At 45.0% G+C, this 230,686-nt stretch carries 216 protein-coding genes, 2 tRNA genes, 8 pseudogenes and 1 riboswitch (2 of these 227 running past the window's edge); of the genes and pseudogenes, 45 read left to right on the top strand and 181 right to left on the bottom strand.

Annotated elements, in window-relative coordinates:
- From BK126_RS04980 to BK126_RS05090, 25 genes and pseudogenes are all read right to left on the bottom strand, one after another.
- A protein-coding gene (locus BK126_RS04980; protein WP_076311560.1) for a family 43 glycosylhydrolase crosses the window boundary here: on the bottom strand, positions 1 to 64 show its start. It extends 1,013 nt beyond the left edge of the window; the window shows 64 of its 1,077 coding nt (coding positions 1-64); it begins with the start codon at positions 62 to 64; the stop codon falls past the left edge of the window.
- Between the two features lie 50 nt (positions 65 to 114).
- Positions 115 to 999: a carbohydrate ABC transporter permease gene (locus BK126_RS04985; protein WP_076311561.1), complete on the bottom strand. Its 885-nt coding sequence runs from the start codon at positions 997 to 999 to the stop codon at positions 115 to 117.
- 20 nt (positions 1,000 to 1,019) lie between these two features.
- Positions 1,020 to 1,976, bottom strand: a complete 957-nt coding sequence (locus BK126_RS04990; RefSeq protein ID WP_083655723.1) for an ABC transporter permease — start codon at positions 1,974 to 1,976, stop codon at positions 1,020 to 1,022.
- Between the two features lie 73 nt (positions 1,977 to 2,049).
- Positions 2,050 to 3,783: an extracellular solute-binding protein gene (locus BK126_RS04995; RefSeq protein ID WP_256702703.1), complete on the bottom strand. Its 1,734-nt coding sequence runs from the start codon at positions 3,781 to 3,783 to the stop codon at positions 2,050 to 2,052.
- Between the two features lie 253 nt (positions 3,784 to 4,036).
- Positions 4,037 to 5,212: a helix-turn-helix domain-containing protein gene (locus BK126_RS05000; protein WP_256702787.1), complete on the bottom strand. Its 1,176-nt coding sequence runs from the start codon at positions 5,210 to 5,212 to the stop codon at positions 4,037 to 4,039.
- Positions 5,213 to 5,311: 99 nt separating this feature from the next.
- Positions 5,312 to 5,647 (bottom strand): annotated as a pseudogene (locus tag BK126_RS29725) (response regulator); the annotation flags it as partial.
- A 4-nt stretch (positions 5,648 to 5,651) separates the two neighbouring features.
- Positions 5,652 to 7,373 carry a sensor histidine kinase gene (locus BK126_RS05005; protein ID WP_076311563.1) on the bottom strand — a complete coding sequence of 574 codons (1,722 nt, stop codon included), beginning with the start codon at positions 7,371 to 7,373 and terminating at the stop codon, positions 5,652 to 5,654.
- Positions 7,374 to 7,546: 173 nt separating this feature from the next.
- Positions 7,547 to 9,580: a PKD domain-containing protein gene (locus BK126_RS05010; RefSeq protein WP_076311564.1), complete on the bottom strand. Its 2,034-nt coding sequence runs from the start codon at positions 9,578 to 9,580 to the stop codon at positions 7,547 to 7,549.
- 260 nt (positions 9,581 to 9,840) lie between these two features.
- Positions 9,841 to 10,125 (bottom strand): hypothetical protein, encoded by a 285-nt coding sequence (locus tag BK126_RS05015; protein WP_076311565.1) that lies wholly within the window; start codon positions 10,123 to 10,125, stop codon positions 9,841 to 9,843.
- Positions 10,107 to 10,805: pseudogene (locus BK126_RS30090) on the bottom strand (SDR family NAD(P)-dependent oxidoreductase). Before BK126_RS30090 ends, BK126_RS05015 begins: the two are co-directional and overlap by 19 nt.
- Before the next feature lie 111 nt (positions 10,806 to 10,916).
- Positions 10,917 to 11,156 (bottom strand): annotated as a pseudogene (locus tag BK126_RS30195) (helix-turn-helix domain-containing protein); the annotation flags it as partial.
- 90 nt (positions 11,157 to 11,246) lie between these two features.
- The gene (locus BK126_RS05030) at positions 11,247 to 12,794 is read right to left on the bottom strand and encodes a DUF5060 domain-containing protein (RefSeq protein WP_076311567.1); all 1,548 of its coding nucleotides are present in this window, start codon (positions 12,792 to 12,794) and stop codon (positions 11,247 to 11,249) included.
- A gap of 61 nt (positions 12,795 to 12,855) precedes the next feature.
- Positions 12,856 to 13,809 (bottom strand): nucleoside hydrolase, encoded by a 954-nt coding sequence (locus BK126_RS05035; RefSeq protein ID WP_076311568.1) that lies wholly within the window; start codon positions 13,807 to 13,809, stop codon positions 12,856 to 12,858.
- A 38-nt stretch (positions 13,810 to 13,847) separates the two neighbouring features.
- Positions 13,848 to 14,729, bottom strand: a complete 882-nt coding sequence (locus tag BK126_RS05040; RefSeq protein WP_076311569.1) for a sugar phosphate isomerase/epimerase family protein — start codon at positions 14,727 to 14,729, stop codon at positions 13,848 to 13,850.
- 23 nt (positions 14,730 to 14,752) lie between these two features.
- On the bottom strand, positions 14,753 to 17,041 hold the full coding sequence (locus BK126_RS05045) for a polysaccharide lyase 8 family protein (RefSeq protein ID WP_076311570.1): 2,289 nt from the start codon (positions 17,039 to 17,041) through the stop codon (positions 14,753 to 14,755).
- 61 nt (positions 17,042 to 17,102) lie between these two features.
- Positions 17,103 to 18,356 (bottom strand): glycoside hydrolase family 88 protein, encoded by a 1,254-nt coding sequence (locus tag BK126_RS05050; protein WP_256702704.1) that lies wholly within the window; start codon positions 18,354 to 18,356, stop codon positions 17,103 to 17,105.
- 34 nt (positions 18,357 to 18,390) lie between these two features.
- The gene (locus BK126_RS05055) at positions 18,391 to 19,275 is read right to left on the bottom strand and encodes a carbohydrate ABC transporter permease (protein WP_256702705.1); all 885 of its coding nucleotides are present in this window, start codon (positions 19,273 to 19,275) and stop codon (positions 18,391 to 18,393) included.
- Positions 19,276 to 19,286: 11 nt separating this feature from the next.
- Positions 19,287 to 20,249, bottom strand: coding sequence for an ABC transporter permease (locus BK126_RS05060; RefSeq protein WP_076311571.1), 963 nt, complete (start codon positions 20,247 to 20,249; stop codon positions 19,287 to 19,289).
- Positions 20,250 to 20,458: 209 nt separating this feature from the next.
- On the bottom strand, positions 20,459 to 22,261 hold the full coding sequence (gene uidA, locus BK126_RS05065) for a beta-glucuronidase (protein WP_076311572.1): 1,803 nt from the start codon (positions 22,259 to 22,261) through the stop codon (positions 20,459 to 20,461).
- Positions 22,262 to 22,349: 88 nt separating this feature from the next.
- A complete protein-coding gene (locus tag BK126_RS05070) occupies positions 22,350 to 23,903 on the bottom strand; it encodes an ABC transporter substrate-binding protein (RefSeq protein ID WP_076311573.1) in 1,554 nt (517 codons plus the stop codon).
- 148 nt (positions 23,904 to 24,051) lie between these two features.
- Positions 24,052 to 25,665 (bottom strand): response regulator transcription factor, encoded by a 1,614-nt coding sequence (locus tag BK126_RS05075; protein ID WP_076311574.1) that lies wholly within the window; start codon positions 25,663 to 25,665, stop codon positions 24,052 to 24,054.
- Positions 25,662 to 27,416 carry a cache domain-containing sensor histidine kinase gene (locus tag BK126_RS05080; protein WP_179085514.1) on the bottom strand — a complete coding sequence of 585 codons (1,755 nt, stop codon included), beginning with the start codon at positions 27,414 to 27,416 and terminating at the stop codon, positions 25,662 to 25,664. Before BK126_RS05080 ends, BK126_RS05075 begins: the two co-directional genes overlap by 4 nt.
- A 272-nt stretch (positions 27,417 to 27,688) precedes the next feature.
- A complete protein-coding gene (locus BK126_RS05085) occupies positions 27,689 to 27,970 on the bottom strand; it encodes a sensor histidine kinase (protein ID WP_076311576.1) in 282 nt (93 codons plus the stop codon).
- On the bottom strand, positions 27,967 to 28,128 hold the full coding sequence (locus BK126_RS29010) for a histidine kinase (RefSeq protein ID WP_143757677.1): 162 nt from the start codon (positions 28,126 to 28,128) through the stop codon (positions 27,967 to 27,969). Before BK126_RS29010 ends, BK126_RS05085 begins: the two co-directional genes overlap by 4 nt.
- A gap of 94 nt (positions 28,129 to 28,222) precedes the next feature.
- A complete protein-coding gene (locus BK126_RS05090; protein ID WP_076311577.1) occupies positions 28,223 to 28,516 on the bottom strand; it encodes a hypothetical protein in 294 nt (97 codons plus the stop codon).
- Between the two features lie 513 nt (positions 28,517 to 29,029).
- Here BK126_RS05090 and BK126_RS05095 point away from each other — a divergent pair.
- A complete protein-coding gene (locus BK126_RS05095) occupies positions 29,030 to 30,664 on the top strand; it encodes a GMC oxidoreductase (protein WP_256702706.1) in 1,635 nt (544 codons plus the stop codon).
- Between the two features lie 257 nt (positions 30,665 to 30,921).
- On the opposite strand, the pseudogene BK126_RS29730 reads toward BK126_RS05095, so the two are convergent.
- Positions 30,922 to 31,828 (bottom strand): annotated as a pseudogene (locus tag BK126_RS29730) (IS630 family transposase); the annotation flags it as partial.
- Positions 31,829 to 31,960: 132 nt separating this feature from the next.
- Between BK126_RS29730 and BK126_RS05110 the strand changes: the two are divergent.
- The 3 genes from BK126_RS05110 (at position 31,961) to BK126_RS05115 (ending at position 34,294) form a co-directional block, all read left to right on the top strand.
- Complete coding sequence (locus BK126_RS05110; RefSeq protein WP_076311580.1) at positions 31,961 to 32,611, top strand: GntR family transcriptional regulator; 651 nt, start codon at positions 31,961 to 31,963, stop codon at positions 32,609 to 32,611.
- 230 nt (positions 32,612 to 32,841) lie between these two features.
- On the top strand, positions 32,842 to 32,973 hold the full coding sequence (locus tag BK126_RS29735; protein ID WP_256702707.1) for a hypothetical protein: 132 nt from the start codon (positions 32,842 to 32,844) through the stop codon (positions 32,971 to 32,973).
- Between the two features lie 193 nt (positions 32,974 to 33,166).
- Positions 33,167 to 34,294: a tyrosine-protein phosphatase gene (locus BK126_RS05115; RefSeq protein ID WP_083655727.1), complete on the top strand. Its 1,128-nt coding sequence runs from the start codon at positions 33,167 to 33,169 to the stop codon at positions 34,292 to 34,294.
- 750 nt (positions 34,295 to 35,044) lie between these two features.
- On the opposite strand, the gene BK126_RS29300 is transcribed toward BK126_RS05115, so the two are convergent.
- From BK126_RS29300 to BK126_RS29305, 12 genes and pseudogenes are all read right to left on the bottom strand, one after another.
- Positions 35,045 to 35,347: a hypothetical protein gene (locus BK126_RS29300; protein ID WP_076311582.1), complete on the bottom strand. Its 303-nt coding sequence runs from the start codon at positions 35,345 to 35,347 to the stop codon at positions 35,045 to 35,047.
- A 125-nt stretch (positions 35,348 to 35,472) separates the two neighbouring features.
- Positions 35,473 to 35,868: an apurinic/apyrimidinic endonuclease family protein gene (locus BK126_RS05130; protein WP_076311583.1), complete on the bottom strand. Its 396-nt coding sequence runs from the start codon at positions 35,866 to 35,868 to the stop codon at positions 35,473 to 35,475.
- Positions 35,869 to 36,482: 614 nt separating this feature from the next.
- On the bottom strand, positions 36,483 to 37,343 hold the full coding sequence (locus BK126_RS05135; protein WP_076311584.1) for a sugar phosphate isomerase/epimerase family protein: 861 nt from the start codon (positions 37,341 to 37,343) through the stop codon (positions 36,483 to 36,485).
- A complete protein-coding gene (locus BK126_RS05140; RefSeq protein WP_076311585.1) occupies positions 37,336 to 38,523 on the bottom strand; it encodes a Gfo/Idh/MocA family protein in 1,188 nt (395 codons plus the stop codon). The genes BK126_RS05135 and BK126_RS05140 overlap by 8 nt, the downstream gene beginning before the upstream one ends.
- 453 nt (positions 38,524 to 38,976) lie before the next feature.
- A complete protein-coding gene (locus BK126_RS05145; RefSeq protein ID WP_218639239.1) occupies positions 38,977 to 40,548 on the bottom strand; it encodes a hypothetical protein in 1,572 nt (523 codons plus the stop codon).
- A gap of 182 nt (positions 40,549 to 40,730) precedes the next feature.
- Entirely contained in the window at positions 40,731 to 41,126 is a 396-nt protein-coding gene (locus BK126_RS05150; RefSeq protein ID WP_143757678.1) for a hypothetical protein, read from the bottom strand.
- Positions 41,127 to 41,311: 185 nt separating this feature from the next.
- Positions 41,312 to 43,618, bottom strand: a complete 2,307-nt coding sequence (locus tag BK126_RS05155; protein ID WP_076311587.1) for a glycoside hydrolase family 2 protein — start codon at positions 43,616 to 43,618, stop codon at positions 41,312 to 41,314.
- Positions 43,619 to 43,704: 86 nt separating this feature from the next.
- Positions 43,705 to 43,806 (bottom strand): annotated as a pseudogene (locus BK126_RS29740) (Gfo/Idh/MocA family protein); the annotation flags it as partial.
- A gap of 33 nt (positions 43,807 to 43,839) precedes the next feature.
- The gene (locus BK126_RS05160; RefSeq protein ID WP_083655728.1) at positions 43,840 to 46,128 is read right to left on the bottom strand and encodes a glycoside hydrolase family 2 protein; all 2,289 of its coding nucleotides are present in this window, start codon (positions 46,126 to 46,128) and stop codon (positions 43,840 to 43,842) included.
- Positions 46,129 to 46,152: 24 nt separating this feature from the next.
- Positions 46,153 to 47,037: a carbohydrate ABC transporter permease gene (locus BK126_RS05165; RefSeq protein WP_256702709.1), complete on the bottom strand. Its 885-nt coding sequence runs from the start codon at positions 47,035 to 47,037 to the stop codon at positions 46,153 to 46,155.
- A 12-nt stretch (positions 47,038 to 47,049) separates the two neighbouring features.
- Positions 47,050 to 48,015: an ABC transporter permease gene (locus tag BK126_RS05170; protein ID WP_076311588.1), complete on the bottom strand. Its 966-nt coding sequence runs from the start codon at positions 48,013 to 48,015 to the stop codon at positions 47,050 to 47,052.
- A 171-nt stretch (positions 48,016 to 48,186) separates the two neighbouring features.
- A complete protein-coding gene (locus tag BK126_RS29305; RefSeq protein ID WP_179085515.1) occupies positions 48,187 to 48,678 on the bottom strand; it encodes a hypothetical protein in 492 nt (163 codons plus the stop codon).
- On the opposite strand from BK126_RS29305, the gene BK126_RS28720 reads away from it, so the two are divergent.
- Positions 48,581 to 48,967, top strand: coding sequence for a DUF4982 domain-containing protein (locus BK126_RS28720; RefSeq protein ID WP_256702710.1), 387 nt, complete (start codon positions 48,581 to 48,583; stop codon positions 48,965 to 48,967). The two genes, BK126_RS29305 and BK126_RS28720, sit on opposite strands and share 98 nt — an antisense overlap.
- Before the next feature lie 29 nt (positions 48,968 to 48,996).
- Here the strand turns inward: BK126_RS28720 and BK126_RS29745 are convergent.
- Together BK126_RS29745 and BK126_RS05195 are read right to left on the bottom strand one after the other, a co-directional pair.
- Positions 48,997 to 50,267 (bottom strand): annotated as a pseudogene (locus tag BK126_RS29745) (IS1182 family transposase); the annotation flags it as partial.
- A gap of 141 nt (positions 50,268 to 50,408) precedes the next feature.
- The gene (locus BK126_RS05195; protein ID WP_076311590.1) at positions 50,409 to 51,965 is read right to left on the bottom strand and encodes an ABC transporter substrate-binding protein; all 1,557 of its coding nucleotides are present in this window, start codon (positions 51,963 to 51,965) and stop codon (positions 50,409 to 50,411) included.
- Between the two features lie 193 nt (positions 51,966 to 52,158).
- Between BK126_RS05195 and BK126_RS28740 the strand changes: the two are divergent.
- Positions 52,159 to 52,509, top strand: a pseudogene (locus BK126_RS28740) (SDR family NAD(P)-dependent oxidoreductase).
- A gap of 128 nt (positions 52,510 to 52,637) precedes the next feature.
- Here BK126_RS28740 and BK126_RS05210 read toward each other — a convergent pair.
- From BK126_RS05210 to BK126_RS05230, 5 genes and pseudogenes are all read right to left on the bottom strand, one after another.
- Positions 52,638 to 53,081 carry a glycoside hydrolase family 78 protein gene (locus tag BK126_RS05210; RefSeq protein ID WP_445321892.1) on the bottom strand — a complete coding sequence of 148 codons (444 nt, stop codon included), beginning with the start codon at positions 53,079 to 53,081 and terminating at the stop codon, positions 52,638 to 52,640.
- Positions 53,082 to 53,188: 107 nt separating this feature from the next.
- Positions 53,189 to 54,802, bottom strand: coding sequence for a response regulator (locus BK126_RS05215; protein ID WP_076311593.1), 1,614 nt, complete (start codon positions 54,800 to 54,802; stop codon positions 53,189 to 53,191).
- The gene (locus tag BK126_RS05220) at positions 54,799 to 56,550 is read right to left on the bottom strand and encodes a histidine kinase (protein WP_076311594.1); all 1,752 of its coding nucleotides are present in this window, start codon (positions 56,548 to 56,550) and stop codon (positions 54,799 to 54,801) included. Before BK126_RS05220 ends, BK126_RS05215 begins: the two co-directional genes overlap by 4 nt.
- A 926-nt stretch (positions 56,551 to 57,476) precedes the next feature.
- Positions 57,477 to 57,723, bottom strand: a pseudogene (locus BK126_RS05225) (nickel pincer cofactor-dependent isomerase, group 22); the annotation flags it as partial.
- Between the two features lie 250 nt (positions 57,724 to 57,973).
- The gene (locus BK126_RS05230; RefSeq protein WP_076311595.1) at positions 57,974 to 59,308 is read right to left on the bottom strand and encodes an APC family permease; all 1,335 of its coding nucleotides are present in this window, start codon (positions 59,306 to 59,308) and stop codon (positions 57,974 to 57,976) included.
- 154 nt (positions 59,309 to 59,462) lie between these two features.
- Here BK126_RS05230 and BK126_RS05235 point away from each other — a divergent pair, with 154 nt between their 5' ends.
- The 3 genes from BK126_RS05235 to BK126_RS05245 all read left to right on the top strand — a co-directional run bounded on the left by BK126_RS05235 (position 59,463) and on the right by BK126_RS05245 (position 62,241).
- Entirely contained in the window at positions 59,463 to 60,287 is an 825-nt protein-coding gene (locus BK126_RS05235) for a MerR family transcriptional regulator (RefSeq protein ID WP_076311596.1), read from the top strand.
- Between the two features lie 117 nt (positions 60,288 to 60,404).
- Positions 60,405 to 60,989, top strand: a complete 585-nt coding sequence (locus tag BK126_RS05240) for a cysteine hydrolase family protein (protein WP_076311597.1) — start codon at positions 60,405 to 60,407, stop codon at positions 60,987 to 60,989.
- Positions 60,990 to 61,947: 958 nt separating this feature from the next.
- Positions 61,948 to 62,241, top strand: coding sequence for a hypothetical protein (locus BK126_RS05245; RefSeq protein WP_076311598.1), 294 nt, complete (start codon positions 61,948 to 61,950; stop codon positions 62,239 to 62,241).
- 796 nt (positions 62,242 to 63,037) lie between these two features.
- Here BK126_RS05245 and BK126_RS05250 read toward each other — a convergent pair.
- From BK126_RS05250 to BK126_RS05260, 3 genes are read right to left on the bottom strand one after another with little or no spacing between them, the layout of a single operon-like run.
- On the bottom strand, positions 63,038 to 63,781 hold the full coding sequence (locus tag BK126_RS05250) for an NPCBM/NEW2 domain-containing protein (RefSeq protein WP_076311599.1): 744 nt from the start codon (positions 63,779 to 63,781) through the stop codon (positions 63,038 to 63,040).
- 29 nt (positions 63,782 to 63,810) lie between these two features.
- Positions 63,811 to 64,161 (bottom strand): hypothetical protein, encoded by a 351-nt coding sequence (locus tag BK126_RS05255; protein WP_076311600.1) that lies wholly within the window; start codon positions 64,159 to 64,161, stop codon positions 63,811 to 63,813.
- A 52-nt stretch (positions 64,162 to 64,213) separates the two neighbouring features.
- The gene (locus BK126_RS05260; protein WP_076311601.1) at positions 64,214 to 64,558 is read right to left on the bottom strand and encodes a hypothetical protein; all 345 of its coding nucleotides are present in this window, start codon (positions 64,556 to 64,558) and stop codon (positions 64,214 to 64,216) included.
- Here BK126_RS05260 and BK126_RS30340 point away from each other — a divergent pair.
- The gene (locus BK126_RS30340; RefSeq protein WP_483310671.1) at positions 64,527 to 64,715 is read left to right on the top strand and encodes a transposase; all 189 of its coding nucleotides are present in this window, start codon (positions 64,527 to 64,529) and stop codon (positions 64,713 to 64,715) included. The genes BK126_RS05260 and BK126_RS30340 overlap by 32 nt on opposite strands.
- Here the strand turns inward: BK126_RS30340 and BK126_RS30200 are convergent.
- The 22 genes from BK126_RS30200 to BK126_RS29315 form a co-directional block, all read right to left on the bottom strand.
- Positions 64,712 to 64,891 carry a hypothetical protein gene (locus BK126_RS30200; protein WP_076311602.1) on the bottom strand — a complete coding sequence of 60 codons (180 nt, stop codon included), beginning with the start codon at positions 64,889 to 64,891 and terminating at the stop codon, positions 64,712 to 64,714. The genes BK126_RS30340 and BK126_RS30200 overlap by 4 nt on opposite strands.
- 217 nt (positions 64,892 to 65,108) lie before the next feature.
- Positions 65,109 to 65,411, bottom strand: a complete 303-nt coding sequence (locus BK126_RS05270; RefSeq protein ID WP_076311603.1) for a hypothetical protein — start codon at positions 65,409 to 65,411, stop codon at positions 65,109 to 65,111.
- 346 nt (positions 65,412 to 65,757) lie between these two features.
- Positions 65,758 to 65,871 (bottom strand): helix-turn-helix domain-containing protein, encoded by a 114-nt coding sequence (locus BK126_RS30205; protein ID WP_341180722.1) that lies wholly within the window; start codon positions 65,869 to 65,871, stop codon positions 65,758 to 65,760.
- Between the two features lie 322 nt (positions 65,872 to 66,193).
- Positions 66,194 to 66,535, bottom strand: a complete 342-nt coding sequence (locus BK126_RS05275) for a helix-turn-helix domain-containing protein (protein ID WP_076311604.1) — start codon at positions 66,533 to 66,535, stop codon at positions 66,194 to 66,196.
- Positions 66,536 to 67,162: 627 nt separating this feature from the next.
- Positions 67,163 to 67,474, bottom strand: a complete 312-nt coding sequence (locus BK126_RS05280; protein ID WP_076311605.1) for a phosphoadenosine phosphosulfate reductase domain-containing protein — start codon at positions 67,472 to 67,474, stop codon at positions 67,163 to 67,165.
- A gap of 42 nt (positions 67,475 to 67,516) precedes the next feature.
- Positions 67,517 to 68,230 (bottom strand): FAD-dependent thymidylate synthase, encoded by a 714-nt coding sequence (thyX, locus tag BK126_RS05285; RefSeq protein WP_076311606.1) that lies wholly within the window; start codon positions 68,228 to 68,230, stop codon positions 67,517 to 67,519.
- Positions 68,231 to 68,245: 15 nt separating this feature from the next.
- Positions 68,246 to 68,665, bottom strand: coding sequence for a dUTP diphosphatase (gene dut, locus BK126_RS05290; protein ID WP_076311607.1), 420 nt, complete (start codon positions 68,663 to 68,665; stop codon positions 68,246 to 68,248).
- Positions 68,662 to 69,051 carry a hypothetical protein gene (locus tag BK126_RS05295; protein ID WP_076311608.1) on the bottom strand — a complete coding sequence of 130 codons (390 nt, stop codon included), beginning with the start codon at positions 69,049 to 69,051 and terminating at the stop codon, positions 68,662 to 68,664. The genes dut and BK126_RS05295 overlap by 4 nt, the downstream gene beginning before the upstream one ends.
- An 11-nt stretch (positions 69,052 to 69,062) precedes the next feature.
- Positions 69,063 to 69,638, bottom strand: coding sequence for a Holliday junction resolvase RecU (locus BK126_RS05300; protein WP_076311609.1), 576 nt, complete (start codon positions 69,636 to 69,638; stop codon positions 69,063 to 69,065).
- Entirely contained in the window at positions 69,625 to 69,909 is a 285-nt protein-coding gene (locus BK126_RS05305; protein ID WP_076311610.1) for a hypothetical protein, read from the bottom strand. The genes BK126_RS05300 and BK126_RS05305 overlap by 14 nt, the downstream gene beginning before the upstream one ends.
- An 89-nt stretch (positions 69,910 to 69,998) precedes the next feature.
- On the bottom strand, positions 69,999 to 70,613 hold the full coding sequence (locus tag BK126_RS05310; RefSeq protein ID WP_076311611.1) for a hypothetical protein: 615 nt from the start codon (positions 70,611 to 70,613) through the stop codon (positions 69,999 to 70,001).
- Positions 70,614 to 70,624: 11 nt separating this feature from the next.
- A complete protein-coding gene (locus BK126_RS05315; RefSeq protein ID WP_076311612.1) occupies positions 70,625 to 71,437 on the bottom strand; it encodes an ATP-binding protein in 813 nt (270 codons plus the stop codon).
- The gene (locus BK126_RS28745; RefSeq protein ID WP_256702711.1) at positions 71,352 to 72,161 is read right to left on the bottom strand and encodes a DnaD domain-containing protein; all 810 of its coding nucleotides are present in this window, start codon (positions 72,159 to 72,161) and stop codon (positions 71,352 to 71,354) included. Before BK126_RS28745 ends, BK126_RS05315 begins: the two co-directional genes overlap by 86 nt.
- Positions 72,162 to 72,171: 10 nt before the next feature.
- On the bottom strand, positions 72,172 to 72,561 hold the full coding sequence (locus BK126_RS05325; RefSeq protein ID WP_076311613.1) for a hypothetical protein: 390 nt from the start codon (positions 72,559 to 72,561) through the stop codon (positions 72,172 to 72,174).
- Positions 72,554 to 72,964 carry a hypothetical protein gene (locus BK126_RS05330; protein WP_076311614.1) on the bottom strand — a complete coding sequence of 137 codons (411 nt, stop codon included), beginning with the start codon at positions 72,962 to 72,964 and terminating at the stop codon, positions 72,554 to 72,556. Before BK126_RS05330 ends, BK126_RS05325 begins: the two co-directional genes overlap by 8 nt.
- A gap of 13 nt (positions 72,965 to 72,977) precedes the next feature.
- On the bottom strand, positions 72,978 to 73,409 hold the full coding sequence (gene ssb / locus BK126_RS05335) for a single-stranded DNA-binding protein (protein WP_076311615.1): 432 nt from the start codon (positions 73,407 to 73,409) through the stop codon (positions 72,978 to 72,980).
- Positions 73,406 to 74,017: an HNH endonuclease gene (locus BK126_RS05340; protein WP_076311616.1), complete on the bottom strand. Its 612-nt coding sequence runs from the start codon at positions 74,015 to 74,017 to the stop codon at positions 73,406 to 73,408. Before BK126_RS05340 ends, ssb begins: the two co-directional genes overlap by 4 nt.
- 138 nt (positions 74,018 to 74,155) lie before the next feature.
- Entirely contained in the window at positions 74,156 to 74,356 is a 201-nt protein-coding gene (locus tag BK126_RS05345) for a hypothetical protein (protein ID WP_076311617.1), read from the bottom strand.
- Positions 74,341 to 74,646 (bottom strand): hypothetical protein, encoded by a 306-nt coding sequence (locus BK126_RS05350; protein WP_076311618.1) that lies wholly within the window; start codon positions 74,644 to 74,646, stop codon positions 74,341 to 74,343. The genes BK126_RS05345 and BK126_RS05350 overlap by 16 nt, the downstream gene beginning before the upstream one ends.
- A gap of 50 nt (positions 74,647 to 74,696) precedes the next feature.
- Entirely contained in the window at positions 74,697 to 74,930 is a 234-nt protein-coding gene (locus BK126_RS05355) for a hypothetical protein (RefSeq protein ID WP_076311619.1), read from the bottom strand.
- Complete coding sequence (locus BK126_RS05360) at positions 74,923 to 75,228, bottom strand: helix-turn-helix domain-containing protein (protein ID WP_076311620.1); 306 nt, start codon at positions 75,226 to 75,228, stop codon at positions 74,923 to 74,925. The genes BK126_RS05355 and BK126_RS05360 overlap by 8 nt, the downstream gene beginning before the upstream one ends.
- Positions 75,219 to 75,395 (bottom strand): hypothetical protein, encoded by a 177-nt coding sequence (locus BK126_RS29315; protein ID WP_179085517.1) that lies wholly within the window; start codon positions 75,393 to 75,395, stop codon positions 75,219 to 75,221. The genes BK126_RS05360 and BK126_RS29315 overlap by 10 nt, the downstream gene beginning before the upstream one ends.
- Positions 75,396 to 75,497: 102 nt before the next feature.
- On the opposite strand from BK126_RS29315, the gene BK126_RS05365 reads away from it, so the two are divergent.
- Positions 75,498 to 75,689 (top strand): GTPase-activating protein, encoded by a 192-nt coding sequence (locus BK126_RS05365; protein ID WP_076311621.1) that lies wholly within the window; start codon positions 75,498 to 75,500, stop codon positions 75,687 to 75,689.
- Here BK126_RS05365 and BK126_RS29320 read toward each other — a convergent pair.
- Genes BK126_RS29320 through BK126_RS05380 form a run of 4 tightly spaced genes read right to left on the bottom strand, consistent with a single transcriptional unit; the run spans position 75,686 to position 77,096 of the window.
- A complete protein-coding gene (locus BK126_RS29320) occupies positions 75,686 to 75,829 on the bottom strand; it encodes a hypothetical protein (protein ID WP_179085518.1) in 144 nt (47 codons plus the stop codon). The genes BK126_RS05365 and BK126_RS29320 overlap by 4 nt on opposite strands.
- A gap of 13 nt (positions 75,830 to 75,842) precedes the next feature.
- Positions 75,843 to 76,574 carry a Rha family transcriptional regulator gene (locus tag BK126_RS05370; RefSeq protein WP_076311622.1) on the bottom strand — a complete coding sequence of 244 codons (732 nt, stop codon included), beginning with the start codon at positions 76,572 to 76,574 and terminating at the stop codon, positions 75,843 to 75,845.
- A 12-nt stretch (positions 76,575 to 76,586) separates the two neighbouring features.
- Positions 76,587 to 76,856, bottom strand: a complete 270-nt coding sequence (locus tag BK126_RS05375; RefSeq protein WP_076311623.1) for a group-specific protein — start codon at positions 76,854 to 76,856, stop codon at positions 76,587 to 76,589.
- Complete coding sequence (locus BK126_RS05380; protein ID WP_076311624.1) at positions 76,857 to 77,096, bottom strand: helix-turn-helix transcriptional regulator; 240 nt, start codon at positions 77,094 to 77,096, stop codon at positions 76,857 to 76,859.
- A gap of 236 nt (positions 77,097 to 77,332) precedes the next feature.
- On the opposite strand from BK126_RS05380, the gene BK126_RS05385 reads away from it, so the two are divergent.
- Positions 77,333 to 77,977, top strand: coding sequence for a LexA family protein (locus BK126_RS05385; RefSeq protein WP_076311625.1), 645 nt, complete (start codon positions 77,333 to 77,335; stop codon positions 77,975 to 77,977).
- Between the two features lie 11 nt (positions 77,978 to 77,988).
- Entirely contained in the window at positions 77,989 to 79,146 is a 1,158-nt protein-coding gene (locus BK126_RS05390; RefSeq protein ID WP_076311626.1) for a site-specific integrase, read from the top strand.
- Between the two features lie 65 nt (positions 79,147 to 79,211).
- Here BK126_RS05390 and sufB read toward each other — a convergent pair whose 3' ends face one another.
- The 7 genes from sufB to BK126_RS05425 all read right to left on the bottom strand — a co-directional run bounded on the left by sufB (position 79,212) and on the right by BK126_RS05425 (position 85,923).
- Positions 79,212 to 80,609 carry a Fe-S cluster assembly protein SufB gene (sufB, locus tag BK126_RS05395; RefSeq protein WP_076311627.1) on the bottom strand — a complete coding sequence of 466 codons (1,398 nt, stop codon included), beginning with the start codon at positions 80,607 to 80,609 and terminating at the stop codon, positions 79,212 to 79,214.
- Positions 80,610 to 80,629: 20 nt separating this feature from the next.
- Positions 80,630 to 81,061: a Fe-S cluster assembly sulfur transfer protein SufU gene (gene sufU, locus BK126_RS05400; RefSeq protein ID WP_076311628.1), complete on the bottom strand. Its 432-nt coding sequence runs from the start codon at positions 81,059 to 81,061 to the stop codon at positions 80,630 to 80,632.
- Positions 81,051 to 82,274, bottom strand: coding sequence for a cysteine desulfurase (locus BK126_RS05405; protein WP_076311629.1), 1,224 nt, complete (start codon positions 82,272 to 82,274; stop codon positions 81,051 to 81,053). Before BK126_RS05405 ends, sufU begins: the two co-directional genes overlap by 11 nt.
- Complete coding sequence (gene sufD / locus BK126_RS05410; RefSeq protein WP_076311630.1) at positions 82,271 to 83,572, bottom strand: Fe-S cluster assembly protein SufD; 1,302 nt, start codon at positions 83,570 to 83,572, stop codon at positions 82,271 to 82,273. The genes BK126_RS05405 and sufD overlap by 4 nt, the downstream gene beginning before the upstream one ends.
- Before the next feature lie 26 nt (positions 83,573 to 83,598).
- Complete coding sequence (gene sufC, locus BK126_RS05415; RefSeq protein ID WP_076311631.1) at positions 83,599 to 84,381, bottom strand: Fe-S cluster assembly ATPase SufC; 783 nt, start codon at positions 84,379 to 84,381, stop codon at positions 83,599 to 83,601.
- 388 nt (positions 84,382 to 84,769) lie between these two features.
- Positions 84,770 to 85,234 carry a Dps family protein gene (locus BK126_RS05420; protein WP_047909953.1) on the bottom strand — a complete coding sequence of 155 codons (465 nt, stop codon included), beginning with the start codon at positions 85,232 to 85,234 and terminating at the stop codon, positions 84,770 to 84,772.
- A 386-nt stretch (positions 85,235 to 85,620) separates the two neighbouring features.
- Complete coding sequence (locus BK126_RS05425; RefSeq protein ID WP_076311632.1) at positions 85,621 to 85,923, bottom strand: YunC family protein; 303 nt, start codon at positions 85,921 to 85,923, stop codon at positions 85,621 to 85,623.
- 263 nt (positions 85,924 to 86,186) lie between these two features.
- Between BK126_RS05425 and BK126_RS05430 the strand changes: the two genes are divergently transcribed.
- Complete coding sequence (locus BK126_RS05430; RefSeq protein WP_076311633.1) at positions 86,187 to 86,678, top strand: hypothetical protein; 492 nt, start codon at positions 86,187 to 86,189, stop codon at positions 86,676 to 86,678.
- Positions 86,679 to 86,731: 53 nt separating this feature from the next.
- Here BK126_RS05430 and BK126_RS05435 read toward each other — a convergent pair whose 3' ends face one another.
- Positions 86,732 to 87,064: a DUF423 domain-containing protein gene (locus BK126_RS05435; protein WP_371264536.1), complete on the bottom strand. Its 333-nt coding sequence runs from the start codon at positions 87,062 to 87,064 to the stop codon at positions 86,732 to 86,734.
- A 212-nt stretch (positions 87,065 to 87,276) separates the two neighbouring features.
- On the opposite strand from BK126_RS05435, the gene BK126_RS05440 reads away from it, so the two are divergent.
- On the top strand, positions 87,277 to 87,690 hold the full coding sequence (locus tag BK126_RS05440) for a hypothetical protein (protein ID WP_083655730.1): 414 nt from the start codon (positions 87,277 to 87,279) through the stop codon (positions 87,688 to 87,690).
- Between the two features lie 120 nt (positions 87,691 to 87,810).
- Positions 87,811 to 88,662, top strand: coding sequence for a DegV family protein (locus tag BK126_RS05445; protein WP_076311635.1), 852 nt, complete (start codon positions 87,811 to 87,813; stop codon positions 88,660 to 88,662).
- A 51-nt stretch (positions 88,663 to 88,713) separates the two neighbouring features.
- Here the strand turns inward: BK126_RS05445 and BK126_RS05450 are convergent, their stop codons facing one another.
- Both BK126_RS05450 and pdaA read right to left on the bottom strand, forming a co-directional pair.
- The gene (locus BK126_RS05450; protein ID WP_076311636.1) at positions 88,714 to 89,850 is read right to left on the bottom strand and encodes a glycoside hydrolase family 88/105 protein; all 1,137 of its coding nucleotides are present in this window, start codon (positions 89,848 to 89,850) and stop codon (positions 88,714 to 88,716) included.
- 244 nt (positions 89,851 to 90,094) lie between these two features.
- Positions 90,095 to 90,871, bottom strand: a complete 777-nt coding sequence (gene pdaA, locus BK126_RS05455) for a delta-lactam-biosynthetic de-N-acetylase (RefSeq protein WP_076311637.1) — start codon at positions 90,869 to 90,871, stop codon at positions 90,095 to 90,097.
- 199 nt (positions 90,872 to 91,070) lie between these two features.
- Between pdaA and cysC the strand changes: the two genes are divergently transcribed.
- On the top strand, positions 91,071 to 91,634 hold the full coding sequence (cysC, locus tag BK126_RS05460) for an adenylyl-sulfate kinase (RefSeq protein ID WP_256209628.1): 564 nt from the start codon (positions 91,071 to 91,073) through the stop codon (positions 91,632 to 91,634).
- A 38-nt stretch (positions 91,635 to 91,672) separates the two neighbouring features.
- Here the strand turns inward: cysC and BK126_RS05465 are convergent, their stop codons facing one another.
- The 9 genes from BK126_RS05465 to thrC form a co-directional block, all read right to left on the bottom strand.
- Positions 91,673 to 93,478 (bottom strand): ABC transporter ATP-binding protein, encoded by a 1,806-nt coding sequence (locus tag BK126_RS05465; protein ID WP_076311638.1) that lies wholly within the window; start codon positions 93,476 to 93,478, stop codon positions 91,673 to 91,675.
- Entirely contained in the window at positions 93,471 to 94,655 is a 1,185-nt protein-coding gene (locus tag BK126_RS05470; protein WP_076311639.1) for a nucleotidyltransferase domain-containing protein, read from the bottom strand. Before BK126_RS05470 ends, BK126_RS05465 begins: the two co-directional genes overlap by 8 nt.
- A 24-nt stretch (positions 94,656 to 94,679) precedes the next feature.
- Positions 94,680 to 95,141 (bottom strand): lasso peptide biosynthesis B2 protein, encoded by a 462-nt coding sequence (locus BK126_RS05475; RefSeq protein WP_076311640.1) that lies wholly within the window; start codon positions 95,139 to 95,141, stop codon positions 94,680 to 94,682.
- 4 nt (positions 95,142 to 95,145) lie between these two features.
- Positions 95,146 to 95,439: a lasso peptide biosynthesis PqqD family chaperone gene (locus BK126_RS05480; RefSeq protein WP_076311641.1), complete on the bottom strand. Its 294-nt coding sequence runs from the start codon at positions 95,437 to 95,439 to the stop codon at positions 95,146 to 95,148.
- A complete protein-coding gene (locus BK126_RS05485) occupies positions 95,436 to 96,377 on the bottom strand; it encodes a phosphoenolpyruvate carboxykinase (ATP) (protein ID WP_076311642.1) in 942 nt (313 codons plus the stop codon). The genes BK126_RS05480 and BK126_RS05485 overlap by 4 nt, the downstream gene beginning before the upstream one ends.
- Positions 96,378 to 96,522: 145 nt before the next feature.
- A complete protein-coding gene (locus BK126_RS29020; protein WP_177178639.1) occupies positions 96,523 to 96,657 on the bottom strand; it encodes a paeninodin family lasso peptide in 135 nt (44 codons plus the stop codon).
- A 47-nt stretch (positions 96,658 to 96,704) separates the two neighbouring features.
- Entirely contained in the window at positions 96,705 to 98,633 is a 1,929-nt protein-coding gene (locus BK126_RS05490; protein ID WP_076311643.1) for an asparagine synthase-related protein, read from the bottom strand.
- On the bottom strand, positions 98,630 to 99,907 hold the full coding sequence (locus BK126_RS05495) for a sulfotransferase family protein (RefSeq protein ID WP_076311644.1): 1,278 nt from the start codon (positions 99,905 to 99,907) through the stop codon (positions 98,630 to 98,632). The genes BK126_RS05490 and BK126_RS05495 overlap by 4 nt, the downstream gene beginning before the upstream one ends.
- A 270-nt stretch (positions 99,908 to 100,177) precedes the next feature.
- The gene (gene thrC / locus BK126_RS05500; protein WP_076311645.1) at positions 100,178 to 101,581 is read right to left on the bottom strand and encodes a threonine synthase; all 1,404 of its coding nucleotides are present in this window, start codon (positions 101,579 to 101,581) and stop codon (positions 100,178 to 100,180) included.
- Between the two features lie 257 nt (positions 101,582 to 101,838).
- Between thrC and yhbH the strand changes: the two genes are divergently transcribed.
- The 3 genes from yhbH (at position 101,839) to BK126_RS05515 (ending at position 105,194) form a co-directional block, all read left to right on the top strand.
- Positions 101,839 to 103,005, top strand: coding sequence for a sporulation protein YhbH (gene yhbH / locus BK126_RS05505; RefSeq protein ID WP_076311646.1), 1,167 nt, complete (start codon positions 101,839 to 101,841; stop codon positions 103,003 to 103,005).
- Positions 103,002 to 104,441: a SpoVR family protein gene (locus BK126_RS05510; RefSeq protein ID WP_076311647.1), complete on the top strand. Its 1,440-nt coding sequence runs from the start codon at positions 103,002 to 103,004 to the stop codon at positions 104,439 to 104,441. The genes yhbH and BK126_RS05510 overlap by 4 nt, the downstream gene beginning before the upstream one ends.
- A 198-nt stretch (positions 104,442 to 104,639) precedes the next feature.
- Positions 104,640 to 105,194, top strand: coding sequence for a YecA family protein (locus BK126_RS05515; RefSeq protein WP_076311648.1), 555 nt, complete (start codon positions 104,640 to 104,642; stop codon positions 105,192 to 105,194).
- A 53-nt stretch (positions 105,195 to 105,247) separates the two neighbouring features.
- Here BK126_RS05515 and BK126_RS05520 read toward each other — a convergent pair whose 3' ends face one another.
- The 4 genes from BK126_RS05520 to BK126_RS05540 all read right to left on the bottom strand — a co-directional run bounded on the left by BK126_RS05520 (position 105,248) and on the right by BK126_RS05540 (position 110,497).
- Complete coding sequence (locus BK126_RS05520) at positions 105,248 to 105,904, bottom strand: hypothetical protein (RefSeq protein ID WP_076311649.1); 657 nt, start codon at positions 105,902 to 105,904, stop codon at positions 105,248 to 105,250.
- A gap of 217 nt (positions 105,905 to 106,121) precedes the next feature.
- The gene (locus tag BK126_RS05530; RefSeq protein WP_076311651.1) at positions 106,122 to 107,129 is read right to left on the bottom strand and encodes a LacI family DNA-binding transcriptional regulator; all 1,008 of its coding nucleotides are present in this window, start codon (positions 107,127 to 107,129) and stop codon (positions 106,122 to 106,124) included.
- Between the two features lie 209 nt (positions 107,130 to 107,338).
- The gene (locus tag BK126_RS05535) at positions 107,339 to 108,349 is read right to left on the bottom strand and encodes a globin-coupled sensor protein (RefSeq protein ID WP_076311652.1); all 1,011 of its coding nucleotides are present in this window, start codon (positions 108,347 to 108,349) and stop codon (positions 107,339 to 107,341) included.
- Between the two features lie 252 nt (positions 108,350 to 108,601).
- Positions 108,602 to 110,497, bottom strand: a complete 1,896-nt coding sequence (locus tag BK126_RS05540; protein ID WP_076311653.1) for a PrkA family serine protein kinase — start codon at positions 110,495 to 110,497, stop codon at positions 108,602 to 108,604.
- A 428-nt stretch (positions 110,498 to 110,925) separates the two neighbouring features.
- On the opposite strand from BK126_RS05540, the gene BK126_RS05545 reads away from it, so the two are divergent.
- A complete protein-coding gene (locus tag BK126_RS05545; RefSeq protein ID WP_076311654.1) occupies positions 110,926 to 111,639 on the top strand; it encodes a DUF2161 family putative PD-(D/E)XK-type phosphodiesterase in 714 nt (237 codons plus the stop codon).
- 51 nt (positions 111,640 to 111,690) lie between these two features.
- On the opposite strand, the gene BK126_RS05550 is transcribed toward BK126_RS05545, so the two are convergent.
- From BK126_RS05550 to BK126_RS05560, 3 genes are all read right to left on the bottom strand, one after another.
- Positions 111,691 to 112,365 (bottom strand): FMN-dependent NADH-azoreductase, encoded by a 675-nt coding sequence (locus tag BK126_RS05550; protein ID WP_076311655.1) that lies wholly within the window; start codon positions 112,363 to 112,365, stop codon positions 111,691 to 111,693.
- Positions 112,366 to 112,545: 180 nt separating this feature from the next.
- Positions 112,546 to 113,772: an aminotransferase-like domain-containing protein gene (locus BK126_RS05555; protein ID WP_076311656.1), complete on the bottom strand. Its 1,227-nt coding sequence runs from the start codon at positions 113,770 to 113,772 to the stop codon at positions 112,546 to 112,548.
- A 97-nt stretch (positions 113,773 to 113,869) separates the two neighbouring features.
- Positions 113,870 to 114,529 carry a response regulator transcription factor gene (locus BK126_RS05560; protein ID WP_076311657.1) on the bottom strand — a complete coding sequence of 220 codons (660 nt, stop codon included), beginning with the start codon at positions 114,527 to 114,529 and terminating at the stop codon, positions 113,870 to 113,872.
- A gap of 307 nt (positions 114,530 to 114,836) precedes the next feature.
- On the opposite strand from BK126_RS05560, the gene BK126_RS05565 reads away from it, so the two are divergent.
- Both BK126_RS05565 and BK126_RS05570 read left to right on the top strand, forming a co-directional pair.
- The gene (locus BK126_RS05565) at positions 114,837 to 115,247 is read left to right on the top strand and encodes a hypothetical protein (protein ID WP_076311658.1); all 411 of its coding nucleotides are present in this window, start codon (positions 114,837 to 114,839) and stop codon (positions 115,245 to 115,247) included.
- Positions 115,244 to 116,314, top strand: coding sequence for a phosphodiester glycosidase family protein (locus BK126_RS05570; protein WP_143757681.1), 1,071 nt, complete (start codon positions 115,244 to 115,246; stop codon positions 116,312 to 116,314). Before BK126_RS05565 ends, BK126_RS05570 begins: the two co-directional genes overlap by 4 nt.
- A 268-nt stretch (positions 116,315 to 116,582) precedes the next feature.
- Here the strand turns inward: BK126_RS05570 and BK126_RS05575 are convergent, their stop codons facing one another.
- The 16 genes from BK126_RS05575 to BK126_RS05650 all read right to left on the bottom strand — a co-directional run bounded on the left by BK126_RS05575 (position 116,583) and on the right by BK126_RS05650 (position 134,460).
- A complete protein-coding gene (locus tag BK126_RS05575) occupies positions 116,583 to 116,837 on the bottom strand; it encodes an AbrB/MazE/SpoVT family DNA-binding domain-containing protein (RefSeq protein WP_076311659.1) in 255 nt (84 codons plus the stop codon).
- A 160-nt stretch (positions 116,838 to 116,997) separates the two neighbouring features.
- A complete protein-coding gene (trmL, locus tag BK126_RS05580) occupies positions 116,998 to 117,462 on the bottom strand; it encodes a tRNA (uridine(34)/cytosine(34)/5-carboxymethylaminomethyluridine(34)-2'-O)-methyltransferase TrmL (RefSeq protein ID WP_076311660.1) in 465 nt (154 codons plus the stop codon).
- A 201-nt stretch (positions 117,463 to 117,663) separates the two neighbouring features.
- On the bottom strand, positions 117,664 to 118,752 hold the full coding sequence (serC, locus tag BK126_RS05585; protein WP_076311661.1) for a 3-phosphoserine/phosphohydroxythreonine transaminase: 1,089 nt from the start codon (positions 118,750 to 118,752) through the stop codon (positions 117,664 to 117,666).
- A 208-nt stretch (positions 118,753 to 118,960) separates the two neighbouring features.
- The gene (gene glnA, locus BK126_RS05590; RefSeq protein WP_047909981.1) at positions 118,961 to 120,385 is read right to left on the bottom strand and encodes a type I glutamate--ammonia ligase; all 1,425 of its coding nucleotides are present in this window, start codon (positions 120,383 to 120,385) and stop codon (positions 118,961 to 118,963) included.
- A gap of 309 nt (positions 120,386 to 120,694) precedes the next feature.
- The gene (gene aroF, locus BK126_RS05595) at positions 120,695 to 121,744 is read right to left on the bottom strand and encodes a 3-deoxy-7-phosphoheptulonate synthase (protein WP_076311662.1); all 1,050 of its coding nucleotides are present in this window, start codon (positions 121,742 to 121,744) and stop codon (positions 120,695 to 120,697) included.
- Between the two features lie 261 nt (positions 121,745 to 122,005).
- A complete protein-coding gene (locus BK126_RS05600) occupies positions 122,006 to 122,956 on the bottom strand; it encodes a 4-hydroxy-3-methylbut-2-enyl diphosphate reductase (protein ID WP_076311663.1) in 951 nt (316 codons plus the stop codon).
- A gap of 80 nt (positions 122,957 to 123,036) precedes the next feature.
- Positions 123,037 to 124,509, bottom strand: coding sequence for a sensor histidine kinase (locus BK126_RS05605; protein ID WP_076311664.1), 1,473 nt, complete (start codon positions 124,507 to 124,509; stop codon positions 123,037 to 123,039).
- 1 nt (position 124,510) lies between these two features.
- On the bottom strand, positions 124,511 to 125,200 hold the full coding sequence (locus tag BK126_RS05610; protein ID WP_076312557.1) for a response regulator transcription factor: 690 nt from the start codon (positions 125,198 to 125,200) through the stop codon (positions 124,511 to 124,513).
- A gap of 170 nt (positions 125,201 to 125,370) precedes the next feature.
- Entirely contained in the window at positions 125,371 to 127,026 is a 1,656-nt protein-coding gene (locus BK126_RS05615; protein WP_076311665.1) for a S1C family serine protease, read from the bottom strand.
- A gap of 163 nt (positions 127,027 to 127,189) precedes the next feature.
- Entirely contained in the window at positions 127,190 to 127,849 is a 660-nt protein-coding gene (locus BK126_RS05620) for a response regulator (RefSeq protein ID WP_076311666.1), read from the bottom strand.
- Positions 127,850 to 127,885: 36 nt separating this feature from the next.
- Positions 127,886 to 128,914: a sensor histidine kinase gene (locus BK126_RS05625; protein WP_083655826.1), complete on the bottom strand. Its 1,029-nt coding sequence runs from the start codon at positions 128,912 to 128,914 to the stop codon at positions 127,886 to 127,888.
- Positions 128,915 to 128,918: 4 nt separating this feature from the next.
- Positions 128,919 to 129,938 (bottom strand): cell wall-active antibiotics response protein LiaF, encoded by a 1,020-nt coding sequence (gene liaF / locus BK126_RS05630; RefSeq protein ID WP_076311668.1) that lies wholly within the window; start codon positions 129,936 to 129,938, stop codon positions 128,919 to 128,921.
- A 193-nt stretch (positions 129,939 to 130,131) separates the two neighbouring features.
- Positions 130,132 to 130,365, bottom strand: coding sequence for a hypothetical protein (locus BK126_RS05635; protein WP_052511688.1), 234 nt, complete (start codon positions 130,363 to 130,365; stop codon positions 130,132 to 130,134).
- 201 nt (positions 130,366 to 130,566) lie between these two features.
- Positions 130,567 to 131,130, bottom strand: a complete 564-nt coding sequence (locus tag BK126_RS05640; RefSeq protein WP_083655733.1) for a 3D domain-containing protein — start codon at positions 131,128 to 131,130, stop codon at positions 130,567 to 130,569.
- A gap of 103 nt (positions 131,131 to 131,233) precedes the next feature.
- The gene (gene thrS / locus BK126_RS05645) at positions 131,234 to 133,171 is read right to left on the bottom strand and encodes a threonine--tRNA ligase (RefSeq protein WP_076311669.1); all 1,938 of its coding nucleotides are present in this window, start codon (positions 133,169 to 133,171) and stop codon (positions 131,234 to 131,236) included.
- 353 nt (positions 133,172 to 133,524) lie between these two features.
- Entirely contained in the window at positions 133,525 to 134,460 is a 936-nt protein-coding gene (locus BK126_RS05650) for a putative sporulation protein YtxC (protein WP_076311670.1), read from the bottom strand.
- 182 nt (positions 134,461 to 134,642) lie between these two features.
- On the opposite strand from BK126_RS05650, the gene BK126_RS05655 reads away from it, so the two are divergent.
- From BK126_RS05655 to BK126_RS05670, 4 genes are all read left to right on the top strand, one after another.
- Positions 134,643 to 135,020 (top strand): hypothetical protein, encoded by a 378-nt coding sequence (locus tag BK126_RS05655; RefSeq protein WP_076311671.1) that lies wholly within the window; start codon positions 134,643 to 134,645, stop codon positions 135,018 to 135,020.
- A 96-nt stretch (positions 135,021 to 135,116) separates the two neighbouring features.
- Positions 135,117 to 135,611, top strand: a complete 495-nt coding sequence (locus BK126_RS05660) for a cation:proton antiporter regulatory subunit (RefSeq protein WP_047909993.1) — start codon at positions 135,117 to 135,119, stop codon at positions 135,609 to 135,611.
- A gap of 4 nt (positions 135,612 to 135,615) precedes the next feature.
- Positions 135,616 to 136,857 carry a cation:proton antiporter gene (locus BK126_RS05665; protein WP_076312559.1) on the top strand — a complete coding sequence of 414 codons (1,242 nt, stop codon included), beginning with the start codon at positions 135,616 to 135,618 and terminating at the stop codon, positions 136,855 to 136,857.
- A 49-nt stretch (positions 136,858 to 136,906) separates the two neighbouring features.
- Positions 136,907 to 137,812 (top strand): YitT family protein, encoded by a 906-nt coding sequence (locus BK126_RS05670; protein WP_076311672.1) that lies wholly within the window; start codon positions 136,907 to 136,909, stop codon positions 137,810 to 137,812.
- 81 nt (positions 137,813 to 137,893) lie between these two features.
- On the opposite strand, the gene BK126_RS05675 is transcribed toward BK126_RS05670, so the two are convergent.
- From BK126_RS05675 to metA, 6 genes are all read right to left on the bottom strand, one after another.
- Positions 137,894 to 138,544 (bottom strand): ABC transporter ATP-binding protein, encoded by a 651-nt coding sequence (locus tag BK126_RS05675; RefSeq protein WP_076311673.1) that lies wholly within the window; start codon positions 138,542 to 138,544, stop codon positions 137,894 to 137,896.
- Positions 138,545 to 138,555: 11 nt separating this feature from the next.
- Complete coding sequence (locus BK126_RS05680; RefSeq protein ID WP_076311674.1) at positions 138,556 to 140,073, bottom strand: hypothetical protein; 1,518 nt, start codon at positions 140,071 to 140,073, stop codon at positions 138,556 to 138,558.
- Between the two features lie 1,163 nt (positions 140,074 to 141,236).
- Entirely contained in the window at positions 141,237 to 142,376 is a 1,140-nt protein-coding gene (gene mqnC / locus BK126_RS05690) for a cyclic dehypoxanthinyl futalosine synthase (RefSeq protein WP_076311676.1), read from the bottom strand.
- Positions 142,377 to 142,529: 153 nt separating this feature from the next.
- On the bottom strand, positions 142,530 to 143,699 hold the full coding sequence (locus BK126_RS05695) for an aminotransferase class I/II-fold pyridoxal phosphate-dependent enzyme (RefSeq protein WP_076311677.1): 1,170 nt from the start codon (positions 143,697 to 143,699) through the stop codon (positions 142,530 to 142,532).
- On the bottom strand, positions 143,692 to 144,879 hold the full coding sequence (locus BK126_RS05700) for an aminotransferase class I/II-fold pyridoxal phosphate-dependent enzyme (RefSeq protein ID WP_076311678.1): 1,188 nt from the start codon (positions 144,877 to 144,879) through the stop codon (positions 143,692 to 143,694). The genes BK126_RS05695 and BK126_RS05700 overlap by 8 nt, the downstream gene beginning before the upstream one ends.
- Before the next feature lie 36 nt (positions 144,880 to 144,915).
- Positions 144,916 to 145,833, bottom strand: a complete 918-nt coding sequence (metA, locus tag BK126_RS05705; RefSeq protein WP_076311679.1) for a homoserine O-acetyltransferase MetA — start codon at positions 145,831 to 145,833, stop codon at positions 144,916 to 144,918.
- Between the two features lie 137 nt (positions 145,834 to 145,970).
- A riboswitch (SAM riboswitch) is annotated at positions 145,971 to 146,097 on the bottom strand.
- A 463-nt stretch (positions 146,098 to 146,560) separates the two neighbouring features.
- Between metA and corA the strand changes: the two genes are divergently transcribed.
- Entirely contained in the window at positions 146,561 to 147,496 is a 936-nt protein-coding gene (gene corA / locus BK126_RS05710; RefSeq protein WP_076311680.1) for a magnesium/cobalt transporter CorA, read from the top strand.
- A gap of 84 nt (positions 147,497 to 147,580) precedes the next feature.
- Here the strand turns inward: corA and BK126_RS05715 are convergent, their stop codons facing one another.
- From BK126_RS05715 to BK126_RS05795, 17 genes are all read right to left on the bottom strand, one after another.
- Entirely contained in the window at positions 147,581 to 148,585 is a 1,005-nt protein-coding gene (locus BK126_RS05715; protein WP_076311681.1) for an HRDC domain-containing protein, read from the bottom strand.
- A gap of 188 nt (positions 148,586 to 148,773) precedes the next feature.
- Entirely contained in the window at positions 148,774 to 149,676 is a 903-nt protein-coding gene (locus tag BK126_RS05720) for an ROK family protein (RefSeq protein WP_076311682.1), read from the bottom strand.
- A 21-nt stretch (positions 149,677 to 149,697) separates the two neighbouring features.
- Positions 149,698 to 150,306, bottom strand: coding sequence for an MOSC domain-containing protein (locus BK126_RS05725; RefSeq protein ID WP_076312560.1), 609 nt, complete (start codon positions 150,304 to 150,306; stop codon positions 149,698 to 149,700).
- A 279-nt stretch (positions 150,307 to 150,585) separates the two neighbouring features.
- Entirely contained in the window at positions 150,586 to 151,476 is an 891-nt protein-coding gene (locus BK126_RS05730) for a 5'-3' exonuclease (RefSeq protein ID WP_076312561.1), read from the bottom strand.
- A gap of 129 nt (positions 151,477 to 151,605) precedes the next feature.
- A complete protein-coding gene (locus BK126_RS05735; RefSeq protein WP_076311683.1) occupies positions 151,606 to 151,965 on the bottom strand; it encodes an arsenate reductase family protein in 360 nt (119 codons plus the stop codon).
- Between the two features lie 4 nt (positions 151,966 to 151,969).
- Complete coding sequence (locus BK126_RS05740) at positions 151,970 to 152,947, bottom strand: RluA family pseudouridine synthase (protein WP_076311684.1); 978 nt, start codon at positions 152,945 to 152,947, stop codon at positions 151,970 to 151,972.
- Positions 152,944 to 153,513: a cob(I)yrinic acid a,c-diamide adenosyltransferase gene (locus BK126_RS05745; RefSeq protein ID WP_076311685.1), complete on the bottom strand. Its 570-nt coding sequence runs from the start codon at positions 153,511 to 153,513 to the stop codon at positions 152,944 to 152,946. The genes BK126_RS05740 and BK126_RS05745 overlap by 4 nt, the downstream gene beginning before the upstream one ends.
- A 13-nt stretch (positions 153,514 to 153,526) precedes the next feature.
- Positions 153,527 to 154,069, bottom strand: coding sequence for a bifunctional adenosylcobinamide kinase/adenosylcobinamide-phosphate guanylyltransferase (locus BK126_RS05750; RefSeq protein ID WP_076311686.1), 543 nt, complete (start codon positions 154,067 to 154,069; stop codon positions 153,527 to 153,529).
- Between the two features lie 60 nt (positions 154,070 to 154,129).
- Positions 154,130 to 154,684, bottom strand: coding sequence for a hypothetical protein (locus BK126_RS05755; RefSeq protein WP_076311687.1), 555 nt, complete (start codon positions 154,682 to 154,684; stop codon positions 154,130 to 154,132).
- A gap of 102 nt (positions 154,685 to 154,786) precedes the next feature.
- Positions 154,787 to 155,050, bottom strand: a complete 264-nt coding sequence (locus BK126_RS05760) for an aspartyl-phosphate phosphatase Spo0E family protein (protein ID WP_047910005.1) — start codon at positions 155,048 to 155,050, stop codon at positions 154,787 to 154,789.
- 111 nt (positions 155,051 to 155,161) lie between these two features.
- Entirely contained in the window at positions 155,162 to 156,376 is a 1,215-nt protein-coding gene (locus tag BK126_RS05765; protein ID WP_076311688.1) for an aminotransferase class I/II-fold pyridoxal phosphate-dependent enzyme, read from the bottom strand.
- Between the two features lie 15 nt (positions 156,377 to 156,391).
- Positions 156,392 to 156,892, bottom strand: coding sequence for an Lrp/AsnC family transcriptional regulator (locus BK126_RS05770; protein ID WP_076311689.1), 501 nt, complete (start codon positions 156,890 to 156,892; stop codon positions 156,392 to 156,394).
- 171 nt (positions 156,893 to 157,063) lie between these two features.
- A complete protein-coding gene (locus BK126_RS05775; RefSeq protein WP_076311690.1) occupies positions 157,064 to 157,444 on the bottom strand; it encodes a spore coat protein in 381 nt (126 codons plus the stop codon).
- Positions 157,445 to 157,460: 16 nt separating this feature from the next.
- Entirely contained in the window at positions 157,461 to 157,697 is a 237-nt protein-coding gene (locus BK126_RS05780; protein WP_076311691.1) for a hypothetical protein, read from the bottom strand.
- A gap of 132 nt (positions 157,698 to 157,829) precedes the next feature.
- Entirely contained in the window at positions 157,830 to 159,050 is a 1,221-nt protein-coding gene (locus BK126_RS05785; protein ID WP_076311692.1) for an MFS transporter, read from the bottom strand.
- A 212-nt stretch (positions 159,051 to 159,262) separates the two neighbouring features.
- Positions 159,263 to 159,880, bottom strand: a complete 618-nt coding sequence (locus tag BK126_RS05790; RefSeq protein WP_076311693.1) for a hypothetical protein — start codon at positions 159,878 to 159,880, stop codon at positions 159,263 to 159,265.
- Between the two features lie 149 nt (positions 159,881 to 160,029).
- Positions 160,030 to 162,393, bottom strand: coding sequence for an endonuclease MutS2 (locus BK126_RS05795; protein WP_076311694.1), 2,364 nt, complete (start codon positions 162,391 to 162,393; stop codon positions 160,030 to 160,032).
- 149 nt (positions 162,394 to 162,542) lie between these two features.
- On the opposite strand from BK126_RS05795, the gene BK126_RS05800 reads away from it, so the two are divergent.
- Positions 162,543 to 162,896: a phage holin family protein gene (locus BK126_RS05800; RefSeq protein WP_076311695.1), complete on the top strand. Its 354-nt coding sequence runs from the start codon at positions 162,543 to 162,545 to the stop codon at positions 162,894 to 162,896.
- Between the two features lie 229 nt (positions 162,897 to 163,125).
- Positions 163,126 to 163,509 carry a cupredoxin domain-containing protein gene (locus BK126_RS05805; RefSeq protein ID WP_076311696.1) on the top strand — a complete coding sequence of 128 codons (384 nt, stop codon included), beginning with the start codon at positions 163,126 to 163,128 and terminating at the stop codon, positions 163,507 to 163,509.
- A gap of 64 nt (positions 163,510 to 163,573) precedes the next feature.
- On the opposite strand, the gene BK126_RS05810 is transcribed toward BK126_RS05805, so the two are convergent.
- The 17 genes from BK126_RS05810 to leuB all read right to left on the bottom strand — a co-directional run bounded on the left by BK126_RS05810 (position 163,574) and on the right by leuB (position 187,602).
- A complete protein-coding gene (locus tag BK126_RS05810; RefSeq protein WP_076311697.1) occupies positions 163,574 to 166,522 on the bottom strand; it encodes a hypothetical protein in 2,949 nt (982 codons plus the stop codon).
- A 145-nt stretch (positions 166,523 to 166,667) separates the two neighbouring features.
- Positions 166,668 to 169,118 (bottom strand): phenylalanine--tRNA ligase subunit beta, encoded by a 2,451-nt coding sequence (pheT, locus tag BK126_RS05815; protein WP_076311698.1) that lies wholly within the window; start codon positions 169,116 to 169,118, stop codon positions 166,668 to 166,670.
- A gap of 57 nt (positions 169,119 to 169,175) precedes the next feature.
- On the bottom strand, positions 169,176 to 170,210 hold the full coding sequence (pheS, locus tag BK126_RS05820; RefSeq protein ID WP_076311699.1) for a phenylalanine--tRNA ligase subunit alpha: 1,035 nt from the start codon (positions 170,208 to 170,210) through the stop codon (positions 169,176 to 169,178).
- Between the two features lie 451 nt (positions 170,211 to 170,661).
- Positions 170,662 to 172,581: a ribosomal protection-like ABC-F family protein gene (gene abc-f / locus BK126_RS05825; RefSeq protein ID WP_076311700.1), complete on the bottom strand. Its 1,920-nt coding sequence runs from the start codon at positions 172,579 to 172,581 to the stop codon at positions 170,662 to 170,664.
- Between the two features lie 395 nt (positions 172,582 to 172,976).
- A complete protein-coding gene (locus tag BK126_RS05830) occupies positions 172,977 to 174,134 on the bottom strand; it encodes an SGNH/GDSL hydrolase family protein (protein ID WP_076311701.1) in 1,158 nt (385 codons plus the stop codon).
- A 134-nt stretch (positions 174,135 to 174,268) separates the two neighbouring features.
- Positions 174,269 to 174,339: transfer RNA gene (locus BK126_RS05835), tRNA-Gly, on the bottom strand.
- 10 nt (positions 174,340 to 174,349) lie between these two features.
- Positions 174,350 to 174,423: transfer RNA gene (locus BK126_RS05840), tRNA-Pro, on the bottom strand.
- Positions 174,424 to 174,684: 261 nt separating this feature from the next.
- On the bottom strand, positions 174,685 to 176,817 hold the full coding sequence (locus BK126_RS05845; protein WP_076311702.1) for a putative bifunctional diguanylate cyclase/phosphodiesterase: 2,133 nt from the start codon (positions 176,815 to 176,817) through the stop codon (positions 174,685 to 174,687).
- A gap of 325 nt (positions 176,818 to 177,142) precedes the next feature.
- Positions 177,143 to 178,105: an aldolase catalytic domain-containing protein gene (locus BK126_RS05850; RefSeq protein ID WP_256209574.1), complete on the bottom strand. Its 963-nt coding sequence runs from the start codon at positions 178,103 to 178,105 to the stop codon at positions 177,143 to 177,145.
- 95 nt (positions 178,106 to 178,200) lie between these two features.
- Positions 178,201 to 179,508, bottom strand: coding sequence for a hypothetical protein (locus BK126_RS05855; RefSeq protein WP_076311703.1), 1,308 nt, complete (start codon positions 179,506 to 179,508; stop codon positions 178,201 to 178,203).
- On the bottom strand, positions 179,505 to 180,614 hold the full coding sequence (locus tag BK126_RS05860; RefSeq protein ID WP_076311704.1) for a DUF58 domain-containing protein: 1,110 nt from the start codon (positions 180,612 to 180,614) through the stop codon (positions 179,505 to 179,507). The genes BK126_RS05855 and BK126_RS05860 overlap by 4 nt, the downstream gene beginning before the upstream one ends.
- 3 nt (positions 180,615 to 180,617) lie before the next feature.
- Complete coding sequence (locus BK126_RS05865; RefSeq protein ID WP_076311705.1) at positions 180,618 to 181,589, bottom strand: AAA family ATPase; 972 nt, start codon at positions 181,587 to 181,589, stop codon at positions 180,618 to 180,620.
- A 127-nt stretch (positions 181,590 to 181,716) separates the two neighbouring features.
- Positions 181,717 to 183,237, bottom strand: a complete 1,521-nt coding sequence (locus tag BK126_RS05870) for a leucyl aminopeptidase (protein ID WP_256209575.1) — start codon at positions 183,235 to 183,237, stop codon at positions 181,717 to 181,719.
- A gap of 160 nt (positions 183,238 to 183,397) precedes the next feature.
- Entirely contained in the window at positions 183,398 to 184,501 is a 1,104-nt protein-coding gene (locus tag BK126_RS05875; protein WP_076311706.1) for an ATP-binding protein, read from the bottom strand.
- Between the two features lie 475 nt (positions 184,502 to 184,976).
- Positions 184,977 to 185,393 (bottom strand): hypothetical protein, encoded by a 417-nt coding sequence (locus tag BK126_RS05880; protein ID WP_047910026.1) that lies wholly within the window; start codon positions 185,391 to 185,393, stop codon positions 184,977 to 184,979.
- Between the two features lie 298 nt (positions 185,394 to 185,691).
- Positions 185,692 to 186,231 (bottom strand): peroxiredoxin, encoded by a 540-nt coding sequence (locus tag BK126_RS05885; protein ID WP_076311707.1) that lies wholly within the window; start codon positions 186,229 to 186,231, stop codon positions 185,692 to 185,694.
- 291 nt (positions 186,232 to 186,522) lie between these two features.
- The gene (gene leuB, locus BK126_RS05890; protein ID WP_076311708.1) at positions 186,523 to 187,602 is read right to left on the bottom strand and encodes a 3-isopropylmalate dehydrogenase; all 1,080 of its coding nucleotides are present in this window, start codon (positions 187,600 to 187,602) and stop codon (positions 186,523 to 186,525) included.
- A gap of 197 nt (positions 187,603 to 187,799) precedes the next feature.
- Here leuB and BK126_RS05895 point away from each other — a divergent pair, with 197 nt between their 5' ends.
- Positions 187,800 to 188,780, top strand: a complete 981-nt coding sequence (locus BK126_RS05895; RefSeq protein ID WP_076311709.1) for an aldo/keto reductase — start codon at positions 187,800 to 187,802, stop codon at positions 188,778 to 188,780.
- A gap of 121 nt (positions 188,781 to 188,901) precedes the next feature.
- Here the strand turns inward: BK126_RS05895 and ilvC are convergent, their stop codons facing one another.
- The 3 genes from ilvC to ilvB form a co-directional block, all read right to left on the bottom strand.
- Positions 188,902 to 189,894 (bottom strand): ketol-acid reductoisomerase, encoded by a 993-nt coding sequence (gene ilvC, locus BK126_RS05900; RefSeq protein WP_076311710.1) that lies wholly within the window; start codon positions 189,892 to 189,894, stop codon positions 188,902 to 188,904.
- A 200-nt stretch (positions 189,895 to 190,094) separates the two neighbouring features.
- Complete coding sequence (gene ilvN, locus BK126_RS05905; protein ID WP_047910030.1) at positions 190,095 to 190,577, bottom strand: acetolactate synthase small subunit; 483 nt, start codon at positions 190,575 to 190,577, stop codon at positions 190,095 to 190,097.
- A gap of 3 nt (positions 190,578 to 190,580) precedes the next feature.
- The gene (gene ilvB, locus BK126_RS05910) at positions 190,581 to 192,326 is read right to left on the bottom strand and encodes a biosynthetic-type acetolactate synthase large subunit (protein WP_076311711.1); all 1,746 of its coding nucleotides are present in this window, start codon (positions 192,324 to 192,326) and stop codon (positions 190,581 to 190,583) included.
- A gap of 643 nt (positions 192,327 to 192,969) precedes the next feature.
- On the opposite strand from ilvB, the gene BK126_RS05915 reads away from it, so the two are divergent.
- Positions 192,970 to 193,422 (top strand): GNAT family N-acetyltransferase, encoded by a 453-nt coding sequence (locus BK126_RS05915; protein ID WP_076311712.1) that lies wholly within the window; start codon positions 192,970 to 192,972, stop codon positions 193,420 to 193,422.
- Positions 193,423 to 193,469: 47 nt separating this feature from the next.
- On the opposite strand, the gene BK126_RS05920 is transcribed toward BK126_RS05915, so the two are convergent.
- From BK126_RS05920 to BK126_RS05960, 9 genes are all read right to left on the bottom strand, one after another.
- On the bottom strand, positions 193,470 to 193,883 hold the full coding sequence (locus BK126_RS05920; RefSeq protein WP_076311713.1) for a hypothetical protein: 414 nt from the start codon (positions 193,881 to 193,883) through the stop codon (positions 193,470 to 193,472).
- 147 nt (positions 193,884 to 194,030) lie between these two features.
- The gene (locus BK126_RS05925; protein ID WP_076311714.1) at positions 194,031 to 195,005 is read right to left on the bottom strand and encodes an ABC transporter permease; all 975 of its coding nucleotides are present in this window, start codon (positions 195,003 to 195,005) and stop codon (positions 194,031 to 194,033) included.
- A 2-nt stretch (positions 195,006 to 195,007) separates the two neighbouring features.
- Positions 195,008 to 196,087 carry an ABC transporter permease gene (locus BK126_RS05930; protein ID WP_076311715.1) on the bottom strand — a complete coding sequence of 360 codons (1,080 nt, stop codon included), beginning with the start codon at positions 196,085 to 196,087 and terminating at the stop codon, positions 195,008 to 195,010.
- Complete coding sequence (locus BK126_RS05935; protein WP_076311716.1) at positions 196,080 to 197,624, bottom strand: ABC transporter ATP-binding protein; 1,545 nt, start codon at positions 197,622 to 197,624, stop codon at positions 196,080 to 196,082. Before BK126_RS05935 ends, BK126_RS05930 begins: the two co-directional genes overlap by 8 nt.
- 140 nt (positions 197,625 to 197,764) lie before the next feature.
- Positions 197,765 to 198,799: a BMP family lipoprotein gene (locus BK126_RS05940; RefSeq protein WP_076311717.1), complete on the bottom strand. Its 1,035-nt coding sequence runs from the start codon at positions 198,797 to 198,799 to the stop codon at positions 197,765 to 197,767.
- 438 nt (positions 198,800 to 199,237) lie between these two features.
- Positions 199,238 to 199,597 (bottom strand): 50S ribosomal protein L20, encoded by a 360-nt coding sequence (gene rplT / locus BK126_RS05945; protein ID WP_076311718.1) that lies wholly within the window; start codon positions 199,595 to 199,597, stop codon positions 199,238 to 199,240.
- Between the two features lie 41 nt (positions 199,598 to 199,638).
- A complete protein-coding gene (gene rpmI / locus BK126_RS05950) occupies positions 199,639 to 199,839 on the bottom strand; it encodes a 50S ribosomal protein L35 (RefSeq protein ID WP_047910039.1) in 201 nt (66 codons plus the stop codon).
- A 30-nt stretch (positions 199,840 to 199,869) separates the two neighbouring features.
- Positions 199,870 to 200,364 carry a translation initiation factor IF-3 gene (gene infC / locus BK126_RS05955; protein WP_090723442.1) on the bottom strand — a complete coding sequence of 165 codons (495 nt, stop codon included), beginning with the start codon at positions 200,362 to 200,364 and terminating at the stop codon, positions 199,870 to 199,872.
- A 270-nt stretch (positions 200,365 to 200,634) separates the two neighbouring features.
- The gene (locus BK126_RS05960) at positions 200,635 to 201,873 is read right to left on the bottom strand and encodes a glycosyltransferase family 2 protein (protein ID WP_076311720.1); all 1,239 of its coding nucleotides are present in this window, start codon (positions 201,871 to 201,873) and stop codon (positions 200,635 to 200,637) included.
- 621 nt (positions 201,874 to 202,494) lie between these two features.
- On the opposite strand from BK126_RS05960, the gene BK126_RS05965 reads away from it, so the two are divergent.
- On the top strand, positions 202,495 to 203,022 hold the full coding sequence (locus BK126_RS05965) for a phosphatase PAP2 family protein (protein WP_076311721.1): 528 nt from the start codon (positions 202,495 to 202,497) through the stop codon (positions 203,020 to 203,022).
- A 53-nt stretch (positions 203,023 to 203,075) separates the two neighbouring features.
- The gene (locus BK126_RS05970; RefSeq protein ID WP_076311722.1) at positions 203,076 to 204,209 is read left to right on the top strand and encodes an MGDG synthase family glycosyltransferase; all 1,134 of its coding nucleotides are present in this window, start codon (positions 203,076 to 203,078) and stop codon (positions 204,207 to 204,209) included.
- Positions 204,210 to 204,343: 134 nt separating this feature from the next.
- Here the strand turns inward: BK126_RS05970 and trmB are convergent, their stop codons facing one another.
- Together trmB and BK126_RS05980 are read right to left on the bottom strand one after the other, a co-directional pair.
- A complete protein-coding gene (gene trmB / locus BK126_RS05975; RefSeq protein WP_076311723.1) occupies positions 204,344 to 205,072 on the bottom strand; it encodes a tRNA (guanosine(46)-N7)-methyltransferase TrmB in 729 nt (242 codons plus the stop codon).
- Positions 205,073 to 205,254: 182 nt separating this feature from the next.
- On the bottom strand, positions 205,255 to 205,452 hold the full coding sequence (locus BK126_RS05980) for a hypothetical protein (RefSeq protein WP_076311724.1): 198 nt from the start codon (positions 205,450 to 205,452) through the stop codon (positions 205,255 to 205,257).
- Between the two features lie 300 nt (positions 205,453 to 205,752).
- Here BK126_RS05980 and mnmL point away from each other — a divergent pair, with 300 nt between their 5' ends.
- Genes mnmL through BK126_RS06000 form a run of 4 tightly spaced genes read left to right on the top strand, consistent with a single transcriptional unit; the run spans position 205,753 to position 209,295 of the window.
- Positions 205,753 to 206,706, top strand: a complete 954-nt coding sequence (gene mnmL / locus BK126_RS05985; RefSeq protein ID WP_076311725.1) for a tRNA modification radical SAM protein MnmL/YtqA — start codon at positions 205,753 to 205,755, stop codon at positions 206,704 to 206,706.
- A 1-nt stretch (position 206,707) separates the two neighbouring features.
- A complete protein-coding gene (mnmM, locus tag BK126_RS05990) occupies positions 206,708 to 207,292 on the top strand; it encodes a tRNA 5-(aminomethyl)-2-thiouridylate-methyltransferase MnmM (RefSeq protein ID WP_076311726.1) in 585 nt (194 codons plus the stop codon).
- A 56-nt stretch (positions 207,293 to 207,348) separates the two neighbouring features.
- Positions 207,349 to 208,320 carry a type I phosphomannose isomerase catalytic subunit gene (locus BK126_RS05995; protein WP_076311727.1) on the top strand — a complete coding sequence of 324 codons (972 nt, stop codon included), beginning with the start codon at positions 207,349 to 207,351 and terminating at the stop codon, positions 208,318 to 208,320.
- A 45-nt stretch (positions 208,321 to 208,365) separates the two neighbouring features.
- The gene (locus tag BK126_RS06000) at positions 208,366 to 209,295 is read left to right on the top strand and encodes an alpha/beta hydrolase (RefSeq protein WP_076311728.1); all 930 of its coding nucleotides are present in this window, start codon (positions 208,366 to 208,368) and stop codon (positions 209,293 to 209,295) included.
- Between the two features lie 172 nt (positions 209,296 to 209,467).
- Here BK126_RS06000 and BK126_RS06005 read toward each other — a convergent pair whose 3' ends face one another.
- From BK126_RS06005 to BK126_RS06020, 4 genes are all read right to left on the bottom strand, one after another.
- Positions 209,468 to 209,995 (bottom strand): YfiT family bacillithiol transferase, encoded by a 528-nt coding sequence (locus BK126_RS06005; protein ID WP_076311729.1) that lies wholly within the window; start codon positions 209,993 to 209,995, stop codon positions 209,468 to 209,470.
- Between the two features lie 109 nt (positions 209,996 to 210,104).
- The gene (odhB, locus tag BK126_RS06010) at positions 210,105 to 211,373 is read right to left on the bottom strand and encodes a 2-oxoglutarate dehydrogenase complex dihydrolipoyllysine-residue succinyltransferase (protein ID WP_076311730.1); all 1,269 of its coding nucleotides are present in this window, start codon (positions 211,371 to 211,373) and stop codon (positions 210,105 to 210,107) included.
- Between the two features lie 6 nt (positions 211,374 to 211,379).
- A complete protein-coding gene (locus tag BK126_RS06015) occupies positions 211,380 to 214,292 on the bottom strand; it encodes a 2-oxoglutarate dehydrogenase E1 component (protein WP_076311731.1) in 2,913 nt (970 codons plus the stop codon).
- A gap of 431 nt (positions 214,293 to 214,723) precedes the next feature.
- Positions 214,724 to 216,445 (bottom strand): ABC transporter ATP-binding protein, encoded by a 1,722-nt coding sequence (locus BK126_RS06020; RefSeq protein WP_076311732.1) that lies wholly within the window; start codon positions 216,443 to 216,445, stop codon positions 214,724 to 214,726.
- A gap of 327 nt (positions 216,446 to 216,772) precedes the next feature.
- On the opposite strand from BK126_RS06020, the gene BK126_RS06025 reads away from it, so the two are divergent.
- Together BK126_RS06025 and BK126_RS06030 are read left to right on the top strand one after the other, a co-directional pair.
- Positions 216,773 to 217,858 (top strand): Gfo/Idh/MocA family protein, encoded by a 1,086-nt coding sequence (locus tag BK126_RS06025; protein WP_076311733.1) that lies wholly within the window; start codon positions 216,773 to 216,775, stop codon positions 217,856 to 217,858.
- A 114-nt stretch (positions 217,859 to 217,972) separates the two neighbouring features.
- The gene (locus BK126_RS06030) at positions 217,973 to 218,518 is read left to right on the top strand and encodes a cysteine hydrolase family protein (protein ID WP_076311734.1); all 546 of its coding nucleotides are present in this window, start codon (positions 217,973 to 217,975) and stop codon (positions 218,516 to 218,518) included.
- 104 nt (positions 218,519 to 218,622) lie between these two features.
- Here BK126_RS06030 and BK126_RS06035 read toward each other — a convergent pair whose 3' ends face one another.
- From BK126_RS06035 to BK126_RS06050, 4 genes are all read right to left on the bottom strand, one after another.
- The gene (locus BK126_RS06035) at positions 218,623 to 219,075 is read right to left on the bottom strand and encodes a GNAT family N-acetyltransferase (protein WP_076312564.1); all 453 of its coding nucleotides are present in this window, start codon (positions 219,073 to 219,075) and stop codon (positions 218,623 to 218,625) included.
- A 55-nt stretch (positions 219,076 to 219,130) separates the two neighbouring features.
- Positions 219,131 to 219,433 (bottom strand): antibiotic biosynthesis monooxygenase family protein, encoded by a 303-nt coding sequence (locus tag BK126_RS06040; protein WP_076311735.1) that lies wholly within the window; start codon positions 219,431 to 219,433, stop codon positions 219,131 to 219,133.
- A 38-nt stretch (positions 219,434 to 219,471) separates the two neighbouring features.
- Entirely contained in the window at positions 219,472 to 219,957 is a 486-nt protein-coding gene (locus tag BK126_RS06045) for a DinB family protein (RefSeq protein ID WP_177178645.1), read from the bottom strand.
- Positions 219,958 to 220,043: 86 nt separating this feature from the next.
- A complete protein-coding gene (locus BK126_RS06050) occupies positions 220,044 to 221,117 on the bottom strand; it encodes an undecaprenyldiphospho-muramoylpentapeptide beta-N-acetylglucosaminyltransferase (protein ID WP_076311737.1) in 1,074 nt (357 codons plus the stop codon).
- 127 nt (positions 221,118 to 221,244) lie between these two features.
- Between BK126_RS06050 and BK126_RS06055 the strand changes: the two genes are divergently transcribed.
- The 4 genes from BK126_RS06055 (at position 221,245) to BK126_RS06070 (ending at position 226,423) form a co-directional block, all read left to right on the top strand.
- A complete protein-coding gene (locus tag BK126_RS06055; protein WP_076311738.1) occupies positions 221,245 to 222,435 on the top strand; it encodes a MalY/PatB family protein in 1,191 nt (396 codons plus the stop codon).
- A 446-nt stretch (positions 222,436 to 222,881) separates the two neighbouring features.
- On the top strand, positions 222,882 to 223,844 hold the full coding sequence (locus BK126_RS06060; protein ID WP_076311739.1) for an ABC transporter permease: 963 nt from the start codon (positions 222,882 to 222,884) through the stop codon (positions 223,842 to 223,844).
- Positions 223,845 to 223,859: 15 nt separating this feature from the next.
- On the top strand, positions 223,860 to 224,729 hold the full coding sequence (locus BK126_RS06065; protein WP_076311740.1) for a carbohydrate ABC transporter permease: 870 nt from the start codon (positions 223,860 to 223,862) through the stop codon (positions 224,727 to 224,729).
- Between the two features lie 65 nt (positions 224,730 to 224,794).
- Positions 224,795 to 226,423, top strand: coding sequence for a type 2 periplasmic-binding domain-containing protein (locus BK126_RS06070; RefSeq protein WP_076311741.1), 1,629 nt, complete (start codon positions 224,795 to 224,797; stop codon positions 226,421 to 226,423).
- A gap of 67 nt (positions 226,424 to 226,490) precedes the next feature.
- Here BK126_RS06070 and BK126_RS06075 read toward each other — a convergent pair whose 3' ends face one another.
- The 3 genes from BK126_RS06075 to BK126_RS06085 all read right to left on the bottom strand — a co-directional run bounded on the left by BK126_RS06075 (position 226,491) and on the right by BK126_RS06085 (position 229,349).
- Positions 226,491 to 227,132 carry a hypothetical protein gene (locus tag BK126_RS06075; protein WP_076311742.1) on the bottom strand — a complete coding sequence of 214 codons (642 nt, stop codon included), beginning with the start codon at positions 227,130 to 227,132 and terminating at the stop codon, positions 226,491 to 226,493.
- 157 nt (positions 227,133 to 227,289) lie between these two features.
- Positions 227,290 to 228,756 carry an N-acetylmuramoyl-L-alanine amidase family protein gene (locus BK126_RS06080; protein WP_076311743.1) on the bottom strand — a complete coding sequence of 489 codons (1,467 nt, stop codon included), beginning with the start codon at positions 228,754 to 228,756 and terminating at the stop codon, positions 227,290 to 227,292.
- A gap of 170 nt (positions 228,757 to 228,926) precedes the next feature.
- A complete protein-coding gene (locus tag BK126_RS06085) occupies positions 228,927 to 229,349 on the bottom strand; it encodes a VanZ family protein (RefSeq protein ID WP_256702717.1) in 423 nt (140 codons plus the stop codon).
- 242 nt (positions 229,350 to 229,591) lie between these two features.
- Between BK126_RS06085 and BK126_RS06090 the strand changes: the two genes are divergently transcribed.
- A protein-coding gene (locus tag BK126_RS06090) for an amino acid permease (RefSeq protein WP_076311744.1) crosses the window boundary here: on the top strand, positions 229,592 to 230,686 show its 5' portion. 348 nt of this gene lie beyond the right edge of the window; 1,095 of the gene's 1,443 nt are visible here — the first part of the coding sequence; it begins with the start codon at positions 229,592 to 229,594; its stop codon lies beyond the right edge, outside the window.

Genomic DNA, 230,686 nt, shown 5'->3' on the forward strand with positions numbered 1-230,686 from the left:
CCTGGATTCGTTTGCCTTCGGTGTCCAGCCATACTTGGCCCGGTCTGATCGAATTGTATGTCATGCGATTAACTCCTTCGTAGTAAGCATCTTACGGATACCTCCGGAATGCGGCTATTCTTTCACGCTGCCGAGCACGATCCCCTTCATGAAGAACCGCTGCAGGAACGGGTATACGAGCAGAATCGGCAGCGAACCAAGGAAGATCTGAGCGGACTTGAAGGTGCGGTCGCTGATTTTCGACAATTCCGCAATCGTTTCAAGACTTGCGTTATTGAAATTTTGCTGGATAACTACTGTCTGCAGGTAACTCTGGAGCGGGTAATTTTCCGGCGTGTTCATGAAGATAAGTCCGTCGAACCAGGAATTCCAGTGGAAAACCATGGTGAACAGCGTAATGGTAGCCAAAGCCGGCGCGGATAATGGCACGTACACTTTCCAGAGCGTGGTCCAGTGGCCGGCACCATCCATAAAGGCTGCCTCTTCCAATTCCTTCGGCAAGCCCCGGAAGAAATTGAGCAATAAGATCATATTAAAGATCGGAACCGCTGACGGCAGGACAAGCGCCCAGACGGAGTCGAGAATTCCGGTGTATTTCACCATCATATACAACGGAATAAGTCCGCCGTTAAATAGCATAGTAAACACAAACACCCATGCGTAAATCGTCCGCCCCCGGAATTTGTTTACCTCTTTCGACAGGGGGTAAGCGACGAGTATCGTCAGCACCATATTGACGGTCAGACCGACGGCGACGCGTTTGATCGTCATCAGGATGGATTCGAAAAACTCTTCTTTTCCAAGGACATACTTATAAGACTCCAGTGTGAATTCGACTGGCCATAGCTTGACGTAACCTGCCGCAGCAGCGGAACTGGAGCTGAACGATACCGCCAGCACATGAACGAGCGGTAATATGCACAGAACCGACAAGAGCGCAAGGAAAATGTAATTAAACCCAATAAATATTTTACGGCTCAGCGTAAAGTGTTCCACCATAATTGTTCGTCCCCTTTTCCTTAGAATATCCTGTAGTTGGCGAAACGGTAGGCAAGGAAGTAAGACGCTGATAGCAAAATCAGAGAAACGACCGACTTGAAGAGACCAACGGCTGTTGCTACTCCATATTGTGCATCAACGATGCCAATCCGGTAAACGAATGTATCGATAATGTCGCCTGTTTCATACACTTGAGGACTATACAAATTGTATACCTGATCGAAGCCGGCATTGAGGACTTGGCCCAAAGCCAGCGTTGCTGTCAAAATAATGATCGGCGTCATACCAGGCAAAGTCACGTACAGTGTCTGCTTCCACCGATTCGCGCCGTCGATTACGGCTGCTTCGTACAACGTTGGATTAATGCCGGTGAGTGCGGCCAAATAGACGATGGTATTAAACCCGAATTCCTTCCACACATCCGAGGTAACCAGAACGGAGCGGAACCAGTCATTGCTGCCCAAGAAATAGATCGGTTCGATTCCGAACCCCTTCAACATTTGGTTGACGATTCCGTACGATGGGGACAGAATATCGATTAAAACCCCTCCGAGAATAATCCAAGACAAAAAGTGTGGCAAGTACACCAAAGTCTGAACCGTTCGCTTGAATAGCTCCTTGCGAACTTCGTTAAGCAGCAAAGCAACCACGACCGGAACGATTAAACCGACTACGATCTTCATCACGGCAATGATAAGCGTATTCCAGATGATCTGAAAGGATCCAGGCAATGTCATAACGTAGCGGATATTCTCAAGGCCACTCCACTCGGAATCAAATATGCCTCGAGCAGGGTTAAAATCCTGGAAGGCGATTACAGCACCAAGCATAGGACCGTAGCTGTAGACGAGAATTAGGAGCAGTCCCGGCAAGATCATGAGATGCAAGGGCAGCTGAAACTTCCATGCGCGTTTTTTTTCCGTTCTGACCGCCGATTCCACGATGGCTATTCGATTTTCTGTCACTTTATTCAACACGGCGGATCTTCCTTTCATCCCCATATGGCCGAATTCTGCCCTCGCGGAGGACAGAATTCGAATTTGGGTTCCATTATTTTTCGTTCATTAATTCATTGACTTCCTTCGTCATCTCATCGCCGCCGAGCTTCTTCCAGTTCTGGACGAAAGTGTCGAAGCTATCAAGCGATTCACCGAGAATTATTTGCGTGAATGTCTGGAGTTCTTGTTTTAGCAGAGTAGAATCACGCTTTGCCATCGTTTCCGTCATGACCTGGTTAAAGGCGCTTGGCAGCAGCAAGCCGCTCTTATCATAATTATCGATTACGTTGAAGGAAGAGTCCTCCGGACCGAAAACGCGGTTCAAGGCCCAGTCAATCGTCTCCAGCTTTTCACCGTCCACAACTTTCTTGACGCTTCGATAAGCACCCATCTGTTCGACGGAAACGTCGGATTCATTCTTCTCACCACTCGTGAATATTTGTTTCATCAAGCGATGCGTATTCAAGTTCTTTTCCGGTTCAGCTGTATAGATGGAATACATCCAACGCTCTATTCCATCAACAGGGCTTGTTGCCAGTTTGTCGACTTGTTCCTGCGTGTACGTTTTACCGTAAGTGACTTCAAAATACAGATTAATCATTTTAAGCAGCGCTTCCGGATTCTTCGCATCCTTAGTCACAGCAAGATATTGCGGCGTTTTAAGATTAATACCCGGCACTTGCGCTTTTGCAGGCTGTCCATCGCTGGACACGAGCGGGTACGGCTTTATTTCCGCATTCGGATCGGTGTTCTTAAGATCTTGCGCTACAAGTGGGGCCGACATGCTGCCGAACCACAAACCAATCTTGCCGGCGACAATTAGCTCTTTCTCTTTGTTCCAATCTTTCACGCCAAACTCAGGGTCGATATACCCCTTTTTGTACAACTCTTGCAACTTGCCAAGCGCCGTCTTCACTTCCGGCTGAATACTGCCGAATACAAGGCTGCCATCGTCGTCTTTAACCCAATTCGCCTTTCCTTGTTGGCGCGGATACGCGTTATAGCTATTGAAGAACCCTTCCAGCCCGTCAAAAAATCCGTACAGATCTTTATCCATGGCCATGCCGAACGTATCCTTTTTCCCGTTACCGTCCGGATCCTGGTTCACAAACGCATCCATGATCTTAAAAACATCGTCCATGGTCTTTGGCGCCTGAAGACCCAACTTCTCCATCCAATCGACGCGGATCCAAATCATCTGTGCTTGGTCAATTTTTGAAGTAGGGGCCGGAATTGCAAGAAGTTGGCCGTCGAAGGTGGCGGATCCAAGCGCTTCAGGTCCTGATGACGTTAAAACTTCCTTCGTCAATGGACTGGCATACTTCTCGTAGATCTCAGTCATATCCGCCAGTTTGCCCGCATCTGCCAGTTGTCGCAGTTGCGAGGAGTTCAGTGGAACGATATCCGGCAGGTCTCCAGATGCGATGGAAACATTCATCTTTTGTTCGCCTTGACCTCCAGGCTCATCACCTGTAACAGACCATTCATTTTTCAACTTAATGCCAAGCTTGTTCGCATATTCCTGATACCATACGTTATCGTCAATCGTTTCTCCATTTGCGAATTTTACTGTCGGACTGAGAATGCGTACCGTTGAGACTTCAATGGGCTCCGCATATTTCCCCAGATATAGATCCTCCGGATTGGTAGATTCCACCGCAGGAGTTGCCCCAGTATTGGCATTTCCCTCTTTGCTTGCGTTATTCACAGAACTGCATGCGCTTGCTACTAAGCTAAGGACCAACAGACTGGATGCAGCAGCCAACATTCCTCTACGTTTCTTCATGCTTTGTTCCCCCGGTTTTGTTTTTTTAAGAGATCTCTTGAATTAAGTATAGTAAAAAGGCCCCCTCACCGTATATTGCACTTTGTTTGTATTCTGTAACTTTGTTTGCGAGTTTTCGTTCACCCGTTTCATGCTCAGGGAAAAGGAAAAAGGAAAGCCTCGGGCTTAGGCTTTCCTTTTATGGTTACGATATTCAAGTGTTAGAATAAGTTTCCTGGGAAAATCGACTACCGTTTCGCTTTCAAGTTTCAGGCTACAGCCTGCTTCGGAATTCCTGTGGCGTAACGCCGACATGCTTCTTGAAAACCCGGGTAAAATACCCTGCCGTATCGAAGCCAACCGCCACCGCGACTTCTTGCACCTTCACCTGCGATTGCGAAAGCAATGCCTTCGCGCGCTCTACTCTCAATTCTGTAATGTAGTCGGAAATGTTGCGTCCGGTATAAGTCTTATACAAATTGGACAGATACGACGTATTTAGATAGACGACGTCTGCCAGGTATGCCAGCGAAAGATCTTTGTCCAGGTGCTCGACGATATAGCGGTTCAGCTTGTTGATAATGCGTTCTGTCCGCTCGTCCTGCTCTTGCTTCCCATGCCGAATGAGGCCGCTGCCCATCTCACTCAGGAACTGTACCGCCTGCTCTTTCGTCTTGTGCGCGTTTACGTCAAGCAGACGTGGGACTGTCGTCTCGGCATCCGTGCAGTCCCCTTTATCGTTCGGGTTCATTTTGTTCCATTGATTGAGCAATATAACGGCAACGGCGTAATACGTCTGCGCATAGACGGTGAATTTATTCGGCAAGCTCCGGAACAACTCGTTTAGCAACTCCAAGAACAAGGGCTTCTGCCCCCTCTCGACGGCGCTCTCGATTCTGGATATGACCATCGCAGGTACCTCTGAGATCTGGGCCGCACTTTCCTCCGCGCGGTATTGGAGAATCATTTCTTGCCCGTTGCCCAGTCCCAGAATCAGGCTTTGCTTCAAAAGATGATAAATCTTCGCGATATCTTCCCAATCCGCTTGGCTTCCGTAACTTATAAACGACACCGGTATTTGCAGTAACGCCTTGCATGTTTGCTGTATACTTTCCAGCGTTCCCTGAATGTAAGTCGGCAATTCGTCCCATTCCGTTTCGTCGGCATTCTTCGGCTGAAGAAGCCATACGAAGTAAGCGCCCCCTAGCATGACGGATAGCATACAAACCCGGTCCATGAACTCTTCGGCAATATTTTGGACCGCGTATAAGAGTAGCGATTGATCGGATAGACTGTAACGTTCGTCCCAATGGTCGACGCGGCCGCAGACCAGCATAACTGCCTCCTCAGGACGGAGCAACGTGTCGAGCTCCCTCAGACGAGCGGGGAGATTGTCTGTTGCCGGTCTGCCCTGCTCCACGAGAGCGGTAAACCATTCGCGGCGCATCATCGGCAGCAACTCCTTCATTTGGCCTTTTGCCCGAATCAGCAGGTCCTCGTTGCGAAGGTCTTCCTCGATCGCGTTCGAAGCGCGCTGAATACTTTGGACGATTGCTTCGTCGCCTTCGGTTTTCAGAATATAGTCTGCGCCGCCTCCGCGCTGTGCTTGCTGCGCATATTGGATATCGTTTACACCCGTCAGGAAGATCACTTTGCAGCGCGGCCAACGGGATTGTATCCATTGCTGTAGTTGCAGACCGTCCATTTCCGGCATACGGATATCACTTAAGACGATATCCATTTTCGTGCGGGACAGCCAACCAATAGCTTCTTCTGCGGAATACGCCCGGTAAATATCCAGGTCCATGTCCGACTCGTCCAGAAGCATCTCGTAAAGCCCATCCACAGTAAACGGTTCGTCGTCAACGATCATTAATCTATACATGGGTTTAACCTCCTTGCAAAGGAATTGTAATGATGATTTTAAGTCCGCCGAGGACACCTTTACTTAAATGCAGACCAGCAGAGCCGCCAAATTTGATCTGCAGCCGTCTGTGCACATTGATCATGCCCGTCGTAACCGTGACGTCCTGCTGTCCGTTCAGCAGAGACTGAAGACGGGCAATTTTTTCTTCCTCAATCCCTCCACTGTCTTCCACGCGGATGAGCAGCTCGGTTTCTGTCACATGGAAGTCGACTTCGAGTATGCCGCCTTTTGCCCGTTTCTCCAATGAATGAACAAACGCGTTCTCAATAATAGGCTGAAGAATGAGCCGCGGTACAAGAAGCTGCTCCACCTCCTTCGGCATATCGGCGAAGTGAACCGCGATCCGGTTGGAGAATCGAATCGACTGAATCTCCGTATACGACTTCGAGTGAGCCGCTTCACTGGCTAAGGTGACTTCCTCCACATCGTCTCTGGTGATGAACTGAAAATATTCGCCGAGGTGCTTGGTCAGCCCCATTATCCTTTCGTTGCCGTCCTGCTTAGCCATGCGGTACAAAATAAAAAACGTGTTGTACAAAAAATGAGGGTTGATTTGAGATTGTAGATGTTTCAGCTCAGCGAGGCGAATCCGATACTGCTGCTCGTACACTTCTTGGATCAATCGCTTGAGCTCCCGGATCATCGCATTCAGCTGCCGGTATAGATAGCCGAACTCATCTTGGAACGGGTAATCTACGGACACATCGAATCGGCCTTGCTCGATTTTGCGGAACGAACGGACAAGCAGCATGAGCGGCCGGTGGATAATGCGGTACATGCTAAACGAGAAGGCGATTATAACCAACACAGCGACGCCGTATAGGACAAATACCCAGTTGCGATACCGGTCGAGCGGTCTCTCGACCTTTTCGGATGGTACAACCATCAGCAGCTTCGTATTTAGAATTTCCGATTTTTTGACGGACAGCAGATAATCTTGGTTATCGATCGAGACTCTTCTGTTGCCTTCCTCCGCCCTGTACAACAAGTTCATCGTTTCATTGTCCAATGGCGGGGCGTTTGTGCCTAATGAAGACCATACCATTTGATCACTCGACAGAATGGCAATGCTGTCTTCTAAGGTAAACTGCTTGAGCTTAGCGGAAATCTCCGCACTGGATATCTCCACGACAATCAGAAACAGCGGCGAATTGTCGACGTACCCGTACGGCATCGTAATAAATACACGATCATGCCAATTTAGAAAAAGCGAATCAAGCGGATTCATTGGCTCAGATAACGCCCGGAACATCTCGTCATTGAAATCAACAATCGAATTTGAGTCGGATGCCACAATCCTGTTCATCATGGGAATAAAGACCATCGCATTCTTAATAAACGCACTCGATCGACTCAATAGATCCATCTGCTGCTTCAGTCGAAGCACTGACCTGTTTCGTTCGATGACCGGCATAATCTCCGACGTTGTACTCAGCTTTAATAAATCCTCGTCATTGACGTACTCCCGCAGGAGCCGCATTGTCCTGTCAAAGTCTCCGTCTAGGATGTCCATATACAACTCTACGCGCGAAGACAACGAACTCGAGATCTCTTGTCGGACGATATCCGAACCGGCTTCGTTCATCTGTAGTCCTAAATAGAAAAGCGGTGTCAGCACCATTAGAAAGGTGAGCGCAATCTTAGGCAATATTGGGAGTGATCCTAGTTTCTTGATCATCTGCATCTTTAACCTTCCCTGCTTAAAAATTGGAGCCGCATCGGGAGCGACTTCCATTATCATATCGATATTATGACGAAAAGGGAAAGCCGATTTGCGGCTTTCCCTTTATTCTTTTCTATAAAAGCTCACTCGATGCTCGTTTTCTGGCTGCCATTCGAACTATTATTGTGTAGCGTTTAATGAACGACTACTCGAGCCCGGCCAAGGTTTTGGATCTGCGCGAAAGCAGTCTCCGTGTCTCCTTCACGCTGGGAAGTGACTCGAATAGCTGGGTAGTAGGTTCCTGGTTTGGTGTACTTGAATTTCATCGAGATGTTAACTGTCTGCCGCGGAGCTCCGAACTTCCATGCTTTGAAATCGCCTGTCCCGGTGAAATCCCATTCGGTTGCTACAATTTTTCCGCTTCCTTGCGGTACCTGAATCCGCGCGATGAAGGTGACGGTCTGACCAGCCTTAACCTCAATCTTCGCGGCGCTATTCACAGTCAAATTGACAACTGGTTGTATACCTTGGCGCTCCGTTGCCTTCTCTGGAACTTTAACCTGACCGTCGACTACTTCATACTTGGTTGAACGTGCAGGAGCCGCGCCTTTTTCTACCCATGCACTTACATCCCGCAGCGCTTGCTGGAGAATGCCATCGTACTGGACGAGCCTTGGAGTACGTGCAGGGCTGATGTGATCTGCATTATCGTTGTACCATACCCGGAAGTTATCATCGAAACGATTGCCGAGCGCCTCTTTTACCCTCGCGCTATACCAGTCAGCATTCCATGGATAAGCATCCATATCGAACAGGTTCACGACCATAATCACTTTAGCGTGGATATTGCCATTGTATGCAGCTCCGCCGGACACGCTTCGAGTGATGAGCCGTCCAATTTCCATGGCACGCTGCGGATAAATCGGCGTACCGTCAGCTGTTCTGAATTGCTCCCAGGCCGTATAACTTTGCGCCTTCGGCACCTGGTGCCGGTGATAGGAGAGAGCAGCTAGGTACCAGCGATTATCTATTTTCAGCTTTGCGCCGGTGTTGATTGCAGACAATACGTTCTCAGGGTTCCCTTTCCCGATGGTGAATACCTTCGTCTTCGCATCGAATGAACCTGACAGCTTCCCGACCACCGCCGTGCCGTCGTCTTTAAGCAAGGTGTAATCGAGCCAATACGTCGGTGTCGTAATGGCAGGTGCCTGATCAAGGGACAGACTAGTCGCGACGTTATGTGCATCGCGGGTGACTTGCGTAACGGTGGAAAAGTAGTCGACCTTCGATGAACGGAATAATTCGCCAAGAGCCGACTGCTCCGTCCCCAGATACCCTGGCTTATTCCAGAAGTCCTCCACATAAGTCGGGTCCATACCGCGAAGGGCAACCAAAAAACCGAGCAATCCTTCAGCATCATGCAACCCGAGTAAGTAGTTATAGTCTTCCCAGGCACGCAGAGGTACACCTAGTTTCGTGACCTCCTGCAGGACCGCCTTCTCCATATCATTTAGCCCGGCATACGGATTTCCGCTGCCTCCAGGTCTCACCGCATCTGCGATTTGCTGTGCTTTCTTCTCTAATACAAAACGCGCGAATGCCCGTATGAAGAAATTATTGGGAATTGAGGTTGGAACGCCTGTAATGTAAGGCACGGCGCCATCCCAAACTCCCTCACTGCCCTCTAACGCACCAATGGTCTGAAAAGAGCCCCCGCTGCCACCGTAGATATATCCGTAGATTCGTCCGGACCAGCCGTAGTACTTCGCCGCCACCGTTCTGGAGAACTGAGCCGCGGCGGCATCGACTCGGTAACCGCCTCCACCGTTTGTTTGCACGGTGTAAGCCCCGCTGTCCGCGCCGAAGCTAACATTCACATTGGTAGCATTCTCATCCTGAAGCGGATACACGAGCTGATAGAATCGTCCGGTAAACTTGCTCTTCGCCGGGAAGTAGAAGGTAAACTTCTTGTCTGTCCCTTCAAAATGACCCATTACCTTACGATGGGGCACCGGTGTAGTCAGATCCGTCTCGCTGTCTATAACAGGATTGTTGTACAACGGATCTACACTGTTCGGTGTAATCAGCGTAGAGGTGCTTACATTTGACGATGCCGTGCTGCCTTCTGCAGCGGAGGTGCCAATGCTTGGCATCAGCATTGAGCTGAGCATCACCATAGCCAGTGCACCCGCAGCCGCCTTGCGAATGATTTTTCTCGAAGAAATCATGTAACTATCCCCCATCTTTTGAATGCGCTTTCTTGAATGAATGGTCCATGCGATTTGACGTAAAGCGTAAGAGATCTCTCGTAATTAAGTATATAAGAGGATGACTGAAAGGCATATTAGACTTTGTTTGGATTCTGAACTTTTATTTGTGAGTTTGGGCTGTTACGTACGGGCTCAATGCTTTTAAAGCACAATTAGGGGCCTCCCTTTTCAGGGGCCCCTTTTCTTTTTGTGGCCGTTGCAAGCATCGACTATGAAAATTATCTTACCCAGTTACTCGACTTGACGATGGAAACATAGTCTTTCATTAACGTTTGAGGAACCGTCTCTATTAACTCCTCTACCGTCCATGGTCCTTCCATCTTCTTGATGGTGCTCGCTTCTTGGGGTTCCGTATAAAGCGTAACACGCGCATCGCCCGTTACGGAGAATACCGATCCGTTAATATATTCGGCTTCTTGTGTGGCCAGATATGCCAAGAATGGAGCCATGTCTTCCGCTGGCCCGTGCGCCGCTTCGACCGCTTTCATTCTTTCGGAGTCCATCCGAATTTTGCTGCCTGTAAGCTCCTCAATTTTTTTCTTGGCAATTTCGAAGTTGAGGACGTGTCCCGGCGAATCCGCTTGGGGACAAATCGTATTAACGGTGATACCGGAGGGGCTAATTCCTTCGCCGCCGCCTTACTGACGCCAACTAGCCCCGCGTTGCCCGCACTGTAAGCGGCGAGTCCGGGAATGCCAACCCAAGCGTCGGACGCGATATTGATGATCCGGCCGAATTTCTGCTAGATCATATGCGGAATCGAGTGCTTCATCGTATTGTAAGAGCCTTTAAGCTTCGGAATCGTCTGGTAGTCCCAATCCGCTTCCGACGTATCGTTCAACGTTCCGGCCCCAAGACCCACGGCATTATTAACCAGGATATCAATTCTGCCCCATTGATCGATCGCCGTTTGAATCAGCTTGCCTGCAGTTTCATAATCGGCGACATTCCCGTAGAACGGAATCGCTTCTCCGCTCGAAGCATTGATCTCGTTTGCCGCATGCTTGGCCCTTGCCGTTTCATCCAATATGCTCAGATCAACCGCTTCCTTCTGCGCGTTTGGCTTCCGGTTATTCGTAATGACCCTCGCGCATTCGCGAGCAAGAACGAGCGCGATGCCCTTACCGATCCCTTGTCCCGATCCCGTTACGATGGCTACTTTCCCCTCAAGACTTTTTCTCATACGTATATTCCCGCCTTCTCGATGATTGTCGCTTTCACGTAATCTAAATATACCGGGGACGGCAGAGAGCGTTTACTAGATAGAGGCTGTATTTATCAGATTTATGCTTTTTTAATTGCGCGCGGTTGCGGCAAGCTTCTGGATTCCTACGGAATGGGCCCGATACTGGCCGGGCGTCTTGCCCGTTTCTTTACGGAAACATTCCGTAAAATGGCTCTGCGAACAATAGCCCAAACGTTCCCCGATCTCGACTAAAGAAAGCGAGCCATGCCGCAGCAGGTTTTTCGCCTCGGCAATCTTTCTCTTCCGGATATATTCGGAGATCGTTGCTCCCGTCTCATCTTTGTAAACATGGGAGAGATCGGCGGTCCCGAATAATCTAGATCTAAAAAGAAGGGTTGAACAGCCTTATAGCCGTTCAACCCTTGTCTGAGACGGAGATCAAATACGCGTCGCAATTACAGCAGTGCCTTCCTTACCCGGCAGCCGCAGTTTTGTCTTGCCGCTTGCCTTTGGGATGATCATCTCCCGGGTCATTTCCCATATATCGATAAGATCGATCGCATAGTCGCCTGCTTCAGGCAAATCCAACGTAAAGAGAGACTGACAGCTCTTGCCGAAGTAATGGATGAAGCAATCATCGCCGTGACGGCCTGCGTAAGTCGCATTATTCATCGACAGAAGCGCCCGATCCACGGGATTCATGCTCAGGATTTGTTTAAGATACGGATTATGTTGGACAGATGGATTGTCTGCCGTCATTTGCAAATCATTCGGGTTAATTCTAAACTTGCCTTGGACAGGTTGGATTTCGCCCTCCAACCCGTATACGATTTCTTGAAGAAACCGAATCCGCTTCACGCTTTCTCCGTGCAGATCGCCGCCCTTCGACCACCACAGAACCTCGTCCTCTCTGTGATAAGTCTCTCCATGCGTACAATATCCGCCCTTGAGGGTAACCGTCCAAAAGCGGTGTGCCATTTCGAACGCCGAAAGGTGACCCCAACTCTCTTCAATATTGCCTTCATATTCACATTCATCGATAACGACCGGTTTCTGAAATTCATTCTTCCAATCTTCAGTCTTATGCACTAAGGCTGACTGGATGGAACAGTGCGTAATCCACGGTCTCTTGAAATCGTACAGCTGAATCCAGTTATGGATAGACAACAGATGTTGATAGGGATCTTCCTGACGAATAAAGTTCCCGAAGCTTTCCCATTCTTCCTCTGTCTTCCTGAACACCATGTCATATTCATTGGCCAAGCTCCACCATATATTCCTGAAGGCGGACAGCCTCCTAACGCAATACTTAAGATAGGCCAGATTATCTTCTCTGCTCAACTCGTCGAAACCCCAGCGGCCTTTATCATAGGGATGGAACAAGATCAGATCCGCCTCGATCCCCATATCCATCAGGTCTTTCAGTTGATTCTCCAGATCGGTCCAGTAGCCGAGATCAGGGTTGTGTACATCCCATTTGCCTTCTGCGTTTTTTGTAAAAGGATAACGCTCCGGGTCATTGTTGTTGTAAACCATGCTTTTAGGAAACAGACACATCCGAATTTTATTGAATGGACTTTCGGACAACGTTTTCTTGGTCCGCTCCCGAAGATCGACCGGCTGGTGCGTCCAAGCATACGCAGTGGTTCCGAACGGGATGTACTTGGTACCGTCCGCATATTGAAAGTGCGTGCCGTTCGTGATCACGGGCCCATGGTTGCGGCCCGTATTCTCGACACATTCAAACTCGCCGTAACTGTCGTCCGGATCCGCGAACGAAGAACCAATCTCATACCGCCAAATCCCTTGTTCTTGGGGCATGAACCGTATCTTGTATTCGCGGTTCCCGTTATAGAAGCCGTTTATCGTAAACCTCTGGTCCCCGTTCTTGAAAACGGCCGAGCAATCCACGACAACCCGCGAATCGGCAGGCTCTTCGCCCTTTAATAGAAGTTCAAAAATGTCAAACCGCTCTACGCGTTTCAAGCGTTTCCCTCCTTAAAGTAATTACAATTGCTTCTTATTAGCCCCCCGGTTGTTGGAGCCTTTAGCCAAAACACAGCTTTAGCTTCGAGAAGAAATCTTCCAACGTCATCCTGGTATCGACGGCGTCGTAAACACGGATTTCTTTCCCATCGGGATTTGGCGCATAAGTCAAATCATCTTGAATATAAGGCGCTTTTTCCGTATGCCAGCAGACGCGGCTTTCACTCTGAAGGAGAACGGAAATCGTTGGATTATCGCCCAGGGTCCAGCTTTCGCCATGAGGGAATGGAATCCGCATCGGCGCTTGGCCGAAATACTCGTTCAGCTCGAGCATCTGCCGGCAGAGATAGGCACCGATTTCTCCGTAGGGCTTTACTTTGTCCACGAGTTCAGCCAACGATATTTCCATCGTCATGTAGGTCGTCCTCGGGATTTGCCACAGCTTAATCGGCGATTCGAATACGATTCGCGACGCGATCAGATCGGACTTGATATTTGCCTCGTCACCTCCACTCGGGTAACCGCCGCCTCCGATCCACACAGCGGTGAGCCTGTCTGCGATGCGGGGTTCCTTTTTATAGGCAATGGCAAGGTCGGTGAGATTCCCTTGCAGCGCAATATACAGCGGCACGTCGCTGTCCCTCATCGCCTCTTCGATAATGAGGTCGGCCCCTTCGCTTTCGGGCAGATCGTCTTCGCCGGCAAGCTCGAACCGGCTGCCTCTTAAGAGCGGAACATCATTAATCCCCATAAGTCCGAGAATCTTCTTGCCCTCTTCGATGCTTTGATCCATACTCGAGCCTCTCAACGCCTTAAGCGAATCTATCGTGCGATATTTCCATTCGAAGTGAGCCGCGATGATCCCCTTTACCTCGAAGCATGGCGTTAGCAAATGGTGCGCAACCGCAAATTGGTCGTCAGCTTCCGCCTTAATATCGCTGTGGATGATCACGCGCTTCTTTTTAATCTGCGGTACGGTATACCCCAGTCTTTCCAAGACATCGCTTCTTTTCATTTTGATAGCCCTCCGTCAGGGTCCTGATCAGCCCCGTATTATGAAATGATGCCAAGTAAGAGCCGCTCCAGCAAGCGCCGCTCTTGAGCCAAGCTTCCGAACTTATCCGCGGAAGCCCCAATATTCTCCGTTAACGCATAACGCACATGCCCCCTCTCGTTAATGAGCTTACAGAGCTCCTGCACGTTAACGGTCCCGCTCCCCAAATCGGCATAATCATTAGGCGCCGTTAGCGAAGGGTAGATCATAAAGCTGTCGAAGGCCTTGCCGCTTTGCTCCAGACCCGCAATAATATTGACCGGAAATTTCGGCGTCCGGCTGATGTCCTTCAGATGAACGATGTCACAGCGGCTGCCAAGCCGGGCAAGAATGTCCGCCGGAACTTGCCCGGAGCGGAGCACCCAGCCCAGATCCAGTTCAAACCGCACGTATTCCGGATCCGTATTGTCGATTAATTCCTCGTATAACGTCCGTCCACCATCGATGAGGAATTCATGGGCGTGATTATGGTGATAGAACGCGAATCCGTTCTCCTTCATCTGCTTCCCTACGCGGTTCATCTGCTCCGCAGCCGCAAGCGCCTCGTCCCGGCTGCTCACCCACATCGATGGAATCGCGATTCGACGGCATTTCAGCTTTTCATAGTAGCTGAACATCGCATTCCAATCCGGATGTTCGAGCGGCAAATCCAAATTCAATGGCTCTTGTGCCGCGAGGACGGTCAGGCCAAGCCGATCAAGCTGATCCTTGACCGTTTCGGCAGACATCTCATCCCGATACCGGGAATAGCCGCGTATGTTGTAACCGACCAATTCGATGCCGCGGTAACCTGCCTCCGCGATCCGCTCCAGCGTCCCGAAGTAATCCTCGCTCAACTCGCGTTGAACGGAGGAGAGATTGACGCCAATTTCGACTGCCATATGCAAAGCCTCCTTCCCTCCTTCTATCTTCCCAATCGAATCTTCGAGGTCCCACCGTACGTCGCCTTCGCATGGTAACGCAGCTTCACCGCAGGGATTAGCTGCATCACTTCAATCTGCGGGTCATGCTCGATGATGCTCGCCGCTTCCAGCTGAAGCTCAAGCTCGATCGTCCCGCTGTTCTCATGAGTCGGGTCGCTGATGGCCACCTCCACCATTTCATCGGTGACATTAGCCATAACGGATGCCTTCCCCGTACAGGTCAAGTAAGCAGCCGAAGCGGTCTGATCGGTCCAGAAGTTCACGCCAAGAATCCCAAGCCCGGTATGCTGTACAGCATGCGCTGCAGACGATTGCTCGATAATTTTCACTGAAGGCTCATCCGCGTAACGCACCATCTCCTCCGCCGTTATGCCAGGGAGAATCACATAGGCATAACTCTCATTTTGCGGAGTCGTCCCATGGTGGAACCATACGGTCGCGTAATTCCGGAACAGCTCGGTATCAGGACCATTTCCGATTTCGCTCCATCGCCCTGTTCTTGTTTCACGCTTAGCCAGCAGGCTTGAGGTCGTCGGAAAGTAATAGCCGATATCATCCCCGGCATTGTCTCCCTGTAAGTGCATCCATTGCGTTAACGGCAGCACCGATGACCAGACCGGCTGATCCGGCATCGGCACACCGTTCACGATCAATTGGTTATTTCCCTGGTGGTTCAGCTTCCGGTTCTCGACGATGGTCTCCACTTGGAACGGCCCGTCGTAGCAGATATTAGAACCAAGTGCGACGATCTCACCTTCGAACATGAACCATGACTTTAATGCCCGCAGCGGTACCTCCACCGTGCCCGACTTATAATCCTCCAACGCCATGCTAGCCGAGCCATACAATTCTTGCAGCTGCACGCCGCCTGCCCAGCACTCGCCGCTGCGGTACATGTTTCCGAAGCTGTCTGCCCTCGGCTCATCCGTCACCGTGATGCCTGCCAGACGATAAGGGTCTACCGTTGGCCAATAGCCGTCCGAATAATGCCCCAGATCGCGGTTGTATAACGAAGTATGGCCGTGGCCGGTGTACCAGCCCTTCTTGTTCTCGCCATTAATCGATTCATATGCCGCAACTCGTTTCGAGAACATACTGATCCCGAAGGCGTATTCGGCCCGCTGCTGGACCGCCCTAGCCATGCTGCCGAACATCTTGAAGCGAGGTGCCGGAGCGGTAGCCGGTAGCCCTTCATCCTGCAGTAAGCTAACGGCAATATCCTGCAGATAGCGCGGGGTGGAGGCAAGGAACGACTTCGACTTGTCTTGCAGAATCCAATACTTCACCATGCCTTGAATTCGGGCAGCATGTTCCGTAGGCGCGAAAATGGATAGCTCAAGCAGCGCCCTAATGACGGCATGCCCCGCTTCGTGATTCTGTAGATCATGCCTTGATGCCTCGCGTCCATTAGCCATATCCATGCAAGAACCGCGGAAAATGAGCGGCGAGTAAGCTTCGTACACCCACTCGTACATCCGCTCCTTCTGCATCTCGCTGACCGCGTACGGCGAGCCATCCAGCAGACGAACCATCGTCACCAGACTGCCGATCAGATTTTTGCCGTATCCTCCGGTATAGGGAATTCCATGCTGCAGGAACGAGCCGTCCGGACAAAATCCGCCCTCGCCCTCGGTCACGTATTCGAAAAGCGGGCTTAGCGCGTCGCGCACCTGTAGCAACTTCGCTTCATCCTCCAGTATGAGCGAACGCAGCGCAATGACACGGCAGATCCATACCCGGTTGGCCCCCTTCGAGACCATCGTTGGATAATGCGGGGTGGAGTTCAGGAAGGTGTTCGGATCCGGCGTGAACCGGTCGACGGGAGCCAGATAGGCTTCCACCTGCTGACGGGACAGACTGTCCGACATCAACAGAATCGTCTCCGTCAACGCGCTCGGTACGCCGATCTCCCAATCCCACCAATTGCCGTTCGTGTCGATATGCACATTGAAGCGATTCGCGATCACCCAGTCCAGAGCGCCGATGACATCCCGGCTCAGCTGTTCGGAGCCTTCAAGCCTGGAGCCTGGCGTATGCAGCGCGATTGCCATTTGGCGCAGCCGGAAGAAATTTTTCGTCAGACCCGCGGTGACCTTAACGTCACGCAAGTCTTCCCACAGATAGTCGCGCGTCTCGTGCTTCACAAGCCGATCCCAATAGCTTTGCGCTTCTGCCGTCACATCTCGGAATTCTTCCTCCACACCGATGCTGAAGTCTCTAAAGTAACGTTCGTTGACAGTCCGTCTCCACTTCTCCCTAATATCCTGCATGTCGATTCTCCTCTCACAATACCACCCCGGTCCCTTCACCGACCGGAGCGACCAACTTCGACTACCAATACAATTGCCAATCCTTCGTCAGACGGGTCAATGCTTCCAGATAGAAATAATCGCCCCACAAATTCGCTTCATCCACGCCATGGTTATACTTCTTGAAATATACGCCGTGCAGGAGCAGTGCGTTTGACGCTGCATCTTTCTTCGACGAGTAATGGTCGTACATCGATTTCGTTATCTTCTTTGCCGCATTGGTGTAATATCGCTGTTCTTCCTCGTCGGACAGATGTTTGACCAGCTCCAGCAAACCGCACACGGCAATCGAGGAGGAGGAGCTGTCCCGCGGCTCCCCGCTGCCATCCGTGAAGTCGAGATCCCAATAGGCCACAAGATCGTCAGGACAGCGGTTTAAGAAGTAATTGGCGAGCAGCTTGCCCATCTCCAAGAAACGGGCATCTTGCGTATACAGGTAGGTGAGCACGAAGCCGTAAATTCCCCATGCTTGCCCCCGCGCCCAGCACGATTCGTCGGAATGCCCTTGGAGGGTGTTCCCTCTAAGCGCTTCGCCGGTGTCGATATCGAAGAAGAAAGTGTGGTACGTCGTACCGTCCGGCCGGACGATGTGCTTTAAGGCATTCTGCGCATGTGCATAAGCTGCGTCCTTGAAAGACGACTCTCCTGTCACTTCGCTGGCCCAGTACAGCAACGGGAGATTCATCAGGCAGTCGATAATCATCCGGCCGCGTTGATTCGGATCGTTCATATCTCCCCATGCCTGGATAATTCCCGCCGCTTCGACATAACGGCTCATCAAGTGGTTAGCTGCGCTTAATGCCGCCGATTTGGCCGCTTCATTCCCCGTCAATTTGTAGGCTGCGATGCAGGATAAGCTGTACAAGAATCCGATATCATGCGTATTGCAATCGATCTTGCGCTCTATTCGATCAATGAAGCTGTCTATGTGGGCTTCAATCGTCTTCAGATACTGCTCATCCCTTGTCTGCTCATAGGTGAGACAAAGAATGCCCGTCCAGAAGCCGGTCGTCCAGCCGACATTGGCGCCTTGAATTTTCTGCGGATTCGCATCCCGGGTATCTCCATGTACATTTAATGCATACACATTGCCAATCGTGGAGCTCGTCGGGAACCCACCCTTGAACCCGTTCAGATTTCCCTCCACTTTGCTTATGGCCGCCGCAAAAGCCTCACGGTAAACCTCCGGATGGAAATCAGGCTCGCTGCGGAATACCTCGTTCCGCATTCCTTCGTTGATGATGGCTTCGAATAGAATGTCCTTCATCCCCTTCATGGTTGAACATCTCCTTCACACGGTGTGTTTGTTTTTACCCTTTCACAGCTCCCACCATGATTCCTTTGATGAAGTACTTCTGGAAGAACGGATACGCAATCAGGATCGGCAGTACGCCGATGACGGCAATGGCCATCTTCACGGAATCGGTTGGCATGTTCTGCGAAACGTCAGCTGCCTGCGAGCTCATATTCGTATTAATGAACTGAATGTCTTGCATGATTCGGTTCAACAGGTTCTGGATGCTGAACAGCTTCGGATCTGTAATATAGATCATCCCGAGCTGCCAGTCGTTCCAATACATGATGCAGGAGAACAAGCCGATTGTCGCCATAACAGGTGTCGACAGCGGGAGGACGACATTCCACAGTGTGCGGAATTCTCCAGCCCCATCGATTTGAGCCGCTTCGACCAGCGCAGGCGGAATCGTCGACTGGAAGAAGGTGCGCATCATCATGACGTAGAAGCCATTCATCAGTAGTCCCGGTATGATCAAAGCAAAGATCGTATTCTTAACGTGGAACAGCTGCGTATAGACGAGATAGCTTGGCACCAATCCGCCATGGAACAGCATCGTGAAGAAGACCAAGAACATGATCAGCGTGCGGTGCGGCGTAACGCTTCTGGATAACGGGTAGGCCAGAAGCGCGGATATCGCCACGCTCGCTGCCGTGCCTACGACGGTGACGAATATGGTAATCCCGTAGGCCCGGGCGATATCTGATCCTCGGTCCAGCAGATACGTATAAGCGTCAATGCTGAAATCACGCGGAATGAACGAGTAACCGTGGGCGATAATCTCCTCTTGATCGGTGAAGGACGCCGAGATCAGGAGTACGAAAGGAATGAGACAAAACAAGGAAAAAGCAATCATGGTAATATAACTGAACCAGGTCAATCCTCTGCTTTCGTTTTTCAATTGGCTTCCTCCTAAAATAGCGCGTTTTCTTTGTTGTAACGCCGTACTGAGTAATTCGCGAGAATGACAAGCACGAAGCCGACGAGCGATTGATACACCCCTGCCGCCGTGGACATTCCGATATCCCCGTTGCCCATAAGACCCCGGAACACATACGTATCGATGGTCGCCGTCGTGGAGAACAACGCTCCCGACGCCATCGGCACCTGATAGAACAAGCCGAAATCTGAGTAGAAAATACGTCCGACGCTCAGCAATGTCATCATAATGATCGTTGGCATCATGATCGGCAGCGTGATGTGGAAGATCTGCTGGAGCCGGCTGGCGCCATCCAACCGTGCCGCTTCATAATACTCGTCATCGATGCCCAAAAGAGCCGCGAAGAAGACGATGCTCGAATAGCCGATGGATTTCCAGAAGTGAACAACGCTCAGAATGTAAGGCCAATACTTCGGTTCACTGTACCAGGAAACCCAATCCTCAATACCGAGCCACGGGAGAATCGTCTTGTTCAGAAAGCCGGTGTCCGGGCTAAGCAGAGCGAACACCAGGTAGCTGACGATAACCATGGAGATCAGATGGGGCAGCGTAATAATGCTTTGAATCGCTTTCAGCATGCGCTGCTGTTTGATCTCATTGAGAAGAATCGCCGTTGCGATGGCCAGTATTGTTCCCAGGACGATGAAGAACAGATTATACATAATCGTATTCCTTGTAATGATGTAGGCGTCAGAAGTTTTGAACAGGTACACGAAGTTATCGAACCCGATCCAATCACTGTCCAGTATGCCCTTGGCAAAATTAATTTTCTTGAACGCGATGACGATCCCTAGCATGGGCAAGTAGTTATTAACCAAGAGATAGATTAGTCCCGGCACCATCATAACGATAAGCGCCCAATACCTTCTATACTGATTTTGTTTTTTCGTGCTCGTCCCGGCCGCTGCGGATGCGGCCGTTGCGACTTGTGCCATATTTATTCCTCCTCGAGTAATGATCCTTCCTTAGTTCCATCATATCCAATTGCCCGCCGGCCCTCTAACGCTATGACGTACAATCGGATAACGGTATTCAGACTTTTTCTGGCCCGTCGTCTACACGGCATGGAGCGGAGCTTTACGATACAAAATAGCCCCTTCGAATCCCGTTGACGGAAATCGAAAGGGCTGGATGAAACTCGGATCTATTCGTTCCCCTTGTAACCAAAGTCTGGAATGGCCTGCCATCTTCTGCGCAGCTCATGCGCGGCAGCTTTGGGCTGCCGCTCACGGGTGAAGATTCCTTTCTTGTTTCCTTGCACCCGGATGATCCCCTGACTGGTCTGGAAATCGGCGAAGTTCCATACCTGCTCGCCGACGAAATGCTCAAATTCATCGAACACGTCATGGTTGTGGCGATAGTATTCCACCTGGTACTCTTCCGTGAACATGACCGGTTCGACATCATGCAATCCGGCAACGGTATCCGCCCCGTATTCGGTCATCATCATCGGCTTGCCCGGGCACCGCTTCATCCAGCCTTGCAGCTCGGATCGAAGGGCATTTTTGGCCGCCACGAAGTCGCCGCCGAATGCATACCAGCCATAATACCGGTTCATGCATAACACATCGACCAGCTCCGCGACTTTATCGTTATGCGGCAGCGACATAAAATGAGTCACGATCGTAACCGGTCTTTGCTGCGGGTCCAGCTGTTTGGTCCAATCGACAAGCGGCTTGAAATAAGCATCCGCCCCCTCTTCCTCAGAAGCCGGCTCATTGGCAATACACCACATAACAACGCTTGGGTGATTCTTGTCCCGTTCGATCAGCTCTCGGATAACGGTCTTGTGATCCTCGTGCGTCTGGAGCACGTCCCACGTATTCCGCTTCGGTCCCCGCTGCGGGGTGACGTTGAAATTCAGATGCATGCCGACAGCAGGAACTTCGTCGATCACGACAATGCCTTCAAGGTCCGCCAGTCGCATTAACTCCTCCGAATAAGGATAATGAGCCGTCCGGAACGAGTTCGCCCCCATCCACTTCATGAGCCGGAAATCCATGACGTTCGACGCTTCATTCAAACCTCTGCCGTTTATCGGCATGTCCTCGTGTTTGCCGAAGCCCTTGAAGTAGAACGGTTTGCCATTAATAAGAAACTTGCCGTCCGCCACCTGGACGGTTCGGATCCCGAAAGGCTGCTCATAGATATCAATTACATTTCCGTCTTGGAACAATTCAACTTTGAGCGAATAAAGGTAGGATTGAAGAGGTTCCCACAGCTTGGCAGCGTCGATTCGGATCGTTCCGGTCTGTCCTTCATGCCGCCCGACAACTGCCCCCGATTCGTCTACTGCCGATACGCGAACCTCTGATTCCCCCTCCACTGAGGTATCATATCGGACAACGCCTGCAGCACCATCCAATTCCGTAATGATCGCAACATCTTTCACATAGGTTTTGGGTGTGGTATAGAGTTTAACCGGTCTGTGAAGTCCAGAGTAGTTGAAGAAGTCAAAGTACGGGCTGTTTTTGATGACCTTCCCGACGCCCGGAACTTCGCTCTCGGAGTAGCTGCCCATCGGAAGCGTAGTCTCATCGACGATATTATTGACGGCTACCGTAAGCCGATTTCGGCCGCTCTGCAGGAATGAATTGATTTCCGCCTCGAAAGGCGTGAATCCGCCTTTATGTTCCATGACGAATCGGCCGTTCACATAGACCTGGGCATAGTGCGTAGCGGAACCAAGCCGAAGCACGATTCGCTCGGATGCGAGCACCATCGGCACCGAGAATTCCCGCTCGTACCATACCCAACCCACATGATTACGTATATCTGAAGCAACGCCGACGTCGTTGTAGGAAGCCGGGACCGACATGCTGATCGTGCCCATCAACGGCTCGTTAAACCATTCTCCTTCCATTCCGTGACCTTGATCCAGCTTGAAGCTCCAAATTCCGCTTAGATCAATAAGACTCCGTGTTTCCGTCACAATCGGATACAACATATGCCTCTTCTCCTTTGTTCGTTGACTTGTCATTATGCTTGAATAATAGAAATAGCCGGGCTTGCACCGGCTATTCGGAGGGTTTACTTTACTTTTGAGTTGCTGCCCACGCATCCAATTGTTTTTGTTTCTCGGCGATGACTTTGTCGATCCCCGCAGACTTCAGCTTTGCCCGAAACTCCGGCAAAACCGATGCCGGATCCAGCGCACCGGACTCCAGGCCTTTCGCGAATTCGTCCGTCACGTTCTTAAGGGCCGTCATTTCATTCTTGACCGGTTCCGAATTGAAGGAGAAGCCGAGCGCTTTTGATTTGATTGCTGTCGCGTTCGCTTCCTTCGTCAAGATCCACTTGTCTGCGCCTTCTGTCTTGAACGGATAAGTGAGGAGCGGATTACCGATCAACCAAGCTTGATTCGAGTAAGCAACCGTCTTGGAATCCACGCCGGCAGGGAACTCGACCGTGTTCTCCGCATTCAACACATAATGCTTGTCTTTGATTCCCCATTGGAGCAGATTCGCGATAGCCGGATCCGAGTACATCAGATTCATGAACATCATCGCCCGCTCCGGCTTGGCGGAATTAGCCGAAATCGTCCACACGCCGGTTAACACTTCGCTGGTCGTCGAGTACGTTTCCTTCATCAAAGGAGCAACCACCAACTCACGTCCTGACGCTCTCATCTCGCTATCTAATGCCGCTGTTTTATTGTTGACAAAGTATGAGAATGCCTTCCCAGCCTTTACCATATCCGCGTCATTGACCTGGCTTGTTGCGGCATCTTTATTAATATATCCCGCCTTGAACCAGCTGCGCATTTTGTTAACGGTAGATTCATATTCTTGGGTCTCATATAGATTATCGAGCTTGAGCCCATTGTCATATCCTGGAAGAACCCCGTATTTATCGCCCATCTTGTCATACCATTGATAGACATCCATTGGTCCGGAGAGACCTCTGCCAAGCGGCGACATGGACGGCTCGTTGTCTTTGATTGTCTGAAATACGGCATCCAAATCGTCTAACGATTGAATCGCATTCACATCGATCTTATATTTTTCAACCAAGTCCTTCCTCATCACGATTCCCGGGTGTCCGGTTGTAAAATCCTTAAGAACCGGTACGCCATACAGCTTGCCGTTCACCTTGGCGCTGTCAAGATAAGCAGGGTCGAATTGTTTGGTCAGGTCTTGGCCGTATTGCTCAAGAAGCGGATCTAGCTCGATGATTTTGCCGGCCGCTACGTCACTTCCATAAGCGGCACCGAAGGAGAAGAACATGTCCAGCTTCTCGCCGCCGGAAGTCATCAAGTTCAGCTGCTGCCCCCAGGTACCGATGCTGATTGGCAGAAGCTCAACCGTCGTATTAATCTTCGCCCGCGTAATTTTATTGATCTCCTCTTGCACAATCTTCATATCCTGCGGTATTGCTCCAAACACCGGTAAAGCAATGGCGACCTCGTACGGATCCTTCGTCGCTTCGTTCGCGCTCGAGCCGTTGCCCGCTCCTGCATTCGCATCTGCAGCTGGCGTCTCGCTGGAAGCATTGTTCTTCCCATTGTTTGAAGACGAACATGCAGTAATCGTGCCCGTTAACAACACGGAGACAAGCGCCAGTGCGGCAAGCTTCCCTTTTCTACTCATCGTATTCCCCCTTGAAAGCTGTGTTGGTTTGCATCCTTATCATATCGCTCTTTAAGAATGCCTTCTAACACTTTGTCGAACATCATTATAACGCTTTCATGACTTTATTGACCCGCTATTCAGAGACATTGTTGTCAAGCGGCCCGATTTATTTCATTTCTCTCCGATCCATATGTTGATTGCGATATTCCATAGGGCCCATGCCCACATACTTCTTAAATATTTTAGCAAAGTGCGAGAAATTGCCATAGCCGATTGATTCTGCCACGGCACTGATCGGTTTCTTGGTCTGGGCTAATAGTTTCTTGGAATGGTTGATTCGTTCCAATATCACGTAATCGGAAAGAGAGCCTCCTGTTTCTTTCTTGAAAAGCCGGGACATGTAATCGGGATTCATGTAAACATGTTCCGCTATGTTCTCCCGCGACAAGTCCTGGTCAATGTTCAATGAAACAAATCGTTTAATCGCCTCTACGACTGAATCTGTCTTCGATAACGCTTCGACTTGGTCCATTGCTCTGATGACTGCATGTTGAACCCATTTCATCATATTCGTTACGGACCGCCCCGACATTTCCAAGATATCTCTGGATTGTTCATCACCAAACAATTGATTCGCAACGATTGCATTCGAATTCAGGAAGGCGTACAGCACCTGCATGAAATCCTGATTGAATCGATGCAGAATCTGCGCATCGATCTCCAAATTACGAATGAGGCCGGACAGATACTCTTCCACCTCACGGATGACAGATTCCTTGGAGCCATTTTTCAGTAATGCCGAAACGTCGCGCAACGCCGGCAATTGGGGCTGCTCTGTACTAGGACCTCCCGCAAGATATGGGAACACTTGATTGACATGAACCACGTTATTCCGATCGTAAGCCCTTAACTCCGCAACCATACAGGCCATCTCATGCGTTTCTACTGTCGAACCGAAATAACAGGATAAATCACAATAGAAATGGTGGTGACAGAAATCAATATATTGACTGCATGCTGCTTGCAGCTCCATGTTGTTCCATAGTATTCCACGATTGTTCACCAAAATAATTAGCAGCATTCCGCGATCGAGCTGAAAGCAGATGCCGTTCGCACCTTTGTTCAAGATCACTTCTTCCGCCAAATTCTTGAGTGCGTACTCCAATACCTTCTCATCTCGGCGTTTCAGCACCTTTGTCCAACCTTCCACGGATATCAAAATCGGCAGGAAGATCGAATCCTCTGTGATCGGAATCTGATTGCGCTTCACCTGCTCTTGGATAGCGGCAGGCTTGCTCGGAATGGTATCATTGATCAAATCCAGCCAGAAGCGTTCGATAATCAAGGAGTGATGCTGGAGCCACATTTGGTGGGAATAGCTGTTACGATTGTTTTCACTGTTTGTATCAATCACAAATTGCGCCTTCCGGATCGTATACTCTAGCTCCTCTCTCGGTACCGGCTTCAGCAAATATTCTAGACTTCCCAGCTTCAGCGCTTCTTTGGCATATTTGAAATCGGCATGGCTGGTTAAGAAAATCGTAGCCGTATGGGGATGATGATCCTTGACCCAGGCTAACAACTCCAAACCGTTGCCTTGCGGCATTTCGATATCGCATAGCAGAATATCGATCTGATTCTCTTCAAACACTTCTTTGGCTTGCCGAATGTTAAAGGCCGTATGCAATTCGCCGATCTGCAGTTTTTCAAGGTCCAGATCGGATTTGAGTCCTTTGATGACAAGCACCTCATCATCTACCAAAAGCATGTTGTAGGTCATGCTGAGCCCTCCATTACCGGATCTATTGGGATAGTCATCTCGACCACCGCGCCTCCGCTTTCCTTCTGATTATAAAATTGGATCGTGACCTGATCCCCATACAATAGCTTCAGTCTGCGCTGAGCGTTCCAAATCCCCGTGTTCTCGCCAAGCTCATTCTCCACGCTTCTGCCCGACTGAAGTATTTGGAGCATCTCTTTCGGGAAACCTGGTCCTGTATCCTGAATTCTGATCAGCATGCGGGGGCCCTGCTCATCCTCCAGCTCATCAATCCAAACCAAGACCTGAACAGATTCATCCATTGTGACAGCATGTTTGATTGCATTTTCAACAAAGGACTGGATAATAAGTGGTGGAATCGGAATTTCCTTCAAATAATTTGCCACTTCGACGGACCAGGTTAATTGCTCCGGGAATCGCAGCATCTGGATCCGCATGTAATTCTGAATATGCTCCAGCTCGTCTTTCAGTTTCACAAACGAAGTATTGCTGCGGAACATAAAACGGAAATACCGGATGAGAGACATCGTCATCTCTTGAATCAACGCATAGTCTTGTACCTTCGCCAGGGTATAGACGATGTTAAGCGAGTTCAGGAAGAAATGAGGGTTAACCTGCAGCTGCAGGCGTTGCAATTCTTCTCTCTGCTTATTCAATTGTTCTTCGAACACATTCGTACGGAGGGCTTGAATCTCCGTCATCATCTCGTTGAAGGAGTCGCCGAGGGTTTGAAATTCTTCTGAATTGTCGTTCATGGCAACCCGGCTGCTCCAATCCCCTTGCCGAACCTTTTTCATCGTCATCAGGATCCGGTATATAGGGACTAATAAGGCCCTTCTCATGAAGTATAGGCCGATAGGAATGAGTAAGAACGATGAGGCTGTAATGAACCAGATCAGCCCTTGAAGATAAGGAAGTTTCGCCAATATATCGCGATCCGGAATCAGTGCTACCAGATTAAAGTTACCCTTCGAAGAAGGAGCACCGACAACGAGAAATTTCTTCTCCGCGCCCGATAATTCATAATTATTCAACGTCAAATGCAGTTGAACGCCGGCATTCTGGAATAGAGTCGCTGTAATTGGCCTACCTTGATCATCGGCTAGAAGGATGTTCCCTTCCTCACCGATTTGCAAGGCATGAAGCGGATTTAACAACACATCCGTTTTGAGCCAGCCCCCAATTACCACATCTCCCGTTCGTACGATATCCGCGATATAATACTCCTTGCCAATTTGAAAGTAGAACCATCTTTTCGTGGACATCCCTTTGGGGACGTGATCAGATTCAATCAGCTTGATCAGATAGCTTTGAACCTCCATTCTCTCCTCATAATGAGAATCCTGCGTCCCGGGAACATCCATGTAGTCAGATTTACTTCCAATATAGACGAAGAAGGAGCTTAACGAACGATACAAGGGCACATCGTTGGATAGTTTTTTATACAAATAAATTTTTGCTTTATAGTACTCCGTATCCGTCACAGCCTGGCTGAGTGATATCAAGTCGTATCCCGAGCCCGCTGCATTATTCAAATACGCATCAATATCGTTCAGACTACTATCAATCTGACTCATATATAAATTGAGCATATTTTTGTAAGAATCGGCGACTTGGCCGCGAACCGTATGAATCGCATAGAAGTTATTATAGATAAGCATGGCTACAAGGGGCACGGTCATAAACAGAACACTGGCGACCAGCTTGTATCGCAAGGGAATTTGCCACCATAAATTTTTACGGTCATCCACAGCTTTCATCTCCTTTAGGCATTCTTGTCCAGGGATACTTATAATCATTCTTGAAATCGACTATTCACCACGCAAGATCTTTATCTCCAATAATACAGAACTCAAATGCATCCTGCTAACACTTTCACGAATCACAATATAACGTAAATCCGACGATAAGAACCAAGTAACTGTAGTTTCAATAACTGGGTCATCTGACGATTCGTACGGTCATATCTTCATTGCAATAATTAGGTTTAACAGTCTGACTACTTCTCTAAGACGTTTTGCTATCACATAATTAGTGTCCAAAAGCTCCCTAAGTGCTTCTTCGAACATTTCGATACCATCGTCTCTAACTTCGATCCAGAGCATGCCATCTTCTTGTAACCTGAGATGTCCAGATGGCCAAAGGCTCGTTTCGGCTTTAGCCCATGATAAATCGCATTTTCCACCAAAGGCTGACTTGTCAGCTTCAAGATTCGATAATCTAAGTACTCCGCCGGTATGTGAATCGTATAATCGATTTCATTTTTGTAGCGCAGATGTTGGATATACAAGTAATTGCGAATCATTTCGCTCTCTTCTCGTACCGTGATGATCTCGTTCCCCCGCTCATGGAACGCATGTAGAAGGATGCCAACGCCATAGTCGCTTTTTTCGCTTCTCTAGTCCAGCCTAATTCAGCCAGCGTATAGACAATAGAAAAATGAGGACGAATCTGCTGTTGCATCAGAACCAGCTCATATTTTCACTTCGTGGTTGCTCCTCCCTGATGTCGTCGATCAACTGCCGAATATGCTCAGTCATGCGATGATAAGTGAATGTTAATTGCCAACCTCACTACGACTGAAAATAGTCGGGACAACCTTATACAGATCCCGATCCGTCTCGCGCATGGTTTGGATCAGATGTTGGAAGGGCTTCACGATGTTGAAAGATAGTTTTACCGCAACGAGCACGATAACAAGTGCGCACAGCAGGATGACAATGAGCGAAATCTTTTGGAAAATTTGATAATCCTTCATCAACTCGTCCAGAGATACTTGATAAAGGATCAGCCATTTGTTGTGGGTAAGCGGGTATTTGGTGTACACGATCTTCTGATTGTCGATGTTCATCACGTCACCTTCTGCCTTATTGCTTTGAAGCAGCGGATTCAGAATCGGACCGCATGTAAGACTTCGCCGCGGTCCGTCGAGGAGATGATTCAGTGATTTTCATCAATCAAATAGAAGTTGCTTGTTATTAAATCGTTCATCTGCTCAAACAATGAGGAAATCTGATCCTCGCCAACGTATATATTCTGTTACGAATGGAGACCAAAGAAAAAAGAAAAAAGAAAAAACCACCTGTAATCAGCGACTTTCAGCCTTTAGTGTCATAGCAGCGAATAGCCTGCTTATGGGGTAAAGAGCGACATTAGAATAAAGAACAAAGAGGCGATGATGCTTTTGATCGTGTCTCTACTTTAATTTCATTATGGCTTCCATGCCACACAGCTTAGCTCTTTGGCGATTATAAAAGTGGCACTAATCTGAGAAATAGTGTCCTTGAGCAATTGTTCCCCGCAACATAGGACACTCTTTTTCAATCATATATTGTTAGCAGCAATAAAAAGGGGGCGAGGCAAATTGAGAATATACATAGCTCATGAAAAGGATACGCTGTGGACGATCGCTCAAAAAACATCATGTGCTTTAGAAGCCCTTGCCGCTCTAAATCCGGCAATAACCGATTCAAATGCTGATTTGGCCGGAAGGCAAGTACGTCTCCCATCCTCCGCCTCTTCAGTCAAACGGAATATCAGCCTGCCAATTTGTCCGCCGCTTCCCCTCCCTCCATCGCCAGATGCGGAATGGCTACCTTTGGCCTCGCTTGAGGATATGCAGAGAACGGAGTACGATGTGCTCATCGTCGGCACAGGTGCAGGCGGAGGAGCGGCGCTTTGGAGACTGATCCAGCAGCTAGGCGCCAGCGGTAAACGGATTGGAGTCCTGGAACGAGGGAGCATTGCCATTCCGACGCATGCGCAAAATATTGCAACCATGGATACTCCAACTTTGCTGCAATACAAGAAAAGGTTCTCCCATACCGTTGCCGACTATTTTACTTCGCAGGTATATGCATTGGGCGGCAGAACCTTGTTTTGGGGGGCGACAAGCCCTCGTATGCCTGTTTCCGAGCTTGCAAAATGGCCGATCCCTATAGAGGAAATGAACAATTATTACACATTGGCGGAGAAGGTCATGAACGTTACCGGTAATTACACGAAAAGCGCGTTTTTAACCCAGATTCTTTTGGCGCGTCTGCAGCGTAGCGGCTTTGCTGATGCAATCGACGAACCGATAGCCATCAATCTGGAGCCCGTCAGCCAAAACGGCGTTCTTAATTCCAACCCGTTTTTCAGCTCTATTTTATTTTTTGCACATGCATTGAATGCCTCTTATGATTTGGCGGTTAACGCTCGGGTCGTCAAGGTGCTGACGGATCGGAACCGGGCTGTAGGCGTTGAGGCGACTTCCCCTGACAAACGGACCTATGTGCTGAAGGCCAAGCATATCGTATTGGCGGCAAGCACATTCGGCACGACGCAAATTTTATTAAATTCGGGGATTCATGGACCAGCCATCGGCCATTATTTCACAAACCATACTCGGGTGCTAGGGAAAGGAAGCCTAAACCGCCAGGAATTTCCCGAGGTGCTGGGACCGCTTCGTATTTTGATTCCGGGCAAGGAAGATAGACCTTATCAAATACAAATCGGCGGGCCGGGAGACTTCACTTGGGACCAATATCGGATGCAGCCGCTTCGGCAAGAGTGGGACTGCTACTTTGCTGCTTTCGGAGAAGTGGAATCCCGCTATGAGAATCATGTTTATCTGGATCCTGCCGAACGCGACCAAGACGGCGTCCCCAGACTCAAATTGCAGTTCTCCTACAGCGAAAGGGATCTGTTCGTGATCGAGCAAATGGCCGAGGGCATAAAGTATGCTGCCTCTGCTATGAATATCCCGCTCACGCTGGGCAATGGCCCTTCCATTTGCCTAGCGGTACCCGGAGTGGTCTCGCATGAAATGGGAACCTGCCGGATAGGGGAAGACACTTCAACGTCAGGCACCAACCTGGATGGTCAAATCCACGGAATACAGGGACTTTATGCGGCGGACGGAAGCGTCATTCCAACTAGCGGAACGGCCAATATTACACTGACGATTGTGGCTCTGGCGATCCGTATGGCAGATACAATCGTTCGGCAGTTGAAGTAACGTGCACCTCAAATTGCTCTGAAAAACGGAAAAAAGAAGGGATATGCCAGCAAAGCTTGGCAACCACCTTACCCAATCTTAGAATCTTATTGGATTAGTACGCCGTCCAGCCGAAAAACAACTCTTGTTTCCGTTAATAGAATCAATTGTTGTTTTAGACTCCGCGTTTTTTACACTCATCTGAAAAGGGGTGTCCTTAAGCAATTGCCCAACAGCATAGGACACTCTTTATATATAAGTTGAACTAATGAGAGCAATCATAGCCTGATGCACAGACGATCAATGATTTTTATGGGATCTGTCATGATGTTTTCTATGAAGGCACGAACGTTTTTGCGAATCTCCGTCGTGGTATGGTAGAAAACATTGTTAATGACATCGGACTTCAGCCATTTCCAAAGTCCTTCAACGATATTCAGTTGAGGGCTGTATGGAGGTAGAAACACAAGCTTAAGCCTCCCGTTCATCTCTTTGAGGAAGGGTTCTAACAATTTCGCGTGATGGATACGTGCGTTGTCCAATATCAGCACGATTTTCCCAGTTGGATACGCAAGAACCACTTTCCGGAGAAAGGACAGGAACGTTTCCGCAGTGTACTCCTCATCTTCCTGCCATACAATCTCCCCTGTGACATAATCAAGCGTAGCTAGCAGTTTTACGCCTCTATGTTTACCAGTGGTTTTAATGATGCGCTGCTTTCCTTTTGCAAACCACGTATGCTGTAGCGCTTGATAATCGCGAATCATACTCTCATCTTCAAACAAGATGTGATCAATTTCGCCGTTTTCGTAATTTTTTTAACTTCGGAAAGGTAGTTTCGACAAATGCTTTTTGCTTTTCTTCGTCAGCTGCTGCCAGCGTATAGGTTGGCTTGGTATAGCTGAGTCCCAATCGATGCATCATTTTAGATACGCCTCGAATGGAGTAATTTTTTCCGAACTCACGTTTGATATATTCTCCAATTAACTGCAATGTCCAATTGAATTTGGCTGTAAAACCGACTTCATGAGGTAGTGATTCCATTATGGTTTGCTTTAATTGTGATTGCTGTTCCTTCGTTAAACGTTCGGGTGCTCCGGTAGAAAATCTCATGATCAGACCGTCAAGCCCATGTTTTCGATAGGTACGAATATATTCTTTGATCGTATATTCTGATTTTCCAATCGATGAAAATGAGCGAAGGTTTTTAAATTAACATTTCACATCCAATACAAACCACTAGTTGACATTTAACTTGCATGCATGTTTTATTATTGTAGTATACGCTATGATCAAACTTAAAGGAGTCATACATGAATGTCCAATCTTCCTCTTGCGGATATAGCCTACCAGACAATTCGACAGAAATTACTGAATGCTGAATATGTACCTGGCGACCTCCTCTCCGAGAACGTGTTAGCCGGAGAACTTAATATGAGCAGGACACCGATTCGAACCGCTATCGACCGCTTAGAGAAAGAGGGATTTTTGGAAACTCTTAAAAAGCGCGGGGTCTTGGTGAAGGAGATAAATGTAAAAGAGTTGTTCGATATTATTGATTTGTTTTCCGCGTTATATATGTATGCGTTAGACATCCTTGAGCAGGAACTGTACGAGATCGATTTGGAAGCTATGAAGGAGTGTTTGGACAGTCTTATACGAGCGAGCGAAGAGAAACGGTCCCGTGATTATTACGAGAACGGCTTACTTCTAATGCGAACCCTTCTGGCCTCTGTTCAAAATCAATGCATTTTGAATACGTTCGATTCTTATAAAGATAAATTATTATTTTACATCGTAGTGAGTCGGGCGACGAAACACCAGAACCAGCCTTATACTGCAAAAAAGCTTTATGTTGAAATTTATGAGCATTTGTCCACTCGTGACTTTGCTAAAGTTAAAAAGGCACTTCAAGATTCAGAATACCAACGAGCCAGAGACCAACTTGTCAGAATCGTATTGGGATAAACGTATAAGGGATAAAGTCTTTCACTTCGGTGAAGGACTTTTTTTATTGAACGATGTTTTTTACAAAATATTCAAACTCAGAGTGCTTGACTAATCTTACATACAAGTTATAATGTTTTTGTATACAAGAAAAAAATCGGAGGGATGCGAGATGATCTACTTGTATTTAGTTGGTTAACAATTGCTAGTTAGAATCAAAAATTTGCATCAAATTTAAGGGGAATCGATTCATGAAATTCATATCGATTTTTTGCTGTAATCCTGTTTGTACTTATGTTGTCGGTCGTGCTGACCGCTTGCGGGAAGGACTTAAGCAAGCAGTCTATTTCCAGCGCGAAAGTGGAACGTTCGCAGGAAGGTAATTTGATTGTTTCCTGGGAAACGACAAATACTGAGATCTATTGGGGAACGACGCCGGATCAGACGACGAAAGGCAAACAGTCCATCATCATAAATTCTTAACATCACTCTGTGTTCCGCAAACAAAGCTGATCTATAATCCGACTTGCATACAACTTAGGTATAACTAGTATACTAATTTGGAGGGATTCATCAATGAAAAAAATCGTATTATTCGGTTCGGTGCTTTCGCTCGCGTACGCATCCAGCTTTATGGCCCCGGTACACAGCGCTGCCGGTTCGAAGGCGCCGATCGTTTCGTCCGTGAAGCAGGGCATCATCACGGGGGCAAGCGTAGAACGCACGCAAGAAGGAAAGCTGATCATCCGGTGGAACAGCGACCGGGATCTCGGCGCGGCCAAAGTATACTGGAGCACGAGTCCGGACGGCGGGTGGAAGGAGCTTGCCAGAACTTACATTCACTACCATGGCTACGTAACGACGGATCCGAACCCGGGCAGCCGCGTTTATTTCAAAATCAAAGGCGGCTCCGGCTCGACGATAACGGTCGCGGAGCGCAAGTTGCCGCTGAAAGGTACGATCAACTTCCGCGATCTGGGTGGCTACCGGACGGCTGACGGTCACACCGTGAAATGGGGCAAGCTCTACCGTTCGGACGAACTGGCTGCGCTGACGGAGTCGGATATCGCATATTTGATCAAGACCGGGCTCAAAACAGACCTCGATTACCGTACTAGCAACGAAGTAAAGCAGAAGCCGGACCCAGTAATCGAAGGTGTCACGTATGTGCTTAACTCGGTTTTCGAAGATTCCGGTGATTCCGACAATTCCGGCCAGCCCGTCGATTTTAAAGCGCTGCTTGCCGGCGAACCCGGCGAGCTCGCGATCAAGGTGAACCGGGACATGGTGGCCGCCCCGGATGCGTTCAAGCAGCTGTTCGAGCTCATTCTTGACCCCGCCAATGCCGCGGTTCTCCAGCACTGTACGGCGGGCAAGGATCGTACAGGTTTGGGGTCGGCGCTTGTCCTGCTCGCTCTCGGCGTGCCGGAAGAGACGGTTATTGAGGATTACCTGCTCAGCAACAAGTACCGCGAGCAGCTCACCAAAGCGACTCTCGAGGCGATGCTCAAGAGAAACGTCATCAACGTCAACGATAAGTCGTTCGAAGGCATGAAGGCGCTCTTGGAGGTACGCCGGGAATATATCGAGGCTGCTATTGAGGAAATGAAAAACAGTTACGGTTCCGTAGATTCGTACCTTGAGAAGGGCCTCGGATTGACGGCCGAGAAGCGCGCCAAGCTGAAGAAGCTGTACTTGAAGTAGCGCCTTTGGGCTCTGAAAGGCTTGCCCCCTGAGTAAGCCAGCAGCATGTTCATCTGCTAAATGCGGGTTACTCCGCTTACGGCACCCCATGAAGAAAGGGGCTGTCCCAAAAGTCATCATAGATGACTGCAGGCTGTAGAGAAACCCACGCTTTTTCCGAAGTGATGGGTTTCTCTTGTGCGCCCAGCATAGGCGCTATCTCTAGGGTTCAAGTCCCGAACGGTGAAGGCAGTAGTAGCCATAGCTTATGGTAAGGGTGTCCACTGCGAGGTGGAATCTGAAGGAAACCGGCGGCAAATCTCCGGTCTGAGGAACACGAACATCATAGAAGGCTAACGTACGTTGGATGAGACTGCAAGACAAGTCAAAGTCCTTACTGCCAAAGGCGTACGAGAGTAAATGAAGCAGATAGATGGAGAGGAAGATAGCGTCCTTACCTGGGGAGATCTGTACGAACGCGAAGTAAGCTTCGTAACCTTGCTCGAGAGGGCAGGCTGAACGTACAGAAGTCAGCAGAGGCCATAGTACGCAGGCTGTTGCAACAGCCTGCGTAAGGGCCGAACATGGAATAGGAATGGAACGTACTTGGCGTTCGAGGATGAGCGTCGAAAGCAGACAATGAAGTTAGACTGAATAGTAGACACAGATTATACTATATAAGTTGAAATAAAGACTCCCGTTGCATTTGGAAAGGATTTCTACCCCCCACACGTCGAATAAAAAGAAATCACTAATTGGCGGGTGAGGGTATTATGGAAACGAATATGCCGAATATGCAGGCGTTACAAGAAGTAGAGCAATGTTTGAAACGTGAGAAGGGTCGTCTTTCGCTTTCATAGCCTCAGGATTCAGTTCAACTCCATAAATAGGCGTTATGTTGGAACAGCCCCAAGTGAAATAAATTCTGCTATCATCATCAACGAACAGATTCGGATCCCAAAAAGGGAACTCCCCAAGTATCTCTTCGAATTCCCCCCTGGACGGGATCTTTTGTCCTGAATAAGGAGCAGTTTTTACTTTTTGATGATGCGGAAAAATAAATGTATTCCCCAATTACCCGTATATCCGGAGCATAGTCATAAATCGGTACGTCTTTCAGGGGGTGGAAGTCCCAATCTACGAGATTATCGCTTGTAAGGAATCCGGCCGTCATTGATGGAAAAAGGTAATACTTCCCTTTAAACAGAATCAACGATGGATCCGCTGCTTCCTCTCGGGACATAGAACGAAAAAATACGGATATAGGGGGTATCGAAATAATGGGCCAAATGAATAGCGCGCATGAAATCCTTCACATGAGGCGTAAAATCTTTGGTAATCGGCGTATTTCCGATCGGCGAAGCGATGGAGGCAATTTGGAAGCCCCGGGCATTCACCCGCTTTTTGATCTCTTCGATTTCCTGGTCTGACAGCTGCAATACATTTATTCCGCGCACCGTCCGCAAATCGATATGATAAATCTCTTCAGCGGCAAGTAGATCCATCTGCGTTTCCATATCCGGAGCAAACTCGTCGCCAAAAGCCGACAATGTGACTAAAGTTTTTTTTGGTCGTTTGGCCATGTTCAATGCCATTACACCCCCTAACTAATCGTTATATACTTATGCGGACATGCGGCTCATATGACTAAGGGAATGTCGGATCATAGTAGTTAAGATATCAATTAGAAAAATTCAATCATATGTCGTAATCAAAGTCGGCTCAGGAAGCTATGACTTCGTATCCGACCCAACTAACTATTGAGATTATTCCATTACTCATTTCTAGAATGGGCATTAGACGACGAAACAAGGTTTGCACAATGATCCGATATGCTGAGGAATTCGAAATTATAGAAACACCGACTCGGATTTGAGAGTCGGTGTTATACTATCAGTAAAGACGTGATTATGACGACTAAACGCATGAATCATCCCAGCGTTCACTCGGACGGCTTTTCTAACGAGTCACAAGAAGCGATGCATAAATATAAACAGATGGTCAAATCCAGATTAATTCTGGTCAACTATCTCTAAAGGCTCCTGCTCTAAAGGCCTTTCCTTTTCCCTCCGTTGCGCAAAGTAACTTAACACATTAATAATTAATGTGCTGTATACGTTAGATCGGAGGATGATATCAGGGTGGTTACTGACAAAAATTCCGCTTAGACCGGATTTGTCCTCCCGCGCGCGCATTAACGCTTTTTGCATTAGAACCAGTCCGAGTAACCAAGCGCTTTCAGATGGTCGCCGGACACTTTCAAGCAATCGAACGGATCGCGGCCGTATAGTTCGTCTTGCTCTACAAAGAAATACTTGGCACCGCTATTAAGCCCGGCATCGATAATGCTCTTGAGATCCAAGCTGCCCTCGCCGAGTTCCGCAAACTGGATGATGTTGCTGAAATTTTCGTTAAACTTGCTCATATCGCCGATTTGCAGAAAGTCCATGTTCACGGGTCCCATGCGGTAATCTTTCAGATGAATCAAAGATACTCGACCGGCGTATCTTTTAATTAACGCCGCAGGGTTTTCTCCACCTCTATGAATCCAGTGAACATCCATTTCGAATCCAAGGCGGGTGGTATTGTTTTTAATGATATCCAACAAATATTCCCCATCGTACTTTTGGAATTCCACATGGTGATTATGGTAGTACAAAGCGATGCCGTGCTCGGCCAGCCTCGCAGCAAACTCATCCGCCTTTTTCACGAAGTCCAGGATTCTTTCTTTGTCCCCAATCGAGGTGAGCGGCAGTATGCCGATCCTCAAGAAGCTACAGTTTAATGTTTTACAATCCTGCACGATTTTTTCAAAATCGGTGGACAGCGTCTGTCTCCGCATGCCAGACTTAATGGGTTCAACCGATGCGGACAACGCCGCGATTTCAATCCCTAAATCCTCGGATGCTCGCTTTAACTCCAATATATTTTCGCTGTTCATCGGGATCTGCGATACTTCTACGCTTCGGTATCCAAGCTTGTGGACCTCTCGCAAGGTCTCATAAACGCCAATCTCATCAACTTTCCCTTTCAGCATCATCATCTGAACACCAATTTTCCCTTTACCCATTCGCCGAAACACCTCCAATCGGAACTTTTATCGGATTCGCCTTCTCTTCTTCGATCCGCTTGTTCAGTTCAGCCAAGAACAAGTCTTCATTGAACGGTATTTCGATCTCTTTCCCTAGCCAGCTTGAAAGATGAATCGCATTCGCGAGCATCACGCCGTGAATACCATCGCTACCGGGTGCGATGAGCGGCGTGCCCTCCAAGATATTCTCTGCGAAGTTTTCCATGACGGCAATATGCTGGGTCCCCCATTGACTTCCGAATTCCAGTACCTCTTCGGTATAGATATCCGAGGGATTGGGGCCCATCGTAACTCGCATGACTTCATGTTGACTCATTGTGGAGCTCATTTCGTTTTCCGTTTTATTCAAACGCTTGATCGTTGCCTTCTTGCTGCCCTCTACGATGATCTTACCCTTGTCTCCTAAAATTTCGAACCGGTCCGTACCCAATACGTCGTGCGTACATGTGACGAATACGCCTGTCGCGCCGTTGTCGTAATCCAGGATGGCGGTCACATCGTCTTCGACTGCGATACTCCGCTGATAGCCGTATTTTAAATTTGAGTATACTTTTTTCGGCATGCCGCAAATCCACTGAAGCAAGTCGAGTTGGTGAGGCGCTTGGTTCACGAGCACGCCGCCGCCTTCGCCGCCCCAAGTCGCTCTCCACGCGCCTTGGTCGTAGTATCCTTGCGGCCGCCACCAAGTAGTAATAATCCAGTTCGTACGGCGAATGGCGCCGATTTCGCCGTTTTCAACAATCTCCTTAAGCTTCTGGTACAACGGGTTCATGCGCTGGTTAAAGAAGATACCGAAGGTCACTTCCGGCTTCGCTGCCGCGAGCTCGTTCAGTTCGCGAACTTGCTTCGTATACACACCGGCCGGTTTTTCCACCAGTGCATGAATGTCTCGCTTTAATGCTTCCATGCCCACCTCTGGGTGCAGGAAATGCGGTATGCATGTCACGACCGCATCGACGTCTCCACTTTCCAACAAATCAATGTAATTGTCGTAAAAAGGAACATCGGGGTATATCTGCCTGGCTGCTGCCTTTTTGGTCGGATCGGAGTCGCTGATGGCTCCGAGAACCATATTTTCCACTTTTCCCTCGCTTAAGAACTTAGCGTAAACCCCGCCTTCCGCTCCAAACCCGATGATCCCCATACGTACTTGTTTCATCTTCGTGCACCCCTTCATGATTTATTGGCTTCATCACGAGAAATGTGTGAAGCCAGGATATTATTGCTTTGCCCACTGGTCCAGCTGTTTGTTTCGATCGCTTTCAGTTTTTTTTGAAAATTTTCAGTTAGTGTAGCCCACTGAAGAAGCAATCGAGCTGATCGAGTTGGTCGTTTGGAATAGTAATTCCTTTGCCAGCCTGGTTCTCTCCCGGAGAACATAATCGGTGAACGAATTAATAAATTGTTTAACGGTTTGCACGACAAGGGGGGCGTTCTGCCATTCTTCCTTAAATCTTGTTCCCTTGTCCAATTTAAAATTTCAAATGCCGCAAAGATCGATCATGTTGCAGGTCTGCGTCACAATAGGATATTACATGGTTCTTTCCAACTTTCTCAAGCTGTGCCTATTACGTTCATTCAGACGCAGTTGCAAGATGGTGTAATTTTACAATTATTCTAACAGATCTGCGATATTTAGTGTGATACCGTTATAGGTAGCATATCCGTAACTTTTGGGTTTTCCGTCTGCATCTGTGTCAAACAACAGCCTCGCCGGCTTAGGTCCTCCAAGCGCCGAGAATGTTGCCCTGAAATTCATTTCCCCCTGCTTGGACCCGGTCAATTGAAGGTTGGTTTCGTAGCGCCCTCCATCGGCGCTATAATGGACCTTCTCATATCCATTATAGAAATCCTCCCCGTCATCACTAAAGTTAACATACAGCGCCTCCGTATTACCCGAATAACCGGAGTCATTCCGGACATAGTTGATGTATCCAGAGTGTTTCCCCGCAATTTTCCCTTCTATATTCGGATTAACGGAATCCAATACAGTCAAGTCTTTTATACCATACGGGATATTATCAGTAGTTGTTGTAATCGGTACAGGAGGTTCCGACTTATAATCCGGCAACTTCGCTGTCTGGAGCCGCATTTTTGTGGGGTCGCCGCCTTTAAGCATCTCCGGCCACATGACCCGTTTTCCGTCCGGATGCCAAGACATGGGTGAGGAAAAAAACCAATTCTTCTCGTCCGTTGTCAGCTGTATCCCTTGATATCCTGCTTCGTGCATGGAACGTTGAATGTCGATCAATACAGGACCAATATTCCCTGGCCTGTATTTACGTACTCCATCTACTGCATACATATATAGAAACCTGATCAACCCCATCGAGGTATAGATCCCGTAGGGCTTGGGCATAAGTCCGAATATGGCCGGATCCGTCTGCTTAGAGAACCTGGTACTCATGACGATTCCCAATCGCTCATCGGGAGAAAAGATAGTGGTTTCATCGTATCCAGGGGTGTAGGTGATTTGCGTACGATTGTCGGAAGTCAAATCCTGCACGATGGAATCAGGCGTGCTGTTTTGTTTTCCCCCAGCGACGGATATGGCGTTTCCTCCCCGTACAAACTGTTTCACTTCCCCTCCCCGTAAAGGGATCGGAATGATAAAGCCAGGATTGGTCGGGTCATGCTCAAAGGGATGTATGTGATTAATAAGCTGCACGTTTTCGATCGCATAGTGATCCGTTTTGCGTTCCAGTACGCCTATCGCAACAGCGGCACCAACATCTGAGCGGAGTATTGTCCAACTCATATGCTTATTGTCAGGCGCAATGATAATTTCCGACCAGTGTTTGGTTGAGCGCGCATCTTCCTCGAGGATCGACGGATATGCGATGGGAACCAATGATGAGCTTGTGCAGGTATCAATATCGGGCGTGCATTCGAGCACGTAATCTCCTAGCAGCACCCGCGTATTATCCTGATAGGGCATATACCGAATCCCGTTGGCCTTAGGTTTTCTCGGAATGACGCCAGAGAAGATCACCCTAAAATCCGTTCCATCATCATTGAGAACTGCCAGGTTATAAAAATCGGTAGTATGAATATCATTCTCTGTCTTATACGAAACCAGTACTTTCCCGGAGTAAGTGTAAGTACCTTTTAGCAGTATTACATCATCCGGCATTGGAACAGTACTTACCACTACTCTTCCGATTGAAGCTTCTCTTTTTTCCACCAAAATCGCCTCCTGTTTTTCATCATCCGGCTATGGGATACTTGTTACCTCAAAGCTTCCGATTTCCAGTTTTCACTTGTCAACACATTCCTGTTATTATCAGCATTCATATTAATGATAAGACAATTTCCAGCCGCTCACTAAACCTTTCAAGACTTCATGAATAACCTTTTTACGACTTTTTATTCTGATTCGCCAAAAAAAACCTCCAGAAGCCATCTCGTAAAATGCTTCCGATGATCAATAATTCGGGGCATATGGCCAATTTTATGCAACTCCGCGCCTTCGGGAAGCTGTAGGTTCAATTGATCGTCTGCAAAGTTGATCTGAACCGCATGCTCATCGCAATCATCCAGCAGATCGATTTCAAGATATTGTCCGGATTCGTTTGACGCCGCTTTCCACCAGGTCTGGACATCTTCGCCCGTCGCCTTCGAAGCATCATTCCCCTCTTTGAAAGAGAACGCTTTAGCCGGCTTGCCGCAAGAGAGAAGCATCCACTCGGGATTCTCCCAAGGGTCGATCACGCCTTGTTCGATCTTCTTCGGCCAATCGCCGTACCGTTGATTGCAGAACAATTCTCCTTCTTGAAGCCTGCAGGCCATAGTCCTAGACGTCTTTCGAACATATGATTTACGCTGATTCTCATCGTTGAGGGGATCGCTTACAAGAAAGCCGGCCGTCATGGAAGGAAAGAGGAAGTACTTGGGTTTCATACTAATTTAAAGCAACCACCCAGCCAGATTGGCAAGGTGGTGTTTGATTAAGTAGTCCTCTTGATTTTTGTCAATTCTTTATTTAGCAAATACAAAAGCTTTTCAGTGAAGTGTTCGGGCGCCATTTCCGCCAAGGTATCAATCTTAAATCCTTGGGTCATACTAGACGTAGGTCTGCTTCTAAAATCTTCCCCAAAATATTTATTTAACACCGCTTTCGACTCTTTATTCTCAAAAAGCTCTTTAAACGTGCAGCGGGTGGAATAAACGTCGTCCGTGATCTGTAATTCCACCATCTCATCCTCATCTATATCAGGCATTTGGAACCAGTTGCTAACTTCGCCGCCTTTGTCCTCTACTGGGGCTTCATAACTCAAGTTCGGCTCAGCTGCCTTATTAAATCTGGCAGCATCTACATGCTGAACATTATTTTCAGTAGCAGCGCTTATTTCATTTATCCCCTCAGTTAGTGCTACATTCTCAAAGACGAATATTTTATCGTCACTCGTTATCGTTTGGAATACTTCTCCATTTACATACAACGTAACCGCATTGCAGTTGGAATACACCTTAACCTTAATATTGTCCTCTACTCGATCCACAAAGCGCTTGCTGGCGATATGAACGAATTTTTCCTCAGACCAGTGAGCCTTATACATATAGAAAGCGTCCTTCTTGATCCTTCTATCATAAGTGACAAGCCCTTTGTTGTTTCTTCCCGTGACTCCGCCTTCATCCCTGATATTGGCTCCGAAATCGAACATGTTCCATACATAGGTGCCCCATAGAAAAGGACGCTGCTCCAACGTTTTCCACACCTTCTCATGGAACAGGGCATGGTATTCCTCCGTGTAATCTTTTACCTTAGGTTCGGAACTGTGGTATTGTACAATACCTTCTGCGCCGTATTCTGAAATCGCCAGAGGCACATCAGGATTGATGCTGTGGAACTTGTCAAGCCAAGGCGTGAAATCCTCAGGCTGGCCGTGATACCAGCCATAATATTTGTTGTAACCGATCACATCCGTCATCCCGTTGTATTCATCTTCCTCACTGACGAACAGTACATTGGCCATCGTTGTAAGCCTGGTAGGGTCTTCATTCTTCGTCAACGCATGCAGCTCTTTAACGAGCCGTCTGACCTCCGGCCTTTCTCCGCCAATCTGGATTTCATTCTGGATTCCCCAGAATATGATGGAGGGATGATTATAGTTTTGCCTAATCAATTCAATCATCTGCTGTTTGGCATTGATCCCTTCCAACTCGTTCTGCGACATGACGGATATGAAAGGAATTTCGGCCCATACCACCATGCCTTCCCGGTCACACAAATCATAAAAATATTGGCTGTGCTGATAATGGGCAAGCCGGATTGAAGAGGCCCCGATTTCTTTGATGAATTCCATATCTTCGTCCTGCTCTTGTGCCGAAATGGCCCAGCCCATATCCTTTCTGTCCTGATGTCTTGACACACCATACAAGGGCAGATGCTCGCCGTTTAAGAAGAAGCCTTGCTTGGGATCAACATGAAAATATCTTACACCAAACGGAATCGATAGCTCATCGATCGTGTCGTTAAAGCTGGCCATTGAAATACTGGCGCTGTACATATAAGGATTTCTCCTGCCATGCCATAGTGTTGGATTGTCAATGACACCAGACAGCTCTTCGGTTTTCGTTTCGCCCGCAGCCAAGATAACTTCCTTGGCGGCATAGGTTACTTTTTTATGATCCGCATCGAGGATATCCGCCCAAAGTCTTACCTTCTTCTCTTCATTACTGTCATTTACAAGTCTGGCTCTAATGCTCAGTCGGGCTTTTTCCTTCGATACCGCTTCCTGAACAATATAGACTCCGGTAGATCCATAGTCCATCAAATCAAAATGAACCGCATCCGCAACAATCAGATTCACATCGCGGTAAATGCCACCGTAGAAGGTGAAGTCCGCCTTCTGAGGATAAACGTCATCCACAACCGTATTGTCAACTTTTACTGCAAGCACATTGTTAGCGCCATATTTAACAACGTCTGTAATGTCAAATCGGAAAGTGGAGTACCCACCTTTGTGCTGGCCCATATGCCGGCCGTTAACATATACATCCGTAATGCTGTTAGAACCGTTAAATTCAATGAATACTCTGCTTCCTTCGTAAGAAGGCTCAACCATAAACGCTTTTCTGTACCAACAAGCGCCTTGGTAATATTCACAGCCATTTGCTCCATCGATCCCGTTCCATGTATGGGGAATATTCACAATATTCAAATGGTTGTCATTATACCGTTCCTGATTTGCCTGCTCTTCATTCTGCCGAATAAATCGCCAACCTTCATTCATTGCAATACATTTTCTCATTTGTTACCCTCTCCCTACTTCAACCTGCTTCATCTGTCCCAGATAGACTTCGGCATGCCGCATATCCACTGAAGCAAATCAAGCTAATGAGGCGCTTGGTTGACAAGCACCCCACCGCCCTCGCCTTCCCACGTCGCTCTCCACGCGTCTTGGTCGTAGTAGCCTTGCGGCCGCCACCAGGTCGTCATGAAGATAGTGACAGTTGTGGCTCACCAGCAATATTATTTCTGAATAACATTTAGTTCCTTATTAATGATGGATAGCATCTCCTTGGGTATATTAAAAGCGGATAATTTGGCCATTTTTTCAATGGACATCACTCCCTTAAGTGGTGCAAACCTTGGATGCTCAGCCGATTCCCCAAAGAATTTCTTAAATACAACTTTAGCATCCTCGTTGCAGTAGAGGTCCCCTACGGTGTCAAAAGTTGAATAGTAACCATCTTGGAGAATCACCTCTTGGGCATTAGATAAATCAAATTTCTCGAACCAATTCACGACATGTTTTTGTTCTACATTGGTAACTAAGATATAATTGTTGTCTGTTTCAGATATATAATAGAGAGTCATTTCATCCGTATAGACCGTACCCTGCTGATCAATTCCTTCTACTGTGATATGATTTCCCCCAAGAGACAGGGAAACTGCCTTCAACATTTTCACGGGCTCATCCGTCTTTATTTCAGCAAGAAGAATATCATCCTTGTAAACTTTTAGATGAGATAGATTGGATAAAATGATGATGTCATTAAATGCTTCATGTCTATTCATAAATCGGCGGCCGGCTAAGTGTACAAAGGGAGATTTGGACCAATACGCTTTATAAAGATAGTAGGCGTCCTTTTTTATTTTTCGGTCTAAAGTTATGAGTCCCTTCAGGTTTTTTCCTCGATCGCCGCCTTCATTTCTGCGAGCACTTCCGAAATCGAACATATTCCATACATATCCACCCAAAACAAAAGGTCTATCATTGATAGTTCTAATGACATTATGATGGAATACAAGCTGATATTCTTCCGTATAATCTTTAACTTTTGGTGAATACGTATGGAATTTTGGATTTGTATCCACACCATACTCTGAAACGATAACGGGAACATTAGGTTGAACGCGGTGAAAGTCATCCAGACGTTCGCCTAAGTCTTTCATTTCACCATAGTACCAGCCGTAGTATAGATTATAGCCTGCCAAATCGGTAAAATCGTGGATCAAACTGTCATTTTCAACCGAATAAATATTTGCCTGGGCAGTTAATCGGCTTGGGTCTAATTGTTTAGCCATTGCTTCCAGCTTCTTAATCGTTTCATAGGTTTGCTCGTTTTCAACTGCGATCGTGATCTCATTTTGTACGCCCCAACAATAAATCGAACAATGATTGTAGGCCTGCTTAATAAGCTTTTCAAGCTGTTCTTTGGCATTTAAGTTTTCTGGATCTTTGGAAGAAGGGATACTGATAAATGGAATTTCAGCCCATACCAACATCCCGCTGCGGTCGCATAACGTATAGAAATAATCATCATGCTGATAATGAGCAAGACGAATACTGTTAGCACCCATTTCCCGAATGATAGACATATCCTCTTCCATTTGTGCTTTTGTAACCGCGTTGCCGACTCCAGCATAATCTTGGTGACGACTAACCCCTTTTAACTTGATGATTTTACCGTTCAGAAGTACACCCCGATCCGGTGTGACTTCAATTGTTCTAAACCCGACCTCTATATTTCGTAAATCATAGGGCCGTCCTTGAACAATGAGGGCAACCGATGCGGTATAAAGATAAGGATGATCTACTCCATCCCAAAGCACAGGATTATTAATCTCTTCAATTATTATAAATTCTTTTGCATCATCGACGTTAATATCAATACTGGTTTCTAAAGCGATATTTCCCTCTTGATCGCGAAGCTGTACCTTAATCATTCCCTCAACCGCTTTAGCAGACTCATTGATTATTTTCCCGCTAATCCCTAGCTCGAAAGCTCTTTCCCCCATCTTCTTTGAGGTCAAGTAAACCCCATCCCGACTGTGATCACCTACATCAAAGTGAATATCCTCCATCACGAGAATCTTAACTTCCCGATATAATCCACCGTAAAATGTGAAGTCGGCCATTAAGGGGAATACATCTTCGTAAAAACTATTATCCACCGCAATTGCGATCAGATTTTCTCCGACCTTCAAGTAGGGATTCAAGGCGACCCTAAACATGGCATAACCGCAACGGCTCTCCCCAGCTAATTGGCCATTGATATAGACCTTTCCAATATTCCCCGCCGCTCCAATTTCTAAGTATAATCGCTTTTCTAAATTCTCTGAGGAAATATCCAGCTTTCTTTGATACCAGCATTGCCCACGGAAGTATTCTTCACTCTCACCCTGCCCATCATTATTATTCCAGGAATGAGGCAGGGTTACCAACTCCCCCTCATTAATCAATTCAAGTGAATAAGATGAAAAATTATTTTTTGTAAAGAGCCAATTCTCGTTTAGATTAATTGTCTGCAACATATTTATCTCCTCTCTAACTACAATTTAACCTTTAACAGCTCCAATCATAATGCCTTTAACGAAGTACGACTGGAAGAACGGGTAGGCAATCAGGATTGGCAGAGAACCGATGACCGCAATCGCCATTTTGACCGAATCCGAAGGCATTTGCACCATAGCATCGGCGGCTTCTGCCCCCATGTTGTCTTTAATAAAGTTAATATCCTCCATAATGCGCTTCAACAGATTCTGAATACTGAATAATTCAGGCTTCGTAATATAAATCATGCCGTTCTGCCAGTCATTCCAATAAAAGATTGTCGTAAACATGCCAATGGTTGCCATAATCGGCGTCGAGAGCGGGAGAACAACAGACCATAGCGTACGGTACTCCCCGGCTCCGTCGAGCTGCGCAGATTCGAGCAGTGCAGCCGGAATTGTCGACTGGAAGAAGGTCCGCATCAGTATTATATAAAATCCGTTCGTCAGCAATCCGGGGATAATCAGCGCCCAAACGGAATTCTTCATATCAAGAAGCTGCGTGTACACCAGATAAGAAGGTATAAGGCCTCCGTGGAACAGCATCGTAAAGAAGATAATAAACATAATCAGATTGCGGTGCGGCGTTACGCTTCTGGAGAGCGGGTACGCCAAGAGAGCCGTGATCATTACACCGATTGCCGCTCCCACAACCGTTACGAAAACCGTAATTCCATATGCGCGGATGATATCCCATCCCCGATTCATCAGATACACGTAAGCATCTGTGCTAAACTCGGTAGGATAGAAGGCATATCCATTGGCCACAATGGCATTCTGATTCGTTAATGATGCAGAAATCAACAACACGAACGGGGCGATACATACTGCAGCAAACAAGAACATCACGATATGGCTGAAATAAGCTATTCCTTTGCTATCTTGTTTCACGATAAGCACCTCCTAGAATAATGCGTTCTCTTTGTTGTATTTTCTCACCGTATAGTTCGCTAATATGACGAGGAGAAATCCTACGATCGATTGATATACGCCCGCTGCTGTGGACATGCCGAGATTTCCGCCGCCCAGCAATCCTCTGAACACATAGGTATCAATCGTGGACGTCGTTTCGAACAGCGCACCCGAGTTCAATGGTACCTGATAGAATAACCCGAAGTCTGAATAGAAAATCCGCCCAATGGAAAGCAGCGTCAGAATCGTAATCACCGGTATTAAGGTCGGCAGCGTGATGTAGATAATTTGTTGCCAGCGGCTCGCGCCATCCAGTCTCGCCGCTTCATAGTACTCCTCGTCAATGCCAACGATTGCAGCGAAGAACACGATGCTGGAGTAGCCTATCCCTTTCCAGAAATGCACAACGGACAGAATTACTGGCCAATAAGCCGCTTCAGTGTACCAGGATATTCCATCCTCTATTCCGAACCACGGCAGCACCGTACGATTCATGAACCCCGTCTCCGGGCTCAGCAAAGCGTATACCAGATAACTGACGATAACCATGGAGATCAGGTGCGGCAGCGTAATGACGGCTTGGTAGGTCTTCATCACTACCTTGTTCTTGATTTCGTTCAGCATTATCGCTGTCGCTAATGACAGAATCGTTCCGGCCACGATAAATAAGAAATTGTAGAGAATCGTGTTCCGTGTAATAATGTACGCATCCGAGGTCTTGAACAGGTATTCAAAATTAGCGAATCCGACCCAATCGCTATTAAGAAAGCCTTTCGCAAAATTCACATCCTTGAATGCGATAACGATCCCCAGCATAGGGAGGTAATTGTTGATCAGCAAGTAAAGAAGACCGGGAATCATCATAATCAGAAGCGGTGCATACTTCCGGTATTCGTTCTTTCTTTTCTTTACTTGCTGCTGAGCCTGCACAGCGGCGGCCGAAACGGTTTGTTCCATAGCTGTATCCCTTCCTTTGTCATGTACTTAAATTTCTTATCTTTATCATAAGGGATTAGCCCGTTTCCGACTTACACCTAGACGACAATTTCAATTGATGTTTGACGACTTTTCTCCCACTAATTCAGAAGCCGAATCCTATCCAGGATCCGCTTTCGCGTTCATCCGTTATTAGGTATCGTCGGGAGATCCGGTCGTACCTTCAATCGTAATTTTACCGGTAATATTTTCATTCATCCGTTTGCAGTTGTCCACTCGTCCAACTGTTTTTGCTTCTCGGCGATCACTTTCTTCGCAAGGATCTCTAACATTCGCAATAACCTCCCAGGTCGAAATTAAGAATTCCTTTATAGGTTGATCTGCACACTTTTCGAAGCAAAATCCTCCGCTGACCGTCATGGTAATCAACCCAGCATCCATAGGGCGTACAACCGCCAAGGCTTTCCCATCGAAGGTCGTGTGCTCGGTATCTAAGAAGTTTTCCGCAGACTTCGGATCGGCACTTCCGAATCCTTGCAGAATACCTGGACCCTCCACCTGAACAGCAACTTTGCGGTCCGCGTTGTTGTACAGATTTCCTTGCTCGTCCTCTAAACTGATCATAACAAATGACAGATCGATATCGGAAGCAACGAGCTCCGTCCGGTCAGCCTCGACTTTCAAGCCCGTTCCCTACAAGTGGAGCTGGAGCGATTCCGTATCCAGTTGGTCATGGAACGGGTACGAAGGAAAATCGGTCCGGGTGGAAGTATATGCCGATGCGGACGCAGTAGAGCTGTTCGTGAACGACAAATTGGCAGGCAAATCGGCCGCGGGAGAAGAAAATCGCTTTAAGTCCGAATTCGATATGATATTTGAGCCCGGTGAAATCATAGCGGTAGCCTATACGGATGTCTTAGAGACCGGACAGATGACGCTGCACCAAGTCCGTAAGCCAGGGTTATGTCCCTAAAAAGCTGCTTCGTTAGGATCATACTTGTCGTTCTTTATGCCCTGTAACCAGCAATAGCGAAACCCGTGGAGCTGTTTAGCGTCCGCGAAGCTTCGCTCTATTGTTTCTTTTCTTTTCTTGTAAAGCATTTTACCGGATGTTCTTAGACGGTTTTGACGCTCCCAATCCTTTCTATCTTCCCAACATGTCGTGTTACGACCTTCGTATGGTTTTGGGAACGGGTGCATTTAGCAAGGAACGGACAGGTTTTGCAAACCTCCGGATTCGACTTGTAATGTTTGTAGCCTTTACGGACTGTTGTACTGTACTTTAGCTCTTGTGCGTTTGGGCAAGTATAAATATTTTGTTCCTTGCTGTAAGTGAATTTCCACTTAGGAAACAAGCCCTGTGTTGGTTGAAAACGACGGTGTGCAATAACAGCAAAAATCTTTTTCTGTTCCAGCTTGTTACAGATCGGGTTTGTTAAATAACCAGCATCCAGCGCGACGGCCTCTACGTTAAATCCGAATCTCTCGGTTTGTCGTTCTAAACGTTCAATATAGGGAAGAGAATCATGAACATTGCCCTGCGTGACATGGACGTCTGTAATAATGTTGTACTTCATATCTACCGTCCGATGTTCAAGAAAAAAGAAACCTTCAAGCTTTCCTTCGCGAGCCATATAGCCGCTATCGGGATCGGTTGTAATCACTTTTAATTCTTTTTCTTCATCCACTTCCTTTTTTGGTTTTAATGCTTTTTTCCGTTTTGTTCCCGGTCTTTCGTAACAGCTGCTTTTAATTCATCCATGTAATCCTTTGTATTTTGCAGTACGGTCTGTTAGTGAATTTATTCTTGTTGGCATTGGCTTTAATATGTGTAGAATTACTCATCAGCACTCTTCCGCCTACCATTCGGTGCTGCAGTGCTTGGAGAACAATCTCATCAAAGATATCTTGGAAGATGGACGTCTCTTTAAACCGGGTTAGACGATTCCAACTGATTGTTGAATGATCCGGAACTTTATCTGTTAATCCGAGACCCAGAAACCAGCGATAGGCAAGATTGGTCTGAACTTCTTACTCTAATCGTCTATCGGAGCGAATGCCATAAAAGTAGCCAATAAAAATCATTTTGAAAAGAACAACAGGATCAATGGAAGGGCGTCCGTTGTTTTCACAGTACAAAGGACGAACCTTTTCAATAATGAAAGAGAAATCTATGTATTTATCTATTTTGCACAACATATGATCTGTGGAACAAGTTGTTCAAGGGAGACAAGCTCCAAAGATGATTGAATTTCTTTATTCGAACGTAACATGACAACACCACCTTTAAAGTATATCTATATTCTATAACATTAACGCGGTGTTGTATTAAATTAATCAACCCAAAAGAAGACTGTCGAGGTTTCTCGACAGTCTGAAAGCCAGATCCACAGGGATCTGGCTTTCTTCGAGGCTTATTGATTTGCAGCTGCCCACTCGTCCAACTGTTTTTGCTTCTCAGCGATCACTTTCTCGATACCCGCTGCTTTCAGCTTTTTATTAAATTCTGCAAGCTTGCCTTCCGGATCTACCGTCCCCGTTTCAAGAACTTTTCGATACTGATCGACAACATTGCTAATCGCCGTTATTTCGTTCTTGACAGGATTCGAGTTGAAGGCAAAGCCAAAAGCTTTCGACTTGATTGCGGATGCATTAAAGTCATTGACTTGCTTCCAGATATCCGGATCTTGCGTTTTGAAGACATAAGCATTCATCTGATTACCCGTCAGATATGCAGCAAACTTGTACCCGACGTTATTGTTGTTAACGCCGGCCGGATAATCGATTTGCGTCTCCGATACTTTCACATAGTGCTTGCCTTCGATTCCCCACGCCAACAAATTCGTTACATCGCTGTCCGAATACATTAGATTTAGCATCATCATTGCACGTTCCGGATTTTCGGAATGCTGTGCGATCGTCCAAAATCCGGTCATAAAATCGTAGGTCGTCGAGTGAGCCTCCGTCAGAGGAATCATGACCAGTTCTTTGCCGGTCGCCCGGCTTTCTCCGTCTGGCAAGCCTGGTTTGTACGCCATAAAGTAGGAGAACGCTTTGTCGGCTTTAACCATTTCTTGTACCGTGCTTTGAGTTGTTGCCGCGTCTTTGTTGATATAGCCTGCCTGGTACCATTTACGAATCAATTTCAATTGATCTGCATATTCCTGAGTTTCATAGAGGTTTTCTATCTTCAACCCGTTATCGTAGTTCGGCAAGACGCCAAAGCGGTCGCCAAGACGGTCATACAATCGGTGATATTCCAATGGAGACGATAAACCGCTCACGAGCGGCACCATTCCCTGTTCGTTCTCTTTAATTATTTTAAAGACAGGCTCCAAATCTTCCAACGATTTAATGGACGATAAATCGATCTTATACTTATCAACCAGATCTTTTCTCATGGCAATCCCCGATTGCATCGCGTGAGGGCCTGTGATAAGGGCGCCGTAGGTTTTGCCGTCGACCATGGCAACTTTCATGTTATCCTTGCCTACAGCATCAATGATTCCCTGCCCGTATTTATCCAGCAATACGTCTAGTGGCAGGAGCTGCCCGTTTGACACTGAGCTCGAATACATTTGCCCGAATGTGTAGAAAATATCCAGTTTCTCACCGCCGGCCATTATGAGGTTCATCTGTTGCCCCCACGCGCCAACGCTGATGGGAAGAATCGTTACCGTAGTGTTGATTTTCGCCTGCGTAATTTTGTTCAGCTCAGCCTCCACTTCCTTCAGATCCGCAGGAACTGATGAGAATATCGGAATTGCCATCGTTAAATTATAATGCTTCAAGGATTCTTTATCAGTGCTCTCAGCTTCTCCGACATTTCCTGTACTCGAAGCATTATTGCTCGTGCTTGAGCTTGATCCAGGACTGTTACTGTTGCTGCCGCCGGATGAACATGCAGCAACCATAGCTGACAACATAATTGCCGCAAACAGCATACTGATAAACTTCATTTTCCCTTTCATCGTTATCCCCCCATAAGGTATATACTTGCTTGTTTTCATCTTCAGTATAACTTGCAACCGGATTCCCCGCTTACCCTTTTAAGACTTTTCGGATTGCACTTTCACGACTTATTAATGACGTTCTAAATCTGCTTTATTTTAGCTATAGATAGTATTATCTTCTTGCAACTGTCCCTAAATGGGTAATAGCTCTATGGCTATTTATTCTTCAGCCAAGCGTGGCATTGTAGGATTAACAAAAAGTGCATCGCTGGATTATGCGCCCTATAACATCACTGTGAATGCGATTGGGCCGGGAACAATCAGAACTTCAATATGGGGAAATGCACCATAAAAAGTCATTCAACAATATGCAAAGATGATTTCTTCGAATGGAAGACTTGGCGACCCTAACGAAATTGCTTATCTGGCTTTATTTTTGGCTTCCGTTATGGCTCGTTTCATCAGTGGAGCTGCTATACCTGTTGATGTTGGCTTCATGCCGGCAAGATTATCCTTGCAAAGTGGTAAAATCCGGAAAACTGGATTAATTATCAATAAGTAAATCCTTATGATACAGGCACTCCCCGCTAGCGAGGAGTGCCTGCCTGTGTCAAGAAGTCTCTAAATTTGTAAAGCTATACTCTCCGCTTCCAGATGGCGTAAATTGATGGTCCGTGCCATCGTTACCGTTCAAATAAAATCTGTGAAGCACGCTCTGGCCGAGACGAGTCCCTTCTTTATGTTGAATTCTTTCCGGATATAGGGAGCCGGTTTGTAAGCGTGGATGTCTGCTTCCCTCTCCGGTTCAATCCAGCGGGCCTTCCAATCCGAAGCGTGATACAGTCCCGTTTCGAAGAAAACAGGCTGGCTGAACGGCGATTCCACTGCAACATCGCTCCAAACCTTAACCCGCCAATAAATGCGCTCGAGTGATTGCAGTTCCGGACCTGCATACATGATGCCTTGCGATGCGCTTTTCTCTATCTTGCCGCTGTCCCATATCACGTCAGCGAAGTTCTCTGCTGCCGAGGCTTGCACTTGATATGCGCATTGCATGACGTTCTTGCCGTCGCACCGAAGCTTCCTGCCGAGACGCGGCTGCTTGGCATTTAACCCAAAGGATTGTCCAGATATTCAGTACGTAAAGATACTGCATCCAACATGTCAATAACCCCCTCTCATTGCTTTTTTGTTTTTGCTTTATCATAAATGATGAATCTGTATCCAATATGAAGACTTTTTCAATTGCTGTTTGACGACTTTCCTCCAAATTGATTTCTGTATTCCATTGGTCCAAGCCCCGCATATTTTTTAAAGATTCTTGTGAAATGAGAGAAATAGCTGTACCCTAAAGCTGTCGATACCGCACTGACAGGCATGTTCGTTTGGGATAGCAGCTCCTTCGCCAGCCGAATACGCTCCAGCAACACATAATCGGAGATCGAATAGCCGGTTTCCTTCTTGAACAGTCTCGATAGATGATCCGGATTGAGGAACACCAGCTCCGCAATCGTCTCCCGCGACAAGTCCTGGTCGATATTGCTGGCAATGTAGCGCTTGACAAGCTCGACAACGTTGTTCGACTCCTTCACCGTCTCCGATTGATTTATTGCCCGGTTGACAGCATGACGAATCCAGACAAGCATATCCGTTACAGACCTTACCGCGCCCTCTGAAAGGCGCTGCGATTCATCATCCCCGAACAAGCGATGAGCTTGAATGCCTTCCGTATTCAGAAATGAATATAAAGCCTGAATGAAATCCTGGTGAAACTGGCGCAGTACCCTGGCATTGATCTCCTGTGCATTCACAAGCTGTTCAAGGTATTTCTCCACTTCTCCGATTACCGCTTCCTTCGTTCCCGTCTTTAGCAAGGATGACCATACATTGAGCTCCGGAAGGTTGACCAGCTGTTCCAGCCCCTTAGGTTCTTGGTGTTTAAATACGTGGTTAACGAGTGCTACATTGTTCTTGACCTGCCCCTTCAATATCGCGACCACATCTGCCATTTCATGCGGCTTACCAGGCCTGCCGATATAACAAGACAAATCACAGTAAAAATACCGGTTGCAGGAATCAATATATTTCTCACAAGCTTCCTTGATTTGATCCGGATTCCAGCCCGTGCTATTGTCGAAAACATACATTCCGAGCAGCATCTGGCGATCAATATGGAAGCATATCCCATCCATATAATTGAAGAGCAGCTCCTCGGCTGTATTCTTAAGTGCGTATTCCAATATCTTCTCGTCTCTGCGGTTCAGCGGCTTGCTCCACCGTTGAACGGATATCATGATCGGAAGAAAGATCGTCTCCTCTGTCATCGGAATCAGATGACGTTCAATCTGCTCGCGAATCGCAGATGGATTGCTTGGAATCGTATTATTGATCAGGTCAAGCCAGAACCGCTCGATGATCAACGAGTGGTGCTTCATCCATAATTGATGGGACTGGCTGTTCCTTCGGATCTCGCTATTCTGGTCAATGACGCTCTGCGCCCTGCGAAGGGCCTTCTCCAGATCATCAGCAAGCACAGGCTTCAGCAAATAATCAAGACTCCCCAGCTGCAGCGCTTCCTTGGCATATTTAAAATCAGCATGGCTCGTCAGGAAGATGGTCGCCGTGTTCGGATGATGCTCCCGGACCCAGGTGAGCAGCTCCAGACCGCTGCCACTCGGCATCTCAATGTCGCAGACCATAATATCAATGGTTTCCTTATCGAATATCTCTTTAGCCTCGATAATATTAAATGCTGTAAATAATCCCGATACATTAAGCTTGCTTAAATCAAGATCGGCCTTCACGCCTTCAATGGCATGAATCTCATCATCTACAAGCAGCATCTGATAGCTCATGTCATTCCCTCCATTTCCGGATCAGTTGGCAAGATCATCTCCACGACTGCACCATGCGATTCCTCATCGTTAAAATAACGGATGGATATGGATTCCTTGTACAATAAGCGCAATCTCCGCTGTACATTCCAGATCCCGGTGCGTTCTCCCTTTTCATTCACAACGCTGTTGCCTGCCTGCAGCTCTTGAAGCACCGCATCGTCGAAGCCTCTTCCCGTATCTTCAATCATAATTCTCATGCTCGATTGACGCTCTTCGTCTTCGAAGCTGATTTGCACGGATATATGCATCGGCTTATTCGTGAACCCGTGTTTAATCGAATTCTCGACGAACGATTGAATGATCAGCAGTGAAACCGGCGTATCCATTAAGTAATCAGGAGCTTCGATAGACCAGGTCAGCCGTCCCGGGAAACGCAGCTCCTGGATATTCAGGTAATTCCGGGTATGCTCGAGCTCGCTACCCAGCTTTACATAAGACGTATTGCTGCGGAACAGGAACCTGAAATAGTGGATCAACGACATAGTCATTTTCATAATCAGGTCGAAGTTCTTGACCTTAGCAAGGTTATACACAATATTCAAAGAGTTCAGAAAGAAATGCGGGTTCACCTGCAGCTGCAACCGCTGCAGCTCCTCCCTTTGTTTATTGAGCTGCTCTTCAAACACATTAACCCGAAGCAGCTCGATCTCAGTCATCATCGAATTAAACGATTCCGCCAGGATGGTAAATTCCTCCGAAGTGTTGCGCAGCTCGACCCGCCGGCTCCAGTCACCGCCGCGAACCCTTCTCATGGCGAAAACAACCTTGCTTAATGGGATCATGAGGTCTCTTCTTATAAAGAAAAGCCCAACCGGGACAGAGAGCAACGCGGCAAACGTAATAAACCATATGATCTGCTGAAGATACGGAAGATTGGCCAAAATCTGCTGATCCGGTATAAGTGCGACCAGGTTGAAGTTACCTCTATTGGATGGCGCACCGACCACCAGGAATTTCCTCTCTGTTCCGGATAAATAATAATCCTCCAGGCCCTGATGCAGCTCGATACCGTTGTCATGTACAAGAGGAATATCCATGATCGGCTCACCCCGATCATTCGCGAACAGCATTCCGCCGCCTTCTCCGATCGCAATCGACCGCAGCGGTCCCATCAACTCATCCGTTTTAACCCATGCGCCAAAATAGGTATCGCCCGCCAGCACGATATCAATCAGATAGTCCTGCTGTCCGATGCGATAATGCTGCCATCTTTTCGTCAGGAATGCTTTAGGAAACCTTTTTTCCCGAATCAAATCAATGACATAGCCTTGAACGCGCGCTCGCTCCTCGAATGAATACCTTAGCGTATTATACACATCCATGTAATCCTGTCTCTGCTCCTGGTATATGAAGAATGCACTTACTGTACTGTGCAAAGAAATATCATTCATCAGCTTGTCAAACAGATATACTTTCGCCATGTTATATTCTTCATCATTCGCCATATGGCTGAGCGATATCAGATCATTACCATTAGCTACATTGCTCATATAAGAGCTCGCATCATTCAGGCCAGAGTCAATCAAGTTCATATATAAGGCCAGCGAGTTTTTGTACGAATTGGCGACCTGTTCGCGAACAACATGAATGGAATAAAAGTTGTTGTAAAACAGCATGCCTACAAGGGGGAGGGTCATAACGAGAACACTGAATGTTAATTTCAAACGCAGTGAAAGTGTTGACCCGCGCCAATTGTGTCGCTTCAATATCAAGCAACTCCTTTGCTCCAAGATGTCTTAGCCCCATAATACACAAAAACAGGCTCGAAATCACTCATCACAATTGATTAAAGCCGGGTCTGATTCGAGACCCGGCCTGTTATACTAATCGTCCACTAGTTCCATTCTTAACTCCACAGAATTGCACCTCAAGTATAGCTTATGGAATAATCGGATCACTAAACTTTTTACGACTTCTTGATTTACCTTTTTACGACTTTTTTCAGAGCAAAATAATCCGGGTATTTTTCGACCAATTTATCCACAATTATTTCCTAAGCTCATAAACAACAAATAAGACCATTGGGCTGGCCTATGGTCAAATGAAGCTGTCTACCAAGATTGTAACGAACCGTAATATTCTTATAGGTAATCAATCGGTGATTTTTAGCGCGTAACGAACCGGATCGGATCAGCCCCTTAATTTTGGACACTTTCACGCACATTCTAACGAAATCGCATCACAGTGCAATTTTTTGTGGTTGCAGCTGGCCTTCTTCCACCATACGCGAGTATTCGTACGGAGATCGATTTTGAAGACTTCCGTGAATACGAACTTGGTTGTAATTACGGATGAACCGGTCAATTTCCGTGAAGCTTCTTCATAGGTCTCGAAACAGATCCTTTGGTAGCACTCACGCTCCACAATGCTGTGAAGAGACTCAATATAGGCATTCTTGTTCGGAGAGCGGTTCGGGATCCATTCATGAGGGTGGACCGAGCAAGAACACTCCTTGGTCTCTCGAACTGACAATGGTCCACAATTCACTAGCAAGGCCTTTCATGCGTTTTGAGAGCAGGCATCGATTGAGCGCCTCGCAAATGACATCCGGATCCTGCTCGGCATAACCCGGTGCCGGCGTATGAAGCGGATACGGCACCGAATGGCTGGCCAGAATGCGACCGCGGCTTTAAATGGCGTCCCGGTCATTATCCAGCGTTGTCGCCTGCTTGGTCGGCGCACACACGGTAGAGGTTAGGCCGTTCGCGTACGTCCCCGGCCAGTCGGCTTGTCGTGAAGTCTTCCGTAACTACCCCATTCGCATTGCCCTTGGATTCAGGCGTCAGGTCGAGCACGACCATCTTGTTCACCTCGGGACCGCCGGTTGCGTACGGAGTCGGATATCTGCCCGTAATGTTCGGATCGGCTCCGTCTCCACTTCGATCTGCCTGCACACGAGCCTGGCTTTCTCCATATCGCGGCCGATGACGGCTACACAGTTGCCCGCGCGATGCTCGACCGGGAAATCCGCCCGACGGCTGCAGCCAGCACCATAGCAATAAAAAGGATACGACGCAAGTCGTGGGCTTCTATCTCGAGATCATAATAAAGTTGCCAAAACCCGTTTAAAGGCTATGGCGCCGCACTTTACCGCGCCCGTGTGGGGCATTCTATACGTCTTACTTATTGTCAAATACTGTGGGTACCAATGGTATCGGATTGACTATCCATTGTAACCTTCTTTTTTCTAAACAAATAAATGACAATACCAATGAAAAGCCAGGTGCCACCAAGCCAAAACGAGAGTGAATCAAGCAAAGAGAATAAATACAGGATAAACATCGCTCCAACTGACGGACATAGAAGACGAATAAATAGGTCTTTTGGGGAACGACGTTTCTCCCTAACAACATAATGAACAGGAACAGATAGATTGACAAAGAAAAAAGCAGATAGGGCTCCGAAATTTAAGAAACGAATTGCGTTCTCTAAACTGATAAACAATGCGGCTAAAGAAACAAGACTCATAAGTACGATGTTGAATGTCGGCGTATTAAATTTTGGGTGAACCGATCCAAACGTTAATTTCGGAAGCAAAGAACTTTGACCCATTACATAAAGCAAGCGGGTAACAGTCGTCAGTGATGACATAGCTTGAGAAAACACGGCAAATATAATGACGAAAGTGAAAATGGAAGACAAACCTGGACCGGCAATGATGCGCATAAGTTCAAATCCCGCTGAATCTGGGTTAGTAAATGCTAATTCTGGGTACATCTGTTGAATCAGATAAGCGGTTGTAAAATAAAGCAAGCCCGCTATTCCAATAATCCACATTATAGAACGTGGAATAATGTTTTTAGGAGACTTTGTTTCCTCGGCCAATGTCGTCACTGAATCAAAACCAAGAAATGAAAAAACAACGAGTGAAGCTCCGCCCATAATCATCGAGAAAGGTACTGAATGAGGGTTCGAAAGTGGATTAAGACCGAATGTCATACCGTTGTTAACCGCTCTGTAAATCAATAATGCGCAGAAGCCTGCAATAAAAACGATTTGAAGAATTACAAAGATCTTATTCATATTTGCCGAAAACTTAATTCCAACAATATTAACAATCATTACAATTAAAGTAACAAGAGTAACCCATACGAAAATTGGAATGGAATGGAATTGAGCGTTTAGGTTTATGCCGAACATTAGAACTGAAACGATGCAAGCAAATATATAATCAAGCAAAACGGCCCATCCCACAATAAACCCTAACACGGGGTTAAACGATTTTGATACATAGGTATAAGCTGATCCCGACTTAGGAAATGCTTTAGCCATTTGACCGTAACTTAACGCCGTGAAGAAAATGGCAATAAAAGCTATCAAATAAGCTGCGAATAACCTGCCTCCGGACCCTTCATACAACACACCTATGCTTGTAAAGAAAATCATTGGAGACATCCAAGCCAACCCCATAGTTACTATATGAGACATTGTTAAACTTCTTTTCAATGCTACGAATTGAGTCATTATAGCATCTCCTTCAATTATATTTGATGAATTGAAGATAAAGCTTTGTGCTACACAAATGTCAATTCAAATGTTAGAATAAATAACATTAAAACTCCCTGATTCTTATTTGATTTAGTTTTATGGAGCGAATTTATGAAAAGGGGCTGGTTGCGTGAGAGAAAATCTAACAATCGGAGAAATGGCGAAACTCCGTAAATTGACACCCGAGACGCTTCGACATTATGACAGAGTCGGATTATTCAAGCCAGAAAAAATTGATGTCGGTACCGGCTATCGATACTACTCAATTCATCAATACGAAATCCTCGGAACAATCAAGGAGTTGCGGCAACTAGATATGAGCATTGATGAGATAAAAGACTATTTGGACAATAGAAATGTTAAGCACTCACTTAAAATACTTGAAAAAAAACATGCAGAGCTGCTGGACAAATTGCACGAGTTACATGATATTGAAGCAGGACTTGCAGAAAAAGTCTCTTTTCTAAGGGAATTGACACACATAAAGATGCAAGCAGGAATAACACTCCGTTCCCTGCCTGATAGAAAACTGGTAACCATCAACCAAGTAGCTTATGATCCTATCTCATGGGGATACTGTGTTATTGAGATTGAAAATACTATAGCTTCTGAAAGAGCTCCTATTGTTGCCACTAATCGACTTGGTGCATTAATACAAGAAGACGATTTGATCCACAAGCGGTTTGAAGCCCCTTGCAAGCTGTTTTATATTGCCAAACAAGATCTGAAACTACCTGAGAATCATGTGTTATTCGTCCCAGCAAGCAGCTTTGTCTGTTGCCAATATAACGGAGATGTGTGGAGTCGGAAGGCTACTTTGCAGAAGATGTTGCAGTTTATCAAAGATCATGATTTACGAATTCAGGGTTCGGCCTTACAAATTTCGCAGGTCGATATTTCCGTCACTTCTATAGCTAGTGAAGAATTATGGGAGATACAAATTCCTATTGGTTAATGGAATTTATGAGTAACTCCTTGACCTTTGTGTAACAAAAAGGATTATATTTTACATCGCAGCGCAAAAAGGGAGAATCAACAAAAAAACTCCCATATTAAAATAGGCGGTGAAAATATGGAAAATAAAATTCCAGGGCGTGCAGCGCTCCTTATTATTGATGCACAGAATGGATTCATACCATCAAAAACAATTGCTACCACCGTTATCGACAACATTTCTAGACTGGCTGAGGTTGCTCGGAAATTGAACATTCCAGTGTTGTACTCACGTGAAATACATCGAAAGGAGCTAATTGATTTTGGGAGAGAACTAGAAGGCACGGAATGCCTTCATTGTTTGGAGAACAGTGAAGAGATCGAAATTATTGAAGAATTGTATCCACAAGAAAATGATTACGTGTTTACGAAACGCAGGTACAGTTGCTTCAAGAATACAGACCTGCCGTATCTCTTGCGAGGACTCAGGATCGATACGCTACTTATTTGCGGATTCTTAACCGATGTGTGCGTACACTATACGTCAGCCGATGCGCACCAAGAGGATTACTATATTCGGGTTGCCGAAGATGCTGTGCAAGGATCGAGTGAGTCGGCCCACAGCGCTTCCCTTCAAGCAATTAAATACTTGCAAAGAGATGCTATTCTCTCAACAGATAATCTAATTCGTCTGATTATAGACTCCAATAAAGCACCCGTATAGAGGCTAGATGGACAGTACAATACGACTGTCTGGTACTGCTGCATCAAAAATTCTGAGGATGAGCAACCAGCCTAATAAGGCGGCTTCAGGACGAATACCACACAATATAAAGAGGGTTATATTTCAAACAGCAGATCGCCACGGCGATCTGCTGTTTCTAACGGAACAAGGAGTGTAAAAGTTTTTTGTCACCTTGTCTTTCTTTATTTAACTATTTCCCGTTGAACAAAGAACTGCAATGAGACTGTTTCTTCGGCACTTCAACTTCTTCCACAAGAATCCTGCGAAGCGTCGGATCGTAGACTTACGCAAGGTAGCTTCAACGTCTTCTCTAGCGTTGCTCTCTATTGAAGTAATCAACCGAAGTAATCAACGTTTCCGAGTTAGTTTTCATGTTGTTATAAAAGATATCGTATTTCATGGATAAACCACTCCCCTTATTCTATGACTCGGAAAAGCCCGGCCCCCGGCCCGTCCGCAACCGTCGCCACGCATTTCGCCCCTGACCGGGACTACGGGTCTCCGCCTCCCTCCGCCGCCAGTGGAGCGGCGTCACAGCTTCCAACGCCGTACATGGCTATACGCCGGCGCCCGATCGACCCTCGGATCATGGGTTCATCTATCAATAACCAAATCATTCTCATCTATAGTACTATTTTGATGTTATTGGACTGAAAAGAAGCATGACCGACGAATATCTTTCAGTGAGGCTTACGGTAGCAAACCAATCATTCCTTCTTTCCAGCATGCAATTGATCAGCGGCTACTAGGATCAATCGTTCCGGCCAAAAGCCGATTATTACTAGTGTGCAGAAGCTGCCGCGCCTTAGTACTGGATCTTGGAGCTTACAGGGAGTAACATCTTTTCCGAGGTTGGCCCATTCGCTTCATCATCCTAATGTCTCGATGAGTATGTGGATGAAGGTAAGTCATTTTTATACGGATGGAGGACAAGGTTTTGATTAGTCAAATCAAGGACTTATATCAAGAAGAGATCCGTTATCTTGATTTATACTATTCCTCAAACAGAGTGACGAATTACCTTGAAGATTTAGATTGGATCGAGAAGGAGATCGAAAAACTGTCTCGTTCGCAAAGCTTGAAGGATAAACAAGTCATGGCTACCTTTGAAAAATTAAAAGAGAGTACGGTAAAAAGAATCCATAAATGTAGGTTTAAAGATGTTTCGAGTGAAAAAGAGTTTCTTGAATACTGTATAAATGAACTACATCCACTTCAGTTCATGCAGTAGTCTAACAGATCATAAATATGAATAAGAACCTGCTCATCTTATAAACATGATTGCTACCAATACTTATCTAACCAGTCGATGCACGCCGGAACGCGTAACCGGGCTCAGGTTACAGGTGAGTGCAGCCCGCGGCTGCCGCTGCCCGATCGACGAAAAAAATGAGCTTGGCAACCACGCTTTCAGTCATCTCCGCTACAATCTCCCACCGCCGTACATTGCTTCCCTGGTGCCTATGCTCTTGGCCACCGTGCCGGTACGGGTTATTAAAGTGTATCCTTAGCCACTTCAAGATTCACGTCTATTCTATCAAATTGAACCTATCTTAATAAAATCTACTAATTGCCTCAATTATTGCACCAATCCCCACTAAGAATATGATGACTGACGCACATCCACTGTTTTCTTTATTCTGGGGTGGATGATTTCGCTGCGTTTCCTTATACTCCTTGCTGGAGTAATAATTACTTCTATATGCAACCATATTGGATAATGCGCAGTATAAGCAATTATACGGTTATAAGGAGCGTTTGAATATGTCTGATCGAAAAAAAAGCCGTCTACGCAAGTTAATGAATTGGTGTGGTGATTTCTGGACAGAAATTATCATCGAACTGTTGTTTCGAGGAATGTTTCGTTTGATTGCTCGAATATTTGATTGATAATTTAAGACCTTGGCAAGGAACCGTCCAGATTTTGGTGAATCTTCTTCAGGTCACGCTCCCGAACTTAGGAACGGCTCAGCGCCAAATGTACTGCATTGTATTGCTTCTTTCAAAAAAAAAGCACCCGAAGGTGCTTATTGAAATAACTTAGGCTCTGCAATAACAAGCAAGTTGTTACTTTTGTAGTCTTCTCCAGTCGTTGATATTTCAATCTTCAACCTTTTAACGCCAGTTAAGTTGACGTCAAAGTATACTGGGAGGTCTCCACCCATCATATCAGGCGACTCATATAATACCTTGCCGTCCCCGTAGATAATAACTTTATTAGTATTGGAACTATTTTTAAAATGATCATCTATCCCTAAATAACCTGTCAATTTTACGTACTTACTATTTAAATTATACTCAATCGATCCTGAACCTTCATTGGAGTAGATAGCTAAATTTTCAAGTCCAATACCATGTAAATATTTATTCTCGGTAATCGAAAAGTTCCCAGTATATTCATAAGGAATAAGTCCAACTTCATTCCATTCGTTAAAGTGAAAAGCCGTACCGTTCAAGTCAGATCTGGCATATTCCACACTTGACAGGTACTTAAACTCTCCTTTTTTTCCTATCCAGACAGTTTTCGTACTTCCATCCCATGACACATCTTTTCCTAAGGCTTCACCAGCAAAACGAAGCGGAATATATGTCGTACCATTATAAATAAAGCCTTGGTCGACCGAAGGCTCCTTTTCAACACCATCAACCATATAGCGCAAGTTTTCATATATTACCTCAATCTTAGTGCTACTTGCAGCAAACACGGCCCCACCCGTAATTAAAGTACCAATAAGAAGACCAAGAATTAGTCCCTTCAACTTATCTTTCATGCCCATCCCTCTTTCTGATCTTGTAGTATCTACAAACTAAACAATTCGACAAATTCCATAATTTTCCTAATAATCCTCCCCTCCCCCTCCAGGCACTCCCCGAGTAAAAGTTGCTTCACAATATGGGCACGTTCAAAATAGCCATTATCATAGCGTGACCGATTTCCGCTTTTGCTGAATTCCATGTATGCAGTAGCAGTTAATAAAGGCCACACGTATCCTAAATATTGTTCGGCCTTGCCGATGTGGTATTTTTTTACGTCCTCACTAATGGCTTCCCAACTCATTCTCTCCATGTAATTAGGGAAAGGTTTGAAATCTTCTCTGGACTTCAGCTTATCTTTCAGATTTATTTTATCCAACTGCTCTATTAGCATCATCAGATCATTCCTTTTCAAATAAGGTTGCGTACAAAGCGCGTTTCTAGAGATATTACTTTAGAACATAGAGATCGTTTATTATGCTCCTGAACTTATCCGGCGAAGCTCCTACGTTCTGCACAATGGCATTACGTACATTGCCCATTTGTTGAATATAAGAATACGTCTCGGCAAAGTCATATGCTCCGGTTCCTAGGTCGGCATGATCCTCCGGAACCGTATATTTCCGGTAGATGAGGAAGACGTCCAGCTCCTCGTCATCAACTTGTTCCATCGCTTCAAATAGATTCACGGAGTATGCAGTCGTATGACTGATGTCCTTCTGATGTACAATATCAACACAACAGCTTCCTTGATTAGATAAAATATCCACGGGATTAAGACCAGCTTTCAGCACCCAGCCCAGATCTCACGGACTCAGACGCAACCGATATCGTGGATTAGAAAGAACATATATCCATGCATTGTTGAGCAATATAGCGTCTAACATTAAGAGAATGACAAAGCTAATTGTGAAAAAACGACAACGGGATCTACAATGTTATTCTTTTTAAGAAAACGAAGGTTTTTGCCAAACCAGATCATATATGGTTTTTTCTTCTCGAGATGAGTCTCTTCCGAACAAAATCCAATGAATATCAGAACGGAAATTAGTGTATATAGCCATGATAGTTTCTGTTGAGGGATAATATTTTTCCTGCTCAATTTCACTTAAAGTTCCCTGTGACACACCTATAATTTTAGAAAACTCAACCTGGTTAAGTTCATTTAATCTTTCTAATTCTTTTTACACGCTCTCCTATAGTATTCATTCATAACCCCCAGTTAATAATAAAGTCCCGATGATATTCGTATCATCGGGACTGAATTCAGCGGTTCCATACTTTTTACTGTTTCGAGACTTTTTTATGGTCTTCTATCTTTAGCTTTCTAAATTGAAGGTCTGTTTACTTTATTAATTTGCCTCGCAAGTGTCCAACATAAATTTGATTGGGATCAGTAGGATCATATTTGCGGTTAACTGCTTTTTGTATCTCAACAATCTCACGAGCAAAATCCTCCGCATTAGGCTCGAACCCTACAGTCCAACGCATTACGCGATAATAACGAACTAACATCTCTTTGGCATCCTCCCCCGTATAACCCAGGTTTTCGAGTTCTTGGATAACTGACCGGATATACGGTTTATCCAACATGTGCATTTTATTCATTAACAATCTCACCTTCTTGGGATGTCTTCTGCTAGCCATGCTGCTCCTCCTTGCGCAAATCTATGTGGAGATAGTATGCCAAAGTCAGGATAAAATCATCAGTGATCATTTTTTCAAAACCATTAAATATATACATTTTTAATACATTACCATTCATATTCAGTTAAAAACTGCAACTTAAATGTCACCTAACATTATTTCTGCCTCGTTTAAATTTAATAAAATCAATCACTTCCTTAAGATCCTCACCGGATATATCCTGTAACAAAGTTGTTATCATTTGAAAATCATCGGATTTATTCTCATCATCTAAAAGCCAATTGAGGTCTACGTTTGCTTTTCTCTTCATTTCTATAAGTGTCTCAGCAGAGGGCTTTGTTTTATCCTACTCAATCTCACTTAACCTACCTTGAGATATTCCGAGAATTCGTGAAAATTCAAGCTGATTTAACTCGAGCTCTTTTCGAATTGATTTCACTTTACCACCGATGGTATCCATATGTATGCCTCCCTATGAAAATGGGCCGTACCGAGGACGACCCACGAAGTCATTTATTTAGATTAGCGGTTCCAGACATTTTTTACTGGATCCACACTTTTTTATCACTGAACATATATCCTATCTCAAAAAATCTTACAAACAGTCTCATTTTACGTTATAATCCACACCGGAGCTATGCTTTTAGTGCATGAGTGAATCTTACGGTGTATCGTATATAGTTTCAAAAAAAAACTTGTATTACAGTAACGTAAGTGCCAAACAACCTTCACCTTGCAGATCTGGTGAGGGCTGTTTGGCACTTATTGGTATGATACACAATTTACTTTTGATTTAATGTGAATGAAGCAAATGCCAACACTCTTTGTTTTTCAAAAATATCCAATTGATTCATTACTTCTAAAACTCTAATTTCTGTTTCTGATAAATCTAATGCATTTACCTGTTCTATTGTACTTCTATTTTGTTTCCCCTTTAATAACCAATCTAAAGTTACATTAAAATGATTATGTATAGAAAGAGCCGTATCTACTGATGGATTACAATTACCTTGTTCAATATCGCTCAATGTCCCTTGTGAAATGCCGATCTGTTTGGCGAATTCAATTTGAGTAAGGCCCGCCGTCTTCCTTAACTTTCGAATATTCTCCCCAATACTAAACATATTTCATCCCCAATTCAAATGGTAATGGAAAGTGACAATTTATGTTCATGGATTAATCCTTCGAGCTTGATAATTTAGCATATTCCGGCGATCACAAATTCAAACAATCTATAATCGTAACCCCTCCCTGTAAATGCAGGCTTTCTGTATGCTTACGAGGTCATTTCAGTGAAAAATCATCTTAATTCTTGTAACAATAGTAAGTATTACCCTCAATTCACTTCGTCGATTGAACATTCAAACCTTTCATGAATATGAATCGAAATACCGATCTTTACAGATTGCCTACTATTCCCCGCTTCAATAAGAAAGAATACCCTGGGACACACTGATTAGATTTGCGAATTCCACCAGATTATAGTTGTGTATTTTGCGTAATCTCTTTACGTTCTTTCCGATGATATTCATCTGAATATCTACAAAAAAACAACGATTACTGACGAGAATTAATACATCGTTATTAAAGGTTGAAAATTAGCATCTCATTGAAAATTATTAGATAAGAGAACATCCATCTTCAAGCAACATGCAAGTCAAATGCCCAGTTAAAATAAGAGTTTCTTCTCTAGTACCAATAATATTCATATGACAAAATAACGTTACTCCCACTGACAAATGACATTAAAACTACTGACAAAATGACTTACAACTCACAGCGACTTTCATCTTAAGGATCTTGGAGCAGTCACCGATCATGCTGTTAAACACTAGCTTCTTCTCGAACATCAGCTGCATTGGATTGAGTCCGGCTGAATGGATCAGCATTGGCAATTGCAGCTTGTCGGATGATTCATTGATAAATCGATATAAGTCCTCGTTTTCCCAAAGCGTATCTGTGAAGTAAAGTAATATGTTATCGTCAGGGTAGTTGGTTTTTACGAAATCAGCGGTAGCGAGGCTGGCTTTACCTCCGCTGAAGAATATAATGTGATTTTTCATTGCCAGTCCTCCTTGTGTTTATCTCTCCCTTATTAGGCTGTATCAACCGTTCTTTTGGATTAACTCATCTATAGATACTGGGAATTTCGATTCGATTAAAGTTAGTATCGCTTTGGCGTATTCTTGTATTTCCTTCTGTGCATCGTGTTCCAGACGTTGATTAAGGAAGTGGCAAATAGATTGAAGCGATGCGGTCCAGTACCAACGTACATACATGCCATAAGCCGGTAAGAATAATCTTGCTTGTTCTGCACAAATTCCGTATTCAATTGCGTGTGAGTAAAACCCCTCGCCTTTCTTAATGTACTCTTCAAGTTGCAACGTAAACGCATAAGCGTCATCGCGGTTGATTGGATCGCCCGAACCTTGCTTACTGTTCTCAGGTGCGCTACGCCACTCATCAGGATCAGGAATGTAAAATGCCGGTTCCTCAGTGACATAACGTCTGCTTGACTCATTCCAAGCGTCTAGGCTGTCTCCTGTGCCTTCCATATGCGCTGAGCCGATCTGATACTTCCACCACTGCCGAGCAACCATCAGAGGGGCATATACTTCGAATTGAGCCATGGCATGCCTGAATGGGCTGGTGTGACCTTCTCTCGCTAAGAAACTGATTAAGTTCAAATCACGTTCAGATAATTCTTTTGATTCCTTTGCATAACTGACACGAGCTGCATTTACTACTGTTAAATCGCTGCCCATTACATTGACTAGTCTGACGTATCCTTTATCTAAAACATTGATTGTATCGTTCATATGTTTATCCCCCTATTAATATCCTGTGTGACCAAATCCACCTGATCCGCGTTCTGTAGTTGATAATTCTTCAACTTCTTCAAATTCCACTTTGACTACTGGAGCAATGACACCTTGAGCTATTCTTTCGCCTTTATGGACGTAGTAAGATGCCATCTTTGCAATGTTGTCAGCGATAACAGACACTTCACCGCGATACCCTGAGTCGATTGTTCCTAGTTGAACACGTATTTTCGTTTTAGAGGTCATCCCTGATCTTGGTCTTATCTGCATTTCATATCCCTCTGGTATTTCGAAAGCTAAACCAATTGGTATTTTGCAAGTCTCGCCAGCCGGCATGTACACATCTTCTACAGCTACCAAATCAAAACCGCTGTCTCCTGGCTTTGCGTATTGTGGGATTACTGCATCAGGGTGCAATTTCTTTACTTTCATTGGGCTTTAGCCTCCTCAACTGGTTTTACATAAAAGGTTCTGCCGCCGATCTCAAAGTAAGCATCTGTTTCAAGCTTGAATATCGCTAATTCCGTAGGGCTCATATTCATCATGATTTCTTCTGCTGTTCTGTATTGAGCAGTTGCAGTTGATTCAATCGTCACTTCGTGAATACCGTCCCATTCTTCTCTGATCTGCTCGGCTTTTCTCAATACTTCCAGCCTTGTTGGTTTGTAGATCTTCTCATTACAGCTCATCGCCTGTTCAAAATGTGTAACAGCTAGTCCGTAAGCTTTTGTCTGGAGATCGTTGCAAAAGTTAACAAAGTTATCGACTGTCAAAGATTTAACGCGCTGAAACAGTTTTGCATCTTCTCTTGTTGCCACCTTAATCACTCCTATTTAAGAACTGGTGTTTGGTTGAATGGCAGCACTGAGTCCTCAAAAGCTGCCGTTGCTTCCTCTGTGAACCAAATCTTGTCTACTGCCTTTAGATAATCCACCGGCACCCTGCCGCTTGTTACCTCGTAAGCATGTATATCGAAGTCTTCAATCCGAATGCTTTTTCGTCCACCGTTTTTGGAGGCTTCTACGTAGCTTCTCAGCGTTAGGAATGGCATGAGGTACATTTTCCGCTGCTTCCTAAAATCAACCAACAGAAAGGCGATTCCTCCAGCCATATGACATTTTTTTAAGTAGTCATACTGGTGAGAGTGTAGATTCGATAAATCAAAGCGTAATTTCTGATCTGTCGATTTAGCTTCAAACATGATTGCCCTGCCCTGGTACACTCCGTCGTAATCAACCGTCGATGATTTTTCGAAATAACCTTCTGTTACTTTGCCGTATGTCTTTCGAACAACTTTTACTGGAGTAGGACGTTTATTTATGATCGCGATTCCCTTCATGTCGTACATTTGGTTTGAATAGTCGAGTATATTTTCAAAAGCCATTCCTCTGTTAGCAAAGCTCAAGATTTATCACCTCTGTTCCGAATAGTCCTCTAGTGCGTTGTTTTATAAATCCTTTCTTAGCCCGATCAATAATGAGTATTAAAAGTTCGTCCGGATCACGTTGAACCTTGTTAGCGATTGATCTAACGTCTATTCCTTCGTTCCACATCTGATCAACCTCTTTGACTTCCTCTCTGCTCCAGGTAAAGTCCATTTCCTCACAAGCCAGATAGATGCTAACTCGTTGTTTGAAGAAGATTTCATTTTTTGCATTGGGTCTTGTAAAGGCCATTTGTAACCCTCCCTCGCTGCATAATCTCTTTTGTTGCTTCGATGCGAATGTCATAGTCAAGGAATTCATCTGCAGCGATATCTTCGAGTTCAGCAGCTGACAAGTTCTTTAGCATGTTTCCAACGCTCCTTGGCAAGAACAATCTTTTCAAACTCATCATCAGTTAGTCTTTGATATAGATTCCAGTCACCGCTCTCCTTAAGTTCATGAACTTTGTCCTTGATATCTTGAACTCGGAGGGCAAAGTGTCTAGCCATATCGCCAACCCCTTCAACGTGCAAGTATTTAGCCAGATAGACTAAATCAGGAAGCGTCCATTCATAACGCGCAGCTCGTGTGGTCTCCCATTGATGTTCTTCGATTCCGATTTGTAGGAAACGATCGAAGTCTTTATCCATCAGATCATAATCATCAATGTCATCTGCTTTTTGAAATCGCGAATTTCTTTGCCCAGCCGGAATAGTGGCCGCTTCTTCATAAGTCCAGTTACTCTTATGAATTCTGTTTCTGAATGTATGGTGGTTTATTCCGTTCTTAGCAGCTTGCTCTCTCCACATTTTCAAATCCTCAGATACTTTCCGAGGTGGCTCTGTTATAGCTTTTTGAATGCTCCACCCTTGTGATAATCTGTAATTTACTGTTTTTTTTGAGATTCCGTTTGATTCTGCTATGTCAAATTGTTTCTTGGTTATAGAATGTTTCATCCCTTCACACCTCACTGTAATCGATAATTCAACTCTATACCGCCTGTTAATGTAGCCTTATAGTCTCGGCACATTTCATTGATTCGGCTGCCGATTCCCTCATCTATCTGACAGATCATGGACATTGTTTTTTCTGAGCTAATCATGATGGGTAGATTTTCGAGATATCTGTAATTCAGGATTGCAAAGAGTTGCTCTATCTGGAAATCCGTTGGTTCTTTTCTTCCCTTGAATACATCGTCTATAAAAAGCAACTCTGCTTTCTGGAGCAAGATAATCCGTTCTTCGAGGTTATCAAGGTTAGCTTTAAGCTCATTGAATCCTTCAACCCATGGAAAGTACACAACTCCTACTCCCTGTAGCAGCAGGTGATTAGATACCGCGATTAAGAGATGAGTTTTGCCGCTTCCAGGTCTACCTAGAAGAGCTAAACTATTTTTTCGTGTTTGGTATATCTCCGGAAACATCTGCATATATTTTTGAGCGAGATGGTAAGCTTTTCCCACTACGTCTGGCCGACCACCCAGCTCAAAGTTTGTAAATGTCTTCTTGCGAAATTCATCAGTAATATTACTGGACTTCATCAACCGGCTTAATTTGCGTTCTTTCTTACATTCGCAATCTCGCCATACATCTTGATAGTCGAACTCACCTTCACCTGTTTGGATCCGGACCAGGTAGCCTTCTTCGTCCTTGCATTTCTTGCATCGATACTTTGATAGATCAACCGGTTTAGGATTAGGCGTCGAGGTGTGCGAACTCGCTCTCCTTTTTATCTCTTCCAGGTCGTAGGTTCCCTTGAGTGCGTCTTTCAGACTCTTCATTTCCTCCATCTCCTTTCCACGGTTCATCTATTCCATCCGATTTCCAATTCGACAAAATTCCATTTACGTAAGCCAATGAGCGTTTGCCTTTTAAAACAGCTTTCTTCATTGCTTCTAGGTACCAGCGGATTCCATAGGTTATAACAAGATCGTCTATTTCATCGTGAATGACAGGACTTATTGTTCCAAATCCTTCTTGTTCAAAAATTCGATAAGGGTTTAAATCACCACCACCAAATTCTAGTTGGTTTGGTAGGTTCGGTTGGGTTGGGTATGGTTCTGTTTGGTTTGGTTGTGTTGTGTTGGGTAGCCCTGTGACTCCCTCACCTGTCACGGAGCCGTCACGCGTGACATCATCGTGACCTATCTGTGACTGTTTCTGCTTTGCCCGTGACTTCCGTTTCCGTTCCTTGTTTTGTTCACGTCTTTCCACGAGCCGCCCTGCATAATCAAGCCAATCATGAATGAAATCATTCTCATCAATGAATCTCGATTCTTTCAAAGAGTTGTACAAGTGTCCCGGTTCTCCGTCCCAATGGCATGCGTCTTCCACATCCTCAGGTTCGTACCGCGTTAAATCTCCATCCTGGGCATAATTCATTGCCCACCACCAAAGCATGTGTAAGTATCCAATTACAGTCGGTAAAGGAACTCCGAGTAATCGCTTTAACTTTTTCGTTTTAGGATGGCTTTCCAGTTCCTGGTGGCTTTCTATCCAAGCCATTTATCATCACCTACTCAGTCCACCATATCCGGCCTTCGCCGGTTGTGTAATATTCAATCAATTCAGCACGCTTCTGGAGCTTCCAGGCGTTTCCCTCTGCCGTTTCATCTGCCCATTGATGGCAAGTGCCTGTTTCCGTCTTAGGACCACAGAGAATGGCAATATTCCACGGCTGACCGCCTTCGCCATACTGACTTGCATTGATCAGGTGAGCTCGCTCAAAACGAATCTTAGGCACGCTACACCCACACTTCTCGCAAATGATATATCCTTCGATTGTAAGAGCAGCCACACGTCTTTTTACTTCGTTACTGCATTTGTCAGTAATAGCCGTATGTCGTCCTCGTTTCGGTTTATTTCGCCTGTGTTGTACTTTAGGCACCGGTCTATGTTCAAACATCCTGACCGCCTCCTATATATGTGTTTAGATCGACACGCAGCCTAAGCCGCAGTTCGTGTAGATGTTCAGTTAGAGAAGCAAATTCATTACGCCATAAATGCATTGATTCATAGGCGTTAGCTTCCTTATCCCTCAGATCCAAGACGGCCAGCTCAGCTGCATTGGTTTTATCTCCCTTAGGAGCATCACGTTTAGTCTCTGCGTAAAGTCGTTTGCGCTGATTATAAATACGCTTGTACTCCCCATCTTTGAAGGCTGAGACCCGGCCCATAAATATGTGAGCCTGGGTCAGCAGTTTGATCTTGTAAGCTAAGCCGGCCGGAGTCTCATCGTCGTACTCGTCAGCTGCTTCACGGTATTTCTTGTATTGCCTGATATACTCCAGGATTAGATCTTCATCCATCTAAGGCACCGCCTTAAAACGGCAGATCATCATCTGAGATATCAATTGGTTTACCATCATTAGAAAAAGGATCGTTATTATTGCGTTGATAATTACTCGAGTCTTGTTCCTGACCTTGCGATCGGTCCCTATTCCCTTCTAAGAACCGTACATTGTCAGCGATTACTTCCGTTACATAAACACGCTTGCCCTCGTTATTCTCATAGTTTCGAATTTGGATTCTTCCTTCGACAGCTGTAAGTCGTCCCTTTTTTAGATAATTGGCACAGGTTTCAGCCAGCTGCCTCCAGGTAACGATCGGAATAAAATCCGCTTCTTTATCTCCAGCTTGGTTTGTAAATGGACGGTCTACAGCAAGCGTAAATTGTGTTACAGCTACTCCTGCAGGTGTGTACCGCAATTCTGGGTCACGAGTTAAACGTCCTACCAAACATACTCGATTCATTGTGTTGCCTCCCTTTGTCTTCTCTCTCTGTGTCGTAACTTCATGTGATGAGACATGTGTTCTTTTTTCGATCCAAATAAGTGCAAATTCTCAGGTCGATTATCATGTTTAATTTCATTTATGTGATGCACTTCTTCTTCAGGTTTCAGATATCTTCCAAGTTTCTTTTCCATTACTAGTCTGTGTTCCATTACATATCCATCAGTAGCAGCATGAGGAAGGTCTGGTTTATAAATCTGGATGTAACCATCTGATCTATGTCTTTTGCCTTGGAAATAATCGGATTTACCGATATATGACTTTCCTTTTCTCGATTGGGACATTTTCTGTCTGGTTGCTGAGGACACATGCTTTCCTGTGTGCGTTCTTTTTATTGCTTCAATTTGTTTTTCTGTGGCTTTTCTACCTTTTTGGAATGTACCGTTCGGGTGAACTTGTATATCAAGTTTCTTAAACCACATGCATATAGCAGCTGGAGAACATCCCACTTCCGTGGCTATTTTGTATTGATCCATACTTCTGTTAAAATAGGCATCTTCCAAGTATGTTTTTAAATCAACACCATACCGGTTAGGGATCTCACTTTTTAGATTGAGCTTCTTTGCCACATTGGTCAGCTCCTTCCTGAACCTGTTCGTTCACTCCTTATATAAATGCTTGTCCATATGATAGAATGGAGGCATATTTACAAATTCAAAGAATATTGATATATTAAGTGCGAATAATGCTTGTGATCGTGTACGACTTTAGCTGTTCCCGCAGCTGAAGTCGTTTTTCATTTCCTCGCGGATTTTACGCCGCATCCGATCGTACTCAACTCGATGTGCTTCGTTCTCAAAAGTGTATTTTGGTTTAGGACCATCAAGATTCAATTTTCCTCCGACAAGCTTCAATGCCATAATATCCTCAGGCTTTTCACTTGCTTTAATCCTTACTTGGAGCTGCATACTGCTTCACCTACAGTAATAGTTACTGCACCAAACGTTTCGGCCCAACACCTCATATTGCAATAGATTCCGCTTGTTCCAACTTTGATTACTTGTTGTCCTGAATAGATATCCTTTTGACATTTCGGGTTATCACAAAAATTCACCCTGAACAGTATCTTTTGGTTTTGGATTCTGCTCACTTCTGCTCTTAGAAATGCAATTTTTCTAGGATTTTTCTCGATCTCTATTTTTCGATAGAGTTCATTTAACTGATTACGAGCCTTTCTACGCTTGTTCTGATTCTCCATAAGGATCAATTCCTTTCCTTAAAGGTGAGACATTGAATAAAAACCAGAAGTTAAACAGCAACCATGCTGCTAAAAGGCACCACATTGTTGAACGCCACCCTTTCAAATGTTTGATCTTGGATCTGGTTCTCAAACTTGAGTATTTCTAAGCGGTCGTTATATTTGAGGTACTGTCTACGTGCATGAACAGCGATATTAGGATAGCAATCTGCTTTCATTCGTTCTTCAAGTTGAAGGAAGAAACCGCAGATATTATTTAGCTGCTGAATTTTTGGTTTATGCATGATTCGTAACCACCTCTCTTGTAGTAAATATCAGATCTGCTTCCGTCAGCACCCCTGCTTTAAGAAGCATTCCTACATAAGAAACTCCGAGAGCACAAGACATTTTTCTTAGCACTTCAGGCGATGGTGTTTTTCTTTCTCCAGTTTCTACATGTGATAAGTAAGCTCTGGTTATTTCGCATTTCTCCGCTAACTCAGATTGTGTTAGATTCTTAGAAGTTCTCAGCTGCTTTAAATAATTTCCGAAGGCATGATGCATTGGCTTCCCCTTCCCTCGATCATCGTCCATCAACCCCATACAGGCTCAATCTCCTCTTTGTTGCAATTAGGACAATCTTTTTGATCAGTTTCTTCACAATCGACTTTTAGAATGTTGATCATATCGGGAATGTAATTCCCTGTTATACATCCACGTGCTTCTTTTGTATCTCTTGTATACATGGTGTAATGCTTGTACTTGATCATGTTCACCTCTTTTCTAGACGATTCAAATTTTGTAGGACTTTTGCACCTTCCTGTCGAATACTGGTTAGTTGTCGGACTCACCATCGAAGGGAGGTGAAACAAATGTCGCAAACACCTGCAGAAATCGCTAAAGAAATAACAATTGCTGCTATTGAACATGGTGTATTCAATCGTAAAAGGTCCACCTCTATATCTGTTGAGGAACTTAACGAAACAAACGTTGATGAAATTAATAAATTTTTCAAAAAGATTGCAAAGCAAGCTAATGATGCTATGATCGGAAAGTTCGATTAATTGGTTAGTTTGCCAAGAGCTTCAAGCAAACTCGGTAGTTGTTTGTGATCTTCTACCGAGTTACTTTTGATTTTCATGTTGATGTACTCGCATAAATTTACGATAAGATCATTCACTGCTTTAGTAGCCTCAGTGTTCATTTCTCTCACCTCCCTAAGCTAATGTTCCAATCGCCAGTTCCTTAACAACCGTGTCATAGATTTCTTTCAGTCTTGGATCAGACTCAATTACATCCAACCGATTCGCGTCATTGATTTTGGTTTTAGTTGCTCCAGAGTCAGCTAAGCGTTCTTTTAGATTGGTTAAGCGTCTTTGTAAGTCGCACCGCCCACGTTCTTCAAGAATCTGATAACTAAGAGTGCGTAAATCTCTGTAAGCCCCCCCTGAACGCTTAGCAGCTCCGTTTAACAATCCGTTGATTTTGTTACGCCAGTCATCGTCACGTTGTAAGAAGGTTTCTTTGATGGTTGAGAGCTGACTTTCTGTGCGTTGCTGACGTTGCTCGATTTGTTTTACGCTCTGTTCCATTTGGATCAAGAATTGGAGTTGAGGACTAAGTCCGGAAACATCTAAGCCTGAATTTAGTTTCTCACGCATCCGTTCAAACTCTGCAATGTATTGTTCTTTGAAACGCATTGCTTCTTTGCCCGTATATCCCATAGCAAGAAGTGTGAAGCCTTGTTCTGTGATGATGTATTTGGGATAAGAGCGACCTCGATCGTTTACATAAGTTGACTCCTGAAAATTAAGGAGTGAGAATTCTTTGCTGCACTCAAGATTTTTGATGTCCTGTACTACATTGTCATGACGTTTCCCGAATACTTCAGCGACAGTAAGACTGTCTGTGACTGTTTTGTTGTTTTCGATAAAAACTAATTGATTCATTTCACCGCTCCTTTAGCTTGGTAATCTTTGAAGCCACTTCTCAAGAAACTCCCTCGTTTCTCTTGCTGGGTAGTACCATTTCGTCCCGATCTTTCTTTTTGGAAAGCCGGGTTCAAAGAAGAATGTTTCTTGAATGGCAGTCCAGCTCATACAAGTTCTTCTTTTGAGTTCTTTGGTATCCCAAAATACACTTTCGTGATCCGCTTCCTTTACTGCTTGCTCGATTTGTTGTCGCAGCATTTCTCTAACTTCCTGTTGATCAACATTCACGTTAACAAGCATTTAAAGACACTTCCTTTCCTTCAGTTCATTTTCTTGTGTCTTTTTACGACACCCGGAACCAAAAAAATTTTGAGTCGGTACATTAAATTCCTTGCTCAGCTCTACAATCTCATCGAAATAGAATCTCGATTGTCCATTTTCCTTCCGTTTGTAGGCGGTCAAAGACAGTCCTAACTTAGCGGCGGCGGCTTCCTGAGATATTCCACAGTTGACACGAGCTGCTTTAACCGTAATCTTCACTCTTTTCACCTCCTCTCCAAAGAGAGAGTCTCTGTAGTAAAACTTTAAAGGACACATATTCTAAATTTATGAATAATTCGTGTCTTTTAATGTCCCATTGAGACAAACCCATAGTAGCATATCCATAATTTGGGGTCAACCCAAAAAAAGACACTTTTTAATTTTATATCTTGTCTATTGTGTCTTTTTGTGGTTATAATAGGTACAATAATATACATTGAAAAGAGGTATTTTTGATGTCTGTTCAAGCTGGTTACAAATTATTTTATTGGGCAGTAGGAAGTAACATTAAGAAATATAGAGATATAAGAAACATGAGCTTACAAGATCTTGGAGAAAAAGTTGGAGTTACTAAAAAAACAATACAAAGATATGAAAATGGTGAAATCCGAGTTGATATGGATCGGATCGAAACAATTGCAGAAGCTCTAGAAGTTGAAGTTGCATATTTATTAGACGGGGCTCAATCCTTCTTAGGATTAGATGTAACAAATATTGGAACAACATTAATACCATTAGTTGGACGTGTATGTTGTGGTAATGGAGTATTAGCTTTTGAAGATGTCGAAGAATACATACCAGTTGCAAAAGACTTTATAAAAAATGGTGAACATATTTTCTTGAGAGCAAAAGGTGACTCAATGATAGGCTCACGCATAATTGATGGAGATCTTATACTCATCAGAAAACAACCTACTGTTGAAGAGGGTGAGATTGCAGCTGTGTTAATTGGAGAGGAGGCGGTGCTAAAGAAAGTATACAAAAATGGAGATCAGTTAGTTCTTCAATCATCCAATCCAGATTATCCACCAATATTCTGCTCAAAGGATGATAACGTAACAATAATCGGAAAAGTTAAATGGAATATGATTGAGTACTAGGAGGATTCAAAATGGCATCTTTTAGAAAGAAACCTAATGATAAATGGGAATATCGCGTAAGTTATTTGGACAAGCAAACAGGGAAATATAAGCTCAAATCAAAAGGTGGATTTAAAACAAAAAAAGAAGCACAAATCGCTGCAGCTAAAGTCGAAGAAGATATGAATTATTTTGGTTTTAGTGAGGACGGCGAGGAAAACGTTAAAACTTATTTTGATCAATGGTTAGAAGTTTTTAAAAAGCCAAATGTTAAACCGATAACTTACACCTTACAAGAACAAAATGTCAGATTAAACATAATTCCCAGATGGGGTAATTACAGATTAAAGGATATTAATCGACTTGAATATCAAAAGTGGATAAATGAATTGAGAGATCACTACAGTGAAGGTACTGTAAGAAGAATTCACAGCATTATGAACACAGCGATCTTTGACGCGATAAATGAATTTCAAATCATGAAAATGAATCCTATCCAAAAGATTTCTATCCCTAAGGAAACTAATAAGAATGACGAGATATTTTATTTCACAGTTGAACAACTGGAAGTTTTCTTGAATGAGACACAAGTCAAAGTCAAGAATGCTAAGTACAAACTTTCGAATCAGTACTACAACCTTTTTTTGCTAATGGCTAGAACCGGTATTCGAGTTGGTGAAGCACTAGCATTAACCTGGGAAGATATAGATTTTGAAGAACAAATGCTTAATGTAAACAAAACCCTTGTTTATCCCCTAAATAGTACCCCCTATATATCCACCCCGAAATCCAAAGCCAGCCTTCGCAAAATAAAATTAGATGAAAAAACAATGAAAGTTATGAAGAGCCATAGGACCAACAGAAAAGAAGTTTGTTTAGCATACTCTAATTATGAATCTCCAAAGGAAGAGAATTTAGTTTTCTTTCAACACGATGGCCGTTGGTTAAGAACGAACGTTGTAAGGGATTATTTCAAAACAATCTGCAAGCGCGCAAACCTTCCGATCCTGTCGCCACATGCTCTGAGACACACTCATGCAATTCACCTACTGGAAGCAGGTGCAAACTTGAAATATGTTTCTGCTCGCCTTGGTCACAGCAGCGTTAAGATAACTGCAGATACTTATTTGCACGTAACGAAAAAGATCGAGGATAGCGCCCTCGACCTTTATCAGTCTTACGTAAAATAAATTATTTTGGTCAAATTTTGGTCCGGACCATATGGGGAGAGCGGAAAACCCTTATGAGACAAGGGTTAACCAATACTTCCCTCCATTTCGAATTTGATGAGACGATTCATCTCCACCGCATATTCCATTGGAAGTTCTTTTGTGAACGGCTCAATGAAGCCCATAATGATCATCTGTGTTGCTTCGTCTTCCGAGAGACCGCGGCTCATCAAGTAGAAGAGCTGATCCTCAGATACCTTAGAGACGGTAGCTTCATGCTCAAGCGTGATGTTATCGTTCATGATCTCATTGTAAGGAATCGTATCCGAAGTAGACTCGTTATCCAAGATCAATGTATCACACTTGATGTTCGATTTAGCACCTTCTGCATTGCGTCCGAAGGAAGCCAGACCACGGTACGTTACTTTACCGCCATGCTTACTAATTGATTTGGATACAATCGTTGAAGTTGTATCTGGTGCAAGGTGAATCATCTTTGCACCTGCATCCTGATGCTGATCTTTACCTGCTACAGCAATCGAAAGTACAGAGCCTTTTGCGCCGCGTCCTTTAAGAATAACTGCAGGATACTTCATGGTCAGCTTGGAACCGATGTTACCATCAACCCATTCCATGGTTGCATTTTCTTCTGCAACTGCACGTTTGGTAACGAGATTATAGATGTTCGGAGCCCAGTTCTGAATCGTCGTATAACGTACACGTGCATTTTTCTTAGCGATAATCTCAACAACCGCACTATGCAGAGAGTTTGTGCTGTAAATTGGAGCCGTACATCCTTCTACGTAGTGTACAAAGCTGTCTTCGTCAGCAATAATCAGGGTACGCTCAAATTGACCCATATTCTCAGAGTTAATCCGGAAGTAAGCCTGCAGTGGAATTTCACACTTCACGCCTTTTGGCACGTAGATGAAGCTTCCGCCTGACCATACAGCACTGTTCAGAGCAGCAAACTTGTTATCTGCCGGAGGAATCACGGTTGCGAAGTACTCCTTGAGAATCTCTGGATGCTCCTTCAGCGCTGTATCAGTATCCATGAAGATAACGCCTTGATCCTCAAGATCCTTCTGCATGTTGTGGTATACAACCTCAGATTCATATTGAGCAGATACCCCTGCCAGGAACTTTTGCTCTGCTTCTGGAATACCCAGTTTGTCGAAGGTTTCCTTGATTTCTGCAGGAACCTCTTCCCATGTCTTTCCCTGCTTCTCCGAAGGTCTTACGTAGTACTGAATATCATTAAAATCAAGCCCGTCGAGATCGCCGCCCCAACGAGGCATAGGCATCTTCTCAAACTGTTTCAAGGATTTCAGACGGAATTCGAGCATCCATTCAGGCTCTTCCTTAATACGGGAGATTTCTCTTACAACCTCTTCCGTCAGACCTTTACCTGTTTGGAAAATGGACTTATGCTCATCCCGGAAACCATATTTATACTCTTCCATTTCTGGCGCTTTTTTTGCCATGTGGGTCTACCTCCCTATCGTTATTGTGGTTTGTGATCCTCATCTATCCCTTTGCGCAGCGCATTCCAAGCAAGTGTCGCACATTTGATGCGCGCAGGGAACTTATTTACACCGGATAGGGCTTCTATATCTTCATATTCGTCAAATTCTGGTTCCTCTCCTTGCATCAAGGCGGAGAAACGATCTGCCAGGTTCAAAGCTTCATCCATAGTCTTCCCTTTAACCGCTTCGGTCATCATGGAGGCCGAGGACATGCTGATGGAGCAGCCGTCACCGGTATACTTCGCATCCTCGACAATTCCATCTTTAACTTTTAGCTGCAGGGATATCCGGTCACCGCAGGTCGGGTTGTTCAAATCAACTGTTACCGAGTTGTCTTCAAAACTGCCCCGATTCCGCGGATTTTTATAGTGGTCCATAATTACGCGCCGATACAGATCATCAAGTTGCATCACCAAAATACTCCTTTGTCTGGATTAAGGCGCTCACAAGACGGTCTACGTCCTGCTCTGTATTGTATAAATAAAAGCTCGCTCTTGCTGTAGATCCGACTTCAAGCCAGCGCATCAGCGGCTGACAGCAATGGTGACCTGCTCGAATAGCTACTCCGCTTGCATCAAGCACGGTTGCTACATCATGCGGGTGTACACCATCGAGATTAAAGGTTACGAGACCTACATGACGTTTCTTAGGTCCATACACCTGAATGCCATCGATTTCAGATATACGGCTCATTGCATAATGTGACAGCTTGCTCTCATGCTGTGCGATTTCATCCATTCCAATCTCTGTCAGAAAATCAATCGCTGCGCCAAGGCCAACCGCACCTGCAATAATTGGAGTTCCGCCTTCAAACTTCCAAGGAAGCTCCTTCCATGTAGACTCATACAAGCCAACATCATCGATCATCTCGCCGCCAAATTCGACCGGCTCCATGGACTCAAGCAGCGCCTTCTTGCCATACAGTGCACCGATTCCGGTCGGTCCGCACATTTTATGTCCGGATAAGGCGTAGAAATCACAGTCAAGATCTTGCACATCAACCTTCATATGAGGGGTGCTCTGTGCGCCATCAACAACCATAACTGCACCATTGCGATGCGCAATTTCAGCAACTTCCTTAATTGGGTTAATGACTCCGAGAACGTTAGAAACATAAGCCATAGAGACAATTTTCGTGTTCGAAGTGATCGTTTCTTCCACATCTGCCAGATCAATATTGCCATCTGGCTGAAGAGGAATATATTTCAGCACAGCACCCGTTCTTTTGGCAAGCTGCTGCCAAGGGATCAAGTTGCTGTGATGCTCCATGGGAGTGATCACAATTTCGTCGCCTTCGTTCAGTACGGAAGGACCATAGGAGGAAGCAACAATGTTGAGCGCCGTTGTTGTACCTCTAGTAAATATAATCTCTTGCGTACGTTTAGCATTTATAAATTTAGCTACCTTCTCACGAGCACCTTCATATGCATCCGTTGCACGACTTCCAAGTGTGTGAACTCCACGGTGAACGTTGGAATTCTCCCACTCGTAGTAGCGCTTGATCGCATCAAGCACTACGCGAGGTTTATGGGAAGTTGCCGCATTATCTAGATAAACTAATGGATGTCCGTTAATTTCCTGATGGAGGATGGGGAACTGTTCACGAATCGCCTGAGCGTTCATTGTCCCAGCTTCCTTTCAACAAGGGATTGCAGCTGCACCCGCAATTCTTCAAGCGGAATGTCGGATACGACAGGAGCAAGGAAGCCATAGATGATCAATCTTTCTGCATTCTCACGGGAAATACCGCGTGACATCAGATAGTAGATTTGCTCTTGGTTCACTTGACCAACAGATGCGGCGTGACCTGCTGTTACATCATCCTCATCAATCAGAAGAATCGGGTTCGCGTCTCCGCGTGCTTTAGGACTCAGCATTAGAACACGTTCCGTTTGCTGACCATCTGCTTTTGTTGCACCATGCTCGATTTTGGTAATGCCGTTAATGATCGCAGATGCTTCTTCACGCATAACCGCACGTGTAATCATCTGGCTTGCAGAGCTCTTGCCAAAATGCTTCGCTTGGGTCGTATAGTTCAGCTTCTGAGAGCCTGCACCTACAGCAATTGTCTTCTGATCCGAATTCGATCCATTGCCTTTGAGAATAGAAAGGGTATCACTTGCTGTATTACCTGTGTTCATTTCACCAACGATCCATTCAATTGTACCATCGTTCTCAACTACTGCGCGGCGATAAGTAATGTCTGTTACTTGATCTCCGAATTGGTGAACGGTAGCAAAACGAACCTTCGCACCTGGTTTAACAAACACTTCAGCTACCCCATTATGGAAGACAGGTGCTTCGAGATTGCCTGATACATAGTTGTCTACGTATACGACAGAGCTGTTTGTGTCCGCAATAATGAGCACATGAGGTGCAAATGTTGCCGTTCCATCTTCAGCGAGCAAAATAGCTTGAACCGGCTTCTCAATCACCACATTACGAGGCACATAGAGGAATACACCGCCGTTCCAGATCGCTGAATGCAGTGCAGCCAGCTGATGTTCGTCAGATTTAACTGCCGTGTGAAGATGACTCTTAACAAGATCTTCATGTTCACGAACTGCAGTTTCGAGGTCTGTGAAAATTACCCCTTGATCAGCAAGCTCTTTCGAAAGATTGCTGTACACGACGCTGGAGCCCCGTTGAATCAGCAAAGTTCCATCTTGCTCATCTTTGATGAGGTCTGCGATTTCTTCAGGTGCTTCATTCAACGAAATCGCATTGCTTGCTTTGTATTGTCCGTACGCGGATAGATTCCAGCGTTCAATTTTTGTTTTTTCCAGTTTTGGAAGCGCAAGGCTGCCCGCAAGATCAAGTGCCGCTTGGCGCCCTTCAGAAAGCCATGCCGGCTCATTTCTGCCTTCGGATAACGCGCGAAGCGCTTCGGAATCAACCGGAAGAATGGTTTGTGTTGTCATTTAAGATATCCTCCTCCGCTTATTCTTTACGCTTCTTGGCCAACAGTTTCGTCTTCAATTCCCAGTTCTGCCTTAATCCAGTCGTAACCTTCTGCTTCAAGACGTTCTGCAAGCTCAGGACCACCGGATTTAACGATGCGTCCTTGCATCATAACGTGTACATAGTCTGGCTTGATGTAGTTCAGCAAACGTTGGTAGTGAGTGATAATCAAGAAGCCACGATCCTCACTCTTCATTGCATTGACACCTTCTGCAACGATACGAAGAGCATCGATATCAAGACCGGAGTCAATTTCATCCAAAATAACGAGCTTCGGATCAAGCATCATCATTTGAAGAATCTCATTACGCTTCTTCTCACCACCGGAGAAGCCTTCATTAAGGTAACGATGTGCAAACTCAGGGTTCATCTCAAGATCTTTCATCTTACCTTCCATTTGGCGGATGAACTTGATCAGAGAAATCTCGTTGCCTTCCTCACGGCGTGCATTGATTGCACTGCGCAGGAAGTCGGAATTTGTTACACCTGCAATCTCACTTGGATATTGCATCGCAAGGAACATCCCTGCACGAGCACGCTCATCCACTTCCATTTCCAGAACGTCTTCACCGTTCAGTGTAACAGAGCCGCCAGTTACTTCATACTTAGGGTGACCCATCAGTGCTGAAGCAAGCGTACTCTTACCCGTACCATTCGGTCCCATGATGGCATGAATTTCTCCACCATTCATATTGAGGTTAATGCCCTTCAAAATTTCTTTTCCTTCTATTTCTGCTTTAAGTCCTTCAATGACGAAATTTGTAGCCATATGTGCCTTTACCTCCAATAGAAATGAATTTCCCACTTGAAATCATGAAGTATATTTAATAGGGTATCCCCTTGATTTCCAGCTTCACTCGATAAGTGTCACTTTATAATAATTCTAAACTGATTCTCAATGATTCTCAAGTCATTTATGTGGGAAAGTTTACAGACGCCGTAAACAAAATACCCTTGTCCACACAAACTACATAGACACAGCTTCCCGAGGTGCTTCTTAAGTGGTCCAATATTTATGCATTCTATAATAAATAAGGAGGCAAATCAAATGATCTTTCCCCCATTCACTAAGAAATTATCGGACCTTTATTGTTCCTTCATACAATGAAAAAGTCTGGTCTTATCGACCAGACTTTAGAATTGTGAAGTTATCTATTTTATGCCAGGTAAGAACGCAGCATCCAGATATGTTTCTCCAGATCTGCCTGGAAGCCGGTAAGCATGTCTGCTGTCGGGCCATCGCCTGCTTCCTCCGCAGCTTCAATACCTTCTGCATATTCTTCGGACAGTGTTGCGAAATCCTCAATCAGATTTTGAACCATGGTCTTCGGATCTTCACCGCCGGATGCCTCTTGAATAGAAGCCAGATCCAGATATTCCTTCATCGTTGCTGCCGGACTTCCTTTAATAGTAAGAAGTCGTTCAGCCACTTCGTCCATTTGAAGAGTAACTGCATTGTACAGCTCTTCAAATTTAGTATGAAGCGTAAAGAAATTCGAGCCCTTAACATACCAGTGGTAATTATGAAGCTTAACGTACAATACATTAAGATTCGCTACCTCACGATTCAGCAGCTGTTCAATCGTTGTTTTGTTTTCAGTTTTATTTGTTGATTTAGCCATAATGATCCCATCCTTTAACGTATATTTATGATCACATTTATCTTTCGCCACTAGTTCTAAGTTACCCTTGTACGATTTTAATGAAACAAGTTAAATGCTTTATCTACTGAAGCAAACTCCGACAAAAATATCATGATCCAGCAGACTTTCCATTATGCAAAATTACGAAATGAAATCTTTGGCGATTCACGATTGTATTCATTTTAGTGAATTCATTGATTTTTTTGGGGAAAGCTATGTAATAAATTCAATAAAAAAAGCAGTCTCCTATAAAGAGATACGACTCAGAAATGAAGAATATCATCATTAGCTTCGCATCGTCCAAATAGAGGACTGCTATTTATATTAGTTCACATAATACTCATCAGCTTACTTTTTCTTTCCGATCACAGCATTCTTTGCAGCGCTTCTACCCCGCTCATTCCAGGAACTATGCCTAATTTTTCAGCTTCAATTGTTACAGATTCCATCGGTGCAGCAAGCAGTTCAGCAATGGTCTTCACGCCAACTGCCCGGGCTGCGATAATGTTACGGGCCGCCAAACGCTCGTTCAGCAGGCTCACATCAAGTGCTCCGCACATAATGTATCCTTTGGAAGTCGAGACTGTAATCAGTGTTGTCTTGGGCAGCTTTACTTCAACTGCAACAAGGGTATGGTCTCCAACTTGAACAGGCTCCAACGTCACCATTAGTGTAACCCCCCTTCTCTTAACGCGTCTCGACAGTTTATTCTTGGGTCTTCTATATGGTGTGGACAGGAGCGGATAGTGTTAATGCCAAAAGAACCATGTCTTAAAACCTAGCATTTCGCTATTATTCTCATAAAAAAATCCTGGATTTTCGCATAAATATGCGTCTATGGTAGTATTCACGATTGCGTTTTAATGATATAGTTAGAGAATCAATGTACATAATTATTCCATTATAAGAGCAGTGCGAGGTAAATATTATTATGAAAAACACGACGTCAGCAGGCACGAGTAACGAGACCGAATTTCTTTTTAACGTTGACATTATGATTCACAGCAAGTCAGATGCCCTTGCACTGCAATCCCTTCTCGAAATTTTTAATGCACAAGATCAAATTGCAGATTTCAGAATTCAGTCCGGTTTGAAGCTGGGAGCAAGAATTGAGCAAGCTTTGAAACAAACGGCTGTATCCGATCTAAACATGAAACCGATTCATAAATCTTCTCTTATCCCTTCATCCGAGACGATGAAGAGAGAAGAAGTGGACCGTTGTCCTTCAGAGAAATGGCTTATGACCGCAATGAAGGAAGGAAGACTGATCAGGCTCGATATTCGTGAGAAGAATGGCAAAGGTAAGAGCATTCCGTGCCGTGTTCTCAATTTCGATGCGTTATCCAAGCTGGTCAGCATTTATCATGTGGATGAGAAGCAGGTGTACTCCATCCATACGTCCGAGATCGAGAAGTATATCTAGGAATAAGCAAGAACGGCCAATCTCATCTAGTGAGAATGACCGTTCCTTACTTTTTATTTTTTTAATACGGACACGACAACAAGAATCCAGCCTGTAATGAAGCAAATTCCCCCTAATGGTGTAATTGCCCCAAAAATACCGATTCCCGTTATGCTCAGCACATATAAGCTTCCTGAGAACAGTATAATGCCGATAAACATCAGTCTTGCCGCCCATTCTAATGCCTTCTTGGGACCGAAGCTGTTGGCAATAAGTGCAATAATCAAAATTCCAAGCGCATGCATCATATGATACTGTACGCCGGTTTCATACGTGGTAAGCCGCTCTTCACCAATAATCGGTTCAATAATATGTGCACCAAAGGCGCCAATCAGGACAGATAGCATCGCTAGAATCGAACCTATGGCAATCCATTTTTTCGCCACTTGATATGCTCACTCCTCAATGAAATGTATTCTAAATTATCTTAACCTAATATGCGCGCCATTTACTAGTGAACATCCCTTTAACATTGTGACAAAACAGATAGAGAGATACAGCTTGCATTTTAATTTGAATTATGGAAAAGTTAACTGTAAATCTATAAAGGAGCGACTACATGGATAATAACCAAGTACCAAATAACGACCAACTTCAAGAAGTAAACAATCCCTACGGCACTTTCCAGCCACCTCCTGCCAAGATCAAACATTCAGGTCCTGGTATTGCATCTCTAATCGTTGGCATACTCTCCCTGGTCCTTTACATCGCTGTTCTCGCCCTATCACCATCTGCCGCAGCTGAAATACTTGAAAATCCCGATCCTGAGGCGATGCTGAACAACTTCTATGTGATTGTTATCGGACTTTTGATTCTTGCCAGCCTTGGACTGAATATCATTGGTGTTATCCTCTCCATTATCGGATTGGCGTTAAAGAATCGAAAAAAAGCATTCCCACTGGTTGGCCTTATTCTAAATGGTCTGATCCTGCTAATCGTCATCGGCTTTTTCAGCATGACCGTTATGGTTTAGAATAAATTCTCTTCTTCTCTTCGTGACTAACCTTTTTGCTGCCTTTTTTGCTACACACGCCAAATATGCATTATAATGTTTGATGTGAAGAAGAAACTAACTTGTATAAAGGGGATTGAGATGTCGCGAATTAAAATTTTTGCGGACAGTACTAGTGATTTGCCAAAAGAATGGATCCATCAGTATGACATTGGCATTGTCCCTCTCTATGCCGTATTCGGAGACGAGTCATTGAAGGATGGAGTGGATATCGTTCCAGAAGAGCTGTACCAGCGTGTCAAAACAGAAGGACGGCTACCGAAGACAGCAGCTCCATCACCGGCCGATTTTATGGCCTGTTTTGGCCCATACATAGATGAAGGCTACGATATACTATTTATCAGCCTCTCTTCAGAGCTGTCGTCCACCTATCAAAATGCACTGCTAGCCGCTTCCGAATATCCAGATGGCAGAGTTACCGTATTTGACTCCCTAAATTTATCAACAGGAATCGGTCTTCAGGTGATCAAGGCTGTACGCGCAGTGGAGGAAGGGCTTACCGTTCCGGAAATTGTTCACCGTCTTACCCAGATCAGACCACAGGTCGATACTGAATTTGTTATTGATACACTAGATTATCTATATATGGGCGGCCGCTGCTCGGGAATGCAAAATTTGATCGGCAGTCTGCTCAAGATCAGACCGGTCATCAAAGTAACAGATGGAAAAATGACACCTGCATACAAGGTCAGAGGCAAACGGGAAAAAGCGATGGATCAGATGCTGTCAAATGCACTGAGCAAAACAAATGAAATGGACAAAGATATTATCATCGTTGTTCACTCCATGTGTGAGGATGATGCGCTTTATCTGCAAAGGGTATTGCAGGAAAAGACAAATGCAAAAGAGGTTGTGCTGGCTACCGCAGGTTGTGTTATTTCCAGTCATTGTGGACCTAAAACCATTGGTATCATTTACACTAAATCATATTAAGAGAAAAAAGAAGACCCTGCATTATATTGCAAGGTCTTCTTTTCTTATATTTTATACGGTTATTTCGGTTATTTCGGTCATTTGTGCCTCGAGCTCGAGACATGCCATCACAAAAGGAGCTAATCCCTTCGGATCATCCGTACGCAGCGGTTCTCCAATATAGTATTCGAATGATCCATCTCTATACGGCTGACCACCGAGACCAGCTACCTTGCATATGCCTTCCAATGCGTAGGAGCCATCCTCACGCACTTTAACAAACTGGCTGACGATGCCGTCATGTCCCCTGCGAGCAGCTTCCAGTGCATGACTGCCCAAGTAACCGAGACGCGCCCCTTTTGCGAGTGCACATACAAACATTGAAGATGCAGACGCCTCCAAGTAGTTGCCTTCTTGCTCAGGCAGATTCAGCACTTGATACCATAAGCCAGTTGCCTTATCCTGCACCTTCATAATCGCCTCACACACCCGATAGAAGATTCCGATAACCTGGCCGCGTTTAGGATGATCCAAGGGCAATGTATCAAGCACATCGGTGATCGCCATTACATACCAGCCGAGAGCTCTTCCCCAAAAGTGCGGAGAGCAGCCTGTGACCGGATCGGCCCAAGCCTGTTCCCTGCTCTCATCATAAGCATGATATAGTAGTCCTGTTTCTGGGTCACGTGATACTTTTTCCATCAACAAAATTTCATGCACAGCCTCGTCAAACCATTCATTTGCACCCATTATATCTGCATAAGCTGTCATCAACGGACAGGCCATATAAACGCCATCCAGCCACATTTGAAAAGGATAGATCTTCTTATGCCATAGTCCCCCTTCAGCCGTACGTGGATGGCTTCTAAGCTGTGTCATCAACTGCTCAATCGCGATTCGGTATTTCTCCTCACCTGTTTCTTCATACAGTGTAAACAACGTCTTTCCTTGATTCAGTTGATCGACATTGTATTCATTTAATCGATATGTATGAATATGGCCATCATCCTGAATAAATAGATCCATGTTCGTTTTCAGGTAATCAAAATATATAGGATCGTTCGTCGCCCGCCATACTCGTTCAACCGCTGTCATCATGCAGCCATTCTCATAATTCCAATGTAGTCTTGAATGAAAATCTCCCCATGGCAATTGCTTGTTACGCTTCATGAATGAATCCAATATCCGAGTAGACCAAATGATATCCAAACGGTTTCCCTCCCATGATTGTTATTCATGATTCATTTTCGAATGCATGTGTTCAAGGATCAACCCCACTTTTTAACTATATAATGGAAATAAAGCGTATACAAGGTTAAAAGCACAAAAATACGAGCTTTGGCTTAAAATGCATAAAAAACCGCTGGCAGCGTATATACTGATCAGCGGTTCATTATATCATGCATATATATAGGTTGAGAGTGTAAACTTGCATCAAATTTGCAGATTAATTTCAGTAGGTCTTGGTCTTTAATTCATCCAAGCCTTTGAAGGTGTAGCCCTGAGCTCTCGCAGCATCTATGATGGAGCCAAGTGCCTCTGTATTGTCCTTTGATACGGAGTGCAGCAGAATTACAGCACCTGGATGCAGCTGCTTCATGACTTGATCATAGGCATACTGCGAGCCTTTCTGTACGTTTGTATCCCAATCCTTATATGCGATGGACCAGAATACATCGGTGTATCCGAGACCACGGCTTACTTCGAGTGTCCGATCACTAAAGATTCCCCGAGGTGGACGGAGATAAGGATACTCTTTGCCTGTCAGCCTCTTGGTCTCTTCCTTGACTTGGTCCAGCTCTAATTTTATTTTTTCATTCGAAGTTATCGTGAGATCAGGATGGCTCCAGGAATGGTTTCCAACAATATGACCTTCTTGACTCATCCGGCGTACAAGGTCCGGCTTGTCCTTCAGATAATGCCCTGTTACAAAAAAAGCGGCAGGCACCTTCTTTTCTTTCAATACATCCAGGATGGCAGGTGTATAGCCATTCTCATACCCGTTATCGAAGGTCAGATACAATTCCTTTTGCTTCGTATCTCCCATAAAAATAGCACCATGCTTCTCCAGAATATGTTTAAAGCCTTCCTCGTTAATGGAGGCGGATTGTCCGTCCTTGCTCTTCTTAAAGCCAAAATGAAATGCGTCCTTCACGGAGGAAGCATGGACCATCTGTGTCCCCGAAACGAGGATTGCAATTATCGTGCCCAGGATGAGCATCTTCTTCATTTGTGATCTGCTCCTTTTCTCAAATAGATTTCTAGCCCATGTTCACTTGAGCGATGTCGTTCGAACACAGCAGGCAACCTACATTGCTAACTGTCACTTTACGTAATATAAGCAGATATTTATATTTTTATGTAGTATTTTGCTAATTACTTTCATCCGTTATAATCTAATTGTAGGTTACGAAACTGTACTAAAATACATATTTTCTAAGGAGAGAAGGGGCTTGTCTATCAATAGGAATCCACGAGTCATTTGGTTTACAGGGCTATCTGGATCTGGCAAGACGACACTTGCTTCCCATCTGGAACAAGTTTGGAAGAGAGAAGGAATTCCCTGCTATATGCTGGACGGAGATCAAGTACGCCGCGGTTTAAACCGAGACCTGGGATTCAGCCCAGAGGACCGTAGAGAGAATTTAAGGCGAATTGCAGAGGTATCTAAGCTATTTCTAGACTCGGGTACCCATATCATCGCAGCGTTTATTTCTCCACATGAGCAAGATCGGGAAATGGTGAAGTCCATGTTTGAGCCCGGGGAATTTGTAGAAGTATATGTGAAGTGTTCTGTGGAAGTCTGTGAACAGCGAGATCCAAAGGGATTATATGAAAAAGCAAGACGTGGCGAAATACCAAATTTCACAGGTATATCTGCCGGTTACGACATACCAAACAAGCCCGATATCACTATTGATACCGAGCACCAAGAAATTGAGCAGTCCGTCTCCTTACTCGTCACTGCATTACAAAGACATGCGCTTGCTTAATGGTTCCCCATTGCACCTCTTGACGGGAGCATCCTGTACTATAAAGATGCTCTCGTCTGATAAGACAGCAATTGACCGAAGGCACCCTCTGCATCCGTAGAGAGCCCTTCATATGCTCCTTGCTGCATCACTTTGCCCCCTTCAAGTACGATGACCTGATCTGCGCCTTGAATGGTAGACAAACGGTGTGCAATGACGACGATCGTCATCCGCCCCTGAAGCGCCTTGAGCGCTTCTTGTATAGTAAGTTCATTCTCTCCATCCAGTGCGCTGGTTGCTTCATCTAATATGAGAATCGCTGGCTTACGTAATATCGCTCTTGCGAGTACAATTCTCTGCCTCTCTCCTCCAGATAGTCGGACTCCCCGATCACCGATGATGGTATCCAGTCCTTGTGGCAAATCTGCAACAAAATCAGCGGAGGCAAATCGCAGCGCTTCCCACAGCTCCTCCTCCGTAGCATCTCGCTTCACCAGAAGAAGATTGTCCCGTATCGATGTGTGGAACAAAAAAGGCTCCTGCGATACATAACTGATCGACTGACGCCAGGCTTGCAGCCTCGATTCCTCCAAAGGCGCTTCATCCAAGTGAATGGTTCCTTTTGTCGGCTGAATTAACCCCATGAGCAGATCAATAAATGTACTTTTTCCTGCACCTGAACGTCCGACAATAGCCGTCATACCGTTAACCGGGATAAAAGTATTAACTTGGTGCAGCGCATCTTGTGTTTGTCCTGGATACCGATAGGATACATCCATACAGCGAATCCCTGACTTCAAAGCGATTGGCTTGATATCCGTACTGCTAATCGAAGTATTCATGCTGCTTATTTCCAAAGCCTGCTCACATTCTTGCTGCAGCTGCAGCAAGCTCCGGAAAGCAGGAATGAGCGAACCGATATATTCCAGACTGGTTTGGATCATGGAGAACCGGGGCCATAATCTGGAGAATATAACGATCATCAACAGCAAATGCTCAGCACGATAAGAAAACAGGTTAAGCGATGCATATACAAACAAGGCAATAATAACCGCCGCAGCAATTCTATAAATCAGCTGTGTAGTCGAATTGAGGCGAATATAAGATACCATGTTATGCTCCATTCGCTTGCACAAGGCTTTAAAGCCTGTTTCATGCTGCTGCTCCAGATTGTTGCTCTTAATATCCTTCATCCCGTTAAAATGCTCCACGATCTCAGACATATATTGTTGAGACAGATCAGAAGTGTGATCCCCCAAAGCCTTGGCTTTGCGTATAAAAGGCCGGAGGACCATAAACAGAATGACACCGAAGCCTAATACCATCAGAGTCAATTCGGCAGACAGCCAAAAGGCAAATCCAATCTGGATGACTGTAAATATGACCGATGCCGTAAGCTGAATTAAGACGTTTGTTCCTTGGCTCACACGCGCCAGCTCAGAGGTGAGGATATGGTTAAAGTCTGATTTTTTCTTCGTTAAAAAAAGCTCCCATTTGGAATGTATCAATAGTCTGTACGTTTCATATCGCAAGGTATGTATAAAGTTTTGCTGGATTTGAGAGCTGAGAATGTTCTGATTACGCTGCATTAACGCTTGAACCGTCAAAATGACCACAAAAATGAAAAGTACCAGCAGTAGCTGTGATTGCTGCGGTACAAACCCGAGCAGACCAGTGACCCATTGCAGCGGGACTGAATCATTTATACCAGAGTCCAATACATTAATTGCAGACAGCATGGGAACCAGCATGTAGATACCGAACCCTTCCAATATACTGATGATGACCATAAACAAGATGCTGACGATCAGCTTGGGACCTGTAATAGAGTACAGTTTCTTTAGGTAGGTTCGAAGTTCAATCATATTCATGTCTCCCTTTGAGAACCATGCGCTGCCTGATTCGACGCCACATCCACAAGAAAGGGCGTAAAGGTATGTATAGAAAATGCAGCTTGCGGGGCAGTGGCAATAATTCAGCATCCATGGGACCCGGATACAGCCTCCCTAGCAGCATGATCATTCGACGTTTCGGTGATTTGATCTGTTTTAGATAATTTTTTAATGTCTCAGCATCCGTTATCTCACTTTTCTTTATAAGATTAAATGCATAAGAGGCCAATTCTATCGATCTTTGACTAGTCGCCAGTTCTTTCATTTCTTTGGATAATGGCGTTCTAATCAATTGAGAGGCTAGGTAGTACGCCTGACCCACAAGGGACTTGCAATCATGAATCTCCATGTAATCGTGACTTTGTTGAATTGCACCATTAAATCTAATTATCTTATCAATATCTATCAGCCAGCGTAACCTGAACCAGCCATGTCTTGCACCATGACTTATTAAATACATAAATAAATCTTCGAATCCAAGGTAATGAACTTTACATCCTGAAATATCCATAGATCGTTTTCTATTCCATAACGTCTTAAAATCTAATTGATGAGAATTATTATAAGGATTTAAGCTCCAATGAATCTCTATCTGTGTTTCTAATACTGGATGGACGAGAGCAATATGATGATCCTTCCACTTCCAACTGTTTAAAATGTAAGGAGACTCAAATTTCTTAATGTACCCTATTTCCATAAGTATTCCTAAAGCCTTCTCGACCTTAGAAATATCCACAAGCATGTCAAGATCTTTTGAGTTACGATGTGCCAAATCTCCATACAATTCATAAGCAAGCACAGGTCCCTTCAGCATCAGAACCTCGATATGATGTTCTTCAAGAATACGAGCTACTCGCTGCATCTCTGCCGTCAGCTTCATCATATAGAACGTATTGGACATAACGGCATCGCGCAATTGATTCATGATTTCAGCCGGTACATAATTGCTAATTGTCTGCAGTCTTACATATATAAGTGGATAAACACGGTGATGTAGAATTAGTCTGCTGAATTCATTCCAATCTATGGAGCTAGTATCATATCTTTCTTGGATTGCCTCATTCGATACACGATCCTCAGCAAGCAATTCACACATAAATTGAAACTCGATCGTCGTTTCGGCAATAATATCACGGTTTATGATATTCATTGATTTGATCTCCCTTTGCCTTTGCTAAGGTTCAGATGTTCGTTTAGAAAACACTCCAACGACGGTATACTTCTCAATTCCGTCTGCTCCGGCAACATACAACTGCCCACTTCGAAGCCAAGCATGTGCAACCATCTCTCCACTGTTGCTTCTAGCTACACCCAGATACAGCGTGCTGTCAATTTTTCTTCGTTCCAGCATGATCATTCCGGCGATACTCGTAACGAGACATTCACTCTTCCAAGGGGTATGTTTCGCTGTCATATGAATGGCCTTGGCAACACTGAGCCGAATCGGATCCAAGACAGGGCTTCGGTCATAGGCGGATTCATCCTTAACACAATTCAACATCTCGGCTACTTTAGCAAATGGTCTAAGATTCATTAGTCTGGCATAGGCCAAATAAAAGAAAGCCTCTATGATCAACTTTCTCATGGCAGGCTTTTGCTTCGTAAATGAACGAAATAATAAAGTTTTACTTGACATTACACTAATCCCTTTTACTTACAATCAGCCCTTCCTTCAGAAGGGTATTCATAAATTGCTCTACTTGCAGCTGACATGTCGCTTGCTCCACAGAATATTCCGACGACAGGACAGTGGAAATACCAAATATTGTATTTCCTTCTACAAGAAGCTCCCAAATACGTCCCCCTGTCTGTCCAAGGTTGTAATATTTGCCTGATTCAATAGACATCATGACTTTGTCCCCGTTCATATCGCTGACGACATAGCCTTTTTGCTGAATGTACACGTCGTTTTGATCGATTGCTTTCATTGTCATCCGGGTGTATTCACTCCTTTATCAATTGTCTGCAGCACGGTGTCAACTAGCTGCTCAATCGTCACTTGATCTAACGGTCTATGAAGTCTGTACAGTTGGGTGCGATTAGCCACTTGTGTAACCTCTTTGAAATGCCACTCCAGCAGCTGCAGTCTTTTGACCAGCGGCAGACGATACGTATGTACTTGGAGCAGGTTAATGCCTTCAAATGGGCCTACACTATCCAATTGAACTTCAGCACTCCCTGAAGCAACAAGCTCAAACACACCCGCCAACGGCATCTCATCCTGGCTGAAACACTGCTTCCTTGGAACAGCGTACTTCCATTCATCCTGTATGATCCGGAAAGAAGTGGATTCCATATCTAACATATCGAGACTGTAAGCGTTCAATTTCTGCTGTGGATATGCTGGGTATACAACGGGGTTACAAGAGCTCATGCTAACAGCAATTACATCATCGCTGATTAGATTGTAGCCTCTATTCACAAGTGCTGCCGATAAGGTGGATTTTCCTGCACCCGACTCACCCACAAAGGCGTACACCTCACCGTCTATGACTACCGCACTTCCATGCAGGGGTAAAATCTTACGCTGCAGCATAACAACGCCCATACAGGTGCCTAGTAAATACAACCTCACTCTTGAAAGATCGTGTAGAGCATAAGGCATGACGGTCACCCGTGTACCTTCCACAACATGAAAAATACCTACTTCGGGAATTTGAAATAAAAATTGATTCCCTTTAGATTGAAAATTCTTTTGTGCCAGATTCCAGTCATGGCTGAGCAAAGATAAGTCTCCTATGTGAATAATCACATCGATGTTGGATGTTGCAGTCACCTCTGCTTCAGTCAACTCGGGAAGAGGCAGTGCACTTTGGATGTTCAAGCCAAACGCTGTATAAGTGGATACAATAGTACCTTTTGCTTGTGACATGAAATCCTCCAATTCCAACATAATAACCACTACTAAATTACAATAGCAATCATGATATAGCTATCAGCGAAAGACGAGTGAGAATGTTTTCGCTGATAGCTATAAGCTGTCAACATACATAAGAATGAATTACCTACTTTATCTGTTAGCTTGGATTGTACAAGTCCCCGTCATGCTCAGAGATCCAGTCAATTTGTCTGTATCCGACACCTTTTTTTGTCTCACTGATCTCAAGGACTTCTAAACTCGGTGTTTGCCATTCTTTTTTTTCTATATTCATTCCTCTCACCTCCTTTCCAATTGCTGCACCGCTGCTATAGAATTAATTTAGAATCTTCGCAAAAATCGAAAGACAATTAAACTGTGCATCAGCATGCGAACCTCTGAATCCCACGCAAGCTCCGGTCTAGGATGCTCCAGCTTTGTGAGTCCTTTTTTTATTTGATCTACATTTAGATATTCAGATATCAAAGTGTCCTTACATAAAGCTTGAAGCTCCGCCACCCATTCTTTCCAATGCGGCTTCGTGCGCTGAATCCAATCTGCCGGCTGAATCCCTCTAACACTCTGGTTAAGTCTCACATTATCTGGTAAGTAATTCACTGTAGAGCGACGCAGCAATGCGCGATCTCGCCCTTTTTGAACATATTGCTCTAGTGGAACAGACAGACAGTAACGAACCACTCTCGGATCATTGGTTGGATCACGTTCAATAAGTCCATACCGCATAGATAGTTTTGTTGCCATTGCCCCATTCTTGTTAGCCACGGCCAAGTTATTTATATTTTCTTTTCGTGCAGTTAATGCGTTAATATAGACCGTTTCTTTATTCACAACGTATGGCTTCATTTGCCCGTGCATTTCCATCTTTCTAGCAAAATCCGGGTGAATTAGTTCGGGTATTTGGACGGTTCCCCCCGAAACCGCACGCTGCCTGTGAAGCATGGGAAATGCCTTTCTCCCGATAATCGGCAGCAGCTTTGCTCGCGGTACTTCAGCCAGACGGCTGTATTGCTGAACCTCCCTTGCAAGGTGAACCAGCTTGCCTCTTCGCAATAAATGAGCGTAGTAGTCTAACGCCGGCCCCCACGAAATGGTGAAATTCCCCATAGCCCCCGTAAGCAGTACGCCTACTCCCTGTTCCTGTGCACGTTCATAAAATCCACGAATCCAGAAGGAATTTTCAAAAAATTTGTAGGGCGTCTCCATAATGTCCAGCCAGTCATTCACTTCCGTCAGCGGACTCTTACCAGCAAAATTCATGTAGTTCTCTCGAATATTCCCTACAAAATTCACGGTGGACTGAATGTAAGGCGTTTCATCTGCAATCAACCGGCTGGACGTCCAATCCTCGAAGCCTGATACGGGTACATAGCTGTAAGCATGAAGCTCCTTGCCATCCGCTTTCAGCATCGGTGAAGCGAAGCTCGCAACCGTTCCTGAATCAAGTCCACCACTGAGGGCCGTGCCTACTTGCTTATATGTTCTGACTCTTGCCCGAACTGCCTGGTCGAACACTTCTCGAAAGGCCTCTTCATATTCTTCATCCGAGTTCAAATACAAAGGCTCTATTTCTTTAAAATTGCTATATTGACGTAATTCGACCCCCTGCCTGCTTACCTTAATCCAATGTGCAGCCGGAATCTGTCTTACATTACGATACGCAGTGGCATGAACGTCATACGATTCATACATTCCTCGAATCGCCAGAAATTCGGCCAGCCATTGCTCGTTTAGTTCTTTGTTGAAGTAAGGCATTTGGAAGATCGGGTTCATTGAGCTGCAGAATGCAAAATGTATACCATCATCAATATAGTAAAAGGACCTGCGGCCTGACTCATCACGTGCACCGAACAATTGATCCTTCCTTGAATCCCAAATCATAAATACATAATCACCTAATAAATGCTTAGGAGCTTCTTCTCCCCACTTCACATAAGCTTCCAGTATCAATTGGCTGTCGGAAATCGTGATTTGCTCTTTAAGAGGGATCTGCAGCTTGTCAAACAGCTCACTGCGATTATCGATAATCGCATCCGCTGTAATGGTGATATCGCGTCTTTCATCATAGAGTGGCAGCACTTCATGGACGGACTCCGGGGTCACCCACTGCATATGACAGCTAAAAAACACATGGGCATCGCTCCACGTATGAATACGATCCCACTTGTATTTCGTCAAATAGGCTCCTGCGAGGTCCATATCTTCAGGCATAATCGGTTCTCTGCGGGATAAGCATCCCATGATGGCGCTCATGATTTCCCCTCCCTTCCAGACAAGTACCCCTGAGCCCAGGATGACAGCCGGTTCCCAAATGGCAGTATGGACTTAATTCGATTAAGCTTGCTCCTAAGCTGGATCAGCTGCTTCTCCACGTGGTTCTTCTCCATATAGCTCTTCGTTAATCGGTTCTCCAGCAGCCTGACTCTCGTTTCAAGCTGAGCAATCTGGATGGAGGCCTGTCTGTGATCACTTATCCGATTCCCCTGCATAGCTTCTAATTCTAGATCATCTACAGCTTCAGCAGGCTGTATCCCCGTAAGAATACTGCTTGTGCTCAATTCATAGTCCGGCTTCCATATGTAACCGCTCGATTTCAAAAATTGCTGTTCAATCCGCTCCATCGTCGCTTCATCTGGCGAGAGTTCGTACCTAACGCCCGTTATCCGTTGTGCTTCTTCCAGTTCTTCAGAGTACCCAAGATCATGAAATATTTGTGCTCCCAGCACTCGGCAATAGGCATCAACCTCATCAGGGCTAAGCTGATCCTTCCAAGCGTCAATGGACTGCACATGTGCCTGTGTATGATTCAATAAGAAGGGGTCACCTGCTCCCATACTGTAAAAAAGATCCGCTTTTTCTTCACTTACCGGATTGCCGTACTTCTCCATTCCTTCACGGTAAGAAATACCGATAAACTCGCACAGCTTGCGTAATTGTTGTTCAGGCTGCCGCACGAGCTCTTCATATTGAAGCTTGTAGGAGTAGGCCGATTCTCCCTTAAAATACGTAGCGTAGCGGAACAGCCCCGCTGTAAGGTCGACGATCTTCATACCAGGAATAGGCTGCTTGAGATCCTCAATCAGTGAAAATGGTTCTCCGCTATATGCATTGACCTTCTTGTAGGATGCAGCTACAGATAACGGGTTACGAAATAATCCAATTCTTTGCGATTCGGGAAACACGGCATCCAGAAACTCTAGCAATATATAATATCTTGGCGACTTATCTATGATCTTACGTGCGCCATTCTGATTTAATAATCCCTCATATATCTCCACACCGAAGCTGCGTGCTGCTCTATGAAACAAATCTTCTGAAATAATTCCATTATAGAATTGACGGATAATCCCCGTGCCTCCATAGGGGCGTACAGGAGCTAGTTGCAAGTCCGCAAGTGAGAGCAAATACCACATCTCTTGTGCGGCGAACACTTCCTCATGGTTCTGCAGCATCACTGTTGTAAGTGAGCTTCCGCTTCTGGGCGTACACAGCAAAAATACGAGTTGATCATCACGGAAATGCTTCAATGCTGCGACTCCTTTCCGACAAATAACTGTACATTATTTGTTAATAGTACTTCTATCCTAGATTTATGATACTTTATGTATTGTAAAACCTACTTTATGATACATTTTGTATCATGTCAATGCTTTATTTTTCATCCTTTTTCACTTTTGTATTTTCATATTTGATTCATAAATAAAAAAGTCTGCTCCCAAGATATTATCTTAGGAAACAGACTTTTATGCCGTTCTTCGTAATTATGCAATTAAATAAGGTTTAAACTGAATTCTGTTTTAGGCGTTGTAAAAAGGGAGAAGCTCTGCCACGACAGCATCAAGCGTTCCATCTACCAGCTTCTTCCGTGTCGGCAGATCCGTTAGTCTCGCGATCTGCTCCGGGAAGCTCTGCTCAATACCGCACAGCTCAATGGCTTCATTAAACTTGGCTGGGTGTGCTGTAGCCAGCGACACAACCACTTCCTGTGCTCCCGTCGTTTGCTCAGCTGCCTTTACCCCGCAAGCCGAGTGAGGATCGAGCAGATAAGTCGTTTGCTCATGATATTTCTTGATTGTATCCAAGCACTCTTCACCAAGCACACCATAGGCTGCAAATTCCTGCTGTACCTTCGCAAGGGTGTCTTCCGGAATTTGAATATGACCCTTCTCTTGGAAAGACTTCATGTATTCTTCCGTCTGAGCAGCATCCTCTCCCAGTACGTAATACAGATATCGTTCAAAGTTGCTTGCAACCTGTATATCCATAGATGGACTGTAGGTGGTATGGAATTTGTCTGGCTTATACAGCCCTTGATTAACAAACTGTTCTAGGATGTTGTTCTCATTCGTAGCCAAGATGAGCTTGCCGACAGGAAGACCCATCCGGGATGCGAGATATCCTGCAAAAATGTCACCAAAGTTTCCAGTCGGGACACTGAAATGAAGCGGTGAAGCCGTTAGCTCCGGACGCTCGTCCGTAACCCGGAAGTATGCATAGAAGTAGTAAACCGTCTGAGCGAGAATCCGAACAATATTTATAGAATTGATTGCACAGAGATGATGCTTATCCTTGAATTCTACATCCGCAAACAGCTGCTTAATCATGCGCTGGCAATCGTCAAAGTTACCTTCGACAGAAAGGTTCAATACATTGCTGTCCTGTACTGTCGTCATCTGCAGCTCTTGCACCTTGCTGACCTTGCCAGTCGGATGCAAAATGCAAATATTGATGCCTTCTTTTCCTCGAACACCTTCAATTGCGGATGCACCGGTATCGCCTGAGGTTGCTCCGAGAATATTAATCTGTTTATTGTATTTGCTCGCAACATAAGTATATAGATTACCCATCAGCTGCAAGGCGACATCTTTGAACGCAAAGGTAGGTCCATGGAACAGCTCAAGCAAATATATTTGATCCGTCAGCTTGCGAACGGGCGTAATAGCTTCATCACGGAATGTGCTGTAGCTCGCATACACCAATTCTTTCAGCTCGGCTTCCGGAATTTCTTCATTTGTATAATAGGAGAAAATTTTGAGCATGAGATCTTGAAAGGATAGATTTCTCCATGCCTCCAGCTGTTCAGTCGATAACGAAGGTATGGTGCTTGGTACAAGCAGACCTCCATCCGTAGCCAGCCCCATCAGAAATGCATCGATGAAACCAACTCCACTTACACGTCCTCGAGTACTATGATATTGCATCTATTTCCCTCCTGCATAATGGACCCAATTCTCGTTTCACTGGACCTCTTGTTTTTCTTTTTAACCATAATACTACTATCTTGGATAAAAGCGAATCTTTTTCTTACAAGAATCGTCAATTCCATGGCATTTTGAAAAAAAAGTTTTGATATATTCTCTATTTATTATATATGTCATCACATAACGTCCCTGCCCGTGAATATACATAATTTACAGCAGGCCAAACTGTGCCGCGTAATCCAAGGGGGGTGCCTAACATGCCAGATTCTCGCCATCCTTACTCGTTTGTCGTTTCCAAAGAAGATTGGTCGCTTCACCGTAAAGGGTACCAAGACCAGCAGCGTCATCAGCAGAAGGTGAAAGATATCATTAAGCAAAACCTGCCCGATCTTATTACGGAAGAAAATATTATCATGTCTGATGGCCAGCAAATCATCAAGGTTCCAATCCGGAGTCTGGATGAATATCGCTTCGTGTACAATTATCAGAAGCAGAAGCATGTCGGCCAGGGTGACGGGGACAGCCAGGTCGGTGATGTCATCGGCCGCGATCCTGCGAGTCAAAAGCCCGGCAAGGGTGAAAAGGCAGGCGATCAGCCGGGTCACGATATTGTCGAAGCCGAGATCAGCATTGAAGAATTGGAGAACATGCTGTTCTCCGAATTAGAGCTGCCGCATTTAAAGCAAAAGGATAAAGAGCAAATTGAAACGCACAACATCGTGTTTAACGATATCCGCAAAAAAGGGATGCAGTCCAACATTGATAAGAAACGGACCATTCTTGAGAATCTGAGACGGAACGCCACAACCGGAAACCCGGGCATTCACCACATCAGTCCGGATGATCTGCGTTACAAGACCTGGGATGATACCGTGATCCCGCATTCTAACGCTGTTATCATCGCAATGATGGACACTTCCGGTTCCATGGGGTCCTTTGAAAAATACTGCGCACGCAGCTTTTTCTTCTGGATGACCCGCTTTCTTCGCAAGCAGTATGAAAAGGTAGAAATCGTCTTTGTCGCCCACCATACGGAAGCCAAAGAAGTGACTGAGGAAGAATTTTTCACCCGGGGAGAAAGCGGCGGTACCATCTGCTCCTCCGCTTATATGAAGGCTCTTGAGATTATAGACCGTCGCTACCCTCCTTCAAGCTATAACATCTATCCCTTCCACTTCTCAGATGGAGATAATCTCACCTCTGACAACGAACGCTGTGTGAAGCTCATCGGTGAATTGCTGAAGCGAAGCAATATGTTTGGCTATGGAGAAGTGAACCAATATAACCGCAGCAGTACGCTGATGTCGGCCTATCGCAATATTAAGATGGACCAGTTTATGTACTATGTAATCAAGGAGAAAGGCGAAGTCTACAAAGCGCTGCGCACCTTTTTCCACAACAAGGAAGGAGGAAGTGCTTCATGAGCAAAGAGATCAATGAACTAGAATATGCCATTGCAGAGATCATGGAAATCGCTGACGGATTCGGGCTTGATTATTATCCGATGCGTTATGAGATCTGCCCTGCCGACATCATATATACTTTCGGAGCCTATGGTATGCCGACTCGATTCAGCCATTGGAGCTTCGGCAAGACGTTCCAAAAGATGAAGATGCAGTATGACTTCGGTCTGAGCAAAATATATGAGCTCGTAATCAATTCCAATCCATGCTATGCCTTCCTGCTCGATGGAAACTCTCTGATTCAGAATAAGCTCATTGTAGCCCATGTGCTCGCACACTGTGATTTCTTCAAAAACAATGCCCGCTTCTCAGCCTCCAACCGCAATATGGTGGAGAGCATGTCAGCGACGGCAGACCGAATCAGCCAGTATGAGCTTGAATATGGGACGGAAGCCGTGGAATCCTTTATTGATGCGGTCCTCGCTATTCAGGAGCATGTAGATCCACAGCTGATCAAGCCTCAGCAACTCGACAAGCAGCGTTATATGGAAATGAAAATGAAGCAGCAAAAAGAAACCAAGGTCATTCGCCCTCCCGGAAGATATGACGATATTTGGGCCATCGGCGAACCTGCAGGATCTACAGAGGAGCCGGCGCAGCAGAAGGTTCACCGCTTCCCTCCTGAACCGGAGAAGGACATCATGTGGTTCATACAGGAATTTTCCGAAACACTAACCGATTGGCAGCGAGACATCATGAGCATGCTTCGTGAAGAGATGCTCTATTTTTGGCCTCAAATGGAAACCAAGATTATGAACGAAGGCTGGGCTTCCTACTGGCATCAACGTATTATACGCGAGCTGGACCTCACAAGTGAAGAAACCGTGGAATATGCCATGCTTAATGCCTCTGTTGTACAGCCGTCAAAGCAAAGTCTGAATCCCTATTATCTCGGGGTCAAAATCTTCGAGGATATCGAACGCCGCTGGGATCACCCGACACTTGAGGAGCAGGAGCGCTTCGGACGCATGCCAGGGCAAGGAAGGTCCAAAATGTTCGAGGTTCGCGAATACGATTCAGACACCTCCTTCATCCGCAACTACATGACAAAGGGGCTGGTCGAAGACCTCGACCTGTATGTGTTTGAGAAAAAGGGCCCCGAATGGAAAATTACCGATAAATCCTGGGAAAATATCCGGGATCAGCTGATCTATGCCAGAGTCAATGGCGGCTCACCGTATCTCGTCGTGCATGACGGGGATTATCTTCGTACCGGCGAGCTTATGCTTAAGCATCAGTACGAAGGCATTGAACTTGACTTGAAATATATGGAACGCACGCTTCCTTACGTATATAAATTATGGGGTCGAACGGTGCATCTTGAAACCATTATCGAAGATAAACCGGTACAATTTACATTTGATGGCAAAAAGATCCACCGTAAGCTGTTAAATTAACACAATTGTCCTGTATTAAGCCTGTTTCCGCTCATTTTTGGGTTGAAACAGGCTTTTTCATGGAGTACATTGAAATATAGGGGGCATTACATTACATCTAAACCCATTAAAATATGATATAATCTACTTTTGTTAGCGCCTTACATTATTGCGCTCATCATTAGAATTTCTTTGATAGAATTAAAGGAGCGAACGAACTTGATCAACCTAGGTAGAAACGAACCGTGCCACTGCGGCAGTGGCAAGAAATATAAAAAATGCTGCCTCGAGAAAGACAGACAGCAGCAGCGCAATGTAAGGGTGGCCACATCAGTCGAAGTCATTACGAATCGACGCCCTGTATCTGCAGTATCCACTGTTTCTAAGACGTCCCCTGCCCCTCAAGTAGCTGAACAGACCTCCCAGAAGTCTGCGCTGAACCTTACAGAGATGACTTGGGAACACGACATGCACCGCGAGCTTGCTGAATCTGCCATTCCTTCAATCGCAGAAGAGTACAAGCTGACGGAAGAAGAGACAAGTGGACTTATCTCACTGTGGAACAGCTATAGCAATAGCGAAGCTCCTCGTTATCGTAAGCCGGGAGGTTTCGCTGGTGCATTAGAATATGTTACTGCAACGAAACAAGGCAGCACCATCAGTCAATCCGAGCTTGCTGCTAAGCACGATGTATCGGCTACAACCCTCTCCAAGAGCATTGGACAGCTGTCTGAATTTGCAGAGAAAACTTCCTTAACTAGCCAAAGTGTATAAGATCAGAGAGTCCGAAAGTGACCTGCTCAGCAGGTCCTTTCGGATTTATTAATTTAAAATGCGGTATACAGGATTGATTCCGCCTCAAGCTCCTCCACCTTCGGATTATATTGATAGGTAATCACAAGGTCGCCAATATATTGAGAAAAGGATTGCGCAACACCCAGTGTTGCCGTCACAGTGCTTCCCTTCACTTCATACTTAACATAATTGCCCACAGTTACAGGACCAATCTCCTTCAATTCTGTGCTCACCTGTATGTATTCCTCTGCAGCCTTGACGGGATCCTTCATCATAATCTCAACCATCTGCGTCCCATCAACAATATGAAGCTGTTCCACATAGACACCTGTTCCATCCGCAGCCGTTAAGAATACAATTGCATCTTCTATCCCATCCTGCGTAACATCCATTGCCATTAATTGTGCAGATGGCGTCTCAGAGGCCACGCTTCTCCACGGAAAGTTAAGAAAACGGCCTTCCCAGGCCAAAGCCATTCCTTCATATACTCCATCTGTTTCTTGTACCGGATATAAAGCATTATCGGTACCCGTTATAACGGCCACAGGATCCATTGCTGGCTCAATTTTTAGTTCTTCTGTATTTTTTATATTTGAAAGGGAACTCCCCTTAATTTCTGCAAACACAAACGCACTTCCTACAAACATGACACAAGTCAGCAAAATGACTGCTTTAATTAATCTATTCAATTAAAATTTAACTCCTTTATGAATCTATTTCACTTGTCCTTGTCCCATTATATAGCTCATCCTTACATATAAGATAGTCATTCTCGTAATAAAAGGGTAAAAATCTTGAAAAGAATGAAAAAACACCTTCTGCCCGATCTGCATGAAAAACTTCATGAGATTCGAGTGAGAAGGTGTTTCCTTGTTATTATGAATAAAGTTATACAACCGCAGTGCTTCAGGCAAGCTTAGCCTTCCCTGTGGTTTGCCTTACGATCAGCTCAGAAGGCTCCATAATGACTGGCGGAGAGTAATCCCGATTTTCTATGAGTGCAATCAAGCATTCAATGGATTTAATGCCGATAGAGTAAATATTTTGATTCACTGTCGTCAAATTCGGCTTGAATACCTGCGCATGATAGGTATTATCGAATCCTACAACGGAGATGTCATGAGGAACGGACAATCCGTGCTTCTCTATTTCATGAATGGCACCAAAAGCGGAGAGATCCGAAGCGCATACAATGCCTGTCGGCGTGTCATGGAGTGCAAGCAGTCTGCTCATCGCAGCCGCTCCGCCGTCAAATGTATAATCACATACCTCAAGGTAACTGGTCGAATAAGATAATCCGCAGCTAATTAGGCCTTGTCTGTATCCTTCAAGGCGCATATTTGCAATGGATGGACCTAATGTGCCGGATATGTAGGCTATCTTGCGATGGCCGAGCTCGTAAAGATGCTTTACACCTTTATGGATTGCATTTTGGTTATCTGTTGTAATATACCCTGCCCGCTTGCCAACGATATCCATGTCGACAAACATCGTTGGGATATCCGAATGAATCAATTCATCGATACTGCGATTATCGCGCTCCACTCCAAAGACGACAACTCCATCTACATTGCGGCTGCGGCAATGCTTAATAAATGAATAATGCGGATCATCGAAGCGAGTGGATAACCGGACCAGATCATATCCGCTGTTCTCAAGCGCTGTCTTAATTCCTTCTAATAGTTCGGCTACATATGGATTTGTGAAGGGGACGGTCAGCAGCACACCTACAGTCCATGATCTTCTTTTTACTAATCCCCTTGCAACTACATTCGGTTGATAGTGCAGCTGCTCAATAGCCAGATTTACTCTTTTACGTGTTTTGTCACTTACATCGGGATAATCATTCAGCACCTTTGAAACGGTAGCAACTGAGACCCCGGCTTCTTTAGCCACATCATGGATCGATGCCATTTGATCACCTCTTACGTTCTCATTGTCCAAAACGCATCTGTATATGCTTGTTAGCTTGGTTTTGTATGAATGAATTCATTATAGCCTAAAAGGTGCGATCCTCATAGAATTATATTGTATGCGCTTACTATTTACAATTTAATGGATATTTGGAAGAGACAAAAGACACTGTAATGCCTTTTGCTCTTTAGGTTAGTTCAGCATTGAAGTTAGGAATAAGAGGCTTGCAGCTCTTTGAGATCACCGGATACAGATTCCATGATTTGAACGAAGGCCATCAGCTCACTGGAGCTGAATACTTGCTTTCTTGCATTATCCGACGTATTATCGGACTCGTTCTGCACTTGATCCAGCTTCGTTCGAATACTGTTCAGCACGCTCTGGATCTGCTCCATTGCCTTCTTGGAGCCCGTAGCCAGCTTGCGGATCTCGCCTGCAACAATCTCAAAGCCCCTTCCGCTGTCTCCTGCGTGAGCAGCCTCGATCGCTGCATTAAGTCCCAGCAAATGGCTTTGGTCTGAAATTTCTCGGATCAGACTCCCCATCTTTTGAATTTCTTTTACCTCTTGATTCAGGTCGTCGATCAGCTTATGGGCTGATTCCTGGGAAGCTGCAGTCTGTCTCGCTGTCTCGGATATCAGCTCCGTATTGTGATGCAGTTCATCAATCATGCCGGTCAGCTTCTGAGACACCTCTGTAATTGCCTGCAGCATGCGCTCCTGCTCATCAGCAATATCGGTAATCTTCTGCTTCTCCTTCCCTTCGTAAGCATCGAGCACAAGCTGGGAATCAAAATTAAACATCTTGCTCAGTGCATGGATTACTGGATACCATCCATTTGGCATGATTTGCTGTACAATGCTGGTCGCCACATCCAGATACACCATATAACTACTCAAGTAAAAATCGGATTTCAGTCCAATTTTTGAATGAATCAGCCCGATTTGTATTCGTTTCGCAATAAATTCTTCATCTATATGCCCATCCGTCAGGGATATAAAGTACCATCGTTGTGTCTGCTTTAAACGTTCTATTGTCGAGTATTTCGTAATGATGCTTCTCAGTTCTTCCACTTGTCCTATTCGGTCATATAACCGATCAACAACCTCGTCTACTATTTTTTCAAAAATGGGCCGGTGCTTATGAAGCAATTCCAGCTCCAGATTGGTAATTCCTATGTAGGCCAGCTGTTGTTCTCGCTCTTCGGAAACCTCAATCATCTCGAAAAATCTTCCTCCTTGCAACCAGTTTGCCTTATATTAGTATTTTATTGCTTCGAACCCTCATTATAGACCTTTAAACCCACAATATCATAATCCTAAAGTCCTATTTTGCATTTTTCTTCCTGTTCTCATTACTGGTAAAAGGATAAAAATACGCTATCTGAAGTGCACCATTTGCAGCAATCAGACAGCGTATTATGAGATGGGGTTAAGATGTTTGTTGTCAGGGGATAGGTAAAAAAATAAAAGTTATCGGTTCAACAAGCTGCCCACGTAACGCAGCAGTTCATTTGCGCAGACTGGGCAATAGCCGTGCTCTTCAATCAGTCTGGAGCTGACCTCATTAATACGTTTCAGCTGATTAGCATCTGGTGTTTTGGTTGAAGTTGTGATCTTCACGATATCCTTCAGATCAGCGAACAGCTTCTTCTCAATCGCTTCACGAAGTCGATCATGACTGCTGTATTCAAATTTTTTGCCTTTGCGGGAATAGGCTGAAATTCGAATTAGAATTTCCTCACGGAAGGCCTTTTTCGCATTTTCAGATACTCCGATCTGCTCTTCAATGGAACGCATGAGGCGCTCATCTGGATCCATCTCCTCATCGGTCAGAGGATCACGTATTTTACTCCAATTGCAGAAGGCCTCGATATTATCCAGATAATTCTCGAACAACGTTTTGGCCGACTCCTCGAAGGAGTAAACAAATGCCTTTTGGACCTCTTTTTTCGCAAGCTCATCGTATTCTTTGCGTGCTACCGCGATAAAGTTCAAATACCGCTCACGTTCTTCCTTCGTGATGGAGGCATGCTGATCCAATCCGTCTTTAATTGCTCTTAATATATCCAGTGCGTTGATGCACTCCAAATCCTGCTTGATCAGTGCACTTGAAATCCGGTTGATGACGTAACGTGGATCAATTCCCGTCATACCCTCTTCCAGATATTCATTCTGCATTTCTTTGAGGTCAGCTTCTTTGTAACCCTCAACCTCTTCCCCATCATACATTCTCATTTTTTTAACAAGATCCATGCCTTGTTTTTTGGATTCCTTTAACCGAGTGAGAATCGAGAAGATAGCAGCCGTCTTCAGAGCATGAGGCGCAATATGAATATGGCGCATGTCACTTTGCTCAATCAGCTTTTTATATATTTTTTCTTCCTCTGACACCTTCAAATTGTAAGGAATCGGCATGACGATCATCCGGGATTGAAGTGCCTCATTTTTCTTGTTGGATATAAATGCCTTATACTCCGACTCATTCGTATGAGCAACGATCATCTCATCAGCACTAATTAGAGCAAATCTGCCTGCCTTAAAGTTTCCTTCCTGGGTAAGGGAAAGCAGGTTCCATAGAAATTTCTCATCACACTTGAGCATCTCTTGGAATTCCATCAGACCGCGGTTTGCTTTGTTTAGCTCCCCATCGAACCGATAAGCGCGAGGATCGGATTCCGAGCCGTACTCCGTAATGGTTGAGAAATCAATACTTCCGGTTAGGTCTGCAATATCCTGAGATTTCGGATCCGAAGGGCTGAAGGTACCGATTCCGATTCGATTGTCTTCCGATATAAATACCCGCTCTACACGTACCTTTTCGATGTCACCGCCATACTCTGTTTTCAGCCGCATTTGGCAGGAAGGGCACAAATTCCCTTCAATTCTTACTCCCAGCTCTTTCTCTACCTCAGGTCGGAGCTCCAACGGAATTAAATGAAGCGGGTCCTCATGCATTGGGCAGCCTTCAATTGCGTAAACTGCACCTTTATCTGTGCGGGAGAATTGCTCCAAGCCGCGTTTAAGCAGAGTCACTAGTGTCGATTTCCCCCCACTGACAGGACCCATTAAGAGCAAAATCCGCTTGCGGACATCAAGTCTTCGCGCAGCAGAATGGAAGTATTCCTCAACAAGCTTCTCTACGCTGCGGTCTAGTCCAAAAATCTCCTGCTCAAAAAACTTGTAATGCTTATGCCCTCCAATTTCCTCCACACCATATGATTTGATCATTTCATACACTCTTGCGTGAGCCGTCATTGCAGGTGTTGGGTCCTTTTTTAGAATTTCAATATAATCTTTGAATGTACCCGACCAAGATAAACGATTACTCTCAGCCCGAAATTCAGCAACGCGTTCAAAAATGTTCATGCTCCTTCGTACCTCCCATGGCTCCATAATGATTCAGCATCCACTCCGAATAAGGTCAATTCATAAGCTCCCCTGCCTCAAATCTTCCCACTAGCGTTTAAATATGCAATCATCTCGCCTACCCTCAAGCTTGACGATTTGATCTAAAAAAAGTGTATTACATACCTATGCGTCAATTCGGATAAGTTGCCTGTTTTTTTGTGACAGGTTCTCTTTTTGAGAATGAACAACATATGGATCTTAAAATGAACCCTTCCAAGTCGTATGCTATACTTGTTGAGATAGGAATGTTTATGAAAGAGCTTATCTATACATTTATGTACTCCTCCATTAAATTAGACATGGACTTGATAAAAGATAAAGCGTACATGGATACAACCCCCATCCCGGAGAAGTAGCTGCACAGCAACAAAGGAGTTTGATCAAGAATGGCCGTTCAATATGAAACAGAGTTATATGAGCCGATAAAGTCCTACTTTGAGAGGCAAGGATACCATATTAAATCCGAAGTGAATTATTGTGATCTGGTGGGTGTAAGAGAGGATCTGGCTGACCCGTTAATCGTGGAAATCAAGAAGACCTTTAATTTATCGCTTCTGCTGCAAGGAATGCAAAGATTAAAAACGAGCAGTAATGTTTATCTTGCTGTTGAACGTAACCGGGTGAAGCGCGGAGCTGCCAATCAGCGTTTTGGAGAGATTACAGATCTATGCAAAAAGCTTGGTTTGGGTCTTATCACCGTAACACGGTACAAAACGAAACCGGCTCTTGTCGATTGCTTATGCGTTCCAGAGGCAGTCATCACTTCTTCGAAAACAATTAAAAGACGCAAAGACCTCCTGCTCAAGGAATTTGATGGACGCAGCGGCGATTACAACCTGGGCGGCAGCCACAAAGCCAAGCTAGTCACTGCCTACAGGGAACGTGCACTTCGAGTTGCGCAGGTTCTGGCCCCCATTCCATACGCCTCTCCTGCCGAACTTGCCAGACGGACAGGAATTACAAATACCGCGTCTATTCTGCAAAAAAATTATTATGGCTGGTTTACCAGAATAGAGCGAGGCCGGTATACACTAAGCGAACAGGGAAGAACGGACTTGGACAAGTATTATGCAGTTCTTCAGCAATATCCGCTTCCATAAGAAACAAAAAAGACTGGATGCGAATTTATCGCATCCAGTCTAGATGTACTATTAGAAACGGGAAGCCGTTTCTGCTACTTTTCTAAGACCTTCTTGTACAATCTCAGCAGAGCGGTCAGGGAAGGCATTGTGTCCTTCAATTACCAGAACCTCAGGGTTTTGAATACCCCAGAAGCCAAATGCAGAAGCTACGTATTTAACAGCCATTTCAACAGCTGCCAGAGGACCTTCAGAGTAAACGCCGCCGCGTGCGTTTAGAAGTACCACTTTCTTGTCGCCTGCAAGACCTACTGGACCTTCAGCAGTGTATTTGAATGTAACGCCTGCTTGGCTCAGGTAAGAAATGTAGTTAACCAGCGGTGCAGGAACAGTGAAGTTCCAGAGCGGGAATGCAACAACAACTTTGTCAGCTTCCAAGAATTGTTTTTGGTAAAAAGCAGCCAGATCAGCAGCTTCTTGTTCTGCTGGAGTTGTCTCGATGCCTTTAGCTACTTTAAAAGTACCTGTTGCGGCATTGTTTCCGTAAGCCGGAAGGTTAGCTGCAAACAGATCCAATTCAATAATATTGTCTGTCGGATTTGCTTCCTTGTATGCATTATAGAATGCGTCGTACATTTGTACGCTGATCGCTTGATCCGCAGGGCGGTCATTTGCTTTGATAAACAGTACGTTTGCCATAATCGTATATTCTCTCCCTAAATAAGTGTATTTATCTCTATATGTCATTTGAAACCAACTAAGAAACTGATTGCAACTGACTAATAAACATTATATATAAAAATGTTAGTGAGTTCAATATATAAATTTTCTTCCTTAGACAAATTTCTACACCACTCCTATTATAAAGTTCATTAAAACGAAAAAAAAGAGAGGAAGCCCCTCTCCTGATGTCAACATTATGTGTCTTTAACTCCGTCCAGTAAATTCGGATATCGCTTCGCTAATCAAATTCATTCCGAGTAACAGTTCTTCTCTGCCAGGTCTGCTGAAATTGAGTCTAATATAGTGCTCCGTCTGTTTGCCAGGAGAGCATCTTGCGCCAGGCAGAAATGCTACACCTTTGTGCAGCACAGCTTTGAGCAGCGCTTCGCTGCTAAGTCCAGGTGGGAGCTCAATCCAGAGATACATCCCCCCTGCTGGCGGGTCATATTTCACTTGCTTGAACCCCGGTCTTTTTAACAGCTCCAGCATCAGCTTAAGCCTCACCTCATACTCTCGGTTGAGCAGTGACAGATGCTCGTTCCAATCGAAGGAGGTGGAACCAAGCAACTGATACAATATTTGTTGATTGATCGGACTCGATTGCCAGTCAGCCATCTGCTTCAATGAAGACATGCCTTGGATCAAACGTTGATCACCGGTCGCCCATCCCGTACGAAGAGCAGGAGCGATCGTTTTGCTGAAAGAACCTATATACAGCACATGATTCCCATCATCCACTTGATCCATCGCATATAGAGCAGGATAACGCTCAGAGAAGGAATTTGCTGAATCGTCTGCTCCAAAATGCAATTCACCGTACGAATCGTCCTCGATGATCAAGACACTATATTTTCGACATAGATCCAATACCGCCTTGCGTCTGCGAATCGTCCATAATATACCCGTTGGATTAGAAAAACTGGGTGCAGCAAAAAGCAGTTTCGGACGATGCTTCTGAAACTGCTCTTCAAGATGTTCCGGGACAATGCCCTCCGTATCGGTGAAAACAGGTATTATGACCGCACCTTGCATCTGCAGCACCTGCAGACATCCGGGCGATGTCGGACTCTCCACGACAACCGTATCACCAGAATCGACTAGAAGTCTGGTAACCAGATCAATGGTCTGCTGTGTGCCTGACGTCAGCAGTATTCGTTCCTCTGTAGTACGGATTCCTTTTCGCAGCTCCCAATCCTTGCGAATCCAGCTTCTTAGAGGCAGGAAGCCTTCTGGCTCACCATATTGCAGAACGGAAGGATCTGACGAGAAGACAGCATGTGCCGCTTCACCCAGTCGTTTGATTGGGAAAAATTCCTCCGCAGGAAGCTCTTCGGCCAGCGAAATAAAGGAACCTTGTCTTTTGACTCTGTTCGCCCTGCTCGCATGCGAAGACAATAATCTGGAGGAATGGGAAGCAAAGGAAAATTCCATGTATTTCACCCCTATCCGGGTAATCGCCCCATCTCTTCTTTCCTCTCTCTATCGGGACGTATAAAGACTATTCGCCGTTCACATCTATTATGCCTTGTTACACATACTGCTGCTTCTTATGTAATTTGGAATACAAGGTAAACTGTTCGATAGCCTGAGCCCGGCTGGACACGCCAAGTTTCGTATATATTTTGCGGAGATAATTGTCAACGGATCTTCTGCTGACATCGATTTCATTAGCGATCTTATCGTAGGTCACACCTTGAACGATCCGTTCCATGATGAAAATTTCCATATCCGTAAGCTGAAGATGAAGTTCTAGTTCCTGGTCCACCGTATTTGACCACTCGTCATTAGTAAGCCACTGTAAAGGGAGTGATGCCAGTCCCTCACGCAGACCGGAAATCATATGAATAAGCTTCATGGGTGAAGATTGCTTAGACAGCATTCCACTCGCGCCTAGACTAATATATCGCTTATACAGATTCAAATTGTCCTCATCCGTCATCACGACAATATGAGTGTTTGAAGAGAACTGCTTCATCTCTACAATGAATTGGTCCGCATTTCCGTCAGGCAATTTATAGTCGATTAGAACGAGGTCCGGCTTCAAAGCACTTACTTGTGCCAACCCCTCTTCCCCAGTGGAAACCATCGCGCGGACTAATAGGTCCTGATGCTCTTCCAATATTAATTTCGTACCTAGCATGCTGGTCGGATGAATATCAACCAAGACCACCTGCCATACCTTTCTCATATAAGCTCCTCCTAGTTCATTAATAGATATAATTTATACAAATCGAGAGAATGTGCGGCAATGATAGATTAGAGGAAGCACAGCCCAAAAAGAATGAAAACAAATCACATTTTACAAAAAAAGACATCCCTCTTAAGTCCTTAATTTGGATTATATATGAAATTGTATCCTAGGACTTCCTTCCGATGCAATCTCTTTTTCCTTTTTTCGCTAAAGAAGTTCTTTTTTGCGTATGAAGCGGCCCCATGATAGAATGAGGACTGGAAAATTTATAGAATTTTGTAGGAACAACACGAGGAGTGATGAAATGAACCCGGCAACAGATGAGAACACAAGCCATCACACCCGGCAAGCTGCAAGGAGAAGCAAACGCTCTGTCCGTCTATTTCTAGTATTATGGATTATTATTATTGCCTTAGGAGCTGCCGCAGCCTATTTATACAGCAATCATTTAAGAGAACAAATGGTACTAGAAATTCAGACCTACAACGATCAGCAGTTGATGGCCGTTAAGCAGGAGTATCAGACACAGCTGGATAAAATCTCAAGTGAGCTGGTCAGCTTGCAGGAGCAAGTACAGACCTTCAATGAGCTGCTGACCTTCACAAAGGACAATGCAGGCAATACAACCGATAACAGTAATCAGCTATATTCGGAGCTTAGAGAAGTGAAGCAGCAGCTGGATACGCTGCAGAAGAAGATGGATCTGTTGAAATGATGACTTCACTCCAAAAAGTAAATCGTTTTTTCATGCTGATTACAGCTCCATTTATCGGTCTGCTTGTGTACCTTCTCTTATTGCAGCCGCCGCTGGATTTAAGTTCGCTAACGCCAAAGGAAGAGCACATTCCACAATACACGATCCATTCCCAGACGGAGGAAATAAGCCAAGGTTTGGCGGAAGCGAAAGTGCTGGCCGAGACGACCTCTTCATACATTCAAAAAACAACCGAGTTGTATGAGAATACGACTAAAACGATGGAAAGCATTGCGAACATGACCGCAGCACAAGCAAGGAAACCCGAAGCCATCTATAACAAGCGGATATCTGCCAAGCTTGGCACACCGATCGAGCAAGTCAACAGTGACCGGATTCAGATTGAACTATACAGAATGAATCCAGGACCTTATAAAGGTTATGCTATGAAGATCAAACTCAAGGATCCCAGTGCTATGAAGATGTCGATTGGTGAAGGTGTTGGGAAGTCGCAAACGACGATGCAAGCTGTTTCGCGCAGTGGTGCCATTGCAGGCATTAACGCCGGGGGATATGCTGATGCAGGCGGCAGTCGGTATCCGCTAAGCACGACGGTAGCTAACGGCAAATACCTGACAGGTTTTCATCCCAGCACGAAGGATCTCTCCTTTGTGGGCCTGAGCAAAGAAGGGAAGCTGATTGGAGGAAGATTTACCAAACAATCCGATCTGGACAAGCTGGAGCCCGCATTCGGCGCCACCTTCGTTCCGATGCTCCTTAAAGACGGCAAGAAGCTGATTATCCCATCCAAATGGAAAACAACACCTAAGCGTGCGCCAAGGACGGTCATTGGCAACTATAAGGATGACCAGCTGCTGATCCTGGTTGTGGATGGATACGATGAAAAGGGCAGCTCGGGAGCAACACTCCAAGAGCTTCAGAATAAAATGTACAAGCTCGGAGTGCAAGATGGCTATAACCTGGATGGCGGCGGCTCCTCTTCGCTGATTCTGAACGGACGAGTCGTGAATAAGCCTTCAGACGGTGTCCTGCGGAAGCTGCCAACTCATTTCCTTTTCTTTGAGTAAACATTTACGGATCAGGAAAAAGATTCCTTTTTGAGACAAGTATCAGTATAATAGGATTTACAAAGTAACAGGAGGTGGATGACATGTCATTTTCGTTGACTTTCTGGATCGTCACCCTGGTGCTTGTATTGTATTTGGGAGGCATATTGACTTCTTCTTACAATGATGACAAGACGAAGGGGCTGTAAGGCTCACCAAAGAAGCTCTCCTCTACTGAGGAGAGCTTCTTTCTTTATAAGCCTATGCTTAGCTTCGGCTTGATTTAAGTTTAGGCGTTCTCTTGAAGACCCGTCATTTCTGTAAGACACGCACCACAAATGTAACGATCTTTGAACTCACTTACTTCTTCCATCGATCCGCAGAAAATACATTTTGGACGATAACGCTCCAGAATAATATGATCACCTTGCACTAAAATTTCAACGGGATCTCCTTCATTCATTTGATACCTTTTACGCAAAGATTTCGGCAGCACGATTCTTCCGAGCTGGTCCACCTTACGTACCACTCCAGCAGGTTTCATTAACGGTACACACTCCTGTTCATTTTTCTTTCTTTGTAGGTACATTTGTACTATGTTTATACATTCGCTCTTTTTTTGTCGAATCCTGCAAGAATTAATAAAAATATTAACTTTATTTTAGGAACCCATTTTTTGAAAGTATGTTACCAAAGGTTGGGATTTAATTCATTCCAGGATAATCCAATTGTCTTAGCGCTTCATAAACGATAATAGCCGCCGAATTCGACAAATTTAACGATCTGACTGCATCTGTCATCGGCATTCGCATGCAGGTATCTGGGTTTGCATTAATTAGCTCAGGCGGAAGACCTTTTGTCTCTTTTCCAAATACTAGGAAATCTCCATCCTGAAACTCGAAATCACTGAAACGATTTTTCGCTTTGGTGGTTGCATAGAAAAAACGGTGATCCGCATATTTCTGCCGAACTTCATCAAACGAATCATGATACTCGATATTTACGGAATGCCAGTAGTCCAACCCGGCCCGCTTGAGTGTGCGGTCATCTGTGTTAAATCCGAGCGGATGCACCAGGTGCAGATAGGTTCCTGTTGCTGCGCAGGTTCTTGCTATATTTCCTGTGTTTGCTGGAATCTCGGGTTCCACAAGTACGATATGTAATGCCATTGACTCTAATCCCCTCTTATAATGGACTGCAGAATTCTGCCATACCCTACAGCAAATTCTGATTTACTTTATCCATTGATTTAATAAAAAGAATACAATAAAAAATTGATTCGATCGTATAACTTAAAATTATAATATAAAAAAGCACCTCCCACAATATTTGCAGGACGTGCCCAGTATTTTCCATACCTCTATTAAAGCTTAGCCATGTGTCTTCTGGAATTGTTTCATAAAATCAGTCAGCGCCTGTACACTCTCCATCGGGACCGCATTGTAAATTGAAGCACGCAATCCGCCTACGCTGCGATGTCCTTTCAAGCCGATAAACCCTTCTTGCTCAGATTGCTTGATAAACTCCTTCTCCAATCCTTCATCGGCAAGTCTGAAGGTAACATTCATTCTTGAACGATCTGCAGAATGGGCGCAGCCTTGGAAGAAACCGTTGCTATTATCGATCGCATCATAGAGGATGCCTGCCTTCTCTTCATTCTTAGCCTCTACGCCGGCAAGGCCTCCTTGTTCTTCAATCCACTTCAGAACTTCGTTCACCATATAAATACCAAAGGATGGCGGTGTGTTATAGAGAGAATTGTTGCTTACAAAAGTATCATAACGAAGCATTGAAGGAAGATGTTTAGGCGATTCGGTAACAAGCTCCTCTTTTGCTACGACGACGGTAACTCCAGATGGTCCAAGATTTTTTTGGGCACCTGCGTAGATCATATCAAATTTCGTCATATCTAGTGTTCTGCTAAGAATATCACTGGACATATCTACAATGAGTGGAGTCGTCCCAGTATCCGGGAATTCTCTAAACTGTGTACCCTCTATCGTTTCATTTGAAGTCATATGCAGGTATGCGGCATTGCTGCTCAGCTCAAGCTCAGAGAGCTCTGGAAGCTTCATGAACTTCGAGGACTCACCTGAAGCAATAATGCTCGTCTCGCCGATCAGTTTTGCCTCAGACAGCGCCTTCTTCGCCCAGCTCCCGGTATGTACATAATGAGCTGTTTGGCCGGCAGACAGGAAATTCATCGGGATCATCGCAAATTGTGTGCTAGCTCCGCCTTGCAGGAACAATACTTTGTAGCCTGCCGGGTTACCGAGAAGCCCCAGAAGGCGTTCCTGCGCTTCGTTATGGACAGATTCATAGACGGCCCCGCGATGGGACATCTCCATAATCGACATGCCTGTGTTCTTATAATCGACAAATTCAGCCTGTGCCCGAGTGAGCACCTCTAATGGCAGTGCTGCAGGTCCCGCATTGAAATTAAATGCTCTCTTATTCAATCAAAAAACCGCCCTTCTCTCCAAGTTGTTCTACCCAAATATAACATCTAATGATACGTATGATTATTGGTATGATAGCAGTAATTGTTCGTGTCTTCAAGTGTTTTTCACACGAAGTTAAGGCAGTATCGTTACAAATAAGGGAAACCCTCGGGAAACTAAATTTCCCGAGGGCCTATGATTAATAATGATGTGATATGAGTACTGATTAGCAGTCGAAGTACAAGCTGTATTCATGCGGATGAACACGGATCGAAACAGCTTTAGCTTCAGCACGTTTGAATTCAATGTAGTTATCAATGAATTCTTTAGTAAATACGCCGCCTTCAGTCAAGAATTCAAAGTCAGATGCAAGAGCATCAAGCGCCTCATCCAGGGAAGCAGGCACGCTGCGGATGTTCTCTTTGTCTGCATCGGACAATTCGTAGATGTTCTTGTCAATTGGTCCATATCCAAGCTCAGTTGGGTTAATCTTGCGTTTGATTCCATCAAGACCCGCCATAAGCATCGCTGCAAAAGCTAGATAAGGGTTAGCAGTAGAATCCGGTGTACGGAACTCGATACGACAACCTTTAGGTGTTACAGCTGCAACCGGAATACGTACCGCTGCAGAACGGTTACCTTTAGAGTATACAAGGTTAACTGGTGCTTCATATCCAGGTACAAGACGTTTAAACGAGTTTGTACTAGGGTTAGTAAGTGCGATCAGCGCTGGAGCATGGTACAGAATACCACCAATGTAGTGAAGCGCCATTTCACTCAGGTTAGCATATGCGCCTTTTTCATAGAACAAAGGAGTATCGCCGTCGAAGATGGATTGGTGAACGTGCATTCCGCTGCCGTTATCGCCGAAGAGCGGTTTAGGCATGAATGTTGCCACTTTTCCGTATTGACGAGCTGTATTATGAACAATGTATTTGTATACGAGCAGGTTATCTGCTGTTTTCTTCAATGTATCAAAACGGAAGTTGATTTCTGCTTGACCTGCAGTTGCAACTTCATGATGGTGACGCTCAACGCGAATTCCTACTTCATCAAGAAGACGGGACATTTCGCTGCGGATATCTTGTTGAGTATCCATTGGAGCGACAGGAACATATCCGCCTTTAGTGCGGATCTTGAAACCAAGGTTGCCGCCTTCTTCTTTGCGGTTTGTGTTCCAAGCTGCTTCTTCGGAATCAACATAGTAAGAAGAGCTGTTCGTTCCACTTTCATAACGTACGTCGTCAAAGATAAAGAATTCGGATTCCGGAGCAAAGTTTGCACGTGTACCGATACCTGCTTTTTGCAAATATTCTTCCGCTTTAACAGCAATACCGCGCGGGTCACGCTCATAACGTTCTCCGTCTGGAGTGAAAATATCACACATTACGTTTAGTGTAGGATGTGCTGTGAATGGGTCAATGAAAGTGGATTCTGGATCCGGCATCATAACCATATCGGATTCTTCGATACCGCGGAAGCCTGGAATAGAAGATCCATCAAATGCTACCCCGTTAACAAAGGTTTCTGCTTCAACTTCAGAAGCTGGCAGAGAGATATGGTGAGCGCGGCCAGATAGATCTACAAATCGAAAATCTACCCATTCAATGTTGTTTTCCTGAATTGATTTCAATACATTTTCAACAGACATGTGTTCTTCCTCCCAAATTTTCCGAACATTTGACGACCTAAGCCTTGTGAATGTTCATTAAATCGAATTTTCAACTGAGGTAAGTATAAATCCCAAATCTTACATCGTCAATACTTATGTCAGGTATTTTTTATACTAGTGTAAGATATACTCACACTTTAATGAAAAAATACGAATATAGACAAATAGCCTAAATCTCCGGTTTAGATGCCGGAAAGATAGGCTTAATTATCACATGAGAATGATACATTTAATTTGTCATTTTATCAATATTTTACCTATTATCAATAAAATTCGTCTTTGTCAATATTAACGACTTGCAGTTATTGGTGATTTCTTTGTATTAAATGTCTTACCTACAATCGGAGCGAGCTTCTCCAAATCCTGAAGCAAATGAGCAAACTGATCCGGGAATAACGATTGAACACCGTCGCCGGTCATCGAATTGTCAGGGTCTGTATGCATTTCAATGATCAATCCATCTGCTCCAGCTGCTACTGAAGCCTTCGTCATCGGTTCCACAAGCTCTCTGCGTCCCGTTCCATGACTCGGGTCTGAAATGACCGGCAGATGGCTGAGCTGCTGAAGCACAGGAATCGCCGACAAATCCAATGTATTTCGAGTGTAGGTCTCAAATGTTCGGATTCCACGCTCACAGAGCATCACGTTCGGATTCCCGCCCGCCAGAATGTACTCAGCTGCATTCAGGAATTCATCATAGGTAGCACTGAAGCCGCGTTTAAGAAGTACAGGCTTACCGCAAGTTCCGAGCTTGCGAAGCAAGTCAAAATTTTGCATGTTACGTGTTCCGACTTGGAGGATATCTGCGTACTCAGCACAGATGTCTACGTATTCAGGGGTCATGACCTCAGTAATGGTAAGAAGGTCATGCTTCTTTCCCGCTTCTGCCATCATGATCAGACCTTCTACACCGACTCCTTGGAAGCTGTATGGACCCGTCCGTGGTTTAAATGCCCCCCCGCGAAGTACTTGACCGCCTGCTGCCTTAACAAGTCCTGCTATCTCATCAATCTGCTCAGCGGATTCAACTGCGCATGGACCACCCATGACAACCAGTTCCCCGCCGCCAATATTTACCCCTTTTATAGAAATGACTGTATCCTCAGGATGAAAGTCTCTGCTTGCTAATTTGTATGATTTCGAAATTTTGACCACGTTCTCTACACCTTTCATTTGTCGTAAATGTTCTGCTAATTTTGGTTCAACGGAGCCAATGAGCCCGATGACAGTTCGATCCTTCCCTCTCGAGAGATGAACCTGGAGGCCTTCCTTCTCTATAACGGCAATAATATCCTGAAGCTGCTCCTCAGGCGTAGTGTTTCCTGTTATAACGATCATATATAATCGATACCTGCCTCTCGATAAGAAATTAAAATCAATTGATCATGAATGATCTCACACGCTGTATAGATTATTTCACACTTAAACGCTTGTTCGCTTTTAAGCTTTTATACGTTAAAGCAACTATACATCATTATTTCTCATTCGTCAATAATAGATTAGCTTATGTACGTCCCCTACCTTTTGACACTGTCCCAAGCATAAATTTCTAAATAAAAGAGGAAGATCAGCAAGTTGCCGACCTTCCTCATGATAGTATTATGATTTGGTTTTGACCCGTACGGGTGGAAGCAGCTTCTTCATGTTGATGGTCCGCTGGATTTCCCAAGTCTCCGGTTTGTCATGATCATATTGCTCCAGATAGGTAATGACTTCCTTCGTAATCGGAGTAGGCGTGGATGCTCCTGAAGTCACAGCTACTTTGTTGACGCCTTGAAGCCACTCCTGTTTAATCTCCGTTACATCTGATACCCGGTAAGCCGTAGTCCCTGCAATCTCTTCTGATACTTGAGCCAGACGATTGGAGTTATTGCTGCGCGGATCACCGACAACGATAACGAGGTCTGCTTGACCCGCCTGCTCTGCAACAGCCTCCTGGCGAACCTGAGTCGCCAAACAAATCTCATTATGCACTTCTGCACCCGGATATTTTTCCAGCAGCTTCTTCATAATGTGCTTAATATCCCATTGACTCATCGTCGTTTGGTTTGTAATGATGATTTTGCCGTTTGGTACATCTAGTGAATCAATCTCGTCCTCACGTTCAATCAAATGAACGCAATCCGGAGCAATACCGATGGCTCCCTCCGGTTCAGGATGCCCCTTCTTACCGATATAAATAATCTGATAGCCTTCTTGCGACTTTTCTTTAATCAGGTCATGAGTCTTAGTTACATCCGGGCATGTTGCATCAACGGTCGTAAGACCTTTGTCTCTTGCCAGCTTACGTACTTCAGGAGAGACCCCATGAGCTGTAAAAATAACCGTGCCTTTGTCAACCTGCTTCAAAATCTCCATCCGATTCGGGCCATCAAGCGTAATAATGCCTTCGTCTTCAAAGGAATTCGTCACATGGCTGTTATGAACGATCATACCAAGTATATAAATGGGCCGCGGTAAATCCAAATTGTTCGCCGCCTGTCTTGCGAGCACCATAGCATCTACCACACCATAGCAGTAACCGCGAGGAGAAATTCGTAGTACTTCCATGTTGCCACCTGCTTTCTTTACACATAATGGAGCCTAAAATCTTTCGTCTAAGAAAAAAGCTCCGCATTTTGTATTATACCTTATTCCAAAGGGGGAGCCAACTCAAGCGGGAGCCATACAATAAATGTCGTCCCTTCTCCCAGCTTAGTCACAACCTCCACCGATCCGTTATGCTCTTCAATGATCCACTTGGCGATGGATAAACCAAGTCCAGTCCCCTTCGTGATCCCCCTTGACTCATCTGCTCGATAGAAGCGGTCAAAGATATAAGGCACTTCATTCTTATCCATCCCAATGCCCGTATCACTTATGCGCAGACCGACTTGTCCGTTGTACACCACAGCATCGAGAGTCACTACACCCTCAGGGGTATACTTAAAGGCGTTCTCTATAAAGATAAACAGCATTTGCTGCAAATAATCTTTATTGCCCAGAACATATGCGCCATTCAGGACTTCTAGATCACTGTATTTCCATTCCGCTGTACGTGGAAGATGCTGAGCTCTGCGTGCCACATCCTTCACCAGGATCGACAGCGGGGTTGGATTCAGATCAATGGTCTGCCCTGTATCCGCACGTGCCAGGGACAGCATATCATTAACGAGCCTGCTCATTCGTCTGCCCTCATCCGCAATATCCTCAATGGCTTCCAGCGTCATTTGTTCCTTCATTTCATCTGTCAGCGGCTTGCGGTCCTCCGGATCTGGGTCCCATAGCTTCTTCAAGAAATCGGTATTCCCCCTGATCGTTGTCAGTGGCGTCCTGAGTTCATGTGAAGCATCCGAGACAAACCTCCTTTGGGCTGCATAAGCATCCTCCAGCTCTTTGAAGAATCCCTCTGTACGTGCAAGCATGTTATTGACCGTAGTGATCAGCTTGCCTATTTCATCATTTGGTCCGTTATATTCAATTCGTATACTCAAGTCATTTCCTGACTGAATACCGTCTGCCGCATCAATAATATGAACAAGTGGACGCATGGACTTGCGGGCAAGGAACAAACCAACACTCATTGCCAGAATCAGAGTAATGATGGACACATAGATCAGAATGAGCAGCAGTCTGTCCATTAAACGATCTTCGGATGCCGTAATCGTACCTACTTGCAGCATGCCAATAACCTGATCCGTCGATTGCAGCACTAATGGAAACTGATATACGAGAAAAGGAGAGTTATCTACGGTCATTCTTGCCCAGCCTTCGCTCGTTCCCGCTTTACTGAAATCAGGCACGCTAAACCGATAATCACGTAAATTATCAGAAGCCACCGCTCTGTCGCTTGTATAATTATAAAGTTGAACATAAATTTGCAAATCTGCAAGCTGATTCGCCTTCTCTGGAAGAATCAAGTTCAGCTCCTCGGTAAAATCCGGATTTCGAACGAGCACAGCACTAATGCGCTGACTAATGCTCTTCGTCTGGGTAAGAATCTCGGATTCTACATCTTCATATGCGTAATAATGCACAAGAGCGTAAATTACGGAACCAAATAGCAGCAGTACGGCAGCAAGCAAGCCTGAATACCATAACGTCAGCCGTAACCGGATGGACATACTAGTTGTCTCCTCTCAGAATGTAACCAGCGCCACGAATGGTCTGAATAATACGTTTACCTCCGTGTTCTTCTGTTTTTTGCCGCAGCATTGCAATATATACCTCAAGTACATTGGACTCTCCGCTGTAATCAAAGCCCCAGATCTTATCCATTATTAAATCTCTGGACAGCACACGCTTGGGATTCTGCATGAACAAATACAGCAGTTCAAATTCTTTAGCCGTCAGATCAAGGCGCTGTCCTGCACGATGCACCTCACGGGCATCATAATCCAGGATTACATCTTCAAATGTCAGTCGATTACTGCTGCTCTCATTTGTATCCGTTTTTCGTCTTAACAGTGCTCTGACTCTGGCAAGCAGCTCCTCCAGCGCAAATGGCTTAACCAGATAATCATCTGCACCGAGGTCAAGACCCTTGACCCGCTGCTCAATTTCGTCTTTTGCCGTCAGCATTAGAATAGGAACCGTGCTTCCTCCTTCCCTAAGCCGTCTGCAGACCTCAAATCCATCCACCTTGGGCATCATGACATCGAGGACCACAACATCAGGTTCGACCTCAAGCATTTTTTGTAAACCCTCTGCTCCGTTTGAAGCCGTTAGCACGTCATACCCCTCGAAGGCAAGACCTCTTCTAAGCATGGATATAATTTTATCGTCATCATCAATAATTAAGATCTTCGAACGCACCCCAGCATCTCCTTCTTTATCCATTCAATGAATGGTTCTCTTTCTCTTTCTTCCTTATATTGTATCAGGCATCGCGATGGCTTTCTATCTCAAACGAAGAAGGCAAAAAAGCGAAAGGGCGTCTCCCCTTCGCTTTCAGCTTATCAGATATTCAATCTGATACGTTACACTTACGGCGCTACGTTTTGCGAATTTTGCGTATCCGTCGTGTCAAAGTCATTACGGTCGCCGATCGTTACTTTGACATCCATCTTATTCCCGTCTCTGTTTACATTCAGTGTAATTTCATCACCGACTTTATGCGTTTGAATCTGTTCAATGAGGTCCGTTGTAGTTGCATAGTTCTTTCCGTTGATCCCTGTAATAATATCGTACGGACGAAGGTCTGCAGTATAAGCCGGAGATTGGTAAACCAGATTCATGACAACAGAACCTTCTGTAAGATCAGTTCCCATCTGCTTCGCCACTTCCGGAGTCAAATCCATCAGGGAAGCGCCAATGAATGGTTCTGGCTCTTTTGGAATTTCTTCATTATTTTTGAGCTTATCAACTACATTCAGTATAACGCTGGAAGGAATCGCGAAGCCAATACCCTGAGCATCTGCACTTACAGCCACGTTCATACCAATTACTTCTCCCTGCAGGTTAAGAAGCGGGCCACCCGAGTTCCCTGGGTTAATTGAAGCATCGGTTTGAAGCAGGTTGTTGTACTCATTCGCTGCACCTGTTGTTTCATCATTAATTGTAATCGTACGATCCTTCGCGGACAGCACTCCTGCTGTTACCGTATGCTCGAATCCGCCTGGGTTACCGATAGCAACGAGCCATTCACCTACCTGTACATCATCGGAGTTGCCCATAGCCGCTACCGGAAAATCATCGCCTTCAATTTTGAGCACAGCCAGATCCAGTTCCGGACTGCTTCCGAGCAGCTTCGCTTCGTAAGGTTTATTGTTGTCCTCCAGTGTAACTTGAATAACATCAGCACCCGAAACCACATGCTCATTGGTCAGAATATAACCGTCTTTCTCAAAGATAAATCCAGATCCTACACCCAGAGGAGTCAGTTGGCTGGAGGATTGTCCGTTGCTTCCATTTCCATTCCCATTTCCATTTCCGTTATTCGAACTGCTTCCTCCGCCATTACCGCCGAAGAAGTATTGATATAGTGGGTCATTATAGTATGGACTTTGTCTTGAATTACTTGATGCTGAATTTGAGAAGGTCTCAATTTCTACAACAGCGGGACTTACTTTGCTAACGACACCCGATATGTCCTGTGAACCTACAGGCAGTGAGGTCGTTACACCCGAGCCGCTAGATGTAACTGGTTCGCTGCTGGCTGTCTCGCCTGCTGAAGTTGTATTGTTCGATAACGCTGCTTCCGGGGTAAATAAATTCATACGATCAGATGTAAACATCAGGACCGCAATAACGAGCATACCTGCAATAAAGGAAAATACGCCTGTCTTGAAATTTGATCTCGTTTTGGGCTTGTGATTATAATTCCAGTTCCGCTGATCTCCGCTGCCTCCGCCGGAAGCTTGTGCTTCGCTATCAGAACGGTTGAAGGAGCCCCCGGACCGAGTAAAGTTGCTTGAGCTTCTCTCAACCATGGTAGGTATAGGTTTAACGGGTTCAGGAGGTGTGACCTCTACATCGTTTGCCTCAGGAGCGTGATTCTCCTTATCGGTATTCATGGATTGAAAGGGTCCATAGGAATAATAGTAAGAACCGCTGTTTTCGGATTTGCGGGATTCATTAAATGATTGTTCACGCTCATCATCTTCACGACCGAATCTGTTATTGTTGTTATTGTCGCTCATGTCGTTTGACCTCCTAATCTCATATTACGGAAGAGATATTCTATTAACTGTCTTTATTTTGTACTTTAAACCTTAAGTACACATTAAAAACAATTAAAAAGGAGATAAAACCGCATAATTTTCAATGAAAGAACAGATCGTAATATTACAGGTAGTGAAGCGATTATGTATTTACCCAGCCTTTGCGATGAGCATAGATGGCAAGTTGTGTCCGGTCTTCCATTTCACATTTCATCAGCAGGTTGCTGACATGCGTCTTTACCGTCTTGATGCTGATATGAAGCTCCTCAGAAATATCCTTATTACTCTTTCCTTCGGCAATAAGGAGCAGCACTTCCTTCTCCCTCTCTGTCATTCCGGAATCATCTTCCTTGACGGTTTTTTGCCGCAGTCCTCTTGTCAGCGCTCTCGATATATCATTGGTCATAACAGGCATGCCTCTCTTCGCTCCTTGCAGAGCATAGATCAGCTCTTCCGCAGATACCGTTTTTAGCACATAGCTCACAGCCCCGGACTCAATAGCCTCGAGTACAAGATGATCCTCCAGAAAACTGGTCAAAATAATAATTTTTACATTCGGGAATTCAGGCAGAATCGCTCTGGTTGCTTCAACTCCATTCAGCCGCGGCATCATCAAATCCATCAGAATCAATTCTGGCAAGTCGTCTGCAGCACAGTTTCGAAGAAGTTCAATAGCATGCTGTCCATCCGTTCCCTCGAGAACGACTTCAAATGAAGAATCCAAACTCAGATACGTTTTTAAGCCCATTCTTACCATATCATGATCATCTACGATCATAATCTTTGTCTTCTGCACGCTCATTCATTCCGTCTCCTTTTATAATAGAAGATACTCGGGTCAGGCTTCGTCTGGGAATTTGGGTATAAGCACCCTTATGGTCGTCCCCGCTCCTGGCAGTGTAATGATATCAACATGACCTCCGAGCTTCTCCGCTCTTTCCCTCATTGTCATTAAACCGTACGATCCCTGTCTTCCTGAAGCATCTGCCTTAAATCCCTTGCCGTTGTCACTTACACTGAACGCGATTTGTCTGGGCTCCTCTCTCAGTGACAGGCTTACAAAGCTGGCTCCCGAGTGCTTTACAATATTTGCCATTGCTTCTTGTATGATCAGAAACATTTGATGCTCGATTGCGTCAGAAATATCACCGATGATCTCCAGCTCTTTAACACCTTTCAGCCCATTCTGCCGGCAATAATCCGGAAACCAGATTTCAAGCGCCTCAGCAAGACTTCGATTCTCGAGCTCAACCGGCCGCAGCTGGGCAATGAGGGCTCTCATCTGCTTTTGTGCAGTCTGAGACATCGTGATTAGCTGATCCATTACCATCCTACCTTGCTCTTCATTTCCATTTTGAAGCAAAGTGGGCAACGCAGAAGCAGACATATGAATTGCAAATAACTGCTGACTGACCGTGTCGTGCAAATCTCTGGCCATTCGCCGCCTTTCCTCAAGCACTGCGGTTTCTGCAGCCTTTTCCTTCTCCACTACCTCCTGCTCTCCCCATTTTTGCACCCATTTTACCTTGTGCTCCACGGCATCCATCATCGTATTAAACTGGCGGTACACACTGGAAAAAGAGGAATCCTCCGTTTCACTCATTCGAGTGGAAAGATTCCCTTTGGTCACCTGCAGCATGCTTAAGTCCAGCATATCAATTTTGCGCTGAATGCGCAGCCCCGCAATATATCCGATCACAATGGTTGTGATCACAATCGTAATTACGGAATAGATCCAGGATGGAGACTGTGTTAAATCAGCATGGCCCCTCCTAAGCGAGGTATAAATAATTCCGATGGTAATCAGACTGTTTGTGACAAAGAACAACAAGAGCTCCCATTTGGCTGTACGGAATATCATCTTCATCATCTTAACCTACCGAGTTTACTTTAACGTCACCGATAAACACACTGACGACGATCCGTACTTTCTTCTCTGCTTCTTTGTAATTCGGTGTCTGGGCACTGATATTCCCCATGAAACCGCTCTTGGTTTCACTCAGTACGGTCATATCTCCAATAAACGAATTGGAATTAACGATAATGCCAAGATCCATGTCTCTTGGTGTGTATACTTTGATGTCGCCAATAAACGCAGAGATATTAATCCTGGTTTCTCCATAAGGAATTTGGGCTTTGGTCAAATCAATGACGGTGTCACCGATAAACTGCGATATGTTGGTGGGCTTGAGTTCATAATATTCCTCTCCCAGCTTAATTTCACCTATAAATGTAGATTTGTTTATCTTAGAATCATCATTATACGCGTAGCCCGTGTTCTTCTCGCTGTTGTCCCATTCATAGCTGTAATTATATTCGTGCTTATTTTTATGATGCTTGTTGTTATGGTTGTGATGTTTATGCTTGTGCTTCAGCTTGTCTTCGAAATGAAACTCTTCTTCTAATGAAGATTTCTTACTTTCGCTGCTGTCGTCTTGATCATAAATCTTTCCAAACTTCTGCTCGAACTGCTGATCCAGATCACTGTACATTGGAGGCTGAGGTTCAGCTGGAATATGATTTGGAAAAGGGCTGGAATGATGAGATTCCGAATTCTCTGTATGCTTGCGATCTCTTCTTCGGGGGCTAAGGAGGACATACAAACCGCCTCCCACAAGGGCAATCGGAATGGCATACCGGAACATGTCACCGAACGAGAGCGACACAAATCCTAGATTTTTGCCCATAAAATAAATACCGAGCGCAAGCAGCACCAGACCGCCTACATTATTTTTTTCCTTTAAATTGATAAAACCGAGATACAGCAAGATAACCGGCCAGAACGTCGAAATGATATATCCCAAGCTGATATCACCGGTATACCTGAGCTGAAGAAACACCATAATTCCAACGCCAATAAGAAGGGCTGCACCTATAATCCTGTTAAACATAGCTCTGATCTCCTCAATTGATTTTTGATTTACCTTAGCGAATCACTTCATTACACTGCTTGTATGTATTCATTATATGTCAATGACTTGGAATGGAGGAGCGGCGCTGGAATGAAATTCATCTCAGTCTCAAGACGGAGAACCTTCCTTTTTATGTAAAAAAACAGACCCCGAAGGGCCTGTCCTCTATACATTATTGCTTTTTGTTCATTTTAGACTGTTGAACTTTTTGTGCAGCAGCGTTTGGCTCTGTGCCAAATTCTGCATCATACTTCTCATCTGGTGTTTGGAAGTTATCTTGCACTTTGTTCGTTTTAGCTTGTTGAACTTTTTGTGCAGCAGAATTTTGTTCTGCTCCAAATTCTGCATCATACTTCTCATTTGGTGTTTGGTAACCTTGAGCGTTTTGAGAATTTGCTTTTTTCACTTGGTTCACCTCCCTTTTCACGCAAGTGAATGATCTGCATGCTGATATCTGGGCGGGGTGTCTTACAATCCCCGAAAAGTATTATGTGACGATCAATGTGATCTTATTCAGCTCCTTAGAAATTATAAATATATAAAAAAGTCCGAGGAAATAAACAGAATTTACTGTCAATTTCTTCGGACTCGCCTGATCGTGCAGATATTAAATTTCTTTGTCAAGCAGGGCATCCGGGATAAATTTATTGACCGTTAATGCCTCTCCTAGCTGCTTGATCATTTGCTCTGTACACTTCCCATTCCCTTGCTTCACAACTTGCACCTGCACATCCCGCTTTCCCCATTCACTATATACCGCCTTTGTCGTGGGGAAATACAGATCGATTTTGGAGCCTTTAATAGCAGAGCCAGTATCGGCTACAATCCCATATCCGTAACCAGGAATATACAGGACCGTGCCAAGCGGAAACACCTTAGGATCAGCAGCAATGGTTGAAACCCCTTCTTTATTGCGGTGTACTTTAACCCCGGAGTAGGTTATTCCATACTGAGGATGATTCGGTCGTTTTCCTGTTGATTCATATCCTGCCGTATAACCCGTAGCTGTCACATTGATCGTGTGGAGCACCTGCTCGCTTTTTGGCGCAAGAACAGCCTCCGTTTTCTCGGTGTCTCTTGCCACAGCCTGCGGATTACAGCACAGTACGGAGTAACAGATCAGCAGAAATTGAAATAACATCATACGTCGCCGAATCATGCGATATTCCATAAGATGAACCTCCCTTTCATTAGCTGAGGTTCTCCTTAACAACTTGATATTATGCAAAAAGGATCAATTTCATCATGTGTAATGAAATTGATCCTTCATTGTTTTAAACTGTACGTGAACTAATTTCCTCTTTTAGCATCGCCACAACCTCTTGAAGCGGCTTCGCCCCAAGATCTCCCTCACCGCGTTTACGGACAGATACACTGCCTTCATTCATTTCATTTTCCCCGACAATGAACATATAAGGAGTCTTCTCGAGCTGTGCTTCACGAATCTTGTAGCCCAATTTCTCATTACGCAGATCGGCATTTACCGAAATTCCAGCACGCTTCAGCTGATCTTCGACCTGACGCGCATACTCTTCGAAGTGAATGGATACCGGAATAACTTTGGCCTGTACCGGAGACAGCCACAGCGGAAGATTGCCGGCAAAGTTCTCAAGCAAAAAGGCAGTGAAACGCTCCATAGTTCCCAAAATGCCGCGATGGATCACGACTGGACGATGCTTCTGACCATCTTCCCCTACATATTCGAGTTCGAAACGCTCAGGCAGCAGGAAGTCCAGCTGTACAGTGGAGAGTGTCTCTTCCTTGCCAAGAGCTGTTTTAACTTGAACATCCAGTTTCGGACCATAGAATGCCGCTTCCCCTTCTGCTTCATAGAACGGCATATCGAGACCTTCTACAACTTCTCTAAGCATACGCTGCGACATTTCCCACATCTCATCGTTTTGGAAATATTTCTCTGTGTCCTGAGGATCACGATAGGACAGTCGGAATCTGTAATCATGAATTCCAAAATCTTTGTATGCAATCATGATCAGTTCAATAACGCGTGCGAATTCTTCCTTGATCTGATCCGGGCGACAGAAAATATGGGAATCGTTCAGTGTCATTGCACGAACACGGTGCAAACCAGTCAGCGCTCCTGACATTTCATAACGATGCTGCATTCCAAGCTCTGCAATACGGACAGGCAGATCACGATAGCTGTGCATTTCATTTTTATATACCATCATATGGTGCGGACAGTTCATCGGACGAAGCACAAGCGCCTCGTTATCCAGCTCCATAGTAGGGAACATATCCTCCTGATAGTGCTCCCAGTGACCCGAAGTTTTGTATAGCTCGACATTACCCAGCACCGGAGTATATACGTGCTGATAGCCCAGGCTTTCTTCCAGATCCACAATGTAACGCTCCAATGTGCGGCGCAGCTTGGCACCATTCGGCAGCCAGATCGGCAGACCTTGACCTACCAGCTGCGAGAAAGTGAACATGCCGAGCTCTTTGCCGAGCTTACGATGGTCACGCTTCTTCGCCTCTTCAAGGTAATGCAAATGCTCATCCAGCTGAGCTTTCTTGGCAAATGCAGTACCGTATACACGCTGTAACATTTTGTTCTTGCTGTCACCGCGCCAGTATGCTCCGGCTACGTTCATCAGCTTGAACACCTTGATTTTGCCAGTGGAAGGGACATGAGGTCCGCGGCACAAATCAAAGAATTCACCTTGCTCGTAAATGGAGATGATGCTGTCTTCCGGAAGATCGCGGATCAGCTCCAGCTTGTAAGGATCACCGACCTCACCAAAGATGCGAAGCGCTTCTTCTCTGCTCACTTCCTTGCGGACGATCGGAAGATTCTCATTCACGATTCGTTCCATTTCTTTCTCGATTTTGAGAAGATCTTCGGGGTTAAGCCCATGCTCAAGATCCATGTCATAATAGAAGCCATCTTCAATGACAGGTCCTACACCGAGATGCACTTCTTTGTTTCCAAATAGACGTTTAACCGCTTGGGCCAGCAAATGAGCAGAGCTGTGACGAAGCACTTCAAGCCCATCTGATGAATCGCCGGTTACGATCTCAACTACGGCACCTTCCCGAAGTGGAGTGGATAGATCCACCACAATTCCGTCCAGCTTACCCGCTAGCGCATTCTTCTTGAGACCACTGCTAATGGAAGCTGCAACATCCAGAATACTGGCTCCATTCTCGTACTCTCTGACTGATCCGTCTGGCAATTTGATACTAACTGACATGTTTACTTCCTCCTCATCGCTTGTATGAGCCGGTGACGAAAGAGTGTATGATATGCGAACGCAAAAAACACCCGTCCCGGCAAAGGGACGAGTGTATATACTCGTGGTTCCACCCTAATTCAGCTGCTTCAGTCTGGATTGCACTGATCAGCCCTCATTTAAGCATGCATGATAACGGACATGATTCCGGCGGTTCTTACTAGCTTCCCTATAAGGATAAACGTTCTGAACTGCAGCTACAAAGGGGTAAGTCTATAGCAGGTATCCGGAGGAAATTGCAGCCTGATGTTCCCTCTCTCTGTACTGTCCTTCTCTAAGACCCTTGTCTTTGTCATCGCTTTTAATAAGCAGTATTATAATTCCAAAGTTTCCTCTTCGTCAAGTGACAATGAACCAGCTTCCGTTAAATTCCGGCAATGAATACAGCTCCGGCAGATTTCCACCTTATCTTCAAAGATTTGAGAGATCGTATGGATCAGCGGAAATTCCGGAGTTTTTGTATGAAGCTTCATTTTTTTAGGGGAAATCGAAATTAAGCGGCTAATAATCATATCCTCGACTTCCATCTCGAGTTCCATACCCGGCATTTCCATAATTACACTTTCTTCTTGCGGCATTGGCATCGGTTTATAGGCTTCATCCAGCAAAATAAAATCATGCTTGCCCTTATGAACCACATGAATTAATGGAACCTTGGGATCCTGAAAATAAACAAAATATTTCAATAAGCTCATGAACTCTTCATACTGACGATCCATATAGAACTCGTCTAACGCATACTCCACAATCTCATGCAGTTCATTCTTGTATTCCTGAAGACGAAATTGAATGGCTCCTTCCAAGTGAACAACCGGGATGTCCTGAAGCGTATCTAGAATACCTCTTGTAAGCTTCCCATGTCTAAGCTCGCGAGTCCCCTGCTCTGTCTCCAGCCGTGATTTTAACAGAGGTGCACATATGCGCTTCACCCGCTCCAGCTCGTCGGGCTCCATATGAATGCATTCCCTTTCGATCAATCGCTTCAGCTGCTGCTCTTCTTTGCATTCAATGACATAATCCGCAAGACCGGATGCCATAATTTCATACATACGCGGCAATCCTTCCTGGAAACCGGGATGGTTCTCATATCCTTTGCAGATCCAGGCTGCCTTGCCCTCATGTTGACGATAAGAGAATCGGAACCCTTGTTTACTTATATGTAACCCCTTCGTCTTATCTTTAATGAAACGGTAAAAGTGTTCCGCTGTATCTTGATCCTGGGCTTCCGTCCATACCACGAACAATTCCACAAGGCTCACTCCCTTCTCTTTCTTAGAATTATTATATGGTCAGCAAGAAGGGGATATACGAAGCGGCTTTTTGGAAAGGTTGTCATGTTTTCTCAATATAAAAGAAAATAATTACCTATTTGGAGTCGACACAAATTTGTGTTATTATTTTTATAACAGTATCATGCGAGGAGGGATAAGAGATGAAATACGACAGAACAGTATATAAATTCATATTTGTTGTATTTATTTGTATTATCCCGATCATCTCATTCCAGTATCCGGTGATTGAAGGAGACGTTGACAAGACCCATCTTCTTAAGATGAAAGGCCATAGCGAGCCGATCTATGAGGAACCGATGGATAATACAATGAGCAATCATCCTAAGTCGATGATCAAGTCACCAGGATTCCAGCCTAAAGCACTGAATGAGGTGAATCTCCTATTCGTGATGCTGACGGTATTTATGCTGTTCGAGTACCTCATTATTAATCCGCCCTTCAAGGCGTATTATGGCCTTATAAAGCGAAAGCTTTATCTGAAGCCTATAAAATTCACTTCTATGTTTGTTAGTGCTTAACTAGGACGTGTCTAGAGTTTTATGACACGCCCTTGCCTATACTATCTCTATACTATTAGAACTAAAACATGATTTATAGGAGGCATTAACACAACCATGGAAATTCGTGAAACTGATCTGCCGGGTATCGGCCGAAAATTTCAGGCTACAACCAGCAGTGGAGATAAAATTGTTGTCGTTATTCATGACGACGGTCGTCGTGAATTATATCACTTCGAATATGAAGACCCGGATCAAAGCATCTCCATGATCTCACTTGAAGATTATGAGGCACGTCAGCTGGCAGCGATTGTTGGCGGAATGACTTACAAGCCTAAGCAGCTTGAGCGTGTAGAGATGACGCTGGACGATTTGATTATAGAATGGTACAAGATCGATGGAAATTACAATTGTGTCGGCAAAACCATTGGGGAGCTGGATATTCGACAAAATTCCGGTGCGACCATCATTGCCGTTATGGAGAAGAATAACAAGAAGCACATCAGTCCTGGTCCGGATCTGCAGATTGCGGCCGATTCAACACTGATTGCGGTAGGTGAAAGACAGCAGCAACAAAAACTAAAACAAATTTTAAAGGATGGAAGATGGTGAGAACGTGGATCATTTGGTACTAGAAGTCGGTTTGGCGATCGCTCTCATCGCGGCAGCCGGACTGATCTCGTCTAAACTCCGGTTCTCCGTTATTCCATTCTACATTTTGATTGGTATGGCGGTAGGACCTCATGCAGCTAAAATATGGCATCTCGACTTTCGTTTTATCGAGAGCGCCGGTCTTATAGATTTCCTTGGCCGTATCGGCGTCTTGTTCCTGCTCTTCTATTTGGGACTTGAATTCTCAGTCGGCAGATTGCTGAAGTCAGGCAAGTCCATCGTCGTTGGCGGCAGTATTTATATAGGTATTAACTTTACACTGGGACTCGTTCTCGGCTTTGCCGGCGGCTTCCCGGTTGCAGAAGCACTCATCATTGCAGGTATTACAACCATATCTTCAAGTGCCATCGTAGCCAAAGTGCTTGTCGATCTGAAGCGTACAGCTAATCCGGAAACGGAAATGATTCTCGGTATAATCATGTTTGAGGACGTCTTTCTCGCCGTTTATATTTCCATTCTGTCCGGTCTGGTGCTCAGTGACTCGTCTTCCATCGGCGGCGTCATTATGTCAGCACTCATTGCACTCGGCTACATGCTGATCGTTATCATCTTGGGACGCAAGCTGGTACCCGTCTTGAATAAACTGCTTAATATCCGAAATAATGAGCTCTTCTCACTCGTGATCTTCGGATCCTTATTCCTGGTAGCCGGCTTCTCTGAAACCATTCATGTTGCAGAAGCCATCGGGGCACTGCTTGTCGGACTTGTTCTAGCAGAAACCACGCATGCGAAGCGGATTGAGCATCTAATTATGCCATTTAAGGATTTCTTCGGTGCGATCTTCTTCTTCAGCTTTGGTCTCTCAATAGACCCATTGTCACTTGGCGGAGAAGCCGTATGGCTGGCTCTCATTGCCGTAATTATTACCTTAATAGGTAACTTTACCGCCGGTATGCTTGCCGGAAAGAGTGCGGGGTTGTCTCCAAAGGCTTCCTCCAATATTGGTCTGACCATTGTCTCCCGCGGAGAATTCTCCATTTTGCTGGCAAACATGGCTGCAACGGGTGGACTGATGGCAATCATCCAGCCTTTTGCTGCGATCTATGTGCTTATTCTAGCGATACTCGGGCCTCTTCTAACCAAAGAGTCCAAACATATTTACCGTATGCTGGATAAAGTCTTCAAGTTCAAGAACACGAAGAAGCAGCAAAAGTCTGAGATGCTGCAAGAAAAGACGATTGACTAAATATCGACCACTTTGAAAATGCAAGGATGATGAATAAAGGAGGAATCGAATGAACCAGCCTCCACATTCTACTCGTCCCATCGATGCGGCATCCAAGGTATCTAGGCAGCCTCATCGTGTCTGGTTGAAAAAGCTGTTGCTCGTGACCTTGGGCAGCATTTTAGCATCGATCGGACTGGAGCTTTTCCTGCATCCGAATCAGCTCATTGTCGGCGGAGTCACCGGCATATCCGCCATGTTCGCCTATCAAATGGAAATGCGGCTTGGACTATTTTTATTCTTGTTTAACCTGCCATTCATTTTATTTTCTTATGGTAGAGTTCATAAACAATTTGCTATCGTCACTGTACTTGGCTTAACGGTATTCTCATTAAGTGCATTAATGCTGCATCCTTTGCCTGCAGTCCTGACTCATCCGCTGGCAGCTGCAATATTAGGCGGTTTGTTTCTAGGACTTGGCATTGGGCTCGTGCTGAGTAATGGGGGCACCCTGGATACACTGGCTGTAAACCATATCAGTTCTAACCTCTCTGGAGGAAAGAGATCCAAGATTAAGCTTGAACGCATCATTATGGTCATGAATCTTCTTGTTCTTACCGGAGCAGGCATTAAGTTTGGAGCTCAGCAGGCCATGTACTCGATACTTGCTTACTTGATTGCTGTTGAAGCCGTCCACTTTGCAATGAGAGGCTTCACCTTTAATCGCAGAGTCTACATTATTAGTACACAACCATATGAGCTGCAAAAGTCAATTAGAGCAAGACTTCTCAGAGAGCCTGAGCTCTCCCCATTAGAACGGACTAATGAAAAGGATTGGAGCCAGCTCCCTGCTCTCTATTACACGATACATGTGTTTGAAACGAGACAGTTGAAAGCCATCGTTCGTTCTGTTGATCCCCATGCTACTGTTGTCTTCGATATGGATGAAGTTAAAATTTCTAAGCAATCTCAATAACGCATAAAGCGCAGAAGGTGATAAGATCACCTTCTGCGCTTTATTATATATTACTAGTTAATGTATACATCATTGATTGATCTAATCACCCACATTAACCAACCGTTCGAGGCGCTGATTAGTAATCTGAATTACATCGTCGCATAGTATATCAATATCTTCACGGTTGTGACTAGTTAACAGAATAGTTTTTCCTTCTTGTTTATAAGATAAAAGGAGTTTGCGAGTATTTATCACACTATCTGCATCTAGAGCATTAAATGATTCATCAAGAATAAGTACTTCCTGATCCTCCATAATCGCCTGTGCAAATGCAAGCTTTTGCTTCATACCGAGCGAGTAATTCCTCACCTTTTGCGGAGTATCAGGATTAAGCCCTACTAAACGCATCGTATCTTTAATCTGTTCATCCTTTACCAGATTCAGAATGCTGGCCCATCTCTTCAAATTTTCAAACCCGGAAATATTCCCAATATAACCAGGCCGATCGATAATAACACCAAATTGATGAGGAAAATCTGTACCTTTCCGGCGGTAATCGGAGTGTATAATAATCTGCCCCTGATCAGGTTTAATGAATCCGCAAATCATTTTAAAAAGCACTGATTTCCCTGACCCATTAGGACCCACTAAGCCGTAAATTCTCCCTTTCTCAATTGTGAGATTGACATCATTAAACAACAATTGCCCTTTAAAGGCTTTACTGACATTACTTAATTCAATAATTTTCATCATTTCCCCCCCTAATAGAAAGCAATCCCTCTTTTATAGAAAAGAAATTTAATGATACAAATTTGTACTATTATACCTACAACTAGAACGAAAGAAATAAACAACATATCACTGAATACATTCGTCATATAACCAAAACTGTTCAGGCCCGCAGGAATCATTTGTTGTACAAAACTTGACCCCCATCCTGCAATAATTAATACCATCATCGTAATCATATGATAGCCATGATCTTTAATCAGCCAAATGAGTATAAATACCGTTAAAATATAATTAATCATTTGCAAGAAGCCATTTATAAAAAAATGAAACAGCAACTGCAGTAGAGAAATACCTTTTTCAATACTGACTCTTGGTTCCAAGGACAGGCCCTGGATCATTCCTATCGATATAGCAAGGACAAATAATCCAGACAGAAACACTATAATCAATATTGAAATTCTCTTCATGAAAGCTATGAACCACTTGTTCAAAGACTTATATCTTATTACTGTATAATAAAAACGCCCGGTTAAATAATCATTTAAATAAAGCTGAACTAAATAAATAAACCCTAAATATATAATAAAGTAGAAAATGAGGATCAGCATATTAAAACCATCCCCACTGAACCCCAACAAACGTAGATACCATAAATCCCATACTGTCGTCAGGCTCGCTCCCATATCTAACAATGGGCTGACAAAACCGATAAGACATAGCAACACATAGATTAGTTCACTTTTCCTTCTATTCAGTACTCCTAAGAATGCTTTTGATGATAGTTTCTTAATAGAATCAATGAATCTTAATGTAATGATTAAAATAAGCAACAAACACACCCAACCAATCCAATAAGGTTGAAAAGTCTGATAGACTGAGTAAAAGGTCATATAGTTAAAATAGGTGAAGATTGAATCTAAAGGAAACACTCTATAGGAGACAATAAAGTAGCATAAAAAAATAAAAGCAAAAATTGCGATAGCTAGTAGCTTAGGTATTAAAACAAAAAATAAAGCAAACAACATAGAAATAAATAACAAAGCTAAAAAAAAGAAAACAACATGAATACTCATTACAGTCCACGGTGAATATGCCGTTTCCTGAATGTAATGTATGAGTGAATTATAAGCAATCTCCGTGTTGCTATAATTGCTCCATTCCGAACTATAAGGCAGGTCAAGCGTCAAAATGATGGCGACAATAATCCACAGCACATGCAAGATTATAACCATGGGTAAAACCTGAGCCGCCACATATAATATCCAATTTTTATAGTTTTTTAAACGAATTAAAATAGAAGTATCCCATGAGCGAATAATAACCAATACATTAAACAAGATCCAAAAAGGAATTAAAAAATACACAATAAATCTTGATTGCATCAGGATGGATAAGAAAACATCCCACTTATTCATAGAAAGCTGGTTTGCTAGAGCTTCTTGAATCATATTGTCTCTCGTTATCCAGCCTAATCCAAAAACAACGATTATAAAAATGATCCACTTCCAAGTAAAGAGCTCATCGCTTAATTTTTTCATAACGTTCATGTTAATCTTTCCAATTTGCTAATATTACTTCTAACATAAGTATACATTCCGATGATTAATAAAACTAAGATTATAAAAGGCACAAATGACTTCCAGATCGGACCTTGAATATATCCATACGGAAAAATGGAATGTGTAAATTGATATGGATCTAGGTTAAAGCTAGCCGCGAGAAAAGAGCCGATGAAATATACAAGAAATGGTATTGAGAGCGCAAAAAAACGGTTGTTCACTAGAATAACAAACATAAAACCAAGTGAGACATAACATGCTGCATTCAACGCAACCCACCCTGAATATAAAACTCCATACGTCACGGTTCCATATCGCAACAGTTGGGTAAAGGTATGCCGATTGTACGTATCCTCAGTTATATTCTGTTCATTGAGACCATACAATTCAGGTCGCATATTAGCAAATTGCATAAACGGTTCGAGGTAAAATGCAAACAAGAAAAAAATGATCATTGAAAGAAAAACCGCGATAAAGGTCATCAAGCCGTTGGCTAAAAACTTTACGTTAATTGTACTTTCAATAGGTGCTCTCAGACGTGTATAAGCCAGAAATCGATCCTGTATCTCTGATGTAAAGAAGATAAGATAAATAAATAAAATGACAAAAGGAAAAAGCAGAGTAACTACATCCTCTAGTATAAAAGTATAAAAATCTAATGAATCCCTAAAGGCATAACTCCCACTACGTAGAATGGCAATAATGAGAGGAATGCATGTTATCAATAGCCAGACGACCAAAAATTTTAATGTAACCCTCCTCTTTAGCTCAATTAATACATTCGTAATCATGTCTCTATCACCTCATGCTCGTATGATTCAAAAATTTCATTTCCTTACTTTACCAAAAGAGAATACCGTAAAATATACAAAAAAACACTTTTATGAAATAAAATACTATATTGTTTTTATGTGATATTATAACAAAAAAAGGAGAGGTAATTAAGAAGAAGAAAGTATTAGTTGGTCTGCTAAGTTCAACTTTATTATTATCTGGGGGGATTAATTGCAGATTCGACTATTGTAACTGGTAGATGGAGAAGTAATTAAAGTTGTCATCGTCCTTAAGAATTATAATAAAAGGCTGCCCCAAGCTAAAATGGCGAAGCAGCCTTTTATTTTTATAGAGAATAATATTACTACCTGCTTGATCTAATTCTGCATTACAAAATCATTCTCAATTTTGCTGTTCGGGCCATCGAATACTCTCAGAATCTCGTATTTCGTATTCCGCTGTGCCGGAGTATTGCCTGTCTCACGAATCAGTTCAAGAATGGAATTAATATTCACTTTGTGTGTAGCACCTGCTGCGGACACCACATTCTCTTCAATCATCGTACTTCCAAAGTCGTTACAGCCGTAACGGAGGGAGAGCTTGCCGACTTCCGGTCCCATCGTTACCCAAGAAGATTGAATATTCTTAATGTTATCTAGAAACAAGCGGCTGATCGCGACTGTCTTCAGATAAGCTTCCGGAGTTTGTCGTTCTTTTTTCAAGTTCGTGTTATCCGGCTGGAAGGTCCAAGGAATGAACGCTAGGAACCCTTCCGAATCATAGCCATTCTGGATGCATTCGTCCTGGGCATCACGAACACGCTGCAAATGAAGTGCACGCTCCTCCATCGTTTCGCCAAAACCAATAACCATCGTTGCTGTCGTATTCATGCCGATTCTGTGCGCGGTCTGCATTACATCCATCCAGTCACGCCATGAGCCCTTGAGCCGGCTGATCTTACGGCGTGTACGGTCATCAAGAATCTCAGCGCCTCCACCTGGAAGAGAATCAAGTCCCGCTTCATGAATCTGCCTAACGACTTCTTCAAGAGTCAAGCCATCGGACACTTCTCGCATTTTCATAATTTCGGCTGGAGAGAAAGAATGCATTGTAATATCCGGGAACCGTTCTTTAATCCCGCGCAGCAGATCCGTATAATAGCTGAATGGCAGGTTCGGGTTCGTTCCTCCCTGCATCAGTATTTCTGTTCCGCCCACATCCTGGGTTTCCTTAATTTTTTGGAAAATCACTTCATCCGGGAGTACATAGCCTTCATCTGAACCCGGTCTGCGATAGAACGCACAAAAACGGCAGTATACATCACATACATTCGTATAGTTGATGTTCCGGCCGATGACAAACGTTGTGATGGGTTCGGGATGCATCCGCTTCATGATGACATGCGCAGCCTCACCTATTTTTTCGACTTCATCCGATTCAAACAAAAGAGTTGCGTCCTCCACAGTCAGACGCTCACCATTCAAAGCTTTATCTAAGATATGGTTTACTCCGCTCATACGGCAGCCTCCCTTATCGTTAATATGTAACAATAAATAGAAATATTGTCTTGTCTATCGTAACATAGGTTAAATGTGAAAAGAAGCACCTATTATAAGCATGCTTCTTTTGATCTAGATATATATGATTAGAATCATATACAATATTGAATTTTACCGGTTAGCTGCTAAGGCCTGATCCAGATCTGCAATCAAATCATCGATATCTTCAAGTCCTACAGAGAATCGCAACAGTCCGTCTGTAATTCCTCTGTCCAGCCTGAAATCCTGAGGCATCGCCGCATGCGACATCATGGCCGGGTAAGAGAGTATGCTCTCTACCGCGCCAAGACTTACCGCAACGAGCGGAAGCTTGACTGCATTCAGCACCTGCTTGGCACGCTCTCCCGACCCGACGTCAAAGGAGACGACTGCACCATAACCAGTAGATTGACTCTCATGAATCTCTCTTCCAGGATGATCCATAAGACCAGGATAGTATACAGCATCAATATCCGAGCGATTGGTCAGCCATGCGGCAAGCTTGGCCGCACTTTGCTCCGAATGTGCCATTCTTGCCCCCAGTGTCTTCATCCCGCGCATGAGCAGCCAGGATTCCTGTGCACCAAGCACCGTACCCAGCCCATTCTGGAGCTTCTTCAGCTCATTGGCGATGGCCTCTGTCCGGGCAACAGCAAGGCCCGCAAGCACATCGCTGTGTCCTCCGAGGAATTTCGTGGCACTATGCAGTACGATATCCACTCCTTGTTCAATTGGACGCTGATAATAAGGGGTCATGAACGTATTATCAAGCAGTGTAATAAGTCCTTTCTCCTGAGCCCAAGCCGTGACACCTGCGACATCGGTAATACGAAGTGTTGGGTTCGACGGCGTTTCCATAAATACGGCTTTGGTATTTGAGCGATATGCAGCTTTGACCTGGTCCAGATCCGTCATATCCACAAATGTCGTTTCAATATTCATCCGGGTCAGAATCGTACTGAGCAGACGGTAGGAACCGCCATATACATCTTCCGTAGCGATAATGTGATCTCCCGCAGATAAGATCATTAACGCACTGGAGATGGCGGCCATCCCGGAGGAGTATGCAAATCCGCGAACGCCTCCTTCCAGTAAGGCAATATAGTCTTCTAGCGCCTGACGAGTCGGATTCCCAGAACGGCTGTAATCATGAACCGGCGGAGCGAAAATATCATGATGATGAAAAGTAGATGCCTGGTAGATCGGTACACTGGAAGCGCCTGTGCCTTCATCAATTTCTGCTCCGAAATGCAGAAGCTTCGTATCAAATTTATAGGAGTCGTCACGGTCTTTCTTACTCATGTGCTGCGCCTCCCTCAAGCTCTTGATGAGCCTTATCGAATGCCTGGCTTAAATCAGCAACGATATCATCAATATGCTCTATTCCGACAGAGAAACGAAGCAGGCGCTCATCAACACCAATGGCATCGCGAATTTCTACCGGAATGTCCGCATGGGTCTGTACAGCCGGATAGGTCATAAGCGACTCTACTCCACCCAGGCTCTCCGCAAAAGCTACCAGCTTGATATGTCTCAGGATGGGCTCAACGTATCTTGCATCCTTCACTTTGAAGGACAGAATGCCCGTGTTGCCGCTGGATTGTTTATTTTGAATATCATGTCCTGGATGATCCGTAAGAGCAGGATAATAGACATCTGTAATCATGGAGTGCTTGAGCAGGAATTCGGCCACTTTGGTTGCGTTATATTCATGGCGCTCCATACGCAGCGCGAGTGTCTTCATACCGCGCATAAGCTGATAGCTGTCGCTTGGCGAGAGTACAGCTCCGATTGAATTATGTAGAAATGCCATCTCTTCCGACAGCTCTTTCCCCTTGGTTACAATGAGGCCACAGAGTACATCATTATGACCACCCAGATATTTAGTAGCACTGTGCACAACGATATCAGCGCCAAGCTCAATTGGACGCTGGAAGTAAGGCGTAAGAAGTGTATTATCCACAATAGACAGTAACCCATGTTTACGTGCCCAGCCGCACACTTTTTCAATATCTGTAATCATCATAAGAGGATTTGTCGGTGTCTCAATAAAGACAGCTTTGGTATTTTCATTTCTTACACTTTCGAGTGCATCAATATCATTCGTGTCCACATAGCTTGCGGTAATGCCATTCTTGGACAAGATCCGTTCCACCAAACGATACGTACCGCCATAGAGATCAAGCGAAATGATCAGATGATCTCCTTGTCCGAACTTGGCAAAGATCGTCATAATAGCCGCCATACCCGAGCTGCATGCGAATCCTGCATCACCAGATTCCAGCTCAGCTGCTGCTTCTTCAAGAACCTTTCGGGTTGGGTTTGTCGTACGAATGTAATCAAATCCAGTGCTTTGACCAAGCTTTGGATGTCTGAAGGCAGTGGATTGGTAGATCGGGAAATTAACTGCCCCCGTTACCGGCTCTTTCACTGATCCAATCTGTGCTAATCGGCTTTCAATGTTTAGTTTATTGTCTCCCATTCGTAAACATCCTCCTCTAAGTTAGGTAGAATTCACTTAAATCTGTGGTCCAATGTCATACGGCGTCTCTTGGTATACATAATAGTTAAGCCAGTTAGAGAAGAGCAGATTCGCATGGGCTCTCCAGGTAGATGGCGGAACCTTACTTGGATCGTTATTTGGAAAATAGTTATACGGAAGCTTCACATCAAGCCCTTTGTCCTTATCCCGATCATACTCCCATTTCAGAGATAAGGGATCGTATTCGGAATGGCCTGTTACAAAGATTTGTTTTCCATCCTCAGTAGCTACAATATAAACCCCCGCTTCTTCTGACTCGGACAAGATCTCAAGCCCAGGAACCTGCTCAATATCTTCTCTTGTCACCTCGGTATGGCGAGAATGCGGTGCGAGGAATACTTCATCAAAACCGCGAAGCAGCTTGACATGAGATTTGTTGATCGTATGATGGAACACGCCAAAGCATTTTTCAGGAAGGCCTACCTTCGGTACATTAAAGTGATGGTATAGACCTGCTTGAGAGGCCCAACATATATGCATTGTTGAGGTTACATTGGTCTTGGTCCATTCAAAGATCTGCTGGATCTCTTCCCAATAGGTCACTTCCTCAAAATCCATCTGTTCTACCGGTGCACCGGTAATGATCATGCCGTCAAAACGAAGATTCTTAATCTCATCAAATGTTTTGTAGAACATATCCAGATACTCTTGGGACGTGTTCTTGGATACGTGAGACTTGGGATGAATGAGTACAACATCAACTTGAATGGGTGTATTACCAATAAGACGGAGCAGCTGTGTTTCCGTCGTTTCCTTCGTAGGCATCAGGTTGAGTATCCCGATACGAAGCGGCCGGATATCCTGCCTGTACGCATGGCTTTCGTCCATGACAAAGATGTTTTCTCCTGCAAGTACTTCCTTGGCCGGTAAAGCGTCTGGAATTTTAATTGGCATTAGTACTCCTCCTTATATGGTGTTTGAAGAGCGAATATCATGAGAGAGCATGGGGGAGCAGAATATTTCGTCCTAACACAAAAAGACCTCACTCGGTAATCGAGAAAGGTCATCTGTTCGTATTCGAAAATGCGCCTCTCTCATCTCTCAATTCGTCTATAGCCTTAATAAATAAGATCAGACGACTGCAAGAATTAGCACCGTGCGTATTCGCCGGTTGCCGGGTATCATCGGGCTAGTCCCTCCACCTACTCTTGATAAGATTTCGCTATATTTTATTGTCATATACCCATTACTATAATGATTAGATCGTTATTCGTCAAGAACTGGGCTGTCAAAAATAAGCACCAGGAGACAGCTCATGAAAATAAAGCACCAGATGTGCTTCACATACATAGACTACCTTTGAATAGTGTAATATTTTCATTCTTGATTGCTTAATTCGAGAGCGTTATACTAGTCAAGTGTTAAATATCAAAAATGATGGGGTGACGTAAAATGGAAGGCGACCCGAGGCCTAGCTGGCAGCCGAATAAATATAACTATATAGGATGTACCATCAGCTTGCCGGTTGGACGGGAGCGCATATTTTACGGGCGAGACCTCTTCTCTATACCTGCTTAAATTGTGTGACCCTTCACTTTACCAGCACTGATGCGTTCACTTTCCTTCGTTATTCAGCTTGTCCCTATAACATTTACGGGAGATTAATAAGGAGTGGATACACATGAAAATAAGACTGGTGAATGAAGGAGTTTTTACTCCGCTTGACAACATTGAAGATACAATTACTCCTCCCGCTGAAGGGTTCTACTGGATTGATGCAGATGTCGACGATCTGGCTGTGCTGCAGCCTCTCTTCTCCATGCATGATCTTGCCGTTGAAGACTGTCTCAGTGAGGAAGAACAGCGTCCAAAGCTCGAAATATATGAAAGCCATTATTTTATCGTTGTAAACAGCATCCGGTTTGATGATGAGGAAATATTTTTACGTGCCGTAAACCTATTTCTTGGTAGACATTATATTATTACGGTTACCAAGCAGAAGATTAACGAGCTTCGCACACTCAAGCCTATTCTCTGGGAGGAAGAAGTCAGCACACCGGACCGTTTCCTCTATTACCTCGTCGATTCAATCGTTGACAATTATTTTACGGTTGGTGACCGGCTTGAGGCACGGATTGATGAGCTGGAGGAAGACATTCTGATGCACACCAAAAAATCGCATCTGAACGAGATCATTGGTCTGCGAGGTGAGATTCTGTGGTTAAGAAAGGCGCTGTCTCCACAGAAAGAAGTCATCAATACACTTAACAAAAAAGATCTGCGGTTAATTGATGATCAGCTTCAGAAATATTTCAGCGACATTTATGAAAATGCGGTGAAAATATCTGAAACCTTCGATACACTCCGCGATCTGATGGGGAACTTACGTGAGGCTTATCAGTCCAGTATTTCAAACCGTGCCAATGAAATCATGCGTGTGTTCACGGCGATTACTACGGTGTTCATGCCGCTGACTCTGATCACAGGCATCTATGGGATGAACTTCACCAACATGCCTGAACTGAATTATAAGTATGCTTATTTTATCGTTATCGGCGTGATCTTCGCGCTCGGCCTTTCTATGTATTGGATATTCCGTAAGAAGGACTGGATTTGACCTCATCTTCGACATTGTAAATAGAATGATGTAAGGGTCCGGAGCTGTCTGAGACAGGGTTCCCGGACCCTTTATATTATTAAACTAGCCGACCTGGCGATCTGCCTCTGTCTGTCTTCTAAACCGAATTCGAACCATACGCAGACGCTCGTATAGCTGATCCAGCGGCCCTACAGAAGAAGGATCATCGCCATATACACGCTGCAGTACCGGCTTCAAGAAGCCCGTGCCCAGCTCATCATAAGCATTCCAAATCTGCTCCTGCTCTTCATCGGTCATCCATACCAGCTCCTTGGCAATCAGTGCCTCTGTATCGTATCCTCCCTTCTCCAGCTCCTCGAGAAAATCAACCAATTCTCTTCGTGTCAATCCAGAGCTTGTACTGATCTCATCCAGAGAAAGATTGCTGGCAATACCTGATAGTACAGTCTTCTTTAATGTAAAACGCTCCAGCTCTTGCTTATACTTCTGCTCCTTCTGCTTGAATACCCAGGATTCATATTCCTCTTCATTCAGAACTTCATGCACCCAATCCAGCGGAAATGCATGCTCTCTTGCTTCATTTACCGTAATGGCGAGAATTTCCTCTCCGTACTCTGCCGCCTTATTATCACCGACACCAGGCAGTTCACGCAGCTCCTCCAGCGTATGAGGAACATAGGCACTGATCATTCGAAGCAGCCGATTGCTGGCAATAAAATAAGGGGCTTTGCGCTCCGTTTGGGCCTTCCTTCTCCGCCATACACACAGCTCCTGATATAATTCCTCACGTCCATAGAGCTCACTATAGCACTGAAGCTTGGTTGCCCCTTGATTTCTCGTTCTTGTGTCCCCTGCTTCATGAAACACGCCTTCAATCAGTGGTCTATATCCCTCGCTCATCTTGATCGCCAGCTGCAGGCGATAAATATGCATCATTTCATTCCATGATGTACCTTCATACCAAATGTCCGAGAACTCCTCTTCCAGGCTGTTCTTGTTCCAGCCCAGCTTCCACATTCCTTCTTCCTCTCCAATCCATAACTGTGCATAAGTCACTTCCGCTCCAGGAGCCGTATTTGAAAGCTGGTTCATAAATACAATCTTCATGCTATTCATCCTCCTCCTTAAGTCAGCCCAGCACGTACAACAAGACCACAAAAAAAGCACCCCTCCCACATCTAAATGCGAGAGAGGTGCTTCCTCATGAAATCCGTACTGTTCTGTTAGTCAACATCATACCATAATTGATAATTATTTCAAGAATGGATATGCGGTGTGATCAAAATTTAATTCGTCTAGTTCAATCCCAGTTCGATTTTGGCGTCTTCTTTGGCCAGCTTGGCCAGTGCAAGCGCACCACAGATCCCGGCATTATCACCCAGTTCAGGATAAACAACGTATTCGTTGATCCGCTCCATAATGCTTGGATGCTGAACGTAACCTCCGAGCAGCTTCTTCAGCTCTGCTCTTACTTGAGGGAAGAGCTGTTCCTGCTTCATGACACCGCCGCCCATAATAATCTTCTGCGGAGAGAGAATGAGCACATAATTTACCAAAGCCTGAGCCAGATAATAAGCCTCCATCTCCCAAGCCGGATGATCTGCAGGAAGCTCGATGCCTTGTTTGCCCCAACGTTTGGAAATCGCAGGACCTGCCGCGATCCCTTCCAGGCAGTCACCATGATATGGACAAAATCCCTCGTAAGTATCATCCGGATGACGTCTTACACTAATATGCCCCATTTCAGGATGTGACAGGCCGTGAATTAGTTGTCCAGATACTACCGCTCCTGCCCCAATTCCAGTACCTACCGTAATATAAATGCAGCTGTCCAGCCCTTTTGCCGCTCCCCAGGTATATTCTCCCAGAGCCGCTCCATTCACATCGGTATCAAAATTCATCGGAACCTGAAAATGCGATTTCAATTCTCCAATGATATTGTAACCACCCCAGAAAGGCTTTGGAGTTGTCGTTATATGACCATAGGTAGGACTCGATTTGATAGGATCGATAGGTCCAAACGACCCTACACCAAGCGCCTCAATCTCATGCTGTTCAAAAAAAGAGATCACCTGAGCCATCGTCTCTTCCGGCGTAGTTGTTGGAAAGCTGACTCTTTCAAATACCTCACCTTGCTCATTACCTACACCACATACAAATTTTGTTCCACCAGCTTCTATTGCACCAAGTACTCCCATGATTACCCCTCCGTTATTGTTCTAGGTTGTCTCCAGCTTTGCCAGCCGTTTGCTGAGTGTTTCTTTCCAGCTTGCCGCAAGAGCTGAGAGCGATAGCAATTTCTTAATGGAGCTAATATCCGTCTTTCGGTGATGCATGATAACATTAGCCTCCATTACACTTAAGGAATCCTGTTCTCTTGATTGCAGTGTCAAGGAATCCTCTGAAGACACATAACCCTCTGTCAAGACACGAAAATAATAGCCCGTCAATCCCGTAGTCTGAAAATGAAGCGGGAGCTCTTTGTACTGATGCTTCAGTCCAAGCTTGAAGCATGGCACCCGAGGCTGGCTGATCTGTACAACTGCTTCACCCAGCTGAAACGTATCGCCGATATATACATCGGTTTCACCAAACCCCGATACGGTTACATTCTCACCGAATGCTCCAGGATCGAGAGAGCGTCCCATTAAATCCTCATACACCGGGTATGCTTGATGGCTGAAGACACATACCGCCTTATCCTCACCACCATGATTGACTAGATCCGCCTGTTCATCACCATGAAAGCCTGTTCTGGATAAGAACAGCCGCTTCGTTGTAGAAGATTTGTATATCGCGGAATATATCTCTTTGCTGCCATTCATCATCTTCACTTTACTTCCTACATTTAACGAAACCACATGGGAAGATGCAGCATCTCTCGTCAATTTTAACGCCTCCGTCTATCATTTGATTTCACTTTTATGTAATCGCTTACCATCAAGTTTGAACCTTCCGGGCACACAACTCAAGTACTATCATTACCCGAAATCGATTTTTGGTCAATTGGTAATGTACAATTTTTTATATAAAAGAGTGCCGACCCATAATCAGCCAGCACCCCTATTCTCTAATTCCTTAACCTTATCGACAAGAATAATACTATCTCAGCCGATCGCTACTCCCATCAATGAGCAAAGACTCTTCATCTCCAGCTCCTCAAACTTGCTAATGATCTGCGCATGATCCAGAACAAGCAAACTGCTCTCAAGCGAGCATGCAACAGGAACCTCACAATGAATTTTTGCAAGCTTACGAGATAAATGAAGCATGTCCATATCTGCTTCAATCTTCTTGCGAATGGACGGAGATAGATCATCCATATGCTCCAGAATTCCTTCAATGGAATCGTACTCTTGAACCAGCTTCATCGCCGTCTTCTCGCCGATTCCTCTTACGCCGGGATAGTTGTCGCTCGCATCTCCCATCAAGCCCTTCATATCAATGATTTGCCGTGGATGGAGCTGCTTCTCTTCGTACAGAGATTCCGGTGTATATACTTTATAATTGCCGTGACCTTTTTTCATAATAATAACCTTGGTTCGTTCGTTCACCAGCTGCAGCAGATCATGATCCCCAGATAAGATCATAACGTTCATATCCAGCTCTTCATTGTAAGAACGGCTGAGTGTTCCTAAGCAATCATCCGCCTCATAACCAGCAGCACTAATATTCGGTACGCCCAGGCTGTCCATTACTTCTTGAATCATAGTAAATTGTGGTACTAGATCTTCGGGAGCTTCTGGTCTGTTTCCTTTGTAATCAGCGTAATGTTCACCGCGGAACGTTCCACCGCCCAGATCCCAGCAGCATACCACATGTGTCGGATTAAAGGTCTGCACTGCATCCCAGAAATAACGGATAAATCCATATACCGCATTAGTTGCAATACCGTCCTTAGTCCGTCTAATATAACCGCCTGAAGCTGTGGCATAATACGCCCGAAACAATACTGCCATACCATCGACTAATAATACCGATTGATCTTTTGTTTCTATACTCACGATTGTTAACGCTCCTGTTCTATTCCATGCTAATCTTTACTCCCCGTATTATAGCACAGCCACATTCACTGGTGGGGGTTAATCGCTGGAAAGAACCTTGCTTCCTTATGCTAAATTTAGCAATCAGCTCCACATGTCCTGATACTGCTCTTCCTTGAAGCCAACGGATACTTTACTGCCGTCAGTAACAATCGGACGCTTGATTAATCTGCCATTGGAGGACAACAGCTCGATCTGCTCCTGGCTTGACATCTCTTTCAGCTTGTCCTTCAGATTCAATTCCTTATATACTTCACCGCTGGTGTTAAAGAATTTCTTGAGTTCCAGTCCACTGTTATTAACCAGCTCTGTCAGCTTCTCTGGGGCTGGAGGCTCTTCAAAAATAGGAATCAGCGTGAGCTCATGTCCGCGCTCTTCCAGCCATTTAACGGCCTTGCGGCAGGTGCCGCACTTTGCATATTGATAAACTGTCAGTTTACTCATGTCGTTAAATCTCCTCATTATTACGATTCATAGTTGTCTTTAGCTTCTGATCCAGCCTCTGTATATCTTCTGGGAGCGGCGCTGTAAAACGTATTCTATGGCCTGTGATCGGATGAACGATGGTCAGCTCGCTCGCGTGAAGGGCCTGACGCCCAATCCAAGTGTGAGCGAGCGCAAGCCGTTCCTTGGAGGTATCCGTCCAATTCGGTGCAGCTTGTCCATAGAATGAATCACCGATTAAAGGGCAGCCCAAATGCTTCATGTGTACTCTAATTTGATGCGTGCGTCCGCTCTCAAGCTTGATTCGGACTTTGCTGGCCCATTCATACACTGTTTCGACTTGATATATCGTCCTTGCAGCATAACCGTCCGCCGTTACAATCCGGCGATGAGGCTCACTCGGATCGCGGTCAATCGGTTCATCCACTACACCCTCAGAAGAGACAGGATGACCGAAAACAACAGCAGTGTAATATTTATCAACAGTGCCTGCAATCATCTGTTCAGAAATATGCTGATGAATATACGGGTTCTTGGCAATGCACAGCACGCCTGAGGTCTCTTGGTCCAGTCGATGCACAGGTCTGAAGCGAACCTGTTCCCCTTTTTGTGCCCAATAATATACGACCCCATTCGCAAGTGTTCCCGTATAATGTCCATGAGTCGGATGAACAATGATTCCGGCTTGCTTGTTCACAACGAGCAGATGCTCATCCTCGTACAAGATGTCGAAGGGGATATTCTCCGGTAATATATCAGTGGAAGTTTCCTTCTCCATACGAAGCTCTACAAGATCTCCGCTGCGAACCTTGACACTGATATATACTCTTTCACCGTTCAACTGAATTCCTTGCTCTGTCAACTTAAGCTTCGACATCAACTTGCGTGAAACACCTAATCTGCGCTGCAGAATCGTCTTCAGCAGCATCCCTTCATCTTCTGGCTCTACGATATAGGTAATTGGTTCATAATACGTTATCATTTACTGCGGAACACCTTTTTACTTCGAATATATTCAACGTCCGGAATACCTGCACGAACATTAGCTGTACGGGCGATGACAAAGAAATAGTCAGACAAGCGGTTCATATACAACCTTACAGCTGGATTAATATCGGTATGCGAACCCAGGGTCACCATGCGACGTTCTGCTCTGCGGCATACCGTCCTGCACACATGCAGAGCTGAAGCAAATGGGCTTCCGCCTGGAATAATAAATCTCTCAATTTGAGGATTCTCTTCTTGATGGAGATCAATCCACGCTTCAAGCTGGCCAGCAAGCTCAGCAGTTACTTTGTAATCCCCTTCTTCAAGCTTGACAAATGCCAGGTCTGATCCGCAGTCGAACAGCTCCTGCTGGATTTGTCTTAACTCTTCACACAGATCCTCATACTTTGAATCGGTTTCGGCCAGACTGATTGACTGACCAACGAAGCAGTTAAGCTCATCAATCGTTCCATAAGCCTCAATTCGGTCATCATCCTTGGGCACTCTTGCACCGATAACCGATGTTTTACCCTTATCTCCCGATTTGGTATATATTTTCATCATAACCCTCCAATTAATAGCGAATCTGACCTTTGCTGATATCTGCAGCTATTCCCGAGATCAGCATAAATGCCTGGTCACTTCTTGAAGCGATCAAATGATTCATTTCAGCCATCCAGCTGACAAAGCATTTCTCGTCCTCAGATGGGTGGAAGCTTCCATGCATTTCATTTGTCACGATGAGAAGTAACCCTTGATAAGATACAATAACCTCTTTTAACATATCCACTTTTGCCTTGATCTTCATTCGATCTGCTGTATTCCAGCAGGACTCCATTTCACCTGCCAGCCAAGCCGTCAAGCTGTCCACAACGACGATTCGTCTCTCCGCTATAAACAAGTTGGATTCACGATTAATATGATCCAGCACATCTGGCAGTGAATGCTCAGCATTTATATGTATTGTCCGAAGTCTGGCGGGTGTCCTCAGCTCATCAAGCCTGTCTTGATTGTCTGTTGCTGTAACATATACCCCTTCACGGGCTAGTCTTGAGGCATAGGAAAGGGCAAATCGGGTTTTACCGCTGCTTACTCCACCTGTTACCATAATCAGCATTTTATAAAACCACCTACCTCAAAAAATAAATTACAGCCCCTTCTGAGCAGATGATACATCCTATTCTGTAAGCGCCTTTAAAACTTCTATAGACATTTGCTCATCCTGAGTCGAGATCGGAATCGTCGCAAACAAATTTTTCGCTGCATACTGCAAATCTATGAACATCGACATTTCTTCGAGCGGTATTCCGAATAAGTGCTCCCCTACAATCGGGTCACTGGATAGATCGCCATTCTCGTCGCGGGTGTAAATTCCCCCTTCGAATACGCCGCGGCTATATGCTTCCTGATCAAAATCATTCTCGAGAGGAATGTTGGAGCCGTCTGCGCCATATATCTTCATATCCTCTTCCGGCAAAATAATAAGATCATGTTCCCTTGCTGCATACTCCACTAAAATTTTTTCCTTGGAATACATTGGGCTGGCAGAGACTTCAATAACCGGAGCTTCTCCGAGCTTCTCCTGCAATTTGGTCTCAAGCTCCTCAGCAATCACAGACATGTTACCTTGGTTGTCAATCATAAATATGGAGAACTTATCTTCGTTACCACAGCCGGATAAAATCCCGACACACAATGCCATTGTAGCCGCCAAACTCCATCTGCCTCGCATGTGTATGACTCCTCCTTTTTTCCCTTATTTCACATCATATCACAATTGAGATGGACAAAAAAAGAAGACCCTCACTCGGGTCTTCTCTATAGGAGAAATAAGCTAAGCTTTCTTAGGATATGCCTTCATATATTCATTGATCTTCAAATCCAGCAGGCTGCTGATTTCAATCACAACGTCTGAAGTAAATGACTTCTCTTCCAGAAAGATTCGTTCCATCTTGCTGCGCAGGATATGAATTTCATCTTCCAAAGAAAGACCACGAGAAGATGCTTTCTCCGAGTTGGTGAGCCAAGTTCCGCTGCTTTCATTATCAACAGCATATTGACCACGATATGTCGGCAAATCATATTCAGCACAAAACAAGGTAACCCCTCCCCAGAATCTATATCCTAATGGATTATAACATACAACTTAACATATAGCAGTGATAAAAGTGACATTTTTCGGAAAATATTTGTTATGCTTACATTATTATTAACCCTGTTTCTCAAGTTTGTAAACAAAATTTCCGATTCTTTCTAAAGCTTCATTAAGCTGAGCTAAAGAAGTAGCGTAGGAGCAACGTAAGAAGCCCTCTCCTCCTGCTCCAAAAACACCGCCAGGAACAGCCGCTACTTTGCCTTCCGTAAGCAGTCGTTCTGCAAAATCGTCCGATGTTAGACCCGTTTGCTGAATGCTCGGAAACGCATAGAAAGCTCCTTGCGGCTCATGGCAGTCCAGTCCAATATCTCGAAAGCCCTGAACGATGAGACGTCTGCGCTGATTATAGGACTCAATCATCCGGTCCTTCTCTTCCATACCGTTTGTTAATGCCTCAAGTGCTGCAACCTGTCCCATGGATGGCGCGCACATCACCGTGTATTGGTGAATCTTGAGCATCGCCGATATCAGATCGGAATGACCACACATATAACCAATCCGCCATCCGGTCATTGCAAAGGCCTTGGAGAATCCACTCACTAGGATCGTGCGGTCACGCATTCCGGGAATCGAAGGGAAGCTGACATGCTTCTGATTGTAAGTAAGCTCTGCATAAATTTCATCGGATATGACGATGAGATCATGCTTCTCCACAACTTCTGCAATGGGCAGCCAGTCCTCATAGGTCATTGTTGCCCCTGTCGGGTTACTCGGATAACACAATATAAGTACTTTCGATTTGGGCGTAATCTTCGCTTCGAGTGCCTCTGCCGTCAGTTTGAAATTATTCTCTGCCTTGGTTTCGACGCCTACTGGAACACCGCCGCCAATCGATACGATAGGTGAATAAGCAACATAACATGGTTCAGGTACTAGGATTTCATCTCCCTGAATAATCAAAGCACGCAGAGCAAGGTCAATCGCTTCACTACCGCCTACGGTAACAACAATCTCATCCTTAGGATCATACGGCGTATGGAAGCTCTTATCCAAATATTCGCTGATCGCTTCTCTCAGCTCCGGCATTCCGGCGTTGGAGGTATAGCTCGTAAATCCACGCTCAAGTGAATATACAGAGGCCTCGCGCATATGCCAAGGGGTAATGAAGTCCGGCTCTCCCACACCAAGTGATATGATTCCTTTGTTATCACCGACGAGATCAAAAAACTTCCGGATCCCCGAGGGCGGGATTTGCTGAACACGAGGAGCGAGATAAGAACTCATCGACCTAGGTTGTGCATCCTTCTGCTGATCTTGGTTAATTAACATATCTCATACTTCCTTTTATGGCGAAATCAAGAGCCGCTTATCTTCTTGATGCGGTTCAAAAATAATGCCGTCTTGTTTGTATTTCTTCAAAATAAAGTTCGTCTTCGTCGATAGCACCGAATCGATCGGCGACAATTTCTCCGATACAAAATTAGCGACTTCACGCAGATTGCGTCCTTCAATTTCTACAAGGAGATCATATGCGCCGGACATAAGATACACGGATTTGACTTGTGGGTACAAGTAAATACGTTCCGCGATCCCTTCGAATCCTCTGCCGCGTTCCGGTGTAATCTGTACTTCAATCAGGGCAGTTACCTTCTCATCGTCCACTTTGTCCCAGTTCACAACGGTTGCGTATTTAACGATAACATTGTCTTTTTCAAGCTCTGCCACCGCACTCTTCACATCTTCCTCCGAGGCTCCAAGGAGCGTCGCGATCAGCGCAGGACTTCTTCTTGCATCTTCTTTGAGTAAATCAAGCACTTTTAGTTTCAAATCATTAAGTTCTGTCATGCATTTCCCTCCAGTGGTTATACGGGTCGGCTCTAACGGGCCATGCAACACTTCTTATCGAAGATTAAATATAATATTACATGAATTTATTATTACTGCAAATAAAAAAACCGTATCTCCCTTTAATCAACAGAAGATAACGGCTTTCGAGTCAATTGGACAAATTTCGTTTTACATATAATTCGGTTTGTGCGCTTCGATGTTGGGCTGTTGTGCATAAGGGGCATTGCCTGCTGAAACATTTTTAGATTGAATAAATTGCGTGAGCTCCTGTTTCGTCTGCATTTGCGTTTGAATCTCTTTGTTCAGATCCATTTGCAGTGCGTTGCCTGGAGCCTGATACATATTGTGCTGCTGCATTGTATTGAATATCTGGCCTTGCAGCTTGAGTGTGTCCATTGTAAGATCGGTGAACATCTGTCTTACTACAGGACAAGCAGACTCTGTTGTAGCTGTCGTATATTCTCTTACCGTTCTCTTGAGGTTATCTAAAATGGATTGCATCAGATCGGCTTCGGGCATAAACAATGGATTATTTTGCTGGTTGTTCATCTGTATTCCTCCTTCGTTAATTCATCGGATGCGTCGGTGCCAATGGCTGATGCTGCTCAAGTGCTTGGAGCAGTGTATCTGCATGCTGTTGATGTGTCATGATATGCTGTTCAAGAACTTGCTTGATTGCATGGTTTTGAATACTCGCTGCTGTCGCAGCACACTGCTTAATCAGCAAGTTTTCATTGGACAAAGAATCGCTTATATAACTGAGCTCTTTACCGGAAATGGCCTGCATTTGTTGTGATTGCATAATATCCTCCTTAAGTAGGCGTCTTCATACTCCCTGCTTACCACTTATCCATTCATAGATTCCAATCAGGGAATCCTGCATATTGCGCCTTAAGTAGCTTGTCCTGGCGAACAAATGAATATGTACGCTATGTTACTTTGCCGAAGATTTGTTGACGGGCTGAGCTTGTAACAGTCTCCGGATCATAAACCAGCTTAGTACAGGCGACAGACCCAGGATAATCATAAGCCATGTGATCGTCTGCGTAGATTGATTGATCTCAAGAACAACAATAAAGATAACAATGCCGACCACTCTGCCGATGGTTAGACAAATTTCACGCAATACGACAAGCTCAACCCGCTTGGACACGTTCTCGCCGCTGGTTCCCATCAAATCAAATACCGATGAAATCATGGGCAGAATATACAAAGGCATGAAGATCGCTGATCCAACCCCTTGCAGGAGCAAAGTTCCGTAACTTACGGTCCATAGCAGTGGAAGCGTAAATAAGAATAACAGAGCAGCCCCGACCAAAGTCCCGTAATAGCGATAGCCCGGCTTGTACCATTTTCCGACAACACGGTAACTAACTAATGCTACCAATGAGGTGATCAGATAAAACTGTCCCAGCTTCGCTTCTTGGGTTGTCGCAATGTATACGAGCAGATTTACCAAGAATGAGAATACCCCTTCTCGAACTCCTTGAGCTGCAAGTGCTGGAGCCGCCCATCTCCAAGGACTCCCCTTCTCGCTTAATTGCTTCACAGGCTCGTTCCAGCTGTAAGTGCCTTCTGCTTTCCTCTTCTTTAAGAAGAAGCTGAACACGACCCCAATGCCAAATACCAGCATAGAGATCATAAAGATATATTGATATCCTTGGTTGCCAACAGACAATGAAATAATCATCCCTGAAATCCAAGGACCGACAATGCCGACCAATGATCCAATCAAGCCTACCCAGCCGTTGAATAGATCACGATTATCACGATCTGTGACCTCGAAGTAAACGACATTAAAGGCAAGCCAAAACAATCCGAGAGACGCGCCCAGCAGTAAGCCTAATGGCCAGATGTAATCCACTGCATGCTTATCAAGCCCCAGAACGAGTAGATAGAACACACCTGATAATAAGATGCCCAATCGAAGCGCATTCATTTTGTTGTGTTCTTTCACCCATTTGCCAGCAAGCCAAAATGTCAGTACCAGCCCGATCTGCTGACTGATTGTGAACCAGCCGATCATGGCAAAGTCTTGTTTGCTCTTCCATAGAAAAACGTTTAGAAAAGTTCCGGATAAAGCACCAGCAAGTACAAACAGTCCATTAATTAGCAGGAGAAGCCGTGATTGTTTGTCGAGATGAGTTTTACTCATGTGCTAATCCACCTCCACAAATTTTGTTATATAGCTGAAGAGCACAAGCATGTGCCTGCAGAAATAATCAAATCTTAATATGTCCTCTCCTGTGAAAAAATCGTTCTGTTCAATTATTTACTATATATTGGATGTGGTTGCCTAAAAAAAAGCACATGCTGCGTCGAAGCAGTCATGTGCTTAGGTTCATAAAATTGAGATTAAATGACTTGTTACTGTGAGCTAAGCCGCTTCACCATACGCAGCCGATCTTCGGTTGCCAGACTATGTGTCGTTGTGAAGCAAGCAGGACATACGTACATCTGGATTCCAAATGGCGCCTCTAATGGATGAAGCGCAGATTTGGCAGCAGCAAATTGATCCTTCTTCACCGTCTGTACCCCTGCATGGAGCATAAACTCACGGCAGTTCGGACATTCAGGGACTTCCTCTTGTTGATCCAATATGGATTGAACCGTCTCTCCATATTTCGCCATGTTCAGACCAGAATCTTCATACGTATCCAGTGCTCTTACACTTGGAAGTATTGTATCCGTTTCGTCCTCCCATAGGTTACTATAATCTTCGTCCGATTCGTTTGCCTGATTAGACTCCGTATGAAGCAGTTCCTCTTCATCCTCGGTAAGAGTCACATTTAGCGTCCGATATCCTTCTAATGACTCGGATTTGGAGTTGCTCTGGTCAGCTTCCTCCTTCAACGTATCTTCTTCGACTTCAGCCGTTCCCTCCAGTGTGAGGGGATTATTACAATAAGGGCATTCCTCTTCAGGTCCTAGCTCCTCATCCCATACAATTTCAGTTTGACACCATGGACATACAGTAGTTTCCACTCTATTTCAACCCTTTCTTCTTATCCCATTCTCATCTTCGCCTATTACCCATTTATCATATACACGACCCCTGCTACGAAAAAAATGACAGCCGCAGCAAACAGAACCCTGATCAAATTTTTCATGGGTGCCTCCTGTAACAAGGTTATTTATTTCAGTTCAGCAACGGTAACTCCTGTACCGCCTTCTCCGTAGTTGCCCAGTCGGTAGCTCTTAACGTTCTTGTGCTTGCGAAGATATTCCTGTATGCCTGAACGGAGAACGCCGGTACCCTTGCCGTGAATAAGGTACACCTGACCTAAATTCGCCATGAAGGCTTCATCAATAAAGCGGTCTGCCTCAACCAAAGCCTCTTCGAGATTAGCACCTCTGAGATCGAGCTCTGATCTGACATGCTCATCCCGAGTACGCTTGACTCCTGTTACATGTCTTGTCGCTCCCGCCCCTTGCTTTTGAGCCTGCGGTGTATCGATTAACTCTAAATCGGTAAGTGCTACTTTCATTTTCATAATACCGAGCTGAACCAAGGCCTCTTTGCCGGCTAATTCAACGACATGACCTTTCTGATTCAAACTGGCCACCTTAACTTCATCACCAGGTTCAATTCTCCGAGCTTGAGCCGCTTTTTTAATTTTTTTCATGCGCTCGGCTGGTTCAGCATCACTTAATGCTTTGCGTGCGGCGATGAGCTTGTGCTCCTTAACAGAAGCCCCTTCCTCAAGCGCCAGCTTACGTAGATCACGAATAATTTGCTCTGATTCCTGGCGAGCTTTGGCAATGATCTCCCGTGCCTCCTGCTCCGCCTTCTCAATGCGTCTGTCCCGCTGTTCCTCGAGCTTGCTGATCTCCCGCTCATGATGATCACGAAGCTGCTCCAGATCCTTTCTCAGCTTCTCGGCACGTTCCTTCTCCTGCTCTGCTGTCAGGCGATTCTGCTCCAGCGAAGCAATCATGTGCTCTACTCGCTGATCATCTTCTTTGACTTCCCCGCGGGCATAATCAAGAATATCAGACGGAAGTCCCAGACGTTCTGCGATGGCAAATGCATTACTGCGTCCTGGAACACCAAGCAATAGCCTATAGGTCGGACTCAGCGTATTGACATCAAATTCCATACTCGCATTAATGACACCTTTGCGTTCATAAGCATAAGCCTTCAGTTCACTATAATGAGTCGTTGCAATCAAGCGGCAGCCTGTGGAATGAATGTGTTCAAGGATGGCTATTGCGAGTGCAGAGCCTTCTGAAGGATCGGTACCGGCCCCAAGCTCATCAAAGAGCACAAGGCTTTTCGGTGTCATTTCCGACAATATTCGAATGATATTCGTCATGTGGCTTGAGAAAGTACTGAGGCTCTGTTCAATGCTCTGCTCGTCACCGATATCGGCATAGATGGCATCAAATACACATAACTGGCTCCCATCCTCTGCGGATACGAATAAGCCGGACATGGCCATCAGACTTAAGAGCCCTACCGTTTTGAGCGTAACGGTCTTACCACCGGTGTTGGGACCGGTAACAATGATCGATGTATACGAATTTCCTAGTTCTACATCTGTTGGAACAACCTTATCTATAGATATAAGCGGATGTCGACCTTTTTTGATCTTCATGAAGCCACGGTCATTCATAATAGGCAAGGTTGCTTTCATTTCCCGAGCGAGACGTGCTTTTGCAAAAATAAAATCCAATGTCCCCAGCAATTCGACATCGATGGCAAGCAATTCTGCTTGTTCTCCAACAAGAGCCGTCAATTTCTGCAGAATCACTTCAACTTCACGTTCTTCGCGCATTCGCGTTTCACGAAGCTTGTTATTCATAGTAACAATGGATTCGGGCTCGATAAAAAGCGTTGCACCTGACCCCGATTGATCATGAACAATCCCGCCAAAGTGCGCACGATATTCGGCCTTTACCGGAATGACGAAGCGATCACCGCGAATCGTGACAAGCTGATCCTGAAGCATTTTGGACACCGAAGATGAACGGATCATCGAATCGAGCTTCTCTCTAATTCTGGACTCCCCCGTTCTTAATTCACGACGGATTTGGGACAAATTAGCGCTCGCCGAATCCAATACTTCTGCGGAATCATCGATACATAATTTAATTGCATCCTCAAGTGGTTTTTGTTCAGACAATTGCTCACTCAGGAAGATTAGCTTGTCCATCTGAATTTCTTCCTGCATGCCATCCAGCAGGCGTTTAAGTCTCCGTGCGGTGTGAACCGTATTATGGATGGACAGCAGTTCATGGGGACTTAATGTTCCGCCAATTCGAGCTCTCTTCACTGCAGAACGAATATCCACAATACCGGAAAATGAAGGTATCCCTTTCAACCGATCCACATTGACGGCCTGGTCGGTTCCAGACAGCAAATTTTTAACTTCCTCCAGATCGCTGATCGGAATTAAATTTTCAGCGTTGTGTTTACCCATCTCTGTTTGCGTGTATAGAGATAATGTATTTAAAATTTTACGATATTCTAACGTATGCAAAATTTTTGAATCCAATGTGACAACTCCTCTCGGGCTCTATTTGTATTATAGCGAAAGAGCAGGACTTGTGCCATTTGAGAATGATGCCGCACATAAGAAATGCGGGATTGTTACATAATAATATTGCATACGGAGTCTGTTCATCAAAAAAGGAGGACAAAATCATGAACATTTTAGGAGCTATCGTCCGGTTTATTGTAGCCGCAATCGTATTGTTACTTGTTGGCTGGATCGTTCCGGGCTTCTCAGTAGGCGGATTTGGCAGCGCGCTGATATTGGCCGTTGTCATCGCATTGTTAGGCTGGGTCATTGAGAGCATCTTCGGAAAAAGAGTCTCACCTTTTGGCCGCGGTATCGTCGGATTCTTGGTGAGTGCGCTCGTGATCTGGCTGTCTCAATACATCGTCGACGACGTTTCCGCGAGCATCCTGGGAGCCATCCTTGCAGCATTAGTCATCGGGATTATCGACATTTTTGTACCAACCCCGTTTGATGCAGCAAAAGGAAATCGAAAATAAGAAACAGATGTGAAATCATCTGTACACTCGAAAAGAGTCTCCTTATCAATATAAGGAGGCTTTTTTTCTTGGATACAGTTCTCACTTATCTGCTTCCCCATTCTAATGAGTACTATCGGATGTGCTTACAAATTGTTTGCAAAATTCTCACATAAGGAAATGCACAACCCTATTCTTCTGAGGTATCATGGTAGTACATTATGGATTTTATTTTGGGAGGCCTTGCGTGATGAAAAAAGTCAGCTATCTGCTATGCACCGTGATGCTGCTCTTCTTGCTCGCTGCGTGCGGACAAGACTCTGCGGAGAATCAAGGCAGCGGAATTACTGAGCCTGAAGTTGCTGCAAGTGACGAGATCGTCATTAAAGCAACAGATTACGAATTCGATCAACCAGAGTATCGCATCAAAAAAGGAGTGCCTGTACGTGTCGTATATGAGAATGCAGAAGGGAACCACGGAATTATTGTACCCGGTCTTAGCCTCCAGCTTGATCGAGATACAACATCCAAGGTCATCACACCGGAAGAAGTAGGTGAGTTTGAGATCGCTTGTTCTGTATTTTGCGGTACGGGTCATTCCACAATGATATCTAAGATTATAGTTGAAGAATAATGAGCAAATAAGCCTGTCCCAGCATCTTGTTAGATGTTAGGACAGGCTTTTGCTATAGCATGAATCAGCTCTGATCCTGCTCAATCAGTTCAATCCATTCGTTATACTCGGTCTGAAGCTTCGTGTATTCATCCTGCAGCTGACGATATTCATGAGCCAGATTCTCTGACTTGTCCTGCTGCATCTCACGCTCCACTTCTAGAAGGCGCAGCTGATGTGCTGTTACCTCATATCGTTCTACAACATCCTGGAGCTCAGACTCAAGAGCCTTCTTCTCCCCTTGCAAGGAATTCAAGCTCGATATCGCTGCATCCTTCTCTCGTTCCAGCTCAGCCAACCGACCGTCTCCTGCAGCAACCTGCTTCTGCCAGCTGCTGACCTCTTCAGCTAACTTGCTGCGATCTTCTTCCCATTCCTGCTGCTGTGCTGCCAGCTTCTCATATCTCGACTGGAATTCCTGCTTCTGACGCAAGGCTTCTTCCTGAAGCAGCATCCAATGCTGTTCCTTATGAGACCACTCCTCGAGCTCAGTCTTTAAGCTCTTCTCATGCTCATTCCATTGGTTCTGCTCTGCACGCAGCTTGGATACAGCTTCTTCAAGCTCCTCGTATTTGAGCTGCCATTCAATGGCTTCTTCCTCCGCTTCATTCAGCAGGGATTGGCGTTTCGACATCTGTTCCTTGACTTTGTCATGCTCAGCTTCGATCGCAAGCAATTGCTTGCGAATGTTAGCCTGCTCTTGTTCGTATTCGGAAATGAGCTGCTTGTACTGTTGTTCCTGACTTACCGACTGCTCATAATCAGCTCGAAGCGCTTCATAGTGCTCCTGCAGTTCAGGAAGCTGCTGGGATAGTGTTTCTCGTTCAGACTGTACACGCTTCATCTCTGATGAGATATGCTCCAGCTCACTGCGCACACTTTGAAGTTCAGCTTGCGTCACTTCTAAACGTTCAGTCGCTTCAAGAACCTCTGTCTCCAGGGCACTGATCTCTTGTTTATGCTGCTCTGCTGCCATTCTCCAGCTCTTCTCGCTGCCCGACAGCGACGCAACCTCATTCTGCAATTGTCGTGTTGCTGCATGAGCCTGCTCCAGCACTTTCTGTAGTCGCCGCTGCTCCTGCTCGGCCTTCTCACCAGCCTGCTTAAGACTGGAGATCTCACGCTGACTCGCCGCATGCTGATCCTGAATCTTACGAAGCTGAGCAGAGCTTGCAGCTTCTTTATCGATGGCTTCCTGAATTTTGACCTTAAGCTGCTCAGCTGTCTCATGGGCCTTGGCCGCTTCCTGCTCTGCTGTACGCAGCTTGGCTTGAAGGGACGAGCTGTTATCCTTCACATCGGATATCTGCTGTTCAAGCTCCTGGATTCGGCGAGTCTGCTTCGCAATCGTATCCTGCCCTTGTGAAGCAAAGGATTCAAGCTCGGAGACGCGAGTCTGCTCCTGTTCCAATCTGCCAGTAAGCTCCTTCAGCTTGTCTTCTTCCTCGGCAAGCTGGGCAAGAGCCTCCTCTAGCTGGTTATCCGCTTCAGCTCGTTCTTCCTCAAGCTGCTGCTGGAGCTGTTCAAGCTCCTCTTTGAGCTTCTGTTCACGCTCGTTATACTTACGCATAAGCTCATCCTTAACGGAGTTGAGCTCTTCACGATATTGCTCATAAGCTGCTGCTTCAGCTCGCTCTGCTTCCTGAACAGCCAAGCTCTCCGCTTCCTTAAGCCGTTCCTCCATCTCGCTCTTCGCTTCGCTCAGTCGTTCCTCGTACGCTTCCTTCATTTCGGCAAGATCACTGTCAGCCTGCTGAAGCTGATGATTCAAATCATGAACTGATTTCTCCAGCACCTTGATTTGTTCCTCAGCTTGAGTCTTGAAGTTGAGGAGCTCTGCACCCTTGGCCTCTTCATCCAGCAGCATTTGTGTTATTTCATCAACCTGCTGCTGTGCTTCAGCTTCAGCCTGAGCCTTAACAGATGCGATTTCTTGAAGCTGTGCCTCCTTGAACGCACTTAACTTCGCTTCTGCTTCCTCCTCTGCTGTGAGGATCCGTGCATCTGCTGCTGTCCGCACTTCTTGAATCTTGATATTAAGCTGCCCTAGCTTGTCCTCGCTTACCTTCAGTGCATTCTTCCATTCCTGCTCCTTGGAGCTCAGCGTCTTCTGCCACTCTTGCTCTTTGAGATTCAATTGCTGCTCCAGCTTGGCATACTTCGCTGCTGCTTGGTCTGTTAGTTCCTTCAGCTTGGCCTCATGCTGTTTCTGAAGAGCCGCCTTCTCTGACTGTAGTCTTGCTTCTAACTGATTCCGCTCCTGCAGAATCTTGTCTGCTTGTGCTGACTTCTGCTCAAGCTGCTTCCGCAGCTCCCGCTCCTTGGAGGCAGCTTCTTCGATAAGCTTGTTATGCCTTGCTTCCTGCTCAGCCATTTCATTCTTGCGCCTTGCTTCAAACTGCTCTGTCAGCTCTTTCTGTTTCTGCTGTGCCTGCTGCTGCCACTTCTTCTCATTCTGCTGCGAACGATTAAGGAGCTCGTTATAGCTTTGCTCGGCTTTTTTCAGCTCCTCTTCTCGAAGGAGTGTCTTCGACAGTGCCTCTTCCAATTGCGATTTCAATGCACGCTGCTCTTCATTACGCGCCTTCTCCAGCTGTGCGAGTGCCTGCTGTGCATTTTGCTTCTCTTTATCCAGCTCAGCTCTTGCTTCTTCAAGCTGCTTCAATTTCTCCATCTGCTGTTCATAAGTATCTTGAAGCTTCGACAATTCGCTTCCCAGCTGAGTCTTCTCACCGGTTACCATCTTCAGCTCATTCTTGATCTGTTGAACCTGCAAGGATTCCTCAGCCATATGTACTGCAGTCAAGACGGCTAGTCTCGGTGTATCCAGTCTGGAATGGGTCTTGGATATCGCATTCATTCTTTCGTCAACCAGGCTTGCAACCTGTTTCATATATTCGGCACTGCTGCCGACCAATTTATAAGAAGTCCCGTAGATGTCTACGGTGACGCGTGTACGATTAGGTGTAGTCACAGTTGTGCCCTCCTTCATGTCTGTCTTGTTGATTCTAAGTTGAAAAAAAAATCACATCGAACCTTGATGTTTAAGGATTCGATGTGACTTAGGGCAATTCCTGCAATTTTTTTCTCAAAAAATAAAGGGTAAATCAGGAAAAAACTTATTTGCGAAGTTCAGCCCCGGTTTTATCGGACAGATCCGTCAGCACTTTTGTATGAACCGCCGTAATTTCCTCTTCGGTCAGTGTGTGATCCTTGTGACGGTATGTTAGTGCAAGGGCAATACTCTTCTTGCCTTCTCCCACTTTCTCCCCTGTATAAATATCGAATACTTGAACAGATTGAAGCAAATCACCAGCTGACTCCCGGATCGAAGCCATCAAGACGCCGGCTTCTACCGATTGCTCTACAACCACGGCAATATCACGGGAAACTGCTGGGAAGCGCGGCAGCTCACGATAGACAAGTGGAGGAAGAGCCCCATCATACAAGGCTTCAAGTGACAATTCGGCTATATACGTATCTCCTAGATCATAGGCCAGCTGAAGCTCAGGGTGGACTTGACCAAGTGTTCCTACGAGCAACTGCTCCTCATCGGATACCTTCAGATAAATGGAAGCCGAGCGTCCTGGGTGATAGTCCTTCGGCTGATTCGCAGCGTAGCTGATTCGTCCTTCAAGTCCGAGATATGCAAATATGGATTCCACAGCACCTTTGAGATCAAAGAAATCAACCTTCTCAGCTGTAATATTCCATTGCTTCTCAATTCGATTGCCGGACAAGAGCAGAGACAGCACTGGAATTTCCTTAGGCTGCTTGGTCAGTGTCTCTTCTTCTGTATAGAAAACACTGCCGATCTCAAACAGGGCGAGACTCTCCTGCTTGCGATTACGGTTATACTGTGCAGCTTCCAGCATTTGTGGAAGTGCGCTTGTTCTGAGTACGCTGAGCTCTTCACTCATCGGCATGGCGAGCTTCACAGACTTGCTGCCTGCCGTCAGGGCTGAGAACTGTGTTGATCTCTCCGGATTAACGAAGGAGTAACTGATCATCTCCTGATATCCTCCGTTAGATAAGAGACCACGCAGTGCTCTGCGGATGACCTGAGGCTTCGTGAGTGATCCCGGAGTCGTAGGTCCTTCAATTACCGTTGTTGGAATATGATCGTATCCGTATAGACGGGCAACCTCCTCAATAAGATCCACATCCCGAGTAATATCTCCCCGACGTGTTGGAACAGTGACATGAAGCTCGTTCTCTTGAGCCGTTTCATATGAGAAATGCAGGCGATCAAAAATCGCATGAATTTCCTCAGCAGAGAGCGATGTCCCCAGATAGTTATTTACTTTGCTCACAGAGAGAGCAATCACTCGTTCTTCATTGGAGCCTGATGTGGACTCCACGATTCCCGGATGCACATTTCCTCCAGCATAAGCACTGATCAGTGATGCCGCTCGGTTCAATGCAGGAATGACAGAACCAGGATCCACATTTTTCTCAAAACGAAGACTGGATTCTGAGCGCAGTCCGAGTTCGCGTGATGTCTTGCGAACTGTAGTACCGTCAAACTTAGCTGATTCCAACAAGATATTAGCTGTATCACTCTTAACTTCGGAATTCTGTCCGCCCATTACTCCAGCAATTGCTACCGGCTTAACACCATCTGTAATCAGCAGCATCGTGTCTTTCAGTTTACGTTCCTGATCGTCCAGCGTAATCATCGTTTCGCCTTCTGTGGCTTTGCGAACAACGATATGGCCTCCCGCTAGCTGATCCGCATCAAATGCATGCAGCGGCTGGCCATATTCCAGCATAACGTAGTTGGTAATATCCACGATGTTATTGATCGGGCGGATGCCGGCTGCCATCAGTCGATTTTGCATCCATAGCGGAGATGGCTTAATCGTTACGCCACTAATATATCTAGCCGAGTAATGAGTACACAGCTCAGGAGCATCGACTTGAACGGAGATATGGTCTGCTGCCGCTGAGCCGGATTCATTAAGCTCTGCTTGTGGTACGGGTAAAGTGATATCTCTGCTCAAAATAGCACTAACCTCGTAAGCAGCACCAATCATGGATAATGCATCCGAACGGTTAGGGGTAAGATCAAGCTCAAGCACATGATCGTTAAGACCCAGCACCTGCTCAATCGGTGTTCCTACTTCTAGCTCAGCCGGCAGTACAAGAATTCCTTCCTGCAGCTCTTTAGGCAAGAGCTTGTCATTTAGCCCGAGCTCTTTGGCAGAACAGATCATCCCTTGGGACAGAGCGCCGCGCAGCTTGGCTTTTTTAATTTCAAGACCGCCGGGCAATTTTGCTCCGACAAGAGCGACAGGAACCTTCTGACCTGCATCAACATTTTTCGCTCCGCATACGATCTGAAGCTCTTCCTCAAGTCCAGCGTCGACTTTACAAATGTTCAGCTTATCTGCATCTGGATGCTTTTCTTTGCTGGTTACATAACCGACGACAACTTTGGTCACACCTTGATTCCGATTTTCCACAATATCAATTTCAATTCCCGCACGTGTGATGCGTTCAGCCAAATCCTGAGGTGCAACACCCTCTAGAGAAATATAATCAGATAACCATTCTGTTGATACTCTCACGTTACGATCACTTCCTTCTATTTATATAAGCTTCTAATTCAGCCTGTGGAGATGTAATTATAATCTGGCAAACTGCTTCAGGAATGAGAGGTCACTGTTATAGAAATGACGAATATCGTCAACTCCATACTTCAGCATCGCAATACGTTCTACACCCATACCAAATGCAAACCCGCTGTATTCCTTAGGATCGTAGCCGCCCATCTCAAGTACGTTAGGATGAACCATTCCTGCTCCTAGAATTTCAATCCAGCCGGTTTGTTTACACAAACGACACCCAGCTCCCCCGCACTTAATGCAGGTAACATCGACTTCAACACTAGGCTCTGTGAATGGGAAAAAGCTTGGACGAAGACGAATTTCTGTATGTGCACCGAACATTTCACGCACGAACTGGAGCAACGTACCCTTCAGGTCACTCATCCGAATGTTTTTGCCGACGACAATTCCCTCTACCTGATGGAACTGGAAGGAATGCGTAGCATCATCATCATCGCGACGATATACTTTACCTGGAACGATGACCTTCACAGGGGATTCACCTTGCATCGCAAGCATGGTACGAACCTGTACAGGAGAAGTATGTGTACGCATGAGAATATCTTCTGTAATGTAGAAGGAATCCTGCATATCTCTGGCCGGATGATTCTTCGGCAGGTTGAGCGCTTCAAAGTTGTAATAGTCCGTTTCGACCTCTGGACCTTCAGCTACCTGATACCCCATACCGACAAAGATATCCTCGAGATCTTGGATAACCTTCGTTAATGGATGGAGCCCTCCTTCTGGCAGACGGCGTCCTGGCAGCGTGATATCAATCGTTTCCTTTGCCAGGCGTTTCTCGGTTTCTGCTCTTTGAAATGCTTCCTGCTTCTCTCCAATTACAGCTTCGATAGCACCACGAACGTCGTTTGCCACCTGTCCAATGACCGGACGTTCCTCTGCACTCAGTGCGCCCATACCACGCAAAATTTCAGTAAGCGCACCTTTTTTACCTAAATATTTCACCCTTATATCGCCAAGTGCCTGTGCATCATTTACGCCTGCCAGCTCAGCAAGCGCTTCGTTCTTCAAAGCTTCCAATCTTTCTTTCATGACGTTCAGCAGCCTCCTTTAAATCCCCTAAGATTTTGATCAAACAAAAAAAGGCCTTTTCTCCCGATGAAGGGACGAAAAGACCGTGGTACCACCCTTGTTAGATTCATGTACAGCTGTTATAAGGCTATTCTCAGCCATATCCGCTCTACGATTTCAATCTCACTTTAGCACGCTCATAACGGGACGTGAACCGGTATCCTCTACTGACACACAAAGTATACGGTACATACCGTCTATACTCTATCTGATGTTCAAGGAACTGCTCCGGAGCGAACTTCGACAGCCTGATTTCGTAGAAACGCTCTCAATCTCTGGCGCTTCCTCCCTGTTCAAAAGCACTGTGTACTCTTCTCCATCTAAGCATTTTGTTCATTTTAAGTCTTGCCTAGTTTGCTACATTATTATACGCAAATGCGTCTTCTCTCGCAAGTCCTGTAATCAAAATAGGCTATCCTCTATGTTGGGAAGAACGCTTATCCTTCTTTTCCAAGGCTGCCAGCTGTGAGCGAATCTCCCGGATTTCTTGCAGTGTAGCACTGTCCATATAATAAGATTCGACATTTGCCTGTTGCCCGGAGTTCACTTGATCGTAACTAGACCCTGTCAGCAATTCATTCAAACGATGCTGCAGCTGGATCCGCAGGTCTTCCTCCTCACGCTCCTCGGGAGTTTCATTTTTTCTAGCCAAATGCTCCTCATATTCCTGTACCGTTCCATCAAATATGCGCAAAGGCTCATCCTTACCCAAATGGAGCAGCTGATTAGCCAGCTTTCGGACAAGCGTCCGATCGTGAGATACAAACACAAAGGGACCCTCGTAGTTCAGCAGCGCTTCCTCCATCACTTCTCTAGTATCAATGTCCAAATAATTGGTAGGTTCGTCGAGGACGAGCAGATTGGAACCGCTGAAGTACAGTCTTATAAATGCTGCTCTGCACTTCTCACCCATGCTCAAATCTCCAATCTTCTTGAATACGTCATCCCGTGAAAACAAGAAATTACCCAGCATGGTCCGTGCCTCTGTTTGTGTCATGAATGGATTAATGAGCAAGCTGTCCAGCAAAGTCATCTCCGGCTGCAGACCTTCAAGCTCCTGCGAAAAATAACCTATTTTAGTCTTAGGATGAAGGTTCACCTCTCCTTTTTGTGGAGACAGCTCTCCCGTGATCAGTTTTAGCAGCGTTGTTTTCCCAGCACCATTCACGCCTTGAAGAGCAATCCTCTTTCCGCGCTCAACGACCAGGTTAATCCCTGAGAATACAGGCGTTTGAGTAGCAGGGTAAGTGTACTCCACGTCTCTTAGCTGAACAAATGTCCTTGCCCCAAATTCCCCTTCCCTTAAATCCACACTGACTTTAGGACCTTCCCGCGGCCTTTCAACCCGTTCTCCCTCAAGCCTTTCAAGCTGCTTTTGCTTCGCATGATATCTTGATATATTTTTGTTGGCCCTTGCCTTATAATAACTTGCTGCAATTCTTGACTCTGTTACATTCCCTGCGTTTCGATGCGATATCTTAAACCATTCCTGGTATTTACGAATAGACTCCTCCAGTGCTTTCTTGGCAAGCTCCTGCTGACGATATTTCGTCGCCTGCTCTCTGCGCTCGCGCTCCTTCTGCGCCTTGTATTCCTCATAGCCTCCCGGATATTTATGAGTCCCCTCCGGAGTAAGCTCACAGATGCTCGTGGCTACCCGGTCCAAGAAGGTCCGGTCATGCGATACAAAGACAAGTGTGCCTGTATAGGACAATATCCAGCCTTCCAGCCAGACCATGCTCTCATAATCAAGATGATTGGTCGGCTCATCAAGAATAAGCAGCCTCGGTTTTCTCGTTAATAGTGCAGATAGGCGCAGCCTGGTCTTCTGACCTCCACTTAGAGAAGAGAAGGGGCGTTCCCATAACTCCTCCCTAATACCGAGATGCGTCATCATTCGCTCAAGCTCAGCTTCTTTCGAATAACCACCGTAGGCTTCATATTGATCGAGTATCTCACCATAGCGCTGAAGCAAATCGGGAGAAGGATCTGCCTCAGAGGCGAGGCTTCCCTCCACCTCCTGAAGATCCATTTTTAAGGCTCCCCACCCTCCGCTCTCTGCATAGGCAATCTGTTTAACACTCAGGTGCTCCTCCGGTTTAAAGTCTTGGCGCATAAATCCGATTTCTTCAGACTCAAGATGGACGCTTAATGTACCTTCCGTCGGCTGTTCACTGCCTGTCAGAATATTTAGCAGCGTCGTCTTGCCACAACCATTCCGTCCAAACAGAGCGATTCGCTCATTCTCATTAACCTCCATATTGACATGTCCGAACAATTTCTTTCCGTTCCAATCCTTACTAATCTCACGCATATGAATAAGTGTTGTCATACCGTATCTCCCTCTTTCTGTACAGAAGCTAAAACACCGCAGGCAAGGAGCCTGCGGCTTAGACGTAATCTATAGAAGAAGCGTACTTTAGAGGATAGGAGAACAGGTAAAGATACACCTGCGGTATGTGAGCAAGCAGAGCTGACCGGTTCAAGTCCAGCACGAGGCCGCGGAACAGACAGCACAAATAACCACACGTATCCCATCAATAGAAATAAGCACACTTGTCCCTAGATACGTCAGCCGCATACAGCTAACCTGCTACACCATCGGTTTACAGTTATCTTCAGGATATCGTGTGTTTTACTCCATGATACGTGTGGTTACCTCTCATTCATCATAATTGTTTTTAGTATAGCATGATCTTGAAGAAAGGCAAATATGCAAATGCCTAATTAAAAATATAATGACTTCCCCTTAAACCATTTCAAGAAAGCATCTGCTACCTGTTTACCTGCCTCACCGTTCGGGTGTGGATCAAATTCATTGCTCATGTATTTTTGCTGAACACGGTGCTCATCCGGCGCAGCGCAGGACAACACTTCTGCGATATCAAATACATAATCCACGCCTTCAGGCGGTCTTGTACGTAACGTCTCATTCACTGTACGCCAAATCTCCTCCCTCTGCTCTACAAAATTAAACGGAGGTACGGTGAAGAGAATGATCTGCGGTTTGGCCTCCGGATTTTGTTTCAATTTCCGAACAATGGCTGTCAGATCCTCAAGCAGCTCTTCGCTGCTCCGAGCGCCAATATCGATGTCATTGACACCCAGCACCACAGCCACGTAATCACCTTGACTTGCTTTCACAAGCCATGAACCATCTGCAGCCGCATCATAGGCCCTTGCCCAGCCTGATCCAATATTCCAGACGCTGTATTCTGTATTTAACCCATCTGCAATACGGGCTGCCCAGTATTCATAGCCGTCTTTTCGTGTTCTTACTCCCTGTGTGATAGAGTCACCCAAGAAGATCATCCGATGCTTCACTTGTCGTTTATACCCAATAAATGCCGGCAAGACCAGCTGATTCTCCAGTGCTGTGAAGGATGCTCCCGATTCCTCCGAAGCCCTCCTTCCTTCTGCAGCATAGGCAGATACAAGCAGTCCTTCGGTGTTGTACGGAAAGGACTTTCCTGCTGCTTCTGTTGTAAGGGTCCAGGTAAATACCAGGTCCCGTCCCGGCAGCACATTAATCGTGACTGCATCACTCCAGAATTGTTCTCCAGGCTGTACGTGCTTCGTATATTCCCCTTCAAATGTGATCGGGGTACCCGATCCAGGTACAACACTTCCATCCCGCTCTTCCTGACTGACGGCTACATATACAGACTCAATCTTCCATTGCCCGCCAGGCATGCTCCCTTGTGCTACAGCACCCATATCCCAAGTAGAATCCACCACATTGCTGTGCCAAAATTTCATTTCCAGCGGCCCGTTCTCTCTAAGCTTGATGTACGTTCGATATGTACGTGTGAATGCGGTTTCCTGAATCATTATAAAATTCGTTGCCGTCGACACGGCGGTTGCAGATACGTATTCCCCCAGCATTTCTAATCCACCCTTTTATTCATGTTGTATCTAAATCTATCAATCTAAACCTCCATCATTATACTCCAGCTTCAAAAAACAAATCTATAACCCATAGAAAAAAGCCTCGCGAAGAATCGCAAGGCTCTTAGTGAAGCGGGTGATGGGAATCGAACCCACGCTACCAGCTTGGAAGGCTGGAGTTCTACCATTGAACTACACCCGCATATATACAATCGGGATGACACGATTTGAACATGCGACCCCCTGGTCCCAAACCAGGTGCTCTACCAAGCTGAGCTACATCCCGTCATCGTTATGTATCATTTACTTAATTGGTGACAACTAATAATATATCACTCACAGTTAATTCATGCAATACTTTTTTTGCTGAGAGAAGCATTAGAAGCTTTCTAGATAGAATGAACTCACAGATTATGAGGATAAAATTGTACAATTGTGAGGCTCACTAAACATCTATGATGCGAATCCATTTTTCAGCGCATCACAGCCAAAACTGGTTCTTTCTAATATATTTATGTATGTCTTATGTTCATTCTATCTAGCCTTTCTAATTATAGACAACTACCTTTAAAAATCGGCTTTCAAAATCTTCAGACTTAAGCGGTTTGCTGAAAAAGTATCCCTGACCTTCATGACAATGCTGTTCCTGCAGAAATAGAAGCTGTTCTTCATTTTCTACACCTTCAGCAGTGACCTTAAGCTGTAAATGCTTGGCCATAGAGGTTATCGTAGATACGATGGCCTTGTTGCTGTGGTCCTCCATCAGCTCACGAACGAAGGACTGATCAATCTTCAATCGATCGATTGGAAGCTTCTTAAGATAATGTAACGAGCTGTAGCCAGTCCCAAAATCGTCAATGCTAATCTGTACACCTAACTTCTTGATCCGATCCAGAACATCAATTCCCTGATCAAAGTCCAGCATCGTGCTCTCTGTAATCTCCAGCTCAAGACATGTCGGATCAAGGCCCGTATCAAGCAGAACGCGCTGAATTCGATCTGTCAGATGCACATCCTGAAATTGCCGAATGGACAGATTCACAGAGATCGACAAGGGTTTGTACTGCTGCTGCCATTTTCGATTCTGAGAACATGCCTCCTTAAGCACCCATTCCCCAAGAGGAACAATAAGCCCGCTCTCCTCTGCGATGGGAATAAAATCTGCTGGTGAGATCGTCCCTTTGACCGGATGCTGCCAGCGCACGAGTGCCTCAACACCAACGACCTCATTCGTTCTTAGATCGATTTGCGGCTGGTATTCCAAGTAGAATTCTCCACGCTTCAGGCCCTTTCTGATGTCATGCTCCATCTGCAGGCTTTTCTGTGCCTCCCGTTTCATCGAGACTGCATATCGGTTCAAATCCATTCCATGATCCTTCGCGAAATGAAGGGCTGTATTCGCATTACGAAGTAATTCCTCAGGTGAGCTTCCGTCAAACGGAAATAGGCTAATGCCAGCAGACGGAGTAAGGTACAGCTCACGATCTTTTAATAGTAAGGGCTCTTTGAAATGCTGAAGAATTTCACTTACCTGCCGGTTTAATAATTTTGTTTCAACAAATTCGCTTAAAACGACAGCATATCGGTCACTGTCCAGCGAGAACACCTCTATTTTGCCGCCTCTATATTGCTTTAGGCGTTCTCCTGTTGTTTTCAGCAGTTGATCTCCGAACTGATAACCAAGCGAGTCATTTATGATCTTAAATCGGTTGATGTTGATGACCAGAAGACCCACCGTCCGATTCTCTGAATATGCAGAATGCATACAATCACGTAAATGTAGGAGTAAGGACCTCCGATTCGGCAATCCTGTAACTTCATTATAATGAGCCATGTAGTTCAGCTGTTCTCGGGTGACGGTCTGCCGCTCCAGCGGAATCGTGACGTAAACGTTGAAATACACCTCTTGAAAAATGAAATAGCCCAGCAGCTGAAAGATCATGGACAGCGTAAAAGAGAGATCTGATACGTCTTGAATCTGCAGCATAAAGCCTTGACTGACAATACAAAATATCATACCAAGTATGAGGTTCTTATTCACATTCATTACTCGTTTTACCTTTGAAAATAACAGCCCCAACAGAGCCAGCATTAAAAAAGATAAAAGAGAAAAATGGATCGCATAATGAATTGGATTTACAATCTCGTTCAAGGGGTCATAAACGCTAAAGAAGTAATCAAGATTGTCGTTGTTTTGTAGAAGGAGAAGCAGGACTGCCATATATAGCAGGGCAGCACCTAATCCTATAGATTTGCGGATGGGACGCTCCGCCGATTTTGGAGAAGAAAACCCGAGATAAAGCATGCCCATTACACAGAGCAACCGAGTCAAAAATACTATAAGTATGACATCGGAGGTATCCACCAGCAGCTCATTTCTGAAGGAAATTCCACTATAGTGTATAAATAATAGCAATTCCAAAAAACCTGCTGCAAAAAATACAGAAGCAATGTACTGTCCATTATGTGTTCGCTGCCCCTGTTCCAAAAGTCTCGCCTGGTTAGACGCCGAGAAGCAGATAATTAACGAACAAAGAGAGATGCCCATTCCCAATAAATTAATAAGTTCCTGACTAAGCAATGAAGATAAGGAAGGCATTATCCATGGGTTCAAAATACATAATATAAGACCAGCACCCGCAGTCCATAAGAACTTGGGATGTCTCAACTTAATGCTCATAGCATTTATTGATGCCTCCTAAATATTGTCCATAAAGTACGTTTATTTCATTGGTTATCATGTATTTTACAGTTAAGATGTGACATATTCCAACATTTTCTTCAATATCCACTGGACTATAATACCATTTAATCAGCAAACTTTGTACTATTTTTTTGACTTATCTATGCATAAACGCGCAATTTGTAGGTATTAAGTCTCTATAAAATAAAAACACCCTCTACCATTTAGTAGAGAGTGCCTAGTCAGGGAATAATGCGAGCAAAACGGCTAGTGCTCATCCCAGAATCGATTCATCGGTTATAAGAGGATTAATGCACAATCCTCACTTATCAAAGTTCACTTCAGGTGTGGTAAGTGTATCATAGAAATCGACGACCCGGTCTTTATTCTCCGAATTACGAAGTGCCATAGCCGAACGAGGATGCTCGTCGAGATGACCTGTTATCATATATGGCAGGATGTATCCCCACTCTTCTTTCTCACGTAGAGGTACAAGGAGCTGCTCCAGCGCATCAAGAACAGGACGGAGCTTATATTTAGTTCCTTTCAAATGAGCTATTAGCAGTTCTGTCGGACAATTACCGGCAGCGCGGCCCATTCCATACACGGAAGCATCCAGCAGTTCAACACCAAGCTCAGAAGCGATCAGCGTGTTGGAGAATGCGAGCTGCATGTTGTTGTGGGTGTGGACCCCAAGCCGTTTGTTGGGCAGATGAAGCTTGAACTTCTCAACAAGATATTTAATGTCACTGTGATCCAGGCTTCCATAGGAATCGACAATGTATACAACATCAACCACACTCTCATTGATCATTTCAAAAGCTTCAAGAAGCTCATTCTCCATCACATTGGATAGTGCCATAATATTAAGTGTCGTTTCGTAACCACGTTCATGGAAGATGCGAACTAGCTCTAGACCCTTGTCCACATCCTTGATATAGCAAGCAACACGGATCAGATCCAGCATACTTTCGCTGCGAGGAAGAATGTCATTTTCGTCTACTCTTCCGATGTCTACCAGTGCGGACAGCTTGGTGTTGCCTTTTTGAGGAATGACCTTTCTCAAGAAATCATCGTTCAGGAAGCGCCAAGGCCCTGCTTTGTCGGCACCCTTCAGCAGCTTAGGGGAATTTTTATATCCAACCTCCATATATTCAACGCCTGCTTCATTTAAGCTCTCATACAGCTTCTGTACAAATTCCACGCTGAAATCCCAATTGTTCACGAGGCCGCCGTCTCGAATCGTGCAGTCTACAATCTTGCTATGATTTGTCATCGTCTTCATGGCTAAGCTCCTTTATATGCCTACTTTATTTCTCTCATGATACTTGAACGTGGAATGAAAAGTAAAGAGAAGCTCGACCTAATCTGACATTAAGCTTACTTATGTGCCTGATCAAGCGGTTGAACCTCCTCGGGAGATACCTTTTCCTCCCCATATCTGACTTTATTATATAAAGTTATTAACTGGTGGATCAGCTCTCCTCTATACGGAACGTGCTTGTGTCGGACTTCTTCGTGTTCATTCAGCCATTGCTCCAGCTCATTAGGCGTGAGTGATGAAGGCAGTGGTCCTGCTTCCTTACCCACCTGCTCTACAACAGACTTATAATAATATCGGATTCTTTGTTCAGGTTCCTCAGGGACTCGTTGTTTACGGAACATGCGAAAAAAATCTTTCTTCGGTCTGTTCTCGATCGTCTCCGTTATATCGATATAAGCTATTTTTTCCGGGATTGGAGTCTCCTGTTTGGGTTTACTTCTGGATTGTAGATATCGGCTCACCTTCTTGAGCAATCTCCACAGGCCATAACCAATGAATAATAAGAAGGCAAGCACAGCGAGCATGACCAGCGCGTTCAGTACCCAATCCCATACGGGTGATGAATCACTCGAAGGTTCTGCTTCAGTGGGAGGGAATAGTAGTCCTTCTGAAGGAAGCTGAGGGATGGTCTCTGGTATTTCCTCAGAAGGCTCTCCATCAAACAATGAACGAAACCAGCTCGTAAATCCGTTCCACAGGTAATTAAACAACTCCGACAGATAATTAAATGTCCCAAGGATAATGACTATGACTAGGAAGAGAAGCATCCGTGGCCGATTCAGTTCGAAGAAGCTCTTCATTTGCGGTCTCTTGCCATCCATGTCTAAGGTGGCCCGTCTCATCTCACGAGAATGTCTTGTCCAGATATAGACTAGAAACCCGATGATACCGGCTGCATAAATACTCATTGCATGATCGTCCAGTCTAGGTACTCTCGTGGCAATCAGGCTTAATGCAAGCAATGAGATAAGTCCCGTATATTGCATACGATCCGCAGGAGCAAAATTCAATCTTCGTTTACCCAGGGTAAGCCCGCGATATGCCGTTCCGGCTCCTGCCACTGCTGCCAGAAGAACAGGGAGAATGGTTATATCCTGCTCTGTGTCTAATAGAAGCGTCCCGCCAACGGAGATCATTATTCCAGCAATCCATGATACACATCCAGCCATAAGCTTGTTATTAATTGCAGAACTCAGCCAGATCGCTGTAAAGAGGTCAAGCACAAGCAATATGAAAGTACACACGGGACTTATTTGCAGTGCAAAAACAGAGAGCAGTACCATTAAAGGATAGATATAGACGAGCTCCATCAAGCCCAGCAAGTACACTCTTATAGGTACCGCTTGATCACGATCATTGCTCATCTCCCTGCCTCCTTGTACTCCGGATCTGAATCAAGGTATACAATGCTGACTTTATTTCCACCGAATCTGAGGCGATTCAGCTGCTCCTCCATGCCTGGAGATACGAACGGCGTAATTAATAAATAATCCTGCCGCTCTCCTGAATCAAGCTGCCTGTCAGCCTCATCCATAAGCACCTGTTCCATCGGTATCAAGCACTTTAATTGTACTTCGGCCATGGCTTGCATTATATATTCTGCGTGAAGAACTCCATAGTCGGCATCAATCCGCACGAGTGAATTTGATCCTAAAGCGTATGCATTATGCATGAATCCTGTTTTTAGTCCTCTGCTCACTGCATCATTCACCGCGGTTGCGGCATAGGATAGACCTCTCTCGGCCATCCCCGGCTTCGTTACAACACTCCACATGTCACTGGATTCCTGAATATTGAATATAATGAGCGTTTGCGGATCCGAACTGTAGCCTTGTTTATATACCTGTAATTGACCGGTTCTCGCGCTTGCTGACCAGTGGATCCGATTCATCGGGTCGCTCGCTCCATATTCCCTGACACCGAGAATAAGAAACGGATCCTCTACGATCCATCGGGATACCTCCAGCTCGCCTTGCCAAACCTCATAGCTCGTTGGCATTTCGTGATCAGCCAAGAGTGCAGGGAATACAGTGATCTGTACCGATACAGGCTGCTTCTTCGCATGGGAATAGACACCCAGGAGGTCGCCGCCTGTCATCGTCACCGTTTCCAATTGATATACACCGCGATGCTGGCAAGTAAAGAAATGCTTCCGCGTAATTCGAGTATAGGGTTTAAGCGAGAACAAGCTTTGATGATTTTGATAAATATCTCCTCTGCTGATGCCGAGTTCAGCACCTGTATGAAATATAAAAGAAGCTGGCATCATTGCCTCTAAGCGAAGCCAGGGTACGGGAAGTCTTTTCTCATTCGAAATCTTCTCGACCATCTCAAGCTCATCCCCGGCATAACACTGTTTCTTCGCAAACTCACGCTGATACGAAATTCTCTTCAGTGCAGGTACCCCAAGCAGGATACCTTGAGCAAAAACTAGCAGAAGGCCGACGACAAGAAACCACAGAAGCTCCATTGGTTATTGCACACTGCTTTCTACACTTGTTCTGTCGCTCGGCACAGGAATTTGTGAAATGATATCACTAAGCAGCGCTTCAGCCTTTCCCTCCTGCTGCTTGGATCGATGTTTGAATACGAGCCGATGTGACAATACAGGCAGCGCCAAAGCCTTTATATCATCAGGCAGTATATATTCTCTGCCTTGTATGGCTGCCCGGGCCTGTGCCGCCTTAAGCAGTGCTTGTGTTCCTCGTGGGCTTACGCCCAGCGCAATATCCGGATGATGTCTTGTTGCATCAGCGATAGAGATAATATAGCGCATCAGATCTTCCTGTACGCGAACGGCTGTATAAACCGATTGTGCAGCTACGATGTCACGCTGGGCTACAACCGAAGATACACCTGTTATGAAATCCCCGCTTACCGTACGTCGCAAAATTTCCACACTTTCCTCCTGAGTTGGATAACCCATGCTCATCTTGAGCATAAAGCGGTCCATTTGTGCCTCTGGTAATGGAAATGTACCTTGATTATCAACAGGATTTTGGGTGGCGATAACAATAAATGGCCTTTTGAGCTCATGTGTGTGCCCATCTACACTAATTTGCCTCTCCTCCATACATTCCAGCAGGCTGGACTGTGTTCTCGATGTCGCTCGGTTAATTTCATCGGCAAGAATCAAATTAGCGAACAGAGGACCTTCGCGAAATTCAAACTCTCCTTCCTTTTGATTATAGAAATGAATCCCCGTGAGGTCTGAGGGCAATAGATCAGGAGTAAACTGCACTCGTCTAAACGTACAATCTAACGAGGCTGCCATCGTTTTGGCCAGCAAAGTCTTCCCGGTACCTGGTACATCCTCAAGCAGAATATGACCTGAGGCGATCATCGCGATCAGCATTAAATCCACTGTATCATTTTTACCTACAATGACTTTTGCCATATTTGCTCTAAGCTTGGCCGCTACTTGTGCGATTTCATGAAATTCCATAACGATGTCAAGACCTCCCCATATTCGTAAACGTTTTCATATAATAAAGTGATTTTACCATAACCCTATATTCCATGCATGTTTTTTCAAATGAAAAAGACCTTGTATATCACAAGGCCTGAATTACTTATGCATTTGTTACATATTCTGCAATGGTTCTCACCATAGCTCCAGTCGCTCCTTTGGGATGAATACCTCTCTCTTTCGATACATAAGCCGTTCCGGCAATATCCAGATGGATCCACGGCATTCCTTCTGCAAAAGTACCTATAAATAGACCTGCAGTAATAGAAGCACCGTATCTTCCTGTACTGTTCCGCAGATCGGCGACCTCGCTACGCAGCATTTCTTCAAATTCAGGATAGGCGGGCAGCGGCCATACCTTCTCACCCGTTCGTTTAGAGGCTAGTATAAATTCATTCATAAAGGGATCGTCGTTAGATACGGCTCCTGTAGCGACGTCGCCAAGTGCTGATACAACTGCTCCAGTCAGTGTAGCTACATCAATAATTCTTGTTGCTCCGAGCTCCTTCGCATAAGTTAATCCATCAGCGAGCACGAGCCTTCCTTCTGCATCCGTATTTAAGATTTCAACGGTTCTGCGGCTGAGTGTAGTGATAATATCTCCCGGTTTGAAAGCACTGCCTGAGGGCATATTTTCAGCGGAGGGAATGACAACAACCACATTCTGCTCAGGCCGCAGCAAGCATAGGGTATGCAGTGCACCCAGTACCACAGCCGCCCCGGCCATGTCACTTATCATCTCCTCCATCCCAACACGAGGCTTGAGTGATATTCCACCGGTGTCAAACGTAATGCCTTTTCCGACCAGCCCGATAATTTCTCCTTCCCAGGAGGTCTTCCCTTGATATTTCAGGACAATCATTCGAGGAGGATTCACACTCCCGGCTCCTACCGACAAGAGCCCACCCATGCCCTTCTTAACAATTTCGTTCTCATCCAGCACTTCGTATTCAAGTCCATGCTGCTCAGCGAGCCTTACGGCCGCATTGGCCAGATCATGAGGAACAAGCATATTGCCAGGCAGATTTGTTAAGTCTCTGGCTAGTATCGTTCCTTCTGCAAAAGCCCTCCCCCGCTCCATACCGATATGCCACTGCCGCTCATGTTCGTCCTGATACACTTTGTCCTGATGAAATATAAGCCGATCTGGGCCAGTATAGGCCACTTGTGTACGTTTGTATGTTTTGCGTCGATAGGTGCCTAGTATAAAACCTTCTGTAAGCGTATGAGCCACGACAGCAATATCTTGGGACAACGAATAAGTAAGCATAGAGGAAGGCAATGCAAAAACGACTTGATCTGCGCAGATCTTCACCGCTGTTTTTGCAGCGCGCACTGCAGCAAGGCGAAGCCCTTCAGGGGTAAAAGGATACTGTCCTGTTCCGACTAATATTAATGTTATTGCTGTATCTGACTGCATCACGGGTATGGTAAACAATTGATTTTCAGATCCTTGGAATAATCCTCGTTCCTTTACAGAAGCAATCGCTTCCTTCCATTCCGCAGGAAAATGTCCCGTAATCCACTCCGCCTCGCTTACCAAACAAATGACAGCTTGCGCTTCAATCGATTCGATCGGAATGTCTGATTTCCATAACACTTCCATCTTCACATTCATCATCATATCCATCCTTCAGCTAGCTATTAAATACGATCAAATTCAAATATAGCCTTAATTTCATACTACTCCTTTCATATACCCACCATGACAAATTAAAAAAGTTCAGAGAGCAAAAAAAAATCAGAAGCAGCTACGCTTCCGATCTATTGAAGTGATGCACAGATTATACGATAGGAAGAGAAATCTTGAATTCTGTTCCTTCTCCAGATTTACTGTCAACGGATATGGTGCCTCCATGATTCTTAATAATTCGATAGCTGACGGATAGTCCGAGCCCAGTGCCTGCTTCCTTGGTCGTAAAGAAAGGATCAAACAGCCTTACTAAAGTATTGTGATCCATTCCCTGTCCATTATCTCTTATGGAAATGACGACATTAGTGCCTTCTTGCTGTGTTTCAATCTGGATAAGCCCTGAATGATCCTCACCTACATTCTCGATGGCATCCATTGCATTCTTGACCATATTCAGCATGACCTGCTTAATTTGTTTTACGTCGATGGACACATATAGCGGATGATCAGCATTGTCCATCTCTATTTGACATCCTTTCATTAAACCTTCGCTTTCTGTAAGCAGCACCACTTCTTTGAGTAAAGATTGAACTGGAATCACGGTTTTTTGTGGGGCAGAAGGCTTGGATGAATTAAGGAATTCATAAATAATATCATTCGCTCGATCAATTTCTGTAAGTATAATTCTTGCATATTCATCCTTGCCTAACTGAATAAGGTGAGGTCTTAGCAATTGGATAAACCCTCGGATGGCGGTTAGCGGATTGCGAATTTCATGAGCGATGGAGGCTGAGATTTGTCCCAGCATGGCCAGCTTATCGTTCTGATATGCGGTTTGCTCGATTTGTTTGAAATCCGATACGTCCTTTACACTTAGCAAAAAGTTGCCGTCCATCTGATCACCGTACGTCATAGTGATGAGCCAATGCTTCCCATATTCGTCAAGCACCTCATGATAGCGCTTACGATGGAAAATGGTCTCCCTGAATATCCTCATAATCTTTTTCTTTTTGAACCGGCTAATGTATGGATGCCGTACGAGCTGAACTACATCACAGCCGAGCAGTTGATGGCGTGGCAGCTCTAGCAATCTGGCCATCTGCAGATTAATGAAAGTAAGAACCCCATCCCTATCAAATAACATGATTCCGCTATCCAAGTGTTCTAGAATATTCTCATAATTGCTGTTATCTAGATGCTGTAGTGGAAATACGTCGTTTGCAGAAATCAATGTGTTCTGAAACTCACTGATCATACTCAGGCTCCCCCTTTACACGTAAATGGAACTTGCCGATCGGACTACTAATCGTCACATAGATGATGACGAGGCTTCCCGCTATAGATCTAAACCAGCGTCGACCATACAGACACAGGGGTCTTTCGTGTCATACGACTACGTTACGCTTCAGATAAGGCACCATTAACATAAGAACTGGAATGAAGTATGAATCACTGCAGTATGGAGGTCTATGAGGTTTAACTTCGGGCGCTGATCGTTTGCTTCCTCGCTGTTAAGCTATGTTTAGCTGATCTACCGTCATGCAGAGTTTTTGGGGATGTCTATTTAATCATAGACAAGTTTACCAATTAGAGTCAACCGAAGATACTGTCGAATTGTTGGATATTAAGCAGATATAACCTTTTCTGTAGAAATTAAAATGGCATTATATCCTACATCTAAAGCCTCCGTTAATAACGGAGGCTTCATCTTTATGCATAGGTATTTTCGGTTATCGGCCTGTCTGATTTGGCTTGATCTTGGATCGTCTCTTGCTCATGACAGCAAGTCTTCGTTTAAGCTCGCTCTCCCATTTATGATCTTCTATGCTCTTAGCAATGGATAGCAAATCCAAGGAAGTATCGATCTGACGCTGTATAATTTCTAGAGGATCTTCGTTCTCCCGGTTTACGCAATTTTCGTAAATCGTATCTTCATCTTCCATGACATAATCCTGAAAATCAATCTCAGATGCACCATCACCATGTGCATACTCAGCCAATATTTCATACTCATTCTCAACCTTATAGTGAACCTCTACCCGATTACATACCGGACAAAAGAGCAGGGGAACATTGTGGACCTGCGTTCGGTAATGCTTTAATGTTCCCTTTGTCCCGATCATACTTGCTCCACAACAAAAACTCATTTTGCTCACCCTCCTTGTAGACACAAAACCGGAAGCATTGTATACATTATGTTCAATAGCGTATTCTTTTACCCTATTCGTTATGACAATCCCAATTCCTCTTTCTTAATCGAATCTCCATAAAAAAAGGGCTATACTCGTTATAACACGAAAAAAACCGACTTAAAACGCCAATTAGTTAAGGATATTGAATATTCCTCGTGTAGACATAGCAATATAAGTCTATACGGTGAAAAAAGCCCTCTCAGCGGTAATTACCGCCTTGAGGGCTTACTTAACTTAGAAGCGATATAACGATTTACAGGTTGCTGTCGCCTGGCTTCCAGTTCATTGCGCACAATCCGCCGGATTGCAGAGCTTGAAGCACACGAAGTGTTTCTTCTACAGAACGACCCACATCGTTGTGGTTAACGACTTGATATTTCAACTCGCCTTCAGGGTCAATGATGAAGAGACCACGTAGTGCAACACCTTCTTCTTCAATCAATACGCCATAGTCACGAGCAACTTGCTTCGTAATGTCGGAAGCGAGCGGGAAGTTAATTTGACCCAAGCCGCCGCTGTCTTTTGGAGTGTTGATCCAAGCTTTGTGGCTATGGATCGAGTCTACACTCACACCAAGAATTTCTGTATCCAAAATTTTGAAATCATTATAAGCATCGCTGAGTGCTGTAATCTCAGTTGGGCATACAAATGTGAAGTCTAGCGGGTAGAAGAAAAATACCAGCCATTTACCGCGATAGTCAGACAATTGAACCTTACCAAAATCTTTACCATCACCAGTTACGGTCTCCATTACAAAATCCGGAGCTGTTTTTCCAACCAAACGTTCTGCCATGATAAAAAGTCCTCCTTCTCCTATGTAACCAAAATCGTTTTCTCTTTAGTTTGTGAAGAGTATGTGAAACTCTTAAAATTAATGAAGAGTTTATGAAACTCTCAAAAAAGAGCACATTTAAAATCCTATCACCGTCAAGTTTCAAAGTCAATATTATAAACCTTATTTGTTGATAATTATTATAATTAAGAAGAAAAGAAGCACAGTATGGCCGTTAACCTCTCCTACTGTACTCCTGACTTATCATTTTAAATTTAACTTCTCTTCATTCTACAAAGCTTCTATGCACTCTTATTTTACAATCGCCGCTACAATCAGATCTCCCATCTCGGAGGTGCTGATCGCAGTGCTCTTATCTACAGCAATATCACTTGTCCGATGTCCTGCATCCAGCACCTGGGCAACTGCTCTCTCAATCGCATCTGCTGCATCGCTGTATCCAAATGTCAAACGGAACATCAAGGCAACTGACAGAATCGTCGCAATCGGATTCGCTAATCCCTGACCTGCAATATCCGGAGCTGATCCGTGTACGGGTTCGTATAGACCAAAGCTTCCTTCACCCATAGACGCCGATGCGAGCATTCCGATTGAGCCTGTAAGCATAGCCGCTTCGTCACTTAAAATATCACCAAACATATTTTCCGTAACAATGACATCAAAGCTTGATGGACGGCGCAGCAGCTGCATTGCACAGTTATCTACGAGTACATGCTCAACTTCAACATCTGGATACTCTGGAGCGACCCGGTTCACCACTTCACGCCATAAGCGGGAGGTTTCAAGCACATTTGCTTTATCGACCGATGCCAATTTTTTTCTACGTTTTTGTGCAATTTCAAAAGCTTGTCGAACAATTCGTTCTACTTCTGCTACATTATATACGCAGGTATCTACCGCTTCTTCGCCATGCTCTCCCTCTCTGCGGAACTTCTCTCCAAAGTAGATTCCGCCTGTCAGCTCTCGAACGACCATAAGATCTGTGCCTTCAAGCACTTCCGGCTTTAGTGTAGAAGCATCTTTGAGACAATCGAATACGACGGCAGGTCTCAGGTTGGAAAATAATCCGAGTGCTTTGCGGATCCCCAGCAATCCTGTTTCTGGACGAAGCTCCTTGGAATTGTTGTCCCATTTCGGACCTCCGACCGCTCCAAGCAGTACCGCATCCGCACTTTGACATATCTCGAGTGTTTCTTGCGGCAACGGAGTTCCTGTCTTATCAATTGCAATTCCGCCAAATAAAGCGTGATTTGTTTCAAAAGTGTATCCAAACACTTCTTCGGTTCGTTTCAACACTCTTTCCGCTTCTGCAACAACCTCTGGTCCAATGCCATCTCCAGCAATGACGGCGATTTTTTTGACTTCTGACATGACTGCACGCTCCATTCTAAATAATATCTGCTATATACCTTTGTAACATAATCACGGTACATTTGACCAAGATATAGAAGCTATCGCGTCTATAGGTATAGACTATAAGGCGGTACGAAGTTGAAAGAGATGGAAGAATCCGATTACAATAGACTTGTTTAGATGGTTCAATTTCCCTGATGAGAGGATGATAGTGGATGCAGTATACGTATTTAGGAAGATCAGGACTCAAGGTAAGCCGTCTGTGTCTGGGTACGATGAATTTTGGACCCGCAACGGATGAGAAGGAAGCCTTTCGCATCATGGATGCTGCCGTTGATGCAGGCCTCAATTTTTTCGACACAGCAAACATCTACGGATGGGGTGAAAATGCAGGACTGACAGAAACGATTATCGGTAAATGGTTTAAGCAAGGCGGCGGACGCAGAGAAAAAGTCGTACTTGCGACCAAAGTATACGGCTCCATGCATGACAGCAACGATGGACCCAATGATGAAGCAGGCTTGTCAGCCTACAAAATCCGTCGGCATCTCGAAGGCTCACTTCAACGTCTTCAAACCGATCATATTGAGCTCTATCAAATGCACCATGTCGATCCTAATGTCTCCTGGGAAGAATTATGGGGAGCTTTTGAAGTTGGAATTCATCAGGGAAAAATCGGCTATGTCGGCTCAAGCAATTTTGCCGGATGGCAGATAGCGGTTGCTCAAATGGAAGCCAAGAATCGAAATTTCTTAGGGCTTGTGTCAGAACAGCACAAATACAGCCTGAATTGCCGGCTTCCTGAGCTCGAAGTGCTTCCTGCAGCACATAAGCTTGGACTTGGCATCATTCCTTGGAGTCCGCTTGATGGCGGTCTGCTCGGACGAAATGCACTCAAGAAGATCGAAGGAACTCGTAGTGGTGGAATTGCGGAGCGTGTCGAGCAGCATCGCACACAGTTGGAAGAGTTCGGTGCACTCTGCCGTGAGCTTGGAGAGCCGCAGGATAATGTCGCTTTGGCTTGGCTCCTTGCGAATCCTGCGGTTACCGCTCCAATTATTGGTCCTCGCACACTCGAACAATTCGAAAACACACTAGATGCACTGGAGATCAAGCTGGACGAGTCAGTCCTCAAGCGGCTGGATGAAATCTTCCCAGGTCCAGGCGGTCATGCGCCAAACGCTTACGCGTGGTAATGAATTTTCAACTCTTTCACAGCATTCAAATACAGCAGCAAAAAAAGCGGCCTAAGCTATTACAGCTTGGCCGCCTTTTGTCATTGTCATCACGATTCTCAGAGAATAGAGAGCTATGATCTTATTTATGAGTCCAGTGCATCATTTCACGCAATTGTGCGCCGACAACCTCGATTGGATGATTCGCTTCATTACGGCGAGTCGCTGTCAGGAATGCGCGTCCGGATTGATTTTCCAGGATGAAGTCGCGAGCGAATTTACCTTGCTGGATATCGCTAAGGACTGCTTTCATTGCTGCTTTGGTGTCTTCAGTTACAACGCGTGGTCCAGTTACATAGTCACCGTATTCCGCTGTGTTACTGATGGAATCACGCATGCTGGCAAGTCCACCTTCATACATTAGGTCAACAATCAGCTTCAGCTCATGCAAGCATTCGAAGTAAGCCATTTCTGGAGCATAGCCAGCTTCTGTTAATGTTTCAAAGCCTGCTTTTACAAGTGCGCTTACACCACCACACAGCACAGCTTGTTCACCGAACAGATCTGTTTCTGTTTCTTCACGGAAGGAAGTTTCAATAACACCAGCACGTGTACAACCGATCCCTTTTGCATAAGCCAGACCAATTTCTTTGGCTTGACCCGTAGCATCCTGCTCAATCGCAATTAGACCAGGTACACCAAAGCCCTCAACATATGTACGGCGAACCATATGCCCAGGAGATTTAGGAGCTACCAGCATAACATCACTGTCTTTAGGAGCAACAATTTGTCCAAAATGAACATTGAAGCCGTGGGAGAACATCAGAGTTGCACCTTTTTTCAGGTTAGGCTCAATTTCATTTTTGTAAACGGAAGCTTGTGTTTCATCCGGCATCAGGATTTGCACAACATCAGCACGGCGAGTTGCTTCTGCAACCGGCAATACTTCGAAGCCGTCATTTTTAGCTGTCTCAAATGATTTACCTTCGCGCAAACCGATAACTACGTTTAGACCACTGTCACGCAAGTTTTGTGCCTGAGCATGTCCTTGACTTCCATAACCGATAACGGCGATGGTTTTACCTTTCAATACACTAAGATCTGCATCCTGTTCATAATAAGTTGTAACTGCCATTGTTAAAGCCCTCCTTTGTATTGTAAAGAAAACCCTGCATGAATGAGCGGGTGTTTCAAGGGACTGCAGAACCGTCCGTTAATCTAAGCCTCTAGTCCCCTCAAGCCCCCGCTCATTCTTCAGGACTGCAAATTCCTGTCGCGGTAAATGACTAAAATATGATGTTAAGACAGGCTGGCTAATGAATACGAAAAGTATATTTATACGTTTCCTCGGATCATTGCCGTTACACCTGTTCTAGATAATTCCCTGATACCATATGGCTTAATGAGCTCGATCATCGCGTCAATCTTATCTGTATCTCCTACAACTTGAATCATCAGGCTGGAGTTGCCGATATCGACAACCGAGGCACGGAACGTTTCGACGAGACCCATAATTTCCGGACGAACCGAAGGCTCTGCTTTGATCTTGATCAGTGCGAGCTCGCGTGCAACCATCGGATTGGAGCTCAAATTAACAACCTTGATAACGTCAATTAATTTGTATAGCTGCTTCTCAATCTGCTCAAGAAGATGTTCATCCCCAAGTGTCACAATAACCATTCGGGATAATCCGGCTTCCTCAGACTGACCAACCGTGATACTTTCAATGTTAAAGCCGCGGCGACCGAACAGACCTGATACCCGTTGAAGTACTCCTGGCTGATCATTTACCAGTACGGCAATCGTATGTCTATTCATGATTTATGCATCCCCCATCAGCATTTGATCAATGGTCGATCCCTGCATTACCATCGGATATACGTTTTCTTCCTTGTTAACAACAAACTCTACAAGCACCGGACCGTCTGTTTCGAGCGCTTCTGACCAAATCTTCTGCGCTTCTTCCTTATTCGTGGCACGCAGACCCTTGACCCCATAAGCCTCTGCCAATTTGACAAAATCAGGACTTCCAGCTAGATCAATGTGACTATATCTGTTGTCGTAGATCAGCTCTTGCCATTGTCTTACCATCCCTAGTACCTGGTTGTTGATAACCACAATCTTAACTGGAATCTTGTTAATTGCACAGATGGCAAGCTCTTGAGAACACATCTGCATACCGCCGTCTCCATTAATAGAGATAACGAGGCGATCCGGATGCGCCATCTGAGCACCGATGGCTGAAGGGAAGCCGAAGCCCATCGTTCCAAGTCCCCCGGAAGTTACCCATGAACGCGGTTGATTAAACTTGTAATACTGAGCTGCCCACATCTGATGCTGGCCTACGTCCGTAGTTACAATTGCGTTGCCTTCCGTCGTGTCATTCAGCATCTCAATAACCCATTGAGGTTTGAGGACTTCATCTGAATCCTTGTAGTTATACAAACGGTCGCCTTTCCACTCCCGTATCTGGTTCCGCCACTCATCTGCCTGATCTGCACGCGCAGCTTCATGATTGAGCAATTCAAGTACGGTCTTCACATCCCCTACAATCGGAATGTCTGTCGGTACGTTTTTGCCGATCTCTGCAGGATCAATATCAATATGCACGATCTTCGCTCGTGGGGCAAAACCGTCCAGCTTGCCGGTTACCCGATCATCAAATCTTGCTCCAAAGTTGATCAATAGGTCAGACTGCTGAATAGCTTGATTCGCTGTATACGTACCGTGCATCCCAGGCATCCCCATCCATAGCTCATGACCGCTTGGGAATCCACCAAGACCAAGTAATGTTGTCGTAATTGGAATCTCTGTCTTCTTCACAAATTCGAACAGTGCTTCATGTGCTCCAGCGTATACGATTCCGCCGCCGGCCAGAATTACGGGTCGCTCTGCTTGCTTAATCGCTTGGTGCAGCTTATCAAGCTGCAGCTTGTTAGGCGTAACTGTTGGATTGTAACCTCGCATATTTACAGGCTCTGTCTGTGGAACAAACAGCGTCTTATTAGCGGATACGTCCTTAGGAATATCGATTAATACCGGACCTTTACGCCCTGTGTTCGCAATATGAAACGCCTCATGAATCACTCTCGGCAAATCCTCTACTGAGCGAACCAGATAGCTGTGCTTAGTGATCGGCATCGTAATCCCAGTAATATCTGCTTCTTGGAAAGCATCCGTACCAATCAAGCTGGAAACGACATTCCCCGTAATGACAACAAGTGGTACCGAATCCATGTAGGCCGTTGCAATGCCCGTTACCAGGTTAGTTGCTCCCGGACCGGAAGTAGCGATACATACGCCTACTTTTCCGCTTGCCCGAGCATATCCGTCGGCTGCGTGAATGGCGCCTTGCTCATGCCTTGTAAGCAAATGCTTGAAATCTTCAAATCCATACATTGCATCGTAGATGTATAGGACCGCGCCCCCCGGGTAGCCAAAGACGCATTCAACACCTTCTAACAGCAAGCTTCGAAGTAGAATTTCCGAGCCTGTAATGACTTCCGGTTTCATCCATTTCTCACGTAGTTGATCAGTTGATCGCATTTCAGGATTATGCGCATTCATGAAGATCTCCCCCTTCTTAAGGATTACATTAATCTGACATGTTGAAAAGAAATCAAGTAAGGGTTATCTGTAATTGATGACCCTTGATTCATCTTGCTTTTACAACAAAAAAACCTTCCATCCCTGCGGACATAAAATATGCCTCGCGAGGGACGAAAGGTTGCTGCTTCCGTGGTACCACCCAGATTTGTCAAATTCCTCACGGAATCTGACCTTAGCAAGTAGTAAGAAATGTTGGTCAGATAAGACCTACCCATTCTTCATACCTGTCGTCTGTAACGTAGACTTACGATTTTCCCTAATAGGCAAGAACCTTGCTTGCTTTTCAGGAAAACAGCTCCGAGGTGAGCTCGTACTTAAGGGATTATGGTGGTACTTTCAGCTAAAACTGTCCACTCTCTGCACATAAGTGCCCTTAAAACTTCGTCCTCATCATTGCCGATAAACTATAGCGGTTAAATGTTAGGAACATTATAAGATTCATTTGTAGAAATAGTCAACACTTTATTTTTCAAAATTCAGTCAATCCATGTACAAGCCTTGCTGTATCAGCTATTTTTTGTCCGAAATACCGAACATGACCAAGCTCCTTAGGCATATAATACCCCATTCATATTGTATGCCCCAAAAAGGAGGATTATCCATGATTCGCAATCGCAGACCTAAGCAAGATGATCCAGCTATCATGGAACTGATTCATAGCCAGCTTGTGCCTATCTCACATTTGAGCAAGCAAGAGATCAACCTGATTATTCAGGATATTCCAAGCCGTTTAGCCCGAGGCATTACATTGGTATCCTCTGCTAATTATGAATCCAGCATTTGTGGTTTTGTACATTTTATGATGCATGGTTCTTTACTATACATTGACATGATGGCCGTTTATCCAAAGGAACAGCGCAAACAGCATGGCAAAGAATTACTGAACAAAGCGGAGCAATTTGCGGCTTCACGAGGGTGTAAGAAGTCAAAAGTTATGGTGGATGAAGGAAACAAAAAGGGAATCAATTTTTATCAAAAGATGGGATATAAGATGCTTCGCTATGTTGATATCGGACGGTGCTACGAATTGGAAAAAGTATTAAGTGAAAGCTAGAATATCAAAAGAATGAACACAAAATATTATCAATGAGATAAAAATATTTAATAGAAAAATTTATTTTTGAAGCCATATCCTCCATAACCTTGCCCTGGTCCGTAACCTGGTCCCGGTCCATATCCAGGTCCAGGTCCATATCCAGGGAAGCCTCCATACCCGCCTCCAGGTCCTTTGCCTCCATATCCATACCCACCGTATCCGCCTGGACCAAATCCGCCTCCGAAGCCTCCGCCGAATCCGCCTGCAAATGGCAAGGTTCCAATTGCCAACAGGTCAAATAGGACAAGCGGAATGAGTGCCCGTGTAGATGCATCTTTCCCTTCCGTCGGCTGGAGCATAATTTTATTCCCTGTCACATTAACAAGTGTACCCGTCACTTTTGTGCCATCTTTGCGAACAGCGACAATACGCTGCCCGACCATTTTTTTTGCGTCATTTAGACTAACAGAATTATTCATTCTTTTCCCTCCTTCTTTACGTAGGATTCAGAATCATCTTATTCGTATGTCGGCATAAATGTATGTTTCAATGTCCTGCATGTACAAAAAAAGTGATGCCTGCATCTTAGAGCAAGCATCACCTTTGTTGATAAATTAAATATTACGTTAACGTTTGCCTGGATCGTATGGCTGTCCCAGTGCAGCAGGTGCTGCTGAACGTCCGACCGCTGCTACGAGTACGATGACAGTAAGCAGATACGGCAGCATGAAAATAATTTCCTGGGGAATAGCCTGAGCCCATTCGAACATTTGAATATAGTTACGGACAGCTTGGGACAACCCGAAGAAGAGAGCTGCACCAAATGCCCCGATCGGATTCCACTTACCAAAGATCATGGCAGCAATCGCAATATAACCTTGTCCGGAAATTGTGTTGTGTGCGAACACATTTGTAGTCGTCAGCGTAAGAACAGCACCGCCGATACCCGCAAGTGCACCACTGACCATAACAGCAAGATATCTGTACTTCGTCACATTAATCCCCATCGTATCCGCAGCACTTGGATGCTCCCCGACAGAGCGAAGACGCAAACCGAATGGCGTTTTGTACAGGAATAAGAATGTTAATATTACAAACAGCACAGCTAGGAATGTAGATGGATAATGATGAATAAATACATTACCGAAGAACGGAATTTCAGCTAGCTTCACACCGAATAATTCTGGATTCCATTTTTTGAATCCATTAATAAGCGGCGTTTCCCCTGACCCGTCAAACAGAAGCTTAACCATATACAATGTGCTTCCTGCTGCCAAGAAGTTAATGACAATACCACTTATGATCTGGTCCGCTTTAAAAGTGATAGAGGCTACAGCGTGAATCAAGGAAACAACCACACCTAACACGGCTGCTGTAACCAGACCAACCCAAGCCGCTTGCCCACCTGTCATCCCCGCTTCTTGAGCATAATGAGCGGATACCCCTGCAGCAAAAGCACCGAAGATCATAAATCCTTCAATCCCCAGATTCGTTACACCGGAACGCTCTGAGAATATACCACCAAGCGCAGCAAATACAAGAGCTGTTGCAAAGACAAGTGTCGTATTAATCAGCTGTCCGGAGAGCGTTATGAAATCCATAATTACAACACCTTCTCTTTCTTGCGCTTCGCATAGAAGGGCTTAAGCACCCAGCGCACGATACCTTGTGCAGCAATGAAGAATATGATGGAGCCAATTACGATACGTATCAATTCCGGTGGAACATCTGCTGCGAAGCTCATTCCGGCAGAACCGTATGTCAATCCTCCAAATAGGAAGGCTCCTAGAATTACACCAAACGGATGATTCATACCAATCAGTGCTACCGCAATACCATCGAATCCAGTACCCGGGGATCCTTGGAGGATCGTTTGATAGCCGAATACACCCAGAATTTGAAAGGCACCCCCAAGGCCTGCCAAAATACCACTGATAAACATGGCTTTGACAATGTTGCGATTCACCTTCATCCCTGCATATTCTGCAGCATGATGGTTATGGCCTACTGCACGAAGCTCGAAGCCTTGCTTTGTTTTCCACATGAATACATAGAACACTACCGCTGCGAGAATCGCAATCAGTGTGCCCCAGTGAACACGGGAGTTACTCATTAACTCAGACAACCAGCCAATCGCAATAGAGGCGGATGGTTGAATCTCTTCGGAACGATTCTCACCCGGCATCAGCATGAATTGTCTTACGACAAGATTGCCCAAATAAAGTGCAACCCAGTTCATCATAATACTGGTGATGACTTCATTCACCCCGCGTGCTGCCTTGAGATAACCTGCAATTGCTGCCCACAGACCACCCGCTAGAGCCCCTGCAATTAATGCAAGCGGTGCATGAATAATCATAGGCAATCCCGTCAGCTTAATTCCGACAAATGCGGAAGCCGTCATCCCTACGATAAATTGTCCTTCAGCCCCGATGTTAAATAGACCTGCACGGGAAGCAAACGCAAAGGCCAGCCCCGTCATAATGAGCGGAGTCATTTCACGCAAAGTTTCCCCAATATTATAGGTGTTTCCAAATACTTTCTCGACAAGTGCTCCGTATGCCGTTATCGGATTATATCCGCCAATAAGCATTACGACTGCACCCAATAGAAGACCCAATATAATAGCAACAACTGGATATATAATTGAATCCTTAGTGAACCATTTTAATACGCTACTCACTAGATGCACCTCTCTTCACGGTGCTACCTGCCATCATCAGACCCAGCTCTTGATCATTGGTCTCTTCTGGAAGCACTTCACCAACAATATGTCCCTCATAAATAACCGCAATCCGGTCCGAGACATTCATAATTTCATCGAGTTCGAAGGAAATTAACAGCACAGCCTTACCTTGGTCACGTTGAGCGATCAATTGCTTCTGAACGAACTCAATAGCCCCTACATCAAGACCACGTGTAGGCTGAGCAGCAATAAGTAAATCCGGATTTTTGTTTACCTCTCTGGCGATGATCGCCTTCTGCTGGTTACCTCCGGATAAAGCTCGTGATAAAGTATCAATGCTTGGCGTTCTTACATCAAAGGCCTGTACCAGCTTCTTCGTATGCTCCTGAATTGCCTTGAAATTCAGGAACCCTTTTTTGGAATAAGGCTCCTTGTAATAGGATTCAAGCACCATGTTCTCGCTCACAGAGAAGTCCAGCACAAGACCATGCTTATGACGGTCCTCTGGAATATGCCCGACGCCCGCTTCCGAAACCTTACGAGGCGGCTCATTCGTAATATCCTTGTTATTCAGCGTAATTTTGCCTGAATTTACTTTACGTAAACCAGTAATGGCTTCAATCAGCTCACTCTGACCATTACCGTCAACTCCAGCGATTCCGACAATTTCTCCTGCACGTACTTGCAGATTCAGCTTGTCCAGTACGGCCATGCCTTCTTTATTTTTCGCGGTTAATTCATGGATATCGAGTACGGTTTCCTTAGGTGCAGCAGGCTTTTTGTCCACTTTAAAAGTAACGTTGCGCCCAACCATCTTCTCAGCCAGATCATTAGGAGTCGTCTCTGACGTCTTCACCGTATCGATGACTTTACCTCGGCGGATGATCGTTACCGTATCCGAAATTTCCATGATTTCTTTCAGTTTATGAGTAATAAGAATGATGGATTTGCCTTCAGCGACCAGCTTCTTCATGATCACCATCAATTCTGAAATCTCTTGAGGAGTTAATACCGCTGTCGGTTCATCAAAAATCAAGATTTCCGCGCCTCTGTAAAGGGTTTTTAAAATTTCGACGCGCTGCTGCATTCCTACAGAGATGTCTTCAATTTTTGCATTAGGGTCGACCTTAAGTCCATATAACTCGGATAACCGTTTAACTTCTGCCACTGCCTTTTTATAGTTAATATTGAGGCCCAGCATTCTTTTAGGCTCTGAACCCAATATAATATTCTCTGCTACTGTAAATGGCTGCACTAATTTAAAATGCTGATGCACCATTCCAATACCTAGCTCGATGGCTTTATTCGGACTGTCAATAATTACAGGCTGCCCGCCAACTTCAATTCCGCCCTCATCAGGCTGATATAGACCAAATACAATATTCATCAGCGTCGATTTTCCGGCGCCGTTCTCACCCAGCAGTGCATGAATCTCTCCCTTATGCAGCTGCAAGCTTATAGAGTCATTAGCGACAATGCCCGGGAAGCGTTTAGTAATTTGCTTCAACTCAACGACAGGAGTTGCTGCACCCATGAGATCACCCTTATAAATTTGATTTGATGGTATTAACCCTAGACGTAAGAACAAGGCTAGTTATATAAACCAGCCTTGTTTTACATCCATTACATGTAAAATTCAGTATTATTCTCACACGAAACAATCAATCGTAATTTTTACTCTGCAGGAATTGTAATTTCACCGCTAATAATTTTTTCTTTGTATTCGTCAACCAGCTCAAGTACATCCGCTGGTACGTTTGCTGTAGAAGTCTCAGCTACGCCAACACCGTTAGCAGCCAGATCCAATACTTCTAATCCTGGTTCAAAAGTTCCGTTAATCACTTCTAGAGATACCTTCTTAACGGCTTCGTCTACTTTCTTGATCATAGAAGTCAGGGTAATCTCATCACCGAACTCAAGAGACTGGTCTTTGTCTACACCGATAACCCAAACATCTTGTCCGGAATCTTTACGTGACTTCGCTTCGTTAAATACGCCTGTTCCTGTTGCGCCTGATGCATGGAAGATAATATCTACACCTTCATTGTACATCGTTGCAGCGGCTGTTTTACCCAGGTCAGGCTTGTCAAATGCACCTGTATAGTTAGGAACGAACTGTGCATCCGGATTTACTGCCTTTACGCCTTCTCTAAATCCAATTTCGAACTTTTTGATCAGCGGGCTTTCCATTCCACCGACAAAACCAACCTTGTTTGTTTTCGTCATTTTACCTGCAATAACACCAACAAGGAAAGAACCTTGGTCTTCAGCGAACATTACAGATTTGACGTTTGGAGCATCGACTTCACTGTCAATAATTGCAAGCTTAGCTTCAGGGTTCTGTTCAGCGACTGTCTTGATTGCTTCAGCCAGCTGGAATCCAATTCCCCAAGTCAAAGAGTACTGGTCCTTAACAAATGTATTCAAGTTTGTGTTGTAATCTGCATCGGATTTACTTTGAAGATATTTAACATCTGCGCCTGTTTCTTCTTTAACTGCCTCAAGTGCTTCCCAAGCAGATTGGTTGAAAGATTTATCGTTTACACCGCCGACGTCAGTAACCATTCCGATTTTTGCAGAGGATTCAGCTGCGCTGCCGCCTCCCTCACCGCTGCCTTGAGAGCTGCTGTCATTGTCATTGCCGCATCCAGCTAGAGCAACGGAAGCTGCAAGAATCATGCTTAAAGACAAACTTAGTACTTTCTTCATCTTGGAATTGTTCCCCCTTAAAATATTCCCTATCTGATATCATACTTTGTTCTTCAGATTTACGGATTATACACTTGTCCGATCAATCATTATCTATAAGTACAAATCAATAGGACTGTCCTACTAGAGGTGATTATACAATCAACCCATGTTAAAATCCAGCACTTTCATGACTTAATTTTTAGTTTTTTTAAGAATGTTCATAATTGTAAGCGCTTTATCGTTTATAATTGACATGTTCAGGTTGATTATATGTCATATATTATAACATTAAATTCACATCTGAATAAGAATTCCGCTTTTTCATTTGCATTATTTGTAATATGTAACTCTGATTTCATTACCCTTTTTTAAGGCTAGAGACCCAGCAAGCCCCTTAACTTTATTTATTCCCCATAAAAAAGCCGCCTATGCGGCGGCTCTTATCACTTAAAGAAATTAAGCATTAATCTTTTCTTTAGCTACAACAGCCAAAGAGTTAAATGCATTAATATCGTTTACTGCAAGATCAGCAAGCATTTTACGGTTCATGTCCACTCCAGCGAGTTTCAAACCGTGCATGAATTTGTTGTAAGACAATCCGTTCATGCGAGCTGCTGCGTTAATACGAACGATCCACAATTTGCGGAAGTTACGTTTTGTCTGACGACGGTCACGGTATGCATATACCATGGATTTCATAACTTGTTCGTTAGCTGTTTTGAAGATACGGTGTTTAGAACCGAAATAACCTTTAGCAAGTTTCAATACTTTTTTATGACGACGACGAACAACGAATCCGCCTTTTACTCTTGCCATATCAAAGACCTCCCAGAGAATATATGTTAGTAATCAGTGGACTATTTCAGGTTAGCCAAACCTTGTTTCAGACGCTTAACGTCACCAGGTGCCATAACCGGGCTGCCTGCAAGAACACGCTTAGTGCGTTTCGATTTATGGGAAAGCAAATGGTTTCTGTATGCTTTGTAACGTTTCACTTTACCAGTACCAGTAACTTTGAAACGACCCTTCAGGCTGCTGTGAGTTTTCATTTTAGGCATTGTGTATTTCCTCCTCCAAGTTTATCTGGCTCAAGATTTAGGAGCCAAAATCATAATCATGCTACGGCCTTCAAGTTTAGGTTGACGTTCGATGCTGCTGAGTTCAGCAACTTCCACTTTCACGCGTTCCAAGATCTTCTGACCGATATCCGCATGGGCGATTTCACGTCCACGGAAGCGGACGGAGCACTTCACTTTGTCGCCATCCTTCAAGAACTTGATGACATTGCGAAGCTTGGTTTGGTAGTCATGTTCCTCGATATTCGAACGGAACCACACTTCCTTGATGTCCACAACCTTTTGATTCTTACGTGCTTCTTTTTCTTTCTTTTGCTGTTCGTAACGGAACTTACCGTAATCCATAATACGGCACACTGGCGGTTTAGCCTGCGGAGCCACGTTAACCAGGTCAAGATTAAGATCTGCAGCCATCTGCAATGCTTCGCGTATAGGCTTGATGCCGATCTGCTCTCCTTCAGCTCCGACCAAACGAACTTCCTTCGACCGAATTTCATCATTAATCATGTGTTCTTTACTAATAACTGTCCACCTCCAGATCGTTATCGATAATCCCTATACAGATAAAAAATAAAGGGATGCCGGTACGCTACCGACATCCCTGAACAATCAACAATTCTTCATGAAATTCATTCACAAATCATTGGATCGTTACCAGTCAGCTTAATGCCGATCAGGTGAGAAGTCGGACCTTCTACTTTTGAATCCATATTCCAGAAACAATCACCTAAACAATAATACATGTTCATAACTGTTTTGTCAACAGCTACATAAAATTTATCCTTGTTTACTCTGAACCTCTTCCAATCGAACGACACGTGTATGCTTCGTGTGGCTCCATTGCTTATTGTTCTGGGTAAAGAAGGCGTACAGCGTAATTGGATACCACGATAATAGATAAATCGGGAACAAGATAAGTGAAGTGTACACTTTCTTGAAGCGCACCTTCTCCAGAGCTAGAGACAACAGGAACGTCACGACGTTTGCCGCAATAGCAAGGAATCCAACCCATAACGGCAGGTAACCGTAAATATTAGTAATGTTCGGTCCATTGAACAAAATAATATCTACGAAGCTGATTGCTGTCATGATGAAGGTCAGCAATACCACATAGACGTTAGCACTGTATACGGCAAGGTCAAATTTCACCAAGCTGCCTTGCTTGATACTTTTCCAGATCAATGGGAAGAAGTATCTTCTGGCTACCGTAAAGTGTCCCTGCATCCAGCGTAGACGTTGTCTTGCCGACGCTTTAAAAGATAAAGGCTTCTCATCAAACACCTTAGCATCATAGTTAAACACCGGATATACATCACGATCTACAGCACGCATCGTAAACTCCAGATCCTCAACCAGAGACGTAGCTCCCCAGCCCATGTCTTTGAGCAGCTTGCTCTCAAAACACATCCCTGTTCCGCCAAGGAAGTTAGCCATATTGAGATTATGACGGGAGAGCTGCCACAAGCGGTTAATGTACCAGTAGGAAATACCATAAGCCGCTGTGATCCAGGAATCCTCAGGATTCTTCGTATCGATATAGCCTTGAATGACTTTAGCTCCTCTGTTCAGGTCATTGTTCATTTCCTGAAGGAAGTTCTTCGCAGCCAGATTGTCAGCATCAAACATAACAACGGCATCATATTGCTTCGGCATGCTCCAGAGCTCTTTAAGCATCCATTCAATTGCATAACCTTTACCGCGCTGATCGGCATTTGTTCTTACACAAGCATTCATACCATGTGCCCGAACGATCTCAGCCGTATTATCTGTACAATTATCACAAATGACAAATACGTCGTACAATTCTTTGGGATAATCCAGTTTCTTTAAATTTTCCAGCAAAGCTCCAATGACTTCTGCCTCATTATGAGCAGCAACCAATACAGCAAAAGACTTGTTCGGCGGAAACTGTTGTTTCTTCTTCTTCTTAATCAAGCCGAACAGAGAAAAACCAAACTGATACACAGCTAGGAACGCCAAGATCACTTGAAACGTTACAAATATCGCATTAAACATTTGTTCTCTGCTACCCCCTCTTTAAATGTGAGCATCTCTTTTTTTTAACACACATTTCTTTTTAAAAATTAATGACCCTTTTTTGTTTCGTTTTTATCTTTGCCACTTATTCTTTACTGCCTACTCGATTTTGTATGCTTTCTTTAATTTTGTCAAAATCGCCAAAAGTCATCTTCGAGCGAAGAAAACGTTCTTTTGGACTGATTTCCTGACAGAAACTACGGTAAGGCTTTCTTTCACAGCAGTTTGTTCTTATTTTCATCCATTTTCACGATTTTTATTTGGATGCTCTCTTTATTTCTTCTGTTTATTAGCAAGCATACACGTTGAAATTCCATAAAGAGGACAAACTTCTATATCTTAAACGGATCAAAGAACAAAAAAGTTTGAGTATTTAAAACTCAATTTTTTTTAAACCATCTCAAGCAGCTTGAATCATTTTATATTTTTTTGAACCTCAAAGTCAAAACTTCCGTTTTTTTGTATAATACACATGGGTTATTCTTGATAAGGACATGATTAAAAAATATGATAAACTTAGGTTTACACGGGGCATGTCGGTAAATTACCAGCCTGCTGACTCCTATGTGGACAGTAGTACATCAAGCAGGGGGACTTATAATGGACCGTCTTTTCGTACGACTTCAGGCGATGGAGCAAAAAATTTTCATATGGATTAACGGACGTCTACATAACCGTTTTCTCAATTTCTGGCTCTATTATCTAACTCACCTCGGTGGAGCCACCTTTACGATCACAGCTTCCTTGTTCATCGGCTTTATCGCACCCGAACCCTGGGGATCAGCCGGTTACATGGCATTCACCGCACTGGCTATAAGTCATATTCCAGTTGCTGCGGCGAAGAAGCTGTATCCGAGAATCAGACCATATTTAGCCATGCCGGAAACGAATACGTTTCGCAATCCATTATCCGATCATTCATTTCCATCAGGTCATACAACGGCAATCTTTTCTGTAACGATGCCTTTTATGTTTACGTTTCCTGAAGTGACCATCTTGTTGCTTCCTGTCGCTTGCATCGTCGGTTTTTCCCGAATTTACTTAGGGCTGCATTATCCTTCTGATGTCCTAGCCGGGGCAATCATTGGTACTTCTGTCGCATTTGGCACAGTTGCATTGTGGCCCTAACCTAGAGTATCTTTGAATGACAGAAATCAGAGCAAGGAACAGGTGAACAGAGAGTGAGTAAAAAAAGAGTGTTGTTATTATCTGAAGGATTCGGAGCTGGACATACTCAAGCCGCATACGCACTCTCGAGCAGTTTAAGAAAACTCTCATCTGATGTGCAGACGAAAGTGCTTGAACTTGGGAGTTTTCTTAATCCCCATGTTGCTCCACTGATCATAAATGCATACAAAAAAACCGTAACTAATCAACCCAGGCTCGTCGCACTAATGTATAAGAGTCAGTACAAGAAACCGATCAACCGTTTTACGACTCTTGCTCTTCACAGGCTGTTCTATACACATACTCGAAGCATCATACGGCAGTTAAAACCGGATATCATCGTATGCACCCATCCCATTCCCAGCGCAGTCATAGCCAGATTGAAGAGATTGGGATTACAGGTGCCGTTATGTACCGTCATAACTGATTACGATGTACACGGAACCTGGATTAGTCCCGAGGTGAATCGGTATTTGGTTTCTACTACAGATGTAAAGGACAAGCTGACCCAGCGGGGTGTTACTCTCGAGAAGATCCAAGTAACCGGGATCCCGGTGCATCCTAATTTTTGGGAGCATCCAAGCCATGATGAAATTAGACAGAAGTTTAATCTGAAACCGATGCCAACTGTGCTCGTCATGGGCGGAGGCTGGGGACTGATGACGGACGAAATTGTTAACGAATACTTGGCCAAGTGGCATAAAGATATTCAATTCATTTATGTTCTGGGAAACAACGAGAAATCACGAATTGCCATGGAACAAAGCCCCATTTATCAGCAGCCGAATATTCATGTAATGGGCTTCACGCGAGAGGTCGACAAGCTAATGGAAGTATCGGATCTTCTTGTAACCAAACCAGGCGGCATGACCTGCTCAGAGGGTCTGGCCAAAGGCATTCCGATGCTCTTCCATAATCCGCTTCCAGGCCAAGAGCAAGAGAATTGTCAGTATTTCACTGATCTAGGACTCGGAGAGCCCATCAGCTCGCTTCAAGTGGTTGAAAAATGGATGAACAAGCTTTTGAATAATTATTCTGATATTGTCCAAAAGCGAGAAAAGCATATTCGGGAAATTGAAAAGTTCCATCCCATGCAGAGTGCTAGAAGCATTCTTGAATTGGTTGACTCAGAAAGGGTGCCCACATAAGGCACCTTTTTTATATTTATGAGGACAAGCTAAAAAAATTACACTATGAATTAATATTCCATTTCATATAACAATATCAAAAAACACCTTCTCTCAAGAAGAAAAGGTGTTTAGCAGTAGATCAACTTCATTATTTATGCAGTTGGTTCCTGATAACGATATTTTTTAAGACGAATCTCTTGATATTCCTTAAGAGCATCTTCACCAATCAATACTTCAACGCGGTGAATATTCATCCCTTTACCCATGAACTTCTGCTCATACTCCGTCATGACATGCTCCTCATTCAGCCCATCCCGGTGCAAGTTCAAGGAGATGTTAGTCATTTGGAGCCCATAATCCGCAAACGAATTTAGCGAGAACTCAAACAACGTCTCAGAGTCTGTTTTGAAATGAATTTGACCTTGACTGTTCAGCACTTCCTTATACTTGTCCAGGAAACGCGGATGCGTCAGACGTCTCCGAGCATGCTTAGACTTTGGCCACGGGTCACTAAAGTTAAGATAGATTCGTTCCACTTCTCCCTGCTCAAATACATCCAGGATGTTCTCAATATTAGCAAGAGCCAGCTTCAAATTAGGAGGCGTCTCGATCTCTTCCTCAGCCCAAGCTGTTCTAGCCTTATCGCTGGCACGACGAACAAGCTCATCGTACATATCAATACCGATATAATTCACATCTTGATTGCGGTAACTCATTTGACTAATGAACTGTCCTTTACCCATTCCAAACTCAACGTGGATCGGCTTTCCGTTTCCAAATAAGTCAGCCCATTTGCCTTTATATTCTTCTGGATTTAATATAACCAGATCCGTTTGACTTTCCAGACTTTCGCGAATCCCTTTTCTGCCGCGTAAACGCATGTCTCTCCCCCGATTTTTCAGTAAAATGTTCCGGCATTAATTGTGCCTAAATATCGTTCAAATGTAAAGCCTTTATATACGATTGAAATTGTAACCATTTGAAAAGGAAAAAGGAATCGCACGCTGCACATAGAGTGCACAGCACGATCCCTTCTTCAAATATATTTGGAATTGGGGTCCAACTACTTTAACAGTTCATAGTCTACCTTATCTTGGGTGGAAAAATCAAATGTCTTTTCAAAAGCATTTCTTATTTTTTTCTTAGCAATCGCTTCTACCTGTGGGTTTCCGTTAAATTTAACGCCAGTTAGCGCCAATGCTTCATCTGCAGTAAGCTCGACAGAGATTTTGTGCCCGCCTGATTTTAGACTTGAATTCATGTTAATCACCTCACGAATAGTATGGCCGAGACGAAAAAAATGTATGAATTCTGCGAAAAAATAGTGTGTTTTTCAAGGTCTGACCTCAGCTAAAATATAACATAACTGTGTAATGTTTTGCAAGAGGTAAGCGCTATCTTTTTTGCCCTTTTTATCGAAGTTTTCGCTGTTGTCCTCTACAGGAAAATTCCCAATTACCAGCGCTTTTTGTTACAATAGAAAAAGTGGAAAAAGGGTTGTGTATCCCTTAGTTTTCATTCACCTGTATTTAGTTTGATGAATCAACAAAGGAGTTTCCTAATGAATATGCCAGTTTCAACTCCTCCGCTGCTATGGGGAGATAAGCGATTTCACACTTGGAATCATGAGATGCGTGAGCAGTTTGATAATAAAGTATTTAAAGTCATGCTGGATGCTGGATTTACCTGTCCCAATCGGGACGGCTCCATTGCCAAAGGCGGTTGTACTTTCTGCAGCGCACGTGGATCCGGTGATTTTGCCGGTTCGAGACGTGATGATCTAATTACCCAGTTCAATACGATAAGAGACCGACAGCATCAAAAATGGCCAAACGCCGAGTACATCGGATATTTTCAAGCTTATACCAATACTTATGCGCCGGTTGAGCAGCTTCGCGAGTATTACGAAGTGATTCTCAAGCAGCCTGGTGTCGTTGGGTTGTCCATTGCAACAAGGCCGGACTGTCTGCCGGATGATGTGGTAGACTATCTGGCTGAGCTTAATGAGCGTACTTATCTATGGGTTGAAATGGGGCTTCAAACGATTCATGAATCCACCTCCCAGCTCATTAACCGTGCTCATGATACGAAGTGTTATGAGGATGCGGTGGAGAAACTGAGAAAACGAAACATTCGGGTATGCACTCATATCATTCACGGTCTCCCTCAAGAGACACATGAAATGATGCTGGAGACGACGCGTGCGGTGGCCCATATGGACGTACAGGGCATCAAGATCCATTTGCTCCATCTCATGAAGAAGACACCTATGGTTAAGCAGTACGAGGCTGGTTTGCTTCGGTTCATGGAACAGGAGGAGTACATTAAGCTGATCGTGGATTCCCTGGAGATTTTGCCTCCAGAAATGATCGTCCACCGGTTAACCGGGGATGCTCCTAGAAATCTGCTGATCGGACCCCTCTGGTCCATGAAAAAATGGGAAGTGTTAAACGGCATTGATGCTGAGCTCCGTGCACGTGATACATGGCAGGGTAAATATTGGAGGAGAGCTTGATATGGGATTTATTTCGGTACTCAGCTGTGCCCATCAATGGATCGCTGCCCGACTGCATTCCGGTGATTATGCAATAGATGCAACACTAGGGACAGGATCAGATGCCTTGTTCCTAGCTCAGACCGTAGGTGCAAAAGGCCACATCTATGGGTTCGATATTCAGGAGGAGGCCATCCGCTTGTCTTCTGCCAAGCTGAACAACGCAGCGAACATGAACAAGCTCGCTCCCTTCTCCCTCTTCTGCTGCAGCCATGCAGATATGAAAGAGATCATTCCGACGGATAAGCATGGACAGATTGGTGCCGTGATGTTCAATTTGGGCTATCTTCCCGTAGAGCATGCCGATCATAGCGTAATTACTGAGACCACGAGCACCATCACGGCTTTGACAGCCGCTCTGGAACTTCTCAGACCCAAAGGCATATTAACAGTAGTCCTTTACCCAGGACACCAAGGCGGAGATGAAGAAGCGACCAGCGTCTCTAAGTGGGCTTCTCAATTGCCTACAGACGTTGGACAAGCGGTCATTTATAGACAGCTGCAGCGAGAAACAGCCCCCTATCTTATCGCCATTGAGAAAAAGTAATCTCATGGTCCCCGGGTAAAATCATTATAAACTTCATATGTTAAGGAGAGGACAGTATGACAGCACCATACCCATTGCAATTTGAACCTGAATTTAAAGAGAGAGTCTGGGGAGGACGCGCTTTAGAGCAATTCGGTTTATCTCTTCCCGAGGGTCATATTGGCGAAGGCTGGATGATCGCCGACCATCCAAATGGAACAACCAAAGTCATGAATGGCGAGCTCGCTGGCACAGGACTTGACGAGATTCGAGAGCAATACGGTAAATCATGGCTAGGCACAAAAGGCGTTTCTGAAAAAGGCGGCCGATTCCCGCTGCTCATTAAACTGCTCGACTGTAATGATGATCTGTCGGTCCAGGTGCATCCGACTGATGATTATGAAGGACTTCCAAAGGGAGAGCTTGGAAAGACCGAAATGTGGTATGTACTTGATGCCAAGCCCGGTGCCAAGATCATATACGGGCTCAAAGAACAAGTAACCTACGATCAGCTCCGTTCTGCCCTGAATAACGGAACAGTAATGGATACACTCCAGGAAATATCCGTCGAGGCGGGCGATTCCTTCTTTATACCAGCAGGTACAGTCCATGCCCTATGCGCTGGAGTCGTCGTCGCCGAAATTCAGCAGAATTCAGACACCACTTACCGCATATTTGATTACAATCGACCAGGACTTGACGGAAAGCCTCGGGAACTACATATTGAAGATTCACTGAATGTAACGAAGTTTGAATCCACAGGGGCAACATCCATGAAGACGAATCATGCCGTTCCAGGAGAGTGGCTTACTCTAGCTTCATGTCCTTATTTCGTAGTGGAAAAAGGCATTGTCTCCGGCACATGGGATCTAAATACGACCGAAGACAGCTTTACTATACTCGTCGTATGTGACGGAACAGGCAGTCTTGCATGGAATGGCGGAGCAAGCCTTGCCCTTACAGCGGGTCAGTGTTACTTGATTCCTTCCAGCCTGGGAAGCTACCAGTTATCTGGTGAAGCAACGGTGCTGCGTTCTTATCTTCCGTAAATAATGGCTTGGAACAAGCCAGACATCAAGGAGGGCTACTTGGTCATGCAGGAATCCACGTTTCAGATGCTGGATAGTGACGAAGTCAATATCTATGTATATCGCTGGACTCCGGAGGGTCATATACCGGTCAAAGGGATCGTACAAATTGCTCACGGTATGTGTGAAACAGCGAAGCGTTACGAAGAGCTGGCCAGTACATTGACGGACCATGGATATATCGTCTACGGTAATGATCATCGGGGTCACGGTATAACAGGCATGGCACAAGGCATGCTGGGCGACGGCGGTCCGGATGTGTTCAACTGGATGGTAAAGGATGTTGCTGAGCTTGGTGAATATATACGCAAAGAACAGCCTGAATTGCCGCTATTTCTGTTAGGACACAGTATGGGGTCCTTTATTACTCAGAAGCTGATGTATGCATATCCTGATCTGTTTGATGGCTACATCCTGTCTGGAACGAATGGCAAACGCGGCCTTCTCAAATTTGGTCAACGGCTGGCTGCTCTGCAAGCCGGCTTACAGGGTCAAGAGCATCGCAGTCTTCTCTTGAACGCAATTATTTTTGGTGGATATAACCGCGCCTTTCGTCCTGCAGCCACTCCCTTTGACTGGTTATCCAATGATAAAGAGGAAGTTAGAAAATTTGTTGAGGATCCAATGTGCGGGGCTATATGCACCACTCGTTTTTTCCGGTGCTTCTTCGATCTGTTAATGGAGATTCATCTGCCTAAGCATATGAGCAAGATCCCCAAGGATAAGCCTGTGTATATCTTCTCGGGTGAGCGGGATCCGGTGGGCATGTATGGTAAAGGGGTCATGAGTCTGGTTGAGAATTATCGAGAACTGCAATTTACCGATCTGCAATATCGGCTCTATCCTGATGGAAGACACGAGATGCTGCACGAAGTGAACCGTAAGGAAGTCGAGCTGCATCTCGTAGATTGGCTGGAGCAGCATGTGCAGCAGTGACGCTAGCTTCTGTATCTTTGGATTGGGGTAAACAGCCCATCTGACGTGATGCCACAACAGACAATCTGATTCATCTATTAAAAAGAAAGCCTCAGATCGTATTCTTAGTATCAAAAAAGCCTTTCTGCCAATGCCGTCCAATCGTTGCATTGAGCAGAAGGGCTATTCTTCTTTACCAGTTCATACGTTCACGCAGAGAAGTGATGTGTGCCGTATGATGCAGACTATGCCAGGAGTACAGTCTCACACATTCTCCCAGAGTCAGCGTCTTCTGTAATCCAGGATGATAAAAGGTGCGATCATATTGTTCAGCACTCATGGACTCCAGCAGAGCGGTCCAACGCGAATGCAGGCCTTCTAGAATCGACAAGGAAGCGTTAATATGCACATTGGATACATCTGTTGTCTCTGCCCACAAAGACTCTTCATAGGGTTTGATAGCGGGTTCATTCTCGGTAAGCGCAAGTTTGAAACGAATAAAACTGTTCATATGACTGTCTGCAACATGATGAACGACTTGATGCACTGTCCAGCCTTCAGGCCGATAAGGCGTAGCGAGCTGTTCCTCCGATAGTCCTGATATTGCATCCTGCAGTCTCGCTGGCAGCCTCTTGATGTTGTCTATCCAAATCCTACGGTTCTCTTCAGTAGTGGGATCTTCAACTTCCAAGCCAATCGGATACCTCAGATCATTTTTCATTTCCAATCTCCCCCTTGAAATATTTCTCATTTAATTACTTCACAGTATAAAAAAGACAGGCGCAGCAAACGATGCGGCCTGTCCTTATTTATTCTAGAGAACCTTCGCTTTATCCTTCTAGCAGAAGAGATTCCGGGTCTTCAAGCAATTCTTTTACAGTAACCAAGAATCGAACTGCATCACTTCCATCAATGATTCGATGATCATAAGACAGCGCGATATACATCATAGGTCTGTTCTCCATACGCTCATCATCAATCGCTACAGGGCGTACCTGAATTTTGTGCATACCGAGTATACCAACCTGCGGTGAGTTCAATATCGGTGTAGAGAGCAATGATCCGAAGATTCCACCATTCGTAATTGTAAATGTTCCGCCTTGCAGCTCATTGAGAGACAACGAGTTACTACGTGCTTTGGAAGCCAGCTCTCCGATATTCCGTTCAATTTCAGCAAAGCTGAGGCGATCTGCATCGCGTACCACCGGTACGACAAGCCCTTCCTTCGCCGATACCGCAATACCGATATCATAGAACTTCTTCACGACAATGTCGTCCCCGTCGATCTCAGCATTAACAAGCGGGAATTGTTTAAGTGCTCCTACAACCGCTTTGGTAAAGAAAGACATAAAGCCAAGTCCGACATCATGCTTTTCTTTGAATTTGTCTTTACGCCGTTTACGAACATCCAGGATAGCTGTCATATCAACTTCGTTAAAAGTTGTAAGCATCGCCGCCGTCTGTTGAGCTGCAACCAAGCGTTTAGCGATGGTCGCACGTCGACGAGACATCTTGGAGCGTTCAACCGGTTTCCCAGGGTTTGCTTCTGCTGCTGGGGCAGGTGCACTAGCAGGCTTGCTTGGAGCTGCTGCAGGAGCAGCAGGTACAGACCCATGAGATTTTACGTCATCAGAATGGATGCGTCCGATCGGATCCCGCGTTTGTACTTGGTCAAGATCGATTCCGCGTTCACGCGCTAATTTACGAGCAGATGGCGTGGCTGTATAGCCATTGGCGCCTTCATCCTCTGCTTTGGGAGCGGACTCATTCTTCACAGGTGCCGAGACCGGCGCTGCTTCTGAAGCTTGTGGCGCAGGTACCGGTGCTGGTGGTGCAGAAGCCGCTGCTGATTCTTTGGCTCCTGCTCCTGCTTCTAACTGTGCAATCGTCTCACCAATCTGAACCGTATCCCCTTCTTGATGAAGGATGCTTGTAATGACTCCGCTCTCTTCCGCACTGATCTCAATGTTGACCTTATCCGTCTCGACCTCAAGCAGTACATCTCCTTGATTGACGGTATCCCCTTCTTTAACGATCCATCTGGATATTGTTCCCTCCGTGATGGATTCTCCCATAGCCGGTACTTTAATTTCGCTCACAGCAAGCTACCTCCCCAGTGGAATATTTTTCTTTGAACTTTGCTTCAATACTTTGGACAAAATTTGCTGTTGCTCTGCGACATGTACATGTTGGAAGCCAGTCGCCGGACTAGAACGCTCAGGCCGTCCTGCATAATCAAGCTTAACACCTGCAGGTAATAGCTCACGAAGTCTTGGCTCCATATATGTCCATGCTCCCATATTCTTAGGTTCTTCCTGTGCCCAGACGATTTCCTTCACATTACGGAATCTGGCGAGGAAGCGACGAATTTCTTGTTCAGGGAAAGGATACAATTGTTCCACACGCAAGATGTGCAGCCAGGACCAATCTTCACCTTTTTCCTTATCAATTGCCTCTTCAAGATCGATCGCGATCTTGCCGCTGCAAAGAAGGATACGCTCCACCTTATCAGGAGCTGCTCCAAGAATAGGCTCTTCGAGCACTGTTTGGAAGCTGCCTTCGCTAAACTCTTTAGCTGGAGAAGCTACACGCGGGTTACGAATCAGACTCTTCGGTGACATCAGCACGAGCGGTCTCGCATCATCTGTCTCCGTTAGTGCAGCCTGACGGCGAAGCAGATGGAAGTACTGCGCGCTGCTGGACAGATTGGCAACAATCCAGTTATCATCTGCACACATTTGCAGGAAGCGCTCTAGTCTTGCGCTCGTATGCTCAGGTCCCTGGCCTTCACTTGCGTGAGGCAAGAGCATCACCAGGCTCGAGTTCTGGGACCATTTTGAACGTCCAGAAGATACGAATTGGTCGAACAATACTTGAGCACAGTTGGCAAAATCACCGAATTGAGCTTCCCATATTACCAGTGTCTCTGGTGCATAAACGTTGTAGCCGTACTCAAAGCCTACTACAGATTCCTCTGACAGAGGGCTGTTATATAGGGCAAAAGAAGCCTTGGCTTGCGGCAAACGATGAAGTACATTGTAGGAATCTCCCGTCTCGGAATCATGCAGCACCAGGTTGCGATGAGCAAATGTAGCCCGCTGGGAATCCTGCCCCGACATCCGAATCGGTTTACCGTCAGCCAGAATTGTAGCAAAAGCGAGTGTTTCCGCCAAGCTCCAATCTACTTTTTCACCTTCGTTCAGAGCATTCTGGCGTCGCTGCAGAATACGCTGCAGCTTAGGATATACCTTGAAGCCTTCCGGCCACTTGAGCAGCTCAGCGTTAATCTCGCGCAGCTTCTCAATCGGAACTGCCGTTTGCGCATTTGTCAGCCGTTCCGGTCTTTGCAGTTCAGTGCTGCCGGCATCAACCTTGTCATGCACTTCCTCATGGCTTACCGTTCCTTGCTTCACTTCATCATAAGCCTGCTTGAGCTGATTCTGAGCCGCATTTCTCAGATTCGTAAGCAGATCCTTCTCACCAGCTCCAGACTGAACCAGAACATCCGCATACAATTCACATACGGTTGGATGATTCTTCACTTTACTGTACACGAGTGGTTGGGTTGTTTCCGGATCATCGGTCTCGTTATGTCCATAACGGCGATATCCGATCAAGTCGATCAGGAAATCTTTGTTGAATTTGTTACGATATTCACTCGCAAGGCGGATCGCTGCCATACACGCATCAGGGTTATCCGCGTTCACATGAATGATTGGGATTTCATATCCTTTGGCCAAGTCACTGGAGTACATCGTTGACCGAGATGCCTCACTGTTCGTTGTGAAGCCGATCCGATTGTTTACGATAATATGAATCGTACCGCCATTTTGATATCCCTTCAGAGATTTCAAGTTCAGCGATTCAGCAACGATCCCTTCTCCTGGGAATGCAGCATCTCCATGCATTAGAATCGTTGCTGCTTTAGTAACGTCCTGCTTCGGATATCCTGCCTGTCCTCGGTCATCCTGAGCTGCTCGTGCAAAGCCTTGAACCACTGGGTTCACATATTCAAGATGACTCGGGTTATTTGCCATCGTAATCTTAGCTTGAACGACCTCGCCTTTTTTCACATAGCGCGTTGCACCCAGATGGTACTTCACGTCTCCCGTCCATCCGTAATTAACGCCAGATGAGCTCTCAGACGGAACAAGATCTTTATTGTTCGTCTGGTGGAATTTCGAGAAGATCTTGCCATATGGTTTGCCGAGTACGTGCGCAAGCACATTCAGGCGTCCACGATGGGCCATCCCCATCAGAATATGGCTGGATCCTGCTTCGGCCATGATCTCAATAATTTTATCGAGCATCGGAACGAGCACATCGTTCCCTTCAATGGAGAACCACTTCTGCCCCACAAAATTTTTGTGAAGGAACTGTTCGAACTGTTCCACTTCCACAAGTCTGGCCAGGAGTGACTTCCGCTCATCTGCGGTCAGCTGAACAGCCGATGAACCTGACTCAATGCTCTGATACAGCCAGTTGCGTTCTTCTTCATCTTGAATATGATTAAACTCGTAAGCCAGCGGCCCTGTATATATATCACGCAATCGCTGGATTGCGTCTAATCCAGTCATGGTCTGTGAATCTGCATTCTCCCAAATGATTGAGGCAGGAATAGCTCGTAGATCTTGCTCGCTAAGCCCCAGTTTGGATGGTGTGAGCAGGCTCTCTTCTGTCTTGACATCCAGCTGGAGCGGATCAATATCAGCAGCCAAATGTCCGAATCTTCGGATATTTTGAACTAGCTTGCCCGCTGTAACCGCTTTCTGTAACAGCTGTAGATCTGCAACTCCCGAACTTGCATTACTCCCTGTAACTGATGAAGCAAGTCCTTGATTGTTCTCGGGGCCAATATCCATCGGAGGCGGTCCCCATTCTTTAAAAAGCGTGCGGAATTCAGCATCAACTGCCTCTGGGTCAGCACTATAAATCTCAAACTGTTGTTGTACGTAACCGAAGTTTGGTCCGTAGTATGTTTTCCATGGGCTTTGCATATTGCCATCTTCGTTAGCCATTTAACGTTCCCTCCGTCAAAATATTTGGTTTGTGCCAGGACGGAAAATCATTCTTAATTTCATAAAATTAAACTCAATCTCTAATTATAAATCAATTTCTCGAAGAAAACATCTATCGCTGTTTTCTCCAGAGTTTCCTCCGAGCTGGAGGATTTTGTGAATAATGCTTCTAAGCTGTAAGATTCTACCCTTATTCTATAAACTATTGCTCCTGAGAGCATTTCCAATTTTAAAGGTAATCAATGCATTTTTTAGATGAATCACTTCAAACCCCTGCTGTACCAGCAAATATTGATTCTATCAAAATGTCATGAGGATGACAAAAAAATAAAGCCCTTTCATTTAAGAAACAAATTTGTTTTGAAATGTGGGCTTTATTTTGTAAAATTTGTCTTCTCTTCCATCTTAACTAACTTAAAAAGTTTTTATACTCAGCTAAGCTCCCTGAATTGTGCCGTATGCAGGCGGCTGTATACTCCGCTTCTCGATACCAGCTCCTCGTGACTTCCTTCCTCTTCAATTCCATTCGGCGTAACCACGATAATGCGATCTGCATTTTTGATCGTAGCCAGTCGATGGGCAATAACGAGTGTGGTTCTACCTTGTGACAGCTCAGCAAGGGACTGCTGGATCGCCGCTTCTGTTTCTGTATCCAGCGCTGAGGTCGCTTCGTCGAGAATTAGGATCTTCGGATTTTTCAAGAACATTCGTGCGATGGCAATCCGCTGCTTCTGCCCTCCCGATAATTTAACGCCTCTTTCCCCGATCACAGTCTCCATTCCTTCCGGCATCGCTTCAATCGTTGGAGCAAGCTGTGCGAGTCTTGCTGCTGTCCATATCTCTTCATCACTTGCATCAAGCTTGCCATAGGCGATATTCTCCCGCACCGTACCAGCAAATAGAAACACATCCTGTTGGACGATGCCTATCTGTTTGCGAAGGGAGGCCAGCGTGATCTTGGACGTATCCACACCATCAATAGTGATCCTTCCTTCTGTAGCCTCATAGAATCTCGGAAGCAGACTGCAGATTGTCGTCTTGCCAGCGCCCGAAGGACCCACAAAAGCTACGGTCTCTCCTGCTTTAATGCTAAGATTGATCTTATTGAGCACTTTGGAGCCGTCGTCGTAACCGAACGAGACTTTCTCATAATGGATATTGCCTTCAAAATCCGGTGCTTCCCTGGCATCCTTACTGTCCTTAACATCCGGCTCTGTGTCCAGCAGTTCGATGTATCTCTGGAATCCGGCAATGCCTTTTGGATAGCTCTCAATAATCGCATTAATCTTGTCGATTGGACGGAAGAACACATTGGTCAGCAATAAGAAGGCAGCAAACTGTCCGTAGGTCAGCTCCCCTTGTAAAATAAACCATGTTCCGCAGATCAGCACAAATAAGTTGATGCTTCTGGTCAGCATGTAGCTGATCGTAATATTCTGGGCCATAATCTTGTAGCTGAACAGCTTGGTCAGCCTGAACTCACGATTATCCTGCTCAAAGCGCTTCTTCTCAAAGCCCTCGTTAGCAAATGCTTGTACAACACGAATTCCGCCAATTGTATTCTCTACACGGGAATTGAAGTTAGCAATGTTACCGTAAAGCTTGCGGAAGGCCTTGGTCATCTTGGTATTGAAGTACAGGGCCAGCCATATGACGATTGGTACAATAATGAAGGTAAGTACTGCAAGCTTCCAGTTGATCCCGAGCATGAGCAGAAATGCACCGATTAAAGTCATGACCGCGATAAATAAATCCTCTGGGCCATGATGCGCCATCTCGCCGATATCCATCAAATCATTGGTGATGCGTGACATAAGATGCCCTGTCTTGTTGTTGTCGAAGAACCGAAAGCCAAGCTTCTGGAGATGGTCAAACATCCGGCTTCTCATATCCGTCTCGATATTGATACCGAGCATGTGGCCCCAATAGGTCACTATAAAATGAAGAAACGCAGTAATAACATAGACTGCAAGCAAGCCGGTGCAGGCAACGATAATGCTCTCAAAATTACCTGAAGGGAGCAGCTCGTCCACTACATAATTGACCGCGAGAGGAAATCCGAGCTCCATTAGTCCAGCGATAACTGCGCACATAAAATCAATAGTAAATAGAAGCCGGTACGGCCTGTAGTAGGAGAAAAATCTGCGGAGCAAAACCATCACTCTTTTCAGTATTTATTAGGTGTGTCTTAATACTCACATAAAAGAGTTTTAAGACACGCCTTAGTTGACTCGAATATTACAAATTTTACTATAGCTTTTCACTTCATTAAAGAAAAATATGACACATCTCCATACGGCTAAGAATCTGCCTGCATATTTTGGATAGGTAAGCGGAGAATAATAACAACAATTTATTGACATCCGTTATTCACTGCAATTGAACACCAGCAGCTGATTAGCATGTTTTTTTATCGTATACGTTCAGATTAGGTTTCAATTCGCTTCGTGGTGGTAAGGAGCATAAAGGAGGAATGATGCTTGAATCGTATAATTAAAATAGGCATTATTGGCAGCGGCGGAATTGCCAGAGCCCACGCCGAGGCCTATAAACAACTTGATTATGTTGAAGTAGTAGCCGTAGCAGATATTATCCCCGGAAAAGCCGCGCTGTTTATTGAACAAACGAACCTTCCGACAGCGAAGGCTTTCGACGATCATCAGCATCTGCTCGAGCTGGATCTTGACGGAGTCAGCATATGTACACCTAATTTTTCGCATCACAGCATTACCATTGACGCATTGAATGCGGGTAAGCATGTCATGGTAGAGAAGCCCATGTCTGTTACATTAGACCAAGGTATTGAAATGGTGGAGACCGCACAGTGTACGGGGAAAATGCTGTCCGTCGGGTTCCAGCCTCGTTATGACCCTAATATGCAAGCGATTCGCAGCCTGATACAGGACGGTCAGCTCGGTAAAGTGTATTATGCAGAAGCAGGCGGCGGCAGAAGACGCGGGATGCCGGGCGGTACCTTCATACGAAAGGATCTGGCCGGAGCAGGAGCCATGGCCGATATTGGCTGCTATTCGCTTGATATGGTCCTTCATGCACTCGGGTACCCTAAGCCGCTGACCGTGTCTGCTTACACCTCCAATTATTTTGGCACGAACCCCAAATATCATCCAGAGTCCCACATCTTTAACGTTGAGGATTTTGGTGCAGCCATGGTTAGACTTGAAGGCGATATTCTGCTCAGCTACAAAATTTCCTGGGCTATGCATATGGACACTCTAGGCCCTACGATGTTTCTCGGGACAGACGCCGGGCTTAAAGTGACACCCGCCGGAAGCGGTCCCTGGAGTGGAGGCTGGGAAGGACGTGTCGGCAGCATGACCTTGTATCACGATATCGCCGGCCATCATACAGAGAGCCCGATACCAATACAGCATCACCAGATCAACCTGTTCCATGCCAAAGTGTTTGATTACGCCGAGGCGATCCAGAAACGACTGCCTGCGCCTATTCCTGGCGAGCAAATCCTATACAATCAGGCGATTATTGACGGGGTGCTGCGTTCTTCCGCTGCCAAAAAAGAAGTCGAGATCGTCATTCCGGATTTTTAATTCACGAAGCCTTGTTCTCATTTAGAGAAGGAGGCTTTTTTTCTTCCCAAGTCCTTCACTTTGTTATATTCTAATTAAATGATGATTTATTGACAACAAAGGAGCGACCTAATAATGACTTCATCCACAGCCTTAATGATCGTTGATGTCCAGAATGCCATGTTTGCTGATCCCGAACTACCCTTACATAATGGAAAAGAAGTGCTGAGCAATATCCAGCGCCTCCTTCAAAAAGCTCGTGAAGACGGATTGCCTGTCATCTATATACAACATACGAGTACATCAGATGACGAATTTAGCGAAGGCAAACCAACCTGGCACATTCATCCAAGCATTGCCCCCCAGCCGAATGAAAGTGTGGTCAGAAAATCCAGCTGGGACGCCTTCTATCAAACAGAGCTGCTAGCCAAGCTGCAAGAGCTGAATATTCAAAAGCTCGTTATTTGTGGAATGCAGACTGAATTCTGTCTAGATACCACGTCACGTGGCGCATACAGTCTAGGATATCATCATAATGTGCTGATCTCCGATGCACACAGTACATTCGACAGCAAAGTATTGCCTGCCGCAGATATCATCAAGCACCATAATCAAATGCTCGGTGGACGTTTTGTTCAATTAATGAAGACAGAAGACATCCTTGCCAAAGGATTCAATTAATCCACATTAATATACAAACAAAAAAGAGTCATCCCAGCTGAAGGGATGACTCTTTTTTCGTTATCGGCTATTCAATATTAGTATCTAATGGATAAAAAAACTGACTACAGCTCCATCGCCAGCCGAATCATATCCACACAAGGAATGCCGTTCTCAACAATCTTCTCCTCATAATGCCTAGTGAAGTAATCCCTGTCAATACCAGTCATTCGAAAACCCATTCGCTGGTAAAGACCTAATTGTGTAAGACTCGAATTTCCAGTTCCGATCTCAAGCGTGCCTGTCCCTTGCTGCCTGCCTTCAAATATCGCATGTTGAATCAAAGCTGTGCCAATGCCCCGGCCCTGCCAGTCTTCTGCAACAGCAATATTCACAATCTCGATCGTACCCGGTCTGGTATCCAGCAGAACCATTACACCAACGATCTCCTGATCGATCACAGCAAAGTATAATTTGCCGCGGTCAATATATTCATCCACCATAGTGCGTGAAGGATCGGCTAATAGCAGCATGGAATACGGCATCGACTCGTTATGTTGCAGTTCACGAATATTTATATCCAAGTTGCTCTTCAAAACGGTTCCCCCTTGATGTGAGCCGCCATCTTCCATATTATACTTGGTTCAGATTAACTCTCTGAAAATGCTCAACCACTGGAAACGGCTCGTAATAATGATGGAGCAGCTGCTTCCACTCTCCATATTCAGCCGACTCTCTGAATCCGATCGTATGATCCTCCAGCGTCTCCCATCTGACATGTAACAAGTACTGATGATCCGACTCCATACATTTATACAATTCATGCCCGAGATAACCCGACATGCTGGAAATAATAGCGGATGCTTTGGCAAAATCCTGTTCAAAATGGCTCTCTAATCCTGCTTTGATGTATAACATTGCACTTTCTAGAATCATAATTTTGTATCCCTCCGATGAATGTAACCTAGTCCTTGTTACGCCTCAAGCTGCTGCATCGCTTCAAGCTGCTTCATATGATGCCTGTCGTGCCAGATAAAATCCTCTACATAGCTCTGTAATGTAAAGGGGTTACCATCCAGCCCTTTATATGAGTAAGACCAATCTTCATCCACAAGCTCATATAAATTTCTAATAATCAGTTCTCTATATTTCAACGTTTCCTGCATGAGCTCTTCTATTGATATCTTACGGGCATACTCACGCGCAGCTTCATTAAACAGATCATAATCCAGATGCTGAATCTGAACCTGTTCCTTCTCCCCCGACGCGATGATAGATATGGCGCCCTCCCAAAAATAACGGTCCCATCTCATCATATGGCACACCATCTCACGAGCGGTCCACTTGCCTTCTGCAATTGGCTCATCCCAAGGTGCATTCTGCTGCATGCTCCATCTGCGAATCCAATCATGCCATTCATGAAATGAAGCGATCAACGAATTTTTCTGCACTCTATTCACGGCTTTCATCCCCTCTTCTAGAGAATTCAGTCATTAATCAATCTTGTAAGAGTGGATATTCGTCAAAAAGTGCGGGGTTCCTGCTTTTATTTTACTTCTGCCTGCTGAATCACCTTAATGATATTCGTCATCGCATCAGATGTACGATAAGTACGCATATTCTGAATGTATTTCTCTTGGTTCCGATCAAGATCATGGATGGCATGCAGCAAACTGGATGCCGTCAGATCCTCAGCAAGTAAGACACGGGCATAACCAGAAGCCTCAAACGACCGGGCGTTAATGATCTGATCTCCGCGGCTGACTTTATCCGAAAGAGGGATCAGCAGCATCGGCTTATGAAGCGCCAGAAATTCGAAGATAGAATTCGAACCGGCTCTCGAAATGACCAAATCCGCTGCGGCCATCAGATCAGGCAGTTCCTCCTGCACATATTCAAACACGTGATATCCATCAGTGACTGGAGCCCCCGTCTGCTGTCCTTTACCGCAAATATGAATAATTTGATAATCAGAAATTAAGTCCGGAATAATTTGATACAGGGCATCATTCAAGTTCTTGGCGCCCAAGCTCCCTCCCATAAAGAGCAGTACGGGTTTATCATCAGAGAAACCGAGCCGGCTTCTGCCACGCTGACGATTGCCATCTCTCAGCTCCTGCCTTATCATTGCCCCTACATGAACCACATTTGGTCTCCTAAGCTGCGCTGCTGCTTCCTGAAAGGTCGTGCATACATAATCTGCCCAGGGAAGTGCAATGCGGTTAGCAAGCCCCGGAGTAAGATCGGATTCGTGTATAACAATAGGAATACGCAGTATCCTCGCAGCAAGCACCACGGGTACGGATACGAATCCCCCTTTGGAGAACACAACACCTGGCTTGATTTTCTTCAAATATTGATAGGCTTCTCTTACACCCTTGAGCACACGCAGGGAATCTTTTGCATTTTCGACACTGAAGTATCGGCGAAGCTTCCCTGTTGCGATTCCCTTGTATTTCACACCTTCCATCCTGCCGATCAATTCAGCTTCAATCCCTTGTCTTGAACCAATATAATGAACACTGTAGCCTTGCTCCTGGTAATACGGAATCAACGCCAAATTAACCGTGACATGCCCCGTAGAGCCCCCGCCGGTAAATACAATTTTTTTAGACTTCATGAACACAACTCTCCTGTCACATTGCGTTAGCCCGCTGTTTATTAGATAATATTCACAACTGGACACCCATATCCTTTTATCGTTACATATACAATCAAACCGTTTTGGAGAAAGCAGGTACAACAGCATGCAAAACAAGGATACGAACCATCCGCTCGACCAAAGAATTGATCGTAAGAATTCAAGCTCTGTTAAATGGAACGGACTTCAGTCTCTGTTCAGCGCACCCGATGCCATCCCGCTATGGGTTGCCGATATGGACTTTACAGCACCTGAGCCCGTGCTCAAGGCGCTTCGTGATATCGTAGATCATGGCATACTGGGATATGCTATGCCTGCTCCATCATTCAATGAATCTATCGCTGCCTGGATGGACAAGCGACATGGCTGGAAAATCGAGCCGGAATGGCTCGTATATACACCAGGTATTGTCCCTGCATTGAATATAGCGATTGAAGCCTTTACTGAACCAGGTGACAAAATTATTATCCAACCTCCAGTATACGGTCCTTTCCATAAACTTGCCAAAACACATGGCAGAGAGCTGGTAGAGAATCCGCTGATTTACGAGCAGGGTGAGTATAGAATGGATCTTACACACCTAGACCAAATTGCCTCACAGGATGGAGTGAAGCTGATCGTTCTATGCAGCCCGCATAACCCTGTAGGCCGAGTATGGAGTCGTGAAGAATTAAATGCCGTGATGGAAATTGCTGTGAAGCACGATATGATCGTGATCTCGGATGAGATTCATTCTGATCTTGTATTTGATTCACGGAAGCACATTCCTTATGCTGTCTTATCTGAAGAAGCCAAGATGCACTCCATCATCTGCACTGCTGCCAGCAAGACGTTTAATATCGCAGGTCTGCATACGTCCAGTGTCGTAATCGCCAACAAAGAGCTGCGTTTGAAATTTAAGAATATGGTTGATAAGCGCTCGATGGGCTCCATGAATATCTTTGGAATCGCCGCTACGGAAGCAGCTTACCGGGAAGGCGAGCCCTGGCTTGAGAGCACACTTGAATATATTCATGGTAACCTCGAGTACGTGATCAACTTCTTCAAGACTAACATTCCAGAATGCCAGGTTTCCATGCCTGAAGCTACGTATTTGCTATGGATTGATTTCCGCAGCCTGGGAATGGAGCACAAGGAGCTGTTTGATTTCCTCGTGACCAAGGCGGGACTCGTGTTTAGCAGTGGAACAGACTTCGGCAAGGAAGGCGAAGGCTTTATGCGAATGAATGTGGCTTGTCCTCGAAGCATGCTGGAAGAGGCCATGCAGCAGCTGCACCAGGCCATGCTTAATCGATAATCAGCCAGTCAAGCGGCAGAGAGCGTCATGACCGACACAGGTCATCGGGCGCTCTCTTTTTTTATACATCCCTCTCGCTACCCCCTATGATCTGCGAAGAGATTATAGTCGTTATAAGAGCACATCATGCAACCATTTATTTTAAACAAGCATATATCGAACCTATTTTCCTAATTTGTGAGTTATGAAATTGATTCTGCAAGAACACAATTTTGCTCTTATATCACTTTTTTGCAGCCGTATTTCCTCTGAAAAACACCCCAATGCCATCAAGTAGTAGAATATTACGCTCTTTTTATGCACTTCCGCAAATATTTACATTAAGTTTGTTTAAAACAAAATATTGACAATGTAAGCGCTTGAATTTAGTATCTATTTACATCGGACCTGTTCATTAAGGTTCATTTGAGTTTAATGTCGTACATAACTAGGGGAGGAATTGAACCATGGGAATGAATAATCCCTTGGCGGTGAAACAAACCGTACAAACCAAGAGCAAGTTTCACTTTTTAAAAAGAGAGATTATACGTAATAAATATGTATATCTGATGCTTGTTCCCGTTCTCTTGTTCTACCTTATTTTCTGTTACGGACCGATGTACGGAATACTGCTGTCCTTCCAGAGCGGGTATAGTCCTGCTAAAGGGATCATGGGCGGCAATTGGATTGGATTTGAGAATTTCACGATGTTCTTTGAGAGCTATAATTTCTGGCGTTTGATGGGCAATACCCTAATTCTGAGCGTGCTAAGTCTCGTAATCGGTTTCCCTGCTCCGATTATTCTTGCACTATTACTGAATGAGGTTCGTAATCGCTACTTCAAGAATGCAGTGCAGACGGTCAGTTATTTACCTCACTTCATATCCGTTGTCGTTGTCGTTGGTATGCTCAAGACCTTCTCTTCTTTGGACGGCGGCTTATTTAACATCGTCCGCGGCTTCTTTGGCTTTGAACCTATTATGTTCTTCACAGATAAGGACATGTTCAGACCGCTGTACATTCTGTCTAATGTGTGGCAGGGCGCAGGGTGGGCATCCATTCTCTTCCTCGCAGCACTAGCTGGAATTAACTCTCAGCTGTATGAAGCAGCCAAAATGGACGGTGCTAACCGCTGGAGACAGCTCCTGCACATCACGCTGCCGGGTATTATGCCCACGATTGTCGTGCTCCTCATCCTGCGTATGGGCAGCATTATGAATGCAGACTTTCAAAAAATTCTATTAATGCAGACGGCAGCCACTTATGAGACCTCTGATGTCATATCGACTTTTGTGTACAGACAAGGGATGCTGCTTGGGGATCAAGCCTACTCCACTGCTATAGGTTTGTTTAATTCAATCATTAACTTTGCCCTCTTACTCGGCGCGAACTATATCAGCCGCAAAGCTAATGAAACCAGTCTGTGGTAGAGAGGTGTGCATAAGATGAAAAAATCATTTGGTGAACATATTTTTGACAGCATCAACTATATCTTGCTCATTCTGATTATGCTGCTGTGCGCGTATCCGATGCTCTACATCTTCAACTCTTCCATTAGTGATCCGGAACAGCTGCTGGCCAGCCGCTCACTCATGCTGATCCCTGAAGGTTTATCTTTTGAGGCCTACTCCAAAGTGTTCCAGAATCCAAAGATCTACAGCGGTTACTTAAACACATTGTTCTATGTGATTGTCGGTACTGCCCTCAACCTGGTGATGACTACACTAGCAGCTTATGCGCTGTCGAGACCTGACTTATACGGACGCAGCTTCTTCATGAAGCTGATTACATTCACTATGTTCTTTAGCGGAGGGATGATCCCAACCTTCCTGCTTATTCAAAATTTAGGTCTGCTGGATACAAGATGGGCAATGATCCTTCCCGCAGCAATTAATACGTTCAACTTTATCATCATGCGTACGAATTTCATGAACATTCCGCTTGGACTGATTGAATCCGCCAAAATTGACGGGGCCAATGATTTCAGAATTCTTCTGCAAATTGTCGTTCCATTATCTAAACCGATTCTTGCTGTTATGACCCTGTATTACGCGGTAGACCACTGGAATGATTTTATGGGTCCGCTTCTCTATCTGAGATCACAGGAGTTGTATCCAATTCAAATTGTGCTGAGAGATATCTTGCTCAGTAACAGCACGGAAGCCATGGGTTCTGCGAACGATACGGGATTTGCAATCGGTGAGAATATCAAATATGCAACGATTATTATCTCTACGCTTCCGATTCTGATGATCTATCCTTTCATCCAGAAATATTTCGTTCAAGGAGCACTCATCGGAGCCATTAAAGAATAAAGCTGGCGCATACCCATCGCTTATTTGCTGCCGCTTTAATCTATAGATAATCAAGGAGGGTTCATATGAAAAAGTTCTTGTCCTTAATGTTAACCGCGGTGATGACTACGGGACTATTAGCCGGCTGCGGAGGGTCAGAGAGTGCAGATGGTCCTGCGCCTGAAGAAGGCGAGCAAGCCATTACGGAAATACCACTTCCGATCGTTGAAGAGCCGATGACGATCAACTATTGGCGTGCAAATGATGCCAAGATTGCTTCTGGCAACGGATTTACAGATGTGAAGGCTTATCAGGAGAAAGAAAAAAGAACCGGCATCAAAGTAAACTTCACGCATCCTCCCCTCGGACAGCAAAAGGACCAGTTCAACCTGCTCGTTACAGGAAATGAGCTGCCTGACGTAATCTATTACAACTGGGCTGACGTATCTGGAGGACCAGAGAAGCTGCTCGCAGACGGAAGAATTATCAAACTGAATGAATACATTGATCTCTATGCACCTAATTTGAAGAAGATTATTGAAGAGGATGAGGTTGTCCGCAAACAAATCTCACTAGATGATGGGACCATCTTCATGTTCCCCTATCTTCGTACGGATGCAGTAAAGCTGAATGCAACGACGGGTATAGTTCTTCGTAAGGACTGGCTTGAGAAACTGAATTTGAAAACGCCTACAACGATTGATGAATGGTACACGGTGCTGAAGGCTTTCCGGGAAGAGGATCCAAATGGCAATGGCAAGAAGGATGAGCTCCCCTTCACTGCGAATTGGGGTCCCGGCAATATGAGCAAATTGTATGATTTCGCACCTTCCTTTGGGGTTCTTGGCGGTTTCCAGCTTAACGGAGATACGGTGGAATACGGTCCCATTCAGCCAGGGTTCAAAGACTTCCTTGAGACCATGCAGAAATGGTATGCGGAAGGTCTAATCGATCCTGAAATTATGACCAATGACGGTAAAGCATTTGACTATAAAATAACCAACCATCAAGCTGGGGCGTATTACGGTGGTGTATTCAGCGGTATGGCGAAGTATCTTAATCTGATGGCAGATGATCCAGAATTCGATCTTGTTGGAGCTCCTTGGCCTAAGGATGCTGAAGGCATCTCTCGCAGTACCTTCCGTTTCGATACGAAAGTCCTCACGTATGGAGAAGCCATTACAACTTCTGCGGATGAAGACAAAATTAAAGCCATCGTACAGTGGATGGATTACAATTACAGTCCTGAAGGTCACGATCTGTTCAACTTCGGTATTGAAGGTGAAAGCTATACTGTCGAGGGTGACAGCATTAAATTTACCGATACCATTCTTAAAAATCCAGATGGCTTGACTTACGATCAAGCACTGGCTGGTTATGCGCTGTCCATTATGGATGGACCGATGAATCAGGATACACGTTATTTGGATGGTCTGATGGCATTTGAGCAGCAGCAAGAAGCCAATAAGGTCTGGATGGAGGCCGATTACTCCCTGGCACTTCCGACTCTGCGTAAAACGGAGGAAGAGGCGCGAAAAGAAGCCCAGATTATGGGTCAGGTAACCACTTATCTGGATGAAATGATGACCAAGTTCATCTTAGGCGACGAACCCCTCACGAACTTTGAACAGTTTGTAGAAACGATTAAAGGTATGGGAATTGAAGAGGTCATCAAGATCAATCAGGATGCCTACGAACGCTATCAAGCACGTTAATAAACAAAGGGTTATCAAAAGGGAGCAGCCGGAATTCCGGCTGCTCCCTCTTATAATTTGCTTCTATTTATGAATAAGCTGAATTCTTAATTGTATCAAAGAAATTGGTATAAGCTCCTGCCAGTTGACTTAAATGCGCTACAGATTTCTTAACGTCTGTTACCTCCAAGCCATGTCCAGCATCTGCAATTTTAATAATATCCAATTGAGTTGAGGCATATGCTTCCAGCTTAGCTCTGCTCTCCTCACTGAACAATGAATCCTTTGTCCCGTAAATAACGAGTCCTGAAGAACGTACAATATAATCCAGCGTACCGTCAAGCGGAGTAAGAAATAGATGCGAAATGTGCTGAGCTTCAATATGCTGTGAAGCATAACCTGCCAGTAATGTTCCCAAGCTCTTGCTTACGAATACCAGCTTGTCGTAACCTTCACTGTAGTGCTGCACGGTCTCTAATACTTCCTCCTCAAGAATTGATCGCTGCTCGCGCTCCAGAGCAACACGAGCGCTTTGAAACCCGTATTCCATTAACAATACATCCAATCCTTGTTCAATTGCGCTCTGAACAGCATAATGCAGAACGGGCAGTTCACAGGAGTAGTTCTGTCCAGGGAGAAAGATAACAAGTGTGTCTGAGCCCTGTGTCGTTTGTCTGATCCGTACATCTGTACCCCAATATGATTCTTCATAAAAAGTATGATGTTCCACGAACTACACCTCGCTTTCCACAATATCACAACCCATTATATCGCAATCTGGAAAATAATTGAATCCATTTTATTAAACAACATAAATGAATATAATCGAATGCAAGGAGGCATCTGCTTCGTGAGCAGATGCCTCCTTTTAGCCAATGCTATATTAGTTATAATTTCAAATACTCTTTAATTCCGTCTGCAATGCTTTGCGCAACTCTGTCCTGGAAGTCCTCATCAAACAAGATTGCTTCTTCTGCTTTATTCGATAAGAAACCGACCTCGAGAAGGGCTGCAGGCATATCTGTGTTCCGCAGTACAGATAAATTCGCTGATTTTACTTTCCGATCCTTAAGGCCTGTTGCCTTGATCATATGCTTATGAATAATATCCGCGAGTGCTTTATCTTCACTTTTCTTATAATAAGTCTCGGTGCCGCTGGCAGAAGGAGATCCCGCGACCGAATTTGCATGAACTGAAATGAAAACATCTGCATTTGCATTATTCGCTATCTCTGCCCGCTCCACAAGCTCCGGATACGTATCGCCATCTCTCGTCATGATGACTTCGATACTCGAATTATTCTGGAGCAGAGCTTCAATTTTCAAGGTGAGTGACAAGGTAAAATCTTTTTCAAGTTTACCTGTGATTCCAACTGCTCCTCCATCATGCGCTCCATGTCCCGCATCCAGAACGACGATTTTTTTGCCTGAACCTGTATTATTACCTGTTCCCGTTCCTGGTGTCTCAGGCAATGGCGTCTCCGGTATTACAGGGTCTGGATGATTCGTATCGTGATTCAAATCGAGGATCAGAAGGCTTGTCCCCTCTTGTGTTACCTTGTATCCGGTAACCTCGTTCATATCCAATACGATTCGAACGGTTGAAGGATCTGTACTGAATAAAGCGTATCGAATCTGTGATACCATCGGATAATCCGTGACTTGTATGGAACCCGATGCTTGTGCATTCAGGTCGTTACCAAAGTTTGCAGCAAATTCCGTATTCGGTAGATCAACGACAATGCGATCCGGTCCACTCATGGTAAACACTCTCGGGGTGACCGTACTGCTAGTTGCAACGAGCAGCCTGTTCTCGCTGAAACTAATCCCAGATATCTGTGCTAGCCCTTGATTGATCGTTCCCTCTTCGCCTTGACCCGCATTGCCCGATCCTGCTGGAGGCTGACTTCCTCCTCCTGAACCGGTAATTTGTTTCAAGCTAGCTGTCTTCGTCTTGTTATCCCAGCCTACATGCAAGCCAAACTGCTCACCTACGAAGCGCAGCGGCACAAGCGTTGTCTTGCTCTTGATGACAGGCGCATTATCGAGAATAACCGACTGGTTGTCCACCAGAGCATTCTTATCATTGATGACCATCTTGATGACGGTGCCATTTTGCTGTATTGTGACCGTTCCTGTCTTCTGTTCCCAACCGACTGTGTATCCCATTTCTTCGGCAACCATACGGATTGGAATCATTACTGATTTATTAATGATCTCAACCTTGGAACTGTCTGAACCGCCGAGCTTCTTGTCATTCAGATAGATACTCGCTTGTCCATCCTCCGCATGACTTAAACCGGGAAGCACCCACAACCCTACAAAAAACAACATAAACAGCAAAATCCTCTTCAAACTCTCACACATCCTTTTGGTCGTCTTGTAAAATCACCAGCATCCTGCATCCTTTTACATCATCTACTATTAAAAACGCGATTTAGCATGATTTGTTGCATGATTTGTTGCATGATCCGTTCTTTATTTTTCGAAGTTTAGAAAGACGAAGTAAATACTACATTTATCGGTTAATTACCTTCATTTGTGAAGAAACGGTAGATTCCATAGCCGAGCAATCCGCCTATGACGTTCAAGAACAGATCATCAACGTCCCCTGTTCCGACTCTCAGCAGCATTTGGGCGGTCTCCAGCATGATAATAAGTGCAGTAAATAGCAATAGAAATTTGGAGAAGCTCCACCTGCTCGGAAAGGCAGCGGAGATTAAATATCCAAAAGGAATGAACACGGCGACATTGCCGACTAAATTAATGAGTGTGTCTAATAGATTACGTGCTGACACATTCGCCAAATATTTTGATATCGTATGAAAAGGAACCATATTATAGCGGTAATCGAGGTGGACCGAGCGATTAAAGCCTGCAAACATGAAATATAGGAGCAGCAAACTGTATGTTATAAGAAGAATACGTACCATGGTTGTCCGTTGCACGATGCCGCACCTCTTGACAGTATAAGATTTAACGACAACATTCCCGAAAACTGCTGAATTTTCCTGCCTATGCTCTATCATAGACGAATTACAATATTTTGCCAATTGATTCAGACCATTTTTTCTATTTCTTTTCGAGAAAATTAGACATGAAACAAATACATGTATCATTTCTCGTCACCAGCACCATATTAAAACACGATTGAGAAAAGATATGTGACACGGAGGAGGAAGCTTCTTAGATGAGCAGCTGCAAAGAAAGCGCAAACGATCAAGCCAAGAGCGGGCAAAACCTTAAATGGTGGCAGCTGTCTCTGCTTGGAGTAGCTTGTACCATTGGTACAGGGTATTTTCTTGGTTCTGCACTTGCCATTAAAATAGGGGGACCTTCTGTTCTCCTGACTTTTCTGCTGGCTGCCGCAGGAACATATTGTGTATTCGATGTGCTCGCACAAATGACCGCTAATTCACCGGAACAGGGATCTTTCCGATCCTATGCCAAAAAAGCCTATGGGCGCTGGGCAGGCTTCAGCAGTGGTTGGGCTTATTGGTGCTCTGAGCTGCTCATTATGGGAAGTCAGTTGACTGCACTCTCCCTGTTCTCCCGCTTCTGGTTCCCCCAAATTCCTGTATGGATGTTTGCTTCTGGATTTGCAATATTGGGACTCATTGTAGTGATCATTGGAAATAAGCTGTTTGATCCACTGGAGAGTGTAGCAGCCGTTATCAAAATCGCCGCAATCCTCATGTTCATCGTTCTCGGAGCTGCAGCCTTATTCGGCTGGCTGTCGGGAGGCATAGAACCGCAAATGCCGGTATCTGTCGGCACCTTATTCCCTAACGGTCTGACGGGCGCATGGGCAGCGCTTCTATTTTCGTTCTATGCTTTTGGAGGAATTGAGGTCATGGGGCTCATGGCACTCCGATTAAAGGAGCCGAAAGAAGCGCCAAAAGCCGGCAGAACGATGATCCTTCTGCTGGCGATCATATACATTATCTCGTTGTTCCTGGTCGTATCCATCGCGCCATGGCGTGGTTTTGGTACGAAGGAAAGTCCTTTTATCCAAGCTTTGGACACATATCAACTTCCTTTTGTACCACATATTATGAATGGGGTCCTAATCGTTGCTGGGTTTTCTACGATGGTTGCATCCCTGTACGCGGTAACGACCATGCTCATCACGCTTGCACAAGACAAAGACGCCCCTCCTCTTTTTGCCAAAAAGGTGAAGAAGCGTTTCCCGGTTTACTCGTTTGGAATGACTGCAGCAGCACTATGTGCATCCATCGTTCTGGCACTGCTGCTTCCAGGCACACTGTACGAATATGTCACTACG

Origin of the sequence: Paenibacillus sp. FSL H7-0326, assembly GCF_001955535.1 — a bacterium.
Lineage (GTDB): Bacteria > Bacillota > Bacilli > Paenibacillales > Paenibacillaceae > Paenibacillus > Paenibacillus shunpengii.

What these genes read in the sequence shown, in the direction of transcription:
- BK126_RS04985 (WP_076311561.1), bottom strand. Translation starts at nt 999, where the DNA reads ATGGTGGAACACTTTACGCTGAGCCGTAAAATATTTATTGGGTTTAAT.
- BK126_RS04995 (WP_256702703.1), bottom strand. Translation starts at nt 3,783, where the DNA reads ATGAAGAAACGTAGAGGAATGTTGGCTGCTGCATCCAGTCTGTTGGTC.
- BK126_RS05000 (WP_256702787.1), bottom strand. Translation starts at nt 5,212, where the DNA reads ATGATGCGCCGCGAATGGTTTACCGCTCTCGTGGAGCAGGGCAGACCG.
- BK126_RS05005 (WP_076311563.1), bottom strand. Translation starts at nt 7,373, where the DNA reads ATGCAGATGATCAAGAAACTAGGATCACTCCCAATATTGCCTAAGATT.
- BK126_RS05010 (WP_076311564.1), bottom strand. Translation starts at nt 9,580, where the DNA reads ATGATTTCTTCGAGAAAAATCATTCGCAAGGCGGCTGCGGGTGCACTG.
- BK126_RS05015 (WP_076311565.1), bottom strand. Translation starts at nt 10,125, where the DNA reads ATGGACTCCGAAAGAATGAAAGCGGTCGAAGCGGCGCACGGGCCAGCG.
- BK126_RS05035 (WP_076311568.1), bottom strand. Translation starts at nt 13,809, where the DNA reads ATGAAAAGAAGCGATGTCTTGGAAAGACTGGGGTATACCGTACCGCAG.
- BK126_RS05040 (WP_076311569.1), bottom strand. Translation starts at nt 14,729, where the DNA reads ATGGCAGTCGAAATTGGCGTCAATCTCTCCTCCGTTCAACGCGAGTTG.
- BK126_RS05045 (WP_076311570.1), bottom strand. Translation starts at nt 17,041, where the DNA reads ATGCAGGATATTAGGGAGAAGTGGAGACGGACTGTCAACGAACGTTAC.
- BK126_RS05050 (WP_256702704.1), bottom strand. Translation starts at nt 18,356, where the DNA reads ATGAAGGGGATGAAGGACATTCTATTCGAAGCCATCATCAACGAAGGA.
- BK126_RS05060 (WP_076311571.1), bottom strand. Translation starts at nt 20,249, where the DNA reads ATGGCACAAGTCGCAACGGCCGCATCCGCAGCGGCCGGGACGAGCACG.
- uidA (WP_076311572.1), bottom strand. Translation starts at nt 22,261, where the DNA reads ATGTTGTATCCGATTGTGACGGAAACACGGAGTCTTATTGATCTAAGC.
- BK126_RS05070 (WP_076311573.1), bottom strand. Translation starts at nt 23,903, where the DNA reads ATGAGTAGAAAAGGGAAGCTTGCCGCACTGGCGCTTGTCTCCGTGTTG.
- BK126_RS05075 (WP_076311574.1), bottom strand. Translation starts at nt 25,665, where the DNA reads ATGACCTACAACATGCTTTTGGTAGATGATGAGGTGCTTGTCATCAAA.
- BK126_RS05085 (WP_076311576.1), bottom strand. Translation starts at nt 27,970, where the DNA reads ATGATTCGCAATTACTTGTATATCCAACATCTGCGCTACAAAAATGAA.
- BK126_RS29010 (WP_143757677.1), bottom strand. Translation starts at nt 28,128, where the DNA reads ATGCAACAGCAGATTCGTCCTCATTTTTCTATTGTCTATACGCTGGCT.
- BK126_RS05090 (WP_076311577.1), bottom strand. Translation starts at nt 28,516, where the DNA reads ATGAACATCGACAATCAGAAGATCGTGTACACCAAATACCCGCTTACC.
- BK126_RS05110 (WP_076311580.1), top strand. Translation starts at nt 31,961, where the DNA reads ATGTCCAATCTTCCTCTTGCGGATATAGCCTACCAGACAATTCGACAG.
- BK126_RS29735 (WP_256702707.1), top strand. Translation starts at nt 32,842, where the DNA reads ATGAAATTCATATCGATTTTTTGCTGTAATCCTGTTTGTACTTATGTT.
- BK126_RS05115 (WP_083655727.1), top strand. Translation starts at nt 33,167, where the DNA reads ATGAAAAAAATCGTATTATTCGGTTCGGTGCTTTCGCTCGCGTACGCA.
- BK126_RS05130 (WP_076311583.1), bottom strand. Translation starts at nt 35,868, where the DNA reads ATGGCATTGAACATGGCCAAACGACCAAAAAAAACTTTAGTCACATTG.
- BK126_RS05135 (WP_076311584.1), bottom strand. Translation starts at nt 37,343, where the DNA reads ATGGGTAAAGGGAAAATTGGTGTTCAGATGATGATGCTGAAAGGGAAA.
- BK126_RS05140 (WP_076311585.1), bottom strand. Translation starts at nt 38,523, where the DNA reads ATGAAACAAGTACGTATGGGGATCATCGGGTTTGGAGCGGAAGGCGGG.
- BK126_RS05155 (WP_076311587.1), bottom strand. Translation starts at nt 43,618, where the DNA reads ATGAGAAAATGTATTGCAATGAATGAAGGTTGGCGATTTATTCGGCAG.
- BK126_RS05160 (WP_083655728.1), bottom strand. Translation starts at nt 46,128, where the DNA reads ATGTTGCAGACAATTAATCTAAACGAGAATTGGCTCTTTACAAAAAAT.
- BK126_RS05170 (WP_076311588.1), bottom strand. Translation starts at nt 48,015, where the DNA reads ATGGAACAAACCGTTTCGGCCGCCGCTGTGCAGGCTCAGCAGCAAGTA.
- BK126_RS05195 (WP_076311590.1), bottom strand. Translation starts at nt 51,965, where the DNA reads ATGAAAGGGAAAATGAAGTTTATCAGTATGCTGTTTGCGGCAATTATG.
- BK126_RS05215 (WP_076311593.1), bottom strand. Translation starts at nt 54,802, where the DNA reads ATGAGCTATCAGATGCTGCTTGTAGATGATGAGATTCATGCCATTGAA.
- BK126_RS05230 (WP_076311595.1), bottom strand. Translation starts at nt 59,308, where the DNA reads ATGACTCAATTCGTAGCATTGAAAAGAAGTTTAACAATGTCTCATATA.
- BK126_RS05240 (WP_076311597.1), top strand. Translation starts at nt 60,405, where the DNA reads ATGGAAAATAAAATTCCAGGGCGTGCAGCGCTCCTTATTATTGATGCA.
- BK126_RS05250 (WP_076311599.1), bottom strand. Translation starts at nt 63,781, where the DNA reads ATGAAAGATAAGTTGAAGGGACTAATTCTTGGTCTTCTTATTGGTACT.
- BK126_RS05255 (WP_076311600.1), bottom strand. Translation starts at nt 64,161, where the DNA reads ATGATGCTAATAGAGCAGTTGGATAAAATAAATCTGAAAGATAAGCTG.
- BK126_RS05270 (WP_076311603.1), bottom strand. Translation starts at nt 65,411, where the DNA reads ATGGCTAGCAGAAGACATCCCAAGAAGGTGAGATTGTTAATGAATAAA.
- BK126_RS30205 (WP_341180722.1), bottom strand. Translation starts at nt 65,871, where the DNA reads ATGGATACCATCGGTGGTAAAGTGAAATCAATTCGAAAAGAGCTCGAG.
- BK126_RS05275 (WP_076311604.1), bottom strand. Translation starts at nt 66,535, where the DNA reads ATGTTTAGTATTGGGGAGAATATTCGAAAGTTAAGGAAGACGGCGGGC.
- BK126_RS05280 (WP_076311605.1), bottom strand. Translation starts at nt 67,474, where the DNA reads ATGAAAAATCACATTATATTCTTCAGCGGAGGTAAAGCCAGCCTCGCT.
- thyX (WP_076311606.1), bottom strand. Translation starts at nt 68,230, where the DNA reads ATGAACGATACAATCAATGTTTTAGATAAAGGATACGTCAGACTAGTC.
- dut (WP_076311607.1), bottom strand. Translation starts at nt 68,665, where the DNA reads ATGAAAGTAAAGAAATTGCACCCTGATGCAGTAATCCCACAATACGCA.
- BK126_RS05305 (WP_076311610.1), bottom strand. Translation starts at nt 69,909, where the DNA reads ATGGCCTTTACAAGACCCAATGCAAAAAATGAAATCTTCTTCAAACAA.
- BK126_RS05310 (WP_076311611.1), bottom strand. Translation starts at nt 70,613, where the DNA reads ATGAAACATTCTATAACCAAGAAACAATTTGACATAGCAGAATCAAAC.
- BK126_RS05315 (WP_076311612.1), bottom strand. Translation starts at nt 71,437, where the DNA reads ATGAAGAGTCTGAAAGACGCACTCAAGGGAACCTACGACCTGGAAGAG.
- BK126_RS28745 (WP_256702711.1), bottom strand. Translation starts at nt 72,161, where the DNA reads ATGGCTTGGATAGAAAGCCACCAGGAACTGGAAAGCCATCCTAAAACG.
- BK126_RS05325 (WP_076311613.1), bottom strand. Translation starts at nt 72,561, where the DNA reads ATGTTTGAACATAGACCGGTGCCTAAAGTACAACACAGGCGAAATAAA.
- BK126_RS05330 (WP_076311614.1), bottom strand. Translation starts at nt 72,964, where the DNA reads ATGGATGAAGATCTAATCCTGGAGTATATCAGGCAATACAAGAAATAC.
- ssb (WP_076311615.1), bottom strand. Translation starts at nt 73,409, where the DNA reads ATGAATCGAGTATGTTTGGTAGGACGTTTAACTCGTGACCCAGAATTG.
- BK126_RS05345 (WP_076311617.1), bottom strand. Translation starts at nt 74,356, where the DNA reads ATGCAGCTCCAAGTAAGGATTAAAGCAAGTGAAAAGCCTGAGGATATT.
- BK126_RS05350 (WP_076311618.1), bottom strand. Translation starts at nt 74,646, where the DNA reads ATGGAGAATCAGAACAAGCGTAGAAAGGCTCGTAATCAGTTAAATGAA.
- BK126_RS05355 (WP_076311619.1), bottom strand. Translation starts at nt 74,930, where the DNA reads ATGCATAAACCAAAAATTCAGCAGCTAAATAATATCTGCGGTTTCTTC.
- BK126_RS05360 (WP_076311620.1), bottom strand. Translation starts at nt 75,228, where the DNA reads ATGGGGTTGATGGACGATGATCGAGGGAAGGGGAAGCCAATGCATCAT.
- BK126_RS29315 (WP_179085517.1), bottom strand. Translation starts at nt 75,395, where the DNA reads ATGATCAAGTACAAGCATTACACCATGTATACAAGAGATACAAAAGAA.
- BK126_RS05365 (WP_076311621.1), top strand. Translation starts at nt 75,498, where the DNA reads ATGTCGCAAACACCTGCAGAAATCGCTAAAGAAATAACAATTGCTGCT.
- BK126_RS29320 (WP_179085518.1), bottom strand. Translation starts at nt 75,829, where the DNA reads ATGAACACTGAGGCTACTAAAGCAGTGAATGATCTTATCGTAAATTTA.
- BK126_RS05370 (WP_076311622.1), bottom strand. Translation starts at nt 76,574, where the DNA reads ATGAATCAATTAGTTTTTATCGAAAACAACAAAACAGTCACAGACAGT.
- BK126_RS05375 (WP_076311623.1), bottom strand. Translation starts at nt 76,856, where the DNA reads ATGCTTGTTAACGTGAATGTTGATCAACAGGAAGTTAGAGAAATGCTG.
- BK126_RS05385 (WP_076311625.1), top strand. Translation starts at nt 77,333, where the DNA reads ATGTCTGTTCAAGCTGGTTACAAATTATTTTATTGGGCAGTAGGAAGT.
- BK126_RS05390 (WP_076311626.1), top strand. Translation starts at nt 77,989, where the DNA reads ATGGCATCTTTTAGAAAGAAACCTAATGATAAATGGGAATATCGCGTA.
- sufB (WP_076311627.1), bottom strand. Translation starts at nt 80,609, where the DNA reads ATGGCAAAAAAAGCGCCAGAAATGGAAGAGTATAAATATGGTTTCCGG.
- sufU (WP_076311628.1), bottom strand. Translation starts at nt 81,061, where the DNA reads ATGCAACTTGATGATCTGTATCGGCGCGTAATTATGGACCACTATAAA.
- BK126_RS05405 (WP_076311629.1), bottom strand. Translation starts at nt 82,274, where the DNA reads ATGAACGCTCAGGCGATTCGTGAACAGTTCCCCATCCTCCATCAGGAA.
- sufD (WP_076311630.1), bottom strand. Translation starts at nt 83,572, where the DNA reads ATGACAACACAAACCATTCTTCCGGTTGATTCCGAAGCGCTTCGCGCG.
- sufC (WP_076311631.1), bottom strand. Translation starts at nt 84,381, where the DNA reads ATGGCTACAAATTTCGTCATTGAAGGACTTAAAGCAGAAATAGAAGGA.
- BK126_RS05420 (WP_047909953.1), bottom strand. Translation starts at nt 85,234, where the DNA reads ATGGCTAAATCAACAAATAAAACTGAAAACAAAACAACGATTGAACAG.
- BK126_RS05425 (WP_076311632.1), bottom strand. Translation starts at nt 85,923, where the DNA reads ATGGTGACGTTGGAGCCTGTTCAAGTTGGAGACCATACCCTTGTTGCA.
- BK126_RS05430 (WP_076311633.1), top strand. Translation starts at nt 86,187, where the DNA reads ATGAAAAACACGACGTCAGCAGGCACGAGTAACGAGACCGAATTTCTT.
- BK126_RS05435 (WP_371264536.1), bottom strand. Translation starts at nt 87,064, where the DNA reads ATGCTATCTGTCCTGATTGGCGCCTTTGGTGCACATATTATTGAACCG.
- BK126_RS05440 (WP_083655730.1), top strand. Translation starts at nt 87,277, where the DNA reads ATGGATAATAACCAAGTACCAAATAACGACCAACTTCAAGAAGTAAAC.
- BK126_RS05445 (WP_076311635.1), top strand. Translation starts at nt 87,811, where the DNA reads ATGTCGCGAATTAAAATTTTTGCGGACAGTACTAGTGATTTGCCAAAA.
- pdaA (WP_076311637.1), bottom strand. Translation starts at nt 90,871, where the DNA reads ATGAAGAAGATGCTCATCCTGGGCACGATAATTGCAATCCTCGTTTCG.
- BK126_RS05465 (WP_076311638.1), bottom strand. Translation starts at nt 93,478, where the DNA reads ATGATTGAACTTCGAACCTACCTAAAGAAACTGTACTCTATTACAGGT.
- BK126_RS05470 (WP_076311639.1), bottom strand. Translation starts at nt 94,655, where the DNA reads ATGAATATCATAAACCGTGATATTATTGCCGAAACGACGATCGAGTTT.
- BK126_RS05475 (WP_076311640.1), bottom strand. Translation starts at nt 95,141, where the DNA reads ATGTCAAGTAAAACTTTATTATTTCGTTCATTTACGAAGCAAAAGCCT.
- BK126_RS05480 (WP_076311641.1), bottom strand. Translation starts at nt 95,439, where the DNA reads ATGACAATGAAAGCAATCGATCAAAACGACGTGTACATTCAGCAAAAA.
- BK126_RS05485 (WP_076311642.1), bottom strand. Translation starts at nt 96,377, where the DNA reads ATGTCACAAGCAAAAGGTACTATTGTATCCACTTATACAGCGTTTGGC.
- BK126_RS29020 (WP_177178639.1), bottom strand. Translation starts at nt 96,657, where the DNA reads ATGAATATAGAAAAAAAAGAATGGCAAACACCGAGTTTAGAAGTCCTT.
- BK126_RS05490 (WP_076311643.1), bottom strand. Translation starts at nt 98,633, where the DNA reads ATGAGCGCCATCATGGGATGCTTATCCCGCAGAGAACCGATTATGCCT.
- thrC (WP_076311645.1), bottom strand. Translation starts at nt 101,581, where the DNA reads ATGCAATATCATAGTACTCGAGGACGTGTAAGTGGAGTTGGTTTCATC.
- yhbH (WP_076311646.1), top strand. Translation starts at nt 101,839, where the DNA reads ATGCCAGATTCTCGCCATCCTTACTCGTTTGTCGTTTCCAAAGAAGAT.
- BK126_RS05510 (WP_076311647.1), top strand. Translation starts at nt 103,002, where the DNA reads ATGAGCAAAGAGATCAATGAACTAGAATATGCCATTGCAGAGATCATG.
- BK126_RS05530 (WP_076311651.1), bottom strand. Translation starts at nt 107,129, where the DNA reads ATGGCATCGATCCATGATGTGGCTAAAGAAGCCGGGGTCTCAGTTGCT.
- BK126_RS05535 (WP_076311652.1), bottom strand. Translation starts at nt 108,349, where the DNA reads ATGATTGAGGTTTCCGAAGAGCGAGAACAACAGCTGGCCTACATAGGA.
- BK126_RS05540 (WP_076311653.1), bottom strand. Translation starts at nt 110,497, where the DNA reads ATGAACATTTTTGAACGCGTTGCTGAATTTCGGGCTGAGAGTAATCGT.
- BK126_RS05545 (WP_076311654.1), top strand. Translation starts at nt 110,926, where the DNA reads ATGGCCGTTCAATATGAAACAGAGTTATATGAGCCGATAAAGTCCTAC.
- BK126_RS05550 (WP_076311655.1), bottom strand. Translation starts at nt 112,365, where the DNA reads ATGACATATAGAGATAAATACACTTATTTAGGGAGAGAATATACGATT.
- BK126_RS05555 (WP_076311656.1), bottom strand. Translation starts at nt 113,772, where the DNA reads ATGGAATTTTCCTTTGCTTCCCATTCCTCCAGATTATTGTCTTCGCAT.
- BK126_RS05560 (WP_076311657.1), bottom strand. Translation starts at nt 114,529, where the DNA reads ATGAGAAAGGTATGGCAGGTGGTCTTGGTTGATATTCATCCGACCAGC.
- BK126_RS05565 (WP_076311658.1), top strand. Translation starts at nt 114,837, where the DNA reads ATGAACCCGGCAACAGATGAGAACACAAGCCATCACACCCGGCAAGCT.
- BK126_RS05570 (WP_143757681.1), top strand. Translation starts at nt 115,244, where the DNA reads ATGATGACTTCACTCCAAAAAGTAAATCGTTTTTTCATGCTGATTACA.
- BK126_RS05575 (WP_076311659.1), bottom strand. Translation starts at nt 116,837, where the DNA reads ATGAAACCTGCTGGAGTGGTACGTAAGGTGGACCAGCTCGGAAGAATC.
- trmL (WP_076311660.1), bottom strand. Translation starts at nt 117,462, where the DNA reads ATGGCATTACATATCGTACTTGTGGAACCCGAGATTCCAGCAAACACA.
- glnA (WP_047909981.1), bottom strand. Translation starts at nt 120,385, where the DNA reads ATGTCTGTTGAAAATGTATTGAAATCAATTCAGGAAAACAACATTGAA.
- aroF (WP_076311662.1), bottom strand. Translation starts at nt 121,744, where the DNA reads ATGATCGTTATAACAGGAAACACTACGCCTGAGGAGCAGCTTCAGGAT.
- BK126_RS05600 (WP_076311663.1), bottom strand. Translation starts at nt 122,956, where the DNA reads ATGGAAGTACTACGAATTTCTCCTCGCGGTTACTGCTATGGTGTGGTA.
- BK126_RS05605 (WP_076311664.1), bottom strand. Translation starts at nt 124,509, where the DNA reads ATGTCCATCCGGTTACGGCTGACGTTATGGTATTCAGGCTTGCTTGCT.
- BK126_RS05615 (WP_076311665.1), bottom strand. Translation starts at nt 127,026, where the DNA reads ATGAGCGACAATAACAACAATAACAGATTCGGTCGTGAAGATGATGAG.
- BK126_RS05620 (WP_076311666.1), bottom strand. Translation starts at nt 127,849, where the DNA reads ATGAGCGTGCAGAAGACAAAGATTATGATCGTAGATGATCATGATATG.
- BK126_RS05625 (WP_083655826.1), bottom strand. Translation starts at nt 128,914, where the DNA reads ATGAAGATGATATTCCGTACAGCCAAATGGGAGCTCTTGTTGTTCTTT.
- liaF (WP_076311668.1), bottom strand. Translation starts at nt 129,938, where the DNA reads ATGTTTAACAGGATTATAGGTGCAGCCCTTCTTATTGGCGTTGGAATT.
- BK126_RS05640 (WP_083655733.1), bottom strand. Translation starts at nt 131,130, where the DNA reads ATGGAATATCGCATGATTCGGCGACGTATGATGTTATTTCAATTTCTG.
- thrS (WP_076311669.1), bottom strand. Translation starts at nt 133,171, where the DNA reads ATGTCAGTTAGTATCAAATTGCCAGACGGATCAGTCAGAGAGTACGAG.
- BK126_RS05655 (WP_076311671.1), top strand. Translation starts at nt 134,643, where the DNA reads ATGAAATACGACAGAACAGTATATAAATTCATATTTGTTGTATTTATT.
- BK126_RS05660 (WP_047909993.1), top strand. Translation starts at nt 135,117, where the DNA reads ATGGAAATTCGTGAAACTGATCTGCCGGGTATCGGCCGAAAATTTCAG.
- BK126_RS05670 (WP_076311672.1), top strand. Translation starts at nt 136,907, where the DNA reads ATGAACCAGCCTCCACATTCTACTCGTCCCATCGATGCGGCATCCAAG.
- BK126_RS05675 (WP_076311673.1), bottom strand. Translation starts at nt 138,544, where the DNA reads ATGAAAATTATTGAATTAAGTAATGTCAGTAAAGCCTTTAAAGGGCAA.
- BK126_RS05680 (WP_076311674.1), bottom strand. Translation starts at nt 140,073, where the DNA reads ATGAACGTTATGAAAAAATTAAGCGATGAGCTCTTTACTTGGAAGTGG.
- mqnC (WP_076311676.1), bottom strand. Translation starts at nt 142,376, where the DNA reads ATGAGCGGAGTAAACCATATCTTAGATAAAGCTTTGAATGGTGAGCGT.
- BK126_RS05695 (WP_076311677.1), bottom strand. Translation starts at nt 143,699, where the DNA reads ATGAGTAAGAAAGACCGTGACGACTCCTATAAATTTGATACGAAGCTT.
- BK126_RS05700 (WP_076311678.1), bottom strand. Translation starts at nt 144,879, where the DNA reads ATGGGAGACAATAAACTAAACATTGAAAGCCGATTAGCACAGATTGGA.
- metA (WP_076311679.1), bottom strand. Translation starts at nt 145,833, where the DNA reads ATGCCAATTAAAATTCCAGACGCTTTACCGGCCAAGGAAGTACTTGCA.
- corA (WP_076311680.1), top strand. Translation starts at nt 146,561, where the DNA reads ATGAAAATAAGACTGGTGAATGAAGGAGTTTTTACTCCGCTTGACAAC.
- BK126_RS05715 (WP_076311681.1), bottom strand. Translation starts at nt 148,585, where the DNA reads ATGAAGATTGTATTTATGAACCAGCTTTCAAATACGGCTCCTGGAGCG.
- BK126_RS05720 (WP_076311682.1), bottom strand. Translation starts at nt 149,676, where the DNA reads ATGGGAGTACTTGGTGCAATAGAAGCTGGTGGAACAAAATTTGTATGT.
- BK126_RS05725 (WP_076312560.1), bottom strand. Translation starts at nt 150,306, where the DNA reads ATGATGAATGGCAGCAAAGAGATATATTCCGCGATATACAAATCTTCT.
- BK126_RS05735 (WP_076311683.1), bottom strand. Translation starts at nt 151,965, where the DNA reads ATGAGTAAACTGACAGTTTATCAATATGCAAAGTGCGGCACCTGCCGC.
- BK126_RS05740 (WP_076311684.1), bottom strand. Translation starts at nt 152,947, where the DNA reads ATGATAACGTATTATGAACCAATTACCTATATCGTAGAGCCAGAAGAT.
- BK126_RS05745 (WP_076311685.1), bottom strand. Translation starts at nt 153,513, where the DNA reads ATGAAAATATATACCAAATCGGGAGATAAGGGTAAAACATCGGTTATC.
- BK126_RS05750 (WP_076311686.1), bottom strand. Translation starts at nt 154,069, where the DNA reads ATGCTGATTATGGTAACAGGTGGAGTAAGCAGCGGTAAAACCCGATTT.
- BK126_RS05755 (WP_076311687.1), bottom strand. Translation starts at nt 154,684, where the DNA reads ATGCGAGGCAGATGGAGTTTGGCGGCTACAATGGCATTGTGTGTCGGG.
- BK126_RS05765 (WP_076311688.1), bottom strand. Translation starts at nt 156,376, where the DNA reads ATGTTAATTAACCAAGATCAGCAGAAGGATGCACAACCTAGGTCGATG.
- BK126_RS05770 (WP_076311689.1), bottom strand. Translation starts at nt 156,892, where the DNA reads ATGACAGAACTTAATGATTTGAAACTAAAAGTGCTTGATTTACTCAAA.
- BK126_RS05775 (WP_076311690.1), bottom strand. Translation starts at nt 157,444, where the DNA reads ATGAACAACCAGCAAAATAATCCATTGTTTATGCCCGAAGCCGATCTG.
- BK126_RS05780 (WP_076311691.1), bottom strand. Translation starts at nt 157,697, where the DNA reads ATGCAATCACAACAAATGCAGGCCATTTCCGGTAAAGAGCTCAGTTAT.
- BK126_RS05785 (WP_076311692.1), bottom strand. Translation starts at nt 159,050, where the DNA reads ATGAGTAAAACTCATCTCGACAAACAATCACGGCTTCTCCTGCTAATT.
- BK126_RS05800 (WP_076311695.1), top strand. Translation starts at nt 162,543, where the DNA reads ATGAACATTTTAGGAGCTATCGTCCGGTTTATTGTAGCCGCAATCGTA.
- BK126_RS05805 (WP_076311696.1), top strand. Translation starts at nt 163,126, where the DNA reads ATGAAAAAAGTCAGCTATCTGCTATGCACCGTGATGCTGCTCTTCTTG.
- pheS (WP_076311699.1), bottom strand. Translation starts at nt 170,210, where the DNA reads ATGAAAGAAAGATTGGAAGCTTTGAAGAACGAAGCGCTTGCTGAGCTG.
- abc-f (WP_076311700.1), bottom strand. Translation starts at nt 172,581, where the DNA reads ATGACAACACTTATTCATATGCGTGAGATTAGTAAGGATTGGAACGGA.
- BK126_RS05830 (WP_076311701.1), bottom strand. Translation starts at nt 174,134, where the DNA reads ATGCTGGGGGAATACGTATCTGCAACCGCCGTGTCGACGGCAACGAAT.
- BK126_RS05845 (WP_076311702.1), bottom strand. Translation starts at nt 176,817, where the DNA reads ATGAGCATTAAGTTGAGACATCCCAAGTTCTTATGGACTGCGGGTGCT.
- BK126_RS05850 (WP_256209574.1), bottom strand. Translation starts at nt 178,105, where the DNA reads ATGAAGACGATGACAAATCATAGCAAGATTGTAGACTGCACGATTCGA.
- BK126_RS05855 (WP_076311703.1), bottom strand. Translation starts at nt 179,508, where the DNA reads ATGAGCAATGATCGTGATCAAGCGGTACCTATAAGAGTGTACTTGCTG.
- BK126_RS05860 (WP_076311704.1), bottom strand. Translation starts at nt 180,614, where the DNA reads ATGGAGCTTCTGTGGTTTCTTGTCGTCGGCCTTCTGCTAGTTTTTGCT.
- BK126_RS05865 (WP_076311705.1), bottom strand. Translation starts at nt 181,589, where the DNA reads ATGGAATTTCATGAAATCGCACAAGTAGCGGCCAAGCTTAGAGCAAAT.
- BK126_RS05870 (WP_256209575.1), bottom strand. Translation starts at nt 183,237, where the DNA reads ATGATGATGAATGTGAAGATGGAAGTGTTATGGAAATCAGACATTCCG.
- BK126_RS05875 (WP_076311706.1), bottom strand. Translation starts at nt 184,501, where the DNA reads ATGATCAGTGAGTTTCAGAACACATTGATTTCTGCAAACGACGTATTT.
- BK126_RS05880 (WP_047910026.1), bottom strand. Translation starts at nt 185,393, where the DNA reads ATGAGTTTTTGTTGTGGAGCAAGTATGATCGGGACAAAGGGAACATTA.
- BK126_RS05885 (WP_076311707.1), bottom strand. Translation starts at nt 186,231, where the DNA reads ATGGCAGAACGTTTGGTTGGAAAAACAGCTCCGGATTTTGTAATGGAG.
- leuB (WP_076311708.1), bottom strand. Translation starts at nt 187,602, where the DNA reads ATGTCAGAAGTCAAAAAAATCGCCGTCATTGCTGGAGATGGCATTGGA.
- BK126_RS05895 (WP_076311709.1), top strand. Translation starts at nt 187,800, where the DNA reads ATGCAGTATACGTATTTAGGAAGATCAGGACTCAAGGTAAGCCGTCTG.
- ilvC (WP_076311710.1), bottom strand. Translation starts at nt 189,894, where the DNA reads ATGGCAGTTACAACTTATTATGAACAGGATGCAGATCTTAGTGTATTG.
- ilvN (WP_047910030.1), bottom strand. Translation starts at nt 190,577, where the DNA reads ATGAATAGACATACGATTGCCGTACTGGTAAATGATCAGCCAGGAGTA.
- ilvB (WP_076311711.1), bottom strand. Translation starts at nt 192,326, where the DNA reads ATGAATGCGCATAATCCTGAAATGCGATCAACTGATCAACTACGTGAG.
- BK126_RS05915 (WP_076311712.1), top strand. Translation starts at nt 192,970, where the DNA reads ATGATTCGCAATCGCAGACCTAAGCAAGATGATCCAGCTATCATGGAA.
- BK126_RS05920 (WP_076311713.1), bottom strand. Translation starts at nt 193,883, where the DNA reads ATGAATAATTCTGTTAGTCTAAATGACGCAAAAAAAATGGTCGGGCAG.
- BK126_RS05925 (WP_076311714.1), bottom strand. Translation starts at nt 195,005, where the DNA reads ATGGATTTCATAACGCTCTCCGGACAGCTGATTAATACGACACTTGTC.
- BK126_RS05935 (WP_076311716.1), bottom strand. Translation starts at nt 197,624, where the DNA reads ATGGGTGCAGCAACTCCTGTCGTTGAGTTGAAGCAAATTACTAAACGC.
- BK126_RS05940 (WP_076311717.1), bottom strand. Translation starts at nt 198,799, where the DNA reads ATGAAGAAAGTACTAAGTTTGTCTTTAAGCATGATTCTTGCAGCTTCC.
- rplT (WP_076311718.1), bottom strand. Translation starts at nt 199,597, where the DNA reads ATGGCAAGAGTAAAAGGCGGATTCGTTGTTCGTCGTCGTCATAAAAAA.
- rpmI (WP_047910039.1), bottom strand. Translation starts at nt 199,839, where the DNA reads ATGCCTAAAATGAAAACTCACAGCAGCCTGAAGGGTCGTTTCAAAGTT.
- infC (WP_090723442.1), bottom strand. Translation starts at nt 200,364, where the DNA reads ATGATTAATGATGAAATTCGGTCGAAGGAAGTTCGTTTGGTCGGAGCT.
- BK126_RS05960 (WP_076311720.1), bottom strand. Translation starts at nt 201,873, where the DNA reads ATGTTTAATGCGATATTTGTAACGTTTCAAGTGATCTTGGCGTTCCTA.
- BK126_RS05965 (WP_076311721.1), top strand. Translation starts at nt 202,495, where the DNA reads ATGGACCGTCTTTTCGTACGACTTCAGGCGATGGAGCAAAAAATTTTC.
- trmB (WP_076311723.1), bottom strand. Translation starts at nt 205,072, where the DNA reads ATGCGTTTACGCGGCAGAAAAGGGATTCGCGAAAGTCTGGAAAGTCAA.
- BK126_RS05980 (WP_076311724.1), bottom strand. Translation starts at nt 205,452, where the DNA reads ATGAATTCAAGTCTAAAATCAGGCGGGCACAAAATCTCTGTCGAGCTT.
- mnmL (WP_076311725.1), top strand. Translation starts at nt 205,753, where the DNA reads ATGAATATGCCAGTTTCAACTCCTCCGCTGCTATGGGGAGATAAGCGA.
- mnmM (WP_076311726.1), top strand. Translation starts at nt 206,708, where the DNA reads ATGGGATTTATTTCGGTACTCAGCTGTGCCCATCAATGGATCGCTGCC.
- BK126_RS05995 (WP_076311727.1), top strand. Translation starts at nt 207,349, where the DNA reads ATGACAGCACCATACCCATTGCAATTTGAACCTGAATTTAAAGAGAGA.
- BK126_RS06000 (WP_076311728.1), top strand. Translation starts at nt 208,366, where the DNA reads ATGCAGGAATCCACGTTTCAGATGCTGGATAGTGACGAAGTCAATATC.
- BK126_RS06005 (WP_076311729.1), bottom strand. Translation starts at nt 209,995, where the DNA reads ATGAAAAATGATCTGAGGTATCCGATTGGCTTGGAAGTTGAAGATCCC.
- BK126_RS06015 (WP_076311731.1), bottom strand. Translation starts at nt 214,292, where the DNA reads ATGGCTAACGAAGATGGCAATATGCAAAGCCCATGGAAAACATACTAC.
- BK126_RS06030 (WP_076311734.1), top strand. Translation starts at nt 217,973, where the DNA reads ATGACTTCATCCACAGCCTTAATGATCGTTGATGTCCAGAATGCCATG.
- BK126_RS06040 (WP_076311735.1), bottom strand. Translation starts at nt 219,433, where the DNA reads ATGATTCTAGAAAGTGCAATGTTATACATCAAAGCAGGATTAGAGAGC.
- BK126_RS06050 (WP_076311737.1), bottom strand. Translation starts at nt 221,117, where the DNA reads ATGAAGTCTAAAAAAATTGTATTTACCGGCGGGGGCTCTACGGGGCAT.
- BK126_RS06055 (WP_076311738.1), top strand. Translation starts at nt 221,245, where the DNA reads ATGCAAAACAAGGATACGAACCATCCGCTCGACCAAAGAATTGATCGT.
- BK126_RS06060 (WP_076311739.1), top strand. Translation starts at nt 222,882, where the DNA reads ATGGGAATGAATAATCCCTTGGCGGTGAAACAAACCGTACAAACCAAG.
- BK126_RS06065 (WP_076311740.1), top strand. Translation starts at nt 223,860, where the DNA reads ATGAAAAAATCATTTGGTGAACATATTTTTGACAGCATCAACTATATC.
- BK126_RS06070 (WP_076311741.1), top strand. Translation starts at nt 224,795, where the DNA reads ATGAAAAAGTTCTTGTCCTTAATGTTAACCGCGGTGATGACTACGGGA.